Origin of the sequence: Shewanella indica, assembly GCF_033842865.1 — a bacterium.
Lineage (GTDB): Bacteria > Pseudomonadota > Gammaproteobacteria > Enterobacterales > Shewanellaceae > Shewanella > Shewanella indica.
In genome coordinates, this window is the sequence record NZ_JAWXXR010000001.1 from 2,777,557 (window position 1) to 3,008,242 (window position 230,686).

The 230,686-nt window shown below is 49.7% G+C and carries 182 protein-coding genes, 9 tRNA genes and 3 pseudogenes (1 of these 194 cut by a window edge); 130 read left to right on the forward strand and 64 right to left on the reverse strand.

The window, feature by feature from the left end:
- Together SIL79_RS12490 and rlmM are read left to right on the forward strand one after the other, a co-directional pair.
- Window positions 1–340, forward strand: the end of a protein-coding gene (locus SIL79_RS12490) for a Na+/H+ antiporter NhaC family protein (protein WP_039035925.1). 1,232 nt of this gene lie to the left of the window's left edge; the window shows 340 of its 1,572 coding nt (coding positions 1,233–1,572); the start codon falls outside the window, past its left edge; the stop codon is at window positions 338–340.
- A gap of 285 nt (window positions 341–625) precedes the next feature.
- The gene (gene rlmM, locus SIL79_RS12495) at window positions 626–1,708 is read left to right on the forward strand and encodes a 23S rRNA (cytidine(2498)-2'-O)-methyltransferase RlmM (RefSeq protein ID WP_039034410.1); all 1,083 of its coding nucleotides are present in this window, start codon (window positions 626–628) and stop codon (window positions 1,706–1,708) included.
- 107 nt (window positions 1,709–1,815) lie between these two features.
- Here rlmM and SIL79_RS12500 read toward each other — a convergent pair whose 3' ends face one another.
- Complete coding sequence (locus SIL79_RS12500) at window positions 1,816–2,124, reverse strand: hypothetical protein (protein WP_234501616.1); 309 nt, start codon at window positions 2,122–2,124, stop codon at window positions 1,816–1,818.
- Between the two features lie 266 nt (window positions 2,125–2,390).
- On the opposite strand from SIL79_RS12500, the gene SIL79_RS12505 reads away from it, so the two are divergent.
- Window positions 2,391–3,644 carry a valine--pyruvate transaminase gene (locus tag SIL79_RS12505; protein ID WP_234501617.1) on the forward strand — a complete coding sequence of 418 codons (1,254 nt, stop codon included), beginning with the start codon at window positions 2,391–2,393 and terminating at the stop codon, window positions 3,642–3,644.
- A 535-nt stretch (window positions 3,645–4,179) separates the two neighbouring features.
- Here SIL79_RS12505 and SIL79_RS12510 read toward each other — a convergent pair.
- Window positions 4,180–5,388 carry a deoxyguanosinetriphosphate triphosphohydrolase family protein gene (locus tag SIL79_RS12510; RefSeq protein ID WP_233962534.1) on the reverse strand — a complete coding sequence of 403 codons (1,209 nt, stop codon included), beginning with the start codon at window positions 5,386–5,388 and terminating at the stop codon, window positions 4,180–4,182.
- 439 nt (window positions 5,389–5,827) lie between these two features.
- Between SIL79_RS12510 and SIL79_RS12515 the strand changes: the two genes are divergently transcribed.
- Together SIL79_RS12515 and SIL79_RS12520 are read left to right on the forward strand one after the other, a co-directional pair.
- Window positions 5,828–6,802 carry a transposase gene (locus SIL79_RS12515; protein ID WP_226685158.1) on the forward strand — a complete coding sequence of 325 codons (975 nt, stop codon included), beginning with the start codon at window positions 5,828–5,830 and terminating at the stop codon, window positions 6,800–6,802.
- A gap of 211 nt (window positions 6,803–7,013) precedes the next feature.
- Window positions 7,014–7,328, forward strand: a pseudogene (locus SIL79_RS12520) (transposase); the annotation flags it as partial.
- A gap of 413 nt (window positions 7,329–7,741) precedes the next feature.
- Here the strand turns inward: SIL79_RS12520 and SIL79_RS12525 are convergent.
- Both SIL79_RS12525 and SIL79_RS12530 read right to left on the reverse strand, forming a co-directional pair.
- Window positions 7,742–8,122: a TIR domain-containing protein gene (locus SIL79_RS12525; RefSeq protein WP_226685157.1), complete on the reverse strand. Its 381-nt coding sequence runs from the start codon at window positions 8,120–8,122 to the stop codon at window positions 7,742–7,744.
- Window positions 8,122–8,568, reverse strand: coding sequence for a hypothetical protein (locus tag SIL79_RS12530; protein WP_123115875.1), 447 nt, complete (start codon window positions 8,566–8,568; stop codon window positions 8,122–8,124). The genes SIL79_RS12525 and SIL79_RS12530 overlap by 1 nt, the downstream gene beginning before the upstream one ends.
- Window positions 8,569–8,875: 307 nt before the next feature.
- On the opposite strand from SIL79_RS12530, the pseudogene SIL79_RS12535 reads away from it, so the two are divergent.
- Window positions 8,876–9,148: pseudogene (locus SIL79_RS12535) on the forward strand (IS4 family transposase); the annotation flags it as partial.
- A gap of 98 nt (window positions 9,149–9,246) precedes the next feature.
- Here the strand turns inward: SIL79_RS12535 and SIL79_RS12540 are convergent.
- The 6 genes from SIL79_RS12540 to SIL79_RS12565 form a co-directional block, all read right to left on the reverse strand.
- Window positions 9,247–10,149, reverse strand: coding sequence for an SH3 domain-containing protein (locus tag SIL79_RS12540; protein WP_226685156.1), 903 nt, complete (start codon window positions 10,147–10,149; stop codon window positions 9,247–9,249).
- 101 nt (window positions 10,150–10,250) lie between these two features.
- Window positions 10,251–11,171: a hypothetical protein gene (locus SIL79_RS12545; protein WP_226685155.1), complete on the reverse strand. Its 921-nt coding sequence runs from the start codon at window positions 11,169–11,171 to the stop codon at window positions 10,251–10,253.
- 458 nt (window positions 11,172–11,629) lie between these two features.
- The gene (locus SIL79_RS12550) at window positions 11,630–12,607 is read right to left on the reverse strand and encodes a transposase (RefSeq protein ID WP_319619308.1); all 978 of its coding nucleotides are present in this window, start codon (window positions 12,605–12,607) and stop codon (window positions 11,630–11,632) included.
- Window positions 12,608–12,927: 320 nt separating this feature from the next.
- Complete coding sequence (locus SIL79_RS12555; RefSeq protein ID WP_319619309.1) at window positions 12,928–15,246, reverse strand: DEAD/DEAH box helicase; 2,319 nt, start codon at window positions 15,244–15,246, stop codon at window positions 12,928–12,930.
- A complete protein-coding gene (locus SIL79_RS12560; protein ID WP_319619310.1) occupies window positions 15,236–15,943 on the reverse strand; it encodes a hypothetical protein in 708 nt (235 codons plus the stop codon). Before SIL79_RS12560 ends, SIL79_RS12555 begins: the two co-directional genes overlap by 11 nt.
- A 2,065-nt stretch (window positions 15,944–18,008) precedes the next feature.
- Window positions 18,009–19,016 (reverse strand): isocitrate dehydrogenase, encoded by a 1,008-nt coding sequence (locus tag SIL79_RS12565; RefSeq protein ID WP_025011991.1) that lies wholly within the window; start codon window positions 19,014–19,016, stop codon window positions 18,009–18,011.
- A 256-nt stretch (window positions 19,017–19,272) separates the two neighbouring features.
- On the opposite strand from SIL79_RS12565, the gene SIL79_RS12570 reads away from it, so the two are divergent.
- Complete coding sequence (locus tag SIL79_RS12570) at window positions 19,273–22,137, forward strand: prolyl oligopeptidase family serine peptidase (RefSeq protein ID WP_071476804.1); 2,865 nt, start codon at window positions 19,273–19,275, stop codon at window positions 22,135–22,137.
- Between the two features lie 175 nt (window positions 22,138–22,312).
- Here SIL79_RS12570 and SIL79_RS12575 read toward each other — a convergent pair whose 3' ends face one another.
- The 6 genes from SIL79_RS12575 to SIL79_RS12600 form a co-directional block, all read right to left on the reverse strand.
- The gene (locus SIL79_RS12575) at window positions 22,313–22,732 is read right to left on the reverse strand and encodes a DUF3192 domain-containing protein (RefSeq protein ID WP_071476805.1); all 420 of its coding nucleotides are present in this window, start codon (window positions 22,730–22,732) and stop codon (window positions 22,313–22,315) included.
- Window positions 22,733–23,316: 584 nt separating this feature from the next.
- Window positions 23,317–23,733, reverse strand: coding sequence for a DUF3192 domain-containing protein (locus SIL79_RS12580; RefSeq protein ID WP_319619311.1), 417 nt, complete (start codon window positions 23,731–23,733; stop codon window positions 23,317–23,319).
- A 42-nt stretch (window positions 23,734–23,775) separates the two neighbouring features.
- Window positions 23,776–24,537 (reverse strand): flap endonuclease Xni, encoded by a 762-nt coding sequence (xni, locus tag SIL79_RS12585; RefSeq protein ID WP_071476806.1) that lies wholly within the window; start codon window positions 24,535–24,537, stop codon window positions 23,776–23,778.
- Complete coding sequence (ppnN, locus tag SIL79_RS12590) at window positions 24,534–25,889, reverse strand: nucleotide 5'-monophosphate nucleosidase PpnN (protein WP_039034401.1); 1,356 nt, start codon at window positions 25,887–25,889, stop codon at window positions 24,534–24,536. The genes xni and ppnN overlap by 4 nt, the downstream gene beginning before the upstream one ends.
- Window positions 25,890–25,924: 35 nt before the next feature.
- The gene (locus tag SIL79_RS12595; RefSeq protein ID WP_144361706.1) at window positions 25,925–27,481 is read right to left on the reverse strand and encodes a GGDEF domain-containing protein; all 1,557 of its coding nucleotides are present in this window, start codon (window positions 27,479–27,481) and stop codon (window positions 25,925–25,927) included.
- Between the two features lie 159 nt (window positions 27,482–27,640).
- Window positions 27,641–29,788, reverse strand: coding sequence for a tetratricopeptide repeat protein (locus SIL79_RS12600; RefSeq protein WP_319619312.1), 2,148 nt, complete (start codon window positions 29,786–29,788; stop codon window positions 27,641–27,643).
- A 128-nt stretch (window positions 29,789–29,916) separates the two neighbouring features.
- Here SIL79_RS12600 and SIL79_RS12605 point away from each other — a divergent pair, with 128 nt between their 5' ends.
- Window positions 29,917–31,731 (forward strand): M61 family metallopeptidase, encoded by a 1,815-nt coding sequence (locus SIL79_RS12605; RefSeq protein WP_144361704.1) that lies wholly within the window; start codon window positions 29,917–29,919, stop codon window positions 31,729–31,731.
- 205 nt (window positions 31,732–31,936) lie between these two features.
- Here the strand turns inward: SIL79_RS12605 and rdgC are convergent, their stop codons facing one another.
- The gene (gene rdgC / locus SIL79_RS12610; protein WP_025889123.1) at window positions 31,937–32,848 is read right to left on the reverse strand and encodes a recombination-associated protein RdgC; all 912 of its coding nucleotides are present in this window, start codon (window positions 32,846–32,848) and stop codon (window positions 31,937–31,939) included.
- A 292-nt stretch (window positions 32,849–33,140) separates the two neighbouring features.
- Here rdgC and SIL79_RS12615 point away from each other — a divergent pair, with 292 nt between their 5' ends.
- Window positions 33,141–34,073: a porin gene (locus SIL79_RS12615; RefSeq protein WP_039034397.1), complete on the forward strand. Its 933-nt coding sequence runs from the start codon at window positions 33,141–33,143 to the stop codon at window positions 34,071–34,073.
- A gap of 203 nt (window positions 34,074–34,276) precedes the next feature.
- Here SIL79_RS12615 and mutS read toward each other — a convergent pair whose 3' ends face one another.
- Window positions 34,277–36,835 (reverse strand): DNA mismatch repair protein MutS, encoded by a 2,559-nt coding sequence (mutS, locus tag SIL79_RS12620; protein ID WP_404830129.1) that lies wholly within the window; start codon window positions 36,833–36,835, stop codon window positions 34,277–34,279.
- Window positions 36,836–37,152: 317 nt separating this feature from the next.
- On the opposite strand from mutS, the gene recA reads away from it, so the two are divergent.
- From recA to SIL79_RS12700, 16 genes are all read left to right on the forward strand, one after another.
- Window positions 37,153–38,217 carry a recombinase RecA gene (gene recA / locus SIL79_RS12625; protein WP_039034396.1) on the forward strand — a complete coding sequence of 355 codons (1,065 nt, stop codon included), beginning with the start codon at window positions 37,153–37,155 and terminating at the stop codon, window positions 38,215–38,217.
- Between the two features lie 11 nt (window positions 38,218–38,228).
- The gene (locus SIL79_RS12630) at window positions 38,229–38,660 is read left to right on the forward strand and encodes a regulatory protein RecX (protein ID WP_144361703.1); all 432 of its coding nucleotides are present in this window, start codon (window positions 38,229–38,231) and stop codon (window positions 38,658–38,660) included.
- Window positions 38,661–39,128: 468 nt separating this feature from the next.
- Complete coding sequence (alaS, locus tag SIL79_RS12635) at window positions 39,129–41,753, forward strand: alanine--tRNA ligase (RefSeq protein WP_144361702.1); 2,625 nt, start codon at window positions 39,129–39,131, stop codon at window positions 41,751–41,753.
- A gap of 22 nt (window positions 41,754–41,775) precedes the next feature.
- Window positions 41,776–43,014: an aspartate kinase gene (locus SIL79_RS12640; protein ID WP_052248113.1), complete on the forward strand. Its 1,239-nt coding sequence runs from the start codon at window positions 41,776–41,778 to the stop codon at window positions 43,012–43,014.
- 116 nt (window positions 43,015–43,130) lie between these two features.
- Window positions 43,131–43,328 (forward strand): carbon storage regulator CsrA, encoded by a 198-nt coding sequence (csrA, locus tag SIL79_RS12645; protein ID WP_025011666.1) that lies wholly within the window; start codon window positions 43,131–43,133, stop codon window positions 43,326–43,328.
- Between the two features lie 204 nt (window positions 43,329–43,532).
- Window positions 43,533–43,624: transfer RNA gene (locus tag SIL79_RS12650), tRNA-Ser, on the forward strand.
- Between the two features lie 18 nt (window positions 43,625–43,642).
- Window positions 43,643–43,719, forward strand: a tRNA-Arg gene (locus SIL79_RS12655).
- 31 nt (window positions 43,720–43,750) lie between these two features.
- A tRNA-Arg gene (locus SIL79_RS12660) sits at window positions 43,751–43,827 on the forward strand.
- Window positions 43,828–43,856: 29 nt separating this feature from the next.
- Window positions 43,857–43,933, forward strand: a tRNA-Arg gene (locus tag SIL79_RS12665).
- 42 nt (window positions 43,934–43,975) lie between these two features.
- A tRNA-Arg gene (locus tag SIL79_RS12670) sits at window positions 43,976–44,052 on the forward strand.
- 30 nt (window positions 44,053–44,082) lie between these two features.
- A tRNA-Arg gene (locus SIL79_RS12675) sits at window positions 44,083–44,159 on the forward strand.
- Between the two features lie 8 nt (window positions 44,160–44,167).
- Window positions 44,168–44,259, forward strand: a tRNA-Ser gene (locus tag SIL79_RS12680).
- Window positions 44,260–44,305: 46 nt separating this feature from the next.
- Window positions 44,306–44,382: transfer RNA gene (locus SIL79_RS12685), tRNA-Arg, on the forward strand.
- Window positions 44,383–45,072: 690 nt separating this feature from the next.
- Complete coding sequence (locus SIL79_RS12690; RefSeq protein ID WP_101096055.1) at window positions 45,073–45,339, forward strand: OadG family transporter subunit; 267 nt, start codon at window positions 45,073–45,075, stop codon at window positions 45,337–45,339.
- Window positions 45,340–45,365: 26 nt separating this feature from the next.
- Entirely contained in the window at window positions 45,366–47,159 is a 1,794-nt protein-coding gene (gene oadA / locus SIL79_RS12695) for a sodium-extruding oxaloacetate decarboxylase subunit alpha (protein ID WP_233962525.1), read from the forward strand.
- Window positions 47,160–47,168: 9 nt separating this feature from the next.
- Window positions 47,169–48,302 carry a sodium ion-translocating decarboxylase subunit beta gene (locus SIL79_RS12700; protein ID WP_039034392.1) on the forward strand — a complete coding sequence of 378 codons (1,134 nt, stop codon included), beginning with the start codon at window positions 47,169–47,171 and terminating at the stop codon, window positions 48,300–48,302.
- Window positions 48,303–48,475: 173 nt separating this feature from the next.
- Here the strand turns inward: SIL79_RS12700 and SIL79_RS12705 are convergent, their stop codons facing one another.
- The gene (locus SIL79_RS12705) at window positions 48,476–48,643 is read right to left on the reverse strand and encodes a hypothetical protein (protein ID WP_177192625.1); all 168 of its coding nucleotides are present in this window, start codon (window positions 48,641–48,643) and stop codon (window positions 48,476–48,478) included.
- Window positions 48,644–48,671: 28 nt separating this feature from the next.
- The gene (locus SIL79_RS12710; RefSeq protein ID WP_233962524.1) at window positions 48,672–49,658 is read right to left on the reverse strand and encodes a hypothetical protein; all 987 of its coding nucleotides are present in this window, start codon (window positions 49,656–49,658) and stop codon (window positions 48,672–48,674) included.
- Between the two features lie 214 nt (window positions 49,659–49,872).
- Here SIL79_RS12710 and SIL79_RS12715 point away from each other — a divergent pair, with 214 nt between their 5' ends.
- The 5 genes from SIL79_RS12715 (at window position 49,873) to SIL79_RS12735 (ending at window position 56,218) form a co-directional block, all read left to right on the forward strand.
- Window positions 49,873–50,298 carry a YqaA family protein gene (locus tag SIL79_RS12715; RefSeq protein ID WP_039034390.1) on the forward strand — a complete coding sequence of 142 codons (426 nt, stop codon included), beginning with the start codon at window positions 49,873–49,875 and terminating at the stop codon, window positions 50,296–50,298.
- A gap of 38 nt (window positions 50,299–50,336) precedes the next feature.
- Window positions 50,337–53,192, forward strand: coding sequence for a M16 family metallopeptidase (locus SIL79_RS12720; protein WP_233962523.1), 2,856 nt, complete (start codon window positions 50,337–50,339; stop codon window positions 53,190–53,192).
- 300 nt (window positions 53,193–53,492) lie between these two features.
- Window positions 53,493–55,058, forward strand: a complete 1,566-nt coding sequence (gene gshA, locus SIL79_RS12725; RefSeq protein WP_082014288.1) for a glutamate--cysteine ligase — start codon at window positions 53,493–53,495, stop codon at window positions 55,056–55,058.
- Window positions 55,055–55,480 (forward strand): hypothetical protein, encoded by a 426-nt coding sequence (locus SIL79_RS12730; RefSeq protein WP_039034387.1) that lies wholly within the window; start codon window positions 55,055–55,057, stop codon window positions 55,478–55,480. Before gshA ends, SIL79_RS12730 begins: the two co-directional genes overlap by 4 nt.
- Before the next feature lie 144 nt (window positions 55,481–55,624).
- Window positions 55,625–56,218: a transglycosylase SLT domain-containing protein gene (locus SIL79_RS12735; RefSeq protein ID WP_039034419.1), complete on the forward strand. Its 594-nt coding sequence runs from the start codon at window positions 55,625–55,627 to the stop codon at window positions 56,216–56,218.
- Window positions 56,219–56,427: 209 nt separating this feature from the next.
- Here SIL79_RS12735 and SIL79_RS12740 read toward each other — a convergent pair whose 3' ends face one another.
- The 3 genes from SIL79_RS12740 to SIL79_RS12750 all read right to left on the reverse strand — a co-directional run bounded on the left by SIL79_RS12740 (window position 56,428) and on the right by SIL79_RS12750 (window position 63,032).
- Window positions 56,428–58,434, reverse strand: coding sequence for a methyl-accepting chemotaxis protein (locus tag SIL79_RS12740; RefSeq protein WP_039034386.1), 2,007 nt, complete (start codon window positions 58,432–58,434; stop codon window positions 56,428–56,430).
- Between the two features lie 447 nt (window positions 58,435–58,881).
- The gene (locus tag SIL79_RS12745; protein WP_319619313.1) at window positions 58,882–61,968 is read right to left on the reverse strand and encodes an efflux RND transporter permease subunit; all 3,087 of its coding nucleotides are present in this window, start codon (window positions 61,966–61,968) and stop codon (window positions 58,882–58,884) included.
- Window positions 61,965–63,032: an efflux RND transporter periplasmic adaptor subunit gene (locus SIL79_RS12750; RefSeq protein WP_405130438.1), complete on the reverse strand. Its 1,068-nt coding sequence runs from the start codon at window positions 63,030–63,032 to the stop codon at window positions 61,965–61,967. The genes SIL79_RS12745 and SIL79_RS12750 overlap by 4 nt, the downstream gene beginning before the upstream one ends.
- Window positions 63,033–63,289: 257 nt before the next feature.
- On the opposite strand from SIL79_RS12750, the gene SIL79_RS12755 reads away from it, so the two are divergent.
- Both SIL79_RS12755 and SIL79_RS12760 read left to right on the forward strand, forming a co-directional pair.
- Entirely contained in the window at window positions 63,290–63,904 is a 615-nt protein-coding gene (locus SIL79_RS12755) for a TetR/AcrR family transcriptional regulator (RefSeq protein WP_071477245.1), read from the forward strand.
- A 46-nt stretch (window positions 63,905–63,950) separates the two neighbouring features.
- Window positions 63,951–64,841: a DUF6268 family outer membrane beta-barrel protein gene (locus SIL79_RS12760; protein WP_071477244.1), complete on the forward strand. Its 891-nt coding sequence runs from the start codon at window positions 63,951–63,953 to the stop codon at window positions 64,839–64,841.
- 64 nt (window positions 64,842–64,905) lie between these two features.
- On the opposite strand, the gene SIL79_RS12765 is transcribed toward SIL79_RS12760, so the two are convergent.
- The 3 genes from SIL79_RS12765 to SIL79_RS12775 form a co-directional block, all read right to left on the reverse strand.
- Window positions 64,906–65,469 (reverse strand): chalcone isomerase family protein, encoded by a 564-nt coding sequence (locus tag SIL79_RS12765; RefSeq protein WP_319619315.1) that lies wholly within the window; start codon window positions 65,467–65,469, stop codon window positions 64,906–64,908.
- Window positions 65,470–65,552: 83 nt separating this feature from the next.
- Complete coding sequence (locus SIL79_RS12770; protein WP_039034416.1) at window positions 65,553–66,032, reverse strand: DUF2947 domain-containing protein; 480 nt, start codon at window positions 66,030–66,032, stop codon at window positions 65,553–65,555.
- A gap of 186 nt (window positions 66,033–66,218) precedes the next feature.
- Window positions 66,219–68,672 carry a 6-hydroxymethylpterin diphosphokinase MptE-like protein gene (locus SIL79_RS12775; RefSeq protein WP_319619316.1) on the reverse strand — a complete coding sequence of 818 codons (2,454 nt, stop codon included), beginning with the start codon at window positions 68,670–68,672 and terminating at the stop codon, window positions 66,219–66,221.
- 294 nt (window positions 68,673–68,966) lie between these two features.
- Here SIL79_RS12775 and pseB point away from each other — a divergent pair, with 294 nt between their 5' ends.
- Together pseB and pseC are read left to right on the forward strand one after the other, a co-directional pair.
- Window positions 68,967–69,962 carry a UDP-N-acetylglucosamine 4,6-dehydratase (inverting) gene (pseB, locus tag SIL79_RS12780; RefSeq protein ID WP_162207232.1) on the forward strand — a complete coding sequence of 332 codons (996 nt, stop codon included), beginning with the start codon at window positions 68,967–68,969 and terminating at the stop codon, window positions 69,960–69,962.
- Window positions 69,959–71,122, forward strand: coding sequence for a UDP-4-amino-4,6-dideoxy-N-acetyl-beta-L-altrosamine transaminase (gene pseC, locus SIL79_RS12785; RefSeq protein WP_319619317.1), 1,164 nt, complete (start codon window positions 69,959–69,961; stop codon window positions 71,120–71,122). The genes pseB and pseC overlap by 4 nt, the downstream gene beginning before the upstream one ends.
- A 125-nt stretch (window positions 71,123–71,247) precedes the next feature.
- Here the strand turns inward: pseC and SIL79_RS12790 are convergent, their stop codons facing one another.
- The 11 genes from SIL79_RS12790 to SIL79_RS12840 form a co-directional block, all read right to left on the reverse strand.
- Entirely contained in the window at window positions 71,248–72,957 is a 1,710-nt protein-coding gene (locus SIL79_RS12790; protein WP_162207234.1) for a cytidylyltransferase domain-containing protein, read from the reverse strand.
- Complete coding sequence (locus tag SIL79_RS12795) at window positions 72,954–74,903, reverse strand: glycoside hydrolase (RefSeq protein ID WP_162207235.1); 1,950 nt, start codon at window positions 74,901–74,903, stop codon at window positions 72,954–72,956. The genes SIL79_RS12790 and SIL79_RS12795 overlap by 4 nt, the downstream gene beginning before the upstream one ends.
- Entirely contained in the window at window positions 74,900–76,138 is a 1,239-nt protein-coding gene (locus SIL79_RS12800) for an ATP-grasp domain-containing protein (RefSeq protein WP_162207236.1), read from the reverse strand. The genes SIL79_RS12795 and SIL79_RS12800 overlap by 4 nt, the downstream gene beginning before the upstream one ends.
- A complete protein-coding gene (locus SIL79_RS12805) occupies window positions 76,138–77,169 on the reverse strand; it encodes a class I SAM-dependent methyltransferase (RefSeq protein ID WP_319619318.1) in 1,032 nt (343 codons plus the stop codon). Before SIL79_RS12805 ends, SIL79_RS12800 begins: the two co-directional genes overlap by 1 nt.
- A 157-nt stretch (window positions 77,170–77,326) precedes the next feature.
- Window positions 77,327–78,445, reverse strand: coding sequence for an FkbM family methyltransferase (locus tag SIL79_RS12810; protein ID WP_162207238.1), 1,119 nt, complete (start codon window positions 78,443–78,445; stop codon window positions 77,327–77,329).
- On the reverse strand, window positions 78,438–79,187 hold the full coding sequence (locus SIL79_RS12815; protein ID WP_248952407.1) for an SDR family NAD(P)-dependent oxidoreductase: 750 nt from the start codon (window positions 79,185–79,187) through the stop codon (window positions 78,438–78,440). Before SIL79_RS12815 ends, SIL79_RS12810 begins: the two co-directional genes overlap by 8 nt.
- Window positions 79,187–80,152, reverse strand: a complete 966-nt coding sequence (locus SIL79_RS12820; RefSeq protein ID WP_162207239.1) for a transketolase family protein — start codon at window positions 80,150–80,152, stop codon at window positions 79,187–79,189. The genes SIL79_RS12815 and SIL79_RS12820 overlap by 1 nt, the downstream gene beginning before the upstream one ends.
- The gene (locus tag SIL79_RS12825; RefSeq protein WP_319619319.1) at window positions 80,145–80,984 is read right to left on the reverse strand and encodes a transketolase; all 840 of its coding nucleotides are present in this window, start codon (window positions 80,982–80,984) and stop codon (window positions 80,145–80,147) included. Before SIL79_RS12825 ends, SIL79_RS12820 begins: the two co-directional genes overlap by 8 nt.
- 47 nt (window positions 80,985–81,031) lie before the next feature.
- The gene (locus SIL79_RS12830; protein WP_162207241.1) at window positions 81,032–81,886 is read right to left on the reverse strand and encodes an N-acetylneuraminate synthase family protein; all 855 of its coding nucleotides are present in this window, start codon (window positions 81,884–81,886) and stop codon (window positions 81,032–81,034) included.
- A 62-nt stretch (window positions 81,887–81,948) separates the two neighbouring features.
- Window positions 81,949–82,194, reverse strand: a complete 246-nt coding sequence (locus tag SIL79_RS12835) for a hypothetical protein (RefSeq protein WP_162207242.1) — start codon at window positions 82,192–82,194, stop codon at window positions 81,949–81,951.
- Window positions 82,191–83,522 carry a motility associated factor glycosyltransferase family protein gene (locus tag SIL79_RS12840; RefSeq protein WP_319619320.1) on the reverse strand — a complete coding sequence of 444 codons (1,332 nt, stop codon included), beginning with the start codon at window positions 83,520–83,522 and terminating at the stop codon, window positions 82,191–82,193. Before SIL79_RS12840 ends, SIL79_RS12835 begins: the two co-directional genes overlap by 4 nt.
- Before the next feature lie 635 nt (window positions 83,523–84,157).
- Here SIL79_RS12840 and SIL79_RS12845 point away from each other — a divergent pair.
- The 4 genes from SIL79_RS12845 to SIL79_RS12860 are packed head-to-tail and all read left to right on the forward strand — an operon-like array spanning window position 84,158 to window position 87,442.
- Entirely contained in the window at window positions 84,158–84,988 is an 831-nt protein-coding gene (locus tag SIL79_RS12845; RefSeq protein ID WP_234501502.1) for a phosphate ABC transporter substrate-binding protein, read from the forward strand.
- A 6-nt stretch (window positions 84,989–84,994) separates the two neighbouring features.
- The gene (locus SIL79_RS12850; RefSeq protein ID WP_039034380.1) at window positions 84,995–85,861 is read left to right on the forward strand and encodes a PstC family ABC transporter permease; all 867 of its coding nucleotides are present in this window, start codon (window positions 84,995–84,997) and stop codon (window positions 85,859–85,861) included.
- The gene (locus SIL79_RS12855; protein WP_319619321.1) at window positions 85,858–86,718 is read left to right on the forward strand and encodes a PstA family ABC transporter permease; all 861 of its coding nucleotides are present in this window, start codon (window positions 85,858–85,860) and stop codon (window positions 86,716–86,718) included. Before SIL79_RS12850 ends, SIL79_RS12855 begins: the two co-directional genes overlap by 4 nt.
- Before the next feature lies 1 nt (window position 86,719).
- Entirely contained in the window at window positions 86,720–87,442 is a 723-nt protein-coding gene (locus SIL79_RS12860; protein WP_162207244.1) for a phosphate ABC transporter ATP-binding protein, read from the forward strand.
- Window positions 87,443–87,511: 69 nt separating this feature from the next.
- Here SIL79_RS12860 and SIL79_RS12865 read toward each other — a convergent pair whose 3' ends face one another.
- Window positions 87,512–89,842 carry a leucine-rich repeat domain-containing protein gene (locus SIL79_RS12865; RefSeq protein ID WP_319619322.1) on the reverse strand — a complete coding sequence of 777 codons (2,331 nt, stop codon included), beginning with the start codon at window positions 89,840–89,842 and terminating at the stop codon, window positions 87,512–87,514.
- Between the two features lie 1,243 nt (window positions 89,843–91,085).
- Between SIL79_RS12865 and SIL79_RS20700 the strand changes: the two genes are divergently transcribed.
- Window positions 91,086–91,322, forward strand: a complete 237-nt coding sequence (locus tag SIL79_RS20700; RefSeq protein WP_405130439.1) for a hypothetical protein — start codon at window positions 91,086–91,088, stop codon at window positions 91,320–91,322.
- A gap of 21 nt (window positions 91,323–91,343) precedes the next feature.
- On the opposite strand, the gene SIL79_RS12870 is transcribed toward SIL79_RS20700, so the two are convergent.
- Both SIL79_RS12870 and SIL79_RS12875 read right to left on the reverse strand, forming a co-directional pair.
- Window positions 91,344–92,237: a hypothetical protein gene (locus SIL79_RS12870; protein WP_319619323.1), complete on the reverse strand. Its 894-nt coding sequence runs from the start codon at window positions 92,235–92,237 to the stop codon at window positions 91,344–91,346.
- Window positions 92,237–93,961, reverse strand: coding sequence for a zinc ribbon domain-containing protein (locus tag SIL79_RS12875; RefSeq protein WP_319619324.1), 1,725 nt, complete (start codon window positions 93,959–93,961; stop codon window positions 92,237–92,239). Before SIL79_RS12875 ends, SIL79_RS12870 begins: the two co-directional genes overlap by 1 nt.
- Window positions 93,962–94,035: 74 nt before the next feature.
- Between SIL79_RS12875 and SIL79_RS12880 the strand changes: the two genes are divergently transcribed.
- Window positions 94,036–95,148 (forward strand): N-6 DNA methylase, encoded by a 1,113-nt coding sequence (locus SIL79_RS12880; RefSeq protein WP_319619325.1) that lies wholly within the window; start codon window positions 94,036–94,038, stop codon window positions 95,146–95,148.
- Window positions 95,149–95,930: 782 nt separating this feature from the next.
- Window positions 95,931–96,920 (forward strand): transposase, encoded by a 990-nt coding sequence (locus SIL79_RS12885; RefSeq protein WP_319619326.1) that lies wholly within the window; start codon window positions 95,931–95,933, stop codon window positions 96,918–96,920.
- A 254-nt stretch (window positions 96,921–97,174) separates the two neighbouring features.
- Here SIL79_RS12885 and SIL79_RS12890 read toward each other — a convergent pair whose 3' ends face one another.
- Window positions 97,175–98,059, reverse strand: coding sequence for a LysR substrate-binding domain-containing protein (locus SIL79_RS12890; RefSeq protein WP_200887992.1), 885 nt, complete (start codon window positions 98,057–98,059; stop codon window positions 97,175–97,177).
- A 272-nt stretch (window positions 98,060–98,331) separates the two neighbouring features.
- Between SIL79_RS12890 and SIL79_RS12895 the strand changes: the two genes are divergently transcribed.
- The gene (locus SIL79_RS12895) at window positions 98,332–100,335 is read left to right on the forward strand and encodes a BCCT family transporter (RefSeq protein ID WP_071476243.1); all 2,004 of its coding nucleotides are present in this window, start codon (window positions 98,332–98,334) and stop codon (window positions 100,333–100,335) included.
- A gap of 719 nt (window positions 100,336–101,054) precedes the next feature.
- On the opposite strand, the gene SIL79_RS12900 is transcribed toward SIL79_RS12895, so the two are convergent.
- Together SIL79_RS12900 and SIL79_RS12905 are read right to left on the reverse strand one after the other, a co-directional pair.
- A tRNA-Arg gene (locus tag SIL79_RS12900) sits at window positions 101,055–101,130 on the reverse strand.
- Window positions 101,131–101,185: 55 nt separating this feature from the next.
- Window positions 101,186–102,343, reverse strand: a complete 1,158-nt coding sequence (locus SIL79_RS12905) for a flagellar assembly protein FlgT (protein WP_071476988.1) — start codon at window positions 102,341–102,343, stop codon at window positions 101,186–101,188.
- Window positions 102,344–103,041: 698 nt separating this feature from the next.
- Between SIL79_RS12905 and SIL79_RS12910 the strand changes: the two genes are divergently transcribed.
- Both SIL79_RS12910 and SIL79_RS12915 read left to right on the forward strand, forming a co-directional pair.
- On the forward strand, window positions 103,042–103,692 hold the full coding sequence (locus tag SIL79_RS12910) for a FlgO family outer membrane protein (RefSeq protein WP_233962518.1): 651 nt from the start codon (window positions 103,042–103,044) through the stop codon (window positions 103,690–103,692).
- Window positions 103,692–104,159 (forward strand): LPP20 family lipoprotein, encoded by a 468-nt coding sequence (locus SIL79_RS12915; RefSeq protein WP_039034368.1) that lies wholly within the window; start codon window positions 103,692–103,694, stop codon window positions 104,157–104,159. Before SIL79_RS12910 ends, SIL79_RS12915 begins: the two co-directional genes overlap by 1 nt.
- A 251-nt stretch (window positions 104,160–104,410) precedes the next feature.
- On the opposite strand, the gene SIL79_RS12920 is transcribed toward SIL79_RS12915, so the two are convergent.
- From SIL79_RS12920 to flgA, 3 genes are all read right to left on the reverse strand, one after another.
- Window positions 104,411–104,842 carry a flagella synthesis protein FlgN gene (locus SIL79_RS12920; RefSeq protein ID WP_319619328.1) on the reverse strand — a complete coding sequence of 144 codons (432 nt, stop codon included), beginning with the start codon at window positions 104,840–104,842 and terminating at the stop codon, window positions 104,411–104,413.
- Entirely contained in the window at window positions 104,842–105,162 is a 321-nt protein-coding gene (gene flgM / locus SIL79_RS12925) for a flagellar biosynthesis anti-sigma factor FlgM (protein WP_039034366.1), read from the reverse strand. Before flgM ends, SIL79_RS12920 begins: the two co-directional genes overlap by 1 nt.
- Before the next feature lie 70 nt (window positions 105,163–105,232).
- Entirely contained in the window at window positions 105,233–105,940 is a 708-nt protein-coding gene (gene flgA / locus SIL79_RS12930; RefSeq protein ID WP_039034365.1) for a flagellar basal body P-ring formation chaperone FlgA, read from the reverse strand.
- A 187-nt stretch (window positions 105,941–106,127) separates the two neighbouring features.
- Here flgA and SIL79_RS12935 point away from each other — a divergent pair, with 187 nt between their 5' ends.
- The 50 genes from SIL79_RS12935 to SIL79_RS13180 all read left to right on the forward strand — a co-directional run bounded on the left by SIL79_RS12935 (window position 106,128) and on the right by SIL79_RS13180 (window position 153,839).
- Entirely contained in the window at window positions 106,128–107,048 is a 921-nt protein-coding gene (locus SIL79_RS12935; protein WP_039034364.1) for a chemotaxis protein CheV, read from the forward strand.
- Window positions 107,049–107,192: 144 nt separating this feature from the next.
- Window positions 107,193–108,026: a CheR family methyltransferase gene (locus SIL79_RS12940; RefSeq protein ID WP_039034363.1), complete on the forward strand. Its 834-nt coding sequence runs from the start codon at window positions 107,193–107,195 to the stop codon at window positions 108,024–108,026.
- A gap of 175 nt (window positions 108,027–108,201) precedes the next feature.
- Window positions 108,202–108,600: a flagellar basal body rod protein FlgB gene (gene flgB / locus SIL79_RS12945; protein ID WP_039034362.1), complete on the forward strand. Its 399-nt coding sequence runs from the start codon at window positions 108,202–108,204 to the stop codon at window positions 108,598–108,600.
- Window positions 108,601–108,602: 2 nt separating this feature from the next.
- The gene (gene flgC / locus SIL79_RS12950) at window positions 108,603–109,019 is read left to right on the forward strand and encodes a flagellar basal body rod protein FlgC (RefSeq protein WP_025011047.1); all 417 of its coding nucleotides are present in this window, start codon (window positions 108,603–108,605) and stop codon (window positions 109,017–109,019) included.
- Window positions 109,020–109,033: 14 nt separating this feature from the next.
- The gene (gene flgD, locus SIL79_RS12955; RefSeq protein ID WP_039034361.1) at window positions 109,034–109,717 is read left to right on the forward strand and encodes a flagellar hook assembly protein FlgD; all 684 of its coding nucleotides are present in this window, start codon (window positions 109,034–109,036) and stop codon (window positions 109,715–109,717) included.
- Between the two features lie 54 nt (window positions 109,718–109,771).
- Window positions 109,772–111,133, forward strand: a complete 1,362-nt coding sequence (gene flgE / locus SIL79_RS12960; protein WP_071476990.1) for a flagellar hook protein FlgE — start codon at window positions 109,772–109,774, stop codon at window positions 111,131–111,133.
- A 165-nt stretch (window positions 111,134–111,298) separates the two neighbouring features.
- Entirely contained in the window at window positions 111,299–112,042 is a 744-nt protein-coding gene (flgF, locus tag SIL79_RS12965) for a flagellar basal-body rod protein FlgF (RefSeq protein WP_039034359.1), read from the forward strand.
- A gap of 11 nt (window positions 112,043–112,053) precedes the next feature.
- Entirely contained in the window at window positions 112,054–112,842 is a 789-nt protein-coding gene (flgG, locus tag SIL79_RS12970) for a flagellar basal-body rod protein FlgG (protein ID WP_039034358.1), read from the forward strand.
- Window positions 112,843–112,854: 12 nt separating this feature from the next.
- A complete protein-coding gene (gene flgH / locus SIL79_RS12975) occupies window positions 112,855–113,529 on the forward strand; it encodes a flagellar basal body L-ring protein FlgH (RefSeq protein WP_039034357.1) in 675 nt (224 codons plus the stop codon).
- Between the two features lie 10 nt (window positions 113,530–113,539).
- Window positions 113,540–114,631, forward strand: a complete 1,092-nt coding sequence (locus tag SIL79_RS12980; RefSeq protein ID WP_025011052.1) for a flagellar basal body P-ring protein FlgI — start codon at window positions 113,540–113,542, stop codon at window positions 114,629–114,631.
- 25 nt (window positions 114,632–114,656) lie between these two features.
- Window positions 114,657–115,667 carry a flagellar assembly peptidoglycan hydrolase FlgJ gene (gene flgJ / locus SIL79_RS12985; RefSeq protein WP_039034356.1) on the forward strand — a complete coding sequence of 337 codons (1,011 nt, stop codon included), beginning with the start codon at window positions 114,657–114,659 and terminating at the stop codon, window positions 115,665–115,667.
- Window positions 115,668–115,687: 20 nt separating this feature from the next.
- Window positions 115,688–117,613, forward strand: a complete 1,926-nt coding sequence (gene flgK, locus SIL79_RS12990) for a flagellar hook-associated protein FlgK (protein WP_248952141.1) — start codon at window positions 115,688–115,690, stop codon at window positions 117,611–117,613.
- Between the two features lie 11 nt (window positions 117,614–117,624).
- On the forward strand, window positions 117,625–118,830 hold the full coding sequence (flgL, locus tag SIL79_RS12995) for a flagellar hook-associated protein FlgL (protein ID WP_248952140.1): 1,206 nt from the start codon (window positions 117,625–117,627) through the stop codon (window positions 118,828–118,830).
- Window positions 118,831–118,925: 95 nt separating this feature from the next.
- On the forward strand, window positions 118,926–119,747 hold the full coding sequence (locus SIL79_RS13000) for a flagellin N-terminal helical domain-containing protein (RefSeq protein WP_248952139.1): 822 nt from the start codon (window positions 118,926–118,928) through the stop codon (window positions 119,745–119,747).
- A gap of 216 nt (window positions 119,748–119,963) precedes the next feature.
- Complete coding sequence (locus SIL79_RS13005; protein ID WP_248952138.1) at window positions 119,964–120,782, forward strand: flagellin N-terminal helical domain-containing protein; 819 nt, start codon at window positions 119,964–119,966, stop codon at window positions 120,780–120,782.
- A gap of 116 nt (window positions 120,783–120,898) precedes the next feature.
- A complete protein-coding gene (locus tag SIL79_RS13010) occupies window positions 120,899–121,276 on the forward strand; it encodes a flagellar protein FlaG (protein ID WP_162207005.1) in 378 nt (125 codons plus the stop codon).
- 28 nt (window positions 121,277–121,304) lie between these two features.
- A complete protein-coding gene (fliD, locus tag SIL79_RS13015; protein WP_162207006.1) occupies window positions 121,305–122,672 on the forward strand; it encodes a flagellar filament capping protein FliD in 1,368 nt (455 codons plus the stop codon).
- Window positions 122,673–122,684: 12 nt separating this feature from the next.
- Window positions 122,685–123,008 (forward strand): hypothetical protein, encoded by a 324-nt coding sequence (locus SIL79_RS13020; RefSeq protein WP_248952137.1) that lies wholly within the window; start codon window positions 122,685–122,687, stop codon window positions 123,006–123,008.
- 6 nt (window positions 123,009–123,014) lie between these two features.
- Entirely contained in the window at window positions 123,015–123,425 is a 411-nt protein-coding gene (gene fliS, locus SIL79_RS13025; protein ID WP_162207008.1) for a flagellar export chaperone FliS, read from the forward strand.
- A gap of 278 nt (window positions 123,426–123,703) precedes the next feature.
- The gene (locus SIL79_RS13030; RefSeq protein WP_039035635.1) at window positions 123,704–125,134 is read left to right on the forward strand and encodes a sigma-54 dependent transcriptional regulator; all 1,431 of its coding nucleotides are present in this window, start codon (window positions 123,704–123,706) and stop codon (window positions 125,132–125,134) included.
- 80 nt (window positions 125,135–125,214) lie between these two features.
- Window positions 125,215–126,279, forward strand: a complete 1,065-nt coding sequence (locus SIL79_RS13035) for a sensor histidine kinase (protein WP_162207009.1) — start codon at window positions 125,215–125,217, stop codon at window positions 126,277–126,279.
- On the forward strand, window positions 126,276–127,607 hold the full coding sequence (locus SIL79_RS13040) for a sigma-54-dependent transcriptional regulator (protein WP_162207010.1): 1,332 nt from the start codon (window positions 126,276–126,278) through the stop codon (window positions 127,605–127,607). The genes SIL79_RS13035 and SIL79_RS13040 overlap by 4 nt, the downstream gene beginning before the upstream one ends.
- Window positions 127,608–127,785: 178 nt before the next feature.
- Entirely contained in the window at window positions 127,786–128,118 is a 333-nt protein-coding gene (fliE, locus tag SIL79_RS13045; protein WP_039035638.1) for a flagellar hook-basal body complex protein FliE, read from the forward strand.
- 41 nt (window positions 128,119–128,159) lie between these two features.
- Entirely contained in the window at window positions 128,160–129,869 is a 1,710-nt protein-coding gene (gene fliF, locus SIL79_RS13050) for a flagellar basal-body MS-ring/collar protein FliF (RefSeq protein ID WP_162207011.1), read from the forward strand.
- Complete coding sequence (fliG, locus tag SIL79_RS13055) at window positions 129,862–130,905, forward strand: flagellar motor switch protein FliG (protein ID WP_025011061.1); 1,044 nt, start codon at window positions 129,862–129,864, stop codon at window positions 130,903–130,905. Before fliF ends, fliG begins: the two co-directional genes overlap by 8 nt.
- A gap of 13 nt (window positions 130,906–130,918) precedes the next feature.
- A complete protein-coding gene (gene fliH / locus SIL79_RS13060) occupies window positions 130,919–131,893 on the forward strand; it encodes a flagellar assembly protein FliH (RefSeq protein WP_162207012.1) in 975 nt (324 codons plus the stop codon).
- Window positions 131,862–133,202, forward strand: a complete 1,341-nt coding sequence (fliI, locus tag SIL79_RS13065) for a flagellar protein export ATPase FliI (RefSeq protein WP_028779131.1) — start codon at window positions 131,862–131,864, stop codon at window positions 133,200–133,202. Before fliH ends, fliI begins: the two co-directional genes overlap by 32 nt.
- Before the next feature lie 124 nt (window positions 133,203–133,326).
- Window positions 133,327–133,776, forward strand: a complete 450-nt coding sequence (gene fliJ / locus SIL79_RS13070; protein WP_039035641.1) for a flagellar export protein FliJ — start codon at window positions 133,327–133,329, stop codon at window positions 133,774–133,776.
- A 148-nt stretch (window positions 133,777–133,924) separates the two neighbouring features.
- The gene (locus SIL79_RS13075) at window positions 133,925–135,457 is read left to right on the forward strand and encodes a flagellar hook-length control protein FliK (RefSeq protein WP_071477471.1); all 1,533 of its coding nucleotides are present in this window, start codon (window positions 133,925–133,927) and stop codon (window positions 135,455–135,457) included.
- Between the two features lie 66 nt (window positions 135,458–135,523).
- Complete coding sequence (gene fliL / locus SIL79_RS13080) at window positions 135,524–136,048, forward strand: flagellar basal body-associated protein FliL (RefSeq protein ID WP_039035642.1); 525 nt, start codon at window positions 135,524–135,526, stop codon at window positions 136,046–136,048.
- Between the two features lie 26 nt (window positions 136,049–136,074).
- Entirely contained in the window at window positions 136,075–137,103 is a 1,029-nt protein-coding gene (gene fliM / locus SIL79_RS13085; protein WP_039035643.1) for a flagellar motor switch protein FliM, read from the forward strand.
- An 11-nt stretch (window positions 137,104–137,114) separates the two neighbouring features.
- The gene (gene fliN, locus SIL79_RS13090) at window positions 137,115–137,495 is read left to right on the forward strand and encodes a flagellar motor switch protein FliN (RefSeq protein WP_039035644.1); all 381 of its coding nucleotides are present in this window, start codon (window positions 137,115–137,117) and stop codon (window positions 137,493–137,495) included.
- A 10-nt stretch (window positions 137,496–137,505) separates the two neighbouring features.
- A complete protein-coding gene (gene fliO, locus SIL79_RS13095; RefSeq protein WP_039035645.1) occupies window positions 137,506–137,862 on the forward strand; it encodes a flagellar biosynthetic protein FliO in 357 nt (118 codons plus the stop codon).
- Entirely contained in the window at window positions 137,859–138,605 is a 747-nt protein-coding gene (gene fliP / locus SIL79_RS13100; protein ID WP_039035646.1) for a flagellar type III secretion system pore protein FliP, read from the forward strand. Before fliO ends, fliP begins: the two co-directional genes overlap by 4 nt.
- Window positions 138,606–138,614: 9 nt before the next feature.
- Window positions 138,615–138,884 (forward strand): flagellar biosynthesis protein FliQ, encoded by a 270-nt coding sequence (fliQ, locus tag SIL79_RS13105; RefSeq protein ID WP_039035647.1) that lies wholly within the window; start codon window positions 138,615–138,617, stop codon window positions 138,882–138,884.
- 3 nt (window positions 138,885–138,887) lie between these two features.
- Window positions 138,888–139,685, forward strand: a complete 798-nt coding sequence (gene fliR / locus SIL79_RS13110; RefSeq protein ID WP_039035648.1) for a flagellar biosynthetic protein FliR — start codon at window positions 138,888–138,890, stop codon at window positions 139,683–139,685.
- The gene (gene flhB / locus SIL79_RS13115; protein ID WP_039035649.1) at window positions 139,685–140,821 is read left to right on the forward strand and encodes a flagellar biosynthesis protein FlhB; all 1,137 of its coding nucleotides are present in this window, start codon (window positions 139,685–139,687) and stop codon (window positions 140,819–140,821) included. The genes fliR and flhB overlap by 1 nt, the downstream gene beginning before the upstream one ends.
- A 62-nt stretch (window positions 140,822–140,883) precedes the next feature.
- Window positions 140,884–142,989 (forward strand): flagellar biosynthesis protein FlhA, encoded by a 2,106-nt coding sequence (flhA, locus tag SIL79_RS13120; protein WP_039035650.1) that lies wholly within the window; start codon window positions 140,884–140,886, stop codon window positions 142,987–142,989.
- Window positions 142,990–142,995: 6 nt separating this feature from the next.
- Window positions 142,996–144,372, forward strand: coding sequence for a flagellar biosynthesis protein FlhF (flhF, locus tag SIL79_RS13125; RefSeq protein ID WP_319619330.1), 1,377 nt, complete (start codon window positions 142,996–142,998; stop codon window positions 144,370–144,372).
- Window positions 144,373–144,376: 4 nt separating this feature from the next.
- The gene (locus SIL79_RS13130) at window positions 144,377–145,258 is read left to right on the forward strand and encodes a MinD/ParA family protein (RefSeq protein WP_039035673.1); all 882 of its coding nucleotides are present in this window, start codon (window positions 144,377–144,379) and stop codon (window positions 145,256–145,258) included.
- Window positions 145,251–145,970, forward strand: a complete 720-nt coding sequence (locus SIL79_RS13135) for an RNA polymerase sigma factor FliA (RefSeq protein WP_039035652.1) — start codon at window positions 145,251–145,253, stop codon at window positions 145,968–145,970. The genes SIL79_RS13130 and SIL79_RS13135 overlap by 8 nt, the downstream gene beginning before the upstream one ends.
- Before the next feature lie 47 nt (window positions 145,971–146,017).
- Complete coding sequence (gene cheY / locus SIL79_RS13140; protein WP_025011074.1) at window positions 146,018–146,401, forward strand: chemotaxis response regulator CheY; 384 nt, start codon at window positions 146,018–146,020, stop codon at window positions 146,399–146,401.
- Between the two features lie 13 nt (window positions 146,402–146,414).
- Window positions 146,415–147,152: a protein phosphatase CheZ gene (locus SIL79_RS13145; protein WP_039035653.1), complete on the forward strand. Its 738-nt coding sequence runs from the start codon at window positions 146,415–146,417 to the stop codon at window positions 147,150–147,152.
- Between the two features lie 15 nt (window positions 147,153–147,167).
- Window positions 147,168–149,459: a chemotaxis protein CheA gene (locus tag SIL79_RS13150; protein WP_162207017.1), complete on the forward strand. Its 2,292-nt coding sequence runs from the start codon at window positions 147,168–147,170 to the stop codon at window positions 149,457–149,459.
- Window positions 149,460–149,479: 20 nt separating this feature from the next.
- Window positions 149,480–150,628, forward strand: coding sequence for a protein-glutamate methylesterase/protein-glutamine glutaminase (locus SIL79_RS13155; protein ID WP_039035655.1), 1,149 nt, complete (start codon window positions 149,480–149,482; stop codon window positions 150,626–150,628).
- A complete protein-coding gene (locus SIL79_RS13160) occupies window positions 150,621–151,106 on the forward strand; it encodes a hypothetical protein (protein WP_039035656.1) in 486 nt (161 codons plus the stop codon). Before SIL79_RS13155 ends, SIL79_RS13160 begins: the two co-directional genes overlap by 8 nt.
- 76 nt (window positions 151,107–151,182) lie before the next feature.
- Window positions 151,183–151,974, forward strand: coding sequence for a ParA family protein (locus SIL79_RS13165; protein ID WP_039035657.1), 792 nt, complete (start codon window positions 151,183–151,185; stop codon window positions 151,972–151,974).
- A complete protein-coding gene (locus tag SIL79_RS13170) occupies window positions 151,958–152,893 on the forward strand; it encodes a chemotaxis protein CheW (protein ID WP_319619331.1) in 936 nt (311 codons plus the stop codon). Before SIL79_RS13165 ends, SIL79_RS13170 begins: the two co-directional genes overlap by 17 nt.
- A 7-nt stretch (window positions 152,894–152,900) precedes the next feature.
- Entirely contained in the window at window positions 152,901–153,395 is a 495-nt protein-coding gene (locus SIL79_RS13175) for a chemotaxis protein CheW (RefSeq protein ID WP_071477465.1), read from the forward strand.
- A 33-nt stretch (window positions 153,396–153,428) separates the two neighbouring features.
- Entirely contained in the window at window positions 153,429–153,839 is a 411-nt protein-coding gene (locus tag SIL79_RS13180) for a DUF2802 domain-containing protein (RefSeq protein WP_101056102.1), read from the forward strand.
- 113 nt (window positions 153,840–153,952) lie between these two features.
- On the opposite strand, the gene SIL79_RS13185 is transcribed toward SIL79_RS13180, so the two are convergent.
- On the reverse strand, window positions 153,953–154,276 hold the full coding sequence (locus SIL79_RS13185) for an EscU/YscU/HrcU family type III secretion system export apparatus switch protein (RefSeq protein WP_101056084.1): 324 nt from the start codon (window positions 154,274–154,276) through the stop codon (window positions 153,953–153,955).
- A gap of 9 nt (window positions 154,277–154,285) precedes the next feature.
- Entirely contained in the window at window positions 154,286–156,088 is a 1,803-nt protein-coding gene (locus SIL79_RS13190) for a hypothetical protein (RefSeq protein WP_319619332.1), read from the reverse strand.
- Between the two features lie 267 nt (window positions 156,089–156,355).
- Here SIL79_RS13190 and SIL79_RS13195 point away from each other — a divergent pair, with 267 nt between their 5' ends.
- Both SIL79_RS13195 and SIL79_RS13200 read left to right on the forward strand, forming a co-directional pair.
- Window positions 156,356–157,072 carry an MlaA family lipoprotein gene (locus SIL79_RS13195; RefSeq protein WP_226684820.1) on the forward strand — a complete coding sequence of 239 codons (717 nt, stop codon included), beginning with the start codon at window positions 156,356–156,358 and terminating at the stop codon, window positions 157,070–157,072.
- 77 nt (window positions 157,073–157,149) lie between these two features.
- On the forward strand, window positions 157,150–158,256 hold the full coding sequence (locus SIL79_RS13200; protein ID WP_039035663.1) for a response regulator: 1,107 nt from the start codon (window positions 157,150–157,152) through the stop codon (window positions 158,254–158,256).
- 99 nt (window positions 158,257–158,355) lie between these two features.
- Here SIL79_RS13200 and SIL79_RS13205 read toward each other — a convergent pair whose 3' ends face one another.
- A complete protein-coding gene (locus SIL79_RS13205) occupies window positions 158,356–159,867 on the reverse strand; it encodes a peptide MFS transporter (RefSeq protein WP_039035664.1) in 1,512 nt (503 codons plus the stop codon).
- Between the two features lie 433 nt (window positions 159,868–160,300).
- Here SIL79_RS13205 and rfaH point away from each other — a divergent pair, with 433 nt between their 5' ends.
- The 19 genes and pseudogenes from rfaH (at window position 160,301) to rfbA (ending at window position 184,197) form a co-directional block, all read left to right on the forward strand.
- Entirely contained in the window at window positions 160,301–160,798 is a 498-nt protein-coding gene (rfaH, locus tag SIL79_RS13210; protein WP_039035665.1) for a transcription/translation regulatory transformer protein RfaH, read from the forward strand.
- A gap of 895 nt (window positions 160,799–161,693) precedes the next feature.
- Complete coding sequence (locus SIL79_RS13215) at window positions 161,694–164,432, forward strand: SLBB domain-containing protein (RefSeq protein WP_319619333.1); 2,739 nt, start codon at window positions 161,694–161,696, stop codon at window positions 164,430–164,432.
- 83 nt (window positions 164,433–164,515) lie between these two features.
- Window positions 164,516–165,487, forward strand: a complete 972-nt coding sequence (locus SIL79_RS13220) for a Wzz/FepE/Etk N-terminal domain-containing protein (protein ID WP_319619334.1) — start codon at window positions 164,516–164,518, stop codon at window positions 165,485–165,487.
- Between the two features lie 558 nt (window positions 165,488–166,045).
- Window positions 166,046–166,847, forward strand: a pseudogene (locus SIL79_RS13230) (IS1182-like element ISLpn13 family transposase); the annotation flags it as partial.
- Window positions 166,848–167,284: 437 nt separating this feature from the next.
- Window positions 167,285–168,583, forward strand: a complete 1,299-nt coding sequence (locus SIL79_RS13235; protein ID WP_319619335.1) for a hypothetical protein — start codon at window positions 167,285–167,287, stop codon at window positions 168,581–168,583.
- 17 nt (window positions 168,584–168,600) lie between these two features.
- Window positions 168,601–169,722 carry a polysaccharide pyruvyl transferase family protein gene (locus tag SIL79_RS13240; RefSeq protein ID WP_319619336.1) on the forward strand — a complete coding sequence of 374 codons (1,122 nt, stop codon included), beginning with the start codon at window positions 168,601–168,603 and terminating at the stop codon, window positions 169,720–169,722.
- Between the two features lie 2 nt (window positions 169,723–169,724).
- Entirely contained in the window at window positions 169,725–170,867 is a 1,143-nt protein-coding gene (locus SIL79_RS13245) for a hypothetical protein (protein WP_319619337.1), read from the forward strand.
- Complete coding sequence (locus SIL79_RS13250; RefSeq protein WP_319619338.1) at window positions 170,860–171,834, forward strand: GNAT family N-acetyltransferase; 975 nt, start codon at window positions 170,860–170,862, stop codon at window positions 171,832–171,834. Before SIL79_RS13245 ends, SIL79_RS13250 begins: the two co-directional genes overlap by 8 nt.
- 44 nt (window positions 171,835–171,878) lie before the next feature.
- Window positions 171,879–172,667: a polysaccharide deacetylase family protein gene (locus SIL79_RS13255; RefSeq protein WP_319619339.1), complete on the forward strand. Its 789-nt coding sequence runs from the start codon at window positions 171,879–171,881 to the stop codon at window positions 172,665–172,667.
- A gap of 146 nt (window positions 172,668–172,813) precedes the next feature.
- Window positions 172,814–173,851 carry a glycosyltransferase gene (locus SIL79_RS13260; RefSeq protein WP_319619340.1) on the forward strand — a complete coding sequence of 346 codons (1,038 nt, stop codon included), beginning with the start codon at window positions 172,814–172,816 and terminating at the stop codon, window positions 173,849–173,851.
- A 39-nt stretch (window positions 173,852–173,890) separates the two neighbouring features.
- Window positions 173,891–174,928, forward strand: a complete 1,038-nt coding sequence (locus SIL79_RS13265; protein WP_319619341.1) for a polysaccharide biosynthesis protein — start codon at window positions 173,891–173,893, stop codon at window positions 174,926–174,928.
- A 1-nt stretch (window position 174,929) separates the two neighbouring features.
- A complete protein-coding gene (locus tag SIL79_RS13270) occupies window positions 174,930–175,802 on the forward strand; it encodes a dTDP-4-dehydrorhamnose reductase family protein (RefSeq protein WP_319619342.1) in 873 nt (290 codons plus the stop codon).
- Window positions 175,795–176,925 (forward strand): non-hydrolyzing UDP-N-acetylglucosamine 2-epimerase, encoded by a 1,131-nt coding sequence (wecB, locus tag SIL79_RS13275; protein ID WP_319619343.1) that lies wholly within the window; start codon window positions 175,795–175,797, stop codon window positions 176,923–176,925. The genes SIL79_RS13270 and wecB overlap by 8 nt, the downstream gene beginning before the upstream one ends.
- A gap of 3 nt (window positions 176,926–176,928) precedes the next feature.
- Complete coding sequence (locus SIL79_RS13280; RefSeq protein ID WP_319619344.1) at window positions 176,929–178,140, forward strand: glycosyltransferase family 4 protein; 1,212 nt, start codon at window positions 176,929–176,931, stop codon at window positions 178,138–178,140.
- Complete coding sequence (locus SIL79_RS13285; protein WP_319619345.1) at window positions 178,137–179,084, forward strand: UDP-glucose 4-epimerase family protein; 948 nt, start codon at window positions 178,137–178,139, stop codon at window positions 179,082–179,084. Before SIL79_RS13280 ends, SIL79_RS13285 begins: the two co-directional genes overlap by 4 nt.
- A 9-nt stretch (window positions 179,085–179,093) precedes the next feature.
- On the forward strand, window positions 179,094–179,642 hold the full coding sequence (locus SIL79_RS13290; RefSeq protein ID WP_319619346.1) for a sugar transferase: 549 nt from the start codon (window positions 179,094–179,096) through the stop codon (window positions 179,640–179,642).
- Window positions 179,643–180,000: 358 nt separating this feature from the next.
- A complete protein-coding gene (locus tag SIL79_RS13295) occupies window positions 180,001–181,947 on the forward strand; it encodes a nucleoside-diphosphate sugar epimerase/dehydratase (RefSeq protein WP_319619347.1) in 1,947 nt (648 codons plus the stop codon).
- 280 nt (window positions 181,948–182,227) lie between these two features.
- Window positions 182,228–183,325 (forward strand): dTDP-glucose 4,6-dehydratase, encoded by a 1,098-nt coding sequence (gene rfbB / locus SIL79_RS13300; RefSeq protein WP_319619348.1) that lies wholly within the window; start codon window positions 182,228–182,230, stop codon window positions 183,323–183,325.
- Window positions 183,325–184,197, forward strand: a complete 873-nt coding sequence (rfbA, locus tag SIL79_RS13305) for a glucose-1-phosphate thymidylyltransferase RfbA (RefSeq protein ID WP_319619349.1) — start codon at window positions 183,325–183,327, stop codon at window positions 184,195–184,197. Before rfbB ends, rfbA begins: the two co-directional genes overlap by 1 nt.
- Before the next feature lie 216 nt (window positions 184,198–184,413).
- On the opposite strand, the gene SIL79_RS13310 is transcribed toward rfbA, so the two are convergent.
- On the reverse strand, window positions 184,414–185,790 hold the full coding sequence (locus tag SIL79_RS13310; protein ID WP_039035110.1) for an L-serine ammonia-lyase: 1,377 nt from the start codon (window positions 185,788–185,790) through the stop codon (window positions 184,414–184,416).
- 295 nt (window positions 185,791–186,085) lie between these two features.
- On the opposite strand from SIL79_RS13310, the gene nagZ reads away from it, so the two are divergent.
- From nagZ to SIL79_RS13325, 3 genes are all read left to right on the forward strand, one after another.
- Window positions 186,086–187,102, forward strand: coding sequence for a beta-N-acetylhexosaminidase (gene nagZ, locus SIL79_RS13315; RefSeq protein WP_162207111.1), 1,017 nt, complete (start codon window positions 186,086–186,088; stop codon window positions 187,100–187,102).
- An 82-nt stretch (window positions 187,103–187,184) separates the two neighbouring features.
- Window positions 187,185–187,745, forward strand: coding sequence for an alpha/beta hydrolase YcfP (ycfP, locus tag SIL79_RS13320; RefSeq protein WP_039035109.1), 561 nt, complete (start codon window positions 187,185–187,187; stop codon window positions 187,743–187,745).
- Between the two features lie 295 nt (window positions 187,746–188,040).
- Window positions 188,041–188,313 (forward strand): acylphosphatase, encoded by a 273-nt coding sequence (locus tag SIL79_RS13325; protein WP_101056694.1) that lies wholly within the window; start codon window positions 188,041–188,043, stop codon window positions 188,311–188,313.
- Here SIL79_RS13325 and SIL79_RS13330 read toward each other — a convergent pair whose 3' ends face one another.
- From SIL79_RS13330 to SIL79_RS13340, 3 genes are read right to left on the reverse strand one after another with little or no spacing between them, the layout of a single operon-like run.
- Window positions 188,314–189,444: a CsiV family protein gene (locus tag SIL79_RS13330; RefSeq protein WP_319619350.1), complete on the reverse strand. Its 1,131-nt coding sequence runs from the start codon at window positions 189,442–189,444 to the stop codon at window positions 188,314–188,316. It abuts the gene before it with no gap.
- Entirely contained in the window at window positions 189,444–192,908 is a 3,465-nt protein-coding gene (mfd, locus tag SIL79_RS13335) for a transcription-repair coupling factor (protein ID WP_319619351.1), read from the reverse strand. Before mfd ends, SIL79_RS13330 begins: the two co-directional genes overlap by 1 nt.
- Before the next feature lie 53 nt (window positions 192,909–192,961).
- The gene (locus SIL79_RS13340) at window positions 192,962–193,558 is read right to left on the reverse strand and encodes a hypothetical protein (protein WP_319619352.1); all 597 of its coding nucleotides are present in this window, start codon (window positions 193,556–193,558) and stop codon (window positions 192,962–192,964) included.
- A 96-nt stretch (window positions 193,559–193,654) separates the two neighbouring features.
- On the opposite strand from SIL79_RS13340, the gene SIL79_RS13345 reads away from it, so the two are divergent.
- From SIL79_RS13345 to lolE, 3 genes are read left to right on the forward strand one after another with little or no spacing between them, the layout of a single operon-like run.
- Window positions 193,655–194,887: a lipoprotein-releasing ABC transporter permease subunit gene (locus SIL79_RS13345; protein ID WP_319619353.1), complete on the forward strand. Its 1,233-nt coding sequence runs from the start codon at window positions 193,655–193,657 to the stop codon at window positions 194,885–194,887.
- Window positions 194,880–195,596: a lipoprotein-releasing ABC transporter ATP-binding protein LolD gene (lolD, locus tag SIL79_RS13350; RefSeq protein WP_319619354.1), complete on the forward strand. Its 717-nt coding sequence runs from the start codon at window positions 194,880–194,882 to the stop codon at window positions 195,594–195,596. Before SIL79_RS13345 ends, lolD begins: the two co-directional genes overlap by 8 nt.
- The gene (gene lolE / locus SIL79_RS13355) at window positions 195,593–196,852 is read left to right on the forward strand and encodes a lipoprotein-releasing ABC transporter permease subunit LolE (protein WP_319619355.1); all 1,260 of its coding nucleotides are present in this window, start codon (window positions 195,593–195,595) and stop codon (window positions 196,850–196,852) included. The genes lolD and lolE overlap by 4 nt, the downstream gene beginning before the upstream one ends.
- Before the next feature lie 176 nt (window positions 196,853–197,028).
- On the opposite strand, the gene SIL79_RS13360 is transcribed toward lolE, so the two are convergent.
- Window positions 197,029–197,535, reverse strand: coding sequence for a DUF2062 domain-containing protein (locus tag SIL79_RS13360; RefSeq protein ID WP_319619356.1), 507 nt, complete (start codon window positions 197,533–197,535; stop codon window positions 197,029–197,031).
- 77 nt (window positions 197,536–197,612) lie between these two features.
- On the opposite strand from SIL79_RS13360, the gene SIL79_RS13365 reads away from it, so the two are divergent.
- From SIL79_RS13365 to SIL79_RS13390, 6 genes are all read left to right on the forward strand, one after another.
- Window positions 197,613–199,964 carry a DNA internalization-related competence protein ComEC/Rec2 gene (locus SIL79_RS13365; protein ID WP_233962584.1) on the forward strand — a complete coding sequence of 784 codons (2,352 nt, stop codon included), beginning with the start codon at window positions 197,613–197,615 and terminating at the stop codon, window positions 199,962–199,964.
- A gap of 33 nt (window positions 199,965–199,997) precedes the next feature.
- The gene (gene msbA / locus SIL79_RS13370) at window positions 199,998–201,797 is read left to right on the forward strand and encodes a lipid A export permease/ATP-binding protein MsbA (RefSeq protein WP_071477431.1); all 1,800 of its coding nucleotides are present in this window, start codon (window positions 199,998–200,000) and stop codon (window positions 201,795–201,797) included.
- Entirely contained in the window at window positions 201,798–202,811 is a 1,014-nt protein-coding gene (gene lpxK, locus SIL79_RS13375) for a tetraacyldisaccharide 4'-kinase (protein WP_144361872.1), read from the forward strand.
- A 4-nt stretch (window positions 202,812–202,815) separates the two neighbouring features.
- A complete protein-coding gene (locus tag SIL79_RS13380) occupies window positions 202,816–202,995 on the forward strand; it encodes a Trm112 family protein (protein ID WP_039035097.1) in 180 nt (59 codons plus the stop codon).
- A 276-nt stretch (window positions 202,996–203,271) separates the two neighbouring features.
- Window positions 203,272–203,997 carry a BUD32 family EKC/KEOPS complex subunit gene (locus tag SIL79_RS13385; protein ID WP_071477429.1) on the forward strand — a complete coding sequence of 242 codons (726 nt, stop codon included), beginning with the start codon at window positions 203,272–203,274 and terminating at the stop codon, window positions 203,995–203,997.
- A 465-nt stretch (window positions 203,998–204,462) separates the two neighbouring features.
- Entirely contained in the window at window positions 204,463–207,408 is a 2,946-nt protein-coding gene (locus SIL79_RS13390; RefSeq protein ID WP_319619358.1) for an NEW3 domain-containing protein, read from the forward strand.
- A 102-nt stretch (window positions 207,409–207,510) separates the two neighbouring features.
- Here SIL79_RS13390 and SIL79_RS13395 read toward each other — a convergent pair whose 3' ends face one another.
- The 8 genes from SIL79_RS13395 to SIL79_RS13430 form a co-directional block, all read right to left on the reverse strand.
- Window positions 207,511–209,805: a hypothetical protein gene (locus SIL79_RS13395; RefSeq protein WP_071477427.1), complete on the reverse strand. Its 2,295-nt coding sequence runs from the start codon at window positions 209,803–209,805 to the stop codon at window positions 207,511–207,513.
- A 384-nt stretch (window positions 209,806–210,189) separates the two neighbouring features.
- Complete coding sequence (locus SIL79_RS13400) at window positions 210,190–210,954, reverse strand: DsbA family protein (protein ID WP_162207119.1); 765 nt, start codon at window positions 210,952–210,954, stop codon at window positions 210,190–210,192.
- Window positions 210,955–210,995: 41 nt separating this feature from the next.
- Window positions 210,996–212,363 (reverse strand): sigma-54-dependent transcriptional regulator, encoded by a 1,368-nt coding sequence (locus tag SIL79_RS13405; RefSeq protein WP_162207120.1) that lies wholly within the window; start codon window positions 212,361–212,363, stop codon window positions 210,996–210,998.
- Window positions 212,364–212,426: 63 nt separating this feature from the next.
- Entirely contained in the window at window positions 212,427–213,326 is a 900-nt protein-coding gene (locus tag SIL79_RS13410; RefSeq protein WP_162207121.1) for an MBL fold metallo-hydrolase, read from the reverse strand.
- 109 nt (window positions 213,327–213,435) lie between these two features.
- Window positions 213,436–216,507, reverse strand: coding sequence for an efflux RND transporter permease subunit (locus SIL79_RS13415; RefSeq protein ID WP_162207122.1), 3,072 nt, complete (start codon window positions 216,505–216,507; stop codon window positions 213,436–213,438).
- Window positions 216,504–219,752, reverse strand: coding sequence for an efflux RND transporter permease subunit (locus tag SIL79_RS13420; protein WP_162207123.1), 3,249 nt, complete (start codon window positions 219,750–219,752; stop codon window positions 216,504–216,506). Before SIL79_RS13420 ends, SIL79_RS13415 begins: the two co-directional genes overlap by 4 nt.
- A gap of 21 nt (window positions 219,753–219,773) precedes the next feature.
- Window positions 219,774–220,829, reverse strand: a complete 1,056-nt coding sequence (locus SIL79_RS13425) for an efflux RND transporter periplasmic adaptor subunit (protein ID WP_039035121.1) — start codon at window positions 220,827–220,829, stop codon at window positions 219,774–219,776.
- Window positions 220,830–221,359: 530 nt separating this feature from the next.
- A complete protein-coding gene (locus tag SIL79_RS13430; protein WP_039035089.1) occupies window positions 221,360–223,786 on the reverse strand; it encodes a TonB-dependent receptor in 2,427 nt (808 codons plus the stop codon).
- A 733-nt stretch (window positions 223,787–224,519) separates the two neighbouring features.
- On the opposite strand from SIL79_RS13430, the gene aceB reads away from it, so the two are divergent.
- From aceB to SIL79_RS13445, 3 genes are all read left to right on the forward strand, one after another.
- Window positions 224,520–226,130, forward strand: a complete 1,611-nt coding sequence (aceB, locus tag SIL79_RS13435) for a malate synthase A (RefSeq protein ID WP_162207124.1) — start codon at window positions 224,520–224,522, stop codon at window positions 226,128–226,130.
- A 72-nt stretch (window positions 226,131–226,202) separates the two neighbouring features.
- Complete coding sequence (gene aceA / locus SIL79_RS13440; RefSeq protein WP_039035087.1) at window positions 226,203–227,525, forward strand: isocitrate lyase; 1,323 nt, start codon at window positions 226,203–226,205, stop codon at window positions 227,523–227,525.
- A 293-nt stretch (window positions 227,526–227,818) separates the two neighbouring features.
- Window positions 227,819–229,207 carry an HDOD domain-containing protein gene (locus SIL79_RS13445; protein WP_319619972.1) on the forward strand — a complete coding sequence of 463 codons (1,389 nt, stop codon included), beginning with the start codon at window positions 227,819–227,821 and terminating at the stop codon, window positions 229,205–229,207.
- On the opposite strand, the gene SIL79_RS13450 is transcribed toward SIL79_RS13445, so the two are convergent.
- Both SIL79_RS13450 and SIL79_RS13455 read right to left on the reverse strand, forming a co-directional pair.
- Window positions 229,187–229,729 (reverse strand): nuclear transport factor 2 family protein, encoded by a 543-nt coding sequence (locus SIL79_RS13450; RefSeq protein ID WP_052248192.1) that lies wholly within the window; start codon window positions 229,727–229,729, stop codon window positions 229,187–229,189. The two genes, SIL79_RS13445 and SIL79_RS13450, sit on opposite strands and share 21 nt — an antisense overlap.
- Before the next feature lie 110 nt (window positions 229,730–229,839).
- Complete coding sequence (locus tag SIL79_RS13455; RefSeq protein WP_039035085.1) at window positions 229,840–230,664, reverse strand: M90 family metallopeptidase; 825 nt, start codon at window positions 230,662–230,664, stop codon at window positions 229,840–229,842.
- Between the last annotated feature and the right edge of the window lie 22 nt (window positions 230,665–230,686).

A 230,686-nucleotide genomic window follows, 5' to 3' on the forward strand; every position in this document is an offset into this window, starting at 1 on the left:
GATCATGTTGCCGATTGCTGCCGATATGGCTATGGGCAGCCACAGCAGTATGATGTTGCCTATGTTGGCGGCCGTGCTGGCCGGTGCTGTATTTGGCGACCACTGCTCGCCGATATCGGACACCACGATTCTGTCATCTACAGGTGCCGGCTGTCATCATATCGATCACGTGTTGACTCAGCTGCCTTATGCGGTGTTGGTGGCGCTTATTTCCCTCGGTGGTTATATAGTGCTCGGTTTTACCGAGTCGGTATGGTTGGGGCTTGCCTGTAGCTGTGTATTGTTCCTGCTGGGATTGGTGTGGCTCAAATGGCAACAACCCAAGAATACTAATGCCTGAGCTGCCACCCAATAGCTTGCGTTAACAGCACCCGCCCTGATGGCGGGTGTTTTGTTGTAATGCCATTTCGTTTACTTGATTCAGCTTGGGAGTTGGCTTTGGTAAAGAGTCGTGTGCCGGCATCAAGTTCGGCCGTATTTGAATACCTGATCAAGATTAATGCTGGTTTAAAGTCCAACAAGGAATGGAATAACTAACCTGCGATGGGAAAAGGCTTCTGATATACTTGCCGCCTTCGCCAGTTGCCGGAGGCTTTCCGGTAAGATTCACTGTTTGGAAATACCAATGAACAACCTGTTTCTGTTTTGTCGTGCCGGCTATGAAAAAGAGTGCGCGGCCGAGATCCAAAATCGGGCGGCACTGCTCAATGTCGGTGGTTTCGTCAAGGCCAACAACAACGATGCCTATGTGATCTTTCAATGTTTTGCCGAAGGGGAAGCCGATACCCTGGCACAGGAACTGGCGCTGGACTCATTGATCTTTGCCCGGCAGATGTTTGTTTGCGGCGATCTGCTCAGCGACCTGCCTCCGGAAGACAGGGTAGGGCCAATTACCGCCGCGCTTGAAGATGTCAGCAAGGGCGGTGAGCTCAGGGTCGAAACTCCGGATACCAACGAAGCCAAAGAGCTGCTGACCTTCTGCCGTAAGTTTACCGTGCCGCTGCGTCAGTCGCTGAAACAGAGTGGTACTCTGCTGGCCAAGGAAAACCCCAAGCGGCCGATAATCCATGTGTGCTTTGTGGCACCGGGCAAAGCGTTTGCCGGTTATTCCTACAGCCATAACTCGTCACCGTTTTTTATGGGGATCCCCAGGCTCAAGTTTCCCGCCGATGCGCCCAGCCGCTCGACTTTGAAACTGGATGAGGCCTTCAATCACTTTATTCCCGAGCCGCAGCGGGAAGAGCGTTTGCGCAGCGGTCTCAACGCCGTGGATCTCGGCGCCTGTCCCGGCGGCTGGACCTATCAGTTGGTGCGCCGCGGCATGTTTGTATCGGCCGTCGACAACGGCCCCATGGATGCAGGTTTGATGGAAACCGGCCAGGTGACTCACTTCCAGGCCGATGGTTTCCGTTTTGAGCCCAAGCGCAAGAACATCTATTGGCTGGTGTGTGACATGGTGGAAAAGCCGGCCAGGGTGGCCGAGCTGATGGAAGCCTGGGCCATCAATGGCTGGTTCAAAGAGGCTATCTTTAACCTGAAACTGCCGATGAAGAGCCGTTACAAAGAGGTGAGCACCATATTGGAAAATATGCAGGCCATTCTCAAAGAAAACGGCATCACAGAGTTTAAGCTGGCTTGTAAACACCTCTACCACGACAGGGATGAAGTGACAGTGCACCTGTGGCTGCGACCCAACTCGCCTTGGTGAGTTGGGGAGGGGGCGAACAAGTCCCATGTGTGCTCTGCGTCGGCTTGTGGGCCTGGATGCAAGGCGTGGTTCGCACCTTCCTTGCCTCAAGCTGGCCTTGATGCTTTTCAGCTCAAGGCCATATGCTGCAGCACGGCATCCGGAATGTCATATTGGCCGCAAACCCACTCAAGATTGCTATCGATAAAGCCGAGTAGCTCCCGGGTCAACATCAGGTTATAAACGGCATCGGCCACCACACTGATGTATTCCGCTTTCTTTCTCGGTGACAGGTGATGGTGGCGCTGATAATCCTGCAATGCCTGTTCCAGCTTCTTGCCGGCAACGCCCAGGGAACCGGCTTGCTCCCGCATCAATTCCTGCTCTAACAGACTCTGCTGTTGCTGCTTTAGTTCACTCAGTTTTGAGGCTGACACCCGCTGCTCCTCTGGCTGCTTCTCCTGTTTTTAAGTGTGTGCCCCAGATAATGGATCAACAAGTCGGTGTCGGCGAAATGTTCGCTGGCGCACAAAAATCTACTCTCAAAAGACCATGTAACTCTTACTCGGGGCGTTTGTAGTCATTTAAGCTTGGAAAATATTGAGTTGTATCACGCAACTAAAAAACTTTTAAGGTGTAATCCGCCGCGGTTCCTGTTACTAAATAAGTTCTGTTTCTTGATATGAGTCTGCGGATAGAAGTAATGCAGTTTTCCAAGTTTGGCGACAAGTTTAACCGTTATACAGGTATCACCCAGTTGATGGATGATCTCAACGAAGGGCTACGCACTCCGGGGGCGATTATGCTGGGGGGCGGTAACCCGGCGGCCATCCCCTCCATGCTCGACTATTTTACCGAGCTCAGTGCCGATATGCTGGCCAAGGGCGAGTTGCTCGCGGCCATGACCAACTATGATGGCCCGCAGGGAAAAGATGCCTTTCTCAATGCCTTGGCCAAGCTGCTTAACGATACCTACGGTTGGTCGCTGACCAAAAACAATATCAGCCTCACCAACGGCAGCCAGAGCTCGTTTTTCGCGCTGTTCAATCTATTTGCCGGTACCACTGCCGAGGGGCAAAAACGCAAGATCTTACTGCCGCTCGCTCCTGAGTATATCGGCTACAGTGATGCCGGTCTGGAAGATGAACTGTTTCGTACCTTCAAACCGGAAATTACCAAGCTGGATGGCGGCTTGTTCAAGTACCACATCGACTTTGAAAGGCTTAAAGTCGATGCCGATATCGGCGCTATTTGTGTTTCACGACCGACCAATCCCACAGGCAATGTGCTGACCGATGAAGAGGTGGATAAGCTGGATAAGCTGGCAAGAGCGCACGGGATCCCGCTGATCCTCGACTGCGCCTACGGCTCACCTTTCCCCAATATTCTGTTTGAGGATGTGACTCCTTTCTGGAATGACAACACTGTGTTGTGCATGAGTCTCTCCAAGCTGGGGCTGCCTGGGCTGCGCTGCGGCATAGTGATAGCCAACCAAGCCATCACCCAGGCGCTGACCAATATCAACGGTATTATCTCACTGGCACCGGGCAGCATGGGCCCGGCGATGGCGACAGAGATGATAGCCCGTGGTGATATGCTGCGGCTCGGTAATGAAGTGGTGCGGCCTTTCTATCTGCAGCGGGCGCAGCAAACCGTGGCCATGCTGCAACAGGCTCTGCCGGACCCCAGGTTCAGAATTCATAAACCCGAGGGCGCGATTTTCCTCTGGCTCTGGTTTGAAGGCCTGCCCATCAGTGCCATGGAACTTTATCGACGCCTGAAAGCCAGGGGCGTGTTGGTGGTGCCCGGAGAGTACTTCTTCTTCGGACTGGCCGAAGAGTGGCCACACGCCGGTGAGTGTATTCGGATGAACTATGTACAACAACCCGAGTTGATGCATCGCGGCATTGAAATCATCGCCGAAGAAGTCAATAAGGCTTGGGCACAGCTTGGTTGAAACCAAGGTTATTATCGCAGAGTTGCTTGCTGTGAGTTTTAAGCAACTCTGCTGTAGCATTGTGAATTGCCACTGATTTCCTAGACACCTTTTAGTTAGATAAACTCGCTAATTGTCAGAAATTGTTTAGCTGAATCCCTGCGGCTCCCAAGTATTTCTCTCCAATCGAACTTTGTTCGACCTCCATTGCGTCTGAAGTTTGACTTTAGCATTCACTTCAACAGCTTAGTTGTAATCAAAGAGCTTTGACGATGATTTTCTCCCAGTGAAAACATCAGTGTTTCTGTGAATCAGGCAACTAGAGCCTTCACTCAGCAAATAATGGGTGTCTTTGTTATTTGCATAAGCTTAATACGGTAGCCCTGCGGATAGAGAGAGCAAAATCATCGCTAGCAGCTGCTTAACGATGATTACTGGTTGAGAGTTCTATGCGGAGACTGGTATGTTGGAACGACAAAGTCCCTCGGTAATTAGTCCGTCAGTCTCCCTCGGTAATCACACTAATACATATAAGCCTAATACATATAAGCCAAGTCTACTTAAAGTAGAATTTATCTGCGCTACCCTTACCAAAGTACTTTTCATACTCCTGAGCTGCATATGAGTCCATCATGCCTGAGATGTAGTCAGTAACTAAGCGAGTTTTACAGTCATTAATTGCACGCAATTCTGGTGGTAGTAAGATGTTATCTTTGTTGTATTTTTCATCAGAATAAACCTCAAACAAGCCACGAATAATCTGCTCTCCTCTTCGCTCGTAAAGCTGAATGTCTTTCTTACGAAGAATTGCTTTAAACAACAGTTTTTTCAGCCCCTCGGCTAGTTTTGCATGTTCTTTGTAACCTAAACAACCATCAACTAAACCAATGTCAGAGCATAAGGTATTAACTATTTTTGACGTCAGCTCTTTCTTGAGAACAATTGCATACTCTTCTGATGTACCACTACGACTAGCTTTCATAGCTACACTTTGCGCATCTTGCGCAATCGTAGCCATGGTTGGGTATGCATCTTTAAACTTGTCGCTAATGCTAAACTCATGAACTATTTCACCTAAACTAATCATGCCAAAGCTTAGTGCATCTTCTAGGTCGTGTGCTGCATAGGCAATTTCGTCGGCTAAATCCATTATCTCAGCATCAATACTCTTGGTGACAGCAACTCCTTTACTTTCGAGTTCGCCTTTTAAAAAATTATAATCGGCATCGTATAAGAACTTTTTACTGTTCTGCTGCTTATTGAAGAAGTATTTGGTTATAGCCATCAGAGTACGCACATTTAGGTTTAGCCCCGGATACGCGTAATGTTTCTTTTCTAAAGTACGTAAGATTCGGAATGCTTGAGCATTTCCCTCGTAACCACCACACCCTGAACTCAAGTCGTTAAGTACAACTTCACCGTAATGTCCAAAAGGCGGGTTACCAATATCATGTGCTAGTGATGCAGTTTCAGCTACAACCGTATGCTGCAACTTGAGGTCGCAAGCAATCGAGCGAGCAATTTGTGCCACTTCCAAACTATGTGTGAGTCGGTTTCGATTGAACTTATTAGCGTCTACACCAAGCAATTGCATCTTACCTTGCAGACGTCTAAAGGATGATGAGTATAGAACTCGTGCATAATCACGCATCAGATCTTGGCGGTGCTCAGAACGTCCATCATCATGCTCGTGTACACGATACTCTAATTTAGAGAGTATGTTCTCTTGCTCTATCGCATACTCAATTACTTCATTATCGTACATATTTTTCTCTTTGTTAATTATCTAACCAGCTAACCTTGGCTTATAACAGCTGTTTAGTGTGCATGCGCGTTTTAGTCCTCGGAAAAGTGTAAACGCGCATCGCTATCTGTTTGTATTAGCTGGATATAATAGAGTTTAGTCCTAATATCCCTTGCAGCTAAACGCGCATGCGCGGTTTCCAAACCTATTATCTGCCAGCTGCATTCTTTAACATTATGAATTTAATGTTATTTTCTAAAATGTTACAGAAAAATCAAGCCACCCACTGTAAAACAATAACTTAATCTTCTTTCAGTCTGCGTTCAAGCACCAGTAGGGGATTTGAGCACCCGGAGGTAGAAAGATATCGGGGGTCCAAAATGGAGACACCCATAATTTTTGGCAGATTGTTGGCTCCTTGTCTAGGCTTGAATGGAGCCTTTGAAAAGGAAAGGATGCCATGCCGAGGCCAAGATATGCTCAAGTTAGTCTTGAGGACACCCCCTTCTATCACTGCATCTCCCGCTGTGTACGCCGCGCCTTTCTATGCGGCGTTGATGATTACTCCGGCAAGAGCTATGAACATCGCCGTGATTGGGTTGAATCCCGTCTATTGGAACTGGCGGCAGTGTTCGCCATTGACTTGTGTGCCTATGCAGTCATGTCCAATCATCTGCATTTGGTGCTCAGAGTTGACTTGAAAACCGCCACAGAATGGACATTAGAGCAGGTTTTACAGCGTTGGCACCTGCTTTACAGTGGAACCCTGTTATCTCAGCGTTTTCTCCGTGGTGAAACACTTTCTGATATTGAATATCTCACTCTGCAACAAACCACTGAAGTCTATCGCCAACGTTTGATGGATATCAGTTGGTTCATGCGGGCGCTCAATGAACCTATTGCCAGACAGGCCAATCGGGAAGACGGATGCAGCGGTCGCTTTTGGGAAGGCCGCTTCAAATCCCAGGCGCTATTGGATGATGCAGCCGTATTGGCCTGCATGGCTTATGTGGACCTGAACCCTATCCGCGCGGGAATAGCCAAAACCCCGGAGAACTCAGACTATACCAGTATTCAACGGCGGATACGGGCCGCGTTGGAGGGCGAAAACACACCTGAGCTGTTACCCTTTGTCGGCAATGAACGGCTGAACATGCCACAAGGATTGCACTTTGAAGCCAAAGATTATCTGCAACTGGTCGATGATACCGGACGCATTATCCGCCACGACAAGCGCGGCCAGATTACTGCCGGCACAACAACCATTTTGAATCGTTTAAACATCCCCATCGACAACTGGCTCAAGTTGACGACTGATTTTAGCCGTCTATTCAAAGGGCCGGTTGGTACACTGGAGTCACTTACCGACTACTGTACTCACCTGCAACGACGACGAAGGCAAGGAGCCGCTAATTGTCAGAAGCTGTTTAGCTGAATCCCCGAGGCTCCAAGATATTTATCTCCAATCGAACTTTGTTCGACCTCCATCGTGTCTGAAATTCGACTTTTTCGCTCATTTCAATAATTGAATGGCCCTCAAAAGGTTTGAAAGATGATTTTCTGCCAGTGAAAACATCAGTGTTTCTGTAATCCAGGCAACTAGAGCCTTCACTCAGCAAATAATGGGTGTCTTTGTTATTTGTGAGCTGTTACCCTTTGTCGGCAATGAACGGCTGAACATGCCACAAGGGTTGCACTTTGATGTCAAGGATTATCTACAACTGGTCGATGATACCGGGCGCATTATCCGCCATGACAAGCGCGGCCAGATTACTGCCGGCACTACGACTATTTTGAATCGTTTAAACATCCCCATCGACAACTGGCTCAAGTTGACGACTGATTTTAGCCGTCTATTCAAGGGGCCAGTGGGTACACTGGAGTCACTTACCGACTACTGTACTCACCTGCAACGACGACGAAGGCAAGGAGCCGCTAATTGTCAGAAGCTGTTTAGCTGAATCCCCGAGGCTCCAAGATATTTATCTCCAATTGAACTTTGTTCGACCTCCATTGTGTTTGAAATTCGACTTTTTCGCTCATTTCAATAATTGAATGGCCCTCAAAAGGTTTGAAAGATGATTTTCTGCCAGTGAAAGCATCAGTGTTTCTGTAATCCAGGCAACTAGAGTCTTCACTCAGCTAATAATGGGTGTCTTTGTTGTCTCTACAAGGCTCCTGCGGCGAACACAGGTAATGCGAATAGCCAAACTTGCGCGGCTCTATTCAAAAGAGTGCAAGGTCAACTGCCGACACTTACTCGCCAAAGTCCGACTGTCAGAGTGTCTTACCGGAGATTTTTGGGTCTCCGGTAAGGACACTTTTATCTATTTGACAATGGGAATTATGTCAACGCTTGGCTAAGCTAGTACAGCTAAGCGGCGCGCGTTAGCGCGTCCTTGCTTGAGCGCCTTGTTAGCTTCTTGAACTCTGAATCTAGTTTATTTTTTAAATTACTGATAGTTTCTTTTTGGTTTATAGATGCTTGAACTTCAATTATGGGAATGCCAATTTTTTTAGCTTCGCTCAATTCCCACTGAACCCATTCGGATTTTTCTATAGAACGCGACCTTATTAGAATTATAAGTTGAGCATGAGATAGCATTTCCTCAACATGACGTTGCTTTTCTGACGCATCGTTGTGTAGAAGGTCAATATAGTGCGGACCATAATTCGACAACACACCTGACACCATTTTCAATGTATTACGATCAACATAGCTATCTCTGGTGGTATAGCTCACAAATATAGACATTATGATCCAATCCAACTCATGGCATATACTGCCCAGCCTGTAATACCGAGGCCAGCCAAGGCAAAATAGAGTGTCATAGAATGATTAAATGCGGCACCAAACCAAGTTACACCCAGATCTCCACTAGGATAATCGTTGATGGAATTTCTCTGTGCAATCGCATGCAACTTTTGATTCATGGCGCTTCTTGTTTTTCTTTGGAAATAGTATGCAGAGGAGTCTGCGATCCAAAATCCGAAACAAATTAGAAGTGGTATAATGAAGTACGAGTGATCAAGGTTGTTGTCAGTCAGTTTGACCAAAACAGCCAAAGCTGCACCTATAAGCCCCACGCAGATTTTCTTGAATTCAAAACAACTCTTGCTTATTTGAAGAGTTGCTTCGTGAAGTTGGTCGACACTTGCCCAGTCCAGTTCGTCTTCACATGATCTTTTGTATTCCGTCATCTTTCTTATATATCTCCAAGCTATCAGAGGATAGCTAACGCCTCAATCAGCCCCACTGTAAAACAATAACTTAATCTTCTTCCTGTTTGTATTCAAGCACAGTTAGGTGATTTGAGCACACTGAGGTCGAACGATATCTTTGTCGTTGCAGAGGTTTAATGAAACCGAACCGATTTCACGCAAAAATGCGAGATTTGAGCCGTGCTAGCCCTACCCATGGTTTAGGGGATTTCAATGACCATTAACACTGGGTGTCCATATTATCTTCTAGGGTGTCCATATTATCTTCTACTGGGTGTCCATATTATCTTCTACTGGGTGTCCATATTATCTTCTATTATTACTGATAGCTTTGTTGGTAGAAATCCTGCTTTGGTGCATCGGTCTGGCTGTCAGGCATCTGGGATGGCAGCGGAGGTTTCAAGCCAATACGATACGTGACAGAAACGTGCTATCTGTGCTCCGGCTCGGCAAAGAAGTGAGACGACGTCCGGAATACTCAATCAAAGGATCGCATTTTCGCTGGGCTTGGGGTGAATTTCTTAAACTGGTTAACACCTCTGGGAGGCCCGAATTATGAGGGGATCATCCAGCGCCTCACATCACCGGCAGCTAAAAGCAGAGCGAGGAGCGAGCGGCGCTTTTTGCTGTCCGAGTGCATGTGATTGTTAGAGCATTTCATTGTTTCTTACTGACATCAACCTGGATCACGTAGCCGCTATGTACCCAGCCAACCTTGTTTAAATTATTTACGTAATCAAAGTACTCAACTTGAATCCAATCTTTTTGCCTCGTTATCTCTATGACCTTTTTGTTTCTTGGGAGTACCTCGAGAACCTTACTATCCATACTTGGCCCATCTCGGAAATTAAGTTCTCGATCAGTTACCAAGAAAATGCTACTAGCTTCTTTACTTTCAAGTGCTTGAAGTTGAGTTGAAATAGTCTGTTCCAACACCCCCATTCTCTCGAGCAATCTTTCTTCTGATTCTGTTGCAGATACCTGAGAAAGATAATAGAGAAAAAGAGCAAATATAAGACTTAAATAAAACTCTGCGCTCAATGGACTAAGCGGCGCACGACTGGACTTATCTTTAAGATCTTCAATCAATGAAGAATCGTCTTTTGCTACCTCGATCTCATCTACGAGAAACTGATAAGCCTCTGAGAAGGTTAGTGCACCATAATTTTTATTGATTTGCTCAGAAATTCTCGAGAATGCTGCAAATGATGGGCTAACCTCAAGCGCTTTAATTGCTTTTAAGGCTGGCGAATCTTGTAAATCGCGAATTGCTCGAAATGCTGCTGAATTTTCGAGATCTCTGGCAATTTGTAACGAGGGAGAATTTTCTAAATCGCGCATAATTCTCATTGCTGGAGACTCTTCAATCTGTTGAATTAGTCGCATTGAGGGTGAGTCTTCAATTTCCTGCATCAATCGGAGCACCGGCGAATTATCTATCTCACGAATCATTCGCATGGTTGGGGATTCTTCCAACGCTCGAATGGCACGCATTGTTGGCGAATCGTCAAGCGCACGAAGAAAGTCGAGAGTAGTGTTCTTGAATAGATCATTTGTCATTTGTTAAAACCACTGATTCCCTTTGTTGTGCTCTAACGCTCCACTCACCGGAATTTTAGAAGCGAAGCGAGTAAAATTTCCGCGTGCAGTGGCTTGTTATATCACCATGCCTCGGGATTCTCACATCTTGGACATACATAGGAATATGTATCTTCCCATGAAGTCATTTCACCATTAGGCCATGGTGTACCACAAATATCACAATCCACTTCAATGTCCTCTGACTCCTCATTTTCACAGCCCTCTAGCGTGCATCTATAGCCCGTAGATGAATCATCATTCGGTATCATGGTGTCATTCCCGCAACTCGGGCACGTATAGACGTTCCACTCAATAAACATCTGATGTTTTGGTCTAACTCCAGAAAATAGCAGGTGCTTTTGTTCTGAGACCGAAATGTTTGCTTCCGAAAGGGCGTGTTCGTATTCATCCGCTAGTACTTTGAAGGTGTGAATACGGTCTTCACCCACTTCTTCATCCAAATCGAAAAGAGAAAATATATCTGTAAACTCGGCTAAACCTCTAACTAATCTGCCGACACAAAGACGAACTTCTTTAGCAGTAAATTCGAATTCAAAATGCTCAATCGAATTTCTTAGATCCTTCATCCAATTAATGTCGTCTATGAAATCCTGATCTACAAAATGATTGCCCGTTACTCCGCATACTTCACACTTAGCAATTGACAAGGCTTGTTCAACCGTAACCGTATGGGGAGATGCATGACCCTGTATTAATTTTCCAAAATCGTAGCCTTCACCTTCAAGGGCATTGAATGCTGACAAAAGGTCTGTTTCATCCATTTTGGAGCGCTTCAAAACTTCTTTATAGCACTTAGAAAAAACCAAATTGTCATCTAGTGATTGCAAGTACATCTTGAGCACTAACTCTATACTATGAGCCAAGTGTGTTATGGAAAATTTAAACGCCTTTAAATCACCACCCTGTCCTTGTTCATATTTGGTAAGGGCTTCATTGAAACTATCAATTGCATTAGCCTTAATATCGAATTTGAACTTCACGCGGCACTCCACTTCCTAAGGTGATATAACAGCTGTATAGTGCGCATGCGCGTTTTAGTCCTCGGATGAGTGTAAACGCGCATCGCTATCTGTTTGTATTCGCTGGATATAATACAATTTAGTCCAAATATCCCTTGCAGCTAAACGCGCATGCGCGGTTTCTAAACCTATTATCTACCAGCTGTATTTTTTAACTTTATGAATTTAATAGCATTTCCTGCAATGTTATGGAGCGCAAAAATCAAGCCACCCACTTTAAAACAATAACTTAATCTTCTTTCAGTCTGCGTTCAAGCACCGCTAGGGGATTTGAGCACCCGGAGGTAGAAAGATATCCGTGAGTTGCAGAGGTTTGATGAAATCGAACCGATTTCACGCAAAAATGCGAGATTTGAGCCGTGCTAGCCCTACCCATGGTTCAGGGGATTTCAATGACTGCGGTTGAGATAGAGTGGGGTTCAAGCCGTTTGAAAGTACTGGCAACTGGTTGCAAAATGCCGTCGTCGCTTCTCCAAATGTTCGCAGTAACAGCTGAGCTCTTGCAAGGTGCCTACCGGTCCACGAAATAGTCTTCCAAATTCAGTGGTAAGCTTGAGCCAGTTCTCATGAGGGATATTCAACCGCGTCAGTAGCTTGGCACTCTTTTCACCTATCGCGCCACGTTTATCATTGCGAATACAGCGCCCGGTATCATCCACCAATTCAAGATAATCCTTGAGCCCAAACGTAATACCACTGGGCTGGTTATCGCATTCATTACCGATAAAGGGCAGTAACCTGGCGGGTTGTTCGCATTTCAATGCTGCCTGAATACGTAGCTGAATGCTGGTATGTGCCGACTGCTCAGGCGTATCGGCCATCTTGGCTCTGATGGGATTGAGGTCAACGTAGGCCATGCAGGTTAACACCGCGGCTTCATCGAGTAAGGCTTGTGATTTAAATCTTCCTTCCCAGAATCGGCCGGTACAGTTATCTTCCTGATTGGCTTGACGCGCTATCGGTTCGTTGAGACAACGCATGAACCAACTGATGTCACATAACCTGCTACGATAAATCGCAATAGTATGCTTCAGCCTGGGAACTTCATGCGCTTCAATCAGCTCACCCTGGGTGAATTTGCGGGTTAACTCATCACCTTTGAACAGCTTATGCCATTGCTCAAGCACTTCTCTGTCTGTCCATCGGTTTGCTGTCTCTATATCGATATGCAACACCAGATGCAGATGATTACTCATGATGGCGAATGCCGCCACATCAATGGCAAAAACGGCTTCCAGTTCAAACAGTAACGATTCGACCCAACCACGGCGGTGGTCATAATTTTTACCCGAGTAGGCATCATTACCACACAGAAAGGCTCGCCGCACCACGCGGCTGCAACAGTGATAGTAGGGCGTATCTTCAAGGCTGATTTGAGTTCGGCGAGGGCGCGGCATAATAACCTCCTTGTTAAATGCTTAAACAAAGCATAGTCGGAAGCTAACTACCGCGCCATTAATGCTGGGTGTCCATTTTTACTGGCTGAATCCCCGAGGCTCCAAGATATTTATCTCCAATCGAACTTTGTTCGACCTCCATCGTGTCTGAAATTCGACTTTTTCGCTCATTTCAATAATTGAATGGCCCTCAAAAGGTTTGAAAGATGATTTTCTGCCAGTGAAAACATCAGTGTTTCTGTAATCCAGGCAACTAGAGCCTTCACTCAGCAAATAATGGGTGTCTTTGTTATTTGCAGTTATTTGTCTTAGCGCAACGCCTATAAGTATCTATCAATAATACTCAGGCGATCTTCGCTTTCCTCTAGAATAGAATCTTTAAACTCAATATTCCTCTCACTAATACTCGCTATATGGGGTTTAATCCAGTCAATATCCTCAGGATCAATTCCATAACGCATTAACCAGATTTCCATTCCATCATTAGTACCAAATCGAATGAAATTTTGCATGGCTACCGCTCTTGCATCCTGCGTTCTTTCATAGTGAACCGCAAACGCCGCGCATAAAGGATCTGATATTGAAAGAGCGATGACTTTATCAAGATAGTCATATGTATCATAAACGATCTGATCGTAATCGATATCGTTTACTGATGTTCCAGGCGGATACAACGGTGCCGCGGAATGATTCTTCTGCGGTAACGAAAACGCTACTGGCGACCTTCTAACCTTTATGGCTTCAATCCTATCTCTTGCTTCTTCAGCACTGATTTCCTCTTGCCTTAACATCCGCATTACTGATCTGCGTTGATCGCGCTCGCTAAGGAATGCATATCTCAGAGATACAATTTCACTGAATGACCGCCCCTGTATGTGCCAGAGCATGATCGGTATTGCAGTACTTAAGACACCAGCTTCGGCAGAGGTTAATTCATCTCTCCTCAAATGCTGTATATAGATCCTCTTGAAAGCTGATTTAATCGAATCCCTTACTTTGTTTTCAAGTTTGTAGTAAGAATCTGCTGAAATTAGTGTGTCATCACATATAAGATTATCTAAAATTGACTGCATTTCTGACGATAGGTCTGCTTCCATTATGCGTTCGATTTGCACTTGAGGAAGGTACAGGTTATCGTCAAATGTATCATCTCGAACAGCATCGATAACATCTTGCAGGTCATCATTATCTTGTTTAGCATCAATATCTAAACGTGATTCCTGAGTGATTACTACATCGGACGCTATCCTTTCAAGGAACGTACGAACATTCTGCGAGTTAATGATCGTATATCCATAATCGTATTTAGATTTATCCTGAGAGGTTCTCCCTGACCTGCCTATAAGGTTTTTTAAAGTAAGGACATCCATATTCCTAAAATTATCTATCCATACAATATCAAAAGGCATATTGATACCCTGATTTAGGGTGGAGGTAGCAAAGCAAAGTTTAGCGTGATTATTTCTAATAAATCTCTCAACCATTAATCTTGCTTTCAATGGCATTGAGCCATGGTGGACGACTATGCCTTTCTCCATCATGTTCACAAGCGTCGAGCGGTGCTCGGAATCATCTTTAGATGCACCAATGTACAACCGCAGCGATTCAATAATCTTGAGGGCTTCTGGATCAGTTAGCCTCTGGCATTTATCTATGTAAGTGGCAAAGTTGAGAATAAAACTTCCTTTGTAGATGCTACTCTTTGAAACATAGATAAGAGCAGTACCTCCGTTATCTAATACATCTGAAACGATATCAGATTCAGTCGCTACCTGAGCCTCATCCTCTTTGTAAGGGCTGAAATATTTAAACTTCCCCCTTCTGTGGGATACAAATATCTTTCCTACGGAATGAAGATCATACACCTTCGCTGATGAATTATTGTCAAATCCGTGCTTGTTAAGCTGCGCCTCAGGATTTGATATAAAAGGATGGGTAAATATTTTTTTCGATTCAGGAAATGCTTTGTCACTTCTTCTTACAAACGCGTCAAACTTAATGCCACGTATTTCCTCCTCTGAAATCTGAGCCTCATCCATCAAGATAAGCCCGAGATTAAAGGTTTCTTTGTATTTGAATAGTTCCACAGCTCTTTCAGGAGTAACTATATATATTCTTCTTTTGGTGCAATCTTTGTATATGTCGTCAATGAATTGCAAAACCAGAACATCATTCCTTACGATACCAGCTACTTCATAGTAGTACTCCGATATAAGTGCGCGAGATGGAACTATAATAACTATATCTTTTTCATACGCCCCAATAACATCGCGAAAAAGGTAAGACTTGCCTGCGCTAGTAGGGGCTGAAAATGAAAAATATTTCCTTTCATCAATTTCTTTATAAGCACTTGCCTGAAGAGGAGTGTATGTCTTTCCAAAACTTTCCCGGATGGAGTCTCTGTAAATGGCGTAGACCTGTTCAAGTAGAGAGTTCGGCTCGCCGCTCTTATAAAAAAGACCCATGAGATTGATTAATCGCCCTTCATACTTAACAAGGGAATCTGGCTGAAATCTTTTTATATATGCTAAAGTTTCAAAGGTGGAAGGATTTGAGGGGCCGTTTGTGTGGATATCAAAAAGGGCATCAGTAATAAGGCTAGTTGCATCTAACTCACCAGAGATTATTTCACTTAGCATCGACTTTTATCCCTATTACATAGACTTCTGGAAAGGACAGTAAAGTCTTTACATGCTCAGACCCTAGAACATTACCCATAATATCCTCAGGCTTAGCTGCATTAATTGAGAATGCAGCCACATACGCTTTATTACCTTCCACAGCATTGCCAGTCGCTTCAGATGACACTAATTTGCTCAAAATTATCAGCTCTGCATCATCCTTTTTATCACCTATAAATTCGTTGATTTGCGTTAGAGCCTTTGCGTATGGACTTGAATTACCACTATATTTGGCTTCGCCGTAAGCTATTAGTTTCGTTTCGGTCTCCGTATGAAAATCAAAGCCAGGATTGCCTGTTACCTTTTCTTTCAATAATTCTGCAAGTGGTAATTTGCTATGATTGAACTGATCTTTTAAGACGTGTTGTGCGCTATCAGAAACCATATATTCACCAAAATCAGTCGTGATCTGGTCATTGGCAACATCAAAGAATGACTTCACAAGCTTTTCAATAGTTCTTTTAGTCGTGGATTGGAACGCTTTTTGCGAAACGATATCTAGTTGATTTATCCAACTTGTATCGGTCATAGTGCGAATCATTTCTTCAGCGCGATCGGGTATGTCTTTAATTATAACGAATGCAGAAAATATTCTTCCTGATACGTGGCCCCCAAGTGCAGAAAGATCTTCCTCCCGAGCCCAAACGATTTCCATGTGCAACCCTAAAAGTTAATATTTTTTAAATTATTCAATACAAGCCAAATTTCTTCAAAAAGACATCCCGGACGACCAATGCATTCTTTGATCCCAGTACGGCCTGCCGTACCGTATAACAGCTGTATAGTGCGCATGCGCGTTTTAGTCCTCGGATGAGTGTAAATGCGCATCGCTATCTGTTTGTATTAGCTGGATATAATAGAGTTTAGCCCTAATATCCCTTGCAGCTAAACGCGCATGCGCGGTTTCCAAACTTATTATCTACCAGCTGTATTTTTTAACGTTATGAATTTAATAGTATTTCCTGCAATGTTACGGAAATAACGCGCAAGCTTAGCTACAAATTCCCGGCATTTTGCCCGGAACGTCAATAATACTGTATAAAAATCAGTTCTGAGGTGCTTGTCATAAGCGCTTCAAGCCGTACAACCAAGGACCTTACAACCCAGACCCTATAAAAAGCGTTAAGTAAAGCCATGGCTACCGCACGGGTCCAAACTCTGTTCGTCCCTACATTCCGTTGAAAACGGAAAAGTGCTGCTTCTGGCCTTAAGCTTAAGAAAGAGCTAAAGCTAAGCGTTTGAATTGGTTATACAATACCCAGTACTGAATTTGAAAACAATTAGCCAAAGGTCAAGTTTTTGACAAAGGCCACAAAACCCTGATTTGGTTTGTTTTTGAAGCAGAATTGACTGGATTGGAAACCCAAAGCGACACGACTTTAAGCCGCTGGCACAGCGGCTATCATAGCTTCCAGCTAAAAGTTCCTAAATTAGTACTGGCCGAGCTTCCGGCCACGGTGTAGCTAATCACCTGCGGTGCGCCTTTCGCACAGGCGATCCTGTGACACGGCGTGAATACGTCCATGTAGCCTCGACGAAAACGTCCCTGTTTTCGACGGTCACAGTTCCGCCTGTGCCTGGAATATGGGCGTATTTCTGTGGGCATATAAGCAATTTCAAGTAACGCTATGATTGCAGAATTGCACCGATTCCCGCTCGAAGCGGCCGCAGGGCGTTGATGACAATCGCGTAGCGAGGCATGGATGCCGAAGCAGCGCCAGTCGAATCAGGGATGAGCGTCTGGCGCGATAGCGAATTGACATCATAAGCACAAGGGGTTTTCCGCTGCGTCGCGGGTCGCTAGGGGTTTGGAAAGGGGGCGAGTCGATACAGCCCCCTTTCCTCGGGTGTGGGGCTAAGCTCCACGACTTTAGGCCGCTGGCACAGCGGCTATCATAGCTTCCAGCTAAAAGTTCCTAAATTAGTACTGGCCGAGCTTCCGGCCACGGTGTAGCCAATCACCTGCGGTGCGCCTTTCGCACAGGCGATCCTGTGACACGCTGCGAGTACGTCCCTGTAAGCTCTGCCTCGCCATCCCTGGCTCGGAAGGTCACAGTTTCGCCTGTGCCTGGAATATGGGCGTATTTCTGTGGGCATATAAGCAATTTCAAGTAACGCTATGATTGCAGAATTGCACCGATTCCCGCTCGAAGCGGCCGCAGGGCGTTGATGACAATCGCGTAGCGAGGCATGGCCGTTCACGGGTGTCCTGCCCTTCACGGCATTAGGACTCCTGTCCGGCAGATGCCCATTCTGCGCCAGTTAATCAGGGGCGAGTGTCGCTTAGAGATGAGCTCACGAGCGCGAAACAGGATGTTGAGCTGGGCCAGAGTCACATGGATGTGACTCTGAGCGTCTGGCGCGATAGCGAATTGGCATCAAAAGCACAAGGGGGTTTCCGCTGCGTCGCGGGTCGCTGGGGGTTTGGAAAGGGGGCGAGTCGATACAGCCCCCTTTCCTCGGGTGTGGGGCGGCGAGTGTCGTCTAGCAACGTGCTTCGAGCGCGAGCCAGGGATGGCGAACTGGCCGTTGTGCATGGATGCACTTGCTCCACGACTTTAACCCGCTGCCACAGCGGCTAACATAGCTTTCTGCTCAAAATAGCCAAAAACATTGGTTGGGCCTCCGGCGACGGATGTTTCCCATTGCCTGCTAACGCAGACATAAAAAAGGATGACCTTGGGTCATCCTTTTTAGCAACTTACTGAGTTGATATTAGATCAGAGTCTATCCAGTACCGCTTGGGTGAAGTCAGTGGTGCCATGGGTACCACCGAGATCGCGGGTAGTGCGGTCGCCTTCTTCGATAACCGCAGAAACGGCGGCGCGAATGGCGGCGGCTTTATCTGACATACCCAAGTATTCCAGCATCTGGATAGATGCCAGGATCACTGAAGTTGGGTTCGCCAGGTTTTTGCCGGCAATATCCGGGGCACTGCCATGAACCGCTTCAAAGATAGCGGCGTTGCTGCCGATGTTGGCGCCCGGGGCCATACCCAGACCACCCACCAGACCTGCGCAGAGATCAGACAAAATGTCACCGAATAGGTTGGTGGTGACTATCACGTCGAAGTTTTCCGGGTTCATCACCAGCTTCATACAAGTGGCGTCAACAATCATCTCTTCGGTAGTGATATCCGGATAACGCTGGCTGACTTCACGGGCCACTTTCAGGAACAGGCCTGAAGTCGACTTCATGATGTTGGCCTTGTGGACTATGGTCACCTTCTTGCGACCTTCCTTGCGAGCCAGTTCATAGGCGAAGGTAGCAATCTGCTCGGCACCCTGACGGGTAATGATACTGGTGGCTTCGGCAATGGCACCGTCTTCAGACAGCTTTTGTCCCAGGCCTGAGTACATACCTTCAGTGTTTTCACGCACTGTAATGATGTCTATGTTCTCATATCTGGCTTGGGTGCCCTTGAAGGAAAGCACAGGCCGCACGTTGGCGTACAGGCTGAACTTCTTACGCAGGGTCACGTTGATAGAGGTGAAGCCTTCGCCAACAGGGGTTGTCAGTGGGCCTTTGAGAGTGATACGGTTCTTCTCGATGAGATCCAGCGTGCGCTGAGGCAGGAGCTCACCGTGTTTTTCCAGAGCAGTCAGACCGGCATCGGCAAATTCATATTCAAAGTCGCACCCCGCCTTATCGAGAATTTTAAGGGCTGAGTCGATAATGCTGGGGCCGATCCCATCACCAGGGATCACGGTAATAGTTCTTTTTGACATGGAGAGGTCCTTCCACGGTTGGTCGTTACTGCTATTTATCAGACCATGTCATCGACACGGTTTTCGACTGAGGATCTTGTACTTTAGAACGCCGCTATTCTATACACTTTCAACGCGTTTTCACAGGGAATAGTGAGCAATATCACGCTTTTTTGTGTGGGTTAGCTTGCTAAAGAGCAGGTGCCTGACCATGATGGAACGCCAATAAAATAATAAAGTCTACTTTAGTCTAACAACAATGAAGAAGAGGACGATCTTGAAGTTAACGCCCTTAGCCTCGCTGCTGTTGCTGTCAGCCGGTTTCGCGACCGCTGTCAGTGCCCAGAGCAGCCCCTCACTGACCCTCAAGGATATAATGCAGTTTGAGTCGATTACCGATCAGGTTCTCGACCCACAAGGCAAGGTGCTGGCCTACAGTGTCGCGCCGGATCGCGGCGACAGCCGTGGTGTGGTCAAGTCACTGGCCAATACCAAGGTTTATGATGTCGCCGGTGGCTCCAAGCCGCAGTTGTCAGCCGATGGCCGTTACACTGCCTTTACTCTGGCGCCTTCGCTGCTCGAATCGGAAAAGCTTGCCCCCAAGGCGCGCAAGAAGCTGAAAAAAGGCTTGTTGCTGCTGGATAACACCACAGGTGAGCAGCGCCGCTTTGAGCGGGTCAAGTCTTATGCCTTCAGCGAAGACGGCACTTTGCTGGCTATCTGGTATGAAGCCGATGAAGAAAGCAAAGAGAGCGCAGAGCCAAACGGCATTGATGCCAAAGAGGCCTCAGCCCAAGCCGCCACTCAAGCAACCACTCAAGCATCCGCCTCTGAGGCTCCAGTAGCCAAAACGCCGAAACTGGATGCCGGTAGCCGTTTCGAGCTGTTGTCGCTGGCAAGCGGTAAGTCACAGCGTTTCGAGCATGTGACCGCCTGGCAACTGGCTTATAACGGCAGCGTGCTGGCACTGGCGCAAAACGACAGTGCCAGTAATAGCCACAGCATCTCTGTGCTCGATACCCGCAGCTTTGAACTCAAATCGGTCAGCAGCCAAGCCGACAAGCAGTTTGGCGCCCTGGCACTGAGCCGTGATGGCCGCTATCTTGCCTATACCCGAGGTGATGCGGCGCTGGATGCGAATGAGCGCCCCTATGCCTTGTCTCTCTACGACAGAGAGTCGGGCAAACTGAGTCAGATTTTGCCGAGTAAGGGCGACAGCAAGGGTTGGCTCATTAATCGCCATGCCAAGCTGAGCTTTTCGGCCGACGGTGAGCGGCTGTTCTTCGGTCGGGTGCCCGAGATAAGCAAGCAGCTGCAAATCCCTAAGGTGGAGCAGAGCAGCGACCTGTACGACACCGCGCTGGTCAGTGCCCAGCGGGATCTACGCCTCTGGCACGGGGATGATCCGCTGATCAAGCCCAACGAAGTCAAACAGTATGAAAAAGAGCAGAGCCGCACCTATCTGGCTGTGCTGCATCTTGGTTCGCGCAACCTGGTGCAACTGGCCGACCGCAAGGTGCCGGACATTGAGTTGAGCGAACACAAGCGGGTGCTGCTGGGGAGCTCGGATATTCCCTATCGCAAGATGATCACCTGGGCCGGTTTCTATCGGGACTTTTACCTGGTGGATATCAATACAGGTCACAAGACCCGGGTATTGACCCAACAGCCAAGCAACAGTGCGCCAACCCTGTCACCGGCAGGTAAATACCTGGCCTTTTATCAGCAGGGCGGCATCTATCTCTATGATGTGGCCAGCGGTCGCAAGCATAACCTCAGCAGCAAGCTCAAGGTTAGCTTCGCCGACGAAGATCATGATTATCCATCTGCGGCGCCCGGCTATGGCTTCGGCCCTTGGCTCGAGGATGACTCAGGCCTGCTGGTGTACGACAAATACGATATCTGGCAATTTGATACCCGCTCCCACGACGGCTTTATGCTGACAGGTGGCGAGGGCCGCAAGCAGCAGTTAAGTCTGCGTATTGAAGCACTGGCCCAGCCAGACAAGGCTTATCCGGCCACTGTGGCGCGCAACCAGGCTGTGTTGCTGCAGGGCTATAGCCACAAGACCAAGGCCGACGGTTTTTACCGTGCGGTTATCGGCCGGGCTCAGCTGACGCCGCTGCTTGCCAACGACAACAAGCTGTCTGTGCTGGCCAGGGCCGACAAGGGTGATACCTTGCTGTTCAGTCAGGAGCGTTACGACAGCTATCCGGATCTCTACAGCTCGGCTTTGCTTGAACCGGCCAAGGCGGTCAAACAAACCGATTTCGATGCCCAGCGCCGCAAACTGCCCTGGGGCAAGTCAGAGCTGGTGCACTGGCGCGACGGTGATGGCCGTGAAATGGACGGCGTACTAATCAAGCCTGCCAACTATCAAAGTGGCAAGCGTTATCCTGTATTGGTGTATTTCTACCGCTTTATGAGCGATCGCCTGCACGCCTTTCCGGACATGAAAATCAATCACAGGCCCAACTTTGCCTGGTATGCCGCCGATGATTACGTCATCTTCCTGCCGGATATTCGCTTTGAAGTCGGCTATCCCGGTATCAGTTCTGTTAAGGCGTTGACCGCCGGAGTACAGAAGCTTATCGACATGGGGATTGCCGATCCGGATGCAGTGGGTATTCAGGGCCACTCCTGGGGTGGTTACCAGACAGCTTTTGCCGTGACCCAGACCAATATCTTCAAGGCCGCAGTCAGTGGTGCCCCGGTAAGCAATATGACCAGTGCCTACAGCGGCATACGTCACGGCACCGGCCTTGCCCGTCAGTTCCAGTATGAAACCGGCCAGAGCCGTATCGGTGAAAGCCTGATGCGCGCGCCGCAGAAATACATAGAAAACTCCCCTGTGTTTTATGTCGACCGCATTCAAACGCCGATGATGATTATGTTCGGTGACAAAGACGATGCCGTGCCTTGGGAGCAAGGGGTTGAACTGTACCTGGCAATGCGCCGCGCCGGAAAAGATGTGGTCTTGCTGCAGTATCAGGACGAGCCGCACCATTTGAAGAAGTATCCCAACAAGCTGGATTACAGTGTGCGGATGAAAGACTGGTTCGATCATTACCTCAAGGGTGCCAAGGCCCCCGAGTGGCTTGAAAAGGGCGAAGCCTATCGCGAGCCCAAGGCGGAAGACTGAACTTTCTTGCTGGCAAAATAACTCACAGAGGCGGCCTAATTGGTCGCCTTTTTTTATAGGGTAGGGGCTGGCGATGTGGAGGGGATTCTTCAGTCGGTTCTGGATGTAAAGTGTTGTTTTTCGTGAGAGGGAAGGAGGGTGTTCAATATTCTGTGTCAGCCTGTCATAGCTGCCGTTATTCGGGTTGAGCTGGGGCCTTGGGTAGCACTTGCTGCGGCGAATGTTGCTGCAGATATTGCTGGTAAGTGTCTTCGCCCCAGGCCAGCAGTTGACCATTTTCGAATAGCAGTGGGGTGCATTCATCTTTGGTGGTCTTACCGTCTGATTTACTGTGATGGGTGCGGTAGAAGAGGACCTGCAGTGAATGACCATAGGTTTGCTTGGCTTCGCTGAAGTCGGCTTTGCCCAGGGTTTGGGTGACTTCTGCCTGTGTTTGCCCCAGTTGCAGGGCGGAGATCATAGACTGGTTATAGGTTTGCCTGTCTTCCCAGCTCATGTCTTCCGGCTTTGGCTCGTAGAAGATAATGACCACGGCAACAAAGGCCAGGTAGGCGAGAAAGATGCTGCCGATAACGAGAGGTGCCTTATTTTTCATATTGTTATTCCGTTTTATTGCTCAATCTGGGTTTACTCAAGAGCAAGACAGTTCACTTTGTATTGAGTGGTATAAGATACTCGCGACAGCATCAGTGTAAACAGTGTGTTTGTAATATGTTTTGTTTGTGGGTGTCTTCTTTAGATTGAAAATAGGCATAAAGCACTTCAGCAATGCTATCCAGTTCGTCTCTTGTACCTATGTCTATCTCGGCATACAGATTTTCACCTGGCTTGTAGGGTTTTTAATACGCTCAACCCCGAACGGCTCTATTGAAGAGAGGATGTCGGCGCAAGGTTCAGCAAAGAACAGGCGAGGGCACTGGGCAAAATCCACCACCAGATCTGGCCCCAATTCCATTGGGCGTTGGGGGCTTTTATCAGCCAGTTCTGTTCCAGATAGAATTAGCGGCGGTGGAAAATCAGTTAGTCATTCATATTTGTTTACGTCATTAAACTGTTTGGCCGGGAATGCAGCATATCCGTTGGAAGAGGATTGTTAAAAATAATTAGCAGCCAATAAGGCTGCCAAGGGTTTAGGCGTTTAGAGCGTTTGCACTCAAGCCGATATTTGAGCCCGGTTCGCTATTTCTGTGTCTGTTTGGGGTTGGTCTGCAGGGGCTGTATATGTTGCTGCAGATATTGCTGATAAGTGTCTTCGCCCCAGACCTGGAGTCGGCCATCTTTAAACAATAGTGGGGTGCACTCGTCTTTGGTGGTCTTGCCGTCTGATTTGACATGCTGGGTGCGGTAGAAGAGCACTTGCAACGACTGACCATGGGTTTGCATGGCTTCGCTGAAATCGGCTTTGCCCAGGGTTTCAATGGTTTGTTCCAGTGTCTGCCCCAGTTGTAATTCAGTGACCTTGGACAGGTTATAGGCTTGCCTGTCTTCCCAGCTCATCTCTTCGGGTTTAGGTTCATAGAAGAGGATGACCACGGCAACAAAGAGCAGATAGGCGACAAAGATGCTGCCGATAATCACAGGGGCTTTACCTTTCATACGGTTTTTCCATTTTATTGCTTAATTTGAGCGTTGAGAGTCTTAGCTTTCTTTGACTCTATACTGGTTCAAGCGAATATTAAGTTCGAGATCGGTGCGTAGTTTTGCCAAGCGATAGCTGAGGCGCGCCATCTCCTTGCCCTCGGTTAATTTCTTGGCTTGTTTAGCTCCCAGAGTATCGAGCGCATTGTAGACATTGGCCAGAGTGCGAAAGCTTCTGAGCAGTTCACCGGCCGTCTTGGGACCTATTCCCTGAATACCGGGGATCTTATTACCGCTGTCGCCGCTGAGGGCCATAAAGTCCAGCAATTGGCTCTGCTCTATGCCGAGTTTCTGCTCCAGTGCGGCAATATCCATGGCAGCGCCATTGAAATGATCCCACAGCAGTAAACGCGGTAACCTCAGCTGGCAAAAGCCCTTGTCGGTAGAGACAATAATCGCTTCACCACCGCGCAGGCACAACTTGCTGGCCAAGGTGGCGATAACATCATCGGCTTCCGATAGCGCATTGATGGAGCCGATGCCCGCTTCGGCCAGTGCCTGTTTCAGTGCCGGCAGGCCATCGGCCAAGGCTTGGGGCATAGGTTTGCGGCCTTTTTTGTAATCAGGATACAGGCGTTTGCGCCAGGATTCCTCATCGCCGTCCCAGACTATGGCCACGTGGGTGGGGCTGTGCTGGCGAATAAGCTTCTGGCAGGCATTGCGGCTGCGCTCGGTCAGCCCTTGCATGTCGGCTTCATCCGGCTGCGCCGCATGCAGGCGGCGCACCAGATTCATGCCATCGATAATCAGCAGTCGGTTCATTTCATTATTTGATAACAGGGAACATAGGCGGTGCCAGGTAACTTCATTCTTTGCTGGCTGACAAAGGCGCCCAGTAATTTATCCATCAAGGCCATCAGCTCGGGGTCACCCTTGAGCTTGAATGGACCATGATGCTCGATGTTTTTCATGGTTTCGGCTTTGACGTTGCCCGCGACTATGCCGGAAAACGCCTTACGTAAGTTGGCCGCCAGCTCAGCCTTGTTGCTCTGGAAGTGCAGGTTGAGGTTTTCCATCACTTCATGGGTGGGTACAAAGGGCAACTGGAATTCCGGCTCTATCTTGAGGCTCCATTGGTATTGGTAGGCATCACCGGTTTGCTTGCGGTGACGTTTAACCTCTTCCATCCCGGCACGCATAATACGCGCGACCTGGGGGGCGTCGTCTATGATGATTTGGTATTTCTGCTGCGCCTGCTCGCCAAGGGTGGCGCCGATAAAGGCATCGATTTCGCGGAAGTAGGCTTCGCTTTCTCTGGGGCCGGAGAGCACCAGCGGGAAGGGAATATCGGCATTTTCGCGGTTGAGCAAAATACCAAGCAGGTAGAGCAGTTCTTCTGCGGTGCCGGCACCGCCGGGGAAAATGACTATGCCGTGCCCCAGACGAACAAAGGCCTCCAGACGTTTTTCAATATCCGGCAGAATCACCAGTTCATTGACTATCTGGTTGGGCGGCTCGGCGGCGATAATGCTAGGCTCGGTCAGGCCTATGTAACGGGCGTTATGAATACGCTGCTTGGCATGGCCGATTGCGGCGCCCTTCATTGGCCCCTTCATGGCACCTGGGCCACAGCCGGTACAGATATCCAGCATTCTTAGCCCCAACTGGTAGCCTACCTCTTTGGTGTATTTGTATTCGGTATCGTTTATTGAGTGGCCGCCCCAGCAGACTACCACATTGGGATCCTGCATCGGGGTAATGGCTCTGGCGTTTCTCAGAATGTCGAACACCACGTTGGTGATGTGGCTGGCATTGGTGAGGTTGATGTGTTTCAGACCATCGTACTTGTTGCTGACATAGATGATGTCCCTTAGCACGGCAAACAGATGTTCCTGAATGCCGACAATTATCTGCTCATCGACAAAGGCGCTGGCCGGCGGGTTGACCAGCTCCAACTTGATACCACGCTCCCGGCGCAGCACATTGATTTCAAAGTCCTGGAATTGTTCAAACAGTTCTTTGGCATTATCAGTCTGCTGCCCCGAGGCCAAAACGGCTAAAGAGCAGTTGCGGTAGAGTTGGTAAAGGTCACTCTTGGCACTCTGTTTGAGGCGGTCTGCCTCCAGTTGCGACAGTTGGTCCATACTGCCGCGGGGACTGATCCTGACTATCATGACGACTCCTTGAGCTGAAACCGGAGTCATTGCTGTCAATCTATAATGACTCTGTCACGGCTTTCATGTTTGGCTTTGTAGAGGGCCGCATCGGCACGTTCGAAGGTTTCCTGGATGTGTTCGCCATCCAATATCTGCGCGGCCCCTATGGATACTGTAACTGTAATACGCTGATTTTTAAATTTAAAAGGAATATTTTTAATTTTTTCGCGCACCCTGTTCAATAGTTGTTCTATATCCTTGGGGGAAACATCCGGAATGATGAGAACAAACTCCTCACCGCCGTAACGGGCAACAAACTCAGTATCACGCAGGGAGTTCTTCAACGCCATGGCGATAACCTGCAGTGTTTTGTCACCTGTGGTATGACCAAAGCTATCGTTGATGGATTTGAAGTGATCTATGTCGGCTACCGCCAGCCACAGGGGCTGCTTATTGCGCTGGAAGTGGCGGTATTCCTGCTCCATCCGCTCCTCCATGGCTGCACGGTTGGGCAGTTGGGTGAGGGTATCGAGCATGTTGAGCTTTTGTTGTTCAAACAGCCTTTCTTTATAGGTGGTGGCTTCGCTGGAGAGGTCGTTCAGTTCTTTACGCATAATCTCTATCGACTTGCGTAGCAAGGCTTGCTCTCTCTGCTCCAGCGCTTCTTTACGGGCGAGGCTGGCACGAATGGTGGCCAGTTGTTCGCTGATCTGTTGTTTTAGCTCGGTGATGTCATCAATATCTACCAGTGATGCGCCAACATTGTCTACCTGGGCGTTGAGCTCGCGATTCAGTTGGTTCTTGAGCTGATGGCTGCGCTGGGACTGATTGTAAGAATCGCTGACCACTTCCCGTACGGCACTCAGGGCATCGTTGAGGGCAAACAGAAACTCCTGCGAGGCGGTTTTTTCGCGGGCAATGTTGTCCAGCAGCAGTGAGAGTATCGTTTGATAGGCTTCCAGCAGAGCCTCGACATCTATCTCGGCCGAGGCCAACAGCTCTTTGATCACCAAAACCTGATCACGCTGATCTTTGCGAAACTCTATATTGGATATCATCTGCGCCAATTCATGGCCAAGCTGCCTGTGTTTAGGCAAGACAGCAATGGGAGATTCAGATTCAAATTGGCTTTCGAGCAGTTGCTCATAAAAGCCCACCAGTTGCTCGACCTTTGGAATATAGTCCCAGACGGTATGAAAAGGTTTGCCCAGCTCCTGCTTGAAATAGCTGACCTCTTTCTTGAGGCGTTCGGGCATGGAGTCGACTCGTTGCAATTGACGGCTGAATTTGCTCAGACTGGAGCGGCCTTCTTCGAGTTGACCCATCACATGATGGTACTGTCCCTTGAGTAGACGTTCGACATCGACCAGATCCAGCAGGACATCATCAATACGCTCATAGGTTCCCAGGTTATGTCTAAGCTTGGCCAGTTTATTATCCAGCTCCAGACTTTGTCCCTTACAGGCCAGACTGAGATGACCAATAAACTGCAGTAACGCCTGCAGTTTGGCATTTCTGTCTTCATTCATTTCATCCAACGCGGCTTTGGTAGAGTGTAATTTCTGTTTCAGTACACCCAGTTGCGACACCGTTGCGTTTGAGTCCTTCATTCCTGTTATTTTCCTTCGATGCGCGATCGAATCAATCGTCGGGTCATCAGAGGCTTGATTTCTTATGACGCCGGTTCCAGACACTTCTAAATGGTATCGCAATCCGGCCGGAGTGCAAATCTGCCATCTAGTTGTTGAGACAAAGTTTTGTCGTTTAGATCAAATTATTGACACATGTTCGCTTCTGGACGGTTGGAGTACCTCCGGCCAGTGGATCTTATCTTTCTCACCATTGGTTTCTACTCTTATCAGGCCGCGGATAATGCTCTTTTGCAGTTGCAGATAGAGCGGGGCTGAGAAGATGGCAGCCGGGGTGAAGTCCAGAGTACTGAAACCGACATAGCTGCCTTGGTTATTCTGCAAACTGATGGCTCCGGCAAGGGCCATCTGAGTGGTTTCAACCAGGGTTTCAAGAGACAATTTAACATCCGGGTTAGCCAATAGTGGCAGCGGAATATACCCCAGGGCCAGTCTTGGGGTTTGCCCCTGGAATTGCCATTCGCTAAGTTGATGGTAAAGCTGTGCCGGTCTGGTTTCTTCGGTAAGAGTCAGGGCAAATAGGCCGGGTCTGAGCAGGAATACCTTGGCACCTGTGGTAGCGGTAATCTCCTCAGCCTGTTGCGCGAGTCTCGGCGCCGCCAGGCTGTTGCCCAAGGTGAGGTCGCTGTTGAGCTCGTTCTCAAGAGATAGTAGCGCCAGTCCCTTGGTTTTACTCGAAATATTGCCAAGCAGAGCGCGATAACCGGGCAGGCCAGTTATGGGTTCCAGCTGCATTTTCGTTTTCAGGGCCTGGTTGGTTTTTGCCATACGTTTACGCAATTTATATTGCTGCATCGTCAGTGCCAGCAACAGTAGACTGCACCCCAAGCTGACCACCAGCAAGATATTACGGGTATGCAATGAATCTTGTTGTTGTAGCTTTTCCTGCCTGAGTTGACTTACTTCCAACTTCAATTTTTGCTCTGTGACAGCAGAGGAGCTGACATCCGAGTTGGCATTCCGTTCTTGTTCCAGCAGCTGTTGTTGTAGTTGGAGGCTTTGCTCCTGAGAGAGCAGCGCCTGTTGATATTGTCCCAGCGCCTTGTAAGCATAGGTTTGATGACCCAGAGCTTCAATCTGCTCTTGTGGTAACGCCAATAATTTAGCCAGTCGCAGTGCTTCTGTGGCGTGCTGCATAGTTAAAGGCCAATCCTCTATGGCGCGCGCTACTTCAGCTATCAGCATCTCACTGTAAACAAGGTAATGATTGCTTTTTCTGTCTTTGAATATTGCGTTGGCCTGAAACAGGTAATCGAGGGCGACCTGATGGTCGTTCAAATTGAAGTAAGCTTCCCCCAGGTTGTGGAAGTTTAACCCCTGGGCGATAAAGTTTTTTAGCTCGGCATCAAGCTGCTGGGCATTGAGGTAGTAGTCTATTGCTTTATTCCACTCGCCTGTGTTGGCATATACCATGGCGATAACCGTCATGGTATGGGATAGAAAAGAGCCTGAACCCATAGCCGTATAGGCATCGGCTGCTCCATGAGCAAACTCCAGAGCCTCGTCCCACTGCTCCATATCCCGATAGAGCTTGGCCAGGTTCAGCTGTAGTAGCGCCTTCTGATTGGGATGGTTATAACGGCTGGCCAAGCGGAAAGCTTCGGTGTAGTGCTGCAGCGACTTGGTCTGCTGATCGTTCACATTATAGTATTTGCCCAACGCCGCCTCGGCATTGGCTATCAGGTAATCATTTCTTAGTTGGTAGGCGGTATCTCTGAGCTGGTTGTAGGCGTTCAGAGAGGGGATAGGTTGTTTGGCTATCAGGTTCACTGTACCCAGATCTTCATAGATGACATACCTGAGTAATTGACTACGTTTGTCTTCTGCTTCGCCCAACTGCTCGAGCGCCTGTTGGTTGAGTGCGACAGTTTGTTGATACTGTTGATCAACCCGACCAAGATAACGACCTTCCAAGTTATAGAGAGCGGCTTTTTCATAGTCGCTGCGGGCAATTATCTTTAATAGTTCAATGATTTCCAGAGCCTGTTCCAGCCGGCCCGGAACCAGCACTTGAGCATCCAGATCCAGTCGCGCCAACAGGATAAGCTGGTTTATCAATTGTCCCGATGTATAGCCCAATTCAGATGCGCTGGTCTGAAACTCTTCAAGAGAAAGATATTGCAGTGATTTTGGTATTGAACTGACCACAGTGCTATGGAGTTGCCTGGGCTGCTCTCTGAAATTTATCTCTATATCATCCAATTCATCGGCGTGCGCCAGACCCACAAGCAGCATGGATGCGATGAAGATAACCCTGAAAAAGTACATATATTTGCCTTTGTCCCTTTCTTTGGGGACTTAATTGTTAGCTTTTATTAGCAACGGGTGAGGTGAACTCCCCGAATTGTTATACTCGGCCGATTTTATAACAACAATGACATAAGAAGGAATTACGAGTGAAATCCGCTGTTTTGTCAATCATATCTTACTCTTCCCTACTGACAACACTGGGCTGGACATCTTCAGCTTTGGCTGACATTGATTATCAGATAAATCTGAAAAGTCCCGAACATCATTTGGCTCAGGTTGATGTTACTTTTCCGCAACATTCCGGGCAACAGCTCAAGGTTAATCTGCCGGTTTGGCGTACCGGCAAGTATCAGGTATTGCCGCTGGCGGACGGGGTTCGTCGTTTTCATGCCTCGGACGAGCAGGGCAATAGCCTGCCTTGGAAACGCAGTGCCAGCGGTGAGTGGACTGTGGCTTTATCCAAGCCGACTGCGGTCACAGTTAGCTATCAGCTCTACGCCAATGAGTTGGGGCAAAGAGTCAGGCATATTGATGCCAGTCATGCGTTTCTGGATGCCAGCGGCGTATTCATGTACAGCCCTGATTTTCGTCAGGAGCCTGTCAAGGTAACACTGGATGTGCCGAGCGATTGGCGCAGTTACTCGGGGATGGCCGCGGGTGATAAGCCTCATTCGTTTGTGGCTGCCAACTATGATGTGTTGGTCGACTCGCCGATTGAAACCGGGCTTAGCCAACATCGCGCCTTCAAGGCCGACGGCAAACAGTATGAGCTGGTGGTTTGGGGCGAGGGCAACTATGACCTGGCGCAGATAGAGGCCGATCTGGGTAAGTTGTCCGCTACGGCAGCGGCCATTTGGGACGACTATCCCTTCGAGCGCTATGTTTATATGGTGCACGCCACCTCGGGAGCCCGCGGCGCCACCGAACATTTGAACTCAACCATTATCCAGCTGCCCAGATTCAACTTCCGTGAGCGCCAGGACTATCTGCGTTTCATCAGCACGGCTTCCCATGAATTTATTCATACCTGGAACGTCAAGGCCTATCGCCCGGAGGGACTGGTGCCCTACGACTACCAACAGGAGAATATGACAGAGCTGTTGTGGATGGCGGAAGGTTCTACCAGCTATTTTCAAAACCAGTTGTTGCTGCGTGCCGGGATCATGACGCCTAAAGAGTTTATGGAAGACCTGGCCAAGCGGGTCAATGCCAATCAGCATAAGCCGGGGCGGGAAATTCAGTCGGTGGCCGAAGCCAGCGCCGGTCAATGGGTTAGCACAGGCGGCGATTACGCCATCAACCACAGTGTGAACATCTACTCAGAAGGTTATCTGACTTCGTTGGCACTGGACTTCTCACTGCTGCAGGACACAGATAAAGAGGTGTCCTACCGGGATGTGCACCGAAGTCTCTATCGTGAGCATAAGGTTCCCAAGGGGTACAATGTTACGGATGTGAAACGTATTTTGAAAAACTTATCCGGCAAGGACTATGAGCCTTGGTGGCAGAGCCATGTCAATGCCCCCTTGGTGCTGGACTTTGACAAACTGCTGAGTCAGGCAGGGCTTAAGACCGCCTATGGCAAAGACAGTAAGGAGCAGGCCTTTGCCGGTATGACACTCACTTCCGGCTCTTTGGTGTTGCAAAGTGTTGAGCGTGGTGGTCCGGCTTGGCAGGCGGGCATAGTCGCCGGCGATCAGCTGCTGGCTATCAATGGCTTGAAAGTCAGCGCCGAAGGTTATGGCAAACGTTTGGCCGACTTTGACGCAGGTGATGAGTTGACTGTGACCCTGTTCCACGACGATAAGCTCATAGAGCGGCGTGTGACTCTGGCTTCAGAGCAATCCGGCAAGCTGCAAATTAAGCCCAAGGAAAGCGTCAGCCGCGCCCAGAAAGCCTTCTTCAAGGCTTGGCTCGGTATAGACTGGCCGTTTGACGCTCAGGGTAACTATACATCCTGAGTCTGATAAGTCCTGAATCTGATTGTCCAGAAAACGCCGGCGCATCTTCAGGTGTGCCGGCGTTTTTTATGGCGTCTATTTTATATCAGCACAGGGGACTTCTACCTTGGAGCTTGCTGACCAAAGCTGAGGTAGACTCTAATGCCGTTCACACTAAGTGAACGGCATTACGCCATCAGGCGTCTTTTCTACTTGGAGATAGGGATTACAGGCTATCTTCAACGCCGCCCAGGGCATCGACCAGAGCCAGCATCAGCGCAACCAGTTCGCTGCTCATCAGCTCAAAGTCAGCGTCCAGTTTTGCCAGCGGATCCTCACCGGCAACATCATCGGTGGCGGCGCGGAACTCTTCCGAGAACTTGAGGCGACGCAGTCCGGCATCGGATTGCAGCACAAAGGCGATGGACTGACCGAAGTGCAGTGCCAGTTTATGCACCTGCTTGCCGGTTTCCAGGTGAGCCAGTACTTCCTCTTCGCCGAGATCCTGCTGCTTGAAGCGCACGGTTGCGCCATCATCGGCGGCAGACTTGAGCTCAGCTTCATCCTGAATGGTGAAGGGGGCTGGGGCATTGCCTTGCTTGAGCCATTCGGTCATTTGCACTTCAATCGGTGTCTTGGTGCTCATTGGCACCACAGGCAGGCTGCCGAGTGCCTTACGCAGCAAGGCCAGCAGTTCTTCGGCCTTGGCGGCGCTGGAGCTATCTACCAGGATCAGTTGCTCATCCAGCAGCAACAGCGCCTTGATTTGGCTGCGACGGGAGAAGGCTCTTGGTAACAGTGTGGTGGTGATTTCATCCTTGAGCGCATCTTTCTCTTTCTTGGTCAGCTTGCGGTTTTCTTCCTCTTCCAGCAGCGACACCTTTTCTTCCAGCGCTTCCTTGATGACCTGAGAAGGCAGCAACTTCTCCTCTTTGGTGGCACAGATGAGGTGACGGTTATTGGCGCTGTGAACCAGGGTGTGCCCCAGTTTGCCCAAAGCCTTGGAAAAACCGAACTTGCTGATGTCCTGACTGGAGCAGGGAGAAAAGGTGAAACCCTCAAGGGCAGTCTCCAGTGCCTCTATATCGGTAGAAAATGGTTTGTTGAAACGATATACGGTGAGATTTTTAAACCACATGACAGGCGCTCTTTGAAAAATAAAGCCGCAGTGTAAGGCATGAAATCCTCAAGGTAAACCCGCCCCGTTAGCACAGATTTTTCAACCCGGGAAAGATTTAACCAAAATGTCATATGGTGTATTGCTTGTCGCTAGCCCGCGTGGTTAAGGGTTTTTGCCTTTTTTAAGGAGATTCTAAAGGCATAATGAATCTGGCAGGTTAAAAGATGAAATAAAACTGCAACAGACTCGTTGCACACTTTCGCTCGTTCCAAACCAATAACCAAGACGAAGAGAACGTCGAAAGGAATTAATGATGAATGCATTTTGCAAAACACTACTCGCTTCAGCCATAGCTTCAGTCTCTCTGGCCTCTGCCCACGCTGCCGAGCCGCTGACCGTTTACGGCAAGTTGAATGTTACTGTTCAGTCAAATGACGAAGCTGCTGCTGACGATTCTGAAACTGCGGTTCAAAGCAATGCCTCTCGTTTTGGCGTGAAAGGCGAATTCGATCTGGGTAACGATCTGGCTGCATTCTACACAGTGGAATATGAGGTAGATACAGGTAATGATGCCAAAGATAACTTCTTGGCTCGTAATCAGTTTGTTGGTTTGAAAGGTAACTTCGGTGCTGTCTCTGTGGGTCGTAATGACACCATGTTGAAAGTCGCTCAAGGTAAAGTTGACCAGTTCAACGACCTGTCAGGCGACCTCAAGAGCCTGTTCAAGGGTGAAAACCGTATTGAGCAAACTGTAACTTACCTGTCACCTTCATTCGGTGGTTTCAAAGTTGGTGCCACTTATGCTGCTGAAGCTGCCAAGTCACAGGGTGGTGAAGATGGGTTCTCTATTGCTGCCATGTACGGTGACAAGGATCTGAAAAAGAGCGCAGTATTCGCCTCTGTTGCTTATGACTCAGAAGTTAAGGGCTACGATGTCCTGCGCGCCACAGTACAGGCCAAGCTGGCCAACTTCGTTCTGGGTGGTATGTTCCAGCAGGAAGAGAAGTCCGTCGATGGTGACAGCAAGAACGGTTACCTGCTGAGCGCGGCGTACAAGATTGATGCAGTGACTCTGAAAGGTCAGTGGCAGGATATGGAAGATAAGGGTGATTCCTGGTCTATCGGTGCTGACTACAAGCTGGGTAAGCCAACCAAGCTGTTTGCCTTCTACACCAATCGCTCCATGGAAAATGTGGATGATGATGACAAGTACATAGGTGTTGGTCTGGAGCACAAGTTCTAAGTCAGGCCATGATGCATTGAAGGAGAATCTGGGCTCAGTGTTGAGCATTTAAACCAGGATCTTATGGAAAAGCTGAAAATCCGATGACCAGTGTCATCGGATTTTCTATTTCACGAAGCGGCCTTCATATCAACCGCGCAACAGGCGCATTTGCTCGGTGAAATCGTTGTTTCAAGTTGAGCTGAAAACAGAAATTCAAAGGTTTAGTTTGCCAACGCCTTGAGTTTATAGATTAAGTCCAGCGCCTCTCTCGGGCTGAGTTCATCCGGATTCAGTCTGCCAAGCAGAAGTTCAAGCTCAGATGGCGGCGTTTCCAGTTGCAGTGTGGCCTGTGCCTGAACATGGGGTGCCTGACCGTGATCGCGACTTTCAAGTTGTTGCAGTTTCAATTTGGCGGCCTTGATCACCGAGGCCGGAACACCGGCCAGTGAAGCAACCTGCAAACCATAGCTCTTGCTGGCGGCTCCTTCTTGCACTGCGTGCATAAAGACTATGCTGTCGCCATGCTCCATGGCATCCAGATGTACATTGGCAACCTGGGGCATCAATTCTGCCAACTGAGTCAGCTCGAAATAATGGGTGGCAAACAGTGTCATGGCGCCCAGTCGCTGGGCCAGATACTCTGCCGCCGACCAGGCCAGTGACAAGCCGTCATAGGTGGAGGTGCCGCGGCCAATCTCATCCATCAGCACCAGGCTCTCTGCGGTCGCATTGTGGAGAATATTGGCCGTTTCTGTCATTTCCACCATAAAGGTGGAGCGGCCCGAGGCCAGATCGTCCGAGGCGCCGATACGGGTGAAGATCCTGTCAACAGGCCCCAGAATCGCCTTATCTGCCGGCACAAAGCTGCCGATATGTGCCATCAGGGTGATCAGCGCCACCTGACGCATGTAAGTGGACTTACCGCCCATATTGGGGCCTGTGACCACCAACATTTTACGCTCAGGGCTAAGGGTTACCGGGTTGGCGATAAAGGGAGCCTGGCTGACTCGCTCAACTACTGGGTGACGCCCGGCTTCAATATGTATGCCCGGCTTATCGCTCAACTCCGGTTGGTGGTAGTTGAGGCTGTCGGCCCGCTCGGCAAAGTTGCTCAGTACATCCAACTCGGCCGCCGCCATGGCAAAAGCCTGCAGTTCGCTGAGTTTGGGCAGCAGGAGATCGAACAGTTCGTCCCAAAGCTGTTTTTCCAGTGCCAGCGCCTTGCCCTGACTGGAAAGCACTTTCTCTTCATACTCTTTCAGCTCGGGGATGATATAGCGCTCGGTGTTTTTCAATGTCTGGCGTCTTTGATAGCTCAGGGGCACCAGTGCCGATTGTCCACGGGAAACTTCGATATAGTAGCCGTGTACCCGGTTGAAGCCGACTTTCAGGGTGGCTATTCCAGTTTGTTCTTTTTCCCTGACTTCCAACTGTTGCAGATAGTCACTGGCGCCTTCACTAAGGCGGCGCCATTCATCCAGTTCGGCATGATAACCATCGCGGATCACGCCGCCATCACGAATAAGTACCGGCGGGTTGTCGACAATCGCCCGCTCCAGCAGCGCGAGCTCTTCAGGGAATTCACTGAGCTGACGTTTCAAACGGCCAAGCTCGGGGCTTTGGGTATTTGCCAATAGTTGCTGCAGTTGCGGCAACAGCGCCAGCGCTTGTCGCAGACGGGCAAAGTCTCTCGGGCGGGCGCTTCTCAGAGCCAGGCGCGCCATGATCCGCTCCACATCACCAAGCGCCTTTAGGTCGTCATGCAACGGCTCGAACAGGCCGCTGGCAATCAACTCTGCCACAGCGGTTTGCCGCAGGCCAATCTGTTGATGGTCTCTGAGTGGCTGATGGATCCAGCGCTGTAACATCCTGCTGCCCATGGGGGTGGCGGTTGCATCCAGCACCGAAGCCAAAGTATTGTCCCGGCCACCGGCAAGGTTCACCGTCAGTTCCAGATTCCGCCGGGTGGCAGCATCCAACACTATACTGTCGCTCTGGTTAAAGCGGGTAATGGCATTGATATGGGGCAGAGCGGTGCGCTGGGTATCTTTGACATACTGCATCAGGCAGCCGGCTGCCTGCAGTGACAGCCTGGCGTCTGTTATGCCAAAACCACGCAGATCTTTGGTGCCGAATTGATCCAGCAACAATCGCATGCTGGTATCCAAGTCAAACTCCCACTCGGGACGACGGCGTTTGCCCTTGATGCCGGCAATCAGGCTTTGTTGGGAAAAGTCTTCGCTGTAGAGCAGCTCGGCCGGTTTGGTGCGTTGCAGCTCGGCCTCCAATGATTCAAGAGTGGCCAGCTCGGCAATCACAAAACGGCCGGAGGCCACATCCAAGGTGGCGTAGCCAAAACCGTTCTTGCCTTCGTAGACGGCGGCCAGCAGGTTATCCTGACGTTCTTGCAGCAGCGCTTCATCGGTGAGAGTTCCCGGAGTCACTATGCGCACTACTTTGCGCTCGACCGGCCCTTTGGACGTGGCCGGATCACCAATCTGCTCACAGATGGCAACCGACTCACCGAGCTGCACCAGCTTGGCGAGATAGCCCTCCACCGCATGATAAGGAATACCCGCCATAGGAATAGGATCGCCACCACTCTTGCCTCTGGCCGTCAGTGAAATACCCAAGAGCTCGGAGGCTTTTTTGGCATCATCGTAAAACAGCTCGTAAAAGTCCCCCATGCGATAAAACAGCAGCATTTCGGCATGCTGCGCCTTCATCGATAGATACTGGCGCATCATAGGGGTGTGTTTTTCCAAATCCGGGTTATCCATAGGCGTAATCACTGCATTCATGGGAGCTTTCAGATATTTCCTTGACTGTGTTTCCAAGAGCGGTTGCCCTTTTTTAATGGCGCCAATAGTATCAGTTATTCATCACTGAGCCAGTCGTGGGCGGGGAAATTTTACGCCTTCGGTCACAAGTGATTGATCAGCAAGCGGCCTTTAAATAAATTACCGCCAGCACTTGATACTGTATGATTGTACAGTATACTAGGTGGCAGATTGGTATTTACCCCAAAGCTCTGAATAAAGGGGCGGCAACATAGATTTCAGGCGACGTATTACGCCGCAATCAAGAGGGAACAGGAATGAAAATAGATCCAAACAAAGAGAAGGCGCTTAACGCAGTTCTGGGACAGATAGAGAAGCAGTTCGGTAAAGGTTCTATCATGAAACTGGGTGAAGACAGAACCATGGATGTCGAAACCATCTCTACCGGTTCGCTTTCTCTGGACGTGGCTCTAGGGGCCGGCGGTCTGCCAATGGGCCGTATTGTTGAGATCTATGGTCCTGAATCTTCAGGTAAAACAACTCTGACACTGGAAGTGATTGCTGCGGCGCAGCGTGAAGGCAAAGTCTGTGCCTTTATCGATGCCGAGCACGCACTGGATCCTATCTACGCCAAGAAGCTGGGCGTGGATATCGATAACCTCCTGTGTTCTCAGCCAGATACGGGTGAACAGGCGCTGGAGATCTGTGATGCGCTGACTCGCAGTGGTGCCGTTGATGTTATCATTGTTGACTCAGTGGCGGCTCTGACTCCCAAGGCTGAAATCGAAGGTGAAATCGGTGATTCCCATATGGGGCTGGCGGCTCGTATGATGAGCCAGGCAATGCGTAAGCTTGCCGGTAACCTCAAGCAGTCCAACACTTTGCTTATCTTCATCAACCAGATCCGGATGAAGATTGGGGTCATGTTCGGTAACCCTGAAACCACCACTGGTGGTAACGCTCTTAAGTTCTACGCCTCAGTTCGTCTCGATATCCGCCGTACAGGCGCTATCAAAGAGGGTGATGAGGTTGTTGGTAACGAAACCCGGGTTAAAGTGGTTAAGAACAAGATTGCCGCCCCCTTCAAACAAGCCGATTTCCAAATTCTCTATGGTCAGGGTATCAACCGTACCGGTGAGCTGGTTGATTTAGGCGTAGCCCACAAGCTGGTGGAAAAATCCGGTGCCTGGTACAGCTACAAGGGTGACAAGATTGGTCAAGGCCGCGCCAATGCAGGTAAGTACCTCAAGGAACACCCTGAAGTGGCTGCCGAAATCGAAGCGGCACTGCGCGCTAAACTGCTCAGCAAAGCAGAAGCAGCTCCTGCCAGCGCCGAGACGGGTGAAGGCAATATCGACTTGGAAACCGGAGAAGTTTTCTGAGCCAGTCGGTAATGGATGTTGCGGTCGCGCTGTTGGCGCGCCGCGACTATGGCCGCGAGCAACTCAAGAGCCGTTTACTGGGCAAGGGCTTTGAGTCGCTTGAGGTAGAACAGACTTTGGATAGTCTGGAAACCAAAGGCTTTATCGATGATCAGCGTTTCGCTGCAGCCTTGTTGCGCAGCCATATTGCCAAGGCCCACGGCCCGGGAAAAGTGCGTCAGGCACTGATGCAAAAAGGCTTGAACAAACAGTGTATCGAGCAGGTTTTGGATGCCTGTGATTGTGACTGGTTTGCCTTGGCGCGCAGCCGCGCACTAAAGAAATTCGGCGATACTCCCGCTGATGATATGAAAGAAAAGGCTCGCCGAATTCGTCACTTGATGGGGCAGGGCTTTAGTTATGATCAAGTGGCATTCGCCCTTGAATATGACCCTTACGACTGATTTTTCTCTATCACTAAAGCCCTTTTCATAACCAAGTTTACCGCTGCCAAATCTCTGCAACTGACTTCATTTGACAAACCCCAACATTCACTCTTATTAAGTTGCAGCCTTTTTTGCGCTCTGTACCAGCACGCAATCCAGGTGCTAGTTTTTGCGCTTGTCGCCCATGGTTATATCCCGCTAAAGCCTCTGTATCCTGGTTTGCCCGCGCAGGTTTCTATACTCGCTGAGTAATTCAACACCTATGGCAAATAGCATTTGCCTACCCCGTTAATCCGGTTTTGGCTTATGCCGTTAATGCTCTCTGTACCTCGGCTGTATCAGGCGTCATACCCTGCGCAATCTAATTGGTATTCTGGCGCTGCATGCTTATAATGCTTGGCAAAAGAGCGCTCGAGTGGCCGGGCGATGCACGCCTTTAGACCACTTTTTATACATTATTCAGGCTTAAGTAACTCAGGACGATTTATGTACCAAACCACAGCAGCACTCAGAAGTGCTTTCCTGGAGTTTTTCCGCAAGAATGGCCATCAGGTAGTCGACAGCAGTTCTCTGGTGCCAGGCAATGACCCCACTCTGCTATTTACCAACGCCGGGATGAACCAGTTTAAAGACGTATTCCTCGGTATGGACAAGCGTAGCTACAGCCGCGCTACCACTTCGCAGCGTTGTGTTCGCGCCGGTGGTAAACATAACGACCTGGATAACGTGGGTTATACGGCCCGTCACCACACCTTCTTTGAGATGCTGGGTAACTTTAGCTTCGGTGATTACTTCAAAGAAGATGCCATTCGCTTTGCCTGGAATTTCTTGACCGAAGAGCTCAAGCTGCCCAAGGAACGTTTGTGCGTTACCGTTTATCAATCCGATGATGAAGCCTTTGATATCTGGAACAAGCAGATAGGAGTTCCCGCCGAGGATATTATCCGTATCGGCGACAACAAGGGCGCACCTTATGCTTCAGATAACTTTTGGCAAATGGGCGATACAGGCCCTTGTGGTCCTTGTACTGAAATTTTCTATGACCACGGTGACCATATCCCTGGCGGTCGCCCAGGTACACCGGAAGAGGATGGCGACAGATTTATTGAGATCTGGAACATAGTTTTCATGCAGTACAACCGTCAGGCCGATGGGGTGATGGAACCTCTGCCCAAGCCATCTGTTGATACAGGTATGGGGATAGAGCGTATTGCCGCCATTATGCAAGGTGTGCATTCCAACTATGAAATTGACGTGTTCCGCACTCTGATTGCCAAGACGGCCGAGATCATCGGCGTAACAGATCTGGAAAACAAATCCCTGCGGGTTATTGCCGACCACATCCGCTCTTGCGCTTTCCTGATTGCCGATGGCGTGATGCCGTCCAATGAAGGCCGGGGCTATGTACTGCGGCGTATCATCCGCCGCGCCGTGCGTCACGGTAACAAGCTGGGTGCCACTGATACCTTTTTCTATAAGCTGGTACCTACACTTATTGACGTGATGGGCGATGCCGCCAAGGGCCTTAAGGCGACTCAGAGCATAGTGGAAAAGGCGCTGAAAGCCGAAGAAGAACAGTTTGCCCGTACACTTGAGCGTGGTCTGGGGATTCTGGATGTAGCCCTGTCTGAACTCAAGGGCGATACCCTGGATGGTGAAACTGTATTCAAGCTCTATGACACCTATGGTTTCCCTATGGATCTGACCGCCGATGTTTGCCGCGAGCGTAATATCAAGGTCGATGAAGAGGGTTTTGATGCGGCGATGGCCGAGCAGCGTAGCCGGGCTCAGGCCGCCGGTCAATTTGGTGCCGATTATAACGCCGGGCTGAAGATTGATGCCGACAGTGAGTTCTGCGGTTACAGCGAACTGAGCGGCAACGGCAAGGTTATCGGCATCTATGTCGATGGTCAGGCGGTCGACACTCTGCAAGTCGGTCAGCAAGCGGTTATTGTGTTGGATAAAACCCCATTCTATGGCGAGTCGGGCGGCCAGGTAGGCGATAAGGGCCAACTGACAGCCGAAGGTCTGCTGTTTGAGGTGAGCGATACCCAAAAGTATGCCCAGGCCACAGGCCATATCGGCCAACTGAGTAAAGGCAAACTGACTCTGGGTCAGGAGCTGCTTGCGCAAGTCGATAAGAAACTGCGCCATCGCACCCAGCTGAACCACTCAGTGACTCACTTGCTGCACGCCGCGCTGCGTCAGGTATTGGGTGAGCATGTGACCCAGAAAGGTTCTTTGGTGGAGCCTGAGCGTCTGCGTTTTGACTTCTCCCACTTTGAAGCGGTTAAGCCTGAAGAGCTCAAGGCGGTTGAAGAGATGGTTAATACCCAGATCCGTCGTAACCACGAGCTGCAAACGGCCGAGATGGATATAGAGCAGGCCAAAGCTAAAGGCGCCATGGCCTTGTTCGGTGAGAAATACGATGCCCAGGTTCGGGTTGTGACTATGGGTGACTTCTCGATTGAACTTTGTGGTGGTACCCATGTGGGCCGCACCGGTGACATAGGTCTGTTCAAGATCACTTCCGAAGGCGGTATTGCCGCCGGTATTCGCCGTATTGAAGCGGTAACCGGTGCTGCAGCCATGGCTTTCGTCGCCGAGCAACAGCAGGAATTGAATGATGCCGCTAACTTGCTCAAGGCAGACAGTCACTCTGTGGTCGCCAAACTCAAGGCGCAGTTGGAGCGTAGCCGCCAACTGGAAAAAGAGATTGCTCAGCTTAAAGATAAACTGGCCGCCGCTGCCAGCGCCGATATGGTTGCCGATGCGCAAGAGATTGCCGGAGTCAAGGTGTTGGTGAAACAGGTCGAAGGCATTGACCCAGGCTCTCTGCGTGGTCTGCAGGACGAACTTAAGCAGAAGCTGCAATCTGGCATAGTGGTGCTGGGTCTGGCTCATGGCGACAAAGTCAACCTTATCGCCGGGGTGACTAAAGACCTGACCGCTAAGGTGAAGGCCGGTGAATTGGTGGCCATGGTGGCCGCGCAGGTTGGTGGCAAGGGCGGTGGTCGCCCCGATATGGCTCAGGCCGGTGGTAGTGAAGTTGCCAACTTGCCTCAGGCATTGGCATCGGTAACGCCTTGGCTGACTGAACGTCTGGCATAATTTCGCCACCAACGAGGTCTATGTGACACAAGAAGTACGTTCAGGCAGTAACGAGCGACTGTATGTCAAAAAGTTCGGTGGCACCTCGGTAGGCTCGATTGAGCGTATCGAGGTGATTGCCGAGCAGATTGCCAAGGCTCAATTGAGCGGCGAGCATCAGGTGTTGGTGCTCTCTGCCATGGCCGGTGAAACCAACCGTTTGTTTGCGCTGGCGGGGCAGATTGACCCTGAAGCCTCGGCGCGGGAGATGGATATGCTGGTTTCCACCGGCGAGCAGGTGAGTATTGCCCTGATGGCGATGGCACTGGCAAAACGTGGTGTTAAAGCCAAGTCGCTCAATGCCGCTCAGGTGCAAATCCATACCAATAGTCAGTTTGGCCGTGCCAGTATCGAACGAGTTGATGTTCAGTATCTGCAGGAGTTGCTGGCCCAGGGCATTATCCCGATAGTGGCCGGCTTCCAGGGACGGGATCAATTCGGGGAAGTGACCACTCTTGGCCGTGGTGGCTCTGATACCACGGCGGTGGCATTGGCTGCTGCGCTCAAGGCGCGGGAATGTCAAATTTTTACCGATGTGGCCGGTGTCTATACCACAGATCCCAATATCGAACCGAGCGCCCAGAAACTCGATGCCATCAGCTTCGAAGAGATGCTGGAGATGGCTCGATTGGGTGCCAAGGTGTTGCACCCGGATTCAGTGTCTTATGCCGAGCGCTTTCAGGTTCCCTTGCGGGTGCTTTCCAGCTTTGAGCCCGGCAGTGGCACACTGATCCGTTTCGATGCCTGTGAAGACAAGAGTAATCAAGTGGCCGGTATCGCTTGCAGTAAAGGGCAGGCGATGCTGAGTCTTAACCGCTCTGACGATTCACCAGACCCTTTTGCGGCAGTATTTTCACTGTTGGCCGAAAACGGTGTCGACGTTGATTTGGTAACCAAGGCGGGGACGGATGACGGCGTCAGTTTTACCATGGATGCCGACAGGCTCTCTTGGGCGCTAAAGGTGCTTGATGAGGCGGCTCTTGGCCTGTCGTTGGGGCCATTGGTGTTTGAAAAATCCTTGGCCAAGGTCTCTGTGATAGGCGCCGGCGTGCATCGCAGAGCCGAGGCAACCGCCAAGGTGTTTGATATCTTGGGGAATGAAGGAATTCATGTTAAGTTGATGGCAACATCAGAGATAAAGCTGTCTTTGGTTATTGATGAAGCGGATTTATACAGGGCAGTTCGAGTTCTACATCACGCTTTTGAACTAAATAAGGTGTAATTAAACAACGGATTTAGTATTGAATACTATTAATTTGTACTAAGCTCACCTTATAATAATGGTTACGACGGATGAGCGCCGTGTGTAGAAAATATGGAAACTAGAGGAGCAATCGAATGCTGATTTTGACTCGTCGTGTTGGCGAAACACTGATGATTGGTGACGAGGTCACAGTGACAGTGCTGGGTGTGAAGGGGAATCAGGTACGTATAGGTGTGAATGCACCCAAAGAAGTTTCTGTGCACCGTGAGGAGATTTATCAGCGTATTCAGTCTGAGAAAACCGGAACCCCTTCTGAAGGTGGTAACTTCTGAGGCGACACAAAGTGAACCTCCGTCAGGAATAGAAGAGTCAGTTTTTAAACTGGCTTTTTTATTTTTTGGCGCCGGAAAACCCTTGATAGCACAGGATTTGCGCGTTATTTAGGTGGGCTGATTAAAAACAGGACAAACGGAAAAGGTTTCGGAAAAAGGGTTTGACTTATTTTCTTCAAACAGTAATATGTGCGCCAAGAAAACGGAGAGGTGGCCGAGTGGCCGAAGGCGCTCCCCTGCTAAGGGAGTATGGGCTTTATCTCCCATCGAGGGTTCGAATCCCTCCTTCTCCGCCATTTCTTAACGTGAAATACGCGCATGTAGCTCAGCTGGATAGAGTACCTGGCTACGAACCAGGCGGTCGGAGGTTCGACTCCTTCCATGCGCGCCATTTTTCGTTTTAGCAGTAAAGAATACAATTCGCGCATGTAGCTCAGCTGGATAGAGTACCTGGCTACGAACCAGGCGGTCGGAGGTTCGACTCCTTCCATGCGCGCCACTTCTGCTTTAGTTTTTCAAGATGATCAAGCGCATGTAGCTCAGCTGGATAGAGTACCTGGCTACGAACCAGGCGGTCGGAGGTTCGACTCCTTCCATGCGCACCATCTGAAACCTTAAAGACTGCTAAGAAAATTGCTTATCTGAAAGCGCATGTAGCTCAGCTGGATAGAGTACCTGGCTACGAACCAGGCGGTCGGAGGTTCGACTCCTTCCATGCGCACCAGATATCAAGTAAAGTACGTAATGAATTTAAGCGCATGTAGCTCAGCTGGATAGAGTACCTGGCTACGAACCAGGCGGTCGGAGGTTCGACTCCTTCCATGCGCACCAATTTACGCGGAGAGGTGGCCGAGTGGCCGAAGGCGCTCCCCTGCTAAGGGAGTATGGGCTTTATCTCCCATCGAGGGTTCGAATCCCTCCTTCTCCGCCATTCTTTACTATACTCTGAGAGCCAAGCTTTCTGAGTTCCGGATTAAGCGCATGTAGCTCAGCTGGATAGAGTACCTGGCTACGAACCAGGCGGTCGGAGGTTCGACTCCTTCCATGCGCACCAAATAGCAAAGAAGTAAGACGCCCCGCAATCGCGGGGCGTTTTGCTATCTGACTCTTACCCGTTTGTAATTACTTTCCTGTGGTGTTTTATCCGAAAACTTGCCCGCGGAGATACAGGTTCATTTGCGCCTTGCGATAAAGTCCTCCTCTGGGCCTTACACCTGCTTTGCTTACCATTTCGCTGTTGCTTCAGGCTGCGGCTGCTAACCGGGCTGATTGATTTTTAGGGAATCCATCACGGACAACTTCACCGCGGGAAGCGAACTTACCCGGATAAAATTAACGGCTCCCCATTTATATTCATAATGCCTCTATGTTGAAGCTCACTGGTCTTACAGACATTCTCTATGTCAGCTTTACTTCATATTGATAGTGTCATTGTCTTTTCCTTAAAAACTCAAGATGAATATTTATGAATCATCATCCTCTTTGAACTTTTATTGATTTATTTTGGTATGACCAATTTACATGGGTAGGGGTTGTTTGTTATAGATTGGTTATCGTTTTTGACCTAAGTCACATAGTCTGGCAGAGGCTGGCCTGCTAGGCTAAAACATCTAATGACAGAAAATCATATTTTTTCGCATATTTATTATTGGTGTTAGCTCCTGGGGGAGTGAGCGTTATCGCCCCAAGCAAATCATAGACAGGAAAAGGCCTGCCAATCTGTTAACAAAATGAGGAAGATATAATGTCGCTTTCTGAGCAACTCTTGGAAGCTGTGGGGATTATGCTGCTTGGTATGGGGCTGGTTTATCTGTTCTTGGGGCTGCTGATTTTGGGGATCAGAGTATCGGCACGCTATTTGGCCCCCAAACCCAATTTGGAACAGAGTCAGTCACAAACTCAGGGCATGGGAGGGGCGCAATTCACAGTCGCGCCCCAGGCCGGTGCGCCCACGCCGCAACAGTTGGCAGCTATTAGCTGTGCCATTCACCAATACCGCAAACAGGCTTAACTGCCGTAATCTGATGGATAAGAAAGATGAGTAAAGCTTTAGCATTAACCGACGTTGTCCTGCGGGATGCTCACCAATCATTATTGGCAACCAGAATGCGTATCGACGATATGTTGCCAATCGCCGCCAAGTTGGACAGTGTTGGCTTCTGGTCCCTGGAATCCTGGGGCGGTGCTACCTTCGATGCCTGTATCCGTTATTTGGGTGAGGACCCCTGGGAGCGGATCCGGGCGCTGAAACAGGCCATGCCCAATACCCCGCAGCAGATGTTATTGAGGGGCCAGAATTTGCTGGGTTATCGCCATTACAGTGACGACTTGGTGACCCGGTTTGTCGAGCGCGCCCATGAGAGCGGGGTCGATGTATTCCGGGTGTTCGATGCCATGAATGATGTGCGCAACTTGCAAGCGGCGCTGAAAGCCGTGATTGATGTTGGTGCCCATGCCCAGGGCACAATTTCTTATACCACAAGCCCCGTACATACACAGCAAACCTGGCTGACGATGGCCAAGCAGCTGGAAGACATGGGCTGCCATTCACTCTGTATCAAGGACATGGCCGGTTTGCTCAAGCCGATGGAGGCCTTTGAGCTAATAAGCCGCTTGAAGTCGGAAACCGATCTCTTGATCACCATGCAGTGCCATGCCACCACAGGGTTATCAACCGCAACCTATCAAAAGGCGATAGAGGCCGGGGTCGATGTGCTGGATACTGCCATTTCTTCCATGAGTCAAACCTATGGTCACAGTGCCACCGAAACCTTGGTTGCCATGGTCGAAGACACCGATAGGGCAACAGGCTATGACTTGGCGCTGCTGGAGGAGATTGCCGCCTATTTCCGTGAGGTCAGAAAAAAATATGCCCGTTTCGAAGGGGCACTCAAGGGGATAGACTCACGCATTCTGCGGGCTCAGGTGCCGGGTGGCATGCTGACCAATATGGAAAACCAGCTCAGAGAGCAGGGCGCCGAGGACAAGCTGGATCTAGTGCTCGAGGAGATCCCAAGAGTGCGGGAAGATCTGGGTTTTATTCCGCTGGTGACCCCCACCTCTCAGATTGTCGGTACCCAGGCGGTAATCAATGTGCTGATGGGTGAGCGCTATAAGTCGCTGACCAAGGAGACGGAAGGAGTACTCAAGGGCGAATATGGCGCCACCCCGGCCAAGGTCAACAGTGAATTGCAACAGCGGGTGTTGCAGGGGGCGGAGCCTGTCAGTTGCCGCCCGGCCGATCTGCTCGCACCCGAGCTTGAACATTTGCGGGCCGAACTGGCCGAAAAAGCGTTGGCGCAAGGTCTGAGCCTCAGCGAAGAGCGCGATGATGATGTGCTGACTTATGCCCTGTTCCCGCAAATCGGCCTGCAGTTTATTAAGAATCGTGGCAATCCTGCGGCATTTGAACCCAAGCCAGAATTGGAAGCTCCTCAGCCACAAGCAACTCAAACCAAGGCCGGTGGTCGTCAGCCCGAGGTTTATACCGTGGATGTGCAGGGCCAGCGCTTTGTGGTGCAGGTCAGTGAGGGCGGTGATATCAGTCAGGTTGCGCCTTTGCCTGTGGCTGAGCCGCAGGTTGCCCCTGTGCAGGCTTCTGCTGTTGCCTCTGGCCCGGAACTGGAGATGAGCGCGCCTCTTTCCGGCAATATCTTTAAGGTACAGGTGGCCGCCGGCGACTGCGTTCGCGCCGGTGATGTCGTTATCATCCTCGAAGCGATGAAGATGGAAACTGAGATCCGGGCTCAGGCCGATGGTGTTGTCAGCCGCATCCTGGTCAAGGAAGGCGATGCCGTCAGCGTCGGTACCAAGCTGTTGGCACTGGCCTAAGGAGCTATGATGGATGGTTTACTCGCTTTTTGGTCCGAGACGGGAATAGCGCACTTTACCTGGCCGCAGGCATTGATGATGTTGGTCGGCGCCTTGCTGTTGTATCTGGCAATAGTGCGCAAGTTTGAGCCATTGCTGCTGCTTCCCATCGGTTTCGGCGCCATTTTGGCCAATATCCCCAACGCAGGTTTTACCGAGGAAAATGGGCTGCTCTACTATGTTTATCATGTGGGCATAGATACCGGGGTTTTTCCGCTGCTGATCTTTATGGGGGTCGGCGCCATGACAGACTTCGGTGCCCTGATAGCCAACCCCAAGATGCTGCTGTTGGGAGCTGCTGCTCAGTTCGGGATCTTCGCCACCCTGATTGGTGCGATAGCCCTGAACCTGGTGCCCGGGTTTGAGTTCAGTATGCAAGATGCCGGTGCCATCGCCATCATAGGCGGCGCCGATGGCCCGACGGCCATTTTTCTCGCCTCCAAACTGGCGCCTGATTTGCTGGGAGCCATTGCGGTGGCGGCATACTCCTACATGGCTTTGGTGCCGCTCATTCAGCCTCCCATCATGCGGGCCTTGACCACGGAAGCCGAGCGGCAGATCAAGATGGAACAGCTGCGGGAAGTCAGCAAGAAGGAGAAGATCATCTTCCCCCTTATGGTGCTGGGAATGACCATACTGTTTTTGCCGACGGCGACCCCCCTGGTGGGCATGTTCTGCTTAGGAAATCTGATGCGTGAGTCCGGGGTGGTGGATAGACTTTCCAACACGGCGCAGAACGAACTTATCAATATAGTCACCATTTTCCTCGGGTTGGCGGTGGGTTCCAAGCTCTCGGCCGAGCAGTTTCTTCGGGTCGAGACACTGGGGATCTTGCTGCTCGGGGCAGTGGCTTTCAGCATTGGCACCGCTGCCGGGGTCTTGATGGCCAAGCTTATGTGCAAACTCAGTGGTGGTAAGGTTAACCCCTTAATCGGTGCCGCCGGGGTCTCGGCCGTTCCCATGGCCGCCAGGGTGGTGAATAAGGTGGGGCTAGAGGCCAATCAGCAAAACTTCCTGTTGATGCACGCCATGGGCCCCAATGTGGCCGGTGTGCTGGGCAGTGCGGTCGCTGCCGGTATTCTGCTGGCGGTATTGGGCAACTGAGCGTTTTGCTCGCTGAATCCCTGAGTTCAATGACGTTGAAAGATAACCGGCGTAGCCAGTGTGCCGCGCCGGTTATCTGTTTTAAGGCTCGCTAGAGAACAATCCGCAACGAACGGGTTTTGGTACTCTCTGGGTCAGTTCAAGCACTTATTTTAAGGGCTCATATCAAAAGCTTAGGCCGTCAGCCAGATGGCTAATGACAGTAGGGCAATCAAGGCGCCGCTGACGCCAATTATCCAAATAAAACCGCGTTTCCCCTGCGCCAAAGGGACTTTATTGAAGTGTAAAAACGCCATCCAAAATAGGGAAAGGATAATAGGCAGAAACAAGAGACGGGCCATGATTGCTCACTATTCAAAGAGATATGGCTTAATCATAGACTGGGATACTCCCGGAGTACCAGTCAGATGCTTGAATATTGCTCGCTGCAATGCCTTTATCTGCCAGCACCTGAATTAACATCTGTCTCAGTTTCTTGGCTTGGGCAATGGCTCGCTCTACTTGCGGCAGGACATCTTCGAATTTGTCTTTGAAAGGGTCAATGGGGGGCGTAGCTAGTTCCATCACCACAGATTTGCCGGAACGTTTGATCACGAGTCCAGTGCTTGCAAATGCACCGAAGGCTTGCGTGAGCATATCAAGCTGCTCGGCCGCGCCCAGAAACATGATTTTGACCAGGCTTCCGGCCAATTGATGAACGATGCGGATATGTTTATTGGGCAGCAGCGGATAGAAATGCAGCCAAGAATGTCCGGCGGCGCGGTTTTTGGGGGTTTCCGGGTTCAACTCCGGGTGATGTATTTTCGCAAACTCAAGATAACACCTGGCAAACTCTGTGACTTCGGGGCTAATGCTGGGCAGGTATCCGCGTCTTTGCTTGCTGATGCTCTCGGCCATAAGCCGTGCTCGGTACCATACCCCTTGGGCGACAAAGTATGCCATGATTTCCTCATAGGCGATGGTTTTATCATAGGGCTCATTGTTGGATGTCAGGTACTTTTGTGGAGCCAAGAGACAAGTGCGAAAATCAACCCAATGGCCCTGTTCTATCCCATGTTCGCCGCGATAGCGATACCTTAATCCTTGTTGCTGTTGTGGCGTTGCATCTATCTTGTTTTCGATAAGAATGGCTTGATGGGAGCCGTCATTGGCCTTGAAAATCAGCACGAGATCCGACTCGCCGTATTGATTGTGAATGACAGAATGCCAGGCGCCGACAAACTCTACGGCGTGGGGGAATTCATACACACGGGAAGCCAACCAATTGCAGAAGGCCGTTGAGGTATGGAATTCCTCCAGCAACATCAAATCAATATCCCGCTCCTGAACAGATTGAATAAAGTTCAGCTCCTGCATTTAAGACTCCTTTCTTTGTCCCTCTTCGGGCGGGTTTTGCCCGCTAGCTGTTACTGTTTTATGGCGATGGTATGCTGGAATGCTTGAGACTTAGCTGGGCAAGGGCGCCATTTTCTTATATCTTTCAGCACTAAAAAAATCAGTCTTTATCCATTTATCTTTAAAGTCCGCCTGGACGGGCCTTTGATTCAAGCAGTATGCAGGAAGGTATCTTATGTGGGAACTCTGGCTGATGTTCAGCGGCGCTTTTTTGGCGGCGACATTGCTGCCAGGAGGCTCGGAAGTCTTGTTGCTGGCTTTGCTGGACAAGCAGCCGGAGATGGCATGGCCGCTGCTGCTTAGCGCCACTATAGGCAACACCTTGGGGGCCTTGAGCAGCTATCTACTTGGGCTCTTGGGGCGCAAGGCGGTCACGCCTGAGCAACTCGACAGCGGTCGCCACAAGCAGGCGCTGGCGTTGCTGAAGCGCTACGGTTATTGGGCCTTGTTACTTTCCTGGGTGCCGCTTATTGGCGATATTCTGTGCCTTTTAGCAGGTTGGATGAAACTTCCTCTTACAAAATCCACTCTGATGATTTTGACAGGCAAGGGCCTGCGCTATTTGATAATTGTGTTGTTGGCTTTAGAGTGGCTGCAATGAGTTTTTTGAGTTTGGTTTCTGGTTGAAGGAGTAACATTTTGAAGAAATGGTTATTGGCAGCGGCAATTTCGGCCGCATTGGCGGGTTGCTCAGTGCAAACCGACACAGGATTGACTGAGGTTTCCTCGGTACAACTGCCGGCAGGAGTGACTCTCATCGAGTCGGTCACCCCCAAGGCCGGTGAAGTCGGTATCCCTTACAGCAAGTATCGCTTGGCCAACGGCCTGACCGTGATACTGCATCAGGACAATTCTGATCCTCTGGTGCATGTGGATGTCACCTATCATGTGGGCTCGGCCAGAGAGCAGGCCGGACGCAGTGGTTTTGCCCATCTGTTTGAACATATGATGTTCCAGGGCTCTGCGAATGTGGCCGATGAACAGCATTTCAAGATAGTCACCGAGGCCGGCGGCACCTTGAATGGCACCACCAACACAGATCGCACCAACTATTTCGAAACTGTTCCCAGTAATCAATTGGAAAAAATGCTTTGGCTGGAGTCGGATCGCATGGGTTACCTGCTTCCGGCCCTGACCGACAAGAAATTTGAAGTGCAGCGGGAAACCGTGAAAAACGAACGGGCCCAGCGTATCGATAACCGTCCTTATGGGCGGATGAATGAACGTTTCAATCAGGCGTTTTATCCCGCCGGTCATCCTTATTCCTGGCCTGTTATCGGTTGGCCCGAGGATCTCGACCGCGCCACGCCTGATGATGTAAGACACTTTTTCCAGCGCTGGTATGGCCCCAACAATGCCACTCTGACCATAGGCGGCGATATAGATACCACGCAAACATTGGCCTGGGTCAGCAAGTACTTTGGCGATATTCCCAAAGGGCCTGAAGTCGCAGACGAGGCCAAGCCTTTGGTAACGCTGGACAAGAGCCGCTATATCTCGATGGAAGATAAGGTTCATTTGCCTCTCATCCGCATGGCCTTCCCAACCGTTTATGCCCGTCACCAGGATGAGGCTGCGCTGGATCTGCTGGCCAATATTCTCGGTGGCGGCAAGACCTCGCTGGTTTACAAGAATCTGGTGAAAGATGGTTATGCGGTGCAGGCCGGGGTCAGTCATCCTTGCCAGGAGCTTGCCTGTCAAATGTCCATCTACGCCTTGGCCAATCCGGCCAAGGGCGGAGCACTGGCGCCGATAGAGGACAAGATCCGCGAATCGATCGCCGAATTTGAACAGCGGGGCGTCACAGATGAAGATCTGCAGAAGGTCAAGGTGCAGTTCCGCGCCGACAGTATCTTCTCGCTGCAGAGTGTCTCGGGTAAGGTGTCCAACCTGGCCTATAACCAGACATTCGCCGGTGATCCCAATCAGATAGCCAAAGATTTAGCCCGTTATGATGCAGTGACCAAAGAAGATGTGATGCGGGTATTTAAGCGCTATATCAAGGATAAGCCCAGTGTGGTGATGAGTGTGGTGCCCATGGGCGCCAAGGCGCTGGTGGCCAAGGCCGATAACTTCACCCCGCCTGAGCCAAGGGTTGCCGCCGAAGCCGTTGCCGGGTTGCAGCAGGCCGTAAGTGCCAACAGCAGTTTCGATCGCAGTAAGATCCCCGCTGCCGGCAAGGCGCCCTCCATGCAGGTGCCCAAGCTTTGGTCTGCCCAGCTGAACAACGGTATCAGTGTCATGGGCACTGAAAGCCATGAAACGCCCACTACCGAGCTGGTCATCTACCTCAACGGCGGTCACAGACTGGTGCCGGTGGAAAAGGCCGGGCTCGCCGGTTTGACGGCGGCCATGCTCAATGAGTCCAGCGCCAAACGCAGCAGTGAAGAACTGGCTCAGGCGCTGGAGCTGCTGGGATCTTCCGTGGTGTTTGACAGTAGCGGTTATCAAAGCAGCATCCGGATCTCGGCCTTGACCGAAAACCTGGATAAGACCCTGGCGATAGTCGAAGAAAGGCTGTTTGAGCCAGGCTTCAAGGAAGCCGATTTCGAGCGGGTAAAACAGCAACAGTTGCAGAGCCTGCAACATCTGGCATCGGATCCCAACTATCTGGCCGAAGAGGGATTCAGCAAGTTGCTGTTTGGCAGCCAGACCAGTCTCGGTGTCAATGATAACGGCACGCTTGAGAGTGTCAGCCAGCTGACGCTCGATGATATCAAGGCTTTCTATAAGGAGCAGTATCGCGCCGGTAACGCTCAACTGGTGGCGGTAACCGACCTGCCACGCGAGCAGTTAATCGGCAAGCTCAAGGGATTAGAGTCCTGGGGCGGTCAGGCGGTGTCTTTGCCGGCCTTGAGTGAGCTGCCCGAGAGCAAACCCGGAGTGGTATTCCTTATCGATAAGCCGGGAGCGGCCCAGTCGGTTATCAGCATAGGCAAGCGCGCCCTGCCTTACGATGCAACGGGCGACTTCTTCAAGGCTTACTTGATGAACTATCCTTTAGGCGGCGCCTTCAATAGCCGTATCAACCTTAACCTCAGGGAAGACAAGGGCTACACCTATGGTGCCCGCAGCTTCTTCAGTGGTGGGATTGAGCAGGGCTACTTCAAAGCGGGTGCCAGCGTTCGCAGTGATGTCACCGACAAGGCGCTGGCCGAGTTTATCAAGGAGCTCAAGACTTATCATGATAAGGGGATGACGACACAAGAGCTTAACTTTATGCGGGCTTCTATTTCTCAGGGTAAGGCTTTGGATTATGAAACGCCTTACCAAAAGGCCGGTTTTATCCGTATGATCCAGAAGTACGGTCTGAGCGATGATTTTACCGCCCGTCAGGATGAGATTATCAATGATGCCACGCTGGGCAGCCTCAATGAATTGGCTAAAGAATGGTTGGATCCTGCCAGCATGCAGATATTGGTGGTCGGGGATAAAAATCTTATTGAGCCCGGTATTAAGGCAATGGGTTATTCAGTGATCAATCTGCCCTTGTAAAACGGCCACTTTGACCCCATATTGATCTTAACCGCAGCGGGTTACGACTCGCTTGCCACTACGCAAGGCGGTGATGCTTGAAAGGGCATCACCGCCTGTGTCTTTTAAATTACACTTGCCTGAAAGGCCGCTTAGGCTTTATTTTTGGGCAACCGTCACACAGAGCAGTCCTGTGCCTTTTGGTGCTGAATACCAAAAGATGAAAGCGGAGCAGGTATGCCCGGGTCTATTGGCCAGATAAAGGCTTAGGCCGCCCAAGCAGAGAACAAGAATTTGAAGTCATTTACCGAATCTGTCGCAATGCTCAAAGGAGCCGAAGGTCGCGCCGCACTTAAGGATATGCGCCGTGGGATTGAGCGAGAAGCCTTGAGAATTGATGCCAGCGGGCACCTGGCTATGGATGGTCACCCCAAAACCCTGGGCTCGGCCCTGACTCACTCGCGGATCACAACCGATTACAGTGAGGCGTTGCTCGAGTTCATTACGCCGGTTACCCACAGCATAGATGAGCTGCTCACCGGCCTCACCGAAACCCATGCTTTTACTCTCAATCAGCTTAAGGGACAACAGCTTTGGCCCGTGAGCATGCCTTGCTATGTGGGCGACGAGAAGGATATTCCCATTGCCCAATATGGCAGTTCCAATGCTGGGCGGATGAAGACCCTCTATCGCAAGGGGCTGACCTACAGATACGGCGCCTTGATGCAGATCATCTCAGGGGTGCACTTTAACTTCTCGGTTTCTGATGAGCTTTGGGATCTGCTCTATGCCCAGAGTGATAAGTCGGTTTCCCGTTGTGATTTTATCTCGGAACGTTACTTCGGCCTTATCCGCAACTATCGTCGTTTGGTGTGGGTGCTGCCTTATCTGTTTGGTGCTTCGCCGGCGTTGTGCCACTCTTTCATCAAAGAGCAGCAGACAGAGCTGGATTTTGAAAAAATGGGCCTTGGCACCCTGTATCTACCCTGGGCCACCTCACTGAGAATGAGTGATTTGGGTTACACCAACAAGGAACAGGAGCGGCTCAGTATCAGCTATAACTCGCTGGCGGATTACCTTCAGGGGATCCGTGCCGCTATCAAGATGCCTTCGGACAACTTTGCCAACATAGGGGTGAAAGTCGACGGCGAATATCGCCAGCTCAACGCCAATGTGTTGCAGATAGAAAATGAGTTCTATGCCCCCATTCGCGCCAAGCGGGTGACCCGTAGCGGTGAAAAACCCTCCGAGGCGTTGGCAAGAGCCGGGGTGGAATATATCGAAGTGCGGGCGCTGGATGTAAACCCCTTCAGTGCTATCGGTATTGAAGCCTCTCAGGTGCGTTTTCTGGATCTGTTCCTGCTCTACTGTTTGTTGAGTCCTTCGGCGACCACAGACGCCGCCGGTGAGCAAGAGATAGGCGCCAATCTTAAGGCCGTGGTGCTGGAAGGGCGTAAACCTGGTTTGATGCTGAATCAAAATGGCGTGCCTGTGGCGCGCGAGCAGTGGATGCTGGCTCTGTTTGCCGAGTTGCAGCAATTGGCCGAGCTGCTCGATGGAAAAGATGACGACCAATATCAGCAGGCGCTGGCCAAGTGGCATCAAGCCGTTATCGACCCGAATGAAACCCTGTCTGGGCAGGTGATGAAGACCCTGGCGGACAAGGGCCTGGATCACGGCGCCTGGGTGATGGCATTGGCAAAAGAATATCAGCAGCAGCTGCTGAATTATCCGCTGAGTGCCGCGGCGCTGGCTTCTTTTGAAGCTGAAGCCCAGGCCTCAATCGAGAGTCAGTTGCAGTTGGAAGCCGCAGAAGGTTTGAGTTTTGATGATTTTCTGGTTCAGTATTTTGCCGATGAACCAGCCAAGGAAGCAGTCAGTCAGTGAAGTCTTTGTTGTTAATCTCGGCCGCAGCAGTGTTGCTGTCGGCCTGCGCCAGTGCTCCTGAGCCCGGGCGCGAATGTGGTACGGTTTCAGGTTATCTGGAGCCGGATCGGGAGCAGCAGTTTTATCGCCTGGTGGTCACCCATCTTGATGGCCAACCTGTGATCTCTAAACCCAACTATCAGTTACCACCGGGTGAACACAGTTTTACCGTCTCTGAGCTGATAGATTCACCTGAGCTCAAGGTACGGCTGTCGGCCCGTACGCCCAAGGAACTTAAGTTGCAGGTGGAAGCCGGGCAACGTTATCACCTGGCGGCCAAGTTCAATACCGACAGGCGCTATACCGGCAAAGATACCGACTACTGGGAGCCTGTGGTTTGGCAACAGGAAGTTCATGAATGTGAACTTCCTAAGACGCAATAAAGCTCACTTTTTCAGAGGCTCAGGTTGCATTTGATGTTTGACTCGGGCGACACTTGAGCTCAAGTTCAAGCAAAGGCCTGGCCTTTGAAAGCCGTGAGATTTCTCGTGAAGCAACAGTTGTTATCCAAATTTGCCCCGGCGCTTATGATTGCCGCTTCCCTGTTTTTGGGCGGCTGCGCCACTTCGCCTCCCAAAGATCCCGATAATATCTGCGCCATCTTCAAAGAGCACAGATCTTGGTACAACGCCGCCAAGGATGCCCGCGAAAAGTGGGGCGTTCCCGTGCATGTGCCCTTGGCTATGATGTATCAGGAGAGCTCCTTCAAGCATAATGCGGCGCCACCTATGGAATATTTCTTGTGGATCATTCCCATCGGGCGCGCCAGTGACGCTTATGGTTATGCCCAGGCCAAGACCATGACCTGGGACGATTATGTGCGTGAGACCGGCAACAGCTGGGCCAGTCGCAGCGATTTTGATGATGCAATGGATTTTATGGGCTGGTTTATCTACAAGAGCCATAAGATCAATGGCGTGTCCAAGTGGGACGCCCGTAACCAGTATCTCAATTATCACGAAGGCTGGGGCGGCTACAAACGTGGCAGTTACCGCAGCAAGGCCTGGCTGGTGCGGGTGGCCGATAAGGTGGACAATCGCTCCCGTCGTTATGCTGCCCAGTACAATCAATGCAAGGAAGATTTGGACGCCTCTTGGCTTTGGCGTTTGTTCTTCGGTTAACGCCCTGAGAATACGAGTCGATAATTATTGCGATAATCATTGCAAAGGATTGACCGCTTATCTGGGTTACTGCAACTGAAGTTGCAGTAACCCTTGCTATAACACAAGAGAACCCAGCTTAGCTGGGTTCTCTATTTGGGCGGCTTATGGCATCAAGTGTTTTCCATGTCATTTCTCAGCCTTTACTTTTGCCGAGACTTCCTCATTTCTCAGACTTTGAAGACACTTATCTGTTTTTTCAGTGCGGCGGCCAACTCTGTCAGCTCTTTGGCTGAGGTGACTGTTTCTGTGGCACGGATATCGCCTTCACGGGCCAGATCGGTTATCTGATGCAGGTTGCGGGTCACTTCCTCGGCTACAGCGCTTTGTTGTTCGGTAGCGCTGGCAATACTGCTGACAGATACGGCCAGATCGGCAATTCGCTGGGCAATGGCAGTTAACTGATTGTTGGCTTCCTCTCCCTGCTCGGCGGAGCGATTACCCAACTGATGGCTCTGATCCATGCGCATAGCCGTATCTTTGACTTTGGCTTGCAGCGAAGTGATGGTCTGACCGATTTCCGAAATCGACGCCTGGGTGCGGCTTGCAAGGGTGCGCACCTCATCGGCCACCACAGCAAAACCGCGTCCTTGTTCACCGGCTCGGGCGGCTTCGATGGCGGCATTCAGTGCCAGCAGGTTGGTTTGTTCGGCGATACCATTGATAACTTCTGTAATGGTGTTGATAGCTTCACTTTCTTTAGCTACACCTTCGACCGCAATATGGCTTTCACTCAGTTGTATGCTGAGAGTTTCCAGTCCCTGTACTACCTGAGTCAGTTGCTGGTGACCTGCGCGGGAGGCTTCGTCCACCTGTTGGCTCTGGTTGGCGCTTTCTCCGGCGTGATTGGCGACATCGCGTATCGAGGTGGACATCTCCTCGATAGCGGTTGCGATTTGATCGGTTTGAGCCATCAGAGCCTGGGCTTCATCGCCGTTGAGACGGGCGACTTCCTGGGCTTGTTCTGCCTGGTATTCCAACGTCTGTACCGAGCCTTGCAGCGCCTGAAGCAGTTGCTTGAGCCCCATGGTCATTTCGGTGACGCTGTTGCTTATCCGCACCACTTCGTTTTCGCTGCGGCTGTCGAGTTTTGGCAGTGCTTGGCTGAAATCGCCTTTGCCCAGGTTTTCCATATGACGTTGCAGAGTTTGCAACGGCCTGACGGTGCGTACCAGTACAACAGAGAGCAAAATAGTGATAACCAAAATGCCAACCACGGCGACCATGGCATTGATCAGCAGCAGAGTTTGGCTCTCTTCATTCAGCTCGGCGGCCTTAACCTGACCAATAAGCTCCCAGTTCCAGCCGGGGATAGTGGCACTGTAGGCAATCATCTCCACGCCTTTGCCATTGAGGTAGCTTTTAACTCCCTCACTGTTCATTAGTTCATCAAGTGGCATGCCGTCCAGATCGGCCTCTGTGATGGTTTGACCCTGAGGTAAACTTGGATGAGCCACTACCACTTTGTCGGCGCGGCGCAGCAGCAGATAGGTGCCACTTTCCTCCAGGCGAAGCTGTTTGACCGATTGCTGCAGCTGAACCAGGGAATCGCTAATGTCGAAACCTATGTAGAGAATACCTATCACCGAGCCCTGAACGTCTTTGACCGGACGGTAAACTGTCATATAGTCGCGGCCGAACAGCTTGGCATAGCCCTCATAGTCCTGACCCTGAATAAGTTTTTGATAGCCCGGGTGTTTTGTGCCTAGATAAGTCCCCAGCGCGCGGCTGCCATCGGCCTTTTTCAGTGAGGTTGCTATACGAAGGAAGTCATCGCCGTCACGAACGAATACTGTGGCATTACCGCCGGTGAGGTTGGCATATCGGTCAACTTTACTGCGGGAAGAGTTGAGCTGTTCCTTTTCATGCATCAATGCAGGGGTATCCATTCCAAGAACTCTAACCGTCTTGTTTTCCGGTTTATGGAATTGGCCCGGATACATGGCCCTGAATACATCGGCATTGCGATGAGCCAGAGATAGCAAGCTCTCGTATTGCAATGCCAGCAGATCATCGACTCCATGGACCTGTTGCTCCATGGCGGTTATCGCTTTCTCTTTCAGGGTAGATGAGGCTGTCAGGTAGGAGATGCTACTCAGAACGCCAAACACCAAAATTGTCAGCACAAAAGCCAGTGTGCCGATCTGTTTGGCGATAGGCCAGTTGCGGTAATTCATTATCGTTATTCCTGTTTGACCGGTTTGTTGAACTTTATCTCATTCAGGTTAAACAAGTTTTGACCTGAATCTAACTATGGACCCGACCTTTTATTTTAGAAGATGCTTTATTATAGCGACGCCGCAAGGATAACTTTTTGTTTTTTATATTACATTCGCAAAATGTGTTACATGACGCTTGCAACTTTGTTTGCGCTGTTGATTAAACCATAAAGTGGGTAAATCAGATGATGGAAATAAGTGGTTGTAACTATCTGATTAATAAAAGAAGATTTCCAAGAAGTACGAGTATTACTCATGGGGCAACATACATTCCTGTCTGCAGAGACTTGGGAGAGGCTCGAACAAAGCGCTGCCGAATAGTTTGAGGCGCAAGCGGGTTGATACTAGGGCGATACGCGCAACATCAATAGCGACGACGATCCGGCCCGCGCTTGTCTTTTGGGGTTAATATTCATTTTTCAACGGCAAGTTGCGGGAACACTCGGGCTGCGGCTTCAACCACAGGGAGTAGACCACAGGTACCCAAACCAGAGACAAGAGGGTGGTCAGCGCTGTGCCCCCGGCAATGGCGATGGCAAAGGGCGGCCAAAAACCACCGCCGGCCAGGATCAGCGGCAGAAAGCCGCCCACTGTGGTGATTGTAGTCGAAGCGATATGGCGACTGCAGCGCATGACCCCTGCAAGAATCACGTCTGTGTTGCCCAGGCGCGCCATAGGCTCGGACTCGAGCTCCGCCAGGATCACTATCGCGGCATTGATAGCCAGGCCCATCAAGCCCAGCAGACCTATTATCACGGTAAAGCCAAAGGGATAACCCAGAGCCCAGACCGCCAGCAATCCGAGCCCTGCCGATTGCAGGGCGCTGAGCAGAATGATCCCTGTGAGTCTGAAAGAGTTAAAGGAGAGCACTAAGACGCTCAGCAATAAGGTGATTACCAAGACGATATTGGAGAGTAGATTACCCACGGCTTCATCGCGTTTGGCACTCTCACCGCCTATCTCTATCCGGTAGGAGGCGGGCAGATTGAGCTCGGCAAGCTTGGGTTTAATCCGCTCCAGTACTTTTTGCGGCAACACTCCTGAGGCGATATAGGCTTCGAGTATATTAACCCGCTGGCCGTTGTAGTGAGGAATAGCGCCGCGGCTGGCATTGACATGGCTTTGACTCACGGCCGAAAGCGGAATCGACTCACTATTGGGCGCCAGCAGGCTTATTTGTGACAGCCTGGATTGCTGTTCGCCGACACCGGCGCCGAGCTTGACTCTCACCGGCAGCGATTCAGTTTGCTCCAGCAAACTGCCACCTGTGATGCCTGTGGTGGACATCTGGATCTGTGAGGCGATCTCACTCAAACTCAGGCCGGCCATCAGGCTGGCATCTTCATCGAGCTGCAGCCACACCTTGGGCGCCCCCGGGCTCAGGGTCGCCCGGGTGTGGATCACATCCCGGGTCTCTGCCAGCAGTCGCCGCACCTCATCTCCAAGCTCGGCCAGGCGGTCGAGGTTGGGGCCATAGAGCCTTAGCTCCACAGGGGCGTTGAAGGGCGGACCCTGCTCCAGTTTACGCACCAGGATCTGCGCATCCGGATAGTCTCTATCCAGCTGCTGTTGCAACTCGGGAATTAAGCGGTTAGCGGTGCGAAAGTCGCGGGTTGTTATCATTGCCTGGGCGTATTGGCTGGCGCCCTGCTGTTTTTGAGTCAGGTTGTAGTAAAAGGATGGCACGTTCCCGCCTATGACCCAATTGACGCTTTCTATGCCGTCAGTGCTGCGCAGCTCTCTATCGAGTTGTTTGACTCTCTGCTCTGTCCTCGCCAGGCTGGCATGGGGCGAAAGATAGAGCTCCAGCTGGAACATGTTTCTATCCGATGGCGGGAAAAACTGCTCTGTCATCTGCCCGGAGGCCACAAAGCCTGTCAGTGGCAAGATACCGATCAGCAGCGCAGCAGTTTTCGGGTAGTTGAGCGCCAGTTGCAGAGTCTGACTATAGGCTCTGGCCAACCTTGGCAGGTTTACCCCTTGGTGATACCAGCGATTGTCGTCCTTGGCGCGGCTGAAACGCCCGGCGAGACCGGCTATCAGGGTGTGGGAGATGAGGTAGGAGCCGAGCAGGGCAAAGATCACTGAAATAGCGATACCACTGACAAACTCGCCGGCGGCGCCAGGCATCAGCACTATCGGCGCGAATGCCAGCATGGTGGTGATGGTGGAGCCGGCAAGCGGCAGCCACAGGTGCCTGATGGTGGTGTTGACCGCCTGCAGCTTACTCATGCCCTCGCGGCGGCGCTGGGCAATGGCATCGACAATCACAATGGCGTTATCCACCATGATCCCCAGTGCCACCACCAAGCCGGTGACTGACATCTGATGAATGGGCAGGCCGGTAAACTTCATGCAGGCCAGGGTAAATAGTGCCGTCAGTGGCAGTGACAAGGCGACGATAAGCGCATTGCGCATGCCGACAGTCACCAGCAGCACCAGGAGAATGAGCACAAACCCCTGCAGCAGATTGAACAGCAGTTCTTGCAGGCGCTCGTTGGTGTAACCTTCCTGCTCAAACAGCCATTGCATGCGGATATTGGCGGGAAAACTTTGTTCCAACTCGGCTGTGATCCGGCGCACTTGTTCACTCCAGATATCCACCCGGGTGTTGTTGAGCATGCGGGCGGCCACCATAATACCGGGCTCACCGTCAAGCAGCGCCAGATTATCCCACGGATCTTTGGGCTGGCGGTTGATTGTTGCGATATCGCCAAGGCGGATCAGTTGCCCGAAACGGTCGGTTTTCAGCGGCACCTGACGGATTCGCTCCAGCGAGTCGAGCTCGCCGGAAACCTCTACCAATGCCCGGAAGCTCTGGTTGTTAATTTCACCGGCCGACACCTTGGTATCGGCGCGATTGAGAATGTCGGCTACGGCTCCCGGTGTCAGCCCGAGCCGATTGATACGTTCGCCATCCAGCGTGACCAGAATTTCCTCCGTCGGCGCGCCATAGAGTTTGACAAAGTCTGTGCCGCTCAAGAGCCGCAGTTTGCTTTGCAACTCTTTGGCGTAACGGCTGAGAATGTCGGGACGCGCTTCACCGCCGCCGTGCCATCCCAGGCCTATGATGGCGGTGTAGGCGTAACCCAGCTGATCGTCGAGTACCGGCGGATTGACACTTGCCGGCAAGCGGCTGCCGCTATCGGCCAGCAGATCTCTGGCTCTCGACCATACCGGCTCGGTTGCTGTGACGTTATCTTTGAGCTCGAGTTGAATCACCGAGACCCCGGGTCTTGAGGTGGACTGGACAAGCTTGAGCTCTTCCAGTCGTCTCAGCTCATTTTCCAGTACTTCAGTCACCAGTGCCTCGACCCGTTCGGCGGAAGCGCCCGGATAGCTGGTGATCACAGAGGCAAAGCGGTTGGTGATATGGGGGTCTTCGGTGCGTGGCAGGCTAGATATGGCACCTAGCCCGGCAACCAGCAACAGGGCTATCAATAGGCTGGCGAGGCGGCCATTCTCGACAAAGGCCTTAATAAGAGGGTTCATTGTCCACCTCTAACCGCCAATGCGGCGCTTGGCGCGACTCTTTGCCCGGCAACCAGCTTATGCAGGCCCGTGGTGACAAACTGCTCTCCCGGGCTGATGGCGCCGCTGATAAAGGCGTTGTCGCCTTCGGTATAGAGAATTTCCACATCACGGCGCTGCAGTTTAAACCCATCGGTATCTTGTTTGAGCACATACAGATTCCACAGACCGCGAATACCGTCGGTGAGCGCCGACACCGGGACCCAGTAGCCTTCACGGAGAACTTCACGGCGGTACTGCAAATAAGCCAGTTCGCCATTGATAGGTGTGGTTTCAGAGGCAGAGTCGATACTAAACCTGAGTTGTACTGTGCGGGTGACGGGATTTATTTGGCCGCTGATCCCTTTTAACTTGGCCTGGTAATAGTGTTCGGCGACTCTGAGCTTGAGAATTACACCAGGTTGCAACTGCTCGGCAATATTCAGCGGCACCCCTATCAGTGCTTGCAGATTGTTGCTTTGCACCAAGGTAAAGACCGGGCTGCCCAGGGCAATGACTTCACCGAGATTATGCTCTCTGGCGGCTATCACCCCGGCGAAGGGGGCGATGAGAAGCGATTTTTGCCGTTTAAGTTCATTGGCTTTCAGTGAGGCTCCCAGCCTGGCGTGCCCGGCTTCCAAGCTGGCCAGTTTGCCTTTGAGTTCATCGAGCTGCTGCTCGGAAAGATATTGTTTGGCTCTGAGTTCCAGTGAGCGTTTCAACGTTGCCCGGGCCAGTTTGATATCGGCATTATTCTGATCCAGTGCCGCCTGTAATTCGGTCTGTTCGGCTTCCAGCAAGCTGGTATCCAGCCGTGCCAGCAATTGTCCTCGCTCGACTCTATCGCCGGTATCTACCAGGAGTTTTTGCAGTTTTCCTGGGAGCTCGAAACCTATGCCTGTGGTATTGCCGGCGCGCACGCTGCCACTGAATTGCTGCAGCTTGGTGTAACTTGGCTTGAGTACAAGAGCGGCACTGCTGACCACTGCGGGCTTGGTTTCACTTTGCTCAACGGGCTGTGGTTGGCAGGCTGACAGGCATAACATCAAGGTAAGGGCAACCAACAGCGCGGCGCGACCCTGGCCTTGGAGGTGGGTAAATTTGATTTTTAGCCCTGAAGCATTTGGTTTTTTAACTTCCTTGATGCGCTGTTGCAATGACGTCTCCCTGTGCTGATTACCGATTGTTAGCAATAAGTTAAACTGGACTTGCTAGTCTAATTTGGCTGAACTGGACTGTCTAGTCTATTTTATGTTCTAATGCCTTCCAAGACGTTGCCGAACAAGGTGTAAGTCATAAGGTTATGAATAATCAGCAATTAACTCGTAGCGAGCAGAAGCGGGCTCAGATACTGGAGGCCGCTATCGAACTTTTCTGCGCCCAGGGGTTTCCCCATACCAGCATGGATGAAGTGGCCAAAACTGCCGGGGTATCGAAACAAACTGTTTACGCTCATTTTGGCTGCAAGGATGAGCTGTTTGTGGCAGCTATCGAGTCCAAATGTGTGGTGCGTCAGGTTGCTGAAGAACTGTTGGCCGACGCCGCCCGGCCGGAGCAGGCGCTGGCGGTGTTTGCCGAGTATTTCGGTGAGCTGATTGTCAGTGAAGATGCTATTACCGTTTATCGCGCCTGTGTTTCCCAGGTCGATACTCATCCGGAACCGGCGCAGCTTTATTTCGATGCCGGACCCGAGTACATGTTGGGGTTGCTGGTGGATTTCTTTACTCAGGTTGAGCGTCATGGCGGTTATCACTTCGGCAATAAGCGCCAAGCAGCGGTGAGGCTGAGCCTGATGTTATTTGGTGAGCTACGGCTCAGAAAAGAGTTGGGGCTGAACACCGGGCAACTCGAGGCGCAGCACAGGGATTATTGCCTTGAGACGGCCGGATTGTTTCTTAAAGCGCATAGGTTGGGGTAGCGTACGGTTATAATTGAGTTTTATTTAAACGGCAAAAGGACATGAGATGAACAAAACGGCTACAGTTATCTTGCTGAGCACTTTGAGTGCCAGTGCAGGGTTGCTTGCCGCAGAGGCTTCGACATCCCGCTATAGCCTGAGTCTGGCCACTTTTGAAAATGCCGACTCGGATATTGATGGTGGCGGGGAACTGGGGCGTCGCAGTTATCTTCTGGGCGTGCGGGCTGACTGGCAACTGGATAAACGTTGGGGGCTGGGTGTCAGCCTGGGTTATGACAAACTGGACTGGGATTTTTCCGCTTTACCTGACAATAGTGTTGCCGATAGGATTTTTGCTGCCAGCCAATTTGACTCTGCTCAACGTTATTCAGCTTCCATCAGCCTGAAATATAAGCTGAATAGACACTGGAGCTTGATGCTAACGCCTCAGTTACAGTATGCCTATAGTGATGAAGTCTCCTCTTCGGATGCCGAAAGTTATGGTGTGATAGCCGGTGCTGTTCACAGGTTCAACTCGGGTAATATGTTGGGTTTTGGTATTGCATATCTTAATGATATCAGTGAGGTGCGTACGGTTCCTTATCTGCTTATCGATTGGCAACTCAGTGATAGATGGCGGGTGGGCAACCCGTTTCAGGCGGGTTTTACCGGTCCTGCCGGGATAGAGTTCAGTTATCGGATCTCACCGGATATGGAGTTGGGGCTGGGAGCCTCCCAGCGCACCGAGCGGATCTTGGTGGGGGAAAATGAGCAAACGCTGGAATTGACCGAAATCAGCAGCTTCGCCCGTTTGGGCTGGCAGTTGGGACAAGGGTTCAATCTCAACGCCTATGTGGGTTACTTCATCAACCCGGAACTTGAGTTGAGTGAACCTGAGATCAAGCGCGAGTTGGATAACTATCCGGCAGGCGCTGTTCATCTTAGCTATCGTTTTTGATTGAGTTGCCCGCCGTGGCGGGCAACTTCTCCCTTTCGATTGAGCGATTTTCTGGCTGAGGAGTTCAGTCGGCCAGCATCGCTTTTTTCAGGCTGCTCTGCGCCGGTTTGTCACCGAGCCAGATATTTAGCAGCGCGCGGCGAAAGTTCTCTCCGGCGATAGTGTCTTGCAGCTCACCGTTCTTGTAGGCACTGACACCGTTTTCCTGGCTGGTATACAGGAGGAAGCTGTCGCCTTGTTTGATCTCTTCCTGAAACAGGCTCATAAATCGGTCGATATCGGCTTGTATAGCTTCGGTTTTGCCGCCTGTGGCGTCATCGAAACCTTCAGTTATCGCCGAGCGCATCTTATCTGCGGTGATAAGACCCGAGACTATTTTCAAGCTGACCGCCGCCTGAGGCTGCGTCAATACTTCGGCTGTAGTGGTCGCTTTTGTTGGCAGATAGAGACTGCCTATGTAGAGATCCATAAAGAACTTGCTGCGTACCCCGGCACCATTGAGCTTAAGCGGCGTTGCCGCCTGAATGCTCAGAGTATCTGGAATATTTTCACCGGCAATTTCGCGGGCATCCACTGTGGCAGACAGCGATAAGCCAAGTAATAGAGCGGTTAAGATTATTTTTTTCATCTTGTTCTCTTGGTATTGGTCGTTCTGAGTGGCTGAACCGGCAAGGTTCTTCTTGCTCACTGAATGTTTGCCAAAAACCTTCCTTAGCCTCGCAGCCCCATTTTGAAGTTGCCATCTTGACTGAACCAGACGGCTTGCTTGTGTTTGGGACTTATCAGCAAAGGGCCATCATCGAAAAACAGAAAGCATTTCCAGTTACGGGCAAAGATTTCCCAGCGAGTTTGGATCACCTGATACTTTTCATAGCAGAAATACACAGGGGTATCTGCCGGCCAATCAATAAAGTCGGCCAAGGGTTCCGGTAGGCTGTTGTCTTCGCTGTCCCAATGGCTTTGCCAGTATTCGGTCTGGTGCCAGGTGGAGCTGCGGCTGGCCCAATCGCCCTTGGTAAAGTCTTCGGCACAGCTGCTTTTGTTGCTTATCCAGCGATTCCACACTTCCATGGCGCTCTTTTGATCCAGCGGCAATATAGCCGTCTTATCCTGGTCACTGACCGGCAGATCCTTATGGTTGAAGATCCATTTACGGCGATACTGATCGAGTGGAATATAGCTGTGATTCAAGTTTTGTTCTCCGGAACTGCGCTTATTTGCCGGGGCATTATAACGGTGGCGAAAGGGGAAAAGAAAGGCCGCATGCGGCGGCCAGGGGAAGGCGAGTCTATTGTAAAGGACTTGAGTCATTTGCTGCGAACCACGCCTTGCATCCCAGACTGTAAGCCACATACAAGTGGCTTGCTTGCACCATCTCTATTTCTGGGTTTGTAGTTCGGCTAATCCCTGCTTGGCGCTGAGATTATTGGGGTCGAGCTCCAGGACTCTGGAAAATGCGGTGATGGCGGCATCATTTTGTTGTACTGCTCGCATGAACTGCGCCAGTTTTAACCATACCTGCAAGTCTTGCGGGTACTTTCCCAGGTAATCCAGATAGGTTTCCAGTGCCTGTTGCCCGTTACCGCCGAGGCGCAATATGTGCGCATATTGCGGTAGGAAACTGTCGTTTAAGCGGCTTAACTCCGCCAGAGTGGTTTCGGCTAGGGAGGGCATATTGAGCTGCAGAGCCAGTATGGAAATCATTCTGAGCTCGGTTTCGGTTGTTTGTTCCTGAGCTATCTGCTGCAGCGCATGCAGCGCTTTATCCGGTGCTTGACAAAGCATATGGAGATTAGCCGTAGCCAACCAATATAGGCGTGTGAGCTCAGGCTTTTCTGGCAGCACGAATTCGAGGTTATTTACCATTTGCTGTAAACCTTGAAGATGGTGTTGGCTTTTAAGCAGTGTAATTTTATCGAATATTTGCTCTTGAGTATTCGCATCGGTCAAGATCTGTTGATAAACAGGGCGAACCTCGGTCAACATTTTGCTATAGCTTTCCTCAAACTCTTTTATAGTCGGTTGGTTTTCAACTGATACCTGGTGCGTTTGTAGCCAAATTTGCAATCTGCCCGGCGTATTATCTTGACGCCATTGTATGCCCAGAGCCTCCAGCTTATCATCGGGGTTAAGTTCTTCCTGACGAGATTTTACTCGAGATAAGGCTTTATCAACCAATGTTGTGAGGTGTTTGGCTATCACACTGTACGCTTGATAGTAATCCAGGTTCATTTGCTGCATTTGTGCCTGGGTCCACTCATCGCTGCTGCGAGCAGTTAAAAATGCCGAAAATTCCCTGAAGCCATAGAATTTAATCAATTGGGCCATCTCAGTGTAGTCTTTGTTAAGTTTGGCTTCTGTAGTTTGTAGTAGTTTCAGCAGTTTACTCGAAGGGGTATGTGAATGGAGTTCAGCTTGGCAGGCTTTGAAGGCCTTATGAGTGAGACTTTCAATTCGAGTTAGTTTTTGTTTTGCTTGTTCGAGTTGTTGGAAACACAGCAGCAGATCGGCTTTCCTATTTACTTGTTTCAAGTTTAAGTTTGCAAGCAGCTCTGACAGTGACTTTTTATTTGGTGGGAGTTTTATCTTTTCGCTGTCGCAAAATTCAATACCTTTTATTTTGGCGGCATCTTCAGAGAGGTTTAGGTACTCCAGTTGCGGATGAGCGGCGACTTCGTTTTCAACTGCCTGTTTTGCAAGAAGTAGCTGAATTGGGGTTTCCGTTTGGTAGCCACTGTAGGTTTCGACCCATTCACAGAGGTGACCTAAGTTTGGTCCTTGTTTGGCCTCTTGGGTACCAGCTGCATGGGATATACCTCTCCTTGAGTAACAAAGATCCATACCGGTAAACAGAATTTGGCTAAAACCCATCTCTATTGCCAATAACAGGGCGCTGTTGGTGACAGTTGGGCCTTGAGTGATGATATTTTCGCGCTGGGTTTGCCAAGGGAAGCGCTCACCGAGATAGAGGTTTTTCCCGGCCCACTGACTCACTATCCAAGGGTGAGCGTAGTTGGCATGAACCAGGAGAAAATCCTGATGATATTGCATCATCTCTCTACTGACATCAAAGCTGAATGTCTGTGGATCCACTGTCACGACTATGTCAGGTTTTATCCCGTGATTGATGAGCTTGGCAGCAATGCGGGAAACCGCCAATATGGTCAGTCTATGCTGATTGACCATGAGCCATTCCAACTGTGAATCCAGAGAGGGGCCGCCGGCGACTATGATGGCGGTTTCTCCTTCAAATTTTCCTCTTAGTATTTTGGCCGGAGAGTGATTCTCGCAGACATTTTCCAGTTGACGTTGGACAAACTCTTTTTGGCTATAGTTGAGTCTCTGTTCGAAATGTGCGTGATGTAAACTTTGGGCTATGGCACTTTTTAACAACACATAATCGGGAAGTGTTTCGGCATTTGCGGCCAGAGAGTGATAATGGCGGTATTGGCCTTTGGCAATACAGATTTCGTTGCCGGCTTGTTTGAGTACTTCAGGCAACTCGGCTTCGGTAGTGACCCATAACTTGCCATTGAGCGAATCGGGAATGTCAATATTGAGTAAGTTCAACACTTCGGGCAGTTCAACGAAGATAAAACGACTTCCAGCTGGAAATGTCATGGATAAGATATAGTTGGCCAACAGCCCCGAATCCATACCTGTGAAAACATACAAGGTATCTTCAGCATCGAGTTGTTTGGCAAACTTATTGCGATACTGGCTTGCAGAGTCGAGTTGCTCGAACATCTGCCGGTTTATGGCTGGGAGATAGGTTTCTCTGAAACGACTCACGGCAAAGGTATTGAGCATGGCTGAAGGAGTGCTTTGCATTCTGGGCCCCTGTAGGTTAAAGCGCCAATTATCTGACACCTTGTTTAGCATGAGTGCATATTTACAAGATATGTGCCAGTTTTCAAAGATAATAGAGTGATCTATGCATTGAAAACCGGCTTTTGACTTCAGTACCTAAGTTTTTGTTATACAACGAAACCTATACTGTGCATACTTTAAGTTGTTGGTTAATAGCCTGGTTTGGCTCAGATTTTGTATATTGACCGGGACAAGAGGATGACGTAAAGCCATGCAGGTTTATCGTCAGCGTAAAAGCAGAGGGCTGGATAATATATGTTCAACAACCAAACAATACTCATTACTGGTGGGACAGGTTCCTTCGGACAGAAATACACCAGAACTCTGCTGGCTCGTTATAAGCCCAAGCGTTTGATTATCTTTTCTCGTGACGAGCTCAAGCAGTTCGAAATGCAGCAGCAATTCAATGATCCCTGCATGCGATACTTTATCGGCGATGTGCGCGATAGTGACCGTTTGATGCAGGCGATGCAGGATGTGGACTATGTGATTCATGCAGCAGCGATGAAACAGGTGCCGGCTGCTGAATACAATCCAATGGAGTGTATCAAGACCAATATCCATGGCGCCGAGAATGTAATTAAGGCGGCGATCAGCAATAAAGTGAAGAAAGTGATCGCACTCTCGACCGATAAGGCGGCCAGTCCTATCAACCTCTATGGTGCCACCAAGCTGGCCTCCGATAAGCTGTTTATTGCTGCCAATAACATAGTCGGCAGCAGCAAAACACGTTTCGCGGCGGTGCGTTATGGCAATGTGGTGGGCTCCCGCGGCTCTGTGGTGCCATTTTTCAAGAAGCTTGTTGCCGATGGCGCCGAGTCCTTGCCGATAACCCATCCGGAGATGACCCGCTTTTGGATCACCTTGCAGCAAGGGGTGGATTTTGTGCTGAAAAACTTTGAACGGATGCAGGGAGGGGAGATCTTTGTCCCCAAGATCCCTTCGGTGCGTATTACCGATCTGGCCAAGGCTTATGCACCACATCTGGAGCATGAGATTATTGGTATCCGCCCAGGCGAGAAAATGCACGAAATCATGTGCCCTGCCGATGATTCTCATCATACCCTGGAGTTTGATGATCACTTTGTTATCACGCCGAGTATCCGTTTCTTCGGCCGGGAAACCGACTTTTGTACCAATGCCTTGGGAGAAAAGGGCCAGACGGTAGCAATGGGATTTGAATATAACTCGGGAACCAACCCTCATTTTCTATTGGGGGATGAGATAGTCAAACTGGATGCCGATGTATGATCCCTTACGGTAAGCAGGATATCAGCCCAGACGATATTGATGCTGTCGTTGAAGTTTTGCAATCCGACTGGCTGACTCAGGGCCCCAAGGTGCCGGCGTTTGAACAGGCGATATGTGACTATACTGGTGGCAAATTCGCCGTTGCAGTAAATAGCGCCACCTCGGCTTTGCATATTGCTTGCCTGGCACTCGATGTCGGCCCTGGCGACAGGGTGTGGACATCCCCCATTACCTTTGTGGCTTCTGCCAATTGTGCCTTGTACTGCGGCGCTGAAGTGGACTTTGTCGATATCAATCCCGAGTCCGGTAACCTGTGCCCTGAGGCGTTAAAGGCCAAGCTGGAGCAGGCTAAACGAGAAGGTACTCTACCCAAGGTGGTTGTTCCGGTTCACCTCTGTGGTCACAGCTGTGATATGGCGGCTATCGCCGAGCTGGGTAAAGCCTATGGATTCAAGATCATCGAAGATGCTTCCCATGGTATCGGTGGCTGTTATCAGGAGCATAAGCTTGGTAGCTGTGAGTTTTCGGATATCACGGTTTTCAGCTTTCATCCGGTCAAAATTATTACTTGTGCCGAGGGGGGCATCGCACAGACGAATGATCCCGAATTGGCGTTTAGGCTTGGGTTATATCGAAGCCATGGGATTACTAAAGAGCCGCTCAAAATGCTGCGCCCAGACGAAGGCGACTGGTACTACGAGCAGCATACCCTGGGCTTCAATTACCGTATGACAGATCTGCAGGCGGCGCTGGGGCTTTCGCAACTTAAGCGCTTGGATGAATTTGTCTGCAAGCGCAACCAACTGGCCGCTAATTACAGTCAAGCGCTGGTCAAGTTGCCGGTTGTGAGCGTGGAGCCTTTACCCGGTAGTATGAGTGCTCGTCATCTTTATATGATACGTCTCAAGGAGGTCGGGCGGCGCCGGGCGGTGTTCGATACCATGCGAGAGGGAGGCGTGCAGGTGCACGTGCATTACTTCCCTGTGCACTTGCAACCCTATTACCTCTCTCTTGGCTTCAAAGAAGGTGATTTCCCGGCAGCAGAGCAGTTTTATCATGAGATATTGACTCTGCCTCTTTATCCGAACCTGGATGAAACTGCCCAGCAAAAGGTGCTTGATGAGTTGACCGCCAGCCTAAATACCAGGGCGACGCCTTAAGCTTTTGAATGTAAGCTCGAAAATGTCAGCTTGGGACGGTCAGACTGCCGTGCCGCCGTTTGCTTTACTCTTTGCGACTATCTTTGTCGCTCTGTTTACAACTAGCTTTGCTACTAGCTTTGTCGCTATTTTAGCAGCGAACTGATTTCAGCCATCAACTGCTTGATGCCGCCATGGTTGGCAAAGACCCTAGCGGCCTCTGTTTGCAATTTTTCGCGCTCTTTGGCATCACTGAGCAACCATTCAAGTTTATCAATGGCATCCGAGAGCGAGTCGCTGATAAGGCAAGATTGCGTTTTTTCCAGCATTGCCAGCTCGGCGTCATCGCACAGATGCCTTGGCGGCAGCAGCAAAGTCGCCGCCCTCGCATAGATGGATTCAAACAGCGATAAGCCATAACAGCTCAGCACTACTTCGGATTCGGCAATCCATTGCTTGAGATTTTCCGGATTTTTAAGCACTTGGATATTACACCCGGCGGGCAATACAGGCCTAGGCGCCAATGGCCCCTTGATCCAGACTATCGGCCAGTCGGTATGCAGTTGACTCAGTAACCCTGGCAACGCTTGGCCATACCCCAGGGCATCGCTGCCGCCGGTCAATACCAAAATTTGAGGCTTCTTCAGCCTTTGGGGAAGGGGACTGAACAGGTAGTTTTGCCAGCCGGAAGATACCTTGGGATGTTGCAGTGAGGTATTGAAGCTGGGAATGAACAGCCAATCCAACTCAGGTAACAGCGGTGCCAGTTTATCTATGCCGACAAGTTTGCATCCCTTGTGTCTTAAGTTTTGTAGCGCCTGCTTGATGGCAGATAGAGCGATAAAATCCGGGTGGAGATCCAGTATGATCAGCGGGTTGGCATCGGCCTTCAACGCGGTAAGCCATTCCGCTTCTGTTTGATACCAAGTGACTTTTGCCGATGATGTCTGGGCGAGTGAGTTAGGTGTCGAGCCTTCGTAGAGCGCATGAACCCGGGCACCAATGGCCAGATACTCCTGCAAGGCATCGGCGATTAACTCGGCGCGCTTGAAGTGTCCCAGACCGATATCCGCTCCCAAGTGACAATAGATGCTGGCCTTGGCGTATTGACGATCGGCGGCTTTTTGCTGCACATGGGCGTTGATGGCACTCAAGTCCGAGTCGATGAGCAGTTGCTCCTGAACCCAGGCGAGGCTAACGATAGAGTTTGTCGGATGCTCTGCGTACCAGCGGCGGTAGATTTCGGCCATGAAGCGGTAATCGGCCTGGGTATCGACAGAAATTCGCTGCTGGACTTTTGAATAGTCGCCGCTGTCTGGAATGCTCAAACGTTCGAGTATCGGGGTTAACTTATCCCCATAGCCTACGTGCTCTCTGGACATGGCACATTGACTGACCGACATCAATTTGTCCCAGCCCCGGCGGCTATAGAAGGCCATGCCTTCATGTATTGAAACAACGCCCGGGTTCAGTTCAATGCTGTCTTTCCCCGATGCCTTGAGCGCATTCAGCCCATGGTCGATAAAGCCGGGATCTATCAGCGGACAATCACCGCAGACGTAGAGAATATAATCCGGATCTTGCCTTTGGATTATGCTATCAAGCCTTGCCATCAGGTCGTTGACATCGCCTTCATAGGGATGACATTCGACGCTATGTTCAGCAGCCCAATCCAGCAGCGGGCGGTTAAAGTCATCCGCGGTTGTGGCCAGTTCACAGTCGTTTACTTCTTGGCATTGCATCAGTCTGCGCCAAATATGGCTAATCATGGGGTCGCCGGCCAGTGGCAATAAGTGCTTCCCCGCCAGGCGACTGGAGTTGAGCCTGGCCCCGACAATGGCAAGTGTCTTGGTCATAGCGGCTGTTCCTCTGTTTTGGGTGTTTCTGTTGCCGAAGGGCGAGAGGTTTGGCTATCTGGACTGATGCACAGCTCAAGGCTCAACAGTTGCCCGCCGGGTTTGAGGGTTTCATCGGCCTCAGCCAGCGAAAACCACAGCCGATTCAGATACTGTTCATCGATTTTTTTGCTGGAAATCATCGGCAAGGCGGCACAAAGCGCGGGGTTCCAGTCAATGCGAATGCCTCTTGCCCGGGTGCCAAAACAGATGGAGCCCGCGGTTGCTCCCAAGGCGCTGGATGAGGAGACTATCGAGGAGATTGGCGCGCCTTGGTCCATGTCATGGGCTATTTGGAAATATTCATCCCTGTGGCCACCGAGACGGGTCTGATACCAGGCCCGTTGCTCACAATCGAGCAGGGTCATAAAGCCCAAGCGTACCGAGGCTTCGGGGCGGCTGCTCTCTTCGAAATGAAAGCCGCTAAAGAGGCGCTCACCTTCGAGCCGATACCATTTTAATATCGCGCCGCTCTTGAGCGCTTGGCGGCAATAGATGACCAGGCAGCCGTCTTGCTCCCCTAGCTGGTATTCCACCCGATTGAGATCGGCCACTCTGTCGCGGTCGCGAAAACGCTCCAGCAGGAGGTGATTGCTGTAAAAATCGACGCCATAGCTGATATGGTCGAAGTAGCCGTGTGACAGGGTACCGATAACGGCTTCAAAGTCATGGCTGGCAAAGGCCAGCGAATCAATCGCCAGACCGCGATTGCCGTTGAGTGTCAGCCTGATGTCTGGGGTTTGCACCTCCAGCCTACGCCTGGCCTCATCATAATGAATGTGGATGTCTTTACGGGCTTGCCAGGGCGCAAATGTTGGCGCGGCCGAAGCGCTCTTGGTCAATGCCAGCGCCTCGTAGCGCGCTTGGGTCAGGTGGGTTCTGAGATCGCTGGCCCAGAGGCGGCACAAGTCTCGCCAACTCTCATCGTCTGTATTGGGCTGCGCCTTAAGCTCGGCCAGTCTTTGGTAACAAAGGCTATTGAGGTGGAGATCATTGCGGCCGCTCAGTCCCCAACGGGTAATGTTGTATTTGGCCTGCTTCTTGACCGAAACCGGGTGCTGGGCATTGGTGAGTGCCAGGGGTTCTAAGCCTTGCCAATGTTGAAGCAGCTTGGAAGGGAGGCTCCACTGGTAACCGTCCAGGTCATTGAGGGTCATGAACAACTGCGCTATGCGCTGCCATTCGCCGCTTATTGGCTCGGCTTCGGTATGGTAGCGCCCGGGACGGAAGTCAAACACTTCGGCGTCGCTGCCATAAACCGGAAATGCCAGAGTGCCGGGTTTCAACACCTTGCGCAGATATTGCAGATAATCTTCCAGAGTTAGCTCGCCGTGAACATAGCGCTGAAATTTTTGAAAGGCGATGGCATGGTTCCAGATGACCTTGATCTGTCGGCCGCTGGCGCTCTTTAACGATTGCGGCCGCATTAGCCGCTCTCGTTGCCACTCTGGGTTATGGGAAAAGGGATTGTCCCACTCCACCACCACGGCTTCAAAGCCTTCATCTATGTAGATATCAAGCAAGCCGGCTGAAACCGCTTGTTCATTGAGATAGGCGAGTCTGGGGCTTATACCCAACAGGCGCTGATAAGCCTCTTGACCCAACCTCAGGTTGGCATAGTTGACCTCGGCCGGGATCAGCGGCCCTATGATTTGGCTGTCGCCACTGGCAACCAACTCGCATTTTTGTTGCTTCAACAGTTGTTTGAAGCGAATGACCCAGGTCGGGTCTACCGCGTTGATACACTCGAGTGTATAAGCGCTTAGCTCAAGACCAACAGGTATGCCCCCCTCAGCTAATTGCAGTAATGGCCAGTAGCAGCGTTTTACCACCTCAGAGTGCTGCTCTGTTTCAACGGAGGAAAACGCCAGGTTGAGGTGAAAAACCGTGTATAGGGCTGAACTCATGAGTTGGAGGTCTCGTACACTACTTGGATCTTGGATAGGGCATCATAAGCTCTGTCTATGGCAGTTTGCTTGTCATCGGCATAGGTGATAGCGAATCCTGCTCTCTGGGTGTGATTGGCCAGTGGTTGGATTATGCTGCCAGGAGTAATAAATAGTTTCAGCATTTCCACCCCCTTGCTGGATTTAGCTTCTGCCTCACCGTGTATTTCCTTGATCTTACCTGGAGCTAGATCTAAATAACGGATAGCGACTGCCTGATGTCTGCTTGGGAGCACCTCCGTGTCGGTCAAAGGCTCGCCCAAGGCCAGCTTAATCGCTTTTTCGACAAAGTTGACCCCGGTGGCCAGCGGAATTTGAGTAGTGGAAAAAAAACCGCCAGAAAGCCTGCCGGCTATTTCTATTACCTTGGGGCCTTGGGCGGTATAGACCATGTCGCCCTTGGCAACTCCTTGAGAAATGTTGAGCGCAGCAGCGGCCTGTTCAACGGTGGTAATCACTTCAACTTTGATTTCGTCATTTATTCCGGTAGGTGCATCACCGCCATTTTCAATGATGAATGGTTTAGTACGTTCTAACCATTCATAATTGCGATCGGAAAACCCCAAGGTGTAACACTGGCCTTTATCTATCAAGGTTTCAGTGCTGAATTGCGGACCCTCAAGAAATTCTTCAAGCATAACTCTTGCTGTTGGAGACTCATTTGCTGCTATGTTCCAGGCGTTTTCGAGTTGTTCTTCATTGTCTAAGAGTTGGACACCTCTTGCTCCTCTGCTATCTACGGGTTTTATTATCAATGGAAAACCTATTTCCGCAGCTTTCTGTTTTAAACTCGAGATATCAGATACATCTGCAAAGCGGGGGATCGGAATCCCTTGTGATTGCAATTGCGTTTTCATTGCAAGTTTATCTGAAACCCAAAATGCGGACTCCAATGATAAACCAGGTAATCCGAGGGCATTGCTAACAGTTGCGACGCTCAGAGGAACATCGGCGCACATAGCTATAACGCCATCTACGGATAGCCCAGTTGTCATTAACTGTTTTATTTGAGTAAGAATTCCTTCTCCATTATAGGTACTTTCTATAATGGGCCAATCGGCCATCGCAAGCCCAGGCGCTGTGGGGTTCCCATCAGCAATAAGGAGTTTTAGCCCCATGGCTTTGGCAATAGCTATTCCTTCACAGGCTTCGATACCTGCACCTATTATTAGTAAATGCTTATGTGGTTTTGACATCAGTGAGCCCGAGAATCATCTATATTATGCAGTCTTAAGGTTGTCACTCCACGCTTTCTAAGCCAAGTTAAGGAATCAAAAATCTCTTTCTCGGATGCATAGGAGGATATCAGGACTGTGTCGCCCGGTTGCCAGTCAATCGTTGCCGGATCCTGACAGATCCAGTCACCTTGCTGTAGCCCCCATTTCAATGTTGAGGTGTCTGTCAGCCCATCGATATGACAACGTTCAAGTAGATTAGTATTGGCTACAATTTGACAAGTATGAATTCCTGCTCCCCAAAGGTATATGCGTTTACTTTTATTCAACTGTTTCTGAACCTTGTCCAGACATCCCTGCCAATAAGTTATTTCCTTGTTACGGTATTCGGTGAGAATTTTTCGATTAATTATAGGGTCGGTATGGAGGCTCAAATAATGGTTTTGCGCTTTGGTACTTGCAAGTACGCCAATTACTGGCGATAGGTTACTGTTAAAGTGTTCAATGACCGAAATGGGGGAGTATCCAGCTTGAATCAAACTTTGCAGCAGGTTTTCTTTGGTGTAATAGTTGATATGCTCAAAAGAGAAAAATCCGGGGCACAAACTGTCTGGCTGAGCCATAAGTGGCACTTCCACATAGATAAAGCCCTCTTCTACAGCATTTTGGAGCTGTCGGCATTTAGTGAGAGTCACCTGTGGATGGTACAGATGTTCTAGCACATGAGTTAGAAGTATTAATTCGAAGCTTTCCTCGGTTTGAAAATTTTCTGCCGAGCTATGAATACAGTCAATCTGGTAGAGTCGTTTGGCTAGTTCGACTGAGGCTGTCCCAGGCTCTACTCCCAAAACTCGTTTTACTCCAGCAGTGCGAAAACGAGATAGTGTGTAGCCATCGGAGCTACCGATTTGCAGGGTAGAATCAGGTAGATAGCCTATACCGCGTTTGATAAACTGGATCTGCTCATCAAGATCTCTGATCTTGGCCTCGGATGGTTTTTCTGCTCGACCAGGGTTTGTGTACACCGCCATGGAGCTGTAGAAGGTCATCATCTCGTCAAAGCTGACCGTAGGACTTTGGGACACAGAGCCACAATGGGGACAGACCGAGAAACCTATCTCTCTTGGTGTTAGTCCCGGCAGTGCCCAGGTGGTGGAAAATATGCACTCAATCTCAGTGTAACCACACAGAAAACAATGCCGATTCATCTTAATTACCTGCCTTTGCATAAAGCACTGATTCAAGAAGATGTTGTGAGTGATGCTCAAACCAGAACTTGTAGCTGGAATTTATACTGTTAATTTGTTCAATAAGTTGCCAAATATGATTTGGTTCGTGATAGGCACTTATAGCTAGTTTAGGAGAACAATGTTTTAATAAATCGGCTGCTCCATTCAAGGCTTGAGGCTCAGCACCTTCAATATCCATTTTTATGTAGCTAGGTTTTCGACCGATAGTTTGGCTATAGTTGTCCAGAGTTGTTGCGATGACCTCTGTTGCCTTCTGGTTGGTGAGTCCATCGCCGCTTACTCTAGATTGCATACTGTGAACGGCCTCTGCTGAGGCAACGAATTTAAGGGTTGTATTGCAATCCCATAGAGCCTTTTTTATGACGGTACAGTTTGGGATATGCTTCTTAGCAATCATACTTGTTAGTATGTTGTAATTTTTTTCATCAGGTTCGAAACTGTGTATTTCAATATTTTTTCCACAAAGGTCTTTTAGCTCCAGAAGAGTATCACCTTGCCAAGCCCCCCCATCAATATAAACATCATCAGATGTTGGAAAAACATTTGGATTCATATAGTGGTCGTGCTTTGGAGACTCTAAATGCATAGGATCATAAGTTTGACGATATCGAATGCATCCAAGGTAGTTTTGTAGGTCAACGCCTCGAAGGAAATTCAATCCAACATTTACCGCTTTTTCTACGTCAAAAACTTCACAGTTGAAATGGTCTTTCCAGCGTAAAAAATCAACACAAAAACTGAAATCCAAGTATTTACATTCCAATTGCCGGAGTTGAGCGGCAATATCTTTTGCCCATAAACTGGCTATGAGTATTAGTTGAGGTGCCTTCTTTAGTTTCTCCGGAGCCATGACCTGCTTATCATGGAAAAGTAACTGTTGTTTTGCGATATCGTTGTCGGCATAGCACAGAATGTTGACCCCATACTGTTCTAATACTTTTGTAACGCTCTTTGCTGCGGCACCTGTACCGAATACAATTACTTCGTTCAACTGTAAAAGTATGTTTTCCGGTGATGGCCACTGTAAATTGGTGAGAATGTCTTTTGTCAATAAGCTCTCTTTTTGTTTCTTATCCAAAGTACATTCCTCCATTCATGTTGATAGTTTGTCCTGTCAGGTAAAAGGATTCATCTTGACAGAGGTGGAGCACTTGCTTGGCGACTTCATTTGCGAAGGCTAGACGTCCAGCGGGAATATTTTTGACTTTATCCTTGCCAGCTTCAGTCGCGAGTTCTTTAGCAGACATTTCGGTTGCAACCAAACCTATGGCTACAGCCATGCTTGCAATCCCTTCTTTGGAATAAATTTTGGCAATAGATTGAGTAAAATTGATTAATGCCGCCTTGGATGCAGCATAATGGACTTGGTTAAAACCTCCCCATTGTCCACCAATACTGGTAATGTTAATAACTCGGCCCCATTGTTGTTGTCTCATTCCCTCCAAGACCTCTTGCACCGCGATAAAGGGGCCTTGTAGGTTGACCTTCAGCATTATCTCCCAGTCTTCGTCAGTGATAGTGTCAAATGGCTTTTCTTGAGCCAAAGCACCATTGTTAACTAAGATGGATACGGGGCGCTGAAAGTGTTTAGTCACAGCTTTTATTGCTTCTTGAATGCTTTCTCGGCTTCGGTAGTCCATAGCAACGGCCATTGCTTTTCCGCCGGAAGCATTCAATTGTTCAGCTAAAGCTTCTGCTTTTTGTCGATTGTTGCTGTAGCCAATACCAACGGAATAACCGTGTTGACAAAAGGTTGTGCACAGGGCAGATCCTATTCCGCCAGCTCCACCTGAGACAAGAATCAAATGTTCAATAGTCATTACTTGCCCACCTTTTCGATAACTTGAAAGACTTTTGATTTTATCGATTCTTTATCTAAGCCATAGAAAGTTGCCAATTCATCAGGCTCACCGGAACGGCCTATTGTTTCATTAAGCCCCATTCTAAATAGAGGTACACTTGGATTTTCGGCCAAGACTTCAGCCACTGCTGATCCCAATCCACCGATCACATTATGATCTTCACAACTGATGATCGCCGAGGTCTCATTAGCTGCTTGAATGATAAGGGCGCTATCAATTGGCTTAATGGTGGGCATATGGATTACTCGCACACTAACACCGTGAGCTGCAAGTTCCTTAGAGGCGGCTAAGGCCCGGTGAGTCATGACTCCACAACTGATCAAGGTCACTGTATTACCATCTTGGAGTAGTCTGCCTTTACCTATGGTAAAATCAGGCTCTTGAGTAAACACGTTGGGACAAGGACTGCGCCCGGTACGCATATAGGCTGGACCTGGGTAATTAAGCAATGCCTTGGTAGCAGCTTGCACCTCCCAGGCATCACACGGTGAAAGTACTGTCATGCCGGGTAGTGCACGCATACAGGCGATATCTTCGATACATTGTGCTGAGGCGCCATCAGGACCAACATCTAACCCTGGATGACTTGCAATTAACTTGACATTTTTCTGTGAATAAGCAATTGAAAGGCGGATCTGTTCGATGCCTCGGAGCATGAAGGTTGCAAAGGTCGTCACAAAGGGCTTGAATCCTACAGTTGCGAGCCCTGCCGCCACTCCGATCATATTTTGCTCAGCGATGCCGCACTGAATAAAACGTTTTTCGTGTTGGCGTCTAAAGTGGTGGGCGCCTGTACCGCCTGCGACATCGGCATCGAGTACAAGAACCTTAGGATCTGAATTCGCACATTCGGATATCACTTTGCCGAATGCTTCTCGTAGTGAATCAGATTGTTGGCCTACTAAAGTTGGGGCGTTAGACATTTTGATATTCCTCCAGTTCGGCCAAGCTGCAACCAAGAGAAGTCATGGCATCAATATATTGTTGTTCTGATAATGTGACGCTACCATGCCATAGCGGCATGTTTTCCATATAGTCCACACCTTTGCCCTTAACTGTATGAGCTATTACTACTTTGGGTTGGGTAGATGCGGTATCTGCCATGAGAGTTGTCAGGAGTTGCTGGTGAGCATGACCATCAACCTCTACCACATTCCAGCCAAATGTTCGCCATTTATCTACCAAGGGTTCAAGATTACAAATTTGTTTGTTGGTCGCGTCACTCTGTAACTTGTTGTAATCCACTATTGCAGTGAGCTGAGATAATTTATGATGGCCAGCAAACATGGCGCCTTCCCATATTTGTCCTTCTTGTAATTCACCATCTCCCAATAGGGTGAAAACTCTTTTTAGGTTGTTTTTCAGTTGTAGTCCTTTGGCAATTCCTACTGCCACTGAAAATCCTTGACCTAAAGAACCTGTGCTGACATCTACCCATGGAGTATGTTGTACATCAGGATGCCCCTGAAGTGGCGAGTTTATGGATCGAAGAGTCTTTAAATCGGCACGGCGAATTAACCCTTTAGAGGCCGCAACAGCATAAAGAGCTGGTGTTGCGTGTCCTTTTGAGAGGATAAAATAGTCATCACTGAGTCTATTTTTATTGCTTTTATTGGGTGACATCACCCGATGAAATAGCAGGGTTAAAATATCACTGCAGGATAATGACCCTCCGGGATGCCCCGATTTGGCGTGATAGATTGACCAAATAATATCTTTACGCACTTGCCGTGCGATTTTTTCTGTTGTAGTCATATTAATTACTCATAAGGAGCTCGAATTAGAAAGTCGTAACCATTTCATTATCGTAGTTGCCGCATATGCTTCAGCGGCCGCAAACCATCGCTGGGGTCGGCGCGCCAGTCGCGATCCGGCGCTTCGCTGGGGGCCAGCAATTTGTCGCTCTGACCGTCGATAAGCTCGGCTTCGCGACATTCGGCGATCACCGGCTGCATCTGCTGGGGCAGCCAGCAGTGCCCTGCGGCGTATTCGGCGCCCTGTTCATCCAGGTCGATATGAAATTCCACGCAATCGGCCTGCCAGCGGCCAACGGCGCGGCGAATCACTGCCGCTGATACGCTGTGATCAGACCAACCCACTTTAACTCCATAGCGCTCGCGAAAAGCGCCAATTACCGCCAGGTTGCAGTCGGATTTAGGCGTCGGGTAGGCCGATACGCAGTGCAGCAAGGTGATATCGCGGCAGCCTGAGTCTTTTAACACAGAGATAGCGTGATCAACTTCGTCGAAGTTGGCCATACCGGCAGAAATGACCACGGGTTTACCTGTCTTGGCACAGGCTATCAGCAGCTCATCCCAAAGCAGTTCGTAAGAGGCGATTTTGTAGAAATCGACATAGGGTTCAAGCTCTTTGACGGCATCGAGATAAAAAGGCGTGCAGGAAAACGCAATGCCGTGGCTATCGCAGCAGCGTTTCAACTGTGGCAGAAAACTGACCGGCAGTTCCCAATCCTTGCGTTTTCTGTGCATTTCGCTCTTTTCGAGGATCTCGGGGGCGAACAGCTGATCAATTTTAAAGAGCTGAAACTTGACGGCATCACAGCCGATGGCCGCCGCAGACGCAATAAAATCAAAGCAGCGTTCCAGATCCCTGTGATGATTGCTGGAGACTTCGGCAATAAAAAGCGTATGTTTCATCAGTTTCTTCCGCTTGGGTGATTCAAGTGCTTTATCGGCACTGAAAGAGTATTCCTGAGTGCTTAGGCCAGTAAAGGCACTAGTTCATATTCCAGGGTGTCGGCCAGCCCCAGCCAGTCATGGCGTTGTTGCGAGGCCAACATGCCGGGCACCAGTTGTAACGCTTCGCTTGGCAGCTGTTGCTGTTCCAGTCGTGCTTGCATCTGCTCTATGCAATCTTTCAACCGCCCGGAGGCCTCTGCTTCTTTGCCGAGCCTGAATGCGGTGGCCGTGTCGAGCAGCTGTTGTGGCAACGAATCTTGGATCATGGTTTCAACTCCTTGTATTGGCAACCTTTAATTCTGGCGCCTGAGAGGCTGGTTTGATAAAACCTGACATGGGGCCGCTTGGCTATGTAGGTTTCCAGGTTTATCAGGTAAGCCCTGAGGTTGAGATCGGTTGCCACCCTTTGACCATGGCCATCCAGTACCCAGTGGCTGGCATTTTGCACTTTTTGGGTGGTGCATTTTACCCAGGTTTGGGTCATCTCGTCCTGAGTGGTCTTGGCAAAGTCATCCCAAAAGGCGTGGCTCTTGTTGTGGCAATAGCAAAAGTCGCAGCCCAGCAGGCTAATTTCACGTCCGCCCAGTAGTACTGCCAGATCTATCGCCGGGTGGATCACGCTGCCATTGGTGTAAAGGCGAGTCTTGGGTATCTCTTTAACCAACGCATCATAAAGTGGACTATTGCCATAGGCGTTAAACCTGGGGCCTCTCCAACCATTGAGGATTTCGGGGGCGACCCGGGGATAATAAGCCAGTGCAATGCCTTCGCTTAGTGCCAGGGGCAGGTGGTATTCGCCGATAAGTCCGTCGATGCAAACCACTATGTCGGGGCGAATATTGTGGTGCAGTAAGCCCTTCATGGCGGTGTCGGCGCAGATAATGACAGGCCTTTGCGGTTGCGTTTGCAACTTGGCCAGGTAATCGTAATGTTCTTCCAGCGAAGGTCCGGCACCTATGACCAGGGCCTTATGGCTATGGATCTGCCGCTTAAGCTCAATTACATCTGGGTCGTGCAGTAGAAAAGGGCGATTATCCTGCAGGCGCTTGATTATCGCAGGGTCGGTCGCCTGATGGCGACGGTTGATATAAGGCAGATTTTGCTCGAGCACCAAGAGATCCCTGAGCCTGGCATTTTCATCACTGCAGAGTTCCTGGTCGGCTATCAGGGCGATATAAGGCTCGGTCACCTTAAGTTGTCCCGGTTGCAATTCCAGAGTGACGGCCGGATGGCTCAACCACTCGGATTGATCTGTGTAGCTGAGCACCAGAGCGAAAATGGCCGGGTTGAGAACATTTACCGCCAGCTTGGTGATAGCAGGATTATCCAACAATACGCTGGGCACATCGCCCATCCCTACGCCATAGAGACTGACCTCGGTCGCGCCGACTGGCAGAGTATCAATATACAGTCTGGCTTCTGCCAAACTGTTGTGACGGCTGCTGAGCTGAATGCCATCGACACTGATAGTCTGATTTTGCCCTGTTACCAAGACCGCATCCAGGCTGTCGGACGCTTGTTGTTTGAGTATCGCCCCCGCCAGTGGCCATCTGGACTGGATGATTTGCAAATTGGCTGCAAACAGCTCTGTCATGGAGGTTTCCTCGTTGAAGATGGGGGGGCAAAACCCAGATTGTCCCCCCCGCCTGGCAGACGATAGGATTTTGACTTTAAAGTTTAAATAATACAGTACCTTGGTACTTAGCGTTTGCCAAAGTCTTAATCTGTACCAGAGAGCATAGCTTCAAATACCCGACTCATTTTAGAGCGGTAAGCACCTTGTTGTATGCCAAGAAGCTGGAAGCTTACTGACACTGGCCAAACGGGATTTCTCCTCAATCTGCCTATTAGGGCACATAACACAGCATCTGGCGGCTCAATGCGCAGGCCTTCGAGTCTCGGCTGCAGTCTCTTGCGCTGTACTCACCTGGTAACCCGCTTGTCAAAAAAATGGCTTTGTTGACTCCATGGCTATGTCCGCTTCAGTGCTGCAAATCGCGTTCCAGTTTGTAAATCTTTTACGAGTTTAACTATGACGAGGCCGCAGAGCGGCTCTGTTTAATCGACCTAACAAATGTAAGTTACGTTTTTAGCGGTTTATTTGTGATTTGAGTCAAAAGGTTGATTTGATGTGATTGTTATCATTGCGCGCCGTGAGGCTCGGCACCGAACTACACCTATTTATTTGGGCTGACTGTTTCGGCTCAAGTGCATTCCAAAGGAAATGACATGCGACTTAAATTCAGATTTATCAAGTTGTTATTATGCTCTGTGCTGGCGGTTCCTGCTGTTGGCATGGCGTCTGAGCTCGATCGCTTTGAAAACTTGTCCGGTACCTTGAACATTGCCGGTGGTACCGCGCATATCCCTGTGATGAAGCAGGCGGCAAAAACTATTATGTCTGCCAATAACGATATTCGCATTACTATTGCCGGTGGCGGCAGTGGTGTGGGGGCGCAGCAAGTTGCCAAGGGACTGGTTGAAATCGGTAATACCGGCCGCCCTCTGAAGCCGGGTGAACTGAAATACGGTCTGCTTTCTTTCCCATTTGCCATCGATGGCGTTGCGGTTATCGTCAATCCGGCCAACCCCATTCAACAGCTGAGCTCGCAACAGGTGATGGATATCTATTCCGGTAAAATAACCAACTGGAAGAGCCTGGGCGGTGAAGATCGGCAGATCAATATTTTCACCCGTGATGAAGCCAGCGGTACCCGCTCGGTATTCGTTAAAAAGTTGCTGAATAAGTCGCCGGTTTCTACTCAGGCCAATGTTGTGCCTTCCAATGGTGCGATGAAAACTGCGATTGCCCGCGATCCCGGTGCCATAGGTTACAGCAGTGTCGGTTATATCGATCAGACAGTGAAAGCGCCGATATTGGATAATGTGCTGCCCACCAATGAAGCCTGTGCTTCCGGTGAATACCCTGTAGTGCGTAAGCTGTATATGAATACCAAGGGACAACCTCAGGGACTGACCCAGGCGTTTATTGATTATATCTATGGCCCAGACGGCGCTGAATTTATCCGTGAAGCCGGATATATTCCTGTCGGACATTAATGACTCATGACCACACAGATCTCCGCTGAGCGGATACTGCAACTTCTGGCCGCATCAGTATTATTGCTGATAGTGCTGCTGTTTGGGTTTCTGATGTGGTTTGCATTGCCGGTGTTTTTCAACCCGCAAACCAGCGTGTTGTCGTTACACTGGCAACCGGAGCAGGGGCAATTTGGCATAGTTGCCATGATTGCCGGCTCCGGTTTGTTGGGACTGCTGGCCTTACTGTTGGCATTTCCTATCGCCCTTGGCATCACAGGGTTTTGTTTATTACCTCGCTATCGAAGGCCTGCGCGTTTTATCCGGGCGCTGATCCGCTTGATGGCCGGGATCCCGACTGTGGTGTATGGGTTGGCCGCTGTGTTTTTGCTGGTGCCGCTGATCCGGGAAACCTTTCGAACCGGTTCGGGGTTCAGCCTCATCAGTGCCACTCTGGTGATAGTGCTGTTGATCTTGCCTGTGATGGTGATGATGTTGGACAGTCAATGTCGCCCTTTGGCCAAAGAACTCAGAATGGTGTCTGCTTCTCTGGGGTTCAGCGATCTCCAAACCCTGTATCATCTGGTATTACCCAATGCCCGCCGCGCCATGGCCAGCGCCGCCTTACTCGGTTTTGGCAGGGCCATAGGCGATACCTTGCTGCCTTTGATGCTGGCCGGCAATGCGCCGCAGCTTCCGGACAGTGTATTTGATTCGGTTCGCACCCTGACGGCGCATATTGGCTTGGTGCTGGCCACGGAAAATGATAGCGCCATGTACAACTCACTGTTTGCCGCCGGTTTGTTGCTGCTCACTATCAGTGTGCTGGTGACTCTGTTGATCCGCTATATGACTTCGTCTGCCAAGGCCACCACCGAGGGTTCTGGGTCTTGAAAGCCAAGTGTTTCCATTATTGGTGTTTATTCTGCAGCGCCATGCTGTTGCTGTGTCTCTTGTCACTGCTGGGATTTATTCTATATCGAGGCGTTCCCACGCTCAGCCTGTCGCTCTATTTTGGTGATACTGAACCCTTAAAAGGTTTCTTGGGACAGGCGCCTATCTGGGATGGTATTTGGCCTGCCTGTGTTGGAACCCTGGCGGTGGTTGCCAGTGCTTTGATGATCGCCTTGCTGCCCGGACTGGCAACCGGAATTTGGCTGGCAACGGCGAAAACATCCAAGGTAAAGGCACTATTGGAGCTGGCGGTCGATATCCTGGCCGGCGTTCCCTCGATATTGATGGGCTTATTTGGCTTTACCCTTATTCTGTTACTGCGCAACACCTTGCTGCCTTCTGCCAACACCTGTCTGGCACTGTCGGCATTTTGCCTGGCGATGTTGATCATTCCCTATCTGGCCGTTTCTACCCGCACGGCGCTGCAGGCGCTGCCTGTGTCTTTGAGTTTAACCGCACTCTCACTCGGCATGACACAGTGGCAAGCTTTGCGCTTTGTATTGTTGCCCCAGGCCGAGCGCGGGATCCGCGGCGGCATCATGTTGGCCATTGGCCGGGCCGCAGAAGATACCGCGGTGATCATGCTGACCGGCGCCGTTGCCAATGCGGGGTTACCTGGCGGGATCTTTGAACGGTTTGAAGCCCTGCCTTTTACGATTTTTTATTACAGTGCCCAGTATCAGAGCGAGGCCGAATTGCAGATGGCGTTTGGTGCCGCGCTGACACTCCTGTGTTTAACTGCCACGGTATTTTCCATGGCCAACTGGGTGACACGTTTTCCCGGAAGGAATCATTAGTATGGCGTTATCAAAGGCTGCGGATGTCGCGGGCACTGTGTCTAACCTCAGTGTGTATTTTGGTCAACAAGCGGCACTCGAAAACATCAACATGCAGATCCATCGGCGGCGGATCAATGTGCTCAGCGGGCCATCAGGCTCGGGGAAAACCACCCTGTTACGGGCGCTCAATCGCCTCAATGACGAATATCAACATAGTCGCACCCGGGGTGAGATAACGCTTTGCGTGGCAGATAAGCCGCTTTCGGTCAATCAACTGAAAACCACAGAGTTACCCTATTTGCGCCGTAAAGTCGGTATGGTGTTTCAACATCCGCAACTGCTTCCCGGCAGTGTGGCGCAAAACCTGTTACTCCCCTTGAAAGTGGTCGGTAACCTGCAGGGGGAGGCCGCGCTGAAACAGATGCAGCAAGCTTTTGAGCAGGCGGCGTTGTGGGATGAGGTCAAAGATCGCCTGTCGGCACCGGCCTCAACCTTATCCGGCGGGCAACAGCAGCGCCTTTGCCTGGCCCGCACCCTGGTTTTTGAGCCGGATATCTTATTGCTCGATGAGCCTACCTCTTCACTCGATCCCGAAGCTACTGCACAAATTGAAGCCTTGATAAAACGCCTCGCCGGCCATTGTACCCTGGTGGTGGTTTCTCACTGTGAACATCAAACAGCCAGATTGGCCGATCATCTCTATCGTTTTGAGTACGGGAGATTACGACCTGAGTCGGCATGAGTGCGCCGAATCACTCTTTGTCTGGCTTAACCAAAGAGAGATTCAGACACGCTTTTGCAATTGCTCGGCTTAATCGTCGAGATACTTGGTCTGCTCGGTGTAATTCGGGGTCAGCAAGTTTTGATACAGCTTGGGGTTCATGTTGAAACCGCCGAATTTGCTTATGGTGTAACAAAGGGTTTTTAGCTTGAGCTTTCTGAAGCTGGGAGGGATGGGTTTAAGGAATTTGCAGCAATCGATACTCAAGCGTTCCAGCTTCTCAAGCGCCAACATGGACTCGGGTAGAGACTCAGTGACAAAGTCCTCCAGAGATAAAGTATCCAACTCGCTAAACTCACCGATAAAATCAGGGATAACCTTGATATCGCCGCCTCTCAGAGAAAGCCGTTTTAACGGTAGTGCTTTCAGCTCCATGGGGAAATGATCCAGGCTTTTGTGCATTCCCATCAGTTTAAGGTGATGCAAGTGGGTATATTTCACCAGGGCCTTGGTGGCCTCCAGACCAAACTCATAACACAGGGCCAGTTTCAAGGTTCCCAATGCCGGCGCATCGAGTGAGGCCAGGGTTTTAAGATCACTGCGTGAAATCAACAGGGTTTTCAGCCGTGGCAGCGAAACATTGGCGGGGAAATCGTCGAATTTGTTGAGTTTAACTGTCTCAAGCTTGGGGCTATTCGTTAACAATGGGCCAAGGGTAACGACGTCTGTATTGTCCAGCTCCAACGAGGTCAACTGGGTAACGGCTGGGCAATTCAAACCAGGTAAAGTCTCCCTTGGGTTCGCGCATCCATCCTCAAGCTCAGTCTCAACTTGGGCGGGGTCAATATTGAGCGACGCTAGATTGTGACAATGCATTAATAGATCGGCGATTTTAGCTGTCGCCAGTCTAGTGGTGAAGGAGGTGAGTCGCTCTGGCTGAGGCAGGTATTGAGACAGCTCTTCCCCCGTGTCCGGCGTGTCATCGTCAGGGTAGTATTTCATCACAGCTGTAGAAATATTGCTGAACAGCTGCCGTTCGTTGTCCACCGGGCAATGGCTTAGAATGAGTTCGTCCAGGGTTAGTCTCTCGGTTGGGGCAATAAGGCGATGACAGCGGTCGATTTCCAACTTTTTGATGTTTCGTGGCAACAATGACGCATCTATGGTGAGTTTCTGGCCGTTTATTATGCTGAGGCTGTCCAGCGCCGCTATCTTTTTAAACGACTCGGGGATGGTTTCCGAGTTGGTCGAATTAAAACTAAGGTTTTTAAGGCTTTGACATAGAGGCAGTTCATCCCAGAAGCCGTCGTCGCCGAAATCTGCCCCCCAGATGCTCTCCAGTTGCGAAAACGCCCCAAAAGGGAAGCGAATGCCGGTTAAGTCTCTGGTATAACCCAGGTGCAACTCTTTGAGATGAGGAAAACATGCAGCATGCTCACAGACCAATGCCAGCAGTTTCTTTTCTTGGATTTTAAGCCGGGTTATATCTTCATATACCTTTGGGGCAAAGCGGATATCTATGCCGTTAGTGAAAGATGTTTTTTGATTGCCAAGCACCGTATTGGCATGGATTGAACTCAATAACGGGTTTTTCCATAGTGTCAGCTTATTGAGGTTGGCTAAGGTCAGTTGCTCATCAATAGATGCAAGTTGGGGACAGCATGAGATTTTTAAGTGTTGCAGCTGTGGCAGCTTATCCAAGTTAGTGCCAAGGCGTTGTAAATCCGGGACTAACGCCAAATCAATCTTGGTCAATCCCGCCGGTAAATCAAACAGCTCGGCGCCGCAGATTGGGGTATCGTACCAGGTTAGGCTGCTGAGGTTTGTCAGTTGGCGAAAATCAAGATCCAGACTTTCCAGCGGCACTGAGTCAATTTTAAACTCTTGCAGTTTCTTTAGCTTTTCAATGCTCTTGGGCAGTGTCTTGTAATCGCCTTCAATGTTGAGCTTTTCAAGCAGTGGCAGGCTACCGATACTTTCGGGCAACTGTTGTCCACAAAAGGGCACTTCTTCGATGGCCAGAAAAGTCACCGAGGGGAAACGCGCCAACAGCTCGGGTTGCTCGCAGAGTGCCTCCAGCGGCTGACCTGCTCGAATATCTATGATGGTATGTCCAAGCCTGGCATAGAGGTAATCGACATCCAGCTCGGCCGACAGGCTGGCATACTCGCAAAGGACACAGAAGACATCTCTCATATCCGGCTCTTTCTCGCCTTTAATCAGTTTCTTGCGGCACTTGAAGGCATTTTGAATATCCTGGCTCGCATGCTGTTTCAGCAGTTGGCGGATCTCTTTCACGCAGTCGGTATCGGCGCTGCATTTACCAATCAGGAAAAGGTCGTTGATGAACTTTTCAGGAAAGCCGTCACTGTTTTTAACAGCATTAAAGTAGTCGGGGAGGGATTCTATAAATTGGGACATAATATAAACAACTTATTGTAGGGTATGGTTATTAGCCTGTTGGCCACTGCAGATGCTTAACGCCGTAGTTTTATCGTTCTGATGAACTTGGGCTTAGGGGGACACAAGCCCTGGATTTGGCCTGATTCGCTGTCGATAGTGCGCCGGAAAATGTGGAACGAGATGGATTGCAAGATGCCCGGTAAAGTGCATCGAAAAGTGCACCGAATATGGCATCGAAAATTACAGATGGAGGCGCAGCATAAGATGCCGCGCAATGCGAAGAGCTGACTAATTCCATTTACCGATTTTCCTTCCAGTGACCACAAAAGTGGCCCGCACTCAAGCCTGCTGACGGATTTTACAAGAGTTGAGGGCCCCGTACAATCAATGGGATAGATATCTGCAGCGAGCTCATTGAACTTGTTGTAATCGTGGCAGCCACAATCCACTTTGGGTTGCTTGCTAAAGAGGAGGGTGTAGTGGTCAAGTTAAATTGGCCACTACAGCCCATTTGGATATTGAACAGGTCAGGCGTGAATTGGGCATTACTACTGCGGGGGCGGCGCAGCAGGAGTCAAAGGTGGATAGGCTCGTAAGGGAAATTAATACACTTTCACAGAATGAAAGACGAGAATTATTCGGGATCATCAGTAAATGTGTTTTTGAGGAATAGGCTAATACAGTTAGAGGCTAAAATGTGAGTGGAGAACTCTTTCTCGGTTCGAAAGTATCCACTACGCAAAAACTGACACTAGTCGAGGCTTGTAGCATTATTTAATAATAGTAATAATTACATAAGATAAAAGAGATGCTCGAAGCCACTATTTGCGATAGTTTGGGATGAAAATTCGAAAAATGATGCATTTGTTTATCGTCATATCTATTCATTAAACTCAATTGAAGAGGAAAGAATTAGCAAAGACCTTGCTGAGCATTACGAAAAGACTAGACCTGATGAAAAATTTCTTTGTCAGCTATTTGATTTAGATGATTCTTCATTAAATAAAACCTCTGGCAAAGAAATCACAAATGATGGTATGGAGAGCATTTTTCATGATTTGAATACTATTATGCCGTTAGATGACTCTGAGAGAGAACTGCTTATTAAGGCGCGTATTGGACAAGGAGAATTCAGGAAAAATGTTATAAATGTCTGGGAAGGCGAGGTCTGTGCTGTGACGTTGACGCCTATTAAAGAGATGCTAGTGGCATCGCATATTAAAGCGAAACGACCAACGAACGATTAGACGGTGCAAATGGAATTCTTCTCTGTGCCCACATTGACCGGTTATTTGACCAGCATCTCGTCACCTTTAAAAAGGTTGGTAATGAGTATCGTCTTAAATTGAGCAATCTGTTAGATAAATCTTTGATGAAGCAACTTGGTGTTAATGAAGGAGATGTATTAGCTATAGGTAAGTTAGAATCTGACGATAAAGAGCGCTTTGAAATATATATTGGATATCATCAGAAGTTGTTTGATTTCTTTAATAGGTAGTTATTCGCTTTATTTCTATGATTAAGATGTTCTTGCTCTAAATTTTAAATTGTAAGTATCTCTAAAATTATGGTAGCAAGTTAATCTTTCTACATGTTTGTTTTCTGGAGAGAAAATGTAAAAGTATTTGTCAAAATAATTTTTGTCTTGTGTTAAATTTCCTGTCCAAGGATATGTATCTAAACTTCTTGATAGTAACTCAGAAAAAATTACATCGTTCAGTTCCTTTACTAGGTTGTCACAAGCATTGGCAGCTTCAAGTAAGACTGTAATATTTAGTTTTATTGGTTTTTCAAGGAAGTCCTTATATTGTTCTATACCCAGTGTTAGCGCATTATTTGAACCGAAAAAACCACATCTATGAACAACACAATGCCTTAGCTCAGCGATAAAGTTGTAATCGTCGAAGGCTGTTTTAAGTTCTGGCTTATTTTTTAAGTCATTTAGGTTTATTCCAAGCATATCTTTTACAGCTTCTTTAATGTTGTATGCTGAATGGAATGAACAATCTTCGATTAAAGCCTCTGGTAAAAGTTCTCTGCTGTGGTAACTGGCGGCACCATAACTGATTGATTTATTGTAACTTCTATTCCTAGATGTGTTATCTATTAAAAGTACTTTTCTTATTATTTTTCGTAAATAGCTTTCTACTGATGAAATAAAACCTAAAATCAGTAGATTTGATAAGTTATTCCACTCTTTATTCCCAATTTCAGCTAACGAGATATATTGATTATTTTCAACATCAAGAGTAAAACAACCCACAAGCCTTTTGTAGGTGAGCATATTTTCTTCATATATGTCAATGGGAGCCTTGTTTGGTTCATTATAACTAGAGTCGAACAAATTATGCGATCTAATTGTTGTGGTGTTTCGACTGCCTGATAGGGGGAATTTAAAAGTTTGTTTGGCCATTAGTATAAAAACTCATTTGTCCAAGAATTAATTTTGTTGACTATTTTTTCGGCGTACTTAGGGCCAACTCTTCTTACTTTCTTTAATCTCTCTATAGCATCGTCGGCAACCAAAACATCTTCAATGGTTAGAAATTTTGATAGGGCAATTACTTTATGTTGGAATTTGGTAAAAGGTAGTTCTACAAGTTTTTTACTCATGCACTCTTTGAAAATGGAGGGTTCAACTAATTCTTTTCCACATATGTGACAAAATTTTTGTCCATCCGCAATCCTTGATGTTCCACAATGATTACAAGCAGGTAAATCAAGCTTTATGTTACTGATTGCCTCCTTAGATAATACACTATTGAACTTTCTTCTTAGTGGATGCTTTTCTGAGGTGGATGATAAAATGCTTATTAATTTCTTTACACTGAATCCTCTGCTTTTGAATAATGCTTTTTGCTCAATCAAAAGAGCGATGTGTGGGACGAATCTTCTCAGTTTTCTTTCGCTTCCGTGAGAAACAGAAGGAAGTTCGAATAGTAATCCAGCCTCTATAAGAAACTTAATCATTCTTTCAGCTTTCTCATCAATATCTTCAATTCCTAACGTGATGTTTTTTCTGAAGCTCTCACCTTTTTCAGTTTGATTTTTGTAATTTAAATCTTTTAAAAGGTTTATTATCTTGAGGAGGAAATCATGTCCGATATCTATAAAGCTTTTATATTGGGTTATTTTATCGGCGATCGATTTGTACTCGGATATTATGTTTGATGTGTGGTCTTGTATTATGGTGTTAATTTTTTGCTGTGTGCTGCTTTTGTTTGAGTCTAAATATGATCTAATCAGGTTGATATATGCTCGAGGATTGCCGAAAGATGCGTACATAAAAAGAATTAACTCATCTTCCGATAGTGTTAAATCTTCATCAAATCTTTTTTCTGTAACTTTTTTCATGAACGGGATAAAGTCTTTCTCTTGAACATCCATCCAAATTGATACTCTTTCAGCATCTTGTCCTACATGGAATCTAGGACCATACTGTGTAGTTCCTGGATATACAGATGCTTTTGGAGATATACGCATTGACTTAATGCTTCTGAATATATCGAAAAACTCAACCATATAATCATGGGTAAGCGTTAATGCTGCATCATCTAAAAGTAAAATTGCTCTTTTTCTATGGGTTTCGCCGAGTATTCTATATATCAAAGATTGAACTAGAATTATACTTACTTTGGATATTAGTTTGTTGTACTTTTCGTTATATTGATTTCTTTCTATATCAAGAATGAATGAGTTGATATTTTCTCTTGATAAATCGGTATCTGAGATATTGCTGTCATAAGTATCTATTGCAGATTTTAATATTTTGCATAAAACCCATGCGTGAAATATATTTAATGCGTTTGATTTTTCATGCAAATATGTTTCTAATCTTAGATAGTGATTGAATGTAACATATATTGGTAGTGGTAAATTTTGATCTCTAGAGCATCGGTTAAAGGCGCACTTCATTTGATGCGTTTTTCCGGTTCCTCTTGGTCCAGATATCAGTTTTGCACCTACTTGGATTAGTTTGTGCTGAATGTGCTCAAAATGCTCACTATTCTTAGCTGTCCACTCATTAAGTTGTTCTTCACTGAGGTAATCAGCTCGTTCTTCATACTGACTATTGTCGAGGAACTTTGATAAATATTCATCGTTATCTACTGATTGTTGTTGCGAACCTTGAGGCATTTCTTTCTTTACCTAATACACGGCCTATTGTATACTAGTATATTACTTTGTTAACAAAATGACAAGCGTGAATCGTGGTTGAGCTTAATCAATACTATACACCAATATTGACTAGTGAGTATTTAGCGTCTCTTCTTAATTTGGATAACATTAGAACATGTGTCGAACTTAGTGCAGGGGAAGGGGCTCTTATTGAACCAATTAAGAAAATAAATCCCAATATTACATTTACAACTGTAGATATTGATCCTCGTAATACGGAAAAATTATATAAATTATACCCTAAAGATAATCACTTCTGTGATGACGCTCTCAATGCAAATCTATGTTTGCCAGTTGGTTATTATGATTTAGCTATATGTAATCCCCCTTTTTCTACTGTCCCATTCGGTAATGATTTAGATTTTATTTTAGATAATGATTTTTATGAAATATTTAAGAGTTTTAAAACAGTTAGGACAGAGGTTTTATTTATTTTAAAAAATCTGTCTTTGCTAAAAGATGGTGGGGTATTGGCTATTTTGGTTCCATCTCTCATTGTTAATTACTCTCGTCTGGATAAATTTAGAAGATTGCTGTTTGGTTTGTTTGAATTGGAGAGTGTTGTTGAGTTTGAATATAAGTCTTTTAAAAAGACTGAAGCTAAAGTGTTTATATTAGTTATTCGCAAATCTCGACCGGCGTTGGCAGATTATATGGTTGGTTTTACCCGTTACTTTAATGGGGTGGCTTGTAAGAAAGACGTTTATGTTAGTTCCTTGTTTCATAAGAGTTCTACCAGTGAATATTTAGCTGGTTTTAAATTGTTTCGAGGATCTAACTCTAGTAAAGAATGTAGGGGAAGTTTTAAAGAATTCTATCATAACTATGCTTGGGTTGGCGATTTCTCTAACGTAAAGTACTCTAGTTGCAGCAGTAAATTACCTAACGTAAAGTATGCAATTTCTGGAGATATACTTATTCATAGAGTTGGACGGCAAGTTGGTAGAACCGTTTTTTTAACTGACGGACAAGTAGTAGTTTCCGATTGCATCATAGTATTAAGGTTTTTTGACAATGCTTTAAAGGAGAAATTTATTGAGTTTTGGAAAGAAAATAAATCTCAGTGGATTTCTGAGTTTTCTAAAGGAACATGCGCAAAGAGTATTTCTATTCGCGACATTTCTGCACTCATTCGCTCGCTTTAGTCAATTTTTTAGGTTGGGTTCAAATAGTACACTTATTGAGGTAGTCCTCTCCTTTTTAACCGCAGTTAAAAGTAGAGGTTAAGCGACCATTAAAGGTGGTCGCCCATGATTGGCTTTGTGTGGCCTTTCGTGATTGTAACACCGGCTACGCCCCCTCAACCACGTTATTTGCGCCAACAGCTATCGGCGATATCCATGGGTATTCGGTCTAATACCTCCCCACAGTGGCGTTTGAAGCTGTAGGCATACACCTAATTCCCAGGCACAGGCGGAACTGTGACCGTCGAAAACAGGGCCGAATTTTGTTCCCGACAAATTCGGCATTTCCTACGTCCTTGTAGGTCAGATGTTTTCGTCGAGGCTACTACCGCATTTGTTCCAGACAAATGTCGGCATACACTCCATCCATGGAGATAAGGGATGGGTTCACAACTTCCCTGCTTGACGGCCAGCTCACCATCCCCCTGGTTCGCGCTCGAAAGCATGTTGCTGCGCAACTCTCGCCATGTCACAGGAGAGCCTGTGCCAAAAGGATCGTTCTCGGACGTCCTGTCCTTCACGGCATTCGAGCTTCCTGCCCATCCGCACTGCAGGTGAAGGGTTGTTGCTTAGCGGGAAGCTAAATCCAAGTTGGTTGGCTACTTTAGGCTTTAAAGCCAAGATGGCTACATCGCCAACTCAACGTTTTCCCAAAAAAATACAGGACAGCCATATCTTTTTGATGTTTCGCTCAGCCTTGACTAGGCTTTGAAATACCCATCAAAGCTCAGTCGAGGTTGGTTATGACCAGTGCCCGTCGCCAGTTGATAGATGTTGAAATTACGCCCTTTTACCACGTGATTAACCGTTGCGTGAGAAGGGCATTTTTGTGTGGTGAAGATGCACTGTCTGGGCGCAGTTACGAGCATAGACGTGGCTGGATAGTGGATAAAATCAGGCAGTTGTCGTCAATATTCTGCATCGACGTTTGCGCTTATGCGGTCATGAGTAATCACTACCATTTGGTGCTTAAAATCGACCTTGCTGCGCAACAATCGTTGTCGCCATTTGAAGTCATTGAGCGTTGGACAGGGCTCTTTAGTGGCAATCCTGTGGCGGCAAAGTTCCTTAAGGGCGATAGTCTCTCAGAAGGTGAGCGAATACTGTTGGATACGCTGATTAGCGATTGGCAGGAACGCCTTGGCAGTATCAGTTGGTTTATGCGCTGTTTAAACGAAGATATCGCCCGCAAGGCCAATCGAGAAGATGGTTGCAAGGGCGTATTCTGGGAAGGACGTTTTAAGTCGCAGGCACTGCTCGATGAACAGGCGCTGCTGGCCTGCATGATGTACGTGGATTTAAATCCCATTCGCGCCGGTATTGCTGATTCGCTGCAAACTTCTGATTACACATCCATTCAGGAGCGCATAGAAGAACATGCTGAGCCTACAACTGCCAACGCTTCACTTAAGCCACTGCTGCAATTTGATGGTGCAGCCACTGCCGCCGAACAAAGCGGTATCCCGTTTCATTTTGCCGACTATCTGGAACTGATTGATTGGACAGGCCGGGCGATGCGGGAAGACAAGCATGGCTTTATTGCCTGTTCCAGGCCCAAACTGCTGCTTGAGCTTGGTATCAGCGATGATGCCTGGATAACTTCTGCCAAGGAGTTTCGCCGTCAGTACAGTGGCATGAGTGGCCGATGGGATGCCATGTGTGCGATGAAGGCCAAATATGGTGGTAAATGGTGCCGGGGTAAGCAACAAAGCCAAGCAATACATCCCCATTAACCCTAAACCCTTGGTGATTTTGCAGCAACAGGCTTAAGCCTGCCGTTGGCCTGCCTGGCAACCGCTGTTTTTGTATGAAGCACGCAGATTACTCGTCTTAGAGAGTCTACTTCTAATAACTCATCGTCATTTATAAGAGATTGAGACCGCAAGGTATGCTTCCAGGTGGTCCGTAAAATGTTTAGGATGTCCTGTGGTTCTCTAGTGGTTCTCAACTATGCCACTACAATAGATGGAGCAACGCCTCTGTAAGTTTAACTCACTGACCTATGGATATATTTTCGGATCCCGTTGGCAAGACGGCGTGTGGCTTCATTGGTTTCGGCTTCAGGTTGTAAATGGAGTGCAATTTCCGTCATGGGTAGCGTGGGCATTCCATGCTCAGATGTCAGGATCTGCAAGCCTGAAGGCACCATGGAAGGAGTGAGGATCGTCACAGCAAGCCCCGCTCTGACAGCAGCAGTTAACCCTGACAGACTGGCACTCGTATAGGCGATCCGCCACGGAATACCTGCACTCTTGAGCGCATCGATCCCTCGTTGACGAAAAATACAGAGCCCATCTTTCGAGACCGCCAGCGGCAGAGGTTGCCGTTTTTGGATCTCAAGTCGGTCTGCACCGACCCAGACGGTCTGCTCTTGGCAGAGCACTTCACCACCCGGACTTTTAGGTTGTCGAGTGGTGATGGCTAAATCGAGCATTTTCGCCTGCATCTGATCGAGCAACTCGACACTCAATCCACAATAAACCTGTAGCTCTACATCTGGAAAGCGACGCTCAAACTCCGACAAGACCGTTGGCATATAGACTAAATAATCATCGGGGATCCCCAGCCGCACGCTCCCATCGATCCTCGGCTCAACGATATCTTGCCATGCCAATGCATTTTGGCTGAGCAATCGCCTAGCGTGCAGTAAGACCTTCCGTCCCACTGGGGTCGGGAACGGGATCCGCTGACCTTTCTCAAGTAGAGGCGTCCCAACCTGACTTTCGAGCCGTTTCACATGAGCACTGATGGTGGACTGTGCCAGATGCAAGGCTTCAGCAGCAGCAGTAAAACCTTGGCTATCGATCACTTGCACAAAGGTTTTGAGCAGCACCAAATCAAAAGGACGACTTTTCAACGGTTCTATTATCACGTTTCATAATACCTCTATCGGAAATTATTGTTTTCATAATATCGGCTCATCTTTCACAATACCAGCCATATGAAACAAGCTGCCCTTCGCCCTGAACCACATGTTTTCGCCAGCACTCACAATCGTGACTAGGTTTTCACGTTCACGTTTGCTGCATCGTCCATATTTGCCCACCTTTTCAGCATCTCATCGATGCAAGCTCGGCGCACAAGAGCAGATCAGGCTGCGAAGCGACCATCCACCCACAATAAGGTGAATAAAGCCATCTGATTATGAGTAATCCAACTGAAGTCACGAAACCCCGTATGGCGGGGATCAACCCACCTGTTTTTTATCCATCCGCAGGACTCATTGTCCTGTTCGTCCTATTTACCATCGCGATGCCTGAAACCGCAGGCCGTTGGTTTGGTTCGCTCCAATCATGGATCATTGAGACATTTGGATGGTTTTATCTCCTCTCAATGGGGTTTTACCTGATTGTCACACTGATCCTCGCGTTTAGCCGATTTGGGAAAATCAAACTGGGACCAGACCACAGCAAACCGGAATACAGCTCTCGCTCGTGGTTTGCGATGCTGTTCTCCGCTGGGATGGGGATAGGATTAATATTCTATGGGGTGGCCGAGCCCGTCTTTCACTTTGCAAACCCACCAGAGGGTGAGCCGCAAACCGTTGAGGCTGCACGTCAGGCGATGACCCACACCTTCTTCCACTGGGGTGTCCATGCCTGGGGCGTTTACGCCATTGTGGCCCTGGCGTTGGGCTATTTTAGTTTTCGTCATGGTTTGCCACTGCGGATCAGCTCAGCACTCTACCCGATCATCGGCAAACGAATTTACGGCCCGATTGGGTATGCCGTTGATATTTTAGCGGTCTTTGGAACCATGTTTGGGATCGCAACCTCCCTTGGACTGGGCGTGTTACAGATCAATTCCGGCTTAAACTATCTGTTTGAGATCCCCTTTGGCACGCTCACCCAATTGGTTCTCATCGCGATTGTAACCGTCATGGCAACCCTCTCGGTGGTGACCGGATTGGATAATGGGATCCGCCGTTTATCGGAGTGGAACCTAAATCTTGCTGCCGTGTTACTGATCTTCGTGGCCATCACGGGCCCCACACTCTTTATTTTCCAGTCACTGGCCCAGAATGTCGGGAGCTACATCTCCTCGCTGGTCGAAATGACTTTCAATAGCTATGCCTACATCAACAGTGACAAAACCAACTCTTTTTTAGGCGGATGGACGCTGTTCTATTGGGCCTGGTTCATTGCTTGGTCACCCTTTGTCGGCATGTTCGTGGCCAGAATTTCACGCGGACGGACCATCAAAGAGTTTGTCTTGGGTGTCTTATTTGTGCCTGTCGGGGTCACGATTATTTGGCTGACGGTCTTTGGGAATACGGCGCTGCACGGTATCATGACAGAGCGCATGCCGCAGTTGGTTGAGCAAGTGTTTGCGAACACCCCCACCTCGCTGTTTCGCTTCTTAGATACCTTACCCCTCGCTAGCATCTCGTCGGTGGTTGCTACCCTGTTGATTTTTACTTTCTTTGTGACGTCTTCCGATTCAGGCTCTCTGGTCATTGACACCTTAACTGCCAAAGATGGCGATGAGACACCCGCAAAACAGCGGATCTTTTGGGCTGTTTCTGAAGGTTTAGTGGCCGCGGCATTGATTTTAGCAGGGGGACAGAATGTCCTTTCTGCTTTACAAGCGGCCTCGTTAGCTTCTGCACTGCCCTTTGCACCCGTATTAATTCTGGTTGGCTTTGGACTGCTGAAGTCACTCAGACAAGAGATGGTCAAAATTGATAGTGCCCATCACCTCAGTCAAGCGACACCGAGTACTTTAGCGCGGATCCAAGAGATTGGCTGGCAGCAACATCTAGAGCAGCTCATCACGATCCCAGAGAAAACAGAAGTGCTACAGTTTTTACAACATGACATTATGGCGGTGATGCATGAAGTAGCCGACGTCTTCAAACAAAACGGGATCAACACACACATCACATCACATGAACACGCGTGTTCATTGATGGTTGACCACGGAGATGAACGTAACTTTGTCTATGGTGCTTGGGCACGAGAAGCGAGCATTCCGTCCTTTATTGGCGAACGTAGTCAATCTCGTCCCAAATCGCAGTTATACATTGAAGTCTATTTGAATGAAGGCGCTCAGCAATACAACATCTGTGGTTACAACCGCAATCAACTGATTGCTGATATTCTTGACCAATATGAGAAACATCTTCATTTCCTCAATCGGGTACGTTAGTTCCCTTTGCCCGAGATGACCACATCTCGGGCTTTGCCGCGGGAGGTAGTCTCTCCGAAAAATAACCGCAGCAATAAGTAGAATTTTCTCTGACCTCTCCCCACGGGCCAGCTAAAGCTGTTCAAATTTATTTCGGATAAATTTGTGGGAAAGGTCATAGGTATACACCTAATTCCCAGGCTCAGGCGGAACTGTGACCGTCGAAAACAGGGCCGAATTTTGTTCCCGACAAATTCGGCATTTCCTACCTCCTTGTAGGTCAGATGTTTTCGTCGAGGCTACTATCGAATTTGTTCCAGACAGATGTCGGCATACACTCCATCCATGGAGATAAGGGATGGGGTCACAACAACTTCCCAGTTTAACGGTCAGCTCACCATCCATGACTCGCGCTCGAAAGCATGTTACAGCGCAGCTCTCGTCATGTCACAGGAGAGCCTGTGCCAAAAGGACCGTTCTCGGACGTCCTGTCCTTCACGGCATTTGAGCTTCCTGCCCATCCGCACCGCAGGTGATGGGTTATTGCTTAGCGGGAAGCTAAATCCAAGTTGGTTGGCTACTTTGGGCTTTAAAACAACGATGGCTACATCACCAACTCAATGTTTTTAAAAGAGAAAACTATCAGAGAACAAAATCATTAATTTGAAGCGCCTGAATCGGCAGAGGATGGGTTCTAAAAAAGCTTGAGACTTATGCAAGCAGGCACAAGAAGAAAATGCTGGTCTCCCCACAGGGACTCGAACCCCGATCGGTCGCTTAGGAGGCGACTGCTCTATCCTGTTGAGCTATAGGGAGACGCCAGTGATTATACTGGTTTTCACCCGGATGAAAAGGCTTTGGATTTAATTGCTTAAATCTTAATCGCGATGTCATTCACCTGAATGTTAAGGGCGGCATTTTCACCACTGAGCACTGCGATGGCACTTTCCTCTGTGACTTGATCTATGGTGATTTTCGCCCGGGTTTCTCCGGCCACGGCGCGCATCTGGTTCATGCGGTCGGGCAGGTTTTGTTGCAGCACTATTTGGAACTGATCACCCACGCGGATGCCGTTGCGTCGCCCCAGGTTGAGTATCACTCTATCCTGTTGGCGCACGACTATCTGTGCCAGCAGAGGTCTGCAGGCCAGTGCCATATCGATATCTTTACTGGCATTGGCCAACACCTTATCTATGGCCTGCCCGTAACTGGCACGCCAGAATCTGTCGCTGTTGGGAGGGACGGATTCATTTTTGGCAAACTCCCAGGGGGCGGAAATGCTGTAGTTCTGATACCAGATCTGCTCGCCGCTGATCCCATGATAGAGGCTGAGCTGCAACTGAAATAGCCGCAGCGGCTCGTTGTCCCATAGGCCCATAAAGCCGGATTCGACCGGTTCGGTGGAGATATCTATGATTTGCGGCAGCAACAGATATTGGCTGTCGGTAATTTCACTTATCCAGGTCGGCAGGCGGTAGCCGCGGATATTGATAAGCTCCTCTTTGATATCCAGCCGCTCGTTGGCGTGCAGGTGAGCAAAGCTGGTGGAGGATTGTTTATCCAGCGTTGCTGCTATCCGTTCGGACAGGCTTCGCTGGAAATTTTCCAACTGACCATAACGCAGTTGGCTTCTGTCTTTAATGGCGGCCTGGGGGACCAGGATAGCGGCCTTGATGGCTGAGCTTTGGCACTTGTTATCCGGGCCGTCGAGAATATCGAGCCGCATAACCACTTTGAGCTTGTCTCCCTGGCGCATTTCGCTGACCAGTTCGACACTGCTTATTTGCGCCTGGCTGGAGAGGCTGAAATCGTTTTGGGTCAAGCGCCCCTGGCTGACACTCTGGGTCGATTGAAAACTGCCACCACGGGAGAGCAGTGCCATGTTGATGGCGTTGTCCATTGCCGCTTCCCGTGCCTGGGTTAGATTGCCATTGATTATTTTGGCTTCACCTCGGGCCTCGGTCCACTCTGCCATGGCGTTGAGGCTGATGCCCAGCAACGGCAGCAAGAACAAGGGGCACAATCTCATAAGGCGGTTCCTCAAAATGGAAGTCAGGGTGACGGAATTTTGCCGCCACTTAAGCTGGTATCGCTTGGTATTCAAATTTTATGCCAGAGAGAGGCAGGGGGTACTGTGTTATTTGTGAATGCCAGGCTAAAGAACGGCAAGCATTTGCCGATAAAGCCAAAGAAGCTTTCGACAAACCTTGTTGTCCGAAAGAGCAAGGCTGGATAAATAAGTAATACAAGTGGTTCGGCCATTTCACGTCAGTTACTACGGCCAATGAGATGCTCAATTAGGCTTATTTCTCAAAGTTGTTAAACACGACTAAACCTGAGAACTCGCCGGTGGACGCTGAGGGCTAAGGAAGGTGCGAATAAGTTCTCGTGGCACTTTCTTGATGCAGTGAGTCGGTTGCTGTGTGGCTTACTGGCCTGCCTGCTGTGTTGTGCTTCTTGCAAAGGCCTGGGGGCATTTGCCGTTGCATCCAGACCTGTAAGCCGAAGCAGAGCACATATGGGGCTTGTTCGCACCTTCCCTAAGTTCTTGGTTGGTATTTTATTTGCATAGTTTTATTGCAAATAAAAAGAGCTTGGCATTATTGGCGCTGACGATGTTACCGACACTATTACTGTCTACAACGTCCTTGGGTCAATCCTGCAGGTGTTGTATGACTGACGAAGTAGAATAAGCCTGCTGGTTCAAGGTTTACGTCAGGCTCCTGAATGAAGTTAACAGCCCACTCCGGCAACAGTGAGACGGATATTATGTATAAAGCCCTGTGTATATTGCCTTTACTTCTGCTGTCTGCCTGCAGTACGACATCACAGCAACCGCAAGCTGAGTTCAAGCCGCAACAAGCACCAGTCAATCTATTGGCGCATCAGTTGGTGGATGAATTGGTAATCCATAATGATGCTCTCAAACCGACTCAGCCGCTATTGGTGATGACGCCTGCGATAGTGGAGGATATGCAAGGCAGTAATGCACTGGCCTCACAGCTACAGCAGAGCTTAATGACGGCTTTTCATCAGCGCGGCTTTAATCTGGTGGATTTGAACCTGGCCGAAGCGGTGCGGGTAACGCCACAGGGGGATTTTATTCTTACCCGCGACTGGCAACAATTGCCGACGGATATTGCGGTGGATCATGTACTGGTCACCAGCATGAGCCAGGCTAAAGGTGAGATCTTGTTCAACAGTCGGATTGTTAACGTCAATAACAATCGGGTGCTTTCGACGGCCGGGGCGCGGGTGCTTGAGGCGCAACTACCGGGTTATCTGGCGCCATCCCACAAGGTGGTGTCAAAAGAAGGCCTGCTTTATCGCTATGAAAACCGCGGAGAAGATAAGAGCCGGATAGTGGGAGACAAGTAATGAAGTATTGGAACAACACACTGACATTGGTCACGCTGGTATTGGCGTTAGTTCTGGGTGGCTGCGCCGATAAGGACAGATATGTGCAGTGGGAGACAGAGGCGCCAAGCAGTTTTCCCAAATTGACGGCAATAGGCTATGCCCCGCTGGCCAGCCAACCAGCCAAGGAACAGTCGCAAAAGGTGCTGATGGCGATGCAAGCATCCAAGATTGCCGCTTATCGGGAACTGGCCGAACAAGTTTATGGCCAACGTTTGTCGGCTGATAGCAAGGTCAGTGACTGGATGTTGAAAGGCGATAATATCCAGGCCTCGGTTTCCGGGGTGATCCGCGGCGCCAGGGTTGTGCGCAGTTATCCGACCGGCGATCATTATGTGACCGAGCTTGAGCTGGACTTCGCCCAGGTGTGGGATCTGTATCAGCAACAAAACCGCCCCCAGAGAGTGAAAGAGATCACTTATTTTTAGGGTTATGGGTATAAGTCAAAAGCAGCCTTCTTTGGCTGCTTTTTTGTGGCCTTTTTGTGGCTTAAGAATCTTTGCTGAATTGAGAGGTGGGTATACGTTCTGTTCTGGGGGGCATCTTGTATTTGGCCCCCTTGGCTTTAGCGCCCTGAGTTTAGTCGGGGGAAGGCAAGGGGGGACAGGAGCTTGGGTCGCACCAAGAAGCCGAACTTACTGAATTAGCTTAAGCAATGGAACAGCAGCAGGGCTTTAAATCAAGCCTTGAGATTGTTGCCCAGAGTGGCGATGGTTGAAGTCTTGCCTTTGCCGTCATAAGTCAGACTGGAGGCATTGCGGCTCACCTGCAGCGCCTGTGCCAGGCGATTGATACTGGCCATACTCAGCTCTATCAGGCCGGCATTTTCCTGATTGCGTAGTTGGCAAGTAGCCAATAGTTCGCGGGCTTCACTGACCTGTTCGGCCAATGGCGACTGACTGAGTTTAGCTTGTTCAGGATGAGAGGAGAGCGCCTCATCTACTGCCTTGACCTCATTGAGCAGATTGCTCTTGTCTTGGGCCAGTTGCAATAGATTATCGGCATTGCGATCGAGCAGGGCATTTTTTTCCTGCTCAATCAAGCTCAGCAGACGCTCGAGTTGAGTCATCTGCTGTGCTATCAGGCTGGTTATATCTGGGGTATCAGGCATCAGGACCCTTTATTGAGTGCGTTCAGTTCTGATTCAAATTGAGAGATGTTGGCTGCCAGTTTTTCCGGATCAACCTTGTATCTGCCTTCAGCGATCGCCAATTTGATTTCGCTGATCTTCTTTTGATCTATTTCCGGCAGTGAGGTCATCTTACTCTGAACTCCTTGCAACTGCTGCGCTTGCTGCGACACCACAACCGAGTCAGTTTTCAGCGGAGCAGCCCCTTGCTGAGCTGTTTGATTGCTCTGAGCCGTGTTCTTGGGGAGTGAACCTGTATTCACTCTGGGTTGATTTTGCAGTTGTTTAATATCCATAGCCATCGCGGCTCCAGCCTTTTCTCTGATTACCTTGCTGTCTTATCGGCATAGCCAAGGAGAACTTTAGCATTTTTTACATTCGAACTTCCACTTCGCCCACATTGGTGACAGTAGCCTCCAACACTTTGTCTGAGCGAGTGTTTTTTACCCGAATCTGTTCCCCAAGGTTACCATCATGCAGGGCTTCACCAACAGTTTTTATTTGAAACTTCTCGTTACCTGCATAAATAGAGACTCTGTCGCCTTTGCAAACAAAACAGAGATTGGCGGCAAATAACGGATAGTCTTTGGCTATGCGCCGCTTGAGGCGGGTACCCGTCACTGTGGCAATATCCTCGAACTGCTGGCCGCGCAGACTGGTTTCATCTATGTAGCGCAGCGCTAGATTTTCAGGCCCCAGCACAGTGCCCGGGGCCAGAGTTTGGGTGGCCACTACCACAGGATAACTGATATCTACCCGTACCGAGACATAGATTTGCCACGGGTAGCTGAGCTCCGGGCTGTTGCAACCTATGCGTACCGTATTGTTGCGGCTTATCTCCCGGTCGCTGGCAAGTTCTGCCGTTAAAGGCGAATTACATCTAGGGGGAGTGAGCCTGGAATCCAGCCGCTGCGGGGTGATGGTAATTTGTGCATCTGTGCCCGCCAGCACTTTTTTGGCCACTGCCTCTTTAGCCAGGCTTTCCATGGCCGATATACTGGGAACAAAGCTGCTCTCTGCCGCCATTGTTGCGATGGGCATTAAAATTGTAGCCAAAAGGTATGCAATATTTACTTTCATAATGAACAGGCTAGCTTGTCTCGCCAGATTACACCTATACTTTCAATGATTCGCGGTTCCCAGTACTGGCTTCACCATAGGTTTAGTCAGAAATTTGACTGGGCATCAGTGTCTTGGATAAAGCAAATAGTATGCCTGTCTGTGGGACAGCGGGTATTTCTCAATATAAAGACAACAAGGCAGCCTTATGTCGAGCATTCTTGAATCAGTCAATAAACGCACTCAACTGGTCGGACAAAATCGCCTCGAACTTCTGTTGTTCAAACTTAACGGCAGACAAAGATTCGGTATCAATGTATTCAAAGTCAAAGAGGTTTTGCAGTGCCCACCACTGACGATATTGCCCAAGTTGAACGCCTTTGTTAAGGGCGTGGCCCATATTCGCGGTACGACTGTGTCGGTTATCGATCTCAGTGCGGCGACCGGTGGTAAACCCATAGATGATGTCAAGGATTGCTTCATCATTATTTCCGAATACAACCGCAGCGTGCAGGGGTTTCTGGTTCGTTCAGTTGAGCGGATCATTAACATGAATTGGGAGTCTATCATGCCGCCGCCGGAAGGCGCGGGACGATACTCTTACCTGACTGCAGTGACGGAAATCGAAGGTGAACTGGTTGAAATACTCGATGTGGAGAAAATTCTTGATGAAATTTCACCGGTAAAGACAGATATCAGCCAAGAAATGGATGAATCTCTCACAATCGACAGGGAGCAGCATTATCATATTATGGTGATTGACGACTCCTCTGTGGCGCGCAAACAGATCATTCGCGCATTGTCTTCGTTGAATCTGCAGATAGATACCGCTAAAGATGGTCGGGAAGCATTGGAAAAACTGAAGAGTATAGCGTCTGGTATGGACAATGTTGCCGATGAAATCCCGTTGATTATTTCGGATATCGAAATGCCGGAAATGGATGGTTACACTCTGACTGCCGAGATCCGTGATGATCCCAAACTGAAAAATATCAAGGTAGTGCTGCATACCTCGTTGAGCGGGGTATTCAATCAAGCCATGGTACAGAAAGTGGGCGCCAATGATTTTATTGCCAAGTTCAACCCCGACGAACTGGCTTCTGCTGTTAACAAGCATCTGAGTCTATAGCCTTTGTCTGCTGTGACTTTTTATGGCTATAGTGAGTTGGTCTGCTTGTGTTGCAAATGGGGCTGGGGTATAACGCAGCCCCAGTTTTTAAATGTTGCTGCCTCGATTCGCAGTGACGTTTTTACGGATAGTTAGGACACTAAGGTGCCAGATAAATCTCTCGCAGAAACTGAGTACAATCAATTCAGGCTGTTTCTTGAGCAGCACAGTGGCATTGTATTGGGTGAGAACAAACAGTATTTGGTTCGCAGCCGCTTGGCGCCTTTGATGGGGAAATATGGTTTGCCATCCCTGTCGGACGTTGTTAAGCAATCGATGCGACCCACAGAGCGCCAATTACGGGCTGAAGTCATTGATGCCATGACGACCAACGAAACTCTTTGGTTTCGGGACAAGTATCCTTTTGAATTACTTGGCAATACATTGTTGCCCGGTTTTGCCAAGTTGGGGCGGCCATTGAAAATTTGGTCGGCGGCCTGCTCTTCCGGACAGGAGCCCTATTCACTGGCGATGACAGTGCTCGAATATCAACAGCGTAAGCCAGGGGCGTTGCCGGGTGGGGCGGTAATCCAGGCCACAGATCTATCGCCGTCCATGCTCGAGCGTTGTAAAAATGCCGAGTATGATAAGCTGGCATTGGCCCGGGGCCTGTCCGAAGAGCGCAAGCGTCAGTTTTTTGAAGCTATGCCCAATGGTAATATGCGGGTTAAAGACAATGTGCGCCGTTTGGTCAGCTTTAGGGCTCACAACCTGCTTGAAAGTTACACTTTACTCGGCAAGTTCGACATCATCTTTTGCCGTAACGTACTTATCTATTTTGCCCCGGAGGCAAAGGCAAAAATACTGCGGCAATTTGCTGCCGCTCTCAATCCCAAGGGGATACTGTTTTTAGGGGCCAGCGAGTCGATTGCCGGTTTGACCGATGAATTCGACATGGTGCGCTGTAACCCAGGCATCTATTATCAAAAGAAAAATTAACAACCTAATTATTTGATTTTTAATTGAATAATTTGAAAGGCTCGTCAGCTTGAACGGGCCTTTTCTGTCTTACTTTTCACCCTAACGGCCATCATCTTCGTATCTGTTATCCTCCACTCTACATCTGGCACAAAGCTTGCTTTGTTTTTATCGAGTCATTGGAGGAGGCGGTTTTATGGCGATCAGTTTCGATAAGGCCCTTGGCATACATCAATACACTCTGGGTATTCGCGCCCAGCGTGCCGAAGTGCTTGCCAGCAATATAGCCAATGCCGATACCCCACACTACAAGGCTCGGGATGTGGACTTTTCTTCGGCGTTGCAGGCGGCCAAAGGGCGGCAGCAGGGAATGAATATGGCGGCAACGTCTGAAAAGCATTTCGACCTCAAGGCGCTGACAGCCCAACATGTGCAATATCGGGTGCCGGATCAACCGGACACTGGGGATGGCAACACAGTCGATATGCAAAAAGAGCAGCAGGCCTTTATGCAAAATGCGCTTGAATATCAGATGTCGCTCGGATTCCTCGACGGTAAGTTCGCCGGCATGAAAAAGGCATTGAAAGGAGATTAACCATGAGCTTGTACAATATCTTCAATGTTGCGGGTTCGGGAATGTCGGCGCAGTCGGTACGCTTGAATACTACCGCCAGTAACATAGCCAACGCAGATTCTGTTTCTTCCAGTATCGATAAGACCTACAAGGCACGGCATCCTATTTTTGAGGCCGAGCTGGCCAAGGCGAACGGCCAACAGCAACAAGGCGCTGCGGTAAAGGTAAAGGGTATAGTGGAAAGCGATAAACCTTTACTGAAAGAGTATTCGCCGGATCATCCCATGGCCGATGCCGACGGTTTTATCTACAAACCTAATGTCAATGTAGTGGAAGAGATGGCCGATATGATTTCCGCCTCCCGTTCCTATCAGATGAATGTTCAGGTAGCCGATGCAGCCAAGTCCATGCTGCAACAAACCCTGAGAATGGGCAAATAACGGAGGCATAGCCCATGAGCGTCAATTCAGTTAACCCTTTTCTCGACAGTATCCAGGTGCAATCGGGTACTGAAACCAAGAAAAGCAATAATCAACAACTGACCCAGGAAGACTTCTTTTCGCTGCTGAGTCAGCAGTTGTCGATGCAGGATCCTTTTAAGCCGGTGGATAACGATCAGATGATCGCCCAGATGGCGTCGTTTGCCACAGTGGATGGTATCTCTAACCTGAATGAAGAAATAGTTAACCTCAATTCGTTAATGACTTCGAGTCAGGCATTGCAGGCATCTGGCCTGGTAGGGCAAAAAGTGTTGATCCCGGCGGGCACCGGCTATGTTTCCGAGGAAGACCCAACGCTTAAAGGGGTAATCACATCACCGGAAAAGATCCCTTCAATTAAAGTAACGATTGAAGATGAAGCCGGTCAGGTGATCAAAACCTTCGAGGTCGACGGTAGTGCCGGCGGCAATATAGATGTGGAATGGGATGGCCTGGATAAGGACGGAAACCCTGTCGATAAAGGCATCTATACCATGAAGGCCAGCGGGGTTGTTGATGGAAAGTCCCAGGATCTTATCGTCAGTTCCTATGCCCACGTGACCAGTGTATCACTCAACTCTGCCACCGGCGCCGTGTTGAATCTAAGAGGTATTGGCGGGATCAGATTGGCCGATGTGCTGGCTGTTTCCGAAGTTTAATTCTGTTTCTGCCCCGGCTGCGCCGGACAGTATCTGAAAATCATGAGGTGAATTATGTCTTTTAACATTGCTCTGAGTGGGATTGCTGCGGCGCAGAAAGATCTCAATACCACGGCCAACAATATTGCCAACGTTAAGACGATAGGCTTTAAAGAATCCCGGGCCGAGTTTGCTGATGTGTACGCCAGCTCGATTTTCTCCAATGGTAGAACCACTGTGGGCGGCGGTGTCACCACCACTCAGGTGGCACAGCAGTTCCATCAGGGTAACCTGAACTCCACCAACAATGCGCTGGATATGGCGATCAACGGTGGTGGTTTCTTCGTGACATCATCCAGTGTCGGCAGTCAGGATTACTCTTTCACCCGCGCCGGAGCTTTTAAGCGTGATGACAACGGCTTTTTGGTCGATGCTGCCGGTAATTATCTGCAGAGCTTCCCGGTCGATAAAGATGGTAACTCCACTTCTGTGAGTCTGACTACCACCAAGCCGGTGCAGATCCCGGATACTGCCGGTAGCCCGCAGAAAACCAACAATGTTGGCATTAGCATGAACCTGGACTCCACTCAAGAAACTAAAGATCCGGCGCTGTTTGACCCATCCAAGTCAGATACTTTTAATAACTCCACTGCAGTGACCATTTATGACTCTTTGGGTAACTCCCACACCTTGACCACTTATTTTGTGCGTCCGGAAAATGGTGCTCATACCGGTGAGAGTAACTGGGTGGCCTACTACGCCATTGACGACAAGCCGGTCAATCTGGGCGGCGGCGCCGGAACCTACAACACGGACACTAACGGTGACGGTACTGCGGATGGTACAGGCACAGCACAAACTGCAGGTGGCTGGACTGGTGCCGTGCTTAAGTTCAACGATGTCGGCGGTTATATAGGTTCCGATCCTGCGGTGATCACCACAGAGCAGTTGGGGGTTGGTGGGGCCAACGTTCTTGGTCCTGCTGCTGACGGCACTCAAGCGATAACCATAGATTTCAACAATCCGACCCAGTTCTCGGAAAAGTTCAACGCCACGGAATTGACGCAGGATGGTGTAACAGTGGGCCGTTTGACTAATGTGGAAGTGGGTACAGACGGGTTGATCTCTGCTAAGTACAGCAATGGCTCAACAGTGCCTCTGGCACGGGTGGCGTTGGCACGCTTCTCCAATGAGCAGGGACTGAGCCAGGTGGGCAACACCTCCTGGAAAGCCAGCCTGGATTCAGGCGCGGCGCTGGCCGGTGAGGCCAACAGCGGTGTGTTTGGCAGTATCCGTTCATCAACACTGGAGCAATCCAACGTCGACCTGACCACTGAGTTGGTGGACCTGATTTCGGCCCAACGTAACTTCCAGGCCAACTCCCGTACTTTGGAAGTGAACAATACACTACAGCAAACCGTGCTGCAGATCCGCTAAGCCTTCCTGCGCAAGACATTGCCGCCCGGCAATGTCTTGCCGCATCTTTGTCTATTAACTCCCAAGTCACTGAAGTTCTTCTGCTGTCCTTGTGCTCAATTGCTCATTTTATTGGCACGATGTTTGCTTTTACCTGAATAGGTAAAAAGATTGACGGAGCAGCAGGTGGACAAACTTCTCTATGTCGCCATGACTGGCGCCAAACAAAACATGAATGCGCTGGCGGTTAGGGGTAACAACCTGGCCAATGCCAACACAGATGGTTTTAAGTCCGACATGGCTCAGGCCCGTGCGATGCAAGCCTTCGGTGAGGGCTTGCCGACCCGGGTGTTCGCCATGACAGAGTCGCCCTCGGCCAACTTTCAGTCCGGCCCTATCAAATCGACCGGACGGGATCTGGATATTGCCATCAAAGATCAAGGCTGGATTGCGGTGCAGGCCGCCGATGGCAGTGAGGCCTATACCCGCTCCGGTAGTCTGAGTTTTGACACTACAGGTTTGCTGCGTAACGACAGGGGCAACCCGGTAATGGGTGATAACGGCCCGATAGTGTTGCCGCTGCCGATAGACAAAATTCAGGTTGCCACAGACGGCACTATTTCTATTCGTCCTCAAGGCGCAACCGCCGAGGTGATAGAGGAGGTGGGTCGCATCAAGTTGGTTAACCCGGGCAATCAGAACCTGATGCGCGGTGAAGATGGCTTGTTCCGTACTTTGGATGGCAATCCGGCCGCCGCCGATCCCTTTGTCAATGTGGAAAGCGGCGCCGTGGAAGGCAGTAATGTCAATGCCGTGGATGAGATGGTCAACCTGATTGAGCTGCAACGTCAGTTTGAGCTGCAGGTAAAAATGATGAAAACCGCAGAAGAGAACGACAAGTCGTCCGCTTCACTGATGCGCATTAGCTAGGAGTAATTGATATGCATCCCGCGTTATGGATAAGTAAGACTGGGTTAGATGCCCAGCAAACGGACATCTCGGTGATTTCAAATAACGTCGCTAATGCCAGCACCATAGGCTACAAGAAGGGCCGGGCGATATTTGAAGACTTACTGTACCAGACAGTCAATCAGGCCGGCGGTATCAGCGCCTCCAACACCAAGTTGCCCAATGGCCTTAACCTGGGCGCAGGTACTAAAGTGGTGGCCACCCAGAAAATTTTCTCCCAGGGTAACCTGCAAACCACTGATAACGCGCTGGACATGATGATTGAGGGCCCGGGCTTCTTTGAAATTCAGCTGCCTGATGGCACCACGGCCTACACTCGTAACGGCCAGTTCAGTTTGGATGATACCGGCCAGATAGTGACTTCCGGCGCCGGCTATGTGTTGCAGCCTGCCATTACCATTCCGGACGATGCCACCAGTATTACCGTTTCCGCCGAAGGCGAAGTGTCGGTTAAAACCCCGGGCGCCGCCGAAAACCAGGTGGTCGGGCAGTTGACCATCTCTGATTTCATCAATCCGTCCGGCCTGGATCCCATAGGGCAAAACCTCTATCTGGAGACGGGCGCCAGCGGTACCCCAATTCAGGGCACGGCTTCACTCGACGGTTTGGGCTCCATTCGTCAGGGCTCGCTGGAAACCTCCAACGTTAACGTGACCGAAGAGTTGGTTAACCTGATTGAAAGTCAGCGGATCTACGAAATGAACTCCAAAGTCATTTCGGCCGTAGACCAGATGCTGGCCTACGTGAACCAGAATCTGTGATGAGGTGATGTGATGAAACCCTTGTTCCTTATCATTCCGGCTTTATTTCTGGGGGCTTGCAGCTCTACCCAGAACAAACCGATAGCCGATGATCCCTATTTTGCGCCTGTGTATCCTGAAGCGCCGCCGACCCGAATCGCACCGACCGGCTCTATCTATCAGGACAGCCAGGCATCTTCACTTTATTCGGATCTGCGGGCGCACAGGGTAGGGGACATCATCACTGTGGTGTTGGTGGAGTCGACCCAAGCGAAAAAGAGCGTCGGCAACAAGATCAAAAAAGGCTCGGACATGTCAGTGAACCCGCTCTACATGGGCGGCAACAATGTCACCATCAAGGGCAACCCGTTGGATTTTCGCTACGGCGACAGCATGGATACCAATCGCGAGGCCGATGCCGATCAGAGTAACAGTCTCTCCGGGCAGATCTCGGCCAACGTGATGCAGGTGCTGGGCAATGGCAACCTGGTTATTCGCGGTGAAAAGTGGATCACCATCAATAATGGCGACGAATTTATTCGGGTAACCGGCATTATTCGGCCGCAGGATATTACCCCTGAAAACACCATAGATTCGCCCAAAGTCGCCAATGCCCGTATTCAGTACAGCGGTACCGGCACCTTTGCCGAGTCGCAAAAGGTGGGCTGGCTGAGCCAGTTCTTCCTCTCTGACTGGTGGCCTTTCTGAGGATAAGCTCATGAAAATAAAATTAATCATGGCACTTGCCTGTTTGCTGGTTTCTCTTCCGGGGCAGGCCGAGCGCATCAAGGATATCGCCGATATCCAAGGGGTCAGGGACAACCAGTTGATAGGCTACGGCCTGGTGGTGGGGTTGCCGGGAACCGGGGAGAAGACCCGTTACACTGAGCAGACCTTCAAGACCATGTTGAAGAATTTTGGCATCAATCTGCCGGATAACTTCAGGCCCAAGATCAAGAATATTGCCGTGGTGGCTGTGCATGCCGATATGCCGCCATTTATCAAGCCGGGACAAACCCTGGATGTGACTGTATCGAGTCTTGGGGAAGCCAAGAGCTTGCGCGGCGGTACCCTTCTGCAGACTTTCCTCAAAGGGGTGGATGGCAATGTTTACGCCATCGCCCAGGGGAGTCTGGTGGTCAGCGGCTTCAGTGCCGAGGGGCTGGATGGTTCCAAGGTTATCCAGAACACGCCAACCGTGGGCCGGATTCCCAACGGCGGCATAGTCGAGCGTGAAGTGGCCAGCCCCTTCGGTAATGGCGATCACCTGACTTTTAACCTGCACCGAGCCGATTTCTCCACCGCAAAACGTACCGCTGATGCCATTAACGGCTTACTCGGCCCGGGTATGGCGCGGGCGCTCGATGCTTCCTCCATTCAGGTCAGCGCCCCCAGAGATGTGTCGCAGCGGGTATCTTTCCTGGCCACCCTGGAAAATATTCAGGTTGAGCCAGCCGATGAATCGGCCAAGGTGATAGTCAACTCCCGCACCGGCACCATAGTGGTGGGTAAGGACGTCAAACTCTTGCCGGCGGCTGTGACCCATGGCGGCCTTACCGTCACCATTGCCGAAGCAACTCAGGTTTCTCAACCCAATGCCCTGGCCGGCGGCCAGACTGCGGTGACCAGCAACAGCACCATAGATGTGGCTCAGGACAACCGGCGTATGTTTATGTTCAACCCGGGCACTTCCCTCGATGAGTTGGTGCGGGCGGTGAATATGGTGGGCGCGGCGCCATCGGATGTGTTGGCAATCCTCGAAGCCTTAAAGATGGCAGGGGCTTTGCATGGTGAACTCATCATCATCTGATTAATGGCACATTGGTTTATCGACTATGAACAAAATGGCTGATGCTTCGCAATTTCTGGATCTCGGTGGGCTGGACAAGCTCAGAGCCCAGGCGCAGCAGGATCAAAAAGCAGCGCTTAAAGAAGTCGCGCAGCAGTTTGAAGGCATCTTTGTGCAGATGTTGATGAAAAGCATGCGAGATGCCAACGCGATATTTGAATCCGACAGCCCGATGAACAGTCAGTACACCAAGTTCTACGAGCAGATGCACGATCAGCAGATGTCGGTGGAGCTGTCCTCCAAAGGCATGCTGGGGCTGGCGGATCTCATGGTGCAGCAGTTGTCACCGGAAAATTCCGGCATTACCCCGGCCTCAGTGCTCCGCGGCGATGTCGATAACCGCAATGTCACGGCTTTGAACGGCGGCCAGACAGAGAAGATATCCGGTGTTGAAGCGACTGCGGCCAAAGCATCCGCGCTGCCAAGCAGTGACAGTCTGCAGCAGGTATTGAGCGGCAAAGTATTGCCGTCATGGCGGCAGGCGCGGCCGGCAATCGGCAGTCAGGAAGAGTTTGTCAGACAGCTTTATCCTCATGCCAAGGTTGCCGCCGATGCCTTGGGGACTCAACCCGAAGTCTTGCTGGCGCAATCGGCGTTGGAGACAGGTTGGGGCCAGAAGATGGTCCGTGGTCATAAAGGTGAGTCCAGCAACAACCTGTTCAATATCAAGGCCGACAGACGTTGGCAGGGTGAGAAAGCGGCGGTGTCGACCCTGGAATATGAGCAGGGCACAGCTGTGCGGCAAAAGGCTGACTTCCGGGTGTACGACAGTTTTGAGCAGAGCTTTGATGATTTTGTCAGCTTTATTTCCGATAACGATCGTTACAGCCAGGCGCGCAAGATGGCCGCTAATCCCGACGAGTTTATCAAGGCACTGGCCGAGGCGGGATACGCCACGGATCCTCAATATGCCAACAAGGTGATGAAAGTGCTGGATACCATCAAGGCCGATTTTGGTCAGTTGTTGCAGGAGTTCGGCTCAAAGCCGGGCCAGTAAAGGTGCAGGAGCGATAACCCATGTCTATGGATCTGTTCAATATAGCCCGCAGTGGGATCCTGGCTGCCCAATCACAATTAGGGGTGACCAGTAACAATATTGCCAACGTCAATACCGAAGGCTATCACCGCCAGGTGGCTATTCAGGGCAGCTCCACCTCAATGCGTCTTGGCAATAACTTCTATGGCACAGGTACTTATGTGCAGGATGTAAAGCGTATCTACAATGATTATGCTGCCAGAGAGCTGCGTATCGGTCAGACAGGGCTCAGTGCTGCCGAGGCCAGCTACACCAAGCTCAGCGGGCTGGATCAGCTGTTTTCCCAAATAGGCAAGGCGGTGCCTGCCTCATTGAATGACTTTTTCTCCGGCCTCAACAGTCTGGCTGACCTGCCAGCGGATCTGGGGATCCGCGGTTCAGTGCTCAATTCGGCTTCACAACTGGCGCAGAATCTCAATCAAATGCAGAGTCATCTGACAGGTCAGGTGCAGCAAACCAATGATCAGATTGAAAGCATTACCACCAGGATCAATGAGATCAGTAAAGAGATGGCGCAGATCAATCTTGAACTGATGAAGTCACCCGGTAACGATGCGCAGCTGTTGGATAAGCAAGATGCGCTGATTAAAGAGTTAAGCCAGTACGCCGAAGTCAATGTGATCCCGCTGGAAAACGGTGCCCGCTCCATCATGCTGGGCAGCTCTTTTATGTTGGTATCCGGTGAAGTGGCCATGACCATGGGCATGACCGCAGGTGACCCCTTCCCCAATGAGCCAGAGCTGACCTATAGCCTCGGGGGCAACGAGTTGAAGGCTGACCCCGCCAAGCTTGGGGGGCAACTGGGCGCCTTATTTGATTTTCGTGACAACACCCTGATGCCCGCCAGTCATGAGCTGGGGCAGTTGGCGCTGGGAATTGCCGATGCTTTTAACGAGATGCAGTCCCAGGGTTTTGATCTCAATGGCGAGCTCGGACAACCCATTTTTACCGATATCAATGACCCTGTGATTGCCGCCGGCCGTGTCGGCGCCTATTCCGGCAACTCTGGCACAGCTTCTTTGAGCGTTAATATCGATGATGTCGGCGCCCTGTCCGGCAGCAGTTATGAGCTGAACTATACCAATGCCGGTACTTATGAACTCAAAGACATGAAGACGGGGGCTGTGACCAATTTGACGCTCAACGGCGATACCCTGGAAGGCGCCAACGGCTTCAGTATCAAAATTGATGCCGGTGCCATGGCTGCCGGTGACAGGTTTGAAATACGGCCAACGGCCAATGCGGCGGCCAACATAGATGTAGTGATGTCAGATCCCAAAGGCATTGCCGCAGCGGCGCCGAAAATTACCGCCAACGCAGGTAATTCAGGCAGCACTTCGGTGAAGTTGGTCAGCATAGACGACAGAAGCGCGGCTAACTTCCCCGTGACTGACAGTGAACTGACATTCACCCTGGATACCAGTGTCAATCCACCTGGCTATGAAGTATTTGATGTCAACGGCGCTTCTTTGGCAACCGGGACGGCTGCGGGCACTCCGCCGCAGATCAGCGCCTTTGGTTTTACTTTTGAAGTTGATGGCAGCAGTGGCGGTAGTGAGAGTTTCACCTTTGATCTCAGCTTTGCGCCGGGTGACAACAGCAATGCCGTGGCCATGGCCAAACTCAGTGACAGCAAGATAATGAATAACGGTAAGTCGACCCTGGGTGATGTGTTTGAAAAAACCAAGCTGGATATTGGCAGCCAAACCAAATCTGCCCAAGTCAGGGCCGGTTCGGCGGAGGCCATTTACAATCAGGCTTATGCCAGGGTGCAATCGGAATCCGGGGTTAACCTGGATGAAGAAGCGGCCAATTTGATGCAGTTCCAACAGGCCTATCAGGCATCGGCACGGATCATGACTACGGCCAATACCCTGTTCGACACCCTGTTCAGTTCGGTTCGATAGGAGCTTGAGAGATGCGTATTTCAACTTCACAGATGTATCAGCAGAATTTAAACAGCATTCTGCAGAAGCAAACCGATACCAACAGGATCCTCGAGCAGCTATCCAGCGGTAAAAAGGTTAACACTGCCGGTGATGATCCGGTTGCAGCTATCGGCATAGACAACCTCTACCAGCAAAACGCGCTGGTGCAGCAGTATCTCAAGAATGTGGATTACAGCAAAAACCGCTTATCTTTGGCGGAAAGCAAGCTCGGCAGCGCCGAAACTTTGGTCACTGGCATTCGTGAACAGATGCTGCGTGCAGTAAATGGCACCCTTGGTCCCTCGGAGCGGCAAACTATTGCCGATGAAATGCGCAGCAGTTTGGATGAACTTCTAAGTATTGCCAATACCCAGGATGAGTCAGGCAATTACCTGTTTGCCGGATACAACACAGACACTCAGCCCTTTGCCTTCGATGCCAGCGGCAACATGGTTTACAGCGGTGACAGCGGCGTTCGTGATGCCTTGGTGGCACAAGGGGTTGCTATGGGCACCAATATTCCCGGGGACTCGGCTTTTATGAATGCTGCCAACGCCTTGGGTGACTACGGCGTCAATTATTTGGCCCCACAAACCGGGGAGTTCAGGGTACTCAGCGCCAAAATAAGCCCTCCTGGGAGCCATGTGGCTGATACCTACACCTTTAACTTTACCGATAACGGCGCTGGTGGGGTTGATTTGCAAGTGTTGGATTCAAGCGGTTCGGCTGTCAGCAATGTGGCTAACTTCGATGCCAGTAACCCAGTGAGCTTCAACGGTATAGAGGTGAAGCTGGATGGCACGCCGGCTGGCGGGGATTCCTTCACCATGGAACCTAAGGCCGAGGTGCCGATTTTCGACACCATTCAACAGGCGATAACCCTGCTGGAGGATCCCGATCTGGTCAATACCCCCAACGGACAAGCTGAGTTGGCACAGTTATTGAATAATCTTGACAGTGGTATGACTCAACTCGGTGTGGCCAGAGGTGTTGCGGGCAACAGTCTCAAAAGCCTCGAAAGCTACAGCAGCAATCATGCAGAAGAAGAGTTGGTGAATAAGTCGGCATTGTCACTGCTGGAGGATCTCGATTACGCCGCGGCGATAACCGAATTTCAAAAACAGCAGTTGGCCTTGAACGCCGTTTCAAATGTGTTCAGTAGAGTGGGTTCTGTTTCCCTGTTTGACTTTATTTAACAGTAAACAAAGACCTACCCGTCTGTCAGATAAATTGTTAACAATTTTAGCCAAGCTCCGAGTCTTGGCGCTAAAACTAGGAAGAGGAACTCAACATGGCTATTACCGTTAATACCAACGTAACTTCAATGAAGGCGCAGAAAAACCTGAACATGTCATCCGGTAGCCTGGCAACCTCCATGGAACGTCTGTCCAGTGGCCTGCGTATCAACAGCGCCAAAGACGATGCCGCCGGTTTGGCAATTTCCAACCGTTTGAACTCTCAGGTGCGCGGTTTGGAAGTGGGCATGCGTAACGCCAACGATGCCATCTCTATCGCCCAGATTGCCGAAGGCGCGATGCAGGAGCAAACCAACATGTTGCAGCGTATGCGTGACTTGGCCATCCAGTCTGAAAACGGTGCCAACAGCACCGCCGATCTGCAGGCACTAAAAGACGAAATGGATCAGCTGCGCGATGAGATCACCGCAATCGGTAACAGTACTGCGTTTGGTAATACCAAGCTGATGACCGGTGATTTCGCCAGTGGCAAGCTGTTTCAAGTAGGCCATCAGGACGGTGAAGATGTAACTGTGACAGTAAAGACCAACAACGCCACTTCTCTGTCTGTCGATGCGCTGACGGTACTGACCTCTGCCGGTCGTGACTCTGCCATTGGTAAGATTGATGAGGCTATCAAGAACATAGATACTCAGCGCGCCGAATTGGGTGCGGTCCAAAACCGTCTGGCACATAATATCAGCAACAGCGCCAATACTCAGGCCAACGTCGCCGACGCCAAGAGCCGTATTGTGGATGTGGACTTTGCCAAGGAAACCTCGGCCATGACCAAGAACCAAGTACTGCAACAGACAGGTTCTGCCATGCTGGCGCAGGCCAACCAGTTGCCTCAGGTAGCCCTTTCTCTATTGGGCTAATGATATGTTTGCCGGGAATATCACCAGCAGTTTTACGCAGCTGGTGATATTATTTTTTCAAAATAATCATTTGGTTAGAAATAATTGATGATTTTTTGGAAAAAATACCTAAAGATAAAAACAGGGGTGCCGTTAAAGTTACTGTAACCAGTAAGACCCGCCTGGCTCAAACGAAGACAGGCTAGTTTTCCCAAGCCAGGTAAAGAGGAAATCATTATGGCTATTACAGTAAATACCAACGTAACATCACTGAAAGCTCAGAAAAACCTGAATCTCTCCAACAGTAGCCTGGCTACTTCAATGGAGCGTCTGTCCAGTGGTCTGCGTATCAACAGTGCTAAAGATGATGCTGCAGGTCTGGCGATTTCCAACCGTCTGAATAGCCAGGTGCGCGGTTTGGAAGTTGGTATGCGTAATGCCAATGATGCTATCTCTATCGCGCAGATCTCTGAAGGTGCGATGCAGGAGCAGACCAATATGCTGCAACGTATGCGTGATTTGGCCATCCAGTCTGAAAACGGTGCCAACAGCGCTGCTGACTTGACTGCCATCAAAGACGAGATGGATGCGCTGGCGACTGAAATCACAGCCATTGGTAACACCACTGCTTTTGGTAACACCAAGCTGATGGATGGTGGATTCTCTACCGGTAAGAAGTTCCAGGTAGGCCACCAGGACAACGAAGATGTGATCATCAAGGTTAAGACTACTAACGCCACGACTCTTTCTGTAAACGCGTTGGATGTCACCACCTCTGCTGGCCGCGACGCAGCTATCGGCAAGCTTGATGACGCTATCAAGAACATCGACTCACAACGCGCCGAGTTGGGCGCCATTCAGAACCGTCTGGCACACAATATCAGCAACAGTGCCAATACTCAGGCTAACGTTGCCGACGCCAAGAGTCGTATTGTGGATGTGGATTTTGCCAAGGAAACCTCTGCCATGACCAAGAACCAGGTGCTGCAACAAACAGGTTCGGCCATGTTGGCTCAGGCTAACCAGTTACCGCAGGTAGCACTGTCACTGCTGTAATTTTTCAGGTTAGCTATCGCGTCAGTAAAAGGGAGGTTCGGCTACGGATCTCCCTTTGCTGCATTCATGGAAGGAAGATATTGCGGCAGATAGATCAACTGAGTGGAGAATAGGCGATGGAAGTCACTAATTTATCCAATACTGTCCCTGTGAGGGCAGAAGTAAAATCCGGGCAGTGGCAAGAGGTTGCCCAGAAAACCACTGACATTGAGGCGACGGCCTTGCTCAAGCCGGTAGATGAGGCAGAGCAAAACGAGGATATACAGCAGGATCCTGAGCAATTGCAGCAGGTGGCAGAGGAACTCTCCAATACCATGTCCATGATGCGCAAGGGCTTGGCATTTAAAGTGGATGAATCATCCGGAACTCACGTTGTCAGTGTGATGGATGTGGAATCCGGGGACGTGATTAGACAGATCCCCAGTGAGGAAGCGTTGGAGCTGGCGGCAAAACTGTCTGAAGTCGCAGGATTATTGATGAAGACTGAAGCCTGAACAGGCTTAACATGAGATAGAGGTTGATATGGCATTAACAGCAACAGGGTTGGGATCGGGACTTAATATTACCGAGATCGTCAAGGTTTTGGTTGATGCCGAGAAAGTGCCCAAAGAGGCGATATTTAATAAGACTGAGGCTAGACTAGATGCCAAAGTTTCTGCCATGGGTACGCTTAAGAGTGAACTGTCAAAATTCCAGGACGCACTGAAAAAGCTCCAGGATGGCGGCGCCTTGAATCAACGTACTGTCACCTTGGGCAATGAAGATTTCTTTACTGCCACAGCAGATAAAAACTCTTTGCCCGGTTCCTATAATATCAAGGTTGAAGCCTTGGCCCAGCAACATAAAGTGGCCGGTGCTGCTACCGCTGATGCCAGCGCTGGTATCGGTGAAGGGAGTCTGCAGCTTGCTGTCAATGGCAAGAGTTTTAGTATTGACGTTGAAGCGACTGATTCTCTTGAGGATATTGCCAAAAAGGTAAATGCCAGTTCTGACAATGCCGGTGTGACAGCAACAGTTATCACCAGTGATGCCGGCAGTCGTTTGGTGTTCAGCTCCGACAAAGAAGGCACAGATAATCAGATAAGCATCACCGCAACCGATACTTCAGGTAGCGGGCTTTCAGATATGTTCGGCGGCAGTAATTTACAAGAGCTTCAGGCTGCCGGCAACGCAGTACTTTATATTGATGGTCAAAAGCTTACCTCTCAGTCCAACGAAGTAAAAAATGCTATTACAGGTGTGACCCTTAATCTCACTGATGCTGATGTCAACAAGACCACCAAGCTGACCATAGCTCAGGATACAGATGCGGTTAAAGAAAACGTCAAAGGTTTTGTCGAGGCTTACAATAGTCTGATCACCTCGATAGAAAAAATGTCAGCTTACGATGCGAAAAAAAAGGAGGCAGCTGCGCTACAGGGTGACTCAATGATCCGTTCACTGGAGTCTCAGCTGCGTTCCGGGATCAGTGACAGGGTGGCAACAGCCAACGGCTCTATTGCACTCTATGATATTGGTATTAAAGCAGACAGATATGGCAAACTTTCAATCGATGATGCCAAGCTGGATGAAGCCATCAAGACCAATATGGGGGGAGTTGAAGCACTATTTGCCACTAAAGATACCGGTATAGCGAACGCTATGGGCGAATTAACCAAGTCCTATATCAAGACCGGTGGTGTGATTGATACCCGTAATAACTCCTATACAGGCGATAAAAAACGTCTTGAGGTGCAGCGTGAAGCCTTTGACCGTAAGATGAAATTGCTGGAAGAGAGATTGACCAAACAATTTAATGCGATGGATTTGGTCGTCGGCAAGCTGAACGCCCAAGGCAAGAATGTTGTAGGAGCATTGAACTCTTTACCAGGGGCAATCAAGAAAGGCTGATTGGGATAAAAGATGCAGGTAACCGAAGAATTAAATCAGATCAACGAATTGCTGCGCCGGGCTTTGGATTGCCTACTGACAATTCCCGCCGAGGATGAAAAAACTGATGAGTTGGTCTCTAATTTGCATGAGCTGGTAAACAGGCGTCAAATTTTGCTTCAGGCTTTGATAGCACAAGTGCAGGATCCTGTACTGCTTGAAGAGCAACTGCAACTGACAGCCACTTTTGAACAGGATGCCAAAGCAGTACGTCAACAAAGGCAAGAGCTTTTGGCGCTCAGAAGCCAGAATAAACGTCAGGTTAACGTTTACAGGTCTATAGATGCAAACAGGTAGGTATTTATGAGAGGGTCGCTGAAATCTTATCGGAAGGTATCATTGGAGAATGAAATTTCCGTAGCATCACCACACAGGATCGTTCAGTTAATGTTCAACGGCGCATTGGAGCGTATCGCTCAGAGTCGTTATGCCATTGAGCAAGGCGATCAGTCGGCAAAGGGGATTTTCATCAACAAGGCGATAGGTATTATAACCGGTCTCAGCAACAGCCTGAATATGGAAGCCGGTGGTGAGATCGCTACCAACCTCAATAATCTGTACGACTTTATGCTGCGGCGTATTACAGAGGCGAATCTCAACAATGATGTGCAGGCTCTGGATGATGTTGCGGCTGTGCTGCGGGATATCAAAGAAGCCTGGGATGCTATCCCCGCCGATAAACATCATCTTACGGCTCACGAAGAAAACCGCTGAGTTATTGCTCACTCTGAACAAAGGCGCTTAAGGCGCCTTTTTGACGTTCGTCATTTAATTGACGATATCGACGTTTATACCCTGAATTTAGACTAAAATCTGGAAGGGGTAGGCAGAAAAGCCATCCTAGGCTTGCTTATATCGTGCCGATAATACAATATTCAGCATTGCTACAAATTTAGCTGAGTATGTGAAGAAAGCATTGCCAGACTTTCCAGAGCAACTAACACTAATAATTAATGCGAATCCATAATTGCCAAAGCTTAGCGGCCCACTGAATGATGCATACAGATCAACGAATTTTACTTGTCGGACCCCCCTCTGAGCGTACCAATCGCTTGTCTTGTGTTTTAGAGTTTATTGGTGAGCAAGTCGAAGTCGTGGCTCCCGATACAATTGATGCACAATCGCCGGAAACTCGATGTCGGGCCATGATTTTGGTTGCAGATAGCGTAGAGGGTGATGCATTACAATCACTGATGTTCAAACTGCCATGGCAGCCCATGTTACTGCTTGGGCAGAGTAGCATTAGCTCCTCGAATCTGCTTGGCCGGATTGATGAACCCCTGAGCTATTCCCAGTTAACCGAGTTATTGCACTTCTGTCAGGTTTTTGGCCAGGTCAAGCGGCCTCAGGTACCTACCAGTGCCAATCAAACCAAACTGTTCCGCAGTCTTGTTGGCCGTAGCGAAGGTATCGCCAATGTGCGCCACCTGATCAACCAGGTGGCCGGCTCTGATGCCACAGTGTTGGTGCTGGGCCCCTCTGGTACCGGTAAAGAAGTGGTTGCCCGTAATATCCATTATCTTTCAGAGCGTCGTGATGGCCCTTTTATTCCGGTCAACTGCGGTGCCATTCCGCCGGAACTGTTGGAAAGTGAACTGTTTGGTCATGAGAAAGGTTCTTTTACCGGCGCCATCAGCTCCCGTAAGGGGCGTTTTGAACTGGCCGAAGGCGGCACTCTGTTCCTCGATGAAATCGGCGATATGCCGCTGCAGATGCAAGTCAAGTTGCTGCGGGTGTTGCAGGAGAGAGTGTTTGAACGTGTGGGTGGCAACAAGGCGATTAACGCCGATGTACGGGTAGTGGCCGCGACTCACAGAAATCTGGAAACCATGATTGAAGAAGGGGAGTTTCGCGAAGATCTCTTCTATCGTCTCAATGTATTTCCCATCGAAATGCCGCCCCTTAGTGAGCGCCGGGATGATATCCCGCTATTATTGCAGGAGTTGGTCAGCCGGGTGTTCAACGAAGGTAAGGGCCGGGTGCGTTTTACCCAGCGTGCCATCGACTCGCTTAAGGAACATGGCTGGTCCGGTAATGTCCGCGAACTGTCCAATCTGGTTGAGAGGTTAACTATCCTCTATCCGGGTGGTCTGGTCGACGTTAATGATCTACCGGTTAAATACCGTCATATTGATGTGCCCGAGTACTCGGTTGAGGTTAGCGAAGAACAGCTTGAGCGTGATGCCTTGGCATCTATCTTCAATGACGAAGAACCGGTTGATCTGCCTGATACCCGTTTCCCCAGTGAGCTGCCGCCTGAAGGAGTCAATCTCAAGGATCTCTTGGCTGAGTTGGAAATCGATATGATACGCCAAGCACTGGATCAGCAGGATAATGTCGTTGCCCGCGCCGCGGAAATGCTTGGTATTCGCCGTACCACTCTGGTGGAGAAAATGCGTAAATACGGCATGAGTAAAGATTAATATCCTGATAATTTTTGACTTTTAAGTTGGCATAAAGTCTGCATTAACCCTGTCAGCATCGTATTTTTGACGGGGTTAATATGTCCGCAAGCCCGCTGGCACAGCTCGAAACCATCTCTCATCATGGCCGCGAATGGATCCCGGTAAGGGAAGCCGCCAATATGTCCAATCGTATGGAGCATATTCTGCAGGCCATGCCTTCGGGCGTCGTTATCCTCAATGGTGACGGCTTGGTCAGCGAAGCCAACCCGGTTGCCGAATCTTTGTTGGGTGTTCCTCTGGTGGGTCAGCGCTGGCTTACTATTATAAATCGCGCCTTCGCACCGCAAAAAGACGATGGTCATGAAGTTTCCCTGCGCAATGGCCGCCGGGTGAAACTGGCGATTACGCCGCTGACACCTGAGCAGGGGCAGCTGATTATGCTGACCGATCTCACCGAAACCCGGCTATTGCAGCAAAACCTTTCCCACCTTGAACGCCTGTCTGCTCTGGGAAAAATGGTTGCCACTTTGGCGCACCAAATACGCACTCCGCTTTCTGCCGCTTTACTTTATGCCGCCAATTTGGGCAGCCCAAGGCTGGATACCGGCTCAAGAGAGCGTTTTCAGGGCAAACTGCTCGACAGACTTTCCGAGTTGGAGCAGCAGGTCAATGATATGTTGTTGATTGCCAAAGGTAAGCAAGAGGAAGCCTGCGACAGAGTGCCTTTCTCGACAGTGCTGGAAAAAGTGATGGCCAACTGCGAGCCAATTGCCGCTAAGCAAAACGCCGAATTGAGTCTGCAACTTGAAGGTGACCGCGAGATGCAGGTTAATCTTCATGGATTGAGCTCTGCCATCAATAATCTGGTGATCAATAGCCTGGAAGCCGGTGCCACAAACGTCATTCTGCGTCTGAGCTGTGACCAGGCACTGCGCCTTGATGTGATAGATAACGGCAAGGGGCTTGATAGCAAGATGCAAAAACAGGTGTTGGAGCCTTTCTTCACCACCAAGCGTCAGGGTACAGGGCTTGGGCTGGCGGTGGTGCAGTCAGTCGTGCGCAGCCACGGCGGCAAATTGGATCTCAGCTGTGAGTTGGGCGCCGGTTGTACCGTTACGCTGACATTCCCGCTGACGACAGACTCTCAAGGAGGCGTGGCATGAGCGAAGCAAAAATTTTGTTGGTGGAAGACGATTCCGCGCTTCGGGAAGCGTTGCTCGATACCTTGTTGCTGGCCAGCTATGAGTGCGTCGATGTCGCCAGTGCCGAAGAAGCGATAACGGCTTTGAAAGGTAATCGTTTTGACATGGTGATAAGCGATGTACAGATGGAGGGTATCGGCGGTATGGGACTGCTGGATTATCTGCGTCAGCAGCATCCGCAGTTGCCGGTCCTGTTGATGACGGCCTATGCCACTATCGATAATGCAGTTAGTGCCATCAAATTGGGGGCGGTAGATTATCTCGCCAAGCCGTTTGCTCCTCAGGTGCTGCTTAATCAGGTGAGTCGTTATTTACGTCCCAAAGTGGTTAGTGGCAGCCCCGTAGTGGCCGATGAAAAGAGCTTGGCCTTGCTGGCATTGGCGCAGCGGGTAGCCGCCTCTGACGCCTCTGTGATGATAAGTGGCCCCAGCGGTTCGGGCAAAGAGGTGCTGGCTCGCTATATTCATCAGCATAGCCAAAGACCTGACGGGCCTTTTGTGGCGATTAACTGCGCCGCCATCCCGGAAAATATGCTCGAAGCCACCTTGTTTGGCTACGAAAAAGGCGCCTTTACCGGGGCTTATCAGGCTTGCCCCGGCAAGTTTGAACAGGCTCATGGCGGCACCCTGTTGCTCGATGAGATTTCCGAAATGGAGCTGTCTTTGCAGGCCAAGCTGCTGCGGGTGCTGCAGGAGCGTGAGGTTGAACGCCTGGGTGGCCGCAAGACCATTAAGCTCGATGTCAGGGTGCTGGCAACTTCCAACCGGGATCTGAAAGATATGGTGTCCAAGGGCGAGTTTCGCGAAGATCTTTATTACAGGATCAATGTGTTCCCGCTTGCCTGGCCGGCACTGAATCAACGACCGGCGGATATCATTCCGCTGGCCAAGCATCTGTTGGCACGCCATGCCGAAAATGCGGCGATTAACCCGGTTCCAACTCTCAGCGATGCTGCTGTGCGGCGTTTGTTGGCCCACCGCTGGCCGGGGAATGTCCGTGAGCTGGATAACGTGATCCAGCGAGCACTGATCTTGAATCAAGGGCAGATAGAAGCCGGCGATATTATTATCGATCTGCAGGATGTTGCGCTGGGAGATACCACAGCCCAGGAAACGCCGGAAGCACTCGGTGATGAACTCAAGGCTCAGGAGCATGTAATTATTCTCGAGACTCTGGCTCAGTGTCAGGGCAGCCGTAAGCTGGTGGCCGAGAAGCTTGGGATCAGTGCCCGCACTCTCAGATACAAGATGGCGCGTATGCGCGAGATGGGCATAGAGGTGCCCGCCTGAGTCATCTCCCAAAGTGGCCGTCAGGCCGCTTTCCAATCCTTTTGTCTTTCCTCTGGCTCTGCTTGAATTCAGGGCCTTTAGCTCTCTCAATCTTGTTTTTTCCACTTTTGGCAAACTAATTGCATAGAGTCCGGTAACCCAGATTTTTCGTCAATTCGCTGACGACAGGAGTGAGAAGATGCAAATAGGTGCCAATTCTTTATTGCAGGAAATGCAATCACTTAAAGGTGAAATTGCCCCAACGGGATTTCAGTCTTCGCCTGTACGTCAGGTGGGCAATACCTCAGGGGCCGACTTTAGCCAATTGCTGGCCCAGGCGGTCGGCAATGTCAGTGAGCTGCAAAGCACATCATCCAATCTGGCTACCCGGCTGGAGATGGGCGACACCACTGTGTCTCTGTCTGACACTGTCATTGCCCGCGAGAAAGCCAGCGTTGCCTTCGAGGCTACAGTGCAGGTGCGCAACAAGCTGGTCGAAGCCTACAAAGAGATTATGAGCATGCCTGTTTAAGGCCTGCTTGCATCACAGATCCCGGATAACAGGAACGCACAGTGAGCACAGAATTAGTAGCAGGATCCAATGTTTCCGCCGCTGGAACTACGCTGGATGGGGTCCAACAGGAAAACAAGTCGGGTGTATTGGGCTCCCTCGGGGGAGTGGATATGTTGCGGCAGATCACCATGATCCTGGCATTGGCTATCTGTCTGGCGCTGGCGGTATTTGTGATGATCTGGGCTCAGGAGCCTGAATATCGGCCACTGGGCAAGATGGACACTCAGGAGATGGTACAAGTACTCGATGTGCTGGATAAGAACCGGGTGCCGTACAAGATTGAAGTCGATGTGATTACTGTTCCTGAAGATAAATACCAGGACGTGAAGATGATGCTGAGCCGCGCCGGTATAGATTCCAGCGCCGATGCCAAGGATTATCTGAGCCAGGACTCCGGCTTTGGTGTCAGCCAGCGGATGGAGCAGGCACGGCTGAAGCAGAGTCAGGAGATGAACCTGGCGCGGGCGATTGAAGAGCTCAATAGTGTCAGCCGCGCCAAGGTGATCCTGGCGCTGCCAAAGGAAAATGTGTTCGCCCGCAACCGTGCCAAGCCCAGTGCCACTGTGGTGGTCAATACCCGCAGGGGCGGTTTAGGCCAGGAGGAGGTTGATGCGATAGTGGATATCGTCGCCTCAGCGGTTCATGACATGGATCCCAGTCGGGTGACAGTGACAGACTCCAACGGCCGTTTGCTGAATTCAGGCAGTCAGGACGGAGTATCTGCCCGCGCCAGGCGCGAGCTGGAACTGGTACAACAAAAAGAAAACGAATACCGCAACAAAATTGACTCGATTCTGATGCCCATTCTCGGCCCGGAAAACTTCACCTCTCAAGTGGATGTCAGCATGGACTTCACCGCCGTCGAGCAAACTGCCAAGCGTTTCAACCCAGATCTGCCATCACTTCGCAGTGAAATGACAGTTGAAAACAACAGTGTCGGTGGCAGCAGTGGCGGTATCCCCGGAGCCCTTTCCAATCAGCCGCCGATGGAGTCCAATATTCCTGAAAACGCTGCCGATGCGACGCAAAGCAGCAGTGTTACTTCAGGCAACAGCCATAGGGAAGCGACGCGTAATTTTGAGCTGGATACCACCATCAGCCATACCCGTCAGCAGATAGGCGTGGTACGCCGGGTCAGTGTCTCAGTGGCGGTCGACTACAAGGCTGGGGCTGCCGGTGAAAATGGGCAGGTCGCCAGAGTGCCTCGCACAGGTGAAGAGATGGCCAACATCCGCCGCTTGTTGGAAGGCGCCGTTGGCTTCAACAGCCAAAGGGGCGACATGATAGAAGTGGTGACTGTGCCCTTTATGGATCAGCTGGTTGAAGACCTGCCTGAGCCACCTCTGTGGGAGCAGCCCTGGTTCTGGCGGGCGATGAAACTCGGCATAGGTGCCCTGGTGATTTTGGTGCTTATCCTGTTCGTGGTGCGTCCCATGCTCAAGCGCCTCATCTACCCCGATGGCCAGAATATGCCGGATGAACCTGCGCTGGGGCACGAGCTGGCAGATATTGAAGATCAGTACGCTGCCGACACCCTGGGCATGCTCAACCGCCCTGAAAGTGAATACAGCTATGCCGATGACGGTTCGATTCTGATACCGGATCTACACAAAGATGATGATATGATTAAGGCCATACGTGCTCTGGTGGCCAATGAACCTGAACTGTCCACCCAAGTGGTGAAGAACTGGTTGCAAGAAGATGCCTGAAAAAAAAGCGGATAAACCAGCCGAGAGCGGCTTCGACGTCAAGAATCTCAACGGGATTGAGAAGACCGCCATTTTGTTGCTGAGTCTCAGTGAAGCCGATGCGGCCTCTATTCTCAAACACTTGGAACCCAAACAGGTTCAAAAGGTGGGTATGGCCATGGCGGCCATGCAGGAGTTCGGCCAGGAGAAGGTGGTTGCGGTTCACAAGCTGTTTCTGGATGATATCCAGAAATACTCCTCCATCGGCTTTAACAGCGAAGAGTTTGTGCGTAAGGCACTGACTACCGCATTGGGTGAAGACAAGGCCGGTAATCTTATCGAGCAGATTGTCATGGGCAGTGGCGCCAAAGGCCTCGACTCGCTCAAGTGGATGGACGCCAGACAGGTGGCGACTATCATCCAGAACGAACATCCGCAGATCCAAACCATTGTACTGTCCTATCTTGAACCGGATCAGGCGGCGGAAATCTTTGCCCAGTTCCCGGAAAACACCCGTCTCGATTTGATGATGCGTATCGCCAACCTTGAAGAGGTACAACCTGCAGCACTGCAGGAGCTGAACGACATCATGGAGAAACAGTTTGCCGGTCAGGGTGGCGCCCAGGCGGCCAAGATGGGTGGTTTGAAGGCTGCTGCCAACATTATGAACTACCTGGATACCGGGGTGGAGAGCCAACTGATGGAAACTCTGCGCGAGTCCGACGAAGAGATGGCGCAGCAGATCCAGGACTTGATGTTCGTGTTCGAAAACCTCATCGATGTCGACGACCGTGGTATTCAGACGCTGCTGCGGGAAGTGCAGCAGGATGTACTGATGAAGGCGCTCAAGGGCGCCGACGAGCCATTGAAGGAAAAGATCCTCGGCAATATGTCCAAACGTGCTGCCGAATTGCTGCGTGACGATCTCGAGGCCATGGGGCCAATTCGTATCAGCGAAGTGGAAGTGGCCCAGAAAGAGATATTGTCCATCGCCCGTCGCTTGTCCGATGCCGGAGAGATTATGCTCGGTGGCGGCGGCAGTGAAGAATTCCTCTGACAGGCGAATTTGAATGACAGACAAAAAGGTGCCCCACAACATTTTGCCGCCGGATGAAGCAGACGAGTTTGTTCATTGGCAGTTGCCCGATGTGGGTGACGCCATGCCGCTTAAGCCGAGTAACCTGTTTGGTCACAAACCTGGACGCATAGAGCCCAAGGCTGCCGAAGAAGTTATTTCGCCACCGACTTTGGCTGAAATCGAATCTATCCGCGAGCAAGCCGAGCAGGAAGGTTTTGCCGAAGGTAAGGAGCAAGGGCTGGCCAAAGGCCTGGAGGAAGGGCGTCTTCAGGGCTTGGAACAGGGCCACAGTGAAGGTTTTTCCCAGGGGCTTGAGCAAGGCCGGGAAGAAGGCCTACAGCAGGCCGCCGCCATGATAGAACGTTTCGATGCTTTGCTCGCTCAGTTCGAGGCGCCGCTGGCGCTGCTGGATACCCGGATAGAAGAATCGCTACTGACCTTGGTCGCCACTTTGGCGCGCAATCTTATTGCCCATGAATTGAAAACCCATCCGGAACATATACTGGCGGCGCTCAGGCAAGGGATAGATGCCCTGCCACTCAAAGAGCAGAAAGTGAATCTGCGCCTGCATCCCGAAGATATGGCTTTGGTCAGCGAGCTCTACGGTGAAGAACAACTGGCACGTAACCGCTGGACACTGGAAGCCGATCCCGGCCTCAACCGGGGCGATTGTGTGGTGGACAGCCAACGCTCGCAAGTGGATATGCGTCTGGAAACCCGTTTGGACGGGGTGTTTGCCAATCTTGAAGCCGAACAATCCATGTTGGCGAAAAGGGCTGCTCAGCAGCAGGCCGCAATAGACGATAGGCCAAGCCCGCCTATACCGGACAGCGAGCAGGGGCAAACGCTTGCAGATGAACAAACAGCCGTTGTGAGCGACAAGGCCGAGACCGCAAGTCAAGAGGGCGAACAGCCCAGCGAAGGAGACGCTCATGATGCAGCAGCGCCGAAGCCAACTGCTGAGTGAACTCAAACACTTGGCCGAAAAGCAAGCGCCGTTTCAAGCGGTTGCCAGCGGCCAGTTGGTGCGGGTGGTTGGCCTGACGCTGGAAGCCAGTGGTTGCCGGGCGCCGGTCGGTAGTCTCTGTGCCATAGATACCATGGCGGGTAAGCTTATTGCCGAGGTGATAGGTTTTGACGATGAGCTATTGTATCTGATGCCGGTGGAAGAACTCAGGGGCGTGCTGCCCGGAGCCAAAGTGATGCCGCTTGGTGAGCAAACCGGGCTCAGCGTTGGTTTGAGTCTTCTTGGTCGGGTGCTGGACGGTAACGGCCAGCCGCTCGATGGTATGGGCGCCCTGCACACAGACGAACAAGCCTCGCGCCACAGCCCGGCAATCAACCCCTTGGCCAGACGGGCGATTACCGAACCGCTCGATGTAGGCGTCAGAGCCATCAATGCCATGCTTACCGTGGGCAAGGGCCAACGTATGGGGCTCTTTGCCGGCTCCGGCGTGGGTAAGAGTGTGCTTCTTGGCATGATGACCCGCGGCACCACGGCCGACATTATTGTGGTTGGCCTGGTGGGGGAGCGTGGCCGGGAAGTAAAAGAGTTTATCGAAGAGATCCTGGGCGCAGAGGGACGGGCCCGCTCTGTGGTCATAGCTGCTCCGGCAGATACCTCCCCCTTGATGCGCCTTCGCGCCTGCGAAACCTCGACTCGGATAGCCGAGTATTTTCGCGATCTCGGCTATGATGTTCTGCTGTTGATGGATAGCCTGACCCGTTATGCCCAGGCGCAGCGGGAAATCGCTCTGGCGGTCGGTGAGCCGCCGGCAACCAAAGGCTATCCGCCTTCGGTATTTGCCAAGTTGCCCCGTTTGGTGGAGCGCGCCGGTAATGGCGGTGAAGGGCAGGGCTCGATCACTGCCTTCTATACTGTGCTTACCGAAGGGGATGATCAGCAAGATCCCATTGCCGATGCCTCGCGGGCCATTTTGGACGGTCACATAGTGCTGTCGCGGGCCTTGGCCGACTCAGGACATTATCCGGCGATAGACATTGAAGCTTCCATCAGCCGGGTGGCACCTATGGTGATAAGTGAGGCGCACCTCGAAGCGATGCGGCGCGTCAAGCAGGTGTATTCGCTCTACCAGCAAAACCGGGATCTGATCTCCATCGGTGCCTATTCCCAAGGCTCGGATCCGCGTATCGACAACGCCATACGCCTGCAACCCGCCATGAACGCCTTTTTGCGGCAGGGGATGCGCGATGCTATTAGTTTCAGTGATTGCCAGCAGATGTTGGGGCAGCTTGCAGCCCAATGTAAGGTGTAATATCACTCTGTGCATGGGTTTTGGGGCTCGACAAAAAAGTGCTGAGAATAGGGTAGCCAGAGCCTGATTGAGAGAGTCGGGTTAAGGCCCGCAAGGCAGGCAATTTTAAGGAATAGTAATACAGATGGCGAAACCCGATCCTTTGCACACAGTGTTGAAACTGGCGGTCGAAGCCGAAGAGCAGGCGGCACTGCAGCTTAAAGCCGCGCAAATGGAATGCCAGAGGCGCAAGTCTCAGTTGCAGGCGCTGCAGGAATACCGTCTTGACTATATGAAGCAACTCGATGCCCAGCAGGGGCAGAGCATTGGCGCCTCCTATTACCAGCAGTTTCATCGATTTGTGCGTCAGGTAGATGATGCCATAGGGCAACAACTCGCCGTGGTTGCCGAGGCCGATAAGCAGCGGGGCTATCGGCAGCAACATTGGCTGGAGAAGCAGCAAAAGCGTAAGGCGGTGGAGATGTTGCTGGAGAAAAAAGCCCTGCAGGCCGAAGCCAAAGCCGCCAAACAGGAGCAAAAACTCATCGATGAGTTTGCTTCCCAGCAGTTTTTTCGTCGCAAGCTCAACCACTGAGCTTCCACAGACTTTCATTCCCGGGTAGTTCTTCGATTATCCATTCTATTTTATTTGTTGGCGTGAATTTTGCTTTGTTTGAGGCAGAGACATTAATTCTGACTCGGCCTATCTTTATCTATTGAGGGCCTAGGTGCTGGAGGAAGGCATGCAGCAGTTATCCAATATCCTGATCGGCAATGCGGGCGGCAAGGGAGTTTCCGCCACAGATGCACTACAATCTACTGATAACGAAGCTTTTTTCGCCGCTTATCAACAGGCGCAGACTAAATTTTCATTCGACTCACAAAGCGTTAAGCCGACATTTACCGGCGGCAGTCTTGATAGTGAAAACCTCCATGCTGAACAGGCCGTTGATGTCTCGCTCATTTTGGGGCAGATAGCCATGGGCAAGAACTTGCCGTCTGAAGACGGCACTATGGTCACCGCTATGGCCACCGAAGTCGATGAGCAAAGTCTGCTAACACAGATTGCCGCACTTACTGGGCTCAAGGAAGATGAGATCAAGGCCATGTCTCCCGAAGAACAGATACAGCTCCTGGAAAACCTTAAACAGAGTGGTGTCGAGCTTGGCATAGTAGCGATAGATAGCCCGGAAGGTGCAGAACTGATTACCGCTGACGAAAGTGACGAGAGTGAACAAGACAGCGCCAAACTGACCGATACTGATCAGGAAGCGGCAAGCAAAGGCGATAGCGAAGCAGAGGATGAAACCTTAGATGCTCCTTTGCTGGCTCTTGATAAGACGGTTACGGCAGATAAGGCCAAGTCTCAGCAAGGCGAGCAACAAATGGGCTGGGCGGATGCTGATAAGTCAGCGCGTAAGGCGGCGACTCAGGATGGTATGGCAGCTGTGGTTCGTGAAGCTGTGCTCAATGCCACAGAGGAAAAGAGTGACAAGATCTTGGCGCAAAGCGTAATTGCCGATAAGGCCAAGACAGATACTGCCGGCAAGTTGGGTGCTGCGGTGACCGCGGCGGCAACGGCTGTTGGCGCTGACGGCAAGAGTGACAAAGCTGTCGCCAAGGATGTTCTCGCCAGCTTAGTCAAGGCTGAGGTGAAAGGTACTCAGACTGCTGCCGAGGTGCGAAGCCCTGTGAGTGACGCCATACATCAGGCGCTAAAGGGTGATGCGGCATCAACCCAGACAGATATCAGCCCATTCCAGCAACAGCTGCATCAACAAGGATTACAGCCTCCCCAGCGGGGAGAGATGGCCCAATATCAACTGTCGTTGAGGCAGGGGATGGAGCAATCACTGCAAACCGCCGATATGGTGCAACGCTTTGCTCCCGTGATGCGGCAACAGTTGATCACCATGGTCAGTAATGGTGTGCAACAGGCTGAAATTCGTCTCGACCCACCTGAGCTTGGAGCCATGATGGTCAGGGTTCAGGTGCATGGCGATCAGACCCAAGTGCAGTTCCATGTCACCCAACCGCAAACCCGGGATATGCTGGAACAGGCTATGCCCAGATTGAGAGAAATGTTGCAGGAGCAGGGAATGAACCTGGCCGATAGCCATATTTCCCAAGGTGGTCGTGAGCAAGGCGAGCAGCAAGGTGGCAATGGCGGTGGTTTTGCCCAGGAGAGCACCAACGGTGAAATTTCCGTCGAAGAAACGGTACAAAGCACAAATCACACAACAAGTTATGGCTCGGGTATAGATTATTACGCCTGAGCAGGTAACCTATAGGGATGGCATTTTTCCGCGGGCAGTGCGGTTGATTAAGGGATAGGAAAGAGGATGGCAGAGCAAGAAGAGCTTGAGCTGCAAGAGGCGCAGGCGCCTAAAAGTAGAAAGAAACTCTTTATCTTCGGTGGCATAGGTCTGGTGGTGTTGCTGCTGATTGGCGCTGGCTTGTGGTTTTTCCTGGGTGGCTCAGATGATTCTGCGAACGATGCAGCCAAGGGGGAGCAGGGTACCGAAGTCACTCAGGTCAACGACAGCAGGGAAGCCTTCTATGTCGCTATGCCCAGACCATTTCTGTTCAACCTGCCGGGGGCCAACCGTTCCAGGCTGGTGGAGATCAAGGTGCAGCTTATGGTGCGGGGCAGTGATGACGATGTCACTATCAGGAAGCATGTTCCATTGATTGAAGATGCACTGCTGACTACCTTCAGCGGTGCCGATGTCGAAAAGCTCAGCAGCCAGGCGGGTAAGGATGAGCTCAGGCAGTTGGCGCTGCTCAATGTGCAAAACACGCTGCAACCGGTAACAGGCCGAAAAGTGGTTGAGAAAGTGCTGTTTACCGGCTTTGTGATGCAGTAACAGGGACAAGAGGCGAAGGCAATATCGTGAGTGATTTATTAAGCCAAGACGAAATTGATGCGCTGCTGCATGGCGTGGACGACGTCGAAGAAGATGATTCGCAGGAGTCGACTCTTGAAGCTCAGTCCTATGACTTTTCTTCACAGGATCGTATCGTCCGTGGCCGGATGCCGACCCTGGAAATTGTCAACGAGCGCTTTGCCCGTCACCTGCGGATCAGCATGTTCAACATGATGCGCCGGGCCGCCGAAGTCTCCATTAACGGCGTACAGATGCTCAAGTTTGGTGAGTATGTGCACACTCTGTTTGTGCCAACCAGCTTGAATATGGTGCGCTTTAGTCCGCTCAAGGGCACGGCACTGATCACCATGGAAGCCAGATTGGTGTTCATTCTGGTGGACAACTTCTTCGGTGGTGATGGCCGTTTCCACGCCAAGATTGAGGGACGGGAGTTCACCCCGACAGAGCGGCGCATAGTGCAACTGCTGTTGAAGATTATTTTTGAAGATTACAAAGATGCCTGGGCGCCTGTGATGGATGTCGAATTCGACTATCTGGACTCAGAGGTTAACCCGGCGATGGCCAATATCGTTAGCCCGACCGAAGTGGTGGTGGTGAACTCTTTTCATATTGAGGTAGACGGTGGTGGTGGCGATTTCCACATCACCATGCCTTATTCTATGATCGAACCCATCCGGGAGTTGCTGGATGCCGGGGTTCAAAGCGATAAGCAAGATACCGATATGCGCTGGTCTCAAGCGCTGAAAGACGAGATCATGGATGTCGAAGTGGGGCTGGATGCGCGCTTGCTTGAAAAAGAGATGACCTTAAGAGAAGTGATGGAATTTAAGGCCGGTGATGTGATCCCGGTTGAGTTGCCTGAGCATATAGTGATGAAGATTGAAGACTTGCCTACTTACAGATGTAAGTTGGGGAGAGTCAAGGAAAACCTGGCGCTAAAGATCTGCGACAAGATCCCGCGTCCGGAAACGGTCAAGACCGAACTGCAGCTGGTAACCCGCAAAGGGAAATCCAAGGATATCTCGGAAATATAAGGTGAGAGAGAATGAGTACTGAAGAGATGGACGATTGGGCGGCCGCCATGGCTGAGCAGGCTGAAGAGGAGGCCAAAGCGGTTGATTTGGATGAGCTGAAGAATGATGCCAAACCCTTGTCGGAAGAGGAAGCCGCCAAACTGGATACCATTTTGGATATTCCCGTGACTATCTCCATGGAGGTGGGACGCAGTTTTATCAGTATCCGCAATCTGTTGCAGCTTAACCAAGGCTCGGTAGTGGAACTGGATAGAGTCGCCGGTGAACCTCTGGATGTGATGGTCAACGGCACCTTGATTGCTCACGGTGAAGTGGTCGTGGTTAACGACAAGTTCGGTATCCGTTTGACGGATGTGATAAGCCAGACAGAACGCATTAAGAAACTTAAATAAGCCGGTGGCCATGACTCAAACAACGACCCAGGCGGCAACCGCCTTGACTCACGACGGCGGCAGTAGCCTGGCGACTATGGCCAGCATGATGGGTGGGCTTATCCTGGTACTGGCGCTGATTTTTGTGCTGGCTTATCTGGTTAAACGCCTTAATCTGGTGCCGGGCAGCCAATCGGCTATTAAGACCCTGGCGGTTACCCCGCTGGGGCAAAAAGAAAGGTTGGTGTTGGTGGAGTTGGACGGTCAACAGTACCTGCTGGGAGTTACCGCGGCGCAAGTTTCCCTGGTGGATAAGCTGGAGCGGCCGGTGACTATAGACAACGAGAGCTTCGCCGCCAAGCTCAGACAAGCCAGGGTGAAACCATGATGAAATATTGGCCACTCCTGCTACTTCCCCTGATATTATTGCCAGGCTTTGCCCAAGCTCAGGATGCGCTGTTTCCTGCGGTAACCGTGACGACCGGGGCAGATGGTTCGACCCAGTATTCGGTGACCATGCAGATCTTACTGCTGATGACCGCCATGAGCTTTCTGCCGGCTATGGTGATCATGCTGACCTCTTTCACCCGAATCATAGTCGTCTTGTCTATCTTGCGGCAGGCGATAGGGCTGCAGCAGACTCCCTCCAATCAGGTTCTTATTGGTATGAGCCTGTTTATGACCTTCTTTATCATGGCGCCAGTGTTTGACCGTATCTATGATGATGCGGTGCAACCTTACATGAATGACAGTATGACCTTGCAGCAGGCATTCGATGCCGGCCAATCGCCGCTTAAAAAGTTTATGTTGTCGCAGACCCGCACCACAGATCTCAACTCCTTTATTGAGATCTCAGGTTATCAGAATATCAACAATCCTGAAGATGCTCCCATGACTGTGGTGATCCCGGCCTTTATCACCAGTGAACTCAAGACCGCATTCCAGATAGGCTTTATGCTGTTCGTGCCATTTCTGGTACTGGATTTGGTGGTGGCCAGTATCCTGATGGCCATGGGTATGATGATGTTGTCCCCCATGATTGTTTCCTTGCCGTTTAAAATTATGCTGTTTGTACTGGTCGATGGCTGGACCCTGGTGATGGGTACGCTCGCCGGCAGCTTCGGTTTATAGGAGGCATAAATGACTCCCGAGGCACTGATCGACATTTTTCGCGAAGCCCTGGCGGTGATTGTGTTGATGGTTTCGGCCATAGTGGTGCCCGGGTTAGTTATAGGTTTGATTGTGGCCGTGTTTCAGGCGGCAACCTCTATTAACGAACAGACACTGAGTTTTCTGCCCAGACTCTTGATGACTCTGTTCGCACTCATGTTTCTCGGCCATTGGCTGGTACGTACCATGATGGAGTTTTTTATCGAGATGGTTCACAGGATCCCGCAAGTGGTGGGTTGAACCATGGAGATATTGTTCGATAGCATTCAACAAACCCTGGCCGCCTATCTTTGGCCCCTGTTTCGGGTGGCCAGCATGTTGATGGTGATGGCGGTTTTCGGTGCCAATACCACGCCTGCCAGAGTCCGTTTGTTGCTTTCGCTGGCCATGACTGTGGCGATAGCCCCCGTTCTGCCGCCCATGCCCGGGGTGGAGCTTTTCTCTCTGGCGGCGGTGTTTATTACTGCTCAGCAAATTCTTATCGGCACTGCCATGGGGTTTGTCACCTTGCTCATTATGCAAACCTTTGTACTGACCGGGCAGATAATAGGTATGCAAACCAGTTTGGGCTTTGCTTCCATGGTGGATCCCAGCTCAGGGCAGCAGACACCTGTGATAGGTAACTTCTTTTTGCTGCTCACCACCATGATCTTCCTGGCGGTCGATGGTCACCTGGTGATGATACGTATGCTGGTGGCAAGCTTTGAAACCTTGCCGGTATCCAATGAAGGGATAAAAATCGCCAATTATCGTACTCTGGCCGAGTGGGGCAGCTATATGTTTGGTGCCGCCTTGACCATGTCTATCTCGGCCATTGTGGCTTTGCTTACCGTTAACCTTTCTTTCGGGGTAATGACCCGGGCGGCGCCACAGTTGAACATCTTTGCCATAGGTTTTCCCGTCACCATGATAGGCGGGCTGATTATTCTGTGGCTGACGCTGGGGCCTGTGATGGCTCACTTCGATGAGGTTTGGCATGCGGCGCAGCTGTTGCTGTGTGACATGCTGGAGCTGACCTGTAATCTGGATGGAGTGCCCTGATGGCAGAAAACGAAGATGGGCAGGAAAAAACCGAGGAGGCAACCTCCAGGCGCTTGCAACAGGCCAGAGAGAAAGGGCAGGTTGCAAGGTCAAAAGAGTTAGGCACTTCAGCGGTATTATTGGCTGCAGCTCTTGGTTTTGCCATGTTGGGGCCAAGTCTGGCTGCTAGTCTGGCCTCGGTCATGAGCCGTCTCTTCTCCATGGAGCGGGATCAGATATTCGATACCAATAGTCTGTTCAATGTCTGGGGTATAGTTGCCGCCGAGCTGGGTTGGCCTATGGCCGGTTTTATTCTGTTTCTCGGTTTCGTGGCCTTTGTCGGTAATATTGTCCTCGGTGGTATTAGTTTCTCGGCCCAGGCATTTATGCCCAAGGGCAGCAAGATGAATCCTTTGAACGGCTTCAAACGTATGTTTGGGGTACAGGCGCTGGTGGAGTTGGCCAAGGGGATTGCCAAGTTTTCTGTGGTGGCGCTATCGGCCTATCTGCTGCTGAGTTTTTATTTCGACGATATCCTGAGGTTGTCGCAGGATCACCTGCCGGGCAATATACGCCATGCACTGGAGCTCTTGGTATGGATCTTTATTCTACTCTGCGCTTCGACCTTAGTGATAGTGGTGATCGATGTGCCGTTTCAAATTTGGAATCACGCCAAACAGTTGCGGATGACCAAACAGGAAGTCAAGGACGAGTACAAAGACACTGAAGGCAAGCCTGAAGTCAAAGGCCGTATTCGCCAGTTGCAAAGGGAGATGGCCCAGCGGCGGATGATGACCGAAGTGCCCAATGCCGATGTGATAGTGGTTAACCCTGAGCACTTTGCGGTGGCGATAAAATATGATGTAGACAAGTCACCGGCGCCCTTTGTGCTTGCCAAAGGTGTCGACGATGTGGCCTTTAAAATCCGTGAAATTGCCAGGGAGCACCAAGTGGCAATCGTATCGGCTCCACCTCTGGCGCGGGCGATTTACCATACCACCAAGCTTAATCAACAGATCCCCGAAGGTCTTTTCACCGCTGTGGCCCAAGTGCTCGCCTATGTGTTCCAGCTCAGGCAATACCAAAAAGGCAAGGGCACACGGCCCAAACCTATTCCTCTCAATCAACCCATTCCGGATGAATACAAGCAGTATTGAGGTGAACTTGGCGCGAAACTTGCTGAACTCAGCCCAAGTGTCAAACTTCAGGCTAATAGTGAATGGATGTTAAAGCGACGCTCGGGCAACTGAGGCAAGTAAAACCGGCAAACTTCAAGGGCGTAGGCACGCCGCTTTTGGTGCTGGCGACATTGGCCATGATAGTTTTGCCTATGCCGGCCTTTTTGCTGGATATCCTGTTTTCCTTCAATATCGCTTTGGCGCTGGTGGTGCTCTTGGTGGCTGTTTATACCCAAAGGCCGCTGGATTTTGCCGCTTTCCCGACTGTTTTGCTGGTTGCCACTCTGCTCAGACTGGCGCTTAACGTCGCCTCTACCCGGGTGGTGTTGCTTGAAGGTCACAATGGTGGTGATGCCGCCGGTAAAGTGATTGAAGCCTTCGGCTCGGTGGTGATCGGCGGTAACTATGCCGTGGGTCTGGTGGTGTTCCTCATTCTGATTATCATCAACTTTGCCGTGGTGACCAAAGGTGCAGGGCGTATCTCTGAGGTAAGTGCTCGCTTTACCTTGGATGCCATGCCGGGTAAACAGATGGCGATTGATGCTGACCTCAATGCCGGGATCCTTAACCAGGAACAGGCCAGGGTGCGCCGCGAAGAGGTGACCCGCGAGGCTGACTTTTACGGCTCTATGGATGGTGCCTCCAAGTTTGTTAAAGGGGACGCGATTGCCGGTATTTTGATCTTGGTGATCAACATTCTGGGTGGTTTCATCATAGGTATAGTCCAGCACGGGCTGAGTTTTTCCCAAGCGGTAGAGATTTACACCCTGCTGACCATAGGTGACGGCCTGGTAGCGCAGATCCCAGGGCTGCTGTTGTCGATTGCTGCGGCGCTGATGGTGACCCGCCAGAATGAGTCCGGCGATATGGGGCAGCAGGTCGTACAGCAGATGTTCGACAATCCCAAATCTTTAATGATCGCTTCGGCCGTGCTCTTTGTGATGGGAATAGTACCCGGCATGCCTCATCTGGCATTTTTAACCTTTGCAGTACTGACCTCAGTGGGCGCTTTCTTCATCTATAAGCGCAATGAAAAGAACAAACAACAGGCGCTGGAGCTGGCCAAGAAAGGGCCGACCGAGAAAAGCCTTAGCGAACCCAAAGAGCTTAGCTGGGATGATGTGCGTCATGTTGACACCATAGGTTTGGAGGTAGGTTATCGCCTTATTCCTTTGGTGGATAAAGGTCAGGGCGGCGAGCTTCTTGGCCGTATCAAAGGGGTTCGCAAGAAGCTGTCCCAGGAGCTGGGATTCCTGGTTCCGGCGGTGCATATCCGCGACAATTTGGACCTTTCCCCCAATGCCTATCGTATCTCCTTGATGGGGGTGGCAAGTGGTGAAGCCGAAGTGCGTCACGATTGCGAATTGGCAATCAACCCGGGCCAGGTATTTGGTAAGCTTGATGGCATAGAAACCAAAGATCCCGCCTTTGGCCTGGATGCGGTTTGGATTGCACCCGAGCTCAGAGAGCACGCCCAAACACTGGGGTACACGGTTGTGGATGCCGCAACGGTAGTCGCTACCCATCTCAGCCAACTTTTGACCAACAACGCTTCCAAACTGCTGGGCTACGAAGAAGTGCAACAGTTGCTGGATATGCTGGCCAAGCATTCGCCCAAATTGGTCGATGGTTTTATTCCCGATGTGATGACCTTGGGTAATGTGGTTAAAGTGATGCAAAACTTGCTTAATGAAGGGGTGTCGATTCGGGATCTGCGTACCATAGTGCAAACTTTGCTTGAGTATGGGCCCAAGAGTAATGATACCGAGGTGTTGACCGCCGCAGTGCGTATTGCCCTCAAGCGTATGATAGTGCAGGAGATAGCCGGTCCTGAGCCGGAAATCCCCGTCATAACTTTGGCGCCAGAATTGGAACAGATGTTGCATCAGTCAATGCAGGCGACAGGGGGCGAAGGTCCGAATATCGAGCCGGGACTGGCAGAGCGTATGCAACAGTCACTGGCAGGCGCAGCCCAGAAGCAGGAAATGGTTGGTCAGCCCGCCATATTGCTGACATCCGGCATGCTGCGTTCAACCCTGTCTCGTTTTGTTAAGCACACTATTCCCAATCTGCGGGTGATCTCTTATCAGGAGATCCCAGACGAGAAACAGATACGTATAGTGGCAGCCGTTGGCCAACAGGGGTAACCGAGAGTGAAGATTAAACGTTTTTTTGCCAAAGATATGCGCGCAGCCCTGGCTCAGGTGAAAGAGACTCTGGGCGCAGATGCCGTGATCATGTCCAATAAAAAGGTTACCGGCGGCATTGAAATAGTGGCAGCGGTTGATTATGACGACCCCAAGCCAGCAGCGGCACCAACTGCATCGCCTTTTATGGAATTGGGGGAGGATAAAGTCTCCCTCGGCGCTGGGCATGTACAGGCTAACAGAAAAGCCAAACCAGAGCCTGTGGCCGACTCATTGCAGGCTTTACTTGAGCGGCAACAGAGCCGTTTGAATGAACAGCTCGGACAGCAAAGTAACGTCAAGGAACTGGAGATGCCGGCTTGGGCCCAAGGGCTCACTGAAGAGCATAAACCAGCCCCACAGCTGCGGGAAAAAACACCTGAGCGGGCAAGTAAGGGCAATAGCGCCAAGCAACAACAAGAGATGGAGGCCATGCGTGAAGAGCTGGCTTCTCTGCGCGGCTTGTTGACTCATCAGCTGTCCAGTTTGATGGCGGATCAGCGTAGCCGCACCGATCCTGTCGGTGCCATGCTGGAACGTAAATTACTGGAAGCCGAATTCTCCCCTGAAGTTGCCGAGCGTCTGGCATCGCTGAGTCAGCACTATCAAAGTGCTGAGCTTGGGCATGCCTTGCCGCAAAGTCTGGCAAACCTGCTTGATAATCAAGGTGATGATTTAATGCGTCAGGGCGGTATTGTCGCGCTGGTCGGCCCTACAGGAGTCGGTAAAACCACGACATTGGCTAAATTGGCGGCCCGTTTTATTGCCCATCATGGCCCGGATTCCGTATTGTTGGTTACCATGGACCATTATCGCATCGGAGCCTTTGAGCAATTGGCAACTTATGGCAAAATAATGGGATGTCCGGTGAAGCAGGCTCATGACCTCAATGAGTTGGAGCAGATACTGTATCAGTTCCGCAGCCGGAAGCTGGTTTTGATAGATACCGCTGGTATGGGGCAAAGGGATATGCGCTTGTACCAACAACTGGATAACCTTACCGCCAATACCCGTTTGCCTATTCGTAGCTATCTGGTGCTCTCGGCGACCGGCCAACGTCGGGTGCTTGAAGAGGCGGTAAGTCATTTCCAGCGAATTGATCTCGCAGGGGCGGTTTTAACTAAACTTGATGAGTCCGTCTCTTTGGGTGCCGCGTTGAGCGTGTTGATCCAAAGTGGATTATCATTAAGTTATATTACTGATGGTCAAAGGGTTCCTGAGGATATGCAGGTCGCTGATACCCTGACCTTGGCCAAGCAGGCATTGGCCATATTGAACAAGACTGAAGCAAGTCATTTTAATAATAAAGCCAGGTCAGAAGAGATGACCTATGCATTTGAGTAAAGCTATGACCCGGGACCAAGCGAGCGGTTTACGAATGATGAATCAACCAAATAACGAAAAAGTAAAAGTAATTGCCGTGACCGGAGGCAAGGGGGGCGTGGGTAAAACCAGTGTCTCCATCAACACCGCGGTTGCTCTGGCAGAAAAAGGCAAACGTGTCCTGGTTTTGGATGCTGACTTAGGGTTGGCTAATGTGGATGTGATGCTCGGCTTACGCGCCGAACGCAATTTGTCCCATGTGCTATCGGGAGAGTCGGAGCTTGATGATATTATCGTTCGAGGCCCAAAAGGAATAGGTATTATTCCCGCCACCTCGGGGACTCAGGCCATGGTCGAACTGACTGCGGCTCAGCACGCCGGGCTTATCCGCGCCTTCAGTGAAATGAAAACCCAGTTTGATATCTTGGTAGTCGATACGGCTGCCGGGATATCGGATATGGTACTCAGCTTCTCCCGTGCATCACAGGATGTACTTGTGGTTGTCTGTGATGAACCCACCTCTATTACCGATGCTTATGCGCTGATTAAGATCCTCAGTCGTGAGCATGGTGTGTTCCGCTTCAAAATTGTCGCAAATATGGTACGGAGTTTGCGGGAAGGGATGGAGTTATTTGCTAAGCTCAGTAAAGTAACTGACAGATTTTTGGATGTGGCACTTGAACTTGTGGCAACCATTCCGTTTGATGAGAACCTGCGCAAGTCGGTGCGGAAACAGAAATTGATAGTGGAAGCCTATCCCAAGTCTCCGGCCAGTATTGCTTATCATGGACTGGCAAACAAGATTATGAGCTGGCCGATACCTCAGCAACCTGGGGGGCATCTCGAGTTTTTTGTTGAGCGCTTGGTTCAAAGGACAGATTACCGAGAGGATGGTACGAGTGAATAAAGCGGCTGCATACGCAGGTTTAAACGATAAGACACAGATCGTTGAGCATTATGCACCGCTGGTAAAACGAATAGCCCATCATCTGCTTGCCCGTCTGCCTGCATCGGTTCAACTCGATGACCTGCTGCAGGCCGGCATGATGGGATTGCTGGAAGCTTCATCCAAGTTTGATGGCAGCAAAGGCGCCAAGTTTGAGACCTTTGCCGGGATCCGCATTCGTGGCGCCATGATAGATGAGATACGCCGTGGCGACTGGGTTCCACGCTCGGTTCATCGCAATAACCGGCGAGTCGCTCAGGTGATGGATGAGCTCGAACAGGAGTTGGGGCGGGATGCCCGTGATAGTGAAATTGCCGAGCGATTGGAGATGTCGTTGGATGAATACCATCATATTCTCAATGATGTTTCCACCGGTAAAATCATAGGAATAGAAGATTTGGGGGTAGCGCCCGATGTGTTGATGTCGGAAGATATGCCGGCAGATGACACTTTTGAGGGCCTGGCTCAAAGCCAATTCCAATCAGCCTTAACCGATGCCATTAAGCGCTTGCCAGAGCGCGATGCCTTGGTTTTGTCGCTGTATTATGACGAAGCACTGAATTTAAAAGAGATTGGTGTCATTCTTGAGGTAAGTGAGTCCCGGGTGAGCCAGATCCATAGTCAGGCCATGCTGAGGCTGAAAGCCAAACTCAAGCACTGGACACAAGCGTAATTAATGATTGAGCAACTTATAAGTATGTCAGCTCACCGGAGGAAACCTTGGACAAGAATATGAAGATTCTCATCGTTGACGACTTTTCAACGATGAGACGGATCATTAAGAACTTGTTGCGAGACCTGGGGTTCAATAACACCCAGGAAGCAGACGATGGTTCAACAGCTCTGCCTATGCTGCAAAAGGGCGACTTTGACTTCGTCGTGACCGACTGGAACATGCCTGGGATGCAGGGAATCGACCTGCTCAAGGCGATTCGTGCCGACGAGCATCTCAAACATATCCCTGTGTTAATGGTAACTGCCGAAGCCAAACGTGAACAGATTATTGCGGCGGCTCAGGCCGGCGTGAATGGTTATGTTGTTAAGCCTTTTACCGCGGCTACGTTGAAAGAGAAATTGGATAAGATTTTCGAACGGCTCGGTTGAGTGGGGTGATGCAATGAAAGCAGAGACATCCGGGCTGGTGACTTTGGAGCAGGCACAGGAATTGGTTGCCTTGCTCAGTCAGGGAGAGCAGGATAAGGCCGACGAATTGCTGCGGGAACTGGCGGCTCCCCTGCAAAGGGATCTGTTCGAAGAAGTCGGTAAGCTGACCCGCCAGTTGCACAACGCCTTAGTGGATTTTCAGGTAGATAGCCGCCTTATTGAGCTTGCCAACACTGATATCCCAGACGCCAAAGAACGCCTTACCTATGTCATTGATATGACAGAGCAAGCAGCCAACAAAACTATGGACGCAGTCGAAGAATGCTTGCCTTTGTCGGATGCTCTGAGTACCAATCTGCAAAATGTCAAACCCGCCTGGGATAAGCTGATGCGCCGTGATTTGGCCTTGCATGAGTTCAAGGGCCTGTGTCATGACGTACAACACTTTATGCAACAGAGTGAAGCCGATGCTTGTCGGCTGCGGGAATTACTGAATCAGATACTGATGGCTCAGGATTTTCAGGATTTGACCGGACAGATGATCCGTCGGGTCATAGAGCTGGTGCGGGAAGTGGAAAACAGCTTGGTTTCGTTGCTGACAGTGTTCGGTGAGCAGCCGCTGGATGATCTCTGCGGCGCTGAGGATAAGAGCATAGAGGCAGAAGGCCCCATACTGAACGCAGAGCAACGCGAAGACGTGGTGAATGGTCAGGATGAAGTCGATGATCTGCTCTCAAGTCTGGGTTTCTAATTAGGAGTCAATTTAATGGCCTTTGATGTTGATGAAGAGATACTCCAGGATTTTTTGATTGAAGCTGGCGAGATCCTTGAGCTGTTGCAAGAGCAGCTGGTATCTCTGGAAAACAATCCGGAAGATACAGATTTGCTCAACGCCATCTTCAGGGGATTTCACACGGTCAAAGGCGGTGCAGGATTCCTCGGGTTAGGGCCCATGGTGGACGTCTGTCACGAGGCAGAAAACACCTTCGATTTATTGCGTACCGGTAAGCGCAGTGTCAACTCCGAGTTGATGGATATTATACTGCAAGCGTTGGACACGATTAACACCATGTTCAACCAAACCCAATCCGGCCAGGAGCAGGAAGCTGCAGATGAAGTGTTATTGGCGAAACTCAAGCTGCTTAGCTCAGGTGCGCCTTTACCTTCAGAACAGGCTCAGGCTGAAACGCCTGCCGCAGTAGAAACCGGCGATGAGAGTGTTGATGAGTTGTTTGATGGCATGCTTGATAGTGCCGCGGTGGAGCTGTTTGAGGAGCCAACTTCACAGACTCCCGAGACATCGACTCAAGGCAGCGCAGCCAGTATAGATGAAATTGATGAAGCCGAGTTTGAAGCCTTGCTGGATGCCTTGCATGGTTCAGGCAAGGGGCCTTCTGTCGGCAGTGCTCCGGCTTTGGGTAGTGACGCCCTCAAGTCCAGCGACAGCGCTCCTGTAAGTTCCTCTTCAGATGACATCACAGACGATGAATTTGAGCGACTGCTCGATGAATTGCATGGTAAGGGGCAGTTTGCCGCGGCGCCTGCAGCCAACAGTGCTGTTGTTGAGGAAGCCGCATCTGCCAGTGTCGATGCCGATGAAATCTCCGATGATGAGTTTGAAAAGCTCCTCGATGAGTTACATGGCAAAGGCGCCGGTCCAGGGGCTAAAGCCAGTGGTTCAGCGCCTGCTGTATCCCAACCCTCGGCATCTCAAGCTGCCGCGTCCCAAGCGCCGGCAACGAATGCAGCGGCGGTACAAAAGGCCGCTGCTGCAACTAGCAAAGTCGAGGCGCCTAAAGCCGCCGCCAAGCCTCAGGCCAAGTCTCCTGCAGTTGCTAAAGACGCTACACCTGCCAAGGCTGCGGCCAGCGTACCGCAGGGGGAAACGACAGTTCGGGTTGATACGGCTCGCCTGGATGAGATCATGAATATGGTCGGTGAGCTGGTATTGGTGCGTAACCGTTTGGTCAGCCTCGGGATATCCCGTGAAGACGAGGAGATGTCCAAGGCGCTGGCTAACCTGGATCTGGTGACTTCCGATTTGCAGGGGGCCGTGATGAAGACCCGGATGCAGCCGATTAAGAAAGTATTCGGTCGTTTCCCCAGGGTGGTTCGTGACTTGGCCCGCAGCCTCAATAAAGAGATAGATCTGCGGATGATAGGTGAAGACACGGATCTGGATAAGAACCTGGTCGAAGCCCTTGCCGATCCTCTGGTGCACCTGGTGCGTAACTCTGTGGATCATGGTATTGAAATGCCTGATGTACGTGAGGCCAATGGTAAGCCAAGAACCGGGGTGATTACCCTGGCAGCCAGCCAGGAAGGTGACCATATTCTGCTTAAAATTGAGGATGACGGCGCCGGAATGGACGCCGGGAAACTCAAAGAGATTGCCATTAGTCGTGGCGTGCTGGATGAAGACAGCGCGGCCCGTATGTCCGATCAGGAAGCCTATAACCTGATTTTCGCCCCCGGCTTCTCGACCAAGGTAGAGATTTCCGATATTTCCGGCCGTGGGGTGGGGATGGATGTGGTTAAGACCCGTATCACCCAGCTTAATGGCTCTGTGCATATCGATTCAGCCAAAGGTAAAGGCACCCGTCTGGAGATTAAGGTACCTTTGACCTTGGCGATAATGCCCACTCTGATGGTGGAAGTTGCCAAGCAGGTGTTTGCCTTGCCGCTCTCCAGTGTGAATGAAATTTTCCATCTGGATCTGACCAAGACCAATATAGTGGATGGACAACTGACGGTAATCGTCAGGGAAAAGGCGGTGCCACTGTTCTATCTCGAACGTTGGCTCAGCCGTAAACCGATGAGCTTCCAACATGGTGACAAAAAGCATGGCCATGTGGTTATAGTGCAGCTTGGCACTATGCAGATAGGCTTTGTGGTGGACGCCCTGATAGGTCAGGAAGAGGTGGTGATTAAACCGCTGGGCTCCATGTTGCACGGTACGCCGGGGATGGCGGGGGCCACTATAACATCGGACGGCGGTATTGCGCTGATCCTCGATGTACCAGGATTATTGAAGCACTACGCCAAGTCCAAGCGTTGAAGTGCTGTATAAGGATTTAAATGACCATTAAAGTTTTGGTTGTCGATGATTCGAGCTTCTTTCGACGACGAGTCAGCGAAATAGTCAATCAGGATCCTGAGCTTGAAGTGATAGGAATGGCCAATAACGGTGCCGAAGCCGTTAAGCTGGCCGCTGAGCTCAAGCCTCAGGTGATCACCATGGATATTGAAATGCCGATAATGGACGGAATAACCGCCGTGCGGCAGATAATGGCCACTCATCCGACACCTATCCTGATGTTCTCTTCTTTAACCCATGATGGCGCCAAGGCAACCCTGGATGCGCTGGACGCAGGGGCTTTGGATTTTCTTCCCAAGCGTTTTGAAGATATTGCCACCAACAAGGATGAAGCGATTCGTTTGCTGCAGCAAAGGGTCAAGGCGTTGGGACGCAGGCGGATATTTCGCCCCATAGTTCGGCCGAACGTAACGCCTACGCCGCTTGGTTCGTCAAACCGGCCCGCAGCGTCAAGCAGTTTGCCGCGCCAGAGCGCCACAGCAGCAAGTATTTCAGCCAATCGTCAATTGCAGAGACGCAGTGCGGGGGCGGCGCCTGCAAGAGCCAGTGGCAAGCAATATAAATTGCTGGTTATAGGCACTTCCACCGGTGGGCCGGTGGCATTACAGCGAATATTGACCCAGTTTCCGGCGGACTATCCGCATCCCATTTTATTGGTACAGCATATGCCGGCAGCTTTTACACCGGCCTTTGCCAGCAGGCTTAATGGTTTGTGTAAGATAGAAGTCAAAGAAGCTGTCAACGGCGACATGCTCAGACCCGGTTGCGCCTATCTCGCGCCCGGCGGCATGCAAATGATGCTGGAGCGTTCAGGGGCTACAGGCCGGATTAAAATTCTCGCCGGCAATGAAGATATGAATTACAAGCCCTGCGTCGATATCACTTTTGCGTCAGCTTCCAAGGCTTTTGGCGGTGATGTTTTGGCGGTTATCCTGACGGGCATGGGCGCCGATGGCCGTGAAGGGGCGCGTATGCTTAAAGGTGTTGGCGCTACTATCTGGGCCCAGGATGAAGCTTCCTGTGTTGTTTATGGTATGCCGCAGGCTGTGACAACTGCCGGCATTTCCAGCCAATCCATTTCGCTGGATAATATGGCTGAAGCGATATTGCGAGAGTCGGCTCGTGGCTGATAACGAAACGCGCATACTGGGATACCGGTTGGCGCTGTTTTTATGTTTGGTTGCCCTGTTGGTAGTGGCTGCACTTTACTGGGATTTGCGACAAAAGAACCGGCACCTGAGCGAGGAAGTCAACCAGCTTGAGTCGTCCCAAGTGCTCTTGATGGTGCCGGACGAACAGGCGGCGATTATTGCCGATTGGATGAGCCGTCATCCACAGCAGACAGCATCCTTATTGGATGTGATTAGACCTAAGGTGACATCGGCGGCAGAGACTGCTGCGGATGTATCGCCTCAAGTGCAAGCTCCCCGGGCTGCAGCGACCGCAGAGAACCCTGAAAAAATAACGGTTCAAGGTACTGCTGTAACGCCAGCGCCCCAAGCTGATACTGAAGATGCCAGGGTGACGGAGTTGGAAGATGGCGTAAAAGTAATACGTTTACCTCACGGTGGGATCCGGGTCACTACCCGTGAAGAGGGTAATGAGTAGCCGAATAAGACAAGAACGACAATAATAGTGGCTCGTTTCGCGAGTTGGCCGACAAGGCGAGAATAAGGGGCAGAAAGTGAAGGTCTGGACCATTGCAAACCAAAAAGGCGGGGTGGGCAAAACCACAACTGTAGCCAGTTTGGCGGGCACGCTGGCCAAGCGTGGTCAGCGGGTTCTGATGATAGACACAGATCCCCATGCTTCGCTGGGTTACTATTTGGGCATAGATTCGGAAGAGGTGCCAGGCTCATTGTATGACCTGTTTCTGGCTCATAAGCAGCTTGATACCTCTTTGGTAAAACAGCATGCGGTTCCCACTTCGGTTGAGGGGGTCGATCTTTTAGCGGCAACTATGGCGTTGGCCACTTTGGATCGCGCCCTTGGTCACCAGGAAGGGATGGGACTGGTGCTGCGTAATATTCTCAACTCGGTTGAGGAAGACTATGATGTCGCCTTGGTCGACTGTCCTCCTGTGCTGGGGGTATTGATGGTCAATGCTCTGGCAGCCAGCCAACATATAGTGATCCCGGTTCAGACCGAGTTTTTGGCGATTAAAGGCTTGGATAGAATGATCAAAACCATGGAGTTGATGGGACGCTCGAAGAAGACCCGCTACAGTTACTCCATAGTGCCAACCATGTATGACAGACGCACCAAGGCTTCGCCTGCAGCTTTGCAACATCTCGGCGAGGTATACGGCGACACCCTATGGCCGGATGTGATCCCTGTGGATACCAAGTTCCGAGATGCCAGTTTGGCCCATCTGCCGGCGTCCCACTATGCCCCCAATACGCGGGGGGTGAAGGCCTACGAGCGTTTGCTCGATTATCTGCTGGCGGGGGAGTTTAACCATGTCAAAATCGGTTGATGAGACTGTTTTTGATTATTTCAACCTGTTGCTGACTGAGTCTGACCCGGCAGCCCAAACAACAGCCACTGGGTCAAGGGATAATACTGCTGCGCCAATAGAGGCTGAGCCCAAGATGGTGGTCATTTCCCGGCCCGAGACGAGTGCCGAGCAATATCCGGCAGCGCAGAAGACGCCGACACTCGACCGCAATGCGCTGGAGCAGTTGTTGGCGCCTGTGTTTAAAGAGGCGGTTGCTGAGACGAAAGCGGCTGAAGTGGCTACAGAAACGCCGTTGAAAACGGTTAACAAGCTTGAACCGCAGGTTGAAGCTATTGCCGGGCAGTTGAATGTTCAAACTGATGCTGCCGTGAGCGAACAGGCTCAGATACAAGAGCTAACAGAGCCTGAGCGACAGGAAGCGGTGCAATTGGAAACGCAAGTCGGCGCACCGGCAGTGCCTCTAGAACCGCTCAAGGCCCAACTGGAAGACGAGTTTCAAGTATTGTTCTTTAAAGTGGCGGGACTGACATTGGCGGTGCCGCTGATAAGTCTGGGCGGTATCGTCAGAATAGAGCGTATTAATCATATTTTTGGACGCCCAAGCTGGTTTATGGGGGTTCAGGGCTATCGGGATTCACAACTGAATATCGTTGATACCTGCGCCTGGGTTATGCCGGAAAAATACGACGATAAACTGGCGCAATCCGTAAATTATCAATATCTTGTAGTATTGGAAAACAGTAATTGGGGTTTGGCTTGTGAGTCTTTGGTCAATGCGGTCAAGATTGACAAGTCACAGGTCAACTGGCGAGGCAGTCAAGGTAAGCGCCCCTGGTTGGCCGGAGTAGTGAAAGAACAAATGTGTGGCATTTTACATGTGCAGGCATTGATTGAAATGCTCAATGCCGGGTTAGGTTGTCAGGATCCGATAGACTGAGGTAAATATGACTGATTCAAGAAATGTAGCAGCGGTATCTGCAAGCAAGGACGATGCCGTTCTCCAGTGGGTAACCTTCAGGCTGGATAACGAAACCTATGGCATCAATGTGATGCAGGTTCAGGAAGTATTGCGTTATACCGAAATTGCCCCGGTCCCGGGAGCTCCTTACTATGTATTGGGGATCATCAATCTGCGCGGTAATGTGGTGACGGTTATTGATACCCGCTCGCGTTTTGGCTTACCTTCCTCCGAAGTAGACGATTCTACCCGAATCGTAATTATCGAAGCGGAAAAGCAGGTGATAGGTATTTTGGTCGACAGTGTCGCCGAGGTGGTTTATCTGCGCAGCTCTGAAATCGATAACGCGCCGAATGTGGGTACCGAAGAGAGCGCCAAGTTTATTCAGGGGGTTAGCAATCGTGGTGATGAGCTATTGATCTTGGTCGACTTGGACAAGTTGCTTTCAGATGATGAGTGGGCCGAGTTGGCACAAATCTGATAAGCCTTGGTGGAAAAGGAGTTTTAACCCATGATGGGCGATGGTTTCTTGATCGCTGCGCTGGTATATGTCATTGCCTGTCTCGGACTGGTACTTTACCTGCAAAAACAAAGTAATAAGCTCAGGAACAAGGTTGAGGCGTTAACTGTCCTGGTCAAGGAAAGCGACAGGCAAAGAGAGGCCTTCAAGCGGGAGCTGCAGGAGCTGCGTAGCGGTACCATAGGCGTTGGCCGTCGGGTGTTGGAGCTGGAAAAGCGTCTGGCGCAGCAAAATGCTCGTCTCGATGAGTCAATGCAGCAGGACCCTCAGGCCAAGCTTTACAGCCGGGCTATGAAAATGGTGCAACTGGGAGCCGGAGTCGATGAGCTTATCCGCGAGTGTGAGCTACCCAAAGCGGAAGCAGAACTTTTAATTCGCTTGCATGGCAAGACAGCCCGGGCCTGATATTCAACCAAATAAAAAGAGCGCATTTTAAATGCGCTCTTTTTATTTCTATCGTCAGGAAAACGAACGAAGCCCCTTCAAGGTAATTCTTTGCCTGTGTTAGCTCTCTTTCTTTAGGCCTGGTCGACAATTCTTTGATGCAGGTTATTCCACTGCTCGGGAAACTTGCCATCCAGCATATAGACAAAAGCGATCAGCTCGGCGATCAGTTGATAGAGTTCCTTGGGGATCTCTTGTCCCAACTCCAGCATTTGCAGAAAATCACTCAAGTAAGGGTCTTGATGGATATGAATGCCCGCCTCTTTTGCCAAAGCGATAATCTCCTCAGCCAGCAGATCTTGCCCTTTGGCGGTGATTTTGGGCGCAGTTTTGCCATCATAACTCAGGGCCACCGCCTGACGAGGTTTGCTTGGCTTGTCGGTTGAATCTTCGGACATGGTTTTTCCTCAGGCCTTCAGTTGTACCAGGTAATGATCGCCGGGCAACAGGGAGGCGGGTACAGGGGCAACGTAGGCGTTCAATTCATTGGGAGTGAGTCCTAACTGAAGCAACTTTTGCGACAATGGTTGCAGGAAATTACTCACTCTATTGATCAGGGTTTGGGTGCTGCCGACAAACTGTAGGTAGACCTTGGTATCCTTCACTTGCGCCTTAATGAGCAAGGAGCCCATTCCCAGGTTAAACTTGAGCTGCAACTGCCATGCTTTGTCTTTGTTCGTGTCCTGATCCGACTCTTGATGCTCGAATTTGCCTTCCAGCTGCTCATTTCTTTGGTTGAGATAGTAGGGCAGCATAAAATACCAACATTGACCGCCGTTATCTGTATTGGCCTGTTGATAGAGTGCTACTGCCTGAGACATCTGCTGCAGCGCATCCAGTGTACCGTGCTTTTCCAGCGAGGCCAGTTGGTAATTTTGCAGACCGGATTGACTTTGCAACCCTTCTAAATACTGCTTCAAACGCTGGGGTACACTGAGGTTTTGATTGCCGGCCCTGATGCCAAGCAACAGCTGAAACAAGGTGGTAATGGCACCGGCTTGTGTCAGCGTTTGCGACGGCGCTTGTTGGTGGGTTAATTGTAATCCAGTGAGGCCCAGCAGCTCAGCTTTCAGCAAAGAGGGCTCGGTCAGTTCACTCAGCGGGACAGGCGATAACGCCGGAAACTGCTTAAGCATCTCCGTAGCCAGATTGTATTTGACTTCAAGAGCCATCGCTTCGGCCCTCGGCATGGCTCCGGCTTTGTTAAAGGCGCGCTGAAGAAAGTTGAGCTCGGGCGTTTTCGGCACCTCTGGTGTCACTTTATCGGATGTTGTCCTAGTTGTTGGTTTTTCCGTTGCGGCGGTTGGCTTTTCAGCTGTAGTCGTTCTTGCCAGCTGCTGCAAAGCCTGAAGTGACGCTTTGTCTGTACTTGATAAAACAGCCGCTCTCGACTCAACCAAGCCGATTTTATCAAGTGTTTGCTGTGTCAAAGGTAAGACAGGCGTTGATACCTTACTGCCAGGCGTTGTTATCGAGTCGGCTTTGGAGTCAATACTTGCTCGGGCTTCTGAGTTTATTTGCGGCGCTTGAACTTTGGGTTGTTGTTCCAGAAGTTTGATTAACCTGGCATAGGTTTGGGCGAGTTCCGGCTTGGTTATCAGACGCTCACTTGCCACATCGGTAGTCGTTGTTGATAAAGCGGGGGCCGGCGATAGTTTCACCTCCTGTCTTGCGCTAACAGGGCTTAATTCCAGCTGTAGCCCTTGACTGTTACTGATGACCTTGGCGACATATTCTCCTGTCGGCAGTTGTAACTGCGCCGGGAAGGCTATGCTGGTACCGTTGGCAAAACGCATCTCAGCCTGAGAAACAGTCAACATGGGTAGCGGATAACCCTGTGGTCTGGCAGCCAACTGTTGCAGTGCCGTTTGGCTGATGCCATTTTTGGCTGCCAGCTGCATCAGTGCATCCGGCAGCTTTATCTGTACTTCATTCGCCAGCCACAGCAATTGCGCCGGCCTGCCTTGAATAATCTCCCCTAAGGGACGGGTCAGCTCCAACAGGGTAGTATTGGACTGATATATAAGTGCTTTTGCTTGTGTGCTGGCCTGAGGTTCGACGAACTGCAATTGGTATTGAATATTTTGTAACTCTAGTCTGAGCTCACTACCTAAATCCACTACAGTTACCGGTAACAGCGGAATAGACACATTGGTTTGAGAGGAAGGCCCTGGCCCTGAAGGCGGGATTGTACCTTTGATTGGATCCATTGTTGCAAACCCCACTCCTCTAATTGATTTCTTGATGGGCAATCGTAAATTTAAATTTGATCTATTTCCTCAGCGAAGTATCCTTATCCGTCCGAATCGGCATTGGTAGAAGGTTGATTGTCGCACCGGATAATCTTGTTATCGGCGCATAGTAATCAAAGCTTTAACAGTTTTTCGGTTTGACTACAGTGGTACTTATACAAAGAGAGTAATATGAAGTTTAAATGGATTCTGATGCTTGCGGCTGCCCTGGGGGTTCATTCGGCAATGGCTGCAGAAAGCGGTGAAGGAAAGAATACACAGGACGTAAGCATCAGCTACAGTGACCCTCGGGATCCTATCGAAGGGTTCAACCGAGCCATGTGGGACTTCAACTATCTCTATCTGGATAGGTATCTCTATCGTCCAGTTGCTCATGGTTATAACGATTATGTGCCCATTCCGGTTAAATCTGGCATTAATAACTTTGTTCTAAACCTGGAAGAACCCCACAGCCTGGTAAACAACACATTGCAAGGCAAGTGGGGCTGGGCCTTGAATGCCGGAGGCCGTTTTACTGTTAACTCAACCGTGGGGTTGCTCGGCCTGATTGATGTAGCCGATATGATGGGAATGCCCCGTAAACAGGACGACTTCAACGAAGTGCTGGGTTACTACGGTGTACCTAACGGGCCCTACTTTATGGCGCCATTTTTCGGTCCTTATATCACCCGTGAACTCGCTTCAGATTGGGTGGATGGTCTATACTTTCCTTTGTCAGAATTAACTATGTGGCAGTCAGTGATCAAGTGGGGGCTGAAGAATCTCCACGCACGCTCAGTTGCCATAGATCAAGAAAGATTAGTAGACAACGCGCTCGATCCATACACTTTCGTTAAAGACGCTTATATACAGCACATGGACTATAAGGTGTACGACGGCAATGTGCCTTCGAATGAGGACGAAGACGAGTTGCTAGATGAATATATGCAGGAACTGGAGTAACCCGCCGTCTGCTTGTCTACCCGCAGGAGGTTAAAGGTTACTCGTTACCGGCGATTGATACCTGCGGGGATTTAACCATGGCGCTGAACAGTCTCAATGTACTGCTGGTTGAGGATGACCCTGTTTTTCGCAATATTGTTGCCGCCTTTTTGAGTGGACGGGGTGCCAATGTTGTTGAAGCCGAGGACGGTGAACAAGGGCTGCAGAGTTTCAAAAGCCAGAAATATGATGTGGTGGTAGCCGATCTTTCCATGCCTCGAATGGGGGGCTTGGAAATGCTCAAGGCGATGTCGCGCATCAACCCCGCTATTCCTTCCATTGTGATCTCCGGAAATCAGGTAATGGCCGATGTAGTAGAGGCTCTGAGGATCGGCGCCTGTGATTACTTGGTTAAGCCAGTATCAGATCTTTACAGTATTGAGCACGCCATTAATCAATGCCTGACATCTGTGGATCAGGAGCACGCTGCTGTTAATCGGGACGTTGAAGAACTCTCTTTTATGGAGCTGAATGAAAACCTGGCTTTGCTTGAGCAAAATGCAGAAGCAGCCAGATGCGTGCAGCAACAGCTATTCCCCGCGAGCCGTATTGAATATCCCAAGGCCAGATTGGATTACAGTTTGTTCAAGCACGAACAGGTAAGTCCTTACTTTATTGATTCTGCCATGGTTGGTAACCATCATTTAATTATGTATATGGCGCACTTTCATCCGGAGGATAATCGCGCGGCTTTTGCCAGCGTGTTGATGCGGAGTTTTGTTAATCAGAAGCTTAAGCTTAATCGTACCGGTGTTAGTTCTGTGGTGATAGAACCCTTCAACATGCTGAGCTATCTGAATGATCGTTTGGTCAAATCAGGCTTGGATCTCTATTGCGATATGATTTACGTGGCAATAGAACTTGATAGTTACCGGGCAGCCATTGCCCAAGCGGGCAGGGGACTGAGGTGTTATATACGTAACCAAGATGGCATTACGCCACTGGCGCTGGCAGATTCGCTGCAGTTGGGCCTACTTGAGTGGGGTAAGCCCACAACTCAATTTCGAAGCTTAATGCCCGCAGAGCAGCTTTGTGTAGTTACCAGTGAGGCAGAACATAGGATGCTGCTACAACAAGACAGATTCCTGGGGCTGAGTTTTAATCCCAAAATCCCCCAGGGGGGCTTTGTGCAGCTGTCGCTGTAACGCTTTATAAAGGCGAAACCAAGGCGGTAAGTTATTAAATTGCAAATAATAAAAAAGGCTGCATGTCGCAGCCTTTTTTATTAGGTAACTAAATGATTATTAGCGCTTTATCGCTTCATGCTCACCTGTTACGGCAATTTCTTGCTCCAAAGCTTCTTCTTCGGAGTGATCGTGAATCTTGCTTTCTGCGCCGTGCATCCAATCGACCAGTTTATCGGCCATAAAGTAGAGGAGCACGCCTGAAATAGCTGCCGTGATGGCAATGCCGGAGAAGATAGACATGGCATTGGCCAATTGTTCTTCTTTCTCGCCGCCGTGGCCGATAAATGAACCTACATAGCCTGCGGTTAAGTTGGCAATAAAAATAAAGCAGAACCAAAAGCCCATCAGCAGTGACATGATACGCAGAGGTGCCAACTTAGTGACCATAGACAAACCGATAGGGGAAAGGCAAAGCTCACCCATGGTATGGAAGAAGTAGGCACCAACCAACCACCACATACTGGACTTGGCAGAGGCGTCGCCACCCATCTCCAGTACTGCGCCTATCATAAACAGGAAGCCAATAGCCAACAGAACCAGACCAAGGGCAAATTTCACCGGTGAGTTGGGTTCTTTATTTCCAAGACGGATCCAGATAGAAGCTATCACGGGGGCAAAAACCACGATAAAAATGGCGTTCAGTGACTGGAAGTAAGTTGTCGGTACTTCCCAAGTACCGATAAAGCGGTCGGTAAACTCATTGGTGAATAGGTTCATCAAGCCGCCGGCTTGCTCAAAACCCGCCCAGAAGATAATAGTAAACAGACCCATCACCATGATCACTTTAATGCGGTCACGCTCTACTTTAGTCAGGGGTTCTTTTCTTACTTCACCGCGCTCGGCGGCACGTTGTTTTTCAATTTTTGCTGCTGGAACTGTACCAATATCACCCAAGAGTTTTTGGGCAAACAGGAACTGGATAAGCAGAGAGATCAGCATACCGACACCGGCACAGAAGAAACCGGCTTGCCAGTTGTTAACTGTCACTTCAACGCCATCAATAATTTCTTTATGACCAAAGCTAGTATAAGCCCAGGCGACAACAAAGCCGGACAGGGCTGCACCCAAGTTAATACCCATGTAGAAGATGGTAAAGGCGCCGTCGCGGCGGTGATCACCCTCTTCATAAAGGTCGCCTACCATGGTTGAAATGTTGGGCTTAAATAAACCGTTACCTACTATCAGGGTACCAAGACCGGCATAAAAGACTATGGTCTCCATCCCGGGCACCCAACTATGGGGAGCGGCCAAAGTGAACTGGCCTATCGCCATCAAGGCACCACCGATATAAATCGCTTTCCGCTGGCCAAGAACATTGTCGGCCAACCATCCACCCAAAAGCGGTGTCAGGTAGACCAAGCCGGTAAACCAAGCGTAGAGTTTCAAAGCGTCTGCTTGAGTCCAGCCTAACCCCCCTGCGCCTTGGGTTCTTACTTGGTCAACAAGATAAAGTACCAGAATGGCACGCATCGCATAGTAACTGAATCGTTCCCAAAGCTCTGTTGTGAACAGCAGGAACAATCCCTTGGGATGTCCGAGCACAGTCCCCTGAGGTTTTGCTAAGCTCATGAAGTCTTCCACCTTAAAATTGTTAATTGGCCGTGTGACAAAAGTCGACACAGAAAGCGATTGTATTTATCCCAGCTGTTTTGCCGTTAACATCACACTGTTTTGTAAAGTGTTATGGGCATGTCTTTTAATGCGCTGTGATTGAGGCTTTGGTTTTCTGTATTGTAATTTGTTCATCAAAAGCAACAAAGCTCACCTTATATACTCTGGATCCAGTAACAAAGTCAATTTCAAGGCCGGGAAGCGACGGCTTTATGAGCAATGCACGCCGCTACAATGGTCAGACCTGTTTGATTTGTGACCGTGATTTCAATTAGACCAAAGTGGGGGGAGGGGGAAACCTGAAATTCACTTTCAATTGTAAACTTATGTCTGCTATGATTGCCCGCTGTGATAGGACGTCACCTGACAGAAACCAAGTAGTGAGAACACCATGAAGGCCTGGTACCTTTTGTACTGTAAACCTCGCAGTGAAGTGAGGGCTCAACAGAATCTGATGCTCCAAGAGCTTGAGACCTATTTGCCGATGGTGCGGCTTGAAAAGAAAGAAAAAAACAAAACTGTCGTTCAAAAGCAACCTCTGTTTCCCAACTACCTATTCATCAAGTTTGATCCTGAACTGACCAGCGTGCGTCAGATCCGCTCTACTCGCGGTGTTGCCAATTTGGTCAATTGTCGTGAGAAACTGCTGCCAATTGATGAGCAACTAATCATTCAGCTCAAGCAACGTGAGTTAGCTACGCCCTTGATCACAGAAAAGCCCCTGCAGTCCGGTGATAAAATACAGTTTACTGAAGGACCATTTACTGATTTTGATGGCATATTTGCTGAAAAATGCGGCGATACCCGCTGTAAAGTATTGTTTACTTTTCTTGGTCAGCACAAAAGTATAATAGTGGACCAAAAGGCAATTAAAGCCGCGTGTGCGTAATTGCTCGCTGCTCGTGTAAGACATTTCCCATTGTTACAAAGCTCAACATTTGCGAACTATGAATAAGTTTGTATTTTTCACTAAAAAATCATGCTGTTATATTTTTCATTTTTGCAAAAATAGTGTGGCTGTAACTTGGTAGTTGAATTATTGCTCAGTTTAACAAGGGCTGGGTGTTTTTTGAACTGTATCACCTGGGTTGTTGGGATATAATCCCCCGGCAAAGCAAGACCTGGTACAGGAAATGAATGTTACCTTAAAGACTTTGGGTAGCATTTTTTTAACGCTTTTAAAAATATAGTTTTTGCATCGCAAAGGGCAAGTTGGAGGCCGCAATCCATGGGCGGTAGCGTGTCTGGAAGACAAGAATATGAATAGTTTCATATTCTTAGTGGACGCCGAAGCCCTCTGGGCGCCACGCGGAACGGTAGCGTGTCTGGAAGACAAGAATATGAATAGTTTCATATTCTTAGTGGACGCCGAAGCCCTCTGGGCGCCACGCGGAACGGTAGCGTGTCTGGAAGACAAGAATATGAATAGTTTCATATTCTTAGTGGACGCCGAAGCCCTCTGGGCGCCACGCGGAACGGTAGCGTGTCTGGAATCAAGAAGCGGGCGCCGAAGCCCTCTGAGAACCACGCGGAACGCTAGCTCTGTGATGATGCGAAAACCTGTATAACTCAATGGGTCTGATGTTTATGGCTAAACGCTATTATCAGGTTCAGAGAAGTTAAACCGGAAACTGTTCAGTTTCCGCCATTTAAAAATCAGCAAGTAAGAGGCGTTGGTCTCAAATGGAATCCGGGTTGAAGCGCGTATCGCGTTAAACGCGGTTGTTGCATTGCTGAAAGGTTCATTTGATTTTTAGTGCTATTCACCATTACGGAGACAACTGGTGTTACAGAAAACCAAAAAACTCATCATAGCGGGTATCGGCGCTTTGGCTTTGCTTGGCTCGCAAGCTCAAGCTGTTACGCCATCACCTCAGATGATCGAACAATTCAAAAATTTGCCTCGCGCTGAACAGGAAAGGTTAGCCAAGCAGTATGGAATAGATCCTTCCATATTGAGTGGAGGCAGTAACATCAGTCAGAAACAAGTCAATCCGCAAGTTGTTTATCCAAGAGAAAAAAAGGATAACAGCGCTAATGCGGGAGAAAAGCCAACTTTAGACTTTACGGTTGAAGCAACAGACAAGAGTGCTCTCAAGCGTTTTGGTTACTCCTTGTTTGCCGGTGAACCCAGCACTTTTGCACCGGTTTCCGATGTGCCGGTTCCCAGTGAGTACCTGATGGGGCCAGGGGATACCCTGATGGTGCAACTCTTCGGTAAAACCAATAGAGAGTTCTCACTTACCGTTAATCGTGATGGCACTGTACAGTTCCCTGAACTTGGCCCTATCAGTATTGCCGGTTTAAGTTTTGCCGAAGCCAAAGATACCCTGCAAAAACGCATCAAACACCAGATGATAGGCATAGAGTCCAATATCACTATGGGTGAACTGCGCTCTATTCGTATCTTTGTGGCCGGTGATGCCTACAAACCGGGTTCTTACACTGTATCCAGTCTGTCAACCATGACTCAGGCGCTGTTTGTCTCCGGCGGCGTTAATGAAATAGGTTCGCTGCGTAAGGTACAGCTGAAGCGTGGCGGCAAATTGGTCGGTACTCTGGATCTTTATGACTTATTGATGCGCGGTGATGCCTCCGGCGATCTGAGATTGCAATCCGGAGATGTAGTGTTTATTCCTCCTGTGGGTGGGCTGGTCAGTGTGGCCGGCGAAGTGCGTCGCCCCGCTATCTATGAGCTGAAAGGCGGTGAAACCTTTGGGGATGTGGTGAATATGGCCGCCGGTGTTAAGCCGGGTTCCTATCCAAAGGCCAGTGTGGTCGAACGTTACAATGACCAGGGCCTTAAATCTTTGCTCACAGTTGATCTCACTTCAGCCAAAGGTCAAAAAACAGTGGCCAAAGCAGGCGATGTGGTTAGGGTTAAGGGAACCTCAGGGCAATATGATAATGCCGTGACTCTGGTTGGCGCTGTTGTTCGGCCTGGAAAGTACCAATGGCATCAAGGTTTGAGGGTGAATGACATTCTCAAATCAATTTGGTCTGATTTACAAATATCCGCCGATTTGGATTATGCAATTTTGCTTCGTGAGGTGGATGACTACGGCAACATAGAGGTCTACCAATTTGCACCGGGAAAGGCGATTGTTAATCAGGACGCCAATGAAAACCTGGTACTGCAACCAAGAGATAAGCTGGTTGTTTTCAACTTCAGTGACGATAGCCTTAACCGATATGAGCTGAATAAGCTGGTCAAGCAAAGAGTGGCCAAGGTGACTTCGCTTTCGGGTAACTCGCTGATAGGAAATGATCTGTTCAAGGCAGGTTTCAACCTGCTGCAAAGTAAAACTTTGCATAGGCGCAACGCTGTTGGTGGGGTAGTGGTTGATGACAGCGATGCAACAAGTGATGAACAGGCAGTTGTAATTTCAGAAGTCAGTAAGATGTTATTGAACCTGTTTGATGACACTGACTTAATCAAATATAGCTACATGATGAATCGTAGCGAACTCTTGTACCCGGTTATCAGTAAACTCAACGCCCAGGCCCGTGCCGGTGACAGTGTAAAAATTGTTGCCGTTGGCGGCCAGGTTCGCCACGAAGGTATGTACCCGCTGACGGTTAATGCCTCTGTCAGCTCTTTGATTGAAGCCGCCGGGGGCCTGAAAGAAGGCGCCTACACAGCCAGGGCTGAGTTAACTCGTACTGTTACCAATGCCGGTGGTTCATCCATAGAGCATAAAACCGTGGACTTAACCAGTGCGCTTCAGGGGAACAAAACTGCTGATTTGCCATTGGAAGGGCGCGATATCCTTACAGTGATGACCACCCCGGACTGGCAGGAGCATCAAACCGTTGAAATACGAGGCGAAGTTAAGTTCCCGGGTATTTACAATATCCGCCGCGGTGAAACGCTGCAGGATGTGATCCAACGGGCCGGTGGCTTTACCGAATTTGCTTATCTCCCTTCTGCGGTGTTTGTGCGGGAATCGGTGCGTAAACAGGAGCAGATGGAAATCAAGAAGCTGGCCGACCAACTGCGGCGCGATATCGCCACCAGAGGGGTTTCCAAGGACGGCAACTTAGTTAACTATGCCGATGCTCAATTGATGCTGAAAGATTTGGAAAGCATTCAGGCTGTCGGCCGTTTGGTGGTGGATTTGCCGGCTATCTCAGTGGGGATATCCCAGGCAGATATCCAGATGGAAGATCAAGATATTCTTTATGTGCCATCAACCAAGCAGACCATAGCGGTTATGGGCGAAGTGCAGCATGCATCGACCCATAGGTATAAAGAAGGTATTACTCTTGACCAATATCTTGATATGTCCGGTGGTGCCCGTAAGCGTGCTGATGAAGACAGAACCTACGTAATAAAGGCTGATGGCTCGGTAATGATGCCTAAACGCTCCATGTGGTTCAGCAGTGCAGATAACCTGCAACCCGGGGACACCATCATAGTCCCATTGGATACAGAGTATAAAGATAACCTGACGCTCTGGAGCCAGGTAACCCAAATCATTTACAACACAGCGGTGGCCGTAGCGACCATTTCCGGGTTGTAATCACAAATAAATGGCTTTGTTCCAGAGAGGCGTTAAGCCACTCTGGAGCAAAATCAAAATAATTTATTACTAGATAAAAAAATATGACATCAAATATTACCCCTCAGCATCATCCTGACGCGCAGTTTGCGGCGAATGCGCTAAGAGATGATGAAATCGATCTTCGTGAACTTTTCAGCGTAATTTGGCAAGGTAAATGGCTTATTGCGGGTATCACCCTGGTGTTTGCCGTTGCCTCTGTGGTTATCGCGCTAATGCTACCGAATATCTATAAATCGGAGGCGTTATTGGCCCCAGCGTCGGAAGAACAGGGCGCAGGAGCGCTTGCGGGACTCGCCTCCCAGTTTGGTGGCCTTGCCAGTATGGCGGGGATTAACTTAGGCGGCAAAGGTGGCACTGATAAGACACAACTGGCTATTGAAGTACTCAAGTCAAGGCAATTTATCGGGAACTTTATTGAAAAACACCAAATACTACCTGAGCTAATGGCGGTTGATAAGTGGCATATGGCCGACAATAGTTTGTCATTTGACCCGGATATTTATGAGCAAAGCAGCAAGACTTGGGTACGTGACGTAAAGCCGCCATTTCAGCCAAAACCTTCTTTACAGGAGGCTCATAAAGAGTTTTTAGAAATTTTTTCTGTTAATAAAGATAAAGATACTGGGATGGTTAAAATCTCGATAGAGCATAAATCCCCTTTTATTGCCAAACAATGGTTAGATTGGTTAGTTGCAGATATCAACCTAACCATGAAAGACCGGGATGTTGCAGAGGCTAATCGAAGTACTGAGTTTTTAAATAAACAGATTGAACTCACAAATGTTGCTGACATTCGAGCCATTCTATACAAGCTGGTAGAAGAACAGGCTAAAACAATAATGTTCGCCGAAGTGCGGGATGAATATGTGTTTAAAACAATAGACCCAGCCATTGTCCCCGAAGAAAAGGCTAAACCAAAGCGGGCATTAATTTGTGTGCTAGGTACCATGGTAGGCGGTATGTTAGCGATAATGATCATTCTTATCAGACATTTTGTTAAAAAAGAAAGTTAAAAAAATGAAATTGTGGGCCTATTGGGATATTTTCCTAAAATACCGAAATACCTAGACTTTTTATGGGATTACGAAAATGGATGGTCTCAAAATGGACGAGCAGTGCTTCAGCTAGGTTTGAAAGGCTGAGATATAAAATTGCTAAAATGCAATAAGTGGTCAGTTACTTCTCACCATTACTATATTATTTAAATACGGTATTTAGTCAGGTTAAGAACTCTAAGCCTTACCTTGGTTTAAGTTTTTGATTTTATACTTCTTTTTAGTAATAAGAGAGTTGGTCCATATCGCAACTACAACTATTCAAGTACTTTTCAAACATTAATGGCCCTCGTCAACAGGTAAAGTTGTCCATAAACTCTTTGATTATCCTATTCCTTATCCTTAGCGCAGTGATTGCTGGCTACCAAGGGGGAAGAAAAGGTAAGCGCGAGAATATCAGTTTTGATATCTTATGAGAGTTGCGGTGGTAATTCAACGAGAATTCATTTGGCCGTGGATAGTGGTGGATTGCCAATTAATTTCGAGCTATAAGAATTTCGACGAGGCCTTCACTGAAAACTGTTTTCGCTTTACGTCGACCACCCCAGAGGTAAACCCCCATTCCAACGGCACAATTAACTATGGCGACACTCCTTCAGTCCTATGAGCAAAAGTCTGATGCTGGCGCGATACTCGCTGCTATGCTCGATGCTTGTTGGCAGATGGTACTTAATTGCTTAGGGAGTGATGAGCCACCATTTTTACATGGCGTTCTTTGTGACTTCAGACATTGTTTGGTTAAAGCTAATATGGATGAAGCCTTACTTGAGCAAACCGTTAAGGTTGCCTGAGAGTTTGGCGGCTTGGCCATGCTCAGTTGAGGATTGCACTTGGCTCTGCACCATTGCAGGTAGATAAAGAGTCGCTACTGTCTGACGGCCGAACTAAGCTGCTAGGATAAAGCAGTATCAAGGCCGCCCTCGATATTGACTGGTCATGGCCTACTGAAAAATCCGAGGCCATCAATACCTTGATGTCTGATGTTAGCCAGTTACAACGCTGGTTGGATGCACAGGGCGAATTGTTCAAAGAGCACAAAGAACTTAAAGAAAGTTTAACTTTATTATAAACCGTACTATCTCAAAATATTGAACCCGACCTAGATGGTGATGGTGGTTGCCCAGTTAAGCTGGGGGGCAGCTGATTGGCGGATCTCAATTAGTGGTAGCGAAATGCGCCACGGTAGAAAATCCAAATCCCGTGCAATAAACGGATACAAGCAGCATATTGCTATCGACTTAGACACGAACTAATACTGGCGACATCGGTCAGGCCAGCGAATGAGCCTGAGCTCAAGGCGAGCGAGCATCTCAAGCTATAAATAACCCTTTGTGGTGAGGTGGTTCAACTCAGCATAGATCGCGGTTATTTTGCCGCAGAGGGTCGACCGTTTAACTGGAGCGGTATGTGTCGTGATGCTCACGTACCATTCGGCGAGGGGATGCTGTGGGAAGTTCCACCGGTCCGGAATTAAAGTATATGATTGTCGTATCCAACGTAATGGTGCACCTAAAATTATGGTAGGTGATAGGCATGTTGAAGTGAATCGTCTTCTGTCATAGACAAGCTTTAAGAAAGGAGGAAGAGCGAAACAAATGAAAGCCAATCGCAACAGCGATCACCATGAAAAGTTTATATTTGGCAAGTGAATTTTCATGCCCTTCCCCTGAGTGGTGAGCTATTTTACAGCAATATATAATTAAATTGCTATTCATAGATTTAAAGTTTTTTAATATTCGTTGTTAGGAATTTGGTTTGAAAAATTTTAGCTTTTTAAACTTAAAGATAAAAAAAATGTTCATTCAATACAGGCTTGCCAGTATGATGTTCTTAACGTCTACAAATGTTGTAGTCGGCTTAATAAACATTAGTCTTTGCTTCAGACTTTTGTCAGATGAAAGTTTTGGAACTTGGATTATCGCTTATAGTATATATCAATGGATAACCTCGTTTGATGGTGGTGTGGGGAATCAAGCTAGAAATAAATATACTTTAGCAGAGCAGGATGGCGACTTAATAAGAAAGAAAAACTTGATAAGAGAGGCCTTTAGAAAATCAGGTTTTTCTCTTTTAGTTATTTGGGGTGGGTGGCTTTTTGGCTCATTTTTTATTGATTGGGGGCAAATACTTTCTCAACCAATGTCTGAATATTTTTTAGAGTTTATGGTTTTATTTGGTCTAATAAATGTTTGGTCAAAATTGGTAAATAAATTTTTATTCGCTATAAATTTAGGCTTTGTAACAGTAATTGTCCCCGTCATTAATAACCTAATAGTAACTGTAGGGCTATTGTTGCTTAAATTCAACTTTTTTTCTGATTTAATAATTGGTTTTGAAGTTTACTATGTTGCAACCTTATATGTTGTTTTTTCTCCAATACTTAACCTCCTAATTTTATATAAATGTTTTAATGGTTATTTATTCAATGTGCCTAGTTCAATAAAGGATGAATTGACCTATAGAGACGGACTATGGTTTCTATTATTTCAAGGGCTTAGTGGGGTTATTTTGCTAGCGCTTCCTGTAGTAATAGGGGTGGTTGGAAATACAAAGCTAGCCGGGGAGGCTGGTATATTGCTGAGGTATTATTCTCTCCCATTACTCATTTTAACAGTATTTTTGCAATATGAATGGCGAAATATAACTCTTGCTTCAACAAAAAGAATAAAATGTGAACTATTTGTTTGGAATAAACGCCTTTCATTTACATGGCTATTCATTATGCTTTCTTTCTTATGCCTTTTTATGCTCGATGAGTTTATTTTGAAGTTGTGGCTTGGTGGTGCAATTAATCTCCCACAAAATTGGTCATTTATGTTTGCATTACTCTTTGCCTTGATTGCTACTAAAAGGTTTGTAACAACTGCGTTACAAGCAATTGGCTCTATCAAACGTCCAGCGATTATATCCGTAATAACATTATTAGTAATATTATTTCATCTAAATATGAGAGATACTAACACTGAGTTACTTTTGTTTTCTCTAATAATATCAACTTTTATAGAGATATCTATCCTCTTACTATCAATGAGATACCGTAAAATACAAATATAAAATAAGGAGCATAACTTGTGAAAGTTTTAAAGTTTTCATGTGTTTCAGGCTTGAATTCTGGTGATGACCTAATTTCTTACGTTATTGAGCAAGAGTTTAAGATAAAGCATGCAATTATTAGTCTTGATATTATGGGGCTAAAGTTTGATTTAGAAAAAAGAATAAATACCAAAAATACACATAAGGTTCCAAATAATAATAAGTTACGCAATTCTCTGGCTGGCTTCGTTAGGTGGTGTGATTATATATTAAATCATAGAAGTAAATTTAGAGAGGCAATAAAAAATAGTGAATTGGTTATTATAGGAGGGGGGCAAATAATCGACGATTTTGCTACGGGCCATATGCTGTATCGTATAATTGATATCATTAGAATTTGCCGTAGATTTAATATTCCTGTAATTATTAGCTTTGTTGGTGTCAGTCAATTAAGCAAAAAAAACTTTAGTAAGCTTGAATCTTTAGCACCTTACTTAGACAATTTTTGTGTACGTGACTCTAAGTCACTGGCTAGGCTCAAAGACAATAATATAAAGGCAAGGGAAACTAATTTAGTAGCAGATCCTGTTTTTAATATTTCAAAATGGGTGACTTTAAATAATAGTGAGACAAAGTATATTGGTGTAAATATTATGAACCTAAATTCAGTATTAGGTTTAAAACATCAAAACCTTGAAACATGTGCGAAGAACTTAATTGAAATTGCAAAAGAGTTACATCTAGAAGTAAGACTTATATTGACTAGCTTTGGACAAGACTTAGATATGGCCAGAGAGTTAGAAAAGCACTTTAAACATGCAAATTATCGAATAGATATAAAGTTTGTAACTAACCCAGAATCTGTGGCTGAAGCCTATTCAGGGGTTGAAATTATGTTTTCGCATCGTATGCACTCAAGTATTATTGCAATGTCATATGGTATACCGTGCTTTGCATACAACTGGCATACAAAAGTTGAAGGGCTTGAAAAGTTAGTAAATAAAGATAATAAAATCTTAAAAATCCATGAAGACCTTAATTTTGAGAGTCATTTACTTATGGAGAGTGCTAAGGCTATGCTTTTAAGTAAACATGACAATGATTTTGACTTGAAAAACTTAAAATCTGAAATAAATAATTATTTTTCTGGCATTATCTGAAGATGAAATTAGCGTTACTTCTTATTTTTCTATCGCCTACAAATATGTTTGGATATTTTGTCCAGTCATTTTTATTGGTAGTATTTGTAGTTAGAAAAATTTGTTCTAAAGGATTGAATTTCGATAGTTTTCAACTTGGGAGCGCCTATGTATGGGCTTTTTTGTGTGTACTATCAATTTCGATCGGTACAAGCATTGGGTTGGATATTGCATTTAGCTCCTACTTACTGTTTATATTTGTCTTTTTTTCAATTGTATTATTTCCATTTGATATAAAATTTTCTTCGATATCGAACTCACTACTAGTAATTGCTTATTTAATTTTATTTTCACAGCTAACGATAGCTTTTCGCATTGAACCTTTTAGTGAATTTTTGCTCAATATATATTCGAATGATGAACATTTGATCAAAGAATTTATTCAGAGTGCCGGGATGAGTCAGCTCTCTTGGATTCGCTTCGGTGGTATTTTTATTAACCCCAACCAATGCGCTAAAGCTTATACCCTTATTTTGGGATTACATTTTGCAATATCTAAGTATGATACTAAACCTAAATCCGCGGTACACTTTTTTCTTATCTGTTTTATCGGTTTACTTTTAACAGGAAGTCGAACAGGCATGGGGATTGCCGTTTTAATGATGATGTTTAGTAATGGTGTAAGCCTTATTCGTCTACTCATACTTAGTACTCCTTTGATTATAGTATTTTCAATTGCTGTCATTATGAACTTAAGATTTGTTGATCTCGATACTTTACTTCTAAGCTTTGGTGAGAAAAACATTGTAATAACAGAATATCTTTTCTACATTAATGATATTTCTAAAGCTGCTTTAATATTTGGTACTGGTGATGTTAGCCGTATAGAATATGATTTTGGAATGAGACTAAACAGTTTTGACAGTGAATTGGGTTATTTATTGCAAGGTTTTGGTCTTGTGTCTTTGGTAATCATTTTTTTCTTTATCTGGTCTAGCTTTAGAGCGGTAAGAGGCAGTAGTAGAGTTTTTTTAATTAATCTACTCTGGCTATCAAGTTCAACAATATTAGTTAATTTTCGATTCGGCTTTCTTTATTTCATTTGTCTTTCGATAATACATACTGTCCAATTACATAATAATCAATTAGGGAGACGAGATGCTTGAAATAGAAATCACTACAGGTGTAACTAATACTGATTTTGCATCCATAGCAAGTAATCGCTGTAAAGCCCACAAACATTCTTATTTAGAAAGTGATGATTGGGTAGACTGGAAGTTTAATAACAGTCCCTATGGGAGGGCTATTGTAGCACTCGCTCGGAATGAGAAATCAGAGGTGATTGCTTGTAATGCTTATGGCATGTTAGAGTACACAGTAGATAACAAGATATTTAAAGTTGCTGAACCATATGAAACATACGTTCATGACGATTACCAAGGTAAAGGCTTGTTCAGCAGGATGTTGGCTAAAATTAAAGAGGAAGCAAAGTCTCAAGGTTTGGATGGCTTGCTTTTTTTTCCAAATGAGCAAAGCTTGAATTCTTTAAAAAGAAGTAAGGACTGGATAAGGTTAGATACAAAAGTCAAGTACCTAATTAGCCCATCCATATCATTTTCAAATTTTTTCAATTTTATCGATATAAAGAATTCCTTTATTCCTTTAAGGTCTTTAGAACAAAAAACAAGATTATTTGATTTTAAATATTACAACCTACAAAAAAGTAGGAATTTGAAGCTAAATGCAAATCAAAACTATCTTAAATGGCGATTTAATATGCCTACTATAAACCTATACAGAAAGTTTACGAGTGTAAATACAGAGATAGTTATACGTGAAGGAGTAAGGGGACGCCTTAAAGAGGCACAGGTTATCTATATTGGAACCAATGAAAAGTTTAATTCAAAATTACTTAGAAAAGAGTTACTAAATACCTTTAGAATATTACACCAGGAGTTTGACCTTGTGGGGGTTCCTCTATCTGAAAATAATGAATTATCTAGTGTTTTAAAAGATATGTGGTTTATCTCTTTCCCCTCTAGGACAAATGTTTTCGTCCAGCCGATTAGTGATGTTTTTAAAGAACATATAGAACGATTATCATTGTCAGGTTTGGATTTTCATACATATTAGTCTATTAATGTATGATTTCCGCTCTATTTTAATTGAGAGGTTTTATGGTGAGCGCAGTTCGTAAATTATTAAGAAGTAATTATTTAAATTTTGCCGGTAAGTTCGCTTCAGAAAAATTGCCAAGTGCGCATATTTTAGCAGGGCATTATATTGCTTTAGACAAATTAAATTCATCTGAAAGACTAAAAATTTTGAATCGTTTTTACGATACATTGCAAAATTTAGGTGAATTAAGTAATTTTGATGATGTAGTAAAGCGTGTTAAAAATAGAGACTTACCAGTTGATAGGTCAATTATTAGCTTATGCTTTGATGATGGTTTTAAAGAATGCGAAGACATAGCTAACTTCTTTGATAAAAAAGGAATAAAAATTGGTTTTTTCATCAACAGCGGAGCTATTGAAGCAGAACAAGATTATTACCCAGAGCATTATGAGAGATTAGTAATTAAAGGAAAAGAGTTTTTAGATTGGAAGACATTAAAAGATATGCACTCTTCAGGTCATACAATTGGTTCTCATACTTTTGACCATGTGAGGTTGAATATTGCAGATTCTCAAATACTCAAAACGCAAATTATTGAAGATAAAATTTTTATAGGGAAGAAGTTAGGTGCTGAATGTGATTATTTTGCTTGGCCATATGGTACTGCTTCTGACATCTCTTGTGATGCATTAAATTTGTCGACGGAAACATTTAAATACGTTTTTAGTTCCTGTAATTATGAACGTTATGAAAGTAACAATGGTAATGTAATAACTAGGCGGCATATCGAACCATTTTGGAATAGTAGTCATGTTAAGTACTTTCTTAGTAGGCGTAGGAAGTACTAACTAATTATTCATTAATATTTTGGTATCCAAAGATATCCAAAGATATCCAAAGAACTGATGGTCTTTCAGGAACTAATAAACTATTAAATTTGCCGTCTTTATAAGTGTTTGTATTTAAGTGTCGTTCCAAGGAAATGGTGTGTTAAATGAGTTATAAGTACTTGATTCAAGCAAATAGTATCCACTCTGGTGGTGGAGATACGCTGCTTAATTCATTATTGCAGGAATTAGATGAACAATCTTATGTGTTTATAGATGAAAGAAAAATATTGAATGACGTAGATTTTCATTTTAAAAAAGTTAAACCAAGCTTAACCGACAGGTTGTTTTCTGAATATAGCTTGAAGAAATTAAGCCGGGAAAGCACAAAGAATCTTATTTTTACTAACTTACCCCCAGTTTTTAAGCTTAAAGGTAAAACCGTTTTATTTGTCCAGAATGTTAAGTTGCTCCATTTTGGTGATGATAAAAAATATGGATTAAAAGTGTTCTGTAGGTTATATCTAGAACGTATATGGCTTAGACTTTTTATAAAAAATGTCGATAGGGTTATTGTGCAAAGTGCAACAGTAAAATGTCAAGTGCAAACTGTTTTTGGAAATGAAATAGATATAAAGGTAGCACCATTTTTACTTTCCTTAGATAGGTTTTTTAGGGGGAGGAATGCATTAAGTAATGTGGAATCAGATTTATCTAAAAAGTTTCTATATGTCGCTTCAGGTGAGCCACACAAAAATCATGTTAGACTAATAGAAGCTTGGATAATACTTGCGACTAAAGGTTTATACCCTCTTTTAGCTCTTACTTTAGATGTAGTAAGGTCAAAAGATTTGATTGAATATTTAAATTGTTGTGTTGAGAAATATAATCTGAATATAATCAACTTGGGTTGGTTGACTCAAAGTAAGATTGCAACAACCTACTCTGAGTATGATTGTTTAATATACCCATCTAAAATGGAGTCATTCGGGATTCCTTTAGTTGAAGCCAGAATTAGTAATCTTGATATAATTGCTAGTGAGCTAGATTATGTTCGGGAGTTAGTCGATTCAGAAGAATCTTTTAACCCTGATTCTGCGGTCTCGATTGCAAGGGCTGTTTGCCGGTATTTAAATTTTGACTATAAAAATATTCTACCAATTGAGTCTAAACATTTGTTACACGAGGCATTCGAAGGCTTGTAGCCTCAGTTGATTGCTTCCTTGATATCTAATGGAAAGATAATGTTTAAAAATAAAGTGTTACTTATTACTGGCGGTACAGGATCTTTTGGTAATGCTGTTTTGCGTCGTTTTTTAAATACAGATATAAAAGAAATTCGTATTTTTTCACGTGATGAAAAAAAACAAGATGACATGCGTAAGCATTTTCAATCAGATAAGTTAAAATTTTATATTGGTGATGTTCGCGACAGTCAAAGTATTCTAAATGCTATGCGTGGAGTTGATTATGTTTATCATGCAGCAGCGTTGAAACAAGTCCCTTCTTGTGAATTTTATCCATTGGAAGCCGTTAAAACTAACGTTTTGGGTACAGAAAACGTACTAGAGGCCGCTATTGCTAATAATGTTGAGCGTGTGGTGTGTTTGAGTACAGATAAAGCTGTTTATCCTATTAATGCTATGGGTATTTCAAAAGCGATGATGGAAAAAGTCATTGTAGCTAAAAGTCGTAACTTAGAACATACCAATACAACTATTTGCTGTACACGCTACGGTAACGTAATGGCGTCCCGTGGCTCGGTCATTCCTTTGTTTATTCGTCAGGTGGTTCACAATCAACCAATTACTATTACTGATCCCACCATGACACGTTTTATGATGACCTTAGATGATGCGGTTGACTTAGTTTTACATGCTTTTGAGAATGGACAGAATGGTGATATTTTTGTACAAAAGGCGCCAGCAGCAACTATTGAAGTGTTAGTAACCGCGTTACTCGAAATGCTTAATAAACCTGAGCATGTTGTAAACGTAATTGGTACACGCCACGGCGAAAAATTGTTTGAAGCGCTATGTAGCCGTGAAGAAATGTTTGTAGCACAAGAACAGGGTGAATACTTTAGAGTGCCTGCCGATAACAGAGATTTAAATTACTCAAAGTTTTTTGAAGAAGGCGAGTCCGACTTATCAAAGGTTGAAGATTACAACTCTCATAATACTGAACGCTTAGATGTTGAAGGTATGAAGCAATTATTACGTAAACTTGATTTTATGCGTGAAATCGAATCTGGCAACATCATTATTCCAGAGGGGGTATAATGTGAAAATTATTGTTGTTGGGGCAACAGGGATGCTGGGGTTCAGCATCTTTTCTACTTTATCAGAGGTGGCTAACCTAGATGTGTATGGCACCGTTCGTACGGTAAACGGTCTGGAGAAATTTTTTCCATCAACTGATAAATTGATTCCTAATGTTGATGTTAAAGATTTCACCACACTGGAAAGTGCTGTTTTAGCTGTTCAACCAGACGTTGTCATAAACTGTATTGGTTTAATTAAGCAGTATGATGTTTCTAAGCAGCACGTTGAAGCTATAGGGATCAACGCTTTGTTGCCACACCAAATTGCACAACTTTGCGATACCGTTCAAGCACGCTTAATTCATTTTTCAACGGACTGTGTCTTTGATGGTAAAGTGGGTAACTATTTAGAGTCAGACTTGCCAACTGCGATGGACCTGTATGGAAAATCCAAATGCCTTGGTGAAGTCGATTACGGTAAACATGTAACACTACGTACTTCAATTATCGGGCATGAGTTGAAATCTTGTGTCAGCTTAATTGATTGGTTCTTAAGTCAAGAAGGTTTTGTAAAAGGCTACTCCAAAGCAGTATTTTCTGGTCTGCCAACGGCTTATGTTGCAAAAGTACTCGCAGATTATGTTCTTCCTGCTTCATCACTTTCCGGTTTGTATCATTTGTCTGTAGCTCCTATTGATAAGTACTCTCTAATCAGAAAAGTCGCGGATGTCTACAATAAACAGATTGAAATTGAGAAGTTTGAAGACTTTGTAATTGATCGGTCTCTTGATTCATCGAGGTTCCAAGCTGCGACAGGATTTGTACCACCAAGTTGGGATGAGTTGATAAACTTCATGCACAGTGATTACAGCAAGAGATATAACCATGAGTAAATTAAAAGTAGTAACAATAGTTGGCACTCGTCCTGAAATTATTCGCCTCTCAAGAACGATTGCGAAATTAGATCAATATACAGAGCACACTTTAGTACATACAGGTCAGAATTACGACTATGAACTAAACCAGATTTTTTTTGATGACCTTGGTATTCGCCCACCAGATGTTTTCTTAGAGTGTGCAGGTGGTAGCGCTGCTGAAACTATGGCTCAGGTTATAAGTAAATCAGATAAGCTGTTTGAACAACTTAAACCAGACGCCGTGTTGATCTTAGGTGATACGAATAGTGCATTGTCAGCAATTTCTGCGAAACGAAAAAAGATTCCTATCTTCCATATGGAGGCAGGTAACCGTTGTTTTGATTTACGTGTACCTGAAGAGATAAACCGCAAGATTGTCGACCATATCTCGGATGTAAATCTACCATACAGCGATATCGCTCGAGATTACCTACTACGAGAGGGGATTAGCCCAGATTTTATCGTGAAAACTGGTAGTCCGATGGATGAGGTGCTGAATCATTATGAAGAGAAAGTTACACAGTCGGATGTCTTAAGGCGTTTAGAGCTGGCTAGTGAGAACTACTTCTTAGTAAGCGTACATCGAGAAGAAAATGTAGACTCAGAACGTAATATAAACAATTACGTACTAGCATTAAATACAATTGCTGAAAAGTATAAGTTACCAATTATTGTATCTACTCATCCTAGAACAAGAAAAAAAATTGAATTACTCAATTTACAGTTTCATCCTTTGGTGCGTTTAATGAAGCCACTTGGTTTTAGCGATTACATTCGCCTACAGAAAGAAGCTAAGGTGGTGCTGAGTGATAGTGGCACTATCACAGAGGAGTCTTCGATTTTAAACTTTCCTGCAATCAATATCCGGGAAGCCCAAGAAAGACCAGAAGGCTTTGAAGAAGGAGCCGTGATGTTTACGGGAATGAGCGTAGAAAGAATTATACAAGCAGTTGAAATATTGGATGATCAGCCTAGAGGGGAAAGGCGTTTACTTAATAAGGTCGCTGATTATGTTGCACCAAATGTATCAGATAAAGTTCTACGCACAATTTTGAGTTATACGGATTACGTTAAACGTGTTGTCTGGAAGGAATATTAAGCAGTGAGAATTGCATTATTTCCAGATGACTACTTGCCAAGTAGCACGCTAGTTCATGCGAAAATGTTTCATGAACTAGCTTTAGAGCTCAAAAGGCTCGGTCACGAACCTATTATCATTACGCCTAGTCATGGTAAGCAACAGCAGCGATTAGCAATTGAACAGTTCGAAGGCATAGAAGTTTGGCGCTTTCGCAGTTCTCAGATGAGAGGGAGAGGTAAGGTCCAAAGGACGATCACTGAAACGCTACTGTCATTGAATGCTTATTTGGCGTTGAAGAGTAGTAGGAATGTTAAGTTATTTGATGCCTGTGTGAATTATTCACCAACGATCTTTTTTGGTCCACTAATGCATTGGTTAAAGCGTAACTTCGGCACGTATAACTATCTTGTGTTAAGAGATATGTTTCCACAGTGGGTTATTGACGAGGGACTAATATCAGCAAGGTCACCTATAGCGTCTTATTTTCGTTTCTTTGAAAAAATTAACTATAACGCTTCGGATGCCATTGGTTTAATGTCGCCAGCCAATGTTAAGTATTTTTCTATGCTGCACCCCACTTATCATAACCTTCAAGTTCTGAGAAATTGGGCTGATGTGAATCCTAAGAGTTTTAGCACCTCGCTGATAGATATCAGAAAGAAGTGTCAACTGGATGATAAGGTTATTTACTTTTATGGCGGTAACATTGGCCATGCACAAGATATGGGTAATTTATTGCGTTTGGTCGAATCTATGCAAGCTCATTCTGAGGCACATTTTCTCTTTATTGGGCAGGGCGACGAATTTGAACTGGTAGAGAGTACCAAGGCGAACCTAGGTCTCGATAACCTAACGCTTCTACCCTCAATTACTCAAGATGAGTATAAAGAAGTTTTGACTCAAGTCGATGTGGGTTTGTTTTCACTTGCTAGAACACATAAAGCTCACAACTTTCCGGGGAAATTGCTAGGTTATATGGTGCAGTCTCTTCCTATTTTAGGTAGTGTGAACCAAGGTAATGATGTCATAGAGTTTATTAATGATCAGGGGGCTGGTAAGGCTTACATCAATGGTGAAGACCAATTGTTGTATGAGGCTGCGCTGATGCTACTTCAAGATCAAGCTTTGCGTAAAGAAATGGGCATTAAGGCTTACGAAGTGTTAAAAGCCAGTTTTTCTGTGCAAGCTGCCGCTAGCCAGATCATAGATACAATTGAGAAAGCAAACCAATGAAAATAATGTTAACCGGTGCCTCAGGTTTCATTGGCAGTAAGTTATTAGAGCAGTTGCCCTCTGATACATTGTCGTTAGGACGGGTAAAGCCTGCAGGGAAGACTCATGAGCAATTCTTTAAACTTGAAATCAAAGATGATACTGATTACTCAGTGGCATTAAGTGGTGTGGACGTTATTGTTCACCTTGCCGCTCGTGTTCATATTATGAATGATACATCTCTTGATCCGTTAAGGGAGTTTAGAGAGGTTAACACAGCAGGAACGATGAACCTAGCTCGACAAGCCGTTAAGGCCGGAGTTAAGCGGTTTATCTTTGTCAGTTCTATCAAGGTTAATGGTGAGTCAACCGAGATTGGTAAACCTTTTACTGAAAGTGATGATAGATGCCCTGAGGATTTTTATGGACAATCCAAATCTGAAGCCGAAGTACAATTATTAGAGCTGGCTGAACAAACCGGGTTAGAAGTCGTCATCATTCGACCTACATTAGTTTACGGACCAGGGGTTAAGGCTAATTTTGCTTCGCTATTACACTTAGTTTCAAAAGGTTTACCATTGCCTTTCGGCAGTGTTAAGGATAATAAGCGTAGTCTCGTTTCAGTCACTAATCTTGTTGACTTGATTATTACCTGTATTGATCACCCAAAAGCTGCTAATCAGGTATTTTTGGTTTCCGATGACCACGATATTTCTACAGTTGAAATGGTAAAGCATATGTCTCAAGCACTAGGGAAATCGAGTCGATTGCTTCCCGTTCCTTTGTGGTGTTATCGTTTAGTGGGTAAGTTAACAGGAAAAATGGGTGTTGTTGATAGACTTATAGGCTCATTGCAAGTCGATATCACCCATACTAAGAACACGCTGGGCTGGACACCACCACAAACGCTTGAACACGGTTTCAAAGAAGCTGCAGAAGCTTTTCTCCGCAATAAAAATATATAGAGTATTCATATGATTCGTCTAATTGATTTCTTGGCTGCTTTCTTTGGTTTGATGATACTTTGGCCTGTATTACTGATTATAACTATCATTGGCATGTTCGATACAGGTTCTCCAATTTTTGTGCAGACTCGTGTTGGTAAAAAAAAGAAGCCTTTTAAGTTGATCAAGTTTCGTACAATGTCGGTTGAAACTAAGTCAGTTGCTAGCCATCTTGCTAGTAATGCATCAATTACTAAGCTGGGTGCCTTTCTGCGTAAGACAAAAATCGATGAATTGCCCCAGTTGATTAACGTTGTTAAAGGTGAAATGAGTTTAGTGGGACCACGTCCTAACTTGTTTAATCAAGAAGAGTTAATAAAAGAGCGAGATGCACAAGGTGTGTATGATGTTTTACCCGGTATAACAGGTTTAGCCCAAGTGCAAAATATCGATATGTCGACACCTAAGTTATTGGCTGAAACAGATAAAAAGATGATCGATACCTTAAATGTTAAAAACTATTTCAAATATATATTGATGACAGTGACAGGTAGTGGTAGCGGTGATGCTGTAAAATAGTGCTCTCTAAAAATAGCACTCTCTATTGGAAGATACACTCTATTACCTTGTTTTAGCTACAATAACGCCGACCCAAGTCGTCTCATCTTGCTAGCAAAGCGCGACTTAGTGTCTCACGGGAGATTTTTAGTTTGTTAAGCCAAGCTTGATAGCTCTTAGGTGTCGTGTTTTCTAAGAGGGAGTTGTTCCTTACCACTTCGAGTATGGAGCCTTTCTTAACTTATTCACGCGTAACAAGTGCCGATGCTTACCCCTATGGCATGATTGATGTGATATCATGGGCGCTTCGGCTATTGTCATCGAGTCACACACTTTAAGATTGTAATACATTATGAACTTAAATTTCTTGGAGCGAAAAATGGATTTTTTGCAAAGCTTGTTTGGTTTGAAACGCACGCATAAACGTGTGGTTAGTCTTATCATTGATGCTTTATTTCTCAGTTTCGCATTTTGGTCTGCATTGCTAGTGCGCATCGATGACATTGCAGTTCTGACCAATTCCCGCTATTGGCTGCTACTTCTAATGGTTGTCCCTTTGAGCTTAGTGGGTTTTGCGAAGCTAGGGTTATATCGAGCGGTATTGCGCTACATGGGACTGCAGGCTCTTACGGCCATTGGTTTCGGCGTGATGCTTTCAACCATTATGTTGGTCCTTTTTGCGTTTTATGTTGATGCACAATTGCCGCGAACTGTACCTGTGATTTATGCGGCATTTTCATTGGTATTTATAGGTGGCTCTAGGGCAATTGTTCGCTCTCTGGTGGGGGCGGGCATGAAGCGTGTCGGGGAACCTGTCATTATCTATGGCGCGGGTGTTAGTGGCAGACAGTTGTTAACTGCACTTTCTCAAAGCCATGAATATTACCCTTTTGCGTTTGTCGATGACGATCAAACATTGCACGGTACTGTGATTCAGGGAGTCCATGTTCATTCACCTTCAATCATTCGGACGTTAATCAAGCAAAAAGCGGCCACTAAGATATTGCTGGCCATTCCCAGTGCACCTCGCTCTCGTCGTCAGGCGATTTTGGAGCAGTTAGAAACGCTGGCTGTACAGGTGCTTACTTTGCCTGCTATGGCTGATCTCGTCAGCGGTAATAAGCTTTATAGCGATATTAAAGAAGTTGAAATTGATGATCTGCTCGGTCGCGATTGCGTGACGCCTAGGGCGGATCTGTTGGCTGCTAATATTCGTGACAAAGTTGTTATGGTTACGGGGGCCGGAGGCTCCATCGGTTCTGAGTTATGTAGACAGATCTTAAAGCAGTCGCCTAAAAAATTGGTGTTGTTTGAGCTGTCTGAGTTTGGCTTGTATTCAATCGACCGCGAACTTAAAGCCATAGCGAAAGAGTTATCTCTTGATGTACAGATCTATCCCATGATGGGGTCAGTACAGCGGGAGAATCGTGTTCAGGCGGTAATGGAAGCGTTTGAGGTTCAGACCGTATATCACGCAGCAGCCTACAAGCATGTACCACTTGTTGAGCACAACGTTGTAGAAGGTGTGCGTAACAACGTGTTCGGTACTTTGTATACTGCCCGTGCTGCTATTGCGGCTAACGTTGAAACATTTGTGCTGGTCAGTACTGATAAAGCTGTTAGGCCCACCAATGTGATGGGGACCACTAAGCGTATGGCTGAATTAGTCCTTCAAGCATTAGCGGATAAAGGAAGTGCTACCCGTTTTTGTATGGTTCGGTTTGGTAATGTTTTGGGCTCTTCCGGGTCCGTTGTGCCGCTATTCAGAAAACAGATAGCAAATGGTGGCCCTGTTACAGTAACTCATCCTGAAATTACCCGCTTTTTTATGACTATACCTGAAGCTTCTCAGTTGGTTATTCAAGCCGGTGCTATGGGCAAAGGCGGGGACGTTTTTGTGTTAGATATGGGCAAGTCAGTCAAGATTGTTGATTTGGCAACCAAGATGATTCGTCTTAGTGGCTTTGAAGTTAAAGATGAAAAGCATCCTGACGGTGATATTGCCATTGAGTTTTCGGGGTTACGACCAGGCGAGAAGCTCTATGAAGAGTTGCTGATTGGAGATGATGTGACCGGCACTGAGCATGAGCGGATTATGACGGCCAATGAAGTCTTTTTAAAATGGTCGGAACTTGAAGCGATTTTGGCGCGTTTGGACAAAGCGTGTCATGAGTTCCAGCATGAAGAGATAAGGGACATTCTTCTTTCTACACCAACAGGCTTTAGTCCGACAGATGGTATTTGTGATTTAGTCTGGCTGCAGAAAAATCATAATAGTAAGAACAACGACATTAAGGACAAAAAAGTCATACCTCTGGTTTCTTGATTTATCTATCAGTCGATTAAAACTCCCCTTTATTTGGGGAGTTTTTTCGTTTTTTAAAATCAAGTTAGTATTTTCGTTGCGGGGATTGGTAGCGGTAAAGCTAATTGAATAGTCAGAATGTTCTTAGAATAAATGCTCCCATACTCAGCTGCTATTGCATGAATTTTATTAACAATTTTCATGCGTCGTTCAATCATACGTTGGTTACCAAACCTTTCAGAATTCGCGCTCAGTCACAGTCACCTAGCATGGCTAAACTCATCAAATTTGGTATTGAAAAATGAAGATACTGGTCACAGGTGGGGCTGGATTCATTGGCTCCGCGGTTGTTCGTCATATTATCAACAATACCCAAGATAGCGTAATTAATGTCGACAAGTTAACTTATGCAGGCAATCTCGAGTCTCTTGTCAGCGTAGAGAAGGATAAACGATACGCTTTTGAGCAAGTTGATATCTGTGACCGAGCAGAATTAGACAGAGTGTTTGATGAGCATAAGCCTGATGCAGTTATGCACTTGGCAGCAGAGTCTCATGTAGATCGCTCAATAACAGCTCCTGCTGATTTTATTCAAACAAACATAGTTGGTACTTACACCCTCCTAGAAGCGACTCGTGCATATTGGCACGAGCTATCTGATGATAAGAAGAGCGCTTTTCGTTTTCACCATATTTCTACCGATGAGGTTTATGGTGACTTACCTCATCCTGATGAAGTACAAAATTCAGGCGAGTTACCCCTATTCACTGAAGTCACACCTTATGCTCCGAGTAGTCCGTATTCGGTATCGAAAGCATCCAGTGACCACCTCGTTCGCGCTTGGTTGCGTACCTATGGTTTGCCAACAATAGTGACCAATTGCTCAAATAATTATGGCCCTTTCCAATTTCCTGAAAAACTGATCCCACTTGTGATTTTAAATGCGGTGGAAGGCAAGCCTTTGCCTGTTTACGGCAAAGGTGATCAAATTCGTGATTGGTTATATGTAGAAGACCACGCTCGCGCTTTGTATAAAGTTATCAAAGAAGGAAAAGTCGGTGAAACCTATAATATTGGTGGTCACAATGAAAAACGAAATTTGGAGGTGGTAAAAACAATATGCGCGATTTTAGACGAATTGATGCCTAAAGCTACTCCGTACGCGGAACAAATTACTTATGTGGCAGATCGACCTGGTCACGACCGTCGCTATGCCATCGATACTACCAAAATGAGCAAAGAGTTAAATTGGGCTCCTGATGAGACCTTTGAAACCGGGCTGCGCAAAACAGTGCAATGGTATCTTAACAATCAGGCTTGGAGTCAACGAGTTCAGGACGGCTCTTATCAAAGACAGCGCTTAGGTTTAATTTGTAACCTAAAGAAAGGTGAAAATTAATGAAGGGGATTGTCTTAGCCGGTGGTTCAGGTACAAGGTTATATCCATTGACTAGAGGTGTATCTAAGCAGCTATTGCCGGTTTATAATAAGCCTATGATTTACTATCCGTTATCAACGCTAATGCTGGCGGGTATTCGTGATATTTTGATCATTACCACGCCTGAAGACAACGAAAGTTTTAAGCGGCTACTAGGCAATGGTAGCGACTATGGTATTCGTCTTGAGTATGCAATCCAAGAAAGTCCTGATGGTTTAGCACAAGCTTTTATCATTGGTGAAGGTTTTATCGGTGACGATAGTTGCTGTTTAGTGTTAGGTGACAATATTTTTTACGGTCAATCCTTTACCAAGACGCTGCTAAATGCGGCTAGTCGAGAGCATGGTGCGACTATATTTGGTTACCAGGTTAAAGATCCGGAGCGTTATGGAGTCGTGGAGTTTGATAACAACATGCGCGCTGTTTCAATAGAAGAAAAACCGCGTAATCCTAAATCTAACTATGCTGTGACAGGTTTATATTTCTACGATAATCGTGTTGTTGAGTTTGCCAAACAGGTTACACCTTCTGCACGGGGAGAATTAGAAATTACCACACTCAATGAGATGTATCTCAACGATGGCTCTTTGAATGTTGAGCTATTAGGCCGTGGTTTTGCGTGGTTAGACACTGGAACACATGAAAGTTTACTCGAAGCAGCTTCATTTGTTCAAACGATAGAGCATGTACAAGGCTTGAAAGTTGCGTGTTTAGAAGAGATTGCATTTCAACAAGGCTGGTTAAATAAACAAGATCTACTAAGGATTGTAAAACCTATGATGAATAGTGATTATGGCCAGTATTTGCATAAGCTATGCCTGAAAGTTAATTAATAGATCAGAATAAAGCGTTGTTGCCTTGGACTTTGTTCGAAATACTGTTTCAGATCAATATTCATCCACTGATGTAGGTTTCCATAGTCGATAGTTCAGATAGTTCAGATAGTTCAGATAGTTTTAAATAAAGAAGAGCGCCAAATTTGGCGCTCTTCTTTTATCGGGAAGATAGTCCTGTTTTCGGAGGGACTACCGGAGAGATTGATTTGGTAATCAACACTCGACGATATTAACCGCCAGGCCGCCTTTGGCGGTTTCCTTGTACTTGCTGCGCATATCTTTGCCGGTATCCATCATGGTCTTGATCACCTTATCCAGGGAAACCTTGTGATTACCATCGCCGCGCAGTGCCATGCGTGAGGCGTTGATTGCCTTGACAGCGCCCATGGCGTTTCGTTCGATACAGGGAACCTGCACCAGGCCGCCGACAGGATCGCAGGTCAACCCCAGATTGTGTTCCATACCGATTTCTGCCGCGTTTTCAACATGCTCGACCGTACCACCCATGATTTCGGTCAGTGCGGCGGCGGCCATGGAGCAAGCCACGCCGACTTCGCCCTGACAGCCAACCTCGGCTCCGGAAATGGAGGCGTTTTTCTTGTACAGAATCCCTATGGCTGCAGCCGTCAACAGAAAACGGCAACAGACATCTTCATCCACTTCCTGAACAAAGGTGTCGTAGTAGCAGAGCACGGCGGGGATGATACCGGCGGCGCCATTGGTGGGCGCCGTTACCACCCGATCGCCGGCGGCATTTTGCTCATTCACAGACAGGGCAAACAAGTCCACCCAATCCATGGCATTGAGGGGATCGATATTGTTGCGGCCTTCGGCCTTGAGGCGGCGATGCAGCGCCGGAGCGCGGCGGCGCAGCTTAAGGCCACCGGGCAAAATGCCTTCTTTCTGATAGCCTTTTTCCACGCAGGCTTTCATGGTTTGCCAGATATGCCATAGTTTGGCTTTGACTTCACTCTCGGGGGCTATGCTGAGCTCATTGGCCATCATTAATGAAGAGATGCTCAGGCCATTTTCGCTGCACAGTTCCAATAGCTCGCTGGCGGTATTGAAATCGTAAGGCGCCTGGGCGATGGGAGTCGCCGGAGAAGCGTTACGCTGCTGAATTTCATCCTCATCGAGAATAAAACCGCCGCCGACTGAATAGTAAGTGCGTTGATACAAACACTCTCCGGCCTTGAGCGCGTAAAGTGTCATGGCGTTGGCGTGTGCCGGCAGTGTCTTGCGTCTGTGGTAGGTGATGCCATCTTCGCGGGTAAACTTAACCTTACGGCCATCGCTGAGCGTCAGTGTCTGGCTGTCGGCTACTTCTGCCAGAATCGCCTCTATGCTGTCGGTGTCGACGGTTTCCGGATCTTCCCCCATCAATCCCAGAATCACTGCCTTGCCGGTACCGTGGCCCTTGCCTGTTTGTCCAAGAGAGCCAAAAAGTTCTGCCTGCAGTTCGTCGACCTGTCCAAGTAAGTCATCTGCAGCCAGTTGTTCGATAAAGATTTTGCCCGCTTTCATCGGACCCACGGTATGGGAACTGGAGGGCCCTATACCTATCTTGAACATATCGAATACGCTAATCATTTGGTTAACCCTGTTGCTGTTTCGTTGTTATTTTAGTCATTGGGAGGCGCATTGCTCGCGCATGCGCAGGTTTCGGAGTAACCTTGACCCAAGTTACTCTGCCCATGGGCAAGTATCCCATACTTTTGGCCTGGAATATCATTAGTTATTCTTATTAAGCTAAGGTTGCATTAGCCTTGCTAACAAAGGGATTGACCCTGGTTGCGCTTTTCTTGCTGCCATACCTGTATCGGGGCTAACACCATTTCGTACCTTTTCAGTCGCTTTTATGCGCGGTACCCTGTTGGAGATGTTTATGAGTCACTTAATGCTGGATCTTGCCTCTGTCGAGTTGACCCAAGAGGAGGCCTCTGTCCTGCAACATCCGGCCGTTGGCGGCCTAATTCTTTTCAGCCGTAATTACCAAGACAGAGAGCAACTGATAGCCCTGATCCGCGCGGTTCGCAGTGTGCGTCCCGAACTGCTAATTGCCGTTGATCATGAAGGGGGCAGGGTACAGCGTTTTCGCGAGGGATTTACCCAAATCCCGGCCATGGGCGATATATTGCCGGCCGCCGCAGGTTCGCTTGAGCTGGCGTCAACCTGGGCCAAAGAGCTGGGCTTTTTGATGGCCGTTGAGCTCTTGGCCTGCGACATAGATTTAAGTTTTGCCCCTGTGCTCGATCTCAATGGTATCAGTCAGGTGATAGGCACTCGCAGTTTCGCCTCAAAGCCCGAGCAGGTCACCGCGCTGGCAACAGCCTTTATTGAAGGCATGACTGAGGCCGGTATGGCCGCAGTGGGTAAACATTTTCCCGGCCACGGCAGCGTCGAGGCCGACTCCCATATTGCCCAGCCGGTCGACTCGCGCAGCTATCAAGAGATTGCCGAGTGCGACATGCAGCCTTTTTCACAGCTGATCGCCAAAAAGATGCTCCAAGGTATTATGCCGGCTCATGTGATTTACCCCGAAGTAGACCCTAACCCCGCCGGTTTTTCATCCTTTTGGCTCCAACAGGAACTGCGCGGCAAACTGGCCTTTAACGGGGTGATTTTCTCGGACGATCTCGGCATGAAAGGGGCGGCGGTCGCCGGAGACTATCAGGCCAGGGCCAGAGCGGCACTGGATGCCGGTTGTAACATGGTATTGGTATGCAATGACCCTGAGGGCGCCAGAAGCCTTCTGGGGGACTTTTCTTGGCCCGAGAGCAATCCTTTTCCGGCTGCAACATTGAGGGCCGATTCTGCTAAGGTGATGCAAGCATTGCAGGATGAAGCGCGCTGGGAGCGAGCCCGCGAGCTGGCGGCAAGGATTTCATCTACAAAAAATTGATTTGGCACAATATAGGCGCAACCTAACTTGGTTAGTTTGAAACCTGTATAACCATGACTGGAATGAGACTTGAGGAAACAAAATGATTTTGTATTTTCACGGATTTGATGCCACCAGCCCGGGTAATCATGAAAAAGTCAGGCAGTTACAGTTTATTGATGATGATGTGCGTCTCATCAGCTACAGTACCCAGCATCCCAGACACGATATGCAGCATCTGCTGAATGAGGTCAGTAAGCAGCTTAAACTCACTGATGATCCCAAGCCATTGATCATAGGTGTGGGGCTGGGAGCTTATTGGGCCGAGCGGATCGCTTTCCTGTCCGGGCTCAAGGCGGTATTGGTCAACCCCAATCTTTGGCCGGAGGAAAACATGCCCGGCAAGATAGACAGGCCGGAAGAGTACGCCGATATTGCCAGCAAGTGCGTGACCGATTTTCGCAGCAAGAACCGTAACCGCGCCCTGTGCCTGCTGTCGACCGAGGATGAGGTCTTGGACAGCACCCGCAGCCATGCCTTGCTAAGCCGCTATTATGAAGTGATTTGGGACAAACAGCAGAGTCATAAGTTTGCCTCGCTGGCGAGTCATTTGACTCAGATTAAAGCCTTCAAGCAGAATGAGGGTGTAGAGCGCGTCGGTTAAACAATCTTCTATGCGGTAAAGCGAGCCCTTTTTGTGATCAATGTCACGAGAGGGGTTTCGGGTTGTTGTTCTGTATGTTGCGCTGGTTGCATCGGGCCTGTAGCTGTGTAAAGTTACCTTTTATGGTGATTTTGATACAAAGTGTTACGCTTTGTGGTTGCAAAATTACCGGACATTTTGCGTATGTCGCCCGATGCAGCTAACACTCTTTTGTTAGCTGTTTTTTTTGCTTTTTTGTTAATCAACTGCTTGATTTATAAGCGTAGCAAGATAATGAAGCCACAAGGAGACGCCCATGAAGCGGGTGCTGCTGACTGTGAAAGGCAAGGTGCAGGGAGTCTGTTTCAGACGCTTTACCCAGCAAAAGGCTCAGTCACTGGGGGTGACTGGTTATGTGCGCAACAAAGAAGATGGTTCGGTAGAAGTGTTGGCGCAGGGGGCTTATCCGGCAGTCGATCACTTAATAACCTGGTGCGAACAGGGGCCACCTCAGGCGCGGGTCGACAGTGTCTATGTTGAGGAAGACGAGGCAGATGAGATCTACCTCGACTTCTCTATCAGCCACTGATCAGAGCTCTTCGCTACTTTCAGCTTGAGTTTGGCTGCCCGGCTGAGCCATACGCCTTACCTGCAGGATCATACCCATACGGGGATGATCGAAGTAGTGTATTTCCCCGCTGCGAATACGGCGATTTTGCTCCATAGGAATGCTGTAAAGAAAGGGGGTTTGCAGCTCAGGCTCACCTTCCTGGGTGGCCAGAGATTTAAAACCGGCCTCCCTCAAATTAAAGCGGGTTTCCACATAGAGATAATGGCTGAGATAGATATTCAAAAGCCCATCAAGCTCCCACACCGCCTTGGGCGTTTGCGGCACCATCAAGCTTCCAAGCGCTGCATATTCCTCACTGCCCATTTGAGTTGCTTCACTCAGGCCATTGTCCAATGCTTGCCCAGACAGTTTTTCTTCCGATAAGTTTTCTGATAAGCCATTCAAAGATGAGTTCGAAGCCGTGTCCAACTGGCTCTGGGGCAAGCCTGAAAGCTTGAAGTCCGAGCCAAAGTTACTGCCCCCAAAGAGATGCAGTGCCTCGGCTCTGTGGCGGGGTTTCATCTGTTGCTGCCAGGTGAGATGCAAAAGCCCTTTCAAACCGCGTTGCCGCTTGAGGGCATTGATAACACCGCCAAATTGGGCCTGACTTTCACTGAGCAGCAGGGCGCCCGGTTGGCTGGCTGTGCTGCTGTCTCTGGGACTGATATTCACAGGCAACTGCTTGGGCATACGGATTTCCGCTTGCCGCTGTTGGCAAGGCAAAGCGGCGGTATCCGCTTGAGTCGTGTTATCGGCCTGGGCCAGAGATATCACTTGGCCTGCCTGAAGGGGGCGGCCGCGCTGCGAACCGGAGGCATCGTTATTGAGAGCCTTATCTGCTGCGTTGTCTGCGGATTGAGATTGCCATTGCGGATCACAGTCTCCCACAGCCATGCTGCCTGAGCTGATTTCGGTGGCGACCTGGGGAGTGATCAAGTCTATGGTCTTGTTCAGCTTGAGCTCCAGCGGCGTATCCGGCCACTTTTCCGTGCTTGGCCCGGGGCGCTCAAACAGGTATACCTCGACTTCGTACCAAGGATATTGTGCCGCCTGCAATACAGGCGAAAGTGTCAGCCCCAGAGCCAGGGTTGCCAGCATATTTCGATACACTATTTTTCTCCCACAGTGTGTTGTGCCAGTTGTTGCAGCAGTAGACCCACCATATCCAGGCGTTCTTTACTGCTTTCGGCCGCCAGGGTGAACTTTAACTTATTCGGTCCATCCATTCGATAGATTTGTGGCTGGGATTGCAACAGGCCAATGATAAAGCCGGGATCGATAATATGGTCGTCACCAAACTCGACACTGCCGCCGCGGGCGTGAAAATCGAGTTTTTTCAGCCCGAGCGCGGTGGCCTGATGTTTGTACAGTGTCAGTTGCATCAGGTTACGGGTGGCTTCAGGCAACAAACCGAAACGGTCAATCAGTTCCACCTTGAGTTCATCCAGTGCCGCTTCCGTAGTGCAGTTGGCTATCCGTTTGTAGAGCGACAGGCGAATATTGACATCGCCCACATAGTCTTCCGGCAACAGCGCCGGGATCCTCAGCTCGATTTCGCACTGCTGGTTGAGCATCTGCGCTAGGGATGGCTCCTTGCCTTGTTTCAGCGCCTTGACCGCCGACTCCAGCATCTCCATATAGAGGCTGAAGCCTATCTTGGAGATATGGCCGCTCTGCTCATCCCCCAGCAATTCACCGGCGCCGCGGATCTCCAGATCCTGAGTCGCCAGCATAAAGCCGGCGCCGAGATCCTCCAGGGCGTCAATCGCTTCCAGGCGCTTGCGGGCATCTGAAGTCATGCGTTTCGGATGCGGGGTCATCAGATAGGCATAAGCCTGGTGATGGGAGCGGCCAACCCGGCCCCTGAGCTGATGCAGCTGCGCCAATCCGAAGGTGTCGGCCCGCTCTATGATGATGGTGTTGGCGCTCGGTACATCAATACCGGTTTCAATAATGGTGGTACACACCAACACGTTGTAGCGTCTGTGGTAAAAATCTGACATTACCCGCTCCAGCTCGCGCTCGCGCATCTGGCCGTGGGCTACGACCACTCTGGCATCGGGCAACAGCTCGCGTAGCTCCTCGGCGCGTTTCTCTATGCTCTCCACATTGTTGTGCAGGTAATAGACCTGGCCGCCACGGAGGATCTCCCGCTCTATGGCCTCACGGACACTGGCCTTGTCGTATTCGCGCACGAAAGTTTTCACCGCCAGGCGTTTGGCCGGCGGGGTGGCGATAATCGACAGATCCCGCATGCCGGACATGGCCATATTCAGGGTGCGGGGAATAGGGGTCGCCGTCAGGGTGAGAATATCCACATTGGCCCTGAGCGCCTTGATCTTCTCTTTCTGCCGTACCCCGAACCTGTGCTCCTCATCTATGATAAGCAGGCCGAGGGCGTCAAATTTCACCTCGCTGTTGAGCAGCTTATGGGTGCCGATAACAATATCCACCTTGCCGTTTGCCAGGTCGGCAATCACCTGTTGCTGCTCTTTGGCGGTGCGAAAACGGGACATGACTTCAATCTGCACCGGCCAGTCGGCGAACCTGTCCTTGAAGTTTTCATAGTGCTGCTGAGCCAGCAGCGTCGTGGGCACCAACACCACCACCTGCTTGCCGGCGTTGACGGCAACAAAGGCGGCGCGCATGGCCACTTCTGTCTTGCCAAAGCCCACATCACCACAGATCAGACGGTCCATGGCCACCGGTGACTGCATATCGGCGAGAACGGCGGCGATGGAGGTTTCCTGATCCACTGTTTCTTCGAATGGGAAACCCTGGGCGAACAGGGCGTATTCGGCCTCATCCAGTTCACAGGCCTCACCGGGGCGGGCCTGACGGCGGGCGTAAACATCCAGCAGCTCGGCGGCCACATCGCGAATGCGCTCTATCGCCTTCTTCTTGGCCTTGGCCCAGCTTTCGTTGCCCAACTTGTTGAGGTTGGGGGATTCATCCGGCGCCACGGCGTAGCGGCTGATGAGGTGCAGCGACGACACAGGCACATAGAGTTTGTCGCCACCGGCGTATTCCAGCTTGAGGTATTCGGCTACCACGCCGCCGGTATCCAGGGTTTCCAGCCCCTGATAGAGGGCGACCCCGTGCTCCAGGTGCACTATGGGTTGGCCGACCTTGAGCTCGGCGAGGTTTTTAATCAGGGCATCGCTGCTGATCTGCCGCTGTTTTTCCCGCCGCCTCTGCTGGGAGATCCGCTGACCGAAGAGCTCGGTCTCGCAAATAATGCTGAGCTTGGGCTCATGGAGTACGCAGCCCTTGGCAAGGGGCGAGACGATTAACCCCAGCGGAGCATCCGAGTCGATAAACGCCTTGAGATGCGGGAACAGTACCGGGCGCAACTCTATCTTGGCCAGAAGCTCCATCAGCGCCTCGCGGCGGCCTTCGGATTCGGCGCTCAGCAGGACTCTGCCTGCCGAGGCGATATAATCGGCCAATGCCTGCAAGGGCTGCTTCAGCTTATGGTTGACCGAGATATCCGGCAGCGCGCTTACTGCAGCCAATTGCTGCGGTTTTTGGGCATCCACCTGGCTCAGTTGCAGTCTTGGCCAGCGCTTGAAGGCGGCAAACAGCTGCTCGGTCAACAGATATAGGTCTGCCGGGGCCAGCAGGGGCCGCAGCGGATCGACCCGCCTGTCTTCATAGCGATTGCGCACCTGAGTCAGGTGGGTGTCGGCGGCCTGCTGCAGGTCGCCCAGCGTCAGCAGTTGCACATCGCCGGCAAAATAGTCGAATAGGGTCGCGGTTTCATCAAAGAACAAGGGCAGGTAGTTTTCGATACCGGCGGGCATCAAATGGCGGCTCACCTGCTGATAGATGGACTCGGGCTCTTTAACCAATACTTCAAAATAGCGCCGATAACGCTGGCGGAAGCCTTCTATGGCCCGTTCATCTGTGGGGAACTCCTTGGCCGGCAGCATTCGTACCTGCGACAGAGGTTCCTTGGATAGCTGGGTTTCAGGATCGAAATGGCGAATCGATTCCACTTCATCATCGAACAGTTCAATTCGCAGCGGCTCGGCTGAGCCCATGGGAAAGATATCCAGAATCGAGCCGCGAATGGCAAATTCGCCATGTTCATAAACCTGGCCGACCAGATGGTAACCGGCGCTGACCAAGTGCTCGCGCATCTGTTGCAGGCTGTAGTTGTCACCCTTGTTCAGCAACATCACATTGGCCGACAGGAAAGACTTGGGCGGCAGTCGCACCATCAGGGTGTTGATGGGCACTATTACCAGGGCGCGCTTGGCACTTGGCAACCTTGACAGGGTTTCCAGCCGCTGGGAGATCAGATCCTGATGCGGCGAAAAGCTGTCGTAGGGCAGGGTCTCCCGATCTGGAAACAACCACACGGGCAGGGCATCACCCAGAAGGTATTTAAGTTCGGCTTCCAGTGTCAGGGCGGTTGGCGTATCCGCTGTTACCAACAGGCTGACACCTTGATGTTGGCGGGCGAGGTTGGCCAAGGTCAGCGCGCGCTCCACGCCTTCGCCGAGGCCGAGATGGCGGATCTCACCGGCCTTTGGGGCACCCGCAGGCGCCAGTACAGAAAACTTATTCATTGAAGATGTGATAACAGATTCATTCTGAATGGATTGCGCACCATTGTAGAGATTTAGGATGGCTCATGCCAGTTGGGATCCTGACTGGCTTTACGCCTTTTGAGCTGTTTTTGTTGCACGCTGAGACTGGCCTTGACCAAGAGTTCGATATCGGCATCCTGGATCACCCGATAGTCGAGATCGGCCAGAAACTGGCCGTCATGGTCTGGGTCGTCGCGGCATTCCCGCACCGAGGCGATACACTGCAAGGACAGGATTTCATCGCGAATAAACAGGGTCAGCTTGCAAAATGTACCGGCGTCCAGTGCCTGGGGTAACTGCACCCGCACGCCGCTGCCGCCAAATTGCACCCCGGGGCAGTGTTGGCCTTCGCGGCTCTCCTGCTCCAATACGTGCTGTAACACCAGATCTATCTTACGGGACTGGAGTTTGAGGTAGTCGACTATCGCCCGGCCCTCATCGCCGAGTTGCCTTAGCTGCAACAAACAGCCGGCTTCCAGCGCCTTGACCTCGCTCATCAGTTTCAAGCCGGTGGATTGCATCGCCAGCAGTTGACTCTCGGTCGGCAAGGGAGTGTCCTTGGGCCAGAGGCTGAGATAGACATCAAAGGCGTGGGGCACGCTGAAGTATGGATTGGATTCAGGAAACAAGGTCCCGCCTCTTGTATTTACCCGGTCAATCCACCTATTATCGTGCCCACTTCATTGATTTAGCAAGCGCAGCGCACAGGACATGCTATCCCTCTCATGAATCCGGGACTCTCATTTTACATAGGTTATCGTTACTGGCGTGCCCGCAAGGCCAACGCTTTTGCTTCCTTTATTACCTTCTTCGCCGTCAGCGGGATTTTTCTCGGGGTGGCAGCATTGATTATTGTCAGCTCTGTGATGAACGGCCTGGAAGGCCAGCTCAAGACCCGAATCCTGGGGGCCATTCCACAACTGACGGTACATACAGACCACTCTTTTGACGACTGGCAAAGCTTTAAAGACGATTTGCAACAATTGCCCGGCGTGCTTGGGCTGGCGCCCTCGGCGACCACCCAGGCGATGGCCCAGTCGGCCGATAATATCAGTGCGGTGCAGCTCTATGGCATCTACCCCGAGGCCGAGAAACATCTCTCGGTTGTAGCCAAACACGCCTATCTGGATGCCTTCGATTCGCTCCGCAGCGGCAGCTACCGGGTGTTGTTGGGCTCAGAGCTGGCACGGCGGCTCAATGTTGCCACCGGTGACAAGCTGCGTCTGCTCAGCGGTGATGGTGTGGTGTACTCGCCGCTTGGGCCTGTTCCCAGCCAGCGAATTTTTGAAGTGGCGGGTATTTTTGAGATGGGTTCTCAGGTGGATGCCGGGGTGGCTTTTCTGCACTATGAAGATGCCCGCCGCTTGATGCGTCAGTCGCCAAAGCAAATTCAGGATCTCAGACTGTTTCTGAGCGACCCCTTCAGCGCCCCGGCGCTGGCGCCCAAGGTTGAACATTTGTTCGAAGATAAGGGCGTTGAGGTGAGCGTCAGCGACTGGCGTGACAGTTATGGCCATCTGTTCGCCGCGGTGAAGATGGAAAAGAACATGATGTCTTTGATGTTGAGCCTGATTGTCGCAGTGGCCGCCTTCAATATTGTCTCGGCGCTGGTGATGATGGTAGTGGATAAAACTGCCGATGTCGCCGTGCTCAAGACCCAGGGGCTGGGCAGGCTGGATATCATGACCATTTTTATCTCCCAGGGCTCCCTCAATGCCCTGATAGGCTTGGCGCTGGGCCTAGGGGTTGGCATAGTGGCTACCCTCAACATCAATCCGCTGCTGTCGACCCTGGGGATCGCCGTATTGGGCGCCGGGCAGAGGTTACCCGTGCAGCTGGAACCGCAGCAGCTGGTGCTTATCGCCATCGGCACTCTGCTGATGACCCTGGCCGCCACCTTGTACCCGGCCATTCGGGCCGCCCGGGTAGAACCTGCGACTGCACTTAGATATGAATAAGAGAATCAATACCATGCAACAAGCCGCGCTCCTTGAAGCCAAAGCCGTCAGCAAGAGTTATCAGGAAGGTAAGCTCAGCACCAAGGTGCTGGAGCAGGTCGACCTCAAGGTGTATCCGGGGGAGCAGTTGGCGATTGTCGGCAGTTCGGGCTCGGGCAAGAGTACCTTGCTGCATATTCTTGGCACCCTGGATAAGCCCTCTGCCGGTCAGGTGTTGCTCGAAGGCGAGGACTTATACAAGGCCTCGGCCTCCCGTCAGGCACAGCTGCGCAATCAGGCGATGGGCTTTATCTACCAGTTTCATCATCTGTTACCCGAATTCAACGCCCTGGAAAATGTGGCTATGCCGGGGCTGATCGCCGGCCGACCCAAGACAGAAGTGCGAGCACAGGCCAAGGCCTTGCTCGAAAGAGTGGGGTTGGGACATAGATTGGATCACACCCCGGCGGAGCTTTCCGGTGGTGAGCGCCAGCGGGTGGCCATTGCCAGGGCCTTGATCAACAGCCCCAAAGTGGTTCTTGCCGATGAACCCACGGGTAACCTGGATGCCCACAGCGGCGAGGCTGTCTATGAGCTTATCCGCGAGCTGGCCTCGCAACTGGGCACGGCTTTTGTGGTGGTAACCCATGATCATCAATTGGCGGCCAGGATGGATAGGCAGCTGCAGATGGTCGATGGTCGTTTGTCGGCGCCGGAGGCGGGCCAATGACGGCGCATCCCGCCTTGCTGCCCCTGATCATCGGCTGGCGCTTTTACCGTGCCCGCCAGAGCAGCAGTTTTATCAGTTTTATCTCTTTTGCCTCCACCGCAGGTATCGCCCTCGGGGTTGCCGTGCTTATTCTGGTGCTGTCGGCGATGAACGGCTTTGAGCGCGAGCTGGAGCAGCGCTTGCTCGGGGTTGTGCCCCAAGGGGAGTTGAGCCAGGTCCGCGAACCTATTCACGATTGGCGTCAGATAGTGTCGGACGCCGAGCAAATCGACGGCATCAGCGCCGCCGCCCCGCTGGTACGCATGCAGGGCTTGGTGCAAAAGCCGGGCGGTTTTGTCGGCTTGTCTGTGGTGGGGGTTAACCCCGAGGCCGAAGCGCGGGTTTCGACACTGAGTCAGTATCTGACACAGGAAAGCTGGCACAGCCTTGAGGGCGACAGCAATCATATAGTGCTGGGCCAGGGAATGCTGGACAAACTGGGACTTAAGGTGGGTGATCGCCTGACCCTCTATCTGCCATCACCCCATGGTCAGGGCAGTGGTCAACTGGCGCAGGCCCGCAGTCATTCGTTGTTGATAAGCGGCAGTTTTCGTCTCGGCGGCGAGCTTGAATACACCACAGCTTATGTACCCATGGCCTATGCCCAGCGCCTGCTAGGGCTTGCAGACGAGGTGACCGGGGTGAGAATCAAGGTTGAGCGGGTATTTGAAGCGCCGCGGCTGATTCGCGAGCTGGGTTATGCCCAGAGCCAGACTTTGTATCTCAACGACTGGACCCGCACCCAGGGACATCTCTACCAGGATATTCAGCTGGTGCGCACCGTCATGTATCTGGTGCTGGCATTGGTAATAGGTGTGGCCTGTTTCAACATAGTCTCCACCCTGGTAATGGCGGTGCGTGACAAGGCTTCGGAAATCGCCATCTTGATGACCATGGGACTTAAGCGCGGTGCCGTGATGCTGGTATTTATTGTCCAGGGCGCGCTCAATGGTGTGCTTGGCTGCGCCATAGGAACCTTGCTGGGGGTATTGCTGGCCAAGAATCTTTCGGCTATCGCCAAGGGGATTGAGCAGTTGACCGGGCATAAGTTGCTCTCGGGGGATATCTATTTTATCGATTTCTTGCCATCCAGGCTCGAGCTCACCGATGTGTTAGCCGTGGTCACTATGGCGCTGCTGATGAGTCTGCTGGCTACCTTGTATCCGGCGTTCAGGGCCAGTCGCATCGCCCCGGCAATCGCCCTGGCCGGGCGCTGATAAGCGACAGGAAAATCCTAAAAAGCAAGAACCCGGCCATGGCCGGGTTCTTGCTTTTTACTGGCGGAATGTACTTTGGGTACCAAGTTTGGTCAGCGCTAAAACTATGTATCCCTAAAGTATTCCTGAAGTATCCCTGAATTGTGCCGCTCCAGTGACGTTACTGCCAGCAGCGGTTATTTACGTCGTTTTTGCCACTGCAGATAGATGGAGTACTGCCAGGCACTCTTGATCACAAAATATCCCGTCAGGGCACTGACCACACCCAATACCAAACAACCGAACAGGAAAGGTGGGCCTATGGTGCTGATGGAGGATTCTATCCAGGCCCAACTGGCTTCAAAGACAAACTGCTGCGGCGGGTGATTGATCAGCTTGGCACCTATCAAATAAGCCAGATAAAACATGGCCGGCATAGTTACTGGGTTGGTAATCCAAACCAAGGCGACCGACACCGGCAGATTGACATGAAAATAGATTGCCAGCGCCGCCGCCAGCACCATTTGAAACGGCATTGGCATCCAGGCAACAAACAGGCCTATGGCGAAGGCGCCGGGGGCAGAGCGGCGATTCAGTGCCCAAAGATTGGGTTTGTTCAGCAGGCTGCCGAAGATCTTGAGGTGTTTATGATTCCTCAGTTTCTCCGGATCGGGCATGAATCTCTGAATGATCTTTTTTGGCATAGGCTCAGATTGCTGTCTTAAATTACTCAATGATGAATCAATGCTTATCGGGCTTTGGCATCGCCGTACTTTCGGCCATGCTTTGGCCTTGGATACCGCCCTTATTCTCATTGCCAATTATTGCAGTGCTGCTGGTACTGTGCCTCAGAGTCTGGAGCGGGAGCTGGGTTCCCAAGGGAAGTGCTTTGCTCTATGGTGCTTTGGGCGGCGTGCTGTGGGTCAGTGTTTACTGTCAGTTAGTCATTGATATTAAAAGCCTTACTGACTCATCATTCAGCTCTGAAACGTCTGTTAATCAGACACTGCGGGGCGAAATCATATCACTAGTTTCTGCAAACGGCGACTGGATCCGCATGGATATTCGGCCAATTGATGATAATTCTTTAACCCTTTGGGCGCCCCTGGCTCCAAAGTGGCGTTTGAGCTGGCAGGGAGATACATTGCCATCGCCGCAATTGGGTGAGGTGTGGCAGTTTGAAGTCAAACCCAGATCCTTTGCCGCCGTGCTTAATCAGGGCGGCTTCAATCGTCAGCGTTATCTGCTCGGTGAGCGGATAACCGCCAGAGGCCAGGTAATATCCGCCGAGCGGCTGTTGCCATCAACTGGGCTCAGGGCACGTTTGGTCACGGAGTTAACTCCAGTATTGGCCGAAATTGAGGGCGGCGATCTGCTGCTGGCGCTGACCTTGGGTGAGCGGTCACTCTTCTCCGAGGCGCGCTGGCAAGAGTTGCGCCAGTCCGGCAATGCCCACTTGGTGGCGATTTCGGGGTTGCATCTTTCGGTTGTCGCCTTCTGGTGTTATCTGCTGAGTTTTGGAGCGCTCAAGCGTTGGGCACCTGTCTATGGGCGGCGCAATCTGGTACTGGCATCTTTGGCGGCGTTGCTGATGGCACTCTTTTATGCCTATCTGGCAGGTTTTGCCATTGCCACCCAAAGAGCCTTGTTGATGCTGTGTTTGCTGGTGTTATCGACTTTAATGATGCGCTATACCTCGGCCTGGGAGCGGCTGTTGTGGGCACTGGCCTGCGTACTCTTGATAGATCCCTTGGCCAGTCTCAGCGGCGGCTTTTGGTTGTCATTTTCGGCGTTGGCGTTAATTTTGTTGAGCCTTAATTATCAAGTTCATAATCCTAAGGTTCTGGAGCAGGAGCAAGTACTGACCCACTGGCCAGCCAAGCTCAAGCGCTGGGCCTTGGCATTCTGGGCAATACAGTGGCGCCTTTGTCTGGGGCTGTCGCTACTGCAGGCGATACTCTTCGGCGCCGTGACGGTTCACAGCCTGTGGCTCAACTTGCTGTTGGTGCCTTGGTTCAGTTTGCTGGTGATCCCCCTGGCGCTGCTGGCACTGCTGCTGTGGTCGGTTTTCTCCGCTTTGGGGATGGATGCTGTGGCACTTATGCCTTGGCAACTGGCGGCTTTCAGTCTCTGGCCGGTGCAAAAATTATGGCAGTTCAATAGTCAGCTTCCCGGTGGCTGGCTCATGTTGCCGCAGGCTCTCAGCGCCGCGGCGCTATTGTTGTTTCCGGCATGGCTTTGTTGGCGTATGTTGCCCAAGGGCCGGGGCGTGGCGATGTTGCTGATATTACCCTTTGTACTGCAGCTCGGGCTATGGCTTGGCCTGCTCAAACCCAAGGGCTGGCAAATGCATATGTTGGATGTGGGCCAGGGGCTGGCTGTGGTGGTACAAAAAGGGCCACATGCCTTGCTTTATGATACAGGTGCGGCCTTTGGCGAGCGTTTCAGCTACGCCGAGCGGGTGATAGTGCCTTTTCTTGGCGCCAAAGGCGTGACCAAACTTGATTACCTGATTATCAGCCATGGCGATAATGACCACGCCGGTGGCGCCCAAGTGCTGATGCAGGCCTTTGATAAGGCAGGGTTGATCACCGATGTGTCTGAGCTCAAGAGCCGTTATTCAAAGCGTTGGCACAGGGGCTGCCGCCCGGGGATGCTCGATTGGCAAGGGATAGAGCTGAACTTTCTTGGCCCCCAAGTACCTGAGCCTGGCAATAACGGCTCTTGCGTGCTGCAGCTCTTCGATGGTCATCATAGAGTGTTGCTGCCGGGGGATATAGAACTGGCCGGTGAGGTCGCCTTATTGCATGGAAAAAGCGCAATCGAGAGTGATATTTTACTGGCGCCCCATCATGGCAGTCGCACCTCATCTCACCCTGAGTTTATCGGCGCAATAGCACCTGAGCGGGTGTTGTTTGCGGCCGGGCATGGCAATCGCTGGGGGTTTCCCAAAGAGGAGATACGCTTGAGGTATCAGGCCTTTGGCGCCCAAGCCTTGATTTCCGGCGAGCTGGGGCAGGTGAGTATCCACTTTGATGGGCAAGGTTACACAGTGCACAGTTACCGCCAGGATCTGGCGCCATTTTGGTATAACCGCTTGTTTGGGTTTGGTATGGCAGGGAATCCAGAGTAGAATGGCGACTTTGTCATAAATATAGTTTCGCTGATGAGCACATCTCAACAACGTGAAGTCTGGACAGTTTTCAGACGTTTGCTGACCTATCTCAAGCCCCTCAAAGGGGTATTTGTCATCTCGATTCTGGCGTTGATCACCTATGGGGTTGTGGACGCTACTTTTATCGCTTTTGTGAAACCTTTTATTGATGAGGGGTTTGCCAATAATTCTGTCGTGGCCGGCGTCGAGCTGGGCACCTCCAAAGGGTTTAATGCCAGCTCGGATGTGTTGACCATGGCCCCCTTTGTGGTAGTGGGGCTATTCAGTCTTCGGGGGGTGGCCAACTTTGTCTCTACCTATGGCATCTCTTATATCAGCGCCAAGCTTATTCAGGACATGCGTCAGCAGGTGTTTGAACACATACTGTCGCTGCCTGTCAGCTATATGGACAGGGAAAACACAGGTTCCTTGATCTCCAAAGTGACCTTTGACACAGAGCAAATTGCCAGAGCCTCCGGCAGTGCGCTGATCACCTTGGTGAGAGACAGCGTTACTGTCATAGGCATGCTGGGGTTGATGTTCTATTACTCCTGGAAACTGTCACTGTGTATTCTGATCATTGGTCCTTTCATCGGGGTGGTGATTGCCGTTGTCAGCCGCCGCTTCCGTAAAGTATCGCGGCAGATCCAGGGGGCCATGGGCTCGGTGACTGCTGTGACCGAGCAGATGATCAAGGGCCACAAAAACGTATTGTCTTTCGGTGGTCAGAAGACAGAGGCCGATCGCTTTGCCAAGGTCAACGATCACAACCGTTATCAGAACATGAAATTGGCGGCGGCCCAGGCCATCAGCCAGCCGCTTATCATGATCATAGGCTCCTTTGCATTGGCCTTTGTGCTCTATGCTGCCAGCTTTGACAGTCTGAAGGATGAACTGACGGCGGGTACCTTTGCCACTATCCTGGGCGCCATGCTGGCTATGTTGCAGCCTATCAAGAACCTGACCCGGGTCAACGCCGAGTTTCAACGGGGTATTGCCGCCTGTACCACAGTGTTTGAGCTGCTGGATACCCCGGGGGAATCCGATAGCGGTACCCACACAGTAGAGCGGGTTGAGGGTAATCTGCGTTTCGATAATGTCAGCTTTGGTTATCCCGGGCAGGAGCGTTTGGCGCTAGAGAATATCGACTTTGAAGTGCGTCAGGGACAGACTCTGGCGCTGGTGGGCCGCTCAGGCTCGGGTAAGTCGACTATCGCCAGTCTGGTGACCCGTTTCTACACCGGGCTGAAACAGGGGGAGATCACCCTGGATGATGTCAGTATTTACGACTATTCACTCAAGTGTCTGCGTAGCCAGGTCGCCTTGGTGTCGCAGCAGGTCACCCTGTTCAACGACACCATAGCCAACAATATTGCTTATGCTTACCCAGGCGAGGCTACCCGGGAGCAGATAGAAAACGCTGCCAGATTGGCCTATGCGATGGAGTTTATCGAAACCTTGCCCCAGGGACTGGATACCGAGATAGGTGAAAACGGCGTGATGTTGTCCGGTGGTCAACGCCAGCGGATCGCCATTGCCAGAGCCATCCTCAGGGATGCCCCTGTGTTGATCCTCGATGAGGCAACCTCGGCACTGGATACCGAATCAGAGAAGGCGATTCAAAAGGGGCTGGATAACCTGCGCCGCAATCGCACCTCGATTGTGATTGCCCACAGACTGTCAACCATTGAGAGTGCCGATCAGATTTTGGTGGTCGATCAGGGTAAGATCCTGGAGCGCGGTACTCACCAGAGTCTGTTGGAAAAGGATGGGACGTACGCCAAGCTGTACCAGATGCAATTTGGAGGTTAAGTGGAAGCTCTGCTTAACCGTATCTGGTATCAGAAGCATTGGGCAAGGTGGTTGCTTTGGCCGCTTTCCTGGCTGTTCGCCTTGCTCAGCGCCCTGAGACGTCTGGGGTTTAAGTTTGGACTCAAGGCCTCGCAAACTCTGCCTGTACCTGTGATCATAGTCGGTAATATCACTGTCGGCGGCAGCGGCAAGACGCCTACCGTTATCTATCTGATTGAGTTGCTAAGGCACTATGGCTATCGGCCCGGAGTGATAAGCCGTGGTTATGGCAGTGGTCAAACCGAACCTAGGCTGGTGCCTCCCGGGGCCAATCCGAGCGATTTTGGCGATGAGCCGGCGATGATAGTGGCCCGCACTCAAGTGCCTATGGCCGTGGGAGTGGATCGTATCGCCACCGCCGAGTTGCTGCTGGCGTCCACTGAGGTGGATATTATTATCAGTGATGATGGTTTGCAGCACTATCGACTGGCGCGGGATATCGAAGTGGTGGTTGTCGATGCCAGCCGCCGCTTGGGCAATGGTATGTTACTGCCGGCGGGCCCCTTGAGAGAAGGCGCCTGGCGCTTGGAAACTGCCGACTTGGTAATCCATAACGGCGAAGCCAGCGATACCGTCAGAGAGTTTGGTATGCAGCTTATACCCGGCGCAGTGCTGAGTGTTGCAGGGGAAAACCAGGCTCAGGCCCCCACAGCGCCTATGGCGGTAAAGGCTATGGCGGGTATTGGTAATCCGGAACGTTTTTTTGAAACCCTCTCTCGGATGGGGTTCAAGCTTGAAGCCCAAGAGGTCTTTGCCGATCATCAGGCCTACAGCCCAGAGGCCTTGACCGCCCTTGGTGACGAGCTGCCACTGCTGATGACAGAAAAAGATGCGATCAAGTGTCGCGAATTTGCAAAACAACACTGGTGGTATCTGGCCGTCAATGCCAAGCTATCACCCCAATTCGATGCCCAATTGCTGACCCGGGTGCGGGAGGCGATGGCAAACAAACAAAAGGCAAACCAAAAAGGATAGTCTGATGGCGTTTGATAAGAAACTATTGGAAATCGTAGCCTGCCCGGTATGTAAAGGCAGACTGGAATATGACAAGCAGGCACAACAACTTATCTGTAAGGCAGATAGGCTGGCTTACCCTATCAATGACGGGATCCCTGTGTTGTTGGCTGACAAGGCCGAACCTTGGCAAGAAAAACAGTAATAGTTCCCGCTCTTAAACTCCGATCAGCCTTGCTGATCGGAGCCTGCTAAAAGCCTATCCGCTAGCCCCCCTCATTAGTAGCAGTTGATTTGTTCACAGCTTGTTAATCCTATTTTTTTGCTGTTTTTATTATTAACCATTTGTGGCGAATTTCACTTGGGATTCGTTAAATAACAAGAGTTTATCTTGAGTTAGTTTGCTTCGAACGCCACGCCCTAAGATACTAATAAGTATTTTCTGTGACTTACAACAAACTCTTTGAAGGAAACCCTGTAGATGACTCAACCCAAATTCAATCAATATGTTCTGCGGGTGCTGGAAGCTCATCCCGGGGAACGTATTTGCTCGTTTGAATATGAGGGTAAAAAGTACTGGCTTAAACAAGCCGAGACACTGCAGGGAGCCATGCGGGTGTTGAAACCCAATCCCCAACTGGCGCTTGAAAAAGAGAAACAGACTCTGGAGCACCTGGCCAGTTGCTCAGCCCCGGTGCCGCGTATTGTTCAGGCCGACAAGGGCTACTTTGTGGTGGAGGATGTTGGAGTAACAGTCAGAGAATGGTTGATAATCAAGTCGCAAGATAAACCGGGCATGCAACAGATCCTCAATGACAGCGCCGCTGCGCTGGCTGGTTTACACAGCATGGGACTGGCCCATGGCCGTCCGGCGCTCAGAGATATCAGTTGGCAGCAAGGGCAGGTGACTTTTATCGATTTTGAAGCCACTCAAAAGGGTCAAGATATGCTGATGCAGCAGATAAGGGATCTGCTGGTGTATATTCACAGCTTATACCGCTACATGGGGCCCGCCAATGAAGCGATAACCCAGGTGATAGCCAGTTATCGCCAAGCCGGCGGTGAAGCTATCTGGCGTGAGGCCAAAAGTTTCCTGATCAGTTGGCAGTGGTTATATCTGTTGCTGCGGCCTTTTCGTGATATCGGCGGCCGCGACCTTAAGCCCATCTATTGGGTGTTGTGGCATTTTCGCAATAATCCCCTCTAAATTTCTGTCTGATTAGTTTCACTCGGGACATGTCCTGTTTGAAGTTGAAAGCAGGGTGTCAAAAAAATGTTATTGGATGTAAGTTTGACCTTATCTAATAACGAACTGTAATGGCAGAAAAAAACACTTATTCAAGTTTACTTTTCATTAACATCATGAATAATGTCAAAAAATAATCTGGTCAAACCAGTTTATTTTTTAATCTTTATTAAGGTCTGTTTTACAAGGAAAACTCCCCAAAGCCGCTAAATTCAAGGGTTTTGAGGGGTGTACAAAATATAGGCTGGTTTTATAGAATGTCGTCCTCCTAAGGATTCGAAGAAATCCTGGGCTAAGTTCGAAGCAAGTCCTCATTCACGGCGGAAAGGAAATCTAAAGAGTTACTTGGCTTCCCTGTAAACCATATGCAAAGTCTGCAAGAACCTTTTTAGGTTTGCAGGGCTTTGTATTGCCTGAGAGACAGATATGACCCGTTCAGTTCTTCTGCTGCTTAGCAGCTTGTTGCTTGCCATGCCGGTATTGGCTCAGTCCCCTAACGGTGTACAAAAGAACTCCCATAGACATGCCGGGTTTAATGCAACGCCCGCCACTCAACTGAAACAACAGGCGATTTCTCAATCCCAAGCTCTCGCCAGAGGCTTGAGAGCCAAGAAAGATATTGGCTCGTTGCAATCTTTGGCCAAGTCCAGACAAATGGCCATGCTTGAGTTGGTGCGTAGCCAGCCTCAGGCTGCTTTGGGGCTGATATTACCAGAGTCTCTCAGAACCCAGAGCCCAACTGAGTTACAAACTTTTTTTGCATCCGAACAAGAGTTTCAGGGGAAGCTTGAGGTTATTTATGAGGAGTTGGCGACAGGTGATGGTCATAAACTCAGATACTTCCTCACCAGTGGCGAAACCTCAGTGGAGCTGTTTTTGCCCAAGGCCGAAGCTGCATTGAAAACCGGTATTCAAGTCAGGGTAAAAGGTTGGCAGTTTAAAGATGCGGCACAAGAGCCCAAGGCTGTAGTTCTTACCAAACCGGAAAATTTACAGGTTTTGGCTTTGGATGAAACGCAAAGCCAAAACCTGGTCAAGGGTACCGGGGCTGTACTCAGTGGCACCACGGGTGAGCAAAAACTCTTGGTATTGCTGCTTAACTTCCAGGATAACCCGAACCTGCAACCTTGGAGTATCGAGGAAGTTAAGCAGATGGTGTTCGGTAGAGTCAATGATTATTACCTGGAAGCCTCATACGGTCAGACCTGGCTCAGTGGTGATGTTAGCGACTATCTGACTTTGCCAATCGACACTAACTGTGATTATTTTGGAATGGACAGTTATGCCCAACAAGCCGCCAAAGATGCAGGTTTTGATCTGAGTCAGTACTCACGTTTGGTTTATCTCCTGCCTAAGAACAGTAGTTGCAGTTGGCGTGGTCAGGGGACGGTAGGTGGTAGTCCCTCCAGAGCCTGGATCAACGGTGAACTGAATTTGATGACCATAGGGCATGAGCTTGGGCATAACCTGGGCTTGAAACATGCCAAAGAACTTAACTGTGGTAGCGGCTATTTGAGTGATTCCTGTGTTGCCATTACCTATGGCGATACGCTGGACATCATGGGTAAGTCGGAAGGACATTTCAATCTGTTGAACAAGGCCCGCTTAGGTTGGTTGACCGAAGAGCGGGGCGATATTGTCAGCGCCGATGAAGCCGGTAGTTTTCAGCTGGCTCCCTATGAAAGTGATGCGCAAGGGGGGGCTCGCGGCCTGAAAGTTCGTCGTGGCACAGACAGTTTGAGTGGTGAGCCGCTTTGGTACTATCTTGAGTATCGTCAGCCTCTGGGGTTTGATGCCTTTATGGCAGGCAAGGCGGTGACTCAAGGCGTGCTGGTGCACCTTAACAGTAGCGATCAGGATATCGAGAGCAGTCAATTACTGGACATGACCCCGCAGAGTAGCCTGTTTGACCTCGACGATGCTGCCCTGGTTGTCGGCAACAGTTACACAGATAGCGATGCCGGCGTGAGTTTTACCACTGAATATGCAGATGCCAACGGTGCTGGAGTTTATGTTGATTACCAGGGGAGGGCCTGTGTGGCAGCTGCGCCTGAGCTGGTGCTTGAGCAGCAAACCCCGCAGTGGGTTCAGCCGGGAACCTTGGTTACCTATAACGCAATACTGACCAACAGGGATAGTCTGGAATGTGCTGCCAGTGTGTTTGCGCTGAATGCTTCAGTACCTGCAGGTTGGCAATTCCAAGGGAGCAGTGTTGAGTTGGCTCCGGGTCAAAGTCAACCCGTGAGCTTTAGCTTGAGTTCGGCTGCAGATGTTACGCCTGGCCTTTATGAAGTTTCTGTGGTTGCCGCCAATCAAGCCGATAGTGGTTACCAGAGTGAAGTTCTGCTTGGATATATGGTGGACGAAGTCGCTGCGGTTTGTGAATTGGCTGCACCATCCTGGGCACTGGAGCAGGCCAATGTGATTGCTGTACCGGGGGAGACGGTAACTTATCAGGGGACTTTGACCAACAACAGCAACACGAGTTGTGAGGCGGCAGAATATCGACTGACGGCGGCTTTACCCAGCGGTTGGCAGGCAAACAGCGGTCGCGTTATTCTGGCCCCGGGGGAGAGTGCCAATGTCGGTATTCAGATTACCTCCAGTGAACAGAGTTCCGATGGGGTATACAATTTTAGTTTGGCAGCTGTGCAGAACGATGCGCCGGAGTACCAGAGCTCGGCCTTGGCCAGCTATGCAGTGAAAACACCTTGTAGTTTGGTGGCGCCATTGGTCTCGGTCGTTGGTCCGGATGTCGCGGTCGCTGCCGGGGCTGCTCAAAGCTACCAACTGACTGTCAGCAATAAAAACAGTGGCAGTTGCCAGGCGTCCAGCTATCGCATTTTGGCCGATGTTCCCGCCGGATGGAGTAGTAACAGTCAGGAGCTGAACCTGGCTCCGGGAGAGAGCAAAACGGTTTCTGTGACAGTGATTTCTGCTGCTAATGCTGAAGCCGGTGATTATGGGCTGACGTTCAGAGTCTTGGATAATGCTGATAGTGGTTACCAGGCAAGTACTGAAGCCTTGTTTTCAATTGCTGCTCCAGTGAATTCCGCCCCTGAAGCAGTGAATGATAGCGTCAGTATCGCCAGTAAGTCGGCGGTGAGTATCAATGTGCTTGGCAATGACACAGACGCGGATGACGATGTTTTGCAGGTTACGTCAGTTGGTCGCAGCAGCCTGGGCACGGTCGAGCTGTTGGCTAATGGACAGATAAGTTACACACCGGGTAAACGTTTCAAGAGCACAGATAGTTTCAGCTATACCATTTCTGATGGTAAAGAGAGTGCAACCGCAATTGTGACCATCAGTTTGAGCTCGACAGATTCCGGTAGCAGCCAAGGTGGCAATAAGGGAAAGGGTAAGCACTAGTTGATTTTGGTTTTGTATGACAATCAAACTGGCTGAAGCCAAGAGTGGAAAAGCCAAGGGGTAATACCCTTGGCTTTTTGTATTGGAGAACGCCTGAGCTGGCTAGTTCTCATTGGTGCCGACTTGAATGGTCACATCGGCTGTAGATTCATCTCCTTTACTGTTAACCAGTTTCACTATCACATCACCCAGGAAGACGATAGGATCTGTGTTTTCCAAACCGGGTTTAAATTCTATGGTAAAGGCACAGAAGTAGTCTTCTGTTCCAGAACCTGTGTAACCAAATGGATGGTTTAATGCACAGGAACCATAGTTGACGCCTTCGAAAGTGCCGCCCGAATTAATCAGTTTGAAACCGGGCATATCGGCACCAGGGAACACATCGACACCTGCAGCGGTGAGCATAGTCAGGTTGGCATTGTTCACGTCGGCATTATGCATACCCAGTACCACCAGCATACTGGCGGCAAAGTCCATATCAACTGCGGGTGACCCTGGGGTAAAGGTTACAGTGGCATCATCCATGGCATCCACGGCCTGGCCATCTTCATCTGTACCGTATATGGTTGCCAGATTGGTATGTATATCTGTCCTGTTTCCTTGCACCTGCAGTGTGATGGTACAACTGGCATTGTGACCGGGATCCAGCATTAAACCAGCGAGTGGTGCCGGACCATATGGCAAGCCGTCAACAGTGTCTACTTCACATTTAGCGGTAAGATCACCAAATACAGAGTCATCCAAGGTGTTGAAGGTCACGGTATCAACTGTGTTTTGACCATTGATTTGATCTTTAACACCAAACAGGAAGGTAAACTCCACATCACGGAAGATAGAGAGGTCATCACCTGTTTCCAGTACAGAAGTAGGATCGGCACTCTTATCCAAGGTGATCATGGAAGGAATATCATTGATAACCACTGTGGCTGAGTCGGCAGCCATAGCTTCTATCATCTCATCGTCATAGGCCTTGGCAGTCACAGTATTAGTGTGAGAACCGGCGCCGGTGCCACTGATAAATTCGGTGAAGCTACATTCATAGTAACTACCGTAGGCGATATCGAGATAAGTACTACAACTCCCTTTGCCATTGAGATCACCAAACTTGTCATCTACCAAATAGAAGAGTTCAAGTGGTGAATCATAGGCTTCGGCAGTGTTATTGACCCTGACGGTATAAGTCACGTTTCCGCCTGACTCAGGAACCTGATCCGGGTTTGCAGTTTTCAACACTGTGATGGAGGGGTTCAGGTTTTCAACTTGTACCTGGACCACATTGGAGCAGTGTTCACCGTCTATGCCATTAACCGCAGCGCAGCTGTTGCTGTCGATGACGTCATCGCCGTTTTTGTCTTCCAGCGCCAGTTTAATCAAGTCATCATACAACTCGATATTAGGAGCAAGATCCGGCAAGTCCCTATCGACTATATGAACAGTAAACTGACAGCTATAAGACCCACTTGGCAGAATTTCGCCACCATTCGCCGGTTGAGTACAGTTGGAGGATTTTAGGTACACACCATCACTGGCCCCCACAGGTCCGCCTGCACTCCATAAGTTCAGTGAAGTGTCATAGGTACCATCGGCACCAATATCCACTTCATCGCTTAACGAAGTGATGAATAGTGAAGTTTGGGCATTGGGGTTATTGAAACTCAACTCAAAAGTGTAAGTGCCTCCGGGTTCATTTTGGGTATTGCTGGTGATGAGTTTTTTATTGATCACAGGTGGGTTGGGTTTGATAAAGACGTCGATATCAAACGCATCGCAACGACACTTGGATGGTGTGCCGGGGGCAGCGGGATTGTTTTCACTGCAATCGGCACCGGTTTTGTTGTGCCAGGCGGCACAGTAATTGAACTCAGCCTTGCCTGAGTTATCATCATCGCGACAGAACAGGGTGATCTGCTCGCCGCTATAGACATGAGTGGCATCATAACCTGCAGCTTTACTGATATCGGCACAGGCATCGAGGTTTTCTTCCAGGTCAACGCCGGGACCATTGGTACGCCCGAGCAGAATTGAACACTCATTATTGGGATCTGAGTCCTGAGCGCTCCAACTGCCTTCCGGTAGATAGACGGAATAGTCATACCTTTGATTAGCCGTAGTGGTAATGGTCACATCTGCCAGGAAAGTTACATCGTCACCCAGTACGCACTCTACCGGCGTGGTACCATCCAGGTTACGGACATTATCCACCTTACTTACCCTGACATCATTGGCTGTACAATTGAGGGCAAATCCCGCTTGTTCGGCCATACAAGCTTGATCGAACTGTTGCGGGAAGAAGGAGGCGTTGACGGGCGTCAAACTCGAGGCACCGTAAAGCGAGGCGCCGCCAATCAGGACGACACCCAGAGCCCTGATCAGCCAGTTACACTGGAATAGTTTCATCTTGCTATCCCTCCGAAGTTTGTTTGGCCACTGACAGTGGCCGCACATTTTAGTGAGCTTGCTGCAATCGAGTAACATCACCGGTTAAGGCTTCCTAAAGGAATGGCCGGATTCGCACAGCAAATATCCAAACGCCTCCCTGATAAGCAAACGTCATTCCATATAGTTAATGCTTTGATTTTTAGGTGTTTTCTATGTTTTTGTCTGCCAGGTGTAACAGTCTGGGTGTTTCGTCTTTGGAACACTGTGAATGGCTTGCTTTAGAATCAGAGGCTTGAGTATGTTTCAGCTTGTATCACTTGTTCAGTAGCTGGCCTGCGTGTAGCGCAGGCCAGTTTGTTTGGCGCTGAGGGGGGAAGTGAGTCGGTGGGATGAGGCGTAAGACTAATTATCCTGCTGTAATTTATCCAAAATGGCACTAAAGGCTTCGTAGGGATGAGCTCCTACCAATAACTTGGGTGTCTGCATCTGGTTATTACTTACTCGACCTATGATAAAACTTGGGGTGCCGGTGACGCCATATTGCTGACCGTACTGGAGATCTGCCATGACACTCGCCTTAGTGGCAGGATCATCAAGGCAGGCTTCAAAGTCCGGCAGTTGTAAATCTTGCTGCTTGGCACTACTTAAATAGAGTTCAGGATTGAGCCGGGTAATATTGGCAAAAAGTTGTTCTCGCATTGGCCAGTAACTATCTTGTTTGCCTGCACAGGCTGCTGCAATAGCAGCGCTTTCGGCATTGGCGTGAAAGCTTAGCGGAAAGTTGCGAACCAGGTATCTGACCTTACCTGTATCTATATATTGCTGCTTGAGTTTGGGAAAGCTGAGATCCAAAAAGCGTTTGCAATAGGGACATTGAAAGTCTGAAAACTCCACTATGACGATTGGTGCTTCAGATTGACCCAAGGAGGGTAGCTTGCCTTGATTATCCAGGTCAGCCAAGGGCGGCAACTCTTTGGCTTTAGGGGTTGTTGATGCTGTAGCTATTTCATGGATCTCCTTGATTTGTTTTTCCATTTGGATCAGTTGGAGTTTGATCTCAGCCATAGATTGTTTAAGTTCCTGCTCTGAAGAGGACGGCTGCTGTGGCTGACATCCAGACAGCAACAGTAGTGGAAGCCAGATAAACATCAGCGGATGATTGAACATAGTGAGCTCCTTTAGTGGCTGCCACTGACTCCCTGGCAGCATCAGAGTTGAATTTGACACTTCTTTATCAAGCGATAGAAGGTCGTTCTGGAAATATTGAGTTGTCGGGCCGCAGCAGAGATATTGTGGCGGTTATCGGCAATGGCCTTGAGCAGTACTTCGGCATCCAGGTTATCCCTCTGTTTGGCCAGGTCTATATCAGGGTTATGCTCCTTTATTCTATCCAGCCCCAGGGCTTTGGCTGAGATCTCTGTGCCTTCGGCCATGACGGCTGCACGGCGAATACGGTTTTGCAGTTCCCTGACATTACCCGGCCAGTTGTAATTCTGAATGGCATTGAGGGCTTCGTTACTGAATACCAGTGAACTAGCATTGCCCGGGATGCTTTGCAAAAAACGTTCAGCCATGGGAATGATATCGATTTTGTACTCCCTCAGGCTGGGGACATGTAGCCGCAATACATTGAGGCGATGATAGAGATCTTCCCGAAATCGACCTTCATCGACGGCGTTTTCAAGGTCCTGATGGGAGGCAAATATCATTCGGCAGTTGACTGTCTGTGGATGGCAGGCGCCTATCCGCATAATTTGTTTGTCATCGAGAAAGTGCAACAGATTCACCTGGAGGTCCAGCGGCAGATCGGCGATTTCATCTAGAAACAGGGTGCCACCATCAGCTTGTTCCAAATGTCCTATATAGCGCTTGTCTGCCCCGGTAAAGGCGCCTTTTTCATGGCCAAACAGCGTTGATTGGATCAGACTTGCGGGCAGGGCGCCGCAGTTGAGGGTAACGAAAGGGCCTTGACGGCGATGGGACAGAAAATGCAACCATTTGGCACAAAGGCCTTTTCCTGAGCCGGTTTCACCGCTGAGAAGTACCGTATCGTCAGATTGTCCCAGTTTTTCCAGATCCCGCCGCAAGGTTTGGATCAGTGGGTGCTTGCCTTCAATCGCGGTCAGCGGGGCGCCATCAATGGCGACGGTGGGATTGTTCCTCGCCAGTTGTGACATACCCCAAGCATGCCCCAGAGAGTCATTGAAGCGGCACCAGCTCAAAGGCTTGTGGTAGTAATCGATAAAGTTTGCCGACAATAGCCAGCTACAACTTGTGTCCAATATGCCATCTGTCACCGCCAACCATTGCAATTTGGGGTGTTTTCTTTGGATCTCGGCTATTTCTCTGGCCTGGCATTTGTGACTACTGGTTTCAATGACGGCAACAATTACCCTGATGTCGTATTGACCCAGTAGGGTCAATGCATCATGGGCTCGCTGTGCTTTGAAGCAATGCCAGCCAAAGGGTGCCAACTCGGCGGCAATATCAGGCAAGCCATCGACAGGATCCAGGACCAATATGTTACGCCGACTGATTCTGGACCCTTTAGAATCGCTTGGAACATCTTGGTTCATGAGCGTTCAGATCCCTGGGCGTATCAGACTTTAAGTCTAGTCAGCTCAGGGAAGAGCCTCAAGTTACCGGGCAGGGTTTTGGTCGTCTGAAACCCCTGAATATAAGGTCTTGACCCAGCGCTCCTTGGGGATGAATTGCCAGCCCCATTCCCGCCATGCTTGGGGCAGTTCCTTGGCCTGCATCTGCTCGAGAGTCATGCCGCGCTGCTTGCCCTCTTTCATCCAATTGATGCAGTCATCCAGCATATGTTTGAACCTCAGGAGATCGGCCTTATTAGCCAGTTCCCCATGACCTGGAATAACCAGGGTATCCTGATCTATGAGTTCAAGCACGGCCGCGACATTGTCTCTGTAGCCGATGACCGAGCCGCCGTGGTCGAGATCGATAAAAGGAAACCTGTCTTTAAAGAAGAGATCGCCCATATGCACCAGTTTGCGATCCTGCCACAGCACCAGGGTGTCACCATCCGTATGCCCTGGGCCTAGGTGAATAAGTTCCAACACCTGGTTGTTGAAGTGAATTTTCAGTCCCTTGTCATAGGTGATAACAGGTAGCGCCTTCTTATGGGTTGCTTTCTCATTCAAGCGCTTGAGCACATTCTCGTGGGCAAGAATGTTGGCGTTTTGGCCAAAGTACAGATTGCCCCCGGTATGATCGCCGTGAAAATGGGTATTGATGACAAAAGCCGGATGGCCCGGCTTGAGACCTTGTAGTGCCGCAGAAATCTTCTCTGCCAGCGGCGCAAACTGGTCATCTATAATAAGCAGTCCATCCTCCCCGGCACTGACACCTATGTTGCCGCCGGCGCCGGTCAACATATAGCGACCTGGCAGCAGTTCATGAGTGGTTATCTTGACCTCGGCATAGGGATTCTTGGCATAGGAATTGTTTTCCGCCGCGGCAGCCAAGCTGACAAGTGTAAACAGCACGAGTGATGTAAAGCGTTTAAGCAAACCTGGCATGGGAACTCCAAATAGTTGAGTGCTGGGATAAAGCTAGTTCGCTATTGATGTCCGGGCAATAAAAAAGCTGCAATGCAGCTTTTTTATCTGTTCAGCGGCGCTTTTCGGCTCAGGTCCAGGGCAGCAGGCGCTGACTGAGTTTGAGCGATTGCCCGAGCCTGATGGCCGCATTATGACGCAGGCGGAAGAAGGCCTGGTAACACAGGGGCACCAAATAGAGACTGGTCAGGGTGGAGAAACTCAAGCCACCTATGATGGCAATCGCCATAGGTGAGTATGGCGGGCCACCGCCGCCTATCTGAGTGTCTCCCAGCGCCAGCGGAAGCAGGCCCAGCACTGTGGTCCCAACCGTCATCAATACCGGCCGCAAACGGGTGACACAGACAGAGGCGATGACCTCAGACAACTGCTCCAGTGGCGGCGTCATCTGATTGATTTGATCCACCAGCACTATGCCGTTGTTGACCACTATCCCCATCAGGATCAGTATGCCTATCATGGCCATCACGGACATAGGCGTGCCGCTCAGCCACAGGGCCCAGAATACCCCTGTGATGGAGAAGAGTATGCTGGTAATGATGGCGCTCGGCAGCAGCAGCGACTCAAACAAAGCCGCCATCACTATATAGATCATGGCAATCGCCAACACCATGTTGATCAGCATGACAGACTCTTCCTCGTCCTGACGTTGAAAGCCGCCTCTGAGTGAGTAGTCATAACCATGGGGGAAGTTGACATGCTTGAGCGCCGCCATGATCTGTTTCTGCGCCTCTTCCATGCTGAGATCTTCAAGGTTAGCGCCTATGGAAAGTGCCGTCTGGCGATCATAGTGACGAATGACATCGAATCTGGGGACAATTTCCACCTTGGCCAGACTCTCCAGCGAATAGACCTTGTTGTCCTGTCGCACTATGGGCAATTGTTTTAGCCGCTCCAGCGACTGACGCCAGTCGCGTTCAAAGGCCAGTTCGATTCTGAGCTCACCACTGGGATCGTGGCGAAATGAACGCAGTGCTGCGCCCCGAAGTGCCAGGGAGATACTGCCGGCAATATCCTTGATGCTCAGCCCCAGGCGGGCGGCCAGCTCTCTGTCTATCTGTACTATCACCTCCTGCTGGGCGCCGTTGAGCTCAGAGCGCACATCATGCAGGCCCTCTATGTTGGAGAGCAAAGGGATCACCTGTTCACTGAGGCGAACAAGCTCTGAGGTGGAGCGCCCGGTCAGTGTGACTCTGACGCCGGACTCATCGCTGCCCCAGCCAAACTGAGGCTTGGCAATGGAGAACTTGGGAAATCCTTCGCGGATCCGCTTTTTCAGCTCGGCGACATCTTCCTCCAGATCCGGCTTCAGCAGTATGGTGGAAGAGGCATCCTCGGGAGAGTAATAGCTGTAGACGGCATCTATGTGGAACTCATCCTTATGGGCATAGAGGTAGTCTTCCATCTGGCTGACCATGGCCTCGGTGACCGCCAGGCTGTGACGTCCTTGCAACTGGTAGTTGATGTAGAAGCGCTCCTTGCTTTGGCTGTCCTGACTGTCCTGTTTCACCAACGACAGCGGCAGGGCGGTTGACAGCAACATCAGCAGTGCCAGGCAAGTAGCGATTTTCGGGTGCTGCAGTATCCAGTTGAGACTGGTGTGGTAAGACTTCTGCAGCCGCGATTCTTTCTCGACCCGCTCAAACCTGAGTTGCAGTTTTGACAGCATCAAGGGGATCAGCGTCTTGGCCACCAACAGCGAGGCCGCCAGCGAAATGCAGATAGCGATGGCAACATGTTCGAGGAAGATGGTCAGCTCCACTTTGACCCCGAAAATATTCGGCAGGAACACTATCGCCGTGGTCAGGGTGCCGGCCAGCACCGCCAGCGCCACCTTGTCGACCCCGTTGAGGATTGCCCGATCGCCAGTGTTGTTGGGGTTGTCATCTGTATTGTGACCGGCAGCGCCATGTTGCTGCTCCTGCAACACACTCTCTGTGACCACCACGGCGTTATCAATCAGCATACCTATTGCCAGCAGCAGCCCCATCATAGAGAGGATATTGAGGCTGTAGCCGAGAAAGTACATGCCGGCCAATGTCATACAGATGGAGATGGGCACGGAGGAAACCACCACCAGGGTCATGCGCAGGTTGCGCAGGAACAGATACAGCACGGCAAAGGAGAGCAGGGCGCCCAGCAGGCCGGACATCAACAAGTCCTTGAGCGACGATTTCACTCCATGGGCTTGATCTTCCATGATAAACAGCTTGATCCCCTGAAATTGCTTGTCCTCTCTGGCGGCCTCAATCACTTTAAGCACCCTGGTCGAAACTTCCACCAGATTGGCACCGGATTCCTTGAACACATCCAGGCCGACGGCGTATTTCTTATCAAGATGGCGGCCCTCGGTGGCTTCAGGCAGGGCGAAATTGACTTGGCTGATATCGCCCAGGGTCAAACCCGGCAGCAATACCAGCGCCTTGATCTCTTCGAGATTACGGAACTCGCCCTTGGGAGACACCTGATAGACCCGGCCGTTATCCCTCAGGTTGCCGCCGCTTATCACAAAGTTTTCTGCCGCCAGACGCTTGTGAATGGCGGGAACACTCATGCCACTGGCGGCCAGGCGCTGGGCATCGAGACGTATCTCTATCTGTTTTTGCTCCACGCCATAGAGGGTGACCTTGGAGACGCCTTCCACCCGCTCCAGTGGCCGTTTGAGCTGTTTCTCCAGCAGATCGAAGGCGCCGGAGAGTTCCCGCTCACTGGAGATCCTGATATTCAGCATAGGCATGTCGGCGGTGGAGAACTGCATGATAAACACTCGCTCCACATCGGTTGGCAACAGATGGCGCACCGCATCCACCTTTTCCCGCGCCTCCAGGCTGCGGGCGGCGACGTTTTCCCCCCACTTCATTCTCACTTCTATCTCGCTGCCATCCTGGCTGGAACGTGAGCGCAGCTCATCGAGTCCACCCATGGTGGCGAGCGACTCTTCCAGGACATTGGTGATGTCGCGTTCCACTTCCGCAGGAGAGGAGCCTTTGTAAGGCACCTGGATAAAGATCCGCGGGATCTCTATCCCGGGGAACATCTCCAGCGGCAGCAAGCGGCTGGCGGCCAGACCAAAGAGCAAAATGGCCACAAAGAACATGCTGGTGGTCACCGGGCGCTTGAGCGCCAGTTTGGTCAGGTTCATGCGCCTTCTCCCATGGTGGCCGGCTCGGCGAACTGTTTGCGGTCGAACAGGGCATAGAGCACAGGAATAACCACCAGAGTTAGCAGAGTCGACAGGCTGAGGCCGAAAATCACAGTGATCGCCATCGGCGCGCGCACTTCGCTGCCGTCTCCTAAGCCTATTGCCATGGGCAGCAGCCCCAGATTGGTGGTCAGTGTGGTCATCAGTATGGGTCTTAAACGCGATGCTGCCGCTTGCTTGATGGCGTCGAGACGTTGTTTGCCGCTTTGCCTGAGCTGATTGATCCTGTCCACCAATACTATGGCGTTATTGACCACTATCCCGGCCAGCATGATAAGGCCGATAAAGACGATGACAGACAGCTGGGTGCCGGTTATCGCCAGGCCGTAGATACTGCCGCTCAGTGCCATGGGTACAGCCATCAGGATAAGCAAGGGGTGCAGCAATGACTCAAACTGACTGGCCATCACCAGATAAACCAGGAATACCGCCAAGATCAGCGCTATCTTCAGCGATTGGAACGAATGCTCCATCTCTTCATTCTGACCGCCGAATCGGCTCTGCACCGAGGCGGGTAATGTCAGTTGGCTGAGAATGCGCTTGGCACTGGCCACCGCCTGATTGAGATCGCCATAGGCCAGATTGGCCGACACTATGGCTACCCGCTGCTGGCTGATGCGATTGATTGCCGAAGGTCCCAGAGTCAACGAGACATCGGCCACGGCGCTCAAGGGGATGGGCTGCGGGCTGGATGGGTTGATCAGCATGGCATCGATATCGCTTATCTGATTGCGTTCATCCAACTCGCTGCGCACCAGAATATCTATCTTGCGCTCTCTCAGAGTGTATTTGCTGGCTACGGTACCGCCAACCCGCTGGGCTATGCTGGTGGCCACGGTTGGCGCATCCAAGCCAAGGGCCGCCATTCTGGCGTGATCAAAACGGATACTCAGCTCCGGCTGACCGTCACGCAGGCTGCTGCTGACATCGACAAAGCGGGGATCGCCCTCCAGCGCCTTAACCAGTGAAGCGGCCGAGGTTTTCAACTGTTCCAATTCATAGCCGGACAACTCTATCTCCAGCGGAGTCTTGAAGCTGAACAGCTCGGGATATTGGATCTGCGCTTCCAGCTCGGGAATAGTGCGCAACGTGCTGCGCAGCTTGGCGGCAACTTGGTCAAACGCGCGGTGATCGGCCAGCACCACCTGCAGCCGCCCCCAGTTTTCGCCGCCACGCCGGGTATCCGAAGTCATGAGACCACCGCTGCCGGCCTGGCTGTAGGCGTGTTTCACGTCCTCTCTGTCCTTGATAGCCAGTGCCAGACGCTGCAATACCGCATCGGTTTGGCTCACCTCACTGCCGGGAGGCAGCAGGATTTCCACATAGAATTCGCCTTGATTCATCGGTGGGATCAGCTCCATTCCCAGGCGGCTCATCAAGACGCCAGAGATGGCGGTGACCGCAATGGCCAGCGCCAGAGTGATGCCACGGAACTTGAGCGCCAGGTTCAGCAGCGGCCGATAGCCATCGGCCAGCCAGCCGTAGCAAAGGTTAAACAGTCTGGACAGCGGCTTCATCACCAGGGATACCAGCCACACCAGCAGCCGGGTGACGATTAACACCAGCGTCAGCAGCAATCTTGGCAGATAGCTGAGCAGCAACAGGAAAGGGAAGGTAAACACAGTGGCGCTGTAATGCTTGAGTTTGCCAAGCTTACCCGCCGGAGGCTGCGGTTTGTCACGCTTGACCAGTTCCGGCAACATAGTGAAGCCTTCGCGGGAAGCCAGCATAGGAATCGAGGTGAGGGCAACCAGCAAAGAGGCCAGCAGGGCGAAAGTAACGGTCAGGGCCTGATCGGCAAACAGGGCTCCGGCAATGCCGTCGACAAATACCAAGGGCACAAATACCGCCAGCGTGGTTAGGGTAGAGGCAAAAATCGCTCCGGCCACCTCTTTGGTTCCTGTGATGGCGGCCTGACGGCGATCCATCCCCTGAGCCTTGCACCTGTCGATGTTTTCCAGCACCACGATGGCGTTATCCACCAACAGCCCCACCGCCAGCGCGATACCGCCGAGCGACATGATGTTAAGACTGATATCGGCAAAATACATCATGTTAAAGGTGGCTATCACAGAAAAAGGGATAGAGATGGAGATGATCAGGGTAGGGATGATGTCTCGAAGGAACAGGTAGATCACCAGCATCGCGAGCAAACTGCCGATAAGGGCTGATGAGGTCACTTCGCTGACGGCGCTTTCGATAAACTCCGACTGATCGTAAATTATTTCAGGCACTGGCGTGGCGCTGTCTTTGGCCTCGGAGCGCATCTGTTGTAACTGGCTCTTAAGCTTATTGGCTACGGCTACCGTATTGGCATCGCCCTCCTTATAGATGGCGAGCTCAATGGACTCCTTGCCGCCGATGCGGGTAATATCGCTGCGCTCTTTAAAGGCATCCTTCACCTCTGCTATTTCGCCAAGACGTACCAGGGTATTGCCCTTTTGATAGACAATCACATTGGCCAGCTCATCGAGGGAGTGGAACTGGTTAACGGTGCGCACCAGGTATTCGCGGTCGCCCTGGATCACCTTACCGGCAGAAAGGTTGACGTTTTCTTCACTGATACGGTTACGAATGGCTTCGCTGCTGAGATCCAGCTGCGCCAGTTTCTGTTGATTGAGCAGAATATGCACTTCCTGCTCCAGCCCGCCGGAAAGGCGCACGGCAGCGACTCCGGAAAGTGACTCGAGATCCCGCTTAAGCTCCTCTTCGGCATAAGTCCGCAGGCGCTTGAGCTCGGCTTCTGTGGCCTTGGGGGCCGGCAGTGCCAGTCGCATGATGGGATCGAGATTGGGATTAAAGCGCAGCAACAAAGGCTTTTTCACATCCAGCGGCAGCTCTATGGTGTCGAGTTTTTCCCGCACATCGAGACTGGCCATATCCATCTCTGTGCCCCATTCAAATTCGAGCACTACATCGGACATACCGGAACGGGAAATCGAACTTATCTGTCTCAGCCCTTTAACAATACCGACCGCTTCCTCGATAGGTTTGGAGATAAGCTGCTCCACCTCCACGGGTGCCGCGCCCTCGTAGAGGGTACGTATGGTGAGTGTGGGGTAGCTCAAGTCAGGCAACAGCTTTACCGCCAGACGGGAGAAACCCACCATGCCGAACAGGATAACGGCCAGCATAAACATCCAGACGGTCACCGGACGCTTGACCGAAGTGGTAATAATAGACATAAGAGGTGGTCCTTGTGACAGTTAGTTGGCCTTGGCCAGATCCAGCGGAGCTATCACTTCCACCAATGATTGATCCTTGAGATTGTGTTGACCGCGAACCACCACCTGCTCACCCGGACTGATGCCCTCGGTGATTTCCACTTTATCATCCTGGCGGTAACCCAGTTTGACCTCGCGGCGCTGCGCCTTGCCCTCTTCGATAACATAGAGCGCCTTGCGATCATCCTGATTGATGACGGCGTTATAGGGCACCACTATCACATTATCGTGGGTGTCGTATCTGAGTTCGACCCGGGTAAACATCCCGGCCTTGAGACTGGCATCCTGATTGGGGATCGAAAGGGTTACCTTGAAAGTGCCGCTGGTGGCTTCCACCACAGGGCTTATTCTGAGTACCTTGGCCGCTACTTGCTGCTGGCGGGAACTGATAACTTCGGCTTCCTGACCTATGCGCAAACTGCTCAGTTGCTGCTCCGGCAGATTGACTATGCCGTAGAGCTCATCCTGATTGACCAGATAGAACAGCTCTTCAAACTCCTTGGCCATATTGCCCTGTTTGACAAAACGTTTGGCGACCACGCCATCTATGGGAGAGCGGATTTGGCTTTCTTCCACCTGCAGTTTGGCCAAGTCCCGACGCGCCTTGGCCGCTTGCAGGTTGAATTCCAGTTTGGCCATGGCATCGGCACTGACAAACTCTCGGTTATTCATTTTCTTCAGCCGGTTGAGCTCCTGCTCGATGATTTGCACCTCGGCTTCGGCCTTATCCAGCTCATAGCGTTGACGACGGGAGTCTATCACTGCCAGCAACTGCCCCTTGTTGACTCTGTCACCTTCCTCGACTTGCAGAGTTTCTATCAGCCCGGCAATACGGCTGACCACATGGGCTTCTTGTGGCGCTTCCAGTGTGGCTGTGGTGGCGTAGAAGGAGGAAACCTGGCCTTGAGTGACTATGCTGGTCTCGACCGGAATGGCAAAGGCTTGTTGTTGTTCTTCCTGCTGTTGTTCGCTGCAGCCGCTGGCCAGAGACCCAAGCAGTAAAACAGTGCTCAGGGTGTAGGTGAGGTTACGCTTCATGTGAAAGTCCTTATCTTGATCTTTGTTGCGATAAAGCAAAACCGATGCCAATTTTTAATTTCCTTTTAAAACAAAAGTTAATGATGTTTCAGTGTCTGCTGTATTGAGGTTTTTGATGCCAATGTAGCGAAAAAGTTTATTTTGTGATGTTTTTTGCCGGTGGTGTTCATTATAGCGTTTGGCTTTATGGTCAAGGAGGGAGGTTTGCAATTGGTTGCAAAATGGCCAAAGAGTAAAAATGGGTCAGACTGAAGCCTTCATACTGGCTCATTATGTGGCTTGGACAAGTTAAGAAAGGCGATGGAATAAGATTCAAGCCGGTAAAAGGCCGTCACTCAGATGCAAGGCACAGCTGGATAGGGAATTGCCGCAAGCATAAGAAAATCCGATGACTCAAAGGCCATCGGATTGGGGTTTTTTCTGCAGGCGTCGAACGATTTTGCCAAAAAGACTATATGACATTGATCGTATGGCATTGATCGTATGACATTGATTGTATGGCATTGACCATTGGGTTGGCCCAATGCAGTTTAGAAGCGGTAGCTGACGCTCAACTTGGCGTTGCGTTCGGCCCCAGGCATACCGCCAAGGAACATCGCCTTGTCATAGTAGCGGGTGTTGAACAGGTTATTGAGGTTCAGCTGCACACTCCAGTCATCAGCCTTGTAGGCAATGGCAGAGTCCCAAACTGTATAGGCGGGCACTTTGCCATCCGGGATCCCGAAGGAAGCCGAGTTGGTGCTGCGCTCGTCGACATAACGAACCCCAAAGCTGACAGACAAGGGATTTGGCAGCGCCTGCCACTGATGACTGTATGTAACCCAGGCACTGGCACTGACCTGGGGAACCCCTTTCTGGCGACTGTTGTAACTGCTGGAGTTAGGGTCATTTTTGTTGCGTGCATCCTGGTACAGACCGTTGAGGTTTATCAGCCATTCTTCGTTGAGGTGGGCGTTGAGATCCAGCTCGGCACCTGTGGTCTTATCCATGCCGTCGTAGAAGAACTCGGGTACTGAGATGTTGTAGTCAGGCGCGCCTTGTTTGTCATTGTATTCCGGGTTGCTGTAACGCAAATTGGTACGTTCACTCTGGAATAGAACCAAGGAACCGAGCAGTTGATCGTCAAAGCCCTTGAAGCGCATACCGAGATCATAGCTCAGGGACTCTGAATCCTTTCTATCTGCTGCGCGGCCACTCTGTGCGCCCGTTACGGCACCCAGCACGCTGTAAGCCGTGCGTCCCTTGGCATGGTTGATGAAAAATGACAGGTTATCGGTCGGCATATAGGTCAGACCCAGGTTGTAGGTCATGCCGTGATCTTTGCTGTCCTGCTCCGGAGTCGGGTCTTTCTTTGGCGTGCCCAGATGACTGTACTTCTGTTCAATCTCATTGAACGCCACACCCACCCTGGCAGTAAAGGTTTCACTCAGGTAACCCACATACTGCATGCCCAGGCCCCAAGCGCGGACTTGTTTGTTGTAGTTGTCCTTGAGATCAGGGTTGTAGTCCTCAAAGGCCTTGTCGCTCCAGTTGGGATTACGGATATCCAGAATATAAGGCAGTTCACCGCCGCCATCTTTGTCGTACAGTGCCCAGCTCTTATAAGCGATATCTCTGTCTTCCAGGTTGGCATTCAGCAACAGCTCACTGTCTATGCCTGCCAGGCTGAAGTTGTAGCGCATATCGGCAAAGTATTGCCAGGATTTCTCGTGGGCATCTACCTTGCGGTATTCCTGTCTTCTGGCAGCATAAGGGTACAAGACATCATCAATCACCAGTGGCGCGCGGGGATCGGCGTTGATCACGTCCACGGATTTGACCTTACGTTTCCAGTACACATAGTTATAGGCGCCAGTTTGGCGGATGAACCCGGACTGATAGTCTCGATACTGTAACTGCTGATTAAGTTGCAGATTGTCGCTAAGGGTGATGTTGTGGTTTAACTTGAAGCGCCACTCTTCGCCTTCATTGGGCCTGCTGATGGGAGAGGCCAGGCTGGTATCGCCTATATCGAAGGGTTCGAGACCGTCGCTCGCCACCAGGGAATCAGCCAGTTGTTGCCGCTGCGCCTGGGTCAGTTGAATGCCGGCACCATTAGGGTCGTTAATCAAATCTTGCCAGCTGACTTGTGCGCCGCTCAGGCCACCGGTAGAGGCGGCGTTGTAGATACGTATCGGGTGGCCTACAGAGTCTACCTGCACAGAGTCTTTAATCCAGGCGGCCGACAGCACCAAATCTTGAGCGTTTGAAGGCAGAATTTTCAACGAGGCATAGACTTCATCTCTGTCGCTGCCGATATCACGATAGCCATCGCTACGGGCATGTTTGGCCACCAGACGATAGGCCAGGGTGTCGCTCAAGCCTCCGGTAGAGTCGAGCCCCAGGCTGTAACTGTTCCATGAGCCCAGTTCGGCGCTGACTTCTGTGCTGTCCTGAAATTGAGGTTTCTTTTCAATAAGGTTGATGATCCCGCCGGCGCTGCCCATACCATAAAGCCCGGTCGCCGGGCCTTTGAGCACCTCAACCGCTTCCACATTGGTCATGGAGCGGGTGGGATTAAAACTGTTGCCGAGTCCCGCGCCGCCGTACATACCGTCATAAGTGTAGTTGGCGTCCAGGCCACGGATCACCAGGTTATCACCTATGCCGTAGTTGTTGCCGGCTTGGGTAACACCACTGATGTTACGCACCAGATCCTGCAGCGAGTCGGCTCCCTGGGCGGCAAACAGCTCTTTATCTATCACCACCAAGGCAGCCGGGGTTTCCATCAGCGACATGTCTGATTTGGTCGCCAGTCCTGAATTCATTACCACTTTGTTCTGTTTACCATAAACGGTAATACGTTCTACATCCTGTGAAACCTGTGGTGGTTGAGTTGTTTCGTTTGCCTGTGTGGCCTGTGCCATGGTCAGTGACAGACAAGCCGTCACCGCCAGAGATATTGCGGATTGCTGCATTTGAGATCATCCCCTCGAAAGTAGGGTGCGAATGATAATGGTTTTTATTTGTGTTGCAACAAAAGTTTCAAACTGTATCGGTTGACTGGGTGTTTTTTGACTAGGCCACATGGATCCGCTTTCGAGAGCCTAAAGAGGCAAGTTTTTGAAAAAAATTTAAAAAAAATCGTTTTTTTATTGAGACTGACCAAAGTACCTGCCTGTGTTGATCACTATACGCAAGTCGTGAAAAACGGATCTTGATCACATTTAATTTTAACCTTTACGTAAAGGTAAGATTAAAACGATCGTTTGATTTTGGTTGTGGTTGCGTTTTTGTTAGCTATTTGTTTTTGTTGGTTATTTAAAGTTGACCCTGACGAGAGTTCGAAACGGATATTAACGGATTAGACCTAAGTTTTAATGATATTTTGTGGAAACTATAAATTTCATTTGGTTATTTAATTACGTAACAAATTACTTTGTTGCCAATGTGGTAAAGTTGTCTGACATTTTTCTGTAATCTGCAGGTTAAGTCTTTTTGTTGTTTTAATTTTTTCTTGTAAAACAATATCTTGGTGTTCCATTTTTTGCTTGGTCATACCAATTTTAAGTCAAGTTGAAGCCTAGGTTTTGCCGGTTTTTTCGACGTTTTGACTGTTGCAAACACAAATGTTTATCGATAGGTTTTAGTACGAAACGAACATTTGCAGGGTTTGGCAGGCTTTATTCTGCCTCCCAGGGAGACAGCAAGATGATAGCAGAGACAGTCGCACAGCAAGGGCTCAGTATAAAGGGGGCCGAAATACCACAACAGCAAAGCCTTTTTACTGAAGGTGCGCTCAACTTCCTCGAGGCTCTGTGTCGGGAGTTTGCTCCGGAAGTGACCAGTTTGCTGGAAAAGCGTGAGCAACGTCAGCTGCGGATAGACGGTGGTGAGTTACCGGACTTTTTACCGCAAACCCGAGCCATTCGAGATGGTGATTGGCAAATTCGCGGTATACCGGCGGATCTTAAAGATAGACGGGTCGAGATCACCGGGCCTGTGGATCGCAAGATGATCATCAATGCGCTCAACGCCAATGTAAAAGTCTTTATGGCCGACTTCGAAGATTCGCTGGCACCCAGCTGGCAGAAAGTGGTCGAGGGCCAAATCAACCTGCGTGACGCCGTCCGCGGTGAAATTGATTTTACCGCGCCGGAAACCGGCAAACATTATCAATTGCAGGCCAACCCTGCGGTATTGATTGCCCGGGTGCGGGGGCTGCACCTGCCGGAAGCGCATGTCGAATTCAACGGTAAGCCCATTCCCGGCTGCTTATTCGATTTTGCTTTGTACTTCTACCATAACTATCGCCAACTGCTAGCCAAGGGCAGTGGACCTTACTTCTATATTCCCAAGCTGGAAAGCCATCTTGAGGCACGCTGGTGGGCCAAAGTGTTTGCCTTCGCCGAAGAGCGCTTCTGCCTGCAGAGTGGCACCATCAAGTGCACCTGCCTGATTGAAACCCTGCCGGCCGTGTTCGAGATGGAGGAGATCCTCTATGAACTGCGCTCCAACATAGTGGCGCTCAACTGTGGCCGGTGGGATTACATTTTCAGCTATATCAAAACCTTGAAGAAGCATCCGGATCGTATTTTGCCGGACCGCCAGCAAGTGACCATGGATAAACCGTTCCTCAGCGCTTATTCACGTCTGCTGATCAAGACCTGTCACAAGCGTGGCGCGCTGGCGATGGGCGGCATGGCGGCCTTTATTCCCGCCAAGGATCCGCAAACCAATGCCCAGGTACTGGAGCGGGTTCGCAAGGACAAAGAGCTTGAGGCCCGAAACGGCCATGACGGCACCTGGGTGGCGCACCCTGGCCTGGCTGATACGGCCATGGGAATTTTCAACGAATATATAGGTGAAGAGCACGCCAACCAGCTGCATATCACCCGCGACGTGGACGCACCCATCCTGGCGGCCGAGCTGCTCAAACCCTGTGATGGTGAGCGCACCGAAGAGGGGATGCGGCTTAATATCCGTATTGCATTGCAGTACATAGAAGCCTGGATTGGCGGTAATGGTTGTGTGCCCATCTATGGCTTGATGGAAGATGCAGCCACAGCAGAAATCAGCCGCGCCTCTATCTGGCAATGGATCCAGCACGGACAAAAGCTTTCCAACGGCAAGCCGGTGACCAAGGCACTGTTCAGCGCCATGTTGAAAGAAGAGTTGGCCAATGTGCGTGAAGAGCTCGGCAGCGAGCGTTTTGATAACGGTCAATTCAAGCGGGCGGCAAGTTTATTGGAAGAGATCACCACCGCCGATGAGCTGGTGACCTTCCTGACCTTGCCGGGCTACGAGCTGCTTACCCAGTAACCCAATAACCATTTACGGCAGTTGCCCGCGGGGGCTGGGGGCTGCCAAATTACCCTACGAAGGAGAGTTAAAATGACCAAGGCAACACAGAATTCACGTCAGGCGCAGATAGAAGCTTTGAAAAAGGATTGGGCTGAAAATCCACGTTGGCAGGGCGTTCGCCGTCCATTTACCGCCGAAGAGGTTGTGGCATTGCGCGGTTCAGTGGTTCCTGAAAACACCATCGCCAAGCGCGGCGCAGCCAAGTTGTGGGAGCTGGTTAACGGTGGCGCCAAGAAGGGCTATGTCAACTCTCTCGGCGCTTTGACCGGCGGTCAGGCGGTGCAGCAGGCCAAGGCCGGTATCGAGGCCATCTACCTTTCAGGCTGGCAGGTGGCGGCCGATGCCAACCTGGCGGGCACCATGTATCCGGATCAGTCACTCTATCCGGCCAACTCCGTGCCTGCCGTAGTGGGGCGAATAAATAACTCCTTCCGCCGCGCCGATCAGATCCAGTGGAGCCAAGGCAAAAACCCGGAAGATGAGGGTTATGTCGATTACTTCCTGCCGATTGTGGCCGATGCGGAAGCCGGATTCGGTGGCGTGCTGAACGCCTATGAGTTGATGAAGTCCATGATAGACGCCGGCGCTGCCGGGGTGCACTTCGAAGATCAGCTGGCCTCAGTGAAAAAATGTGGTCACATGGGCGGCAAGGTTTTGGTGCCGACTCAGGAAGCGGTACAGAAGCTGGTGGCGGCCCGTCTGGCAGCCGATGTATCCGGAGTGGATACTCTGGTGATTGCCCGTACCGATGCCAACGCCGCTGATCTGCTGACCTCAGATTGCGACCCCTATGATCGCGACTTCATCACCGGAGAGCGTACCCAGGAAGGTTTCTACCGGGTGAAGGCAGGTTTGGATCAAGCCATTTCCCGCGGGCTTGCCTACGCACCTTATGCCGACCTTATCTGGTGTGAAACCGCCAAGCCGGATCTGGAAGAGGCGCGCCGCTTTGCTGAAGCCATCCATGCCCAGTATCCGGATCAGCTGTTGGCCTATAACTGTTCACCTTCGTTCAACTGGAAGAAGAACCTGGATGACGCCACCATTGCCAAGTTCCAGCAGGAGCTTGCCAACATGGGCTACAAGTACCAGTTCATCACTTTGGCCGGTATTCACAACATGTGGTACAACATGTTCGATCTCGCCTACGACTATGCCCGTGGCGAAGGCATGAAGCACTATGTTGAGAAGGTTCAGGAAGCCGAATTCGCTGCCGCGCAGAAGGGATACACTTTTGTGGCGCACCAGCAGGAAGTGGGTACAGGTTACTTTGATCAGGTGACCAATGTTATCCAGGGCGGCCAGTCCTCTGTCACGGCTCTGAGCGGTTCGACCGAAGAAGAGCAGTTTTAATCCCCTGTGTTGGCGTCCTCGGGCGCCACTTCCCCGGAAATGAACCTACGCCATTTTCGGGGGTAATTTGTGACTTCCCAGTCATTTGAGCCTTGTTGCTTGTGTTTTGGCGACTCATTGAGTCGCCTTTTTTTGTTGTAATTGTGTTATTTCTTTGAAGTTTGTGCTTTATTCATAACAAGAGTTCCATTCTCAAGCCCACCACTGGGCCAATACCTGAAAGAGTTGAGTCGTATTTGAAATCAGCCAACAAGGGGGTGGATTACTGGACCCGCAGGATCAGTGATCAGGAAATGCCCGCACTTTGCTCAACAATAAGGACATTGGAAAAACTCGCCAAGGACGATGTGTCCTCCATGGCGATTCTGGGGCGCAGCATAATGCACGACAATGCGCTCACTTCCCGTATTTTGCGGGTGGCCAACAGCGCCATCTATAACAAGGGGATAAGCCCTGTTACTACGGTCAGCCGCGCTGCTGTGGTGCTGGGGTTCGACACCATCCGCAATATCTGCATTACCGCCAAACTCCTCTCCAGTTTGCTGGAAAGCAAAAATCTGACACCCTCGGTTTACCAAAGGTTGCTGAAGTTGATGGCTCAGGCGTTTCAGGCCGCCATGTTGGCCAAGATGATGCTTGACGGTTACGATGAGGAGTTGCAGGAAGAGGTGTTTATCGCCGCGCTGCTCTATCACCTGGGTGAGAGTGCCTTTTGGAGCACGGGAGCCGAACTGGCCGAGGAACTGGATTCAGCCCTCAGCGCCGAGAGTGATGCCGTAAGTAGGCTCAATCTGGTGCGCGAAGCGCTCGGGACTTCATTCAATCAGCTCAGCCAGGGGTTGGCCCGCAGTTGGGGCCTGGGTGAACTCTTGTGCAAGTCGCTCAGTAATCCCGATGAACGCACGCCGGAAATTCGCAGTATTTTTCTGGCCAATAAACTCAGCGAAGCGCTGGCCGGCGCCTCACTCAAACCCGAGGAGCTGGAGCGGCGCCTTAAACAAGCCGCCGATATGCTAAAGCTGGATACAGATGAGTTTCGGGGTCGGGTCCTTCGCTGTTCCAACGCTACCGCCAAGTTGGCCGAAGCCTATGGTGCCAAAGTACTTATCGAGTATCTGCCGGACACAGATCTGCTGCTGCCTCAGGAGAGGTTGGCTGAGGTTGTGGTGCGCGAGGAAAATCTTGCGTTTCAGCTGAAAAAACTTAGAGAGCTGACCGGCTTTGCTGTTGAGAAGACTGATTTCAATAAGGTAGTGACCACGGCATTGGAGGGAATACTCGAGGGCATTGGTCTCGACCGCTGCGCCGTGCTCTTGCTGTCACCGAGCAGGCGCATGTTGCAACCGAGAATCGCGCTTGGGGACGGCGCCGAGGAGATGAAAAACGACTTTATTCTCGAGCTGGAAGGTCGCGGCACCTTGCTGAAGGATTGCATCGAAAATCAGCGTCTGATCTGGCAGGGCGAGGGAGCCGATAAAGCTGTACTGGGTGAACAGCTGGCGAGAAAAGTCCCCGCCAGTGGTTTTTTGCTGGCACCATTACAGGTGGATAATAAGGTGATAGGCGTCTATTACGCTGACAGAGCCAGTTCAGGCCGGGATATTCATCCTGAAGATTTTGACAGCTTTAGTCACTTCGTGCAGCTGGCCAATATCTGTTTTTCAGTTGCCTTCAGGCACTGATTTCTGCTTTTTTCGATACAGCTTTATCTGATCAGTAATTCTGGGCGCCAGGGCGTTGGGAATGGGAAAACTCAGGCTGTACTGCAGTATTTGCCAGCCTTGTTCGGTTTTAACAAGCGTGCCTGTGCCCCGTCCAAGTCCATAGGACTGGCTGTCCAGCAGTTCATCGAACACTATCACCTCGCCGTGCTGCACCAGGCGGCGTGAGGAGCTTTGGTAAGTCCAGCCCTGGGTGGCACGGGCATACTGCTCAAATTCAACCATATTCCAGTATTCACTGGCATCTGTGCCGATAAATCCCGCGTCCGGGCTGAAAAGGCTAAAGTAACTGTCCCAGTCAGCATTGGCAGCACTTTGGTGCAGTTTATCCAATACCAAAGCGGCCTGAGTTTGGCTGTCATCGAGCTGGCCGCTTTGCTCTTGGCCGGTTTGATTGCCGGCTTGTGGGTTATTTGCCAAGGCTGAATGGCCGTAAATCGCTAGCAGCGCTGTGGTCAGCAACAAAGGTTTAAGGTGCAACATAATGTTCCCTATTATAATTTTTTATTATCGAACCCAGCTTAACCCAATTGGGCACAAGATGTGAGCCAAAGGAGGGGGGAAGTGTGCAATTGTACTGTTGCAAGGATGACCTAGTGCCAATTCAAGGGATCGAGACGATAGAAGCGGCTCAGTTCCTGGTAGAGTTGCGGATAATCGGCTTTCATCTGCTGCGGTTGCTCGAAGAATACCTCGCTTATGACAGCAAAGAACTCGGCCGGATTGGTGGCGCCGTAGTAACTGAATAGGCTGGGCTCACCACGGGCGGCCTGAGCCTGCAGTTTGGCAAACTCCTGCCCCAAAACCTGCGACCACACAGGGTAGGCGTTGAACTCACCGAGTCTGGGAGCGCCATTGGCATCGCCTGCTTCCTGATCCAGTTGATGGGCAAACTCATGGATCACGACATTCCTGCCGTCTGCCGGATCGGCAGCGTCATCCAGGGTATTTTGCCAGGAAAGGACGACTTTCCCCTGACCCCAGGATTCTCCCGCCAATAACCTTTGACTGTGCCATTCCAAGCCATTGGCATCCCGCTGCTGCTGGCGAACAATAAAGGCCGATGGGTACACCAGAATTTGTCTCAGGTTAGGGTAATAGTCGGTTTGACGATTGAGCAACAAGAGACAGGCCTGTGCGGCTATGGTTACGCGGATTTCATCATCTATCTCCAACCCGTCGCAACCGACAAACTGCTTTTCCGCCAGAAATACCTGAATGTGTTTCTTGAGCTGCAGTTGCAAGTCACTGGGCAGGGAACGGAAATAGGGCATACGTTTTTTCAGGATAGTGCGCCATTCCTTGGGGAAAGGCTTGGCGCGTATCTTGTCTCTGCGTCTGCGATCCCGCCAGGATTGGCTGAGGATCCAACCTATGGCGCTGGCGCCGGCGGCGAGGGTTATCAGAATGGCCAGCATGATCCGGCTCCATGGCTAAAGC

Coding starts and splice junctions, on each gene's coding strand:
- rlmM (WP_039034410.1), top strand. CDS start 626: ATGAACAACCTGTTTCTGTTTTGTCGTGCCGGCTATGAAAAAGAGTGC.
- SIL79_RS12505 (WP_234501617.1), top strand. CDS start 2,391: ATGCAGTTTTCCAAGTTTGGCGACAAGTTTAACCGTTATACAGGTATC.
- SIL79_RS12510 (WP_233962534.1), bottom strand. CDS start 5,388: ATGTACGATAATGAAGTAATTGAGTATGCGATAGAGCAAGAGAACATA.
- SIL79_RS12515 (WP_226685158.1), top strand. CDS start 5,828: ATGCCGAGGCCAAGATATGCTCAAGTTAGTCTTGAGGACACCCCCTTC.
- SIL79_RS12525 (WP_226685157.1), bottom strand. CDS start 8,122: ATGTCTATATTTGTGAGCTATACCACCAGAGATAGCTATGTTGATCGT.
- SIL79_RS12530 (WP_123115875.1), bottom strand. CDS start 8,568: ATGACGGAATACAAAAGATCATGTGAAGACGAACTGGACTGGGCAAGT.
- SIL79_RS12540 (WP_226685156.1), bottom strand. CDS start 10,149: ATGACAAATGATCTATTCAAGAACACTACTCTCGACTTTCTTCGTGCG.
- SIL79_RS12550 (WP_319619308.1), bottom strand. CDS start 12,607: ATGCCGCGCCCTCGCCGAACTCAAATCAGCCTTGAAGATACGCCCTAC.
- SIL79_RS12555 (WP_319619309.1), bottom strand. CDS start 15,246: ATGCTAAGTGAAATAATCTCTGGTGAGTTAGATGCAACTAGCCTTATT.
- SIL79_RS12560 (WP_319619310.1), bottom strand. CDS start 15,943: ATGGAAATCGTTTGGGCTCGGGAGGAAGATCTTTCTGCACTTGGGGGC.
- SIL79_RS12565 (WP_025011991.1), bottom strand. CDS start 19,016: ATGTCAAAAAGAACTATTACCGTGATCCCTGGTGATGGGATCGGCCCC.
- SIL79_RS12575 (WP_071476805.1), bottom strand. CDS start 22,732: ATGAAAAATAAGGCACCTCTCGTTATCGGCAGCATCTTTCTCGCCTAC.
- SIL79_RS12580 (WP_319619311.1), bottom strand. CDS start 23,733: ATGAAAGGTAAAGCCCCTGTGATTATCGGCAGCATCTTTGTCGCCTAT.
- xni (WP_071476806.1), bottom strand. CDS start 24,537: ATGAACCGACTGCTGATTATCGATGGCATGAATCTGGTGCGCCGCCTG.
- ppnN (WP_039034401.1), bottom strand. CDS start 25,889: ATGATAGTCAGGATCAGTCCCCGCGGCAGTATGGACCAACTGTCGCAA.
- SIL79_RS12595 (WP_144361706.1), bottom strand. CDS start 27,481: ATGAAGGACTCAAACGCAACGGTGTCGCAACTGGGTGTACTGAAACAG.
- SIL79_RS12600 (WP_319619312.1), bottom strand. CDS start 29,788: ATGTACTTTTTCAGGGTTATCTTCATCGCATCCATGCTGCTTGTGGGT.
- rdgC (WP_025889123.1), bottom strand. CDS start 32,848: ATGTGGTTTAAAAATCTCACCGTATATCGTTTCAACAAACCATTTTCT.
- SIL79_RS12615 (WP_039034397.1), top strand. CDS start 33,141: ATGATGAATGCATTTTGCAAAACACTACTCGCTTCAGCCATAGCTTCA.
- mutS (WP_404830129.1), bottom strand. CDS start 36,835: ATGGATAACCCGGATTTGGAAAAACACACCCCTATGATGCGCCAGTAT.
- recA (WP_039034396.1), top strand. CDS start 37,153: ATGAAAATAGATCCAAACAAAGAGAAGGCGCTTAACGCAGTTCTGGGA.
- SIL79_RS12630 (WP_144361703.1), top strand. CDS start 38,229: ATGGATGTTGCGGTCGCGCTGTTGGCGCGCCGCGACTATGGCCGCGAG.
- alaS (WP_144361702.1), top strand. CDS start 39,129: ATGTACCAAACCACAGCAGCACTCAGAAGTGCTTTCCTGGAGTTTTTC.
- csrA (WP_025011666.1), top strand. CDS start 43,131: ATGCTGATTTTGACTCGTCGTGTTGGCGAAACACTGATGATTGGTGAC.
- SIL79_RS12690 (WP_101096055.1), top strand. CDS start 45,073: ATGTCGCTTTCTGAGCAACTCTTGGAAGCTGTGGGGATTATGCTGCTT.
- oadA (WP_233962525.1), top strand. CDS start 45,366: ATGAGTAAAGCTTTAGCATTAACCGACGTTGTCCTGCGGGATGCTCAC.
- SIL79_RS12700 (WP_039034392.1), top strand. CDS start 47,169: ATGGATGGTTTACTCGCTTTTTGGTCCGAGACGGGAATAGCGCACTTT.
- SIL79_RS12705 (WP_177192625.1), bottom strand. CDS start 48,643: ATGGCCCGTCTCTTGTTTCTGCCTATTATCCTTTCCCTATTTTGGATG.
- SIL79_RS12710 (WP_233962524.1), bottom strand. CDS start 49,658: ATGCAGGAGCTGAACTTTATTCAATCTGTTCAGGAGCGGGATATTGAT.
- SIL79_RS12715 (WP_039034390.1), top strand. CDS start 49,873: ATGTGGGAACTCTGGCTGATGTTCAGCGGCGCTTTTTTGGCGGCGACA.
- gshA (WP_082014288.1), top strand. CDS start 53,493: ATGCTCAAAGGAGCCGAAGGTCGCGCCGCACTTAAGGATATGCGCCGT.
- SIL79_RS12735 (WP_039034419.1), top strand. CDS start 55,625: ATGATTGCCGCTTCCCTGTTTTTGGGCGGCTGCGCCACTTCGCCTCCC.
- SIL79_RS12740 (WP_039034386.1), bottom strand. CDS start 58,434: ATGAATTACCGCAACTGGCCTATCGCCAAACAGATCGGCACACTGGCT.
- SIL79_RS12745 (WP_319619313.1), bottom strand. CDS start 61,968: ATGAACCCTCTTATTAAGGCCTTTGTCGAGAATGGCCGCCTCGCCAGC.
- SIL79_RS12750 (WP_405130438.1), bottom strand. CDS start 63,032: ATGTTATGCCTGTCAGCCTGCCAACCACAGCCCGTTGAGCAAAGTGAA.
- SIL79_RS12755 (WP_071477245.1), top strand. CDS start 63,290: ATGAATAATCAGCAATTAACTCGTAGCGAGCAGAAGCGGGCTCAGATA.
- SIL79_RS12760 (WP_071477244.1), top strand. CDS start 63,951: ATGAACAAAACGGCTACAGTTATCTTGCTGAGCACTTTGAGTGCCAGT.
- SIL79_RS12765 (WP_319619315.1), bottom strand. CDS start 65,469: ATGAAAAAAATAATCTTAACCGCTCTATTACTTGGCTTATCGCTGTCT.
- SIL79_RS12775 (WP_319619316.1), bottom strand. CDS start 68,672: ATGCAAAGCACTCCTTCAGCCATGCTCAATACCTTTGCCGTGAGTCGT.
- pseB (WP_162207232.1), top strand. CDS start 68,967: ATGTTCAACAACCAAACAATACTCATTACTGGTGGGACAGGTTCCTTC.
- pseC (WP_319619317.1), top strand. CDS start 69,959: ATGATCCCTTACGGTAAGCAGGATATCAGCCCAGACGATATTGATGCT.
- SIL79_RS12790 (WP_162207234.1), bottom strand. CDS start 72,957: ATGACCAAGACACTTGCCATTGTCGGGGCCAGGCTCAACTCCAGTCGC.
- SIL79_RS12795 (WP_162207235.1), bottom strand. CDS start 74,903: ATGAGTTCAGCCCTATACACGGTTTTTCACCTCAACCTGGCGTTTTCC.
- SIL79_RS12800 (WP_162207236.1), bottom strand. CDS start 76,138: ATGTCAAAACCACATAAGCATTTACTAATAATAGGTGCAGGTATCGAA.
- SIL79_RS12805 (WP_319619318.1), bottom strand. CDS start 77,169: ATGATGACCTTCTACAGCTCCATGGCGGTGTACACAAACCCTGGTCGA.
- SIL79_RS12815 (WP_248952407.1), bottom strand. CDS start 79,187: ATGACTATTGAACATTTGATTCTTGTCTCAGGTGGAGCTGGCGGAATA.
- SIL79_RS12820 (WP_162207239.1), bottom strand. CDS start 80,152: ATGTCTAACGCCCCAACTTTAGTAGGCCAACAATCTGATTCACTACGA.
- SIL79_RS12825 (WP_319619319.1), bottom strand. CDS start 80,984: ATGACTACAACAGAAAAAATCGCACGGCAAGTGCGTAAAGATATTATT.
- SIL79_RS12830 (WP_162207241.1), bottom strand. CDS start 81,886: ATGAAACATACGCTTTTTATTGCCGAAGTCTCCAGCAATCATCACAGG.
- SIL79_RS12835 (WP_162207242.1), bottom strand. CDS start 82,194: ATGATCCAAGATTCGTTGCCACAACAGCTGCTCGACACGGCCACCGCA.
- SIL79_RS12840 (WP_319619320.1), bottom strand. CDS start 83,522: ATGACAGAGCTGTTTGCAGCCAATTTGCAAATCATCCAGTCCAGATGG.
- SIL79_RS12845 (WP_234501502.1), top strand. CDS start 84,158: ATGCGACTTAAATTCAGATTTATCAAGTTGTTATTATGCTCTGTGCTG.
- SIL79_RS12850 (WP_039034380.1), top strand. CDS start 84,995: ATGACCACACAGATCTCCGCTGAGCGGATACTGCAACTTCTGGCCGCA.
- SIL79_RS12860 (WP_162207244.1), top strand. CDS start 86,720: ATGGCGTTATCAAAGGCTGCGGATGTCGCGGGCACTGTGTCTAACCTC.
- SIL79_RS12865 (WP_319619322.1), bottom strand. CDS start 89,842: ATGTCCCAATTTATAGAATCCCTCCCCGACTACTTTAATGCTGTTAAA.
- SIL79_RS12870 (WP_319619323.1), bottom strand. CDS start 92,237: ATGGCCAAACAAACTTTTAAATTCCCCCTATCAGGCAGTCGAAACACC.
- SIL79_RS12875 (WP_319619324.1), bottom strand. CDS start 93,961: ATGCCTCAAGGTTCGCAACAACAATCAGTAGATAACGATGAATATTTA.
- SIL79_RS12885 (WP_319619326.1), top strand. CDS start 95,931: ATGACCAGTGCCCGTCGCCAGTTGATAGATGTTGAAATTACGCCCTTT.
- SIL79_RS12895 (WP_071476243.1), top strand. CDS start 98,332: ATGAGTAATCCAACTGAAGTCACGAAACCCCGTATGGCGGGGATCAAC.
- SIL79_RS12905 (WP_071476988.1), bottom strand. CDS start 102,343: ATGAGATTGTGCCCCTTGTTCTTGCTGCCGTTGCTGGGCATCAGCCTC.
- SIL79_RS12910 (WP_233962518.1), top strand. CDS start 103,042: ATGAAGTTAACAGCCCACTCCGGCAACAGTGAGACGGATATTATGTAT.
- SIL79_RS12915 (WP_039034368.1), top strand. CDS start 103,692: ATGAAGTATTGGAACAACACACTGACATTGGTCACGCTGGTATTGGCG.
- SIL79_RS12920 (WP_319619328.1), bottom strand. CDS start 104,842: ATGCCTGATACCCCAGATATAACCAGCCTGATAGCACAGCAGATGACT.
- flgM (WP_039034366.1), bottom strand. CDS start 105,162: ATGGCTATGGATATTAAACAACTGCAAAATCAACCCAGAGTGAATACA.
- flgA (WP_039034365.1), bottom strand. CDS start 105,940: ATGAAAGTAAATATTGCATACCTTTTGGCTACAATTTTAATGCCCATC.
- SIL79_RS12935 (WP_039034364.1), top strand. CDS start 106,128: ATGTCGAGCATTCTTGAATCAGTCAATAAACGCACTCAACTGGTCGGA.
- flgB (WP_039034362.1), top strand. CDS start 108,202: ATGGCGATCAGTTTCGATAAGGCCCTTGGCATACATCAATACACTCTG.
- flgC (WP_025011047.1), top strand. CDS start 108,603: ATGAGCTTGTACAATATCTTCAATGTTGCGGGTTCGGGAATGTCGGCG.
- flgD (WP_039034361.1), top strand. CDS start 109,034: ATGAGCGTCAATTCAGTTAACCCTTTTCTCGACAGTATCCAGGTGCAA.
- flgE (WP_071476990.1), top strand. CDS start 109,772: ATGTCTTTTAACATTGCTCTGAGTGGGATTGCTGCGGCGCAGAAAGAT.
- flgG (WP_039034358.1), top strand. CDS start 112,054: ATGCATCCCGCGTTATGGATAAGTAAGACTGGGTTAGATGCCCAGCAA.
- flgH (WP_039034357.1), top strand. CDS start 112,855: ATGAAACCCTTGTTCCTTATCATTCCGGCTTTATTTCTGGGGGCTTGC.
- SIL79_RS12980 (WP_025011052.1), top strand. CDS start 113,540: ATGAAAATAAAATTAATCATGGCACTTGCCTGTTTGCTGGTTTCTCTT.
- flgJ (WP_039034356.1), top strand. CDS start 114,657: ATGAACAAAATGGCTGATGCTTCGCAATTTCTGGATCTCGGTGGGCTG.
- flgK (WP_248952141.1), top strand. CDS start 115,688: ATGTCTATGGATCTGTTCAATATAGCCCGCAGTGGGATCCTGGCTGCC.
- flgL (WP_248952140.1), top strand. CDS start 117,625: ATGCGTATTTCAACTTCACAGATGTATCAGCAGAATTTAAACAGCATT.
- SIL79_RS13000 (WP_248952139.1), top strand. CDS start 118,926: ATGGCTATTACCGTTAATACCAACGTAACTTCAATGAAGGCGCAGAAA.
- SIL79_RS13005 (WP_248952138.1), top strand. CDS start 119,964: ATGGCTATTACAGTAAATACCAACGTAACATCACTGAAAGCTCAGAAA.
- SIL79_RS13010 (WP_162207005.1), top strand. CDS start 120,899: ATGGAAGTCACTAATTTATCCAATACTGTCCCTGTGAGGGCAGAAGTA.
- fliD (WP_162207006.1), top strand. CDS start 121,305: ATGGCATTAACAGCAACAGGGTTGGGATCGGGACTTAATATTACCGAG.
- SIL79_RS13020 (WP_248952137.1), top strand. CDS start 122,685: ATGCAGGTAACCGAAGAATTAAATCAGATCAACGAATTGCTGCGCCGG.
- fliS (WP_162207008.1), top strand. CDS start 123,015: ATGAGAGGGTCGCTGAAATCTTATCGGAAGGTATCATTGGAGAATGAA.
- SIL79_RS13030 (WP_039035635.1), top strand. CDS start 123,704: ATGATGCATACAGATCAACGAATTTTACTTGTCGGACCCCCCTCTGAG.
- SIL79_RS13035 (WP_162207009.1), top strand. CDS start 125,215: ATGTCCGCAAGCCCGCTGGCACAGCTCGAAACCATCTCTCATCATGGC.
- SIL79_RS13040 (WP_162207010.1), top strand. CDS start 126,276: ATGAGCGAAGCAAAAATTTTGTTGGTGGAAGACGATTCCGCGCTTCGG.
- fliE (WP_039035638.1), top strand. CDS start 127,786: ATGCAAATAGGTGCCAATTCTTTATTGCAGGAAATGCAATCACTTAAA.
- fliG (WP_025011061.1), top strand. CDS start 129,862: ATGCCTGAAAAAAAAGCGGATAAACCAGCCGAGAGCGGCTTCGACGTC.
- fliH (WP_162207012.1), top strand. CDS start 130,919: ATGACAGACAAAAAGGTGCCCCACAACATTTTGCCGCCGGATGAAGCA.
- fliI (WP_028779131.1), top strand. CDS start 131,862: ATGCAGCAGCGCCGAAGCCAACTGCTGAGTGAACTCAAACACTTGGCC.
- fliJ (WP_039035641.1), top strand. CDS start 133,327: ATGGCGAAACCCGATCCTTTGCACACAGTGTTGAAACTGGCGGTCGAA.
- SIL79_RS13075 (WP_071477471.1), top strand. CDS start 133,925: ATGCAGCAGTTATCCAATATCCTGATCGGCAATGCGGGCGGCAAGGGA.
- fliL (WP_039035642.1), top strand. CDS start 135,524: ATGGCAGAGCAAGAAGAGCTTGAGCTGCAAGAGGCGCAGGCGCCTAAA.
- fliN (WP_039035644.1), top strand. CDS start 137,115: ATGAGTACTGAAGAGATGGACGATTGGGCGGCCGCCATGGCTGAGCAG.
- fliO (WP_039035645.1), top strand. CDS start 137,506: ATGACTCAAACAACGACCCAGGCGGCAACCGCCTTGACTCACGACGGC.
- fliP (WP_039035646.1), top strand. CDS start 137,859: ATGATGAAATATTGGCCACTCCTGCTACTTCCCCTGATATTATTGCCA.
- fliQ (WP_039035647.1), top strand. CDS start 138,615: ATGACTCCCGAGGCACTGATCGACATTTTTCGCGAAGCCCTGGCGGTG.
- fliR (WP_039035648.1), top strand. CDS start 138,888: ATGGAGATATTGTTCGATAGCATTCAACAAACCCTGGCCGCCTATCTT.
- flhB (WP_039035649.1), top strand. CDS start 139,685: ATGGCAGAAAACGAAGATGGGCAGGAAAAAACCGAGGAGGCAACCTCC.
- flhA (WP_039035650.1), top strand. CDS start 140,884: ATGGATGTTAAAGCGACGCTCGGGCAACTGAGGCAAGTAAAACCGGCA.
- SIL79_RS13130 (WP_039035673.1), top strand. CDS start 144,377: ATGACCCGGGACCAAGCGAGCGGTTTACGAATGATGAATCAACCAAAT.
- SIL79_RS13145 (WP_039035653.1), top strand. CDS start 146,415: ATGAAAGCAGAGACATCCGGGCTGGTGACTTTGGAGCAGGCACAGGAA.
- SIL79_RS13150 (WP_162207017.1), top strand. CDS start 147,168: ATGGCCTTTGATGTTGATGAAGAGATACTCCAGGATTTTTTGATTGAA.
- SIL79_RS13155 (WP_039035655.1), top strand. CDS start 149,480: ATGACCATTAAAGTTTTGGTTGTCGATGATTCGAGCTTCTTTCGACGA.
- SIL79_RS13170 (WP_319619331.1), top strand. CDS start 151,958: ATGTCAAAATCGGTTGATGAGACTGTTTTTGATTATTTCAACCTGTTG.
- SIL79_RS13175 (WP_071477465.1), top strand. CDS start 152,901: ATGACTGATTCAAGAAATGTAGCAGCGGTATCTGCAAGCAAGGACGAT.
- SIL79_RS13180 (WP_101056102.1), top strand. CDS start 153,429: ATGGGCGATGGTTTCTTGATCGCTGCGCTGGTATATGTCATTGCCTGT.
- SIL79_RS13185 (WP_101056084.1), bottom strand. CDS start 154,276: ATGTCCGAAGATTCAACCGACAAGCCAAGCAAACCTCGTCAGGCGGTG.
- SIL79_RS13190 (WP_319619332.1), bottom strand. CDS start 156,088: ATGGATCCAATCAAAGGTACAATCCCGCCTTCAGGGCCAGGGCCTTCC.
- SIL79_RS13195 (WP_226684820.1), top strand. CDS start 156,356: ATGGCTGCAGAAAGCGGTGAAGGAAAGAATACACAGGACGTAAGCATC.
- SIL79_RS13200 (WP_039035663.1), top strand. CDS start 157,150: ATGGCGCTGAACAGTCTCAATGTACTGCTGGTTGAGGATGACCCTGTT.
- SIL79_RS13205 (WP_039035664.1), bottom strand. CDS start 159,867: ATGAGCTTAGCAAAACCTCAGGGGACTGTGCTCGGACATCCCAAGGGA.
- rfaH (WP_039035665.1), top strand. CDS start 160,301: ATGAAGGCCTGGTACCTTTTGTACTGTAAACCTCGCAGTGAAGTGAGG.
- SIL79_RS13220 (WP_319619334.1), top strand. CDS start 164,516: ATGACATCAAATATTACCCCTCAGCATCATCCTGACGCGCAGTTTGCG.
- SIL79_RS13245 (WP_319619337.1), top strand. CDS start 169,725: ATGAAATTAGCGTTACTTCTTATTTTTCTATCGCCTACAAATATGTTT.
- SIL79_RS13250 (WP_319619338.1), top strand. CDS start 170,860: ATGCTTGAAATAGAAATCACTACAGGTGTAACTAATACTGATTTTGCA.
- SIL79_RS13255 (WP_319619339.1), top strand. CDS start 171,879: ATGGTGAGCGCAGTTCGTAAATTATTAAGAAGTAATTATTTAAATTTT.
- SIL79_RS13260 (WP_319619340.1), top strand. CDS start 172,814: ATGAGTTATAAGTACTTGATTCAAGCAAATAGTATCCACTCTGGTGGT.
- SIL79_RS13265 (WP_319619341.1), top strand. CDS start 173,891: ATGTTTAAAAATAAAGTGTTACTTATTACTGGCGGTACAGGATCTTTT.
- wecB (WP_319619343.1), top strand. CDS start 175,795: ATGAGTAAATTAAAAGTAGTAACAATAGTTGGCACTCGTCCTGAAATT.
- SIL79_RS13285 (WP_319619345.1), top strand. CDS start 178,137: ATGAAAATAATGTTAACCGGTGCCTCAGGTTTCATTGGCAGTAAGTTA.
- SIL79_RS13290 (WP_319619346.1), top strand. CDS start 179,094: ATGATTCGTCTAATTGATTTCTTGGCTGCTTTCTTTGGTTTGATGATA.
- SIL79_RS13295 (WP_319619347.1), top strand. CDS start 180,001: ATGGATTTTTTGCAAAGCTTGTTTGGTTTGAAACGCACGCATAAACGT.
- rfbB (WP_319619348.1), top strand. CDS start 182,228: ATGAAGATACTGGTCACAGGTGGGGCTGGATTCATTGGCTCCGCGGTT.
- rfbA (WP_319619349.1), top strand. CDS start 183,325: ATGAAGGGGATTGTCTTAGCCGGTGGTTCAGGTACAAGGTTATATCCA.
- SIL79_RS13310 (WP_039035110.1), bottom strand. CDS start 185,790: ATGATTAGCGTATTCGATATGTTCAAGATAGGTATAGGGCCCTCCAGT.
- nagZ (WP_162207111.1), top strand. CDS start 186,086: ATGAGTCACTTAATGCTGGATCTTGCCTCTGTCGAGTTGACCCAAGAG.
- ycfP (WP_039035109.1), top strand. CDS start 187,185: ATGATTTTGTATTTTCACGGATTTGATGCCACCAGCCCGGGTAATCAT.
- SIL79_RS13325 (WP_101056694.1), top strand. CDS start 188,041: ATGAAGCGGGTGCTGCTGACTGTGAAAGGCAAGGTGCAGGGAGTCTGT.
- mfd (WP_319619351.1), bottom strand. CDS start 192,908: ATGAATAAGTTTTCTGTACTGGCGCCTGCGGGTGCCCCAAAGGCCGGT.
- SIL79_RS13345 (WP_319619353.1), top strand. CDS start 193,655: ATGAATCCGGGACTCTCATTTTACATAGGTTATCGTTACTGGCGTGCC.
- lolD (WP_319619354.1), top strand. CDS start 194,880: ATGAATAAGAGAATCAATACCATGCAACAAGCCGCGCTCCTTGAAGCC.
- lolE (WP_319619355.1), top strand. CDS start 195,593: ATGACGGCGCATCCCGCCTTGCTGCCCCTGATCATCGGCTGGCGCTTT.
- SIL79_RS13360 (WP_319619356.1), bottom strand. CDS start 197,535: ATGCCAAAAAAGATCATTCAGAGATTCATGCCCGATCCGGAGAAACTG.
- SIL79_RS13365 (WP_233962584.1), top strand. CDS start 197,613: ATGCTTTGGCCTTGGATACCGCCCTTATTCTCATTGCCAATTATTGCA.
- msbA (WP_071477431.1), top strand. CDS start 199,998: ATGAGCACATCTCAACAACGTGAAGTCTGGACAGTTTTCAGACGTTTG.
- SIL79_RS13380 (WP_039035097.1), top strand. CDS start 202,816: ATGGCGTTTGATAAGAAACTATTGGAAATCGTAGCCTGCCCGGTATGT.
- SIL79_RS13385 (WP_071477429.1), top strand. CDS start 203,272: ATGACTCAACCCAAATTCAATCAATATGTTCTGCGGGTGCTGGAAGCT.
- SIL79_RS13390 (WP_319619358.1), top strand. CDS start 204,463: ATGACCCGTTCAGTTCTTCTGCTGCTTAGCAGCTTGTTGCTTGCCATG.
- SIL79_RS13395 (WP_071477427.1), bottom strand. CDS start 209,805: ATGAAACTATTCCAGTGTAACTGGCTGATCAGGGCTCTGGGTGTCGTC.
- SIL79_RS13400 (WP_162207119.1), bottom strand. CDS start 210,954: ATGTTCAATCATCCGCTGATGTTTATCTGGCTTCCACTACTGTTGCTG.
- SIL79_RS13405 (WP_162207120.1), bottom strand. CDS start 212,363: ATGAACCAAGATGTTCCAAGCGATTCTAAAGGGTCCAGAATCAGTCGG.
- SIL79_RS13410 (WP_162207121.1), bottom strand. CDS start 213,326: ATGCCAGGTTTGCTTAAACGCTTTACATCACTCGTGCTGTTTACACTT.
- SIL79_RS13415 (WP_162207122.1), bottom strand. CDS start 216,507: ATGAACCTGACCAAACTGGCGCTCAAGCGCCCGGTGACCACCAGCATG.
- SIL79_RS13420 (WP_162207123.1), bottom strand. CDS start 219,752: ATGTCTATTATTACCACTTCGGTCAAGCGTCCGGTGACCGTCTGGATG.
- SIL79_RS13425 (WP_039035121.1), bottom strand. CDS start 220,829: ATGAAGCGTAACCTCACCTACACCCTGAGCACTGTTTTACTGCTTGGG.
- SIL79_RS13430 (WP_039035089.1), bottom strand. CDS start 223,786: ATGCAGCAATCCGCAATATCTCTGGCGGTGACGGCTTGTCTGTCACTG.
- aceB (WP_162207124.1), top strand. CDS start 224,520: ATGATAGCAGAGACAGTCGCACAGCAAGGGCTCAGTATAAAGGGGGCC.
- aceA (WP_039035087.1), top strand. CDS start 226,203: ATGACCAAGGCAACACAGAATTCACGTCAGGCGCAGATAGAAGCTTTG.
- SIL79_RS13445 (WP_319619972.1), top strand. CDS start 227,819: ATGCCCGCACTTTGCTCAACAATAAGGACATTGGAAAAACTCGCCAAG.
- SIL79_RS13450 (WP_052248192.1), bottom strand. CDS start 229,729: ATGTTGCACCTTAAACCTTTGTTGCTGACCACAGCGCTGCTAGCGATT.
- SIL79_RS13455 (WP_039035085.1), bottom strand. CDS start 230,664: ATGCTGGCCATTCTGATAACCCTCGCCGCCGGCGCCAGCGCCATAGGT.